Below are 194,877 nucleotides of genomic sequence, written 5' to 3'. Positions count from 1 at the left end.
GCACGCGCAGCCGGCCACGCTGCGCTCCTCGGCGCCCCACAGGCGCACCGCCGCCCACCGGCAGACACCCCGGCTGTGGTGGCGGTGTGGCGGTTTCAGGGCGCGATCAACACCCGAGGACTAAACCGAGGTGACGCCAGGGCGCGAACGCGCACCCGATGGATGAAGGCCGAGGCAGTACGTTTCTCTTCGATCAGACATGACGTCCCGGCGCGGCGTGGCTGGGGGTGTGGGGCGCGGGCGACTTCCGGGGCGGTGAGGAGCGCAGTCTGTGGGCGGGCGCGTGCGAAGACACGCGCTTCGTTGTCTGGCTTGTCGCGGCTGTCCGAGTGGCGTGCACCGAAGGGGCACGCAACGAGTTCCGCGACACCGCCCGCAGGCGAGCACCGCAACGGAGTCGGCGCTACGTGCCGACCGCCACGGCAGGAGCCCGCGACCCACACCCCCAGCCGCGCCGCGCAGCCCACAGCCACAAGCCGCGCCGCGCTACCCGAACGTCAACCACCGGCCGCGCAGCCCCCACAGCCCACCACATACGAAGCCTCTCAACGCTCGCCCGAGGCAGAGGCAGAGGCAGAGGCAGAGGCAGAGGCAGAGGCAGAAGCAGAGGCCCTCACCCGCGCCACGCTCTTCGGCAGATCCGTCCACGCCGCCTCCTGCGGTGCAAAGCGCGCGCGCATATAGCCTGCAAGCTCGGCGATCTGCGCGTCATCGAGCGCGTCGCGGAAGGCGGGCATGAAGCCGATCTCGCGCGCGGCCGGCTCACGCACGCCGTCGAGGATGGTGCGCAGCAGGTTGTCGGGCCGCGCGCTGGTGAGGTTGCTGTTGAGCGCCAGCGGCGTGTTCACGCCGAGCAGCGTCGGGCCATCGCCGTCGTGATGGCAGGCCGCGCAGGCGCTGTCGAACATGCGCTGCGCAGGACCGAGCAGCTGTCCCTGCCCGGCCGCCGCGCTCGCGACCACGCGCTGCGCCTGTCGATTGGCTTCCGCCTCGTCCAGAGCCGGCTGGAAGGAGACGAGGTAGGTCGCCATGGCGCGGATGTCGGCATCGGGCACCGCAGCCAGTTCGCGCACCACCTCGGCCATCGGGCCACCCGCGATGCCGTGCCGGCTGGCATGGCCGGTGCGCAGGTACGCGTAGAGCGCTTCGGCCGTCCAGGGCACGGCGGCGCCCGACAGCGCCGTAAGCGCGGGCGCCTCCCAGCCGTCGATCATCGCGCCGGACAGGTAGGCGCTTCCGCCCTGCTCGGCCCCCAGCGCGTTGCGCGGCGTGTGGCAGGCGCCGCAATGGCCGAGGCCGTTGACCAGGTACGCGCCTCGGTTCCATTCGGCGCTCTGCGCGGCCTCGGGCCGGTACGGCGTCGGATCGTGGAACAGCGCGTTCCAGCCCGCCATCAGCGGGCGCAGCCCGAACGGGAAGGCGAGCTCGGCCGCCGGCGTCTCGGCGCGCACCGGCGGCAGCGACATGAAGTACGCGTACAGCGCCTGCAGATCGTCGTCGCTGGTCTTTGCGAAGGCCGTGTAGGGGAAGGCCGGATAGAGGTGGTGCCCGTCGCGCGAGACACCCTCGCGCATCGCGCGCTGGAACGCGCTGAAAGACCAGCGGCCCAGGCCGGTCTCGGCGTCGGGCGTGAGGTTGGTGCTGAACAGGGTGCCGAAGGGCGTCTCGATGGCCCGGCCGCCCGCGTTCGGCGCGCCGCCGGTGGCCGTGTGGCAGACCGCGCAGTCGCCGAGCGCGGCCAGCGTGCGGCCGCGCTCCACGCTCGCTTCGCTGTAGGCAGGTTCGCTGAAAGACACCGGCGCGATCGCCGAGCGCCAGCCGAACAGTCCCGCAACGACGCCGATGCCGCCCACCAGCAGCGCCGCAGCACCGGCCCAGAGGCCCCGGCGGCGCGGCCAGGGTGCGGCTTGGGGCAGCCCTCCCCGCGCCGATCTGCCTGCATCGCCGTTCGCTCCGCCGTCGCCCTGGCCGCGGGCATCCAGGCCGCCTGCGCCACCCGCAGCCGGCGGCAACGGGTTGAGCGCGGCCCGCACGACTTCCGGCGTGAAGGGCGGCGAGCGGAAGCGCACGCCCGTGGCGTCGAAGATCGCGTTCGCGATCGCGGCGGTACCAGGCACCGAGGACGACTCGCCCGCGCCGAGCGGCAGCTCGCCCGGGCGCTGGATGTGCATCACCTCGATCACCGGCACCTCGCGGAAGCTGAGGATCGGGTAGCTGCCCCACTCGCGGCTCGCCACCACGCCCGAGGCCGGCACGCCGGGCAGCTGCGTTGCGCCGGGCGCGGCCTGCGGCGCGAAGCGCACCTCTTCCCTGAGCGCGCGACTGGTGGTCTGGATCACGTTGCCGTGCACCTGGTGCTCGACGCCGGCGGGGTTGACCATGAGGCCGGCGTCATGGCCGACCACCACGCGCCGCACGTGGACCTCGCCGGTCCGCCGGTTGACCTCGACATCGGCCACCCAGGCCGACCATGCGGCACCGAAGCCCGGCCACTTGCTGTGCACGTAGCGCGCGTAGGCAAAACCCTGGCCGAACAGCACGTCGCCGCCCGGACCCACGCGCGCCTCGGGTCGGCGCGAGGAATGGTCGCCATCGGCATCTTCCTGCGGCCCGGTGCGCATGCGCCAGCCGGCCTTCTGCGCGGTCTCGCGCACCAGCTCGGCCGCGCGCGGATCGTGCAGGAGGCGCAGGCGGAACGCGACCGGATCGACGCCCGCGGCGGTCGCGAGCTCATCCACGTAGGACTCGTGCGCGAACGAGCTCGGCAGCGCCGACACGCCGCGCAGCCACGAGGCGCGCACGATCGGCGCCATGTCGTTGACCTTCACGCGCAGGTTGGGGTACGCATAGGGAGGCCGCGCGGTGCGGTCGCCCATCTCGAAGGCCTGCGCCACGGGCTCGATGGTGCGCGTCAGCAGCAGCGCCAGCGTCGGCGCCCCGTTCGACGGATACGAGGTCTCGAAGTCGTAGGCGGCCACACCGCCCTCCGCATCGAGTCCGCCCTCGATGTGCATGAGCTGCGCGGCGCCCTTGGGCTCCCACAGGTGCTCCTGTTCGCGCGTGAGCTGTACGCGCACCGGTGCGCCGACCGCGCGCGCGAGCAGCGCCGCATCGGCCGCGACGTCGTCGGCGCCGTTGCGGCCATAGCAGCCCGCGGCCTCCATGCGCACCACGTCGATCGCGGGATCGGCCAGCCCCATGAGCTTCGCCAGGTCGGCACGCAGCACGTGCGGGTTCTGCGAACCGGCCCAGACGCGCAGCGTCACGCCCTCGTCGGGCTGCCAGTGGGCCACGGCGCACGAAGGCCCGATCGACGCATGCATCTGGTAGGGCCACAGGTAGGTGCGCGGCATCGGCAGCGCCGCCCCGGCGAGGCCACCCTCGACGTCGCCCTCGTCCACCAGCAGGCGTTGCGTCGCCGGGTTGGCGCGGATCGCAGCTTCGAGGTCGTCGAGCGCCGGCAGCCCCGGCCAGGACTTCCAGCGCACGCGCAGCTCGCGCAGCGCCTGCTCGGCATGCTCCTCGCGCTCGGCCACGATGCCGACGAAGTCGCGGATCACGACCACCGCGCGGATGCCCGGGATGTGGGCGATCGAGGCCTTGTCGACCAACTCGAGCGTGTTGCCGATGAAGTCGCCGTGGTCGGCGCCGGCATACGGCGGCCGCACGACGCGGCCGTGCAGCATGCCGGGCAGGCGCATGTCGTGCACGAAGACCGGCTCGCCCGCGAGCTTGGCCGGGATGTCGACGCGCGGCTGCGGCGTGCCGACGATGCGGTAGTCGCGCGGATCCTTGGGCTGCGCGGCGTGGTCGAGTTCCAGCAGCGCGCGTCCACCCGCGACCAGTTCGCCGATCGCGATGCCGAAGGCCGCATCCTGCGCGGCCACGACGCGGCCATCGCGGATCGACAGCAGCGTGGCCTGCACGCCGAAGCGCTCGGCGGCCCGGTCGATCAGCCAGGCTCGGGCCTGCGCCGCCGCGAAACGCAGCGGCGCGGCATGGATCTGGATCGAGGCGCTTGCAATGGTCGCGCCCTGGTTGGGCGCGCGCGCGGTGTCGCCGAGCACCATGTGCACCTGCGCGAGCGCGACGTCGAGTTCCTCGGCCACGATCTGCGCCAGCGCGGTGCGGATGCCGGTGCCGAGATCGACATGGCCGTTGAGCGCGGTGACGCTGCCGTCGTCCCATACGGCCAGCAGCACCTCGGGGCCTTCGGACGGATCGCCAGCCACCAGAGTCGGCTGGCCCCTGGCCGGCGGTGGCGCGGGCGGCGTCTCGCGCACGACCACGAGCACGCCATCGGCACGGTGGAAGTCGTTGCGCGTGCGGGGCAGTTCGGCGCGCCGCTTCACGACCGCGCGCCCTTCGCGATCAGCACTGCCGCGCGCTGCACGGCGTCCAGGATCTCGACGTGCGTGCCGCAGCGGCACAGGTTGCCCGAGAGCTCGCTGCGGATGCGTGCCTCGCTGGGCTGCGGCTCGCGCGCGAGCAGTGCCGCGGCCTGCATCACCATGCCGTTGAGGCAGTAGCCGCACTGCGCGGCCTGGGCATCCTCGAAGGCCTGCCGCACCGGATGCCAGCAGTCGCGCGTGCCCAGGCCTTCGAGCGTGGTGATCTCGCGGCCCGCGACGCCCGCGGCCGGAATCACGCAGGCCCTCGCCGCCACGCCATCGACCCATACGGTGCAGGCGCCGCACTGGCCGAGCCCGCAGCCGTACTTCGGGCCGTTGAGCCCGAGGTCGTTGCGCAAGACCTGCAGCAGCGAGGCCGCGTGCGATGCCTCGAGTTCGACGCCGCGACCGTTGACCCTCAGTGCGAGCGCGGGCATCTCCAGCGTCGGCCTAGACGATGTCGGTCGACTGGATGCGCTTCACGCCCTTGGCCGCCATCTGCTTCCATGCCGCGGCCAGCGAGCCGTTGAGGTCGATCGCGCGCGTGGCGTCCTCGATCACGTAGACCTCGAAGCCGGCCTTGCGCGCATCCATCGCGGTCCAGGCCACGCAGAAGTCGGTCGCGAGGCCGGTCACGAACACGGTCTTGACGCCGCGCGCCTTCAGGTAGCCGGCCAGTCCGGTGGCCGTCTTGTGGTCGGCTTCCTCGAAGGCCGAATAGCTGTCCATGTCCTTGTGGAAGCCCTTGCGGATGATCAGCTGAGCGGTCGGCAGCTTGAGGTCCTTGTGCAGGCCGGCATCGTCGCTGCCCTGCACGCAGTGGTCGGGCCACAGCACCTGGTCGCCGTACTTCAGTTTGGTGGTCTCGAAGGGCTTCTTGCCGCCGTGCGTGCTTGCGAACGAGGCGTGGCCCGGCGTGTGCCAGTCCTGCGTGACCACGATGTTGTCGAAATGGCTGGCCAGTTGGTTGATCACCGGCACCACCTCCGAGCCGCCTTTCACGGGCAGGGTGCCGCCCTCGACGAAGCAGTTCTGCACGTCGACCACGATCAGCGCCGCGTTGGCGGCCGGCTTGATCTTCGCGGCCGCGAACAGCGGCATCGAGAGGCCGAGGCCGCTGACGAGCCCGAGGGCGGCGGCGGACTTGAGGACGGTTCTGCGTTGCATGGTGTGACTCCTCGTGGATGGTGAACTTCTAGACGCTGAGGTAGGCGCGGCGCACCTCGTCGTTGGCCGCGAGTTCGGCCATCGACGCCTGGTAGCGGATCTGGCCCTTCTCGAGCACGTAGGCGCGGTCCGAGACCAGCTCCGCGAAGTGCATGTTCTGCTCCGAAAGCAGGATGCTCACGCCCTGCGCCTTGAGCTCGAGAATCATGTTGGCCATCTGCTCGACGATCACGGGCGCCACGCCCTCCGAAGGCTCGTCGAGCAGCACCAGGTAGGGGTTGCCCATCAGCGTGCGCGCGACGGTCAGCATCTGCTGCTCGCCGCCGCTCATGCGCCCACCCGGGCGGTTGGGCATCTCGCCGAGGTTCGGAAAGAGCTTGAACAGGCGCTCGGGCGTCCACAGCGGCGCGTCGGTGCCGTCGCTCCAGCGCCGCGCGGGCTGCCTGCCGACCTCGAGGTTCTCCATCACGCTCAGGTCGGTGAAGACGCGCCGGTCCTCGGGCACGAAGCCCAGGCCGAGCCGGGCCGCCAGATGCGGCTCGCTCTTCGAGATGTCGTGGCCCAGGAAGCGCACCGCGCCGCGCCGCTTGGCCAGCATGCCGATCAGCGCCTTGAGCGTGGTCGACTTGCCCGCGCCGTTGCGGCCCATGAGCGCGACCACCTCGCCGCGCCGAACCTCGAGGTCGACGTCGTAGAGGATCTGCGCGGCGCCGTACCAGGCGCACAGGGCCTTGGCTTCGAGCAGGGTTTCGTGTGAACTCATTTCTGCCCCCACTCCCGGCACTTCGTGTCCTCGCTGCCCCCCACGGGGGCGCGAGCTTGCTTGGGGCGGCCCGGCGCTGCGCTCATGCCGCTTCTCCCACCACCGCCGCATTCACGGCCGCCGCCTTCTCGGCGATCTTCTCGAAGGTCTTGCCGCTGCCGAAGTACACCTCCTGGACCTTGGGATGGTCGCGGATCTCCAGCGGCTTGCCCTGCGCGATCAGGCGCCCGCGGGCGAGCACAATCATTCGGTCGGCATAGGCGAAGACCACGTCCATGCTGTGCTCGGTGAAGAGCACGGCCATGCCGCGGTCGATCACCAGCTGCTTGGTCAGCGCCATCAGCGAATTGCGCTCCTTGGGCGCCATGCCCGCGGTGGGTTCGTCCATGAGCAGCAGCTTGGGCGAGTTGGCCATCGCGATCGCGAGCTCGACCCGCTTGACGTCGCCATAGGCCAGCACGCTGCAGGGCCGGTCGGCCTGCGACTTCATGCCGACCTGCTCGAGCAGCGCGAGCGCCTCGTCGCGCTTGTGGTCGGCCGCGCGGCGCCACATCGAGAACAGCTTGTGGTCATGCGAGAGCAGCGCCATCTGCACGTTCTCGGCCACGGTGAGCGAGGCGAAGGTCTCGGCGATCTGGAAGGTGCGGCCCACGCCCAGGCGCCAGATCTCGCGCGGCCGGCGACCGACCAGCTCCTGGCCGTCGAGCAGGATCGAGCCGCGGTCGGCCTTCAGCTGGCCGTTGACCATGTTGAAGGTAGTGGACTTGCCGGCGCCGTTGGGGCCAATCAGCGCCAGCAGTTCGCCGGCCGCAAGCTCGAAGCTGATGCCGTCGACTGCCTTGACGCCGCCGAAGGACTTGCCGAGTTCGTTGACCTTGAGGAGGCTCATGCCTTCACCTCCTTCATTTCCACTGCATCGTCCGCCGGCCGGCGGCGCTCGAACAGCTGCTTCGCGAAGCCCGCGATGCCCTGCGGGAACAGCAGCACCAGCAGCAGGATGATGCCGCCCAGCATCGCGCGCCAGTAGTCGGTGTTGCGCGCCACCGTGTCGTGCAGCCACGTGAAGGTGACGGCGCCCACCACCGGCCCGGCCAGCGTCTGGATGCCGCCCAGCAGCACCATCACGAGGCCGTCGACCGACTTGCCCACGCTCATCGACTCCGGCGAGATGCTGCCCTTCGAGAATGCATAGAGCGCACCGGCGAGGCCGGCCGCGGTGCCTGCGATCACGAAGGCAACCCACTGCATGCGCTTGACGTCGATGCCGATCGCGTCGGCGCGAAGTTGCGAATCGCGGCTCGCGCGCAGCGTGTAGCCGAAGGGCGAGAACAGCACGCGCCGCAGCCCCAGCACGCCGAGCGCCACCAGCGCGAGCGTGACCCAGTAGTAGGCGCGCTTGTCGGCCAGCCAGGCCGAAGGCCAGATGCCCGTGAGCCCGTTGCTGCCGCCCGTGAAGCTGTCCCACTGGTAGGTGATGGCCCAGGTGATCTGGGCGAAGGCCAGCGTCAGCATCGCGAGGTAGACGCCCGACAGCCGCACCGCGAACCAGCCGTAGACCAGTGCACCGGCGGCCGCCACCAGCGGTGCGACGAATAGCGCGAGTTCCATCGGCATGCCGCTCGCGCGCACCAGCAGCGCAGCGCCGTAGGCACCGAGCCCGAAGTAGGCCGCGTGGCCGAAGGAATGCATGCCGGCCGGGCCCATGATGAAGTGCAGGCTGGCCGCGAACAGAGCGGCGATCAGCAGGTCGATCATGAGCACCGTGGTGTAGGGCGAGCCGGCGGTGAGCAGCGGCATCGCGACCAGCACGAGCCCGAACAGCGCGGCGCCGGCGACGTAGGCGCGGCTCGGCCGCCGCAGCGGTTCCTCCTGCATGCCGACGTAGCGGCTCGGCGCCTGCGGCCGGCCGAACAGGCCCCAGGGCCGCCACACCAGCACCACGGCCATGACCAGGAAGTCGACCACCAGCGTGAGCTTGGAGAACGAGACGCTGATGCCGAAGACGTCGACCACGCCAAGCCAGATGCAGATCGCCTTGATCTCGGCGATCAGCAGCGCGGCCGCATAGGCGCCCGGGATCGACCCCATGCCGCCGACCACCACCACCACGAAGGCGGCACCGATGGTGTTGAGATCGAGCTCGAGCGTGGCCGGCTCGCGCGGCAGCTGCAGCGCGCCGCCGAGGCCAGCGAGCAGCGCGCCGAGCGCGAACACCGCGGTGAAGAGCCAGGCCTGGTTGACGCCCAACGCGCTGACCATCTCGCGGTCCTGCGTGGCGGCGCGCACCAGGGTGCCGAAGCGGGTGCGCGTCAGCAGCAGCCAGACCAGGCCGAGCACCACCGGCCCGACCACGATCAGGAACAGGTCGTAGGAAGGAAACTGGCGCCCGAGGATCATGACCGAGCCCGACAGGCCCGGCGCGCGCGGGCCGAGCAGTTCGTCGGGGCCCCAGAGCCAGAGCACTGCGTCCTTGATGATCAGCACGAGCGCGAAGGTCGCGAGCAGCTGGAACAGTTCGGGTGCCTTGTAGATGCGCCGCAGCAGCACCATCTCGATGAGCGCGCCCAGCACGCCGATGGCCAGCGCCGCGAGCAGCAGCGCCGGCCAGAAGCCGAAGCCGGTGCCGAGCTTGGCGACCAGCGTGTAGGCCAGGTAGATGCCCACCATGAAGAACGAGCCATGGGCGAAGTTCACGATGCGCGTGACGCCGAAGATCAGCGACAGCCCCGCCGCCACCAGGAACAGCGAGGACGCGCTCGCCAGCCCGTTCAGGAGCTGGACGATGAAACCGGAAAAGCTCATTCGATTACCTGTCTTCCCCACGCGCCCGGTCACGGGTCGGCATGGCCGATGAAACCGACGCGGCCCGTGCAAGGGATACCGCGGAACCGGCTTTGCCGGGCCGCTGGTATTGCCCCCTGGAGGGGGAGGCGCCGCAGGCGCGTCGGGGGTGCTTCATTCTTCAGTCAGCAGCGCGCGACTTCTTGACCTCGGCGGCCGTCGGCTGGTACTTGGCGTCGGCGCCGTCGAGGTAGACGTAGTCGACCATCACGCCCTTGCCGCCTTCGTTCTTGGTGCGGCCCACGAAGGCGCCCATGGTCGACTGGTTGTCCTCGGCGCGGTAGGTGATCTTGCCGAAGGGCGTGTCGACCGGCAGCCCCTTGAAGGCCGCGACCAGCTTGTCGGTGTCGGTGCTCTTGGCCTTCGCGATGCCGGCCGCGGCCGACTTGATCATGCTGTAGCCGACCACCGAGCCCAGGCGCGGGTAATCCTTGAACTTGGCCTGGTAGGCCTGCTCGAAGGCCTTGTGGGCCGGCGTGGTGATGCCGTACCACGGATAGCCCGTGACGATCCAGCCGTTCGGGGCCTCGTCCTTGAGCGGGTCGAGGTACTCGGGCTCGCCGGTCAGCACGCTGACCACTTCACGGTCCTTGAACAGGCCACGCGTGTTGCCCTCGCGCACGAACTTCGACAGGTCGGCACCGAACAGCACGTTGAAGATCGCGTCGGGCTTGGCATCGGCCAGCGCCTGCACCACGCTGCCGGCATCGACCTTGCCGAGCGGGGTCGCCTGCTCGGCCACGAACTCGACGTCGGGCTGCGCGGCCTTGAGCAGCGTCTTGAACGCCGCCACGGCCGACTGGCCGTACTCGTAGTTGGGATACACGACGGCCCAGCGCTTCTTCTTGAGCTTGGCGGCCTCGGGCACCAGCATCGCGGCCTGCATGTAGGTGCCGGGACGCAGGCGCACCGTGTAGGCGTTGCCGCCCTGCCAGGTGAGCTTGTCGGTCAGCGGCTCGCCGGCCAGGAAGAAGAACTTCTTCTGCTTGGCGAAGTCGGCCACCGCCATGCCGGTATTCGACAGGAAGGTGCCGGCCAGGATGTCGACCTTCTCGCGCGAGATCAGCTCCTCGGCCACGCGCACCGCATCGCCCGGGTTGGCGTTGTCGTCGCGCGTGATCAGCTCGATCTTCCTGCCGTTGACGCCGCCGGCCGCGTTGATCTCGTCGACCGCCAGCTCCATGCCCTTCTTGTAGGGCTCGAGGAAGGCGGGCTGCGCCTTGTAGCTGTTGATCTCGCCGATCTTGATCACGCCCTGCGCGTGCGCCGGTACGAGGACGGAGAAGAGCGAGGCGACGGCGGTCGCGGTGAAGGCCAGGCGCATGGGATTCATCATCGGGAACTCCTTGGAAATCATTGAAAGACAGCGACGAACGACAAGAATAAGGTTCGGCAAGCGAAGCGAGGCCCGTTCGGGAAACACCGCGGAACCGGCTTTGCCGGGCCGCTGGTGTTGCCCCCTGAAAGGGGGGAGGCGGCTACACGAAGTGAGCAAGCGACGGGGGTGGAGCTCATCTCAACCCGTCCTCGCCCTTGATCTCGGCCGCCTGCAGGCCACCGATGCGCGGCAGCGGTCGGCCGCTGTCGGTCACGGCCACCGCGACCACGATCTCGTTGGCGCGCGGCGCGTCGGACACGCGGGCCTCGATGGCGTCGAAGTGGCTGCGCACGAAGGCGGCATCCTTGTGGCCCAGCGGCACGTCGATGGCGGTTCCGAGCGTGCCGCGCTTCTTGCTCGAGGGCACCAGCGCGGCGCCCTTCTCGACCGCCACGCGCAGCGGTGCGCCGAGCTTCGGGTGCAGGATCGCCGCCGCATGCTCGAGCTCGCCGGCCTCGCCGACGATCGCGGCCTTGCCGTAGCTCTCGGCGTCGCCCGGCGCGATGCCGAGCGCGGCCACCGCCTTGGCGCCCAGCAGCCCGCCGAGTTCTTCGCCGATGGCGATCAGCTCGTCGAGCGATTCGCTGTAGCGCCCTGCATAGGGGTTCTCGATCACTGCGATGGCGACCGCGCGGCGGGTCGGCGGCTCGATGGTCTGGCCCATTTCCTTGCGGGTTTCGTCGACCTGGACGACGAGCTTGCGGATGTTGGCGGTCATGAATGTGTTCCTTGTCTCGACGATGCGATCGGGGCTCAGCGCAGGCCGTCCCACTTGGCGATGTTCTCGGCCCGAAGGCCGCCGACGCGATCATGCACGCGGTAGCCCGTGCTCATCGCGAGGATGAAGACGATCTCGTCCGCGGCGGGCGCACCCGGCACGCGCACCTCGATCGCGTCGAACTGGCCACGCACGTAGCTGGCGTTGATGTTGGTGAGCGGCACGTCGAGCGCCGCGCCGGGCGGGCCGACCTTCTTGGTCGAGGGCACGATCGAGAGCGCATTGCCGGGCTGGCCGGTCTTCTTCTCGTCGACCGTGCCGGCGGTGTAGGCCGCGCGGTCGCCCTTCCAGCCGAGCAGCTCGCGCATGGCATAGCCGCCGGGCACGTGCCACAGCGCGCCGTGCTCGAGCTCGCCCGCGGCGCCGACGATCGCGCCCTTGCCGTAGGTCGCGATCTGCTCCACCGAAATATCCATCGCGGCACGCAGCCGATGCGCCATGTCGACGCCGACCGGATCGAGCAGCGCCATCATCGGCAGGATGTCGGGCTCGTAGCGGCCCGCGAAGGGATTCGTCAGCACCGCGCCGATGGCACCACGCACCAGCGGCGTTGCGGCGCGCGGTCCGAACTCGTGGTGGATGTGCTCGACATGGGTGAAGACGCGACGGATATCGATCATGAAAAGGTGTCCTGCTTTTCGTTAAGCAAATACTGAACCAACTGCATGCGAAGCGCTGCCATCGATTCGCCGCTGCGGCGCCTCCGGAGCCCCCGAGCTTAAGCCTTGCGAAAGCGGCTGGACGATGCGCCATTGCCCCTGGCAGACCAGCGCCACCGACCACACGCGACCGTCGCGCTGCAGCGCCTCGGCACGCGCCGCACCTGCATCGAGCGCAGCGCGCACCTTGAGAGGGGCGAGGGTCGGGACGTCGACCGTGACCGGGATGTCGCCGAGATCGCTGTCGTCCTTGCATTCGCTGGCTGGCCGGCGAGCGATGCCGGCATCCTCGACGTCGACCGCATTGGCGATCACGGTCGCGGCCGCGTCCGCCTCGGCCGCGGTGGCTGCCAGCACGGTCACGCTGTCGGCGATGCCCAGCGAGAAGCTGCGGCCGCGCCAGCCGCTCGTGGCCACGCCGCGCACCGGCTGGTCGGCGCGGATCTCGAAGCGGCCGTCGGTCGTGATCGGCCCCGTATCGCGCAGGTCGAAGCGCGCCAGGTCGGCGAAGAGCCCGACCCGCACCGAGCGGCCGTGCGCGAGGTGCAGCGCGATGTCGCCGCCGTTGTTGATCCAGGCGCGCTCGATGCCGGGACGATCGAAGCAGGCGATGAGTTCCTGCGCCACTGCACCGGCCACAGCGGCCATCGGCGTGATGAAGCCGGCACCGAACGGCGCGCAGGCCCGCCACATGCGGCGCGCGACATCGCCTTGCAGCGGGCACTCGGCGCCGACGGGCCGGCGCAGGAGCGGCAGCTCGGCCACGAGCTCCGGCAGCAGGCGGCCGAAACGGCGCCATGCATGCTCGTGCGCCACCGCGACCTCGACCGCATCGCCGTGCGCCTCGGCCACGATGTCGATCGGGCCGTGGTTCAGGTGCCAGCGGCCGCCACCGAGGGCCTTGCGTTGCGCATCCATGGATCAGCCCAGCATCGGCGGCTGGCCCAGCGGCCAGGGGTTGGCCGGGTCCATGCGCAGCCACTGCCGCGCCTGCGGGGCGCCGTCGGCCTGCCAGGCGCCGCGCGCGAGTGCCTGCTCGAGCGGGAACACATGTTCCATGTGGCCGCCGAGCGCTTCGTAGTCGCTGCGCCGCATGCTGAATTCGATCGGCGCCACGATGGCCGGCGTCGGCACCGTGCCGAAGCTCATGTCGGGCATGCGCAGCACGTCGGCCATGACCGTGATGCCACCGCCCGGCCACACGTAGGCCGGTGCGCCGCCACAGGTGACGTTGACCAGCGCGCGCTTGATCGCACGCGTGAGCAGCACCGGGTTCTCGGTGACGCCCGCACGCAGCGAACCGCCGGCGCCGCCGAGAAAGAGCACGGTGCACAGCGAAGGTTCGCAGTTCTCGCCGATGCGCTCGACGATGCGTCGCACCTCGCCCGGCATCGGCTGCTCGACCGGTTGCAGCGCATCGTCGAGCACGTACCACTGGGCATGCTCGCCCGTGGTGGAGGTCATGAGCAGGCGCAGCCCGGGGCGCGCGACGCCCTCCTCCCAGCCTTCGATGATCGACAGCGGATCGTCGATGTCGGTGCCGCCCCAGCCATTGCCCGGATTGGCGACCTGGAAGTAGCGGCCCGGCGTCGACTTGCGGCCGCGCATCTGGATGCCCGATGCCGGCATGTCGAGGCAGCGTCCAGCCTGGTGCTCGGTCAGCACGCCGGTGATGTGGTCGTCGACCACCACCACCTCGTCGGCATGGCCGAACAGCTGGCGCGCGAAGATGCCGACCGCGGCCGAGCCGCAGCCCACGCGCATGCGCTGCTCTTCCACGCCGTTGACGATCGGCGCGCGGCCGGCCTGGATCACCATGCTGGCGCCGCCGTCGATCACGCATTCGACCGCCTTCTTGTTGCCGAGCAGCTGCATCAGCTCGCAGGTCATGCGGCCTTCCTTCTTGCTGCCGCCCGTGAGGTGATGCACGCCGCCGAGCGACAGCATCTGCGAGCCGTACTCTGCGGTGGTGACATGGCCCACGACCTCGCCGCGGTAGCGCACGTTGGCCTGCTCGGCACCCAGGAAGCGATCGGTGTCGATCTTCACCTTGAAGCTGCAGTAGCTGAAGATGCCTTCGGTGACCACGGTGACCATGTCCACGCCTTGGGCCTTCGACGCCACGATGAAGGGCGCGGGCTTGTAGTCGGGGTAGGTGGTGGACGAGCCCACGCCGGTGACGAAGACCTCGTCGGCATGGAGGAGATCGCCGTTCCAGTCGGCTTCGGCGAAGGGGGCCTCCGCGCCTTCCGCCGCATCGCCGCCGCTGCGAGCGAACGGCACCAGCGCCGGCGCTTCGCTCGCGAGTTCGCGCCGCAACAGCACCACCGGATCGACCCGCACCAGCACGCCCTCGCGGTTGGCGTAGCGGTCGCAGGCACCGGTGCGGCCTTCGGAGATCTGGCACAGCACCGGGCAGGCGTTGCACTCGACCTTGGCCACGCTCATGCGCTCGTTGCGCAGCGGCGAGCGGTCGGCAATCTCGGGGAGCACGGGCATGTCCATGCCGGGCAGTCCGTCGGTCTTCGTGTGTTCTGTCATCGCGGGATCTCGTGGCTACTTGGGGCTACAGACCGGGGCCGATTGCAACAACCATGCCGCCGAACCGCTTGCACCTTCGCTTGTGCAAGAACTGTCATTTGTGTAGCATTCCCTACAGTTTCATGTGGTGAACGCTACATTGATCGAAATCAATGTAGCAAACGGGCACGGCGCATGCAATGGTGTTTTCTCGTGCATCGCCGACAATTGGTGCATCCCCGATTCAGTCTCAACTTTTTTCGACCCTTATGAGTGCATTCAGCGAAGAACGCGTCCTGAGCGTCCACCACTGGACCGACCGCCTGTTCACCTTCACCACCACGCGCGACCCGGCCCTTCGGTTCTCGAACGGCCACTTCACGATGATCGGCCTCCGGGTCAACGACAAGCCGCTGCTGCGCGCCTACAGCATCGTGAGCCCGAACTACGAGGAGCACCTCGAGTTCCTGAGCATCAAGGTGGAAGACGGCCCGCTCACCTCGCGGCTGCAGCACATCCAGGTCGGCGACACCATCATCGTGGGCCGCAAGCCCACCGGCACGCTGCTGATCGACTACACGCTGCCGGGCAAGCGCCTGTACCTGTTCGGCACCGGCACGGGCCTCGCGCCCTTCATGAGCGTGATCCGCGACCCCGAGACCTACGAGAAGTTCGAGCAGGTCATCCTGGTGCACGGCGTGCGCCAGATCGACGAGCTGGCCTACCACGACCTGGTGACCGACCACCTGCCCAAGCACGAGATCCTGGGCGAGATGATCGAAAAGCAACTGCTCTACTACCCGACCGTGACGCGCGAGGAATTCCGCAACATGGGCCGCATCACAGAGCTGATCGAGAGCAACAAGCTCACCGACGACCTCGGCCTGCCGCCGCTCAATGCCGCCGAAGACCGCGTGATGCTGTGCGGCAGCCCGGGCCTGCTGGTCGACCTCAAGCACCTGCTCGAGGCGCGCGGCTTCAAGGAAGGCAACACCTCCACGCCCGGCGACTTCGTGGTCGAGCGCGCCTTCGCCGAGAAGTAGCCGCAAGGGCGCAGATGGCCGAGGCCAAGGCAGCCGCCCGCAAGGGCCTCCCCAAGCCCGCGACGCGCCGCACCGGCGTGCGCGAGGCGGCCGCGCAGGCCACGCGCGAGAGCATCCTGCGCGCGGCCACCAAGGTGTTCGCCAAGTACGGCTACGACGGCGGCAGCGTCGAGAAGATCTCGAAGGCCGCGAAGTCGTACGACCGGATGATCTACTACTACTTCGGAAGCAAGGAAGGCCTGTTCATCGCGGTGCTCGAGGGCATCTATCGCCGCATGGACGACGCCGAGGCAGCGCTCGACCTCGACGCCTCGCGGCCGGTGGAATCGCTGGCCGCGGTGATCCGCTTCGTGCTCGGCTACTACCGGCGCAACCCCGAGTTCGTCACGCTGCTCAACACCGAGAACCTGCACAAGGGGCGCCACATCGCGAAGTCGCTGCGGGCGCGCGAATACTCGTCGCGGGCCATCTCGATCATCAGCGAGATCCTCGCGAGCGGCGTCGAACAGGGCCTGTTCCGCGCCGACGTCGCGCCGCGCGACCTGTACCTGCTGATCGCGTCGACCGGCTATTTCTACACCTCGAACCGGCACACGCTGACCGCCTTCCTCGGCGAGCCGCTCGAGACGGCAGAGGCGGTCGCACACTGGGAAGACTTCGTGATCGAGACGGTGCTGCGCACGGTCGATGCGGGGACTTCCGAAGAAGAAGACACAACATCACCACCCCACAAGGTCAACAAATGGCAGAAGTCGCTACCGGTGCCAAATCGGGCAAGGTCGTCATCCGGAACATAGGCCTCCTGCTGTCGGGCGACATCGACCGTCCGATCCTCGATGCCGACACCGTCGTCGTGAACGACGGCCTGATCGTCGCGGTCGGCAAGGAAAAGGACTGCGACCTCGAGGGCGCGAAGACCGTCGTCGACTGCAGGCAGACCTGCGTGGCGCCAGGCCTGATCGACAGCCACGTGCACCCGGTGTTCGGCGACTGGACGCCGCGCCAGGGCCAGATCGGCTGGATCGACTCCACCATGAACGGCGGCGTGACCACCATGATCTCGGCCGGCGAGGTGCATCTGCCCGGCCGGCCCAAGGACATCGTGGGACTGAAGGCGCTGGCAATCACCGCGCAGCGTGCCTTCGACAACTTCCGTCCGGGCGGCGTCAAGGTGCTGGCCGGCGCACCCGTGATCGAGAAGGGCATGGTCGAGAGCGACTTCAAGGAACTGGCAGAGGCCGGCGTGGGCCTGCTCGGCGAGGTCGGCCTGGGCTCGGTCAAGGCCGGCTACGAGGCCAAGGAGATGGTGGCCTGGGCCCGCAAGTACGGCATCCAGAGCACCATCCACACGGGCGGCCCGTCGATCCCGGGCTCGGGCCTGATCGACAAGGACGTGGTGCTCGAGGCCGATGCCGACATCATCGGCCACATCAACGGCGGCCACACCTCGCTGCCCGAGGCGCACGTGTGCGAGCTGTGCGAGAAGTCCTCGCGCGCGATCGAGATCGTGCACAACGGCAACGAGCGCGTCGCCATCGCGGCCGCGCGCGCGGCACTCGATCTCAAGTGCCCGCACCGCGTGATCCTCGGCACCGACGGCCCGGCCGGCTCGGGCGTGCAGCCGCTCGGCATCCTGCGCATGGTGGCGATGCTGTCTTCCATCGCGAACATCCCGGCTGAGCTGGTGTTCTGCTTCGCCACCGGCAACACGGCCCGCATCCGCAAGCTCAACTGCGGCCTGATCGAGGTCGGCCGCGATGCCGACTTCGTCTTCATGGACCGGGCCCAGCATTCGCCCGCTCCCGGCCTGCTCGAAAGCGTGCAGCTCGGCGACATCCCGGGCGTGGGCATGGTGATGATCGACGGCATCGTGCGCTGCGGGCGCAGCCGCAACACGCCGCCAGCCACCGAGATTCCGGTGGTGGTCTCGGGCGGCCACTGAGGCCGCCGCGGCTCAGGGCTTGTCGCCGGGCCTGAACACCAGCTGGCGGGCGCTCAGGAAGTTGACCGCGAGCCCCGCCAGGCTGCCGAGCGCCACGCCCAGGGCCGGCGCCAGCTCGCCGCCGAGCCACTGCAGCGTGAGCACGTAGACCACGTAGTTGACCAGCGCACCGCCGATCATCGTCAGCAGGTAGTGGCCGTACTCGCGCGCCAGCGACTTGTCGGAACGGCGGTGGGCGAAGGTGAAGCGCCGGTTCAGGGCCCAGGTCGCGGTGGCCGCGGCGATGAAGGACACCAGGCGCGCGACATACCAGCCCAGGTACGGTGCGAGCAGGTAGAGCACGGCCAGGTCGACCCCCAGGCCGGCCACGCCGACCACCGCGAAGGAGACGAACTCGCGCCCGATCCTCATGGACGCGGGCCGCGATGCCGCACGCCGGGAATCGCGAGGTAGCACAAGCGCTTGGCCTCCTGGCGGCCGATGGTCACGGTGTGCAGCACCACGCCGCAGACGAAGGAAAGCATCGCGATCAGCATCATGCCGGTGGCCAGCACCGCGGTCGGAAGCCGCGGCACGAGGCCGGTGTCCAGGTAGGTGACGATCAGCGGCTCGGCCAGGATCAGCGACGCCAGCACCAGCAGGCCCGCGAAGCCGCCGAAGAACTGCAGCGGCCGCTCGCTCACGAACAGCTTGCAGATGGTCTTGAGGATGCGCCAGCCGTCGCGGTAGGTCGAGAGCTTGCTCAGCGAGCCCTCGGGCCGCGCGCGATAGGGCACCGGCACCTCGGCAAAGGCCATGCGCAGCTCGAGCGCGTGCACCGTGAGCTCGGTCTCGATCTCGAAGCCCTTCGATACCGCCGGAAAAGACTTGGCGTAGCGCCGCGAAAACACGCGATAGCCCGAGAGCATGTCGGTCAGGCGGCCGCCGAAGAGGTTCGCCACCGCACCGGTCAGCAGCGCGTTGCCGAAGCGATGGCCCGGACGGTAGGTCTGTGCGTCGGCGCCGTCGTCGACGCGCGATCCGACCACCATGTCGAGGTTGCCCTCGACCAGCAGCTCGATCAGGCGCCGCACCTGGCCGAGGTCGTAGGTGGCATCGCCGTCGACCATCACGTAGACGTCGGCCTCGACGTCGGCGAACATGCGCCGCGCCACGTTGCCCTTGCCGCGCAGCGCGACATGCGTCACGTGGGCGCCCGCGGCGCGCGCCACGGCCGCGGTATCGTCGGTCGAGTTGTTGTCGAAGACGTGGATCTCGGCCTCGGGCAGCGCGGCGCGAAACTCATCGATCACCTGCGTGATCGCCAGCGCCTCGTTGAAGCAGGGGATGACGGCGGCGATGCGCAGCGGGCGCACTTCGAGATCAGGGCTTGAGGTCATTCTGGGGCGCAAGGATACGGTAGGCCTTGGCGCCGGCCCTCTCGTACATCAACGCGAAATGGTCGAGGAAGCCGGGCTGCGCCTCGAGCGCGGGCGCTGCACTGGCACCGACTCCGATCGCCTCGAAGCCCAGGCCATGCAGCTTGCGCGCGAACTCGGCCGGCGGCAGCACGATGAAGTCGGTGTAGCGCCAGGGGCCGATCGCATCGCCCCAGACCGGCGACGGCCCGTAGTAGGTCGCCTCGCTGAGGGCGATCTGGTAGACCCGGCCCTTGAGCGCATGCTCGCGCAGGTGGTTCATCACCGCGTAGCCGGGCACGTTCCGGTCGAGGAAGGCGCTGCGCTCGGCCGGCGTGGTGGCGATCGCGGCCACGCTGCGACGCGTCATGTACAGGGAGCCGGCGACACCGACCGCAATCAGCAGCAGCGCCAACCCATGGCCCGCGCGGTCGAGCAGGCCGCGTGCATTCCAGCCCGGCATCCAGCGCCGCAGCTGATCCGCGATGCCACCCAGCAGTGCCTGCCAGCCCACCACCGAGACCAGCGCGATCAGCGGCACCGAGGCCGTGAGATAGCGCGGATAGCGCGAGGTCAGCGCCCAGACAAACAGCGAATAGGCGCTGAAGATGGCCGCCGCCCGCAATGCGGGAGAGCGCTTCCAGAGCCCGGCGAAGGGCACGAACAGCACGCCCCACAGGAAGGCATTGGGCCAGGCCGCATGCGCCCTGACGTCGTCGAACTGGTTCTTGTAGTCGGCCAGGTTCCAGTTCGTGAAGCCGAACACGCGCGCGCCGATCGGGTTGAAGGGATCGCCCGTGAGGACCGCGTTGCGCGCATACCAGTAGATGCAGGGCAGCAGGAAACAGACGGCCGCCACGGCCCAGACGCCGAGCCTGCGTTCGCGCCGCACCACGAACACGGCCACCAGCGGCAGCACGGTCAGCGCCTGGTACTTGGAGCCCGCGGCGACCCCGAGGAAGAAGGCCGCCAGCGCGAGCCAGCACGGCCCCTGCGCGCGATCGGATGTCTCGCGCCACCACCAGAGCACCGTGCAGGCCGCCAGCACGAAGAGACCGACGCCGATGTCGATCAGCGCGCTCTCGTAGTCGCCGATGCCGAGCCAGATCGCGGCCGCGATCGCAGCCGTGATGCGGCCCGCATGCAGCAGGCCGAGCCGGTAGACCATCCACACCGACAGCCAGCCGCCGAGTCCGCTCAGCAGGTGTGGCAGCACGTCATCGCCGACCACCAGCGCGCCCGCATGCAGGAGGTTGTAGTTGTAGGGGAACCAGGGGTAGCGCAGCCACTCGTGGATGCCGAGTCGCCCGGTCTGCGCGAGCTCGCGCGCATAGGGCAGGTGGTACATCAGCTCGTCGAAGGCCGCCGGCGGCGCCAGCGGCTCGACCAGTGCCGGCAGCGCGGTGAGCGCGAGCACGACGAGGGCGAGCTTCTCGACGAAGCTCGCGGGTGCCGGCCGCTCGCGCGCACCGACCTCGCGCCACCAGGCCGGCGCCTGCAGCGCCGCGGCCAGCAGCCCGAGCGCGACCGCGCCGAGCACGCTGGCGCGCCCGAACAGGCCGGCGATCGCGATCGCCTGGAACACGCAGATGAAGAGGGCCAGCCCGGCCGCGCCGGCCAGCGCGGTCTCGAGCCAGACGTCGCGCCGGCCCGGCGGCGCGCCGATGCGCGAAAGCAGCGCGCGGCCGAAGCCCCAGCACGCGAGCGCAAAGACGAAGACGGCCGCATAGTGCGCGGCGCCGAACATCAGCTTCTGGATAGGGCCTCCGCTGCGCCGTACGCGGCGCCGGTTTCGGCCGTCACAGGTTCGGCGCCAGCAGGCGCTCGAGCTCGGCTTCGCTCTGCTGGCGACGCGCGGCCTGGTCCTGCAGCTGGTCGTGGCCGATCTTGCCGACGTTGAAGTACGTGGATTCGGGGTGGCCGAGGTAGAAGCCGCTCACGCTCGCGGCCGGCATCATCGCGAGGCTGTCGGTCAGCGTCATGCCGATGTCGGCGCAGTTCAGCACCTCGAACATCGGGCGCTTGACGCTGTGGTCCGGGCAGGCCGGATAGCCGGGGGCGGGCCGGATGCCACGGTACTTCTCGCCGATCATCTGCTCGTTGCTCAGCGCCTCGTCGGCTGCGTAGCCCCAGAGATCGGTGCGCACGCGATGGTGCAGCGCCTCGGCGAAGGCCTCGGCCAGCCGGTCGGCGAGGGCCTTGAGCATGATGGCGGAATAGTCGTCGAGGTCGTCGATGAAGTACTTCTCCTTCTTCTCGACCCCCAGGCCCGCGGTGACCGCGAACATGCCGACGTAGTCCTTGAGCCCGCTCTCGCGCGGCGCGACGAAGTCGGCGAGGCAGCGGCTCGGCCGCATCACGCCGTCGATCATCTGCTTCTCGGTCTGCTGGCGCATGCCGTACCAGGTCATCGCGACCTCGCTGCGCGACTCGTCCGTGTAGAGCACGATGTCGTCGTCGTTCACGGTATTGGCCGGCCAGAAGCCGAGCACGCCGCTGGCCGACAGCCAGCGCCCCTCGATCAGCCGCTTGAGCATGCGCTGGCCGTCGGCATAGACGCGCACGGCCTCGGTGCCGACGACCTCGTCCTTGAGGATCGCGGGGAAGGGGCCGGCGAGGTCCCAGGTCTGGAAGAACGGTCCCCAGTCGATGTACCTGGCGAGCTCGGTGAGGTCGAAGTTCCGGAACACGCGCCGGCCGATGAACTTGGGCACCGGCGGCTGGTAGGCCGACCAGTCGATCGGGGTCTTGTTGGCGCGGGCCTTGGCCAGCGGCCAGAGAGGCACCTGCTTCTTGTTGGCGTGCTGGTGGCGCACCTTGTCGTAGTCGGCGTTGATCTCGTCGATGTAGCTCTTGGCCTGGTCGGACAGCAGCGACTGCGCCACGCTCACGCTGCGCGAGGCGTCCGGCACGTAGACCACCGGCCCTTCGTAATGCGGCGCGATCTTCACGGCCGTGTGCACGCGGCTCGTGGTGGCGCCGCCGATCAGGAGCGGAATCTTGCGGATGCGGAAGTGATCGTCCTTCTGCATCTCGCCGGCCACGTACTGCATCTCCTCGAGGCTCGGCGTGATCAGTCCCGAGAGGCCGACGATGTCGGCGCCCTCGACCTTGGCCCGCGCGAGGATCTCGTGGCAGGGCACCATCACGCCCATGTTCACGACCTCGAAGTTGTTGCACTGGAGCACGACGGTGACGATGTTCTTGCCGATGTCGTGCACGTCGCCCTTGACGGTGGCGATGATGATCTTGCCCTTGGTGCGCACGTCGCGGCCCGCGGCCTCGTCCTGGCGCTTCTCTTCCTCGATGTAGGGGATGAGGTGGGCCACGGCGGACTTCATCACGCGCGCCGACTTCACCACCTGCGGCAGGAACATCTTGCCCTGGCCGAACAGGTCGCCGACGATGTTCATGCCGTCCATCAGCGGGCCTTCGATCACGTGCAGCGGCCGGCCGCCGCGCGCCAGCACCTGCTGGTAGGCCTCTTCGGTGTCCTCGACGATGAAGTCGGTGATGCCGTGCACCATGGCATGCGCGAGGCGCTGGTTTACGTGCACCGGCTGCCCGGGCGTGCCGCGCCATTCGAGCTTCTTGCTCTCGTCCTTGGCGCCGCTCTTGGCGGTCTCGGCCACCTCCACCAGGCGTTCGCCGGCGTCGGGGCGGCGGTTCAGCACGACGTCTTCCACGCGCTCGCGCAGCTCCGGCTCGAGGTCGTCGTAGACGCCGACCATGCCGGCGTTGACGATGCCCATGTCCATGCCGGCCTGGATCGCGTGATAGAGGAACACGGTGTGGATCGCCTCGCGCACCGGGTCGTTGCCGCGGAAGCTGAAACTCACGTTCGACACGCCGCCCGACACCTTGGCGCCGGGCAGGTTCTGCTTGATCCAGCGCACCGCGTTGATGAAGTCGACCGCGTAGTTGTTGTGCTCCTCGATGCCGGTGGCGATCGCGAAGATGTTGGGGTCGAAGATGATGTCCTCGGCCGGGAAGCCGATCTCGTCGACCAGGATGCGGTAGGCCCGCTCGCAGATCTCGATCTTGCGTTCGTAGGTATCGGCCTGGCCTTTCTCGTCGAAGGCCATCACCACCGCAGCGGCGCCGTAGCGGCGCAGCAGGCGGGCCTGGTGGCGGAACTGGTCCTCGCCCTCCTTCATGCTGATCGAATTGACGATGCCCTTGCCCTGGATGCAGCGCAGGCCGGCCTCGATCACATCCCACTTCGAGCTGTCGACCATGATCGGCACGCGCGCGATGTCGGGCTCGCTGGCGATCAGGTTCAGGAAGCGCACCATCGCGGCCTTGCTGTCGAGCATGGCCTCGTCCATGTTGATGTCGATCACCTGGGCGCCGTTCTCGACCTGCTGGCGCGCCACCGCAAGCGCTTCCTCGAACTGGCCGTTGAGGATCATGCGCGCGAAGGCCTTCGAGCCCGTGACGTTGGTGCGCTCGCCGATGTTGACGAACAGCGCGCCCTCGCCGATCTGCACCGGCTCGAGGCCGGACAGCTTCATCGGGGGCGGGATCTGGGACGCGGAAGAATCGGTTGGCATGGGCTCACCTGCAGGACGAACGGGGTCAGGCGAGCGTCGTTTGCACTCCAGGGGAGCCCCAAGCCTGACGCGGCCGGCCCTTGCGGCCGGTCGGCGCTGCAACGCTCCTTGGGAGCCCGGGATTTTACGCCGGCTGGGCCGCGCCCGCGGCCGAAGCGGGCAGGCCGAACACCGCGTCGAACACCCAGTTGAAGACGAAGGTGTAGACCAGGAAGAAGACCACGAGGCCGAGGTCCATCACCAGCGCTTCCAGAAGGCTGATGTCGAGCCACCAGGCGAAGGCCGGCACCAGGAAGGCGACCAGGCCGCCCTCGAAGCCGATGGCGTGGGCGATGCGGCGGCGCAGGCTGCGCCCGCGCACGGCCTGGCGCGACTCCCAGCGCTCGAACAGGGCGTTGAAGCTGAGGTTCCAGAGCACCGCGATGACAGAGGCCAGGACCGCCAGCACGCCCGTGTGGCCCGCGCCCTGTCCCGACATCAGCGACAGGCCCGCGGTGGCGGCCACGATGGCGATGCCCTCGTAGAGGCTGATGTAGACGACGCGGCGCTTGAGCCCTTGCATGACGATCGATCCTGGTTGTTGAATGATGTATGGGACTTTATGTGTGATTGCTTGATATATAAAGTCATCTTCTTTCAGAAATATTGATAGATCGAGCCATGAGCTTTTCGAGCGACAACGTCGAGGTGTTCCTGGCCGTGATCGACCACGGCTCCTTCTCGGCCGCGGCCCGCGCACTGGGCCGGGTGCCTTCGGCGGTCAGCATGGCGATCGCCAATCTCGAGGCCGAGCTCGACCTGGCCCTGTTCGACCGCAGCGGACGCGAGCCGCAGCCGACCGCGGCGGCGCGCTCGCTCGAGCCGCAGGCCCGCCTGCTGGCCGCACAGCTCAAGCAGCTGCAGGTGCAGGCCCTGGCGCTCACCCAGGGGCTCGAAAACCGGCTCACGCTCGCCATCGCACCCGAGCTGCTCGCCGCGCCCTGGAGCGGGCCGCTCGCGGCCCTGGCGCAGGAATATCCGCTGCTCGAGGTCGAGGTGCTGGCGGCGCCGCAGGCCGACGCGCTCGACCTGCTGCACAGCGGTCGGGCGCAGCTCGCGCTGGTGTTCGAGCGGCCGAGCCTCGATGGCCGCGAGGGCTTCCAGGAAGTCGCGAACGACACCATGGTGGCGGTGATGGCGCCCGACCATCCCGTGCTGTCGGCGGCCGGCGGCCGCCTGCGCGAAGAGCACCTGGCGACCACGCGGCAGATCGTGGTCGCGGGCCGAGACCTCGCGAGCAGCGACCCGCGCTTCGTATTTGCGCGGCATGTCTGGCGCACCGACAACGCGCTCGCGGCGTTGAGCCTGATCACCGCGGGACTGGGCTGGGGCTGGCTGCCGCGCAATTTCGTGCGGCCGCACGTGGCCGCGGGCGCGCTCGTGGAGATTCCGTTCGAGAACCTGTCGAACGGGCTCGACCTGTGGGTCGACGTGGTCTGGTCGCGCGAGCGCCCGCTGGGCCTCGGTGCGCGTCGCTTCGTCGCACTGATCGGGCGCGACAAGGCGCGCGAGGCGCCCGCCGACGCCCCGGGCGCCTGAGGCCCGGCAACCGGCGCCTAGTTGCGGTGGCCGCCTCCGCCGCCGTGACCGCCGCCGCCGCCGCCACCGCCGCCATGGCCGTGACCGCCACCGCCACCGCCACCACCATTGCCGGGTCGGCCGCCGCCCCCATGGCCCCCGCCCCCGGGCGGCCGACCACCCTGGCTCGGCGGCCGCGCACCAGGCTGGGCGCCTGGGTTGTGCCCGGGCGGACGGAAATCAGGCTGCCCGCCGTGGCCCTGCGGCGGCCTGTAGCCCACGTTGGGCGGCGGCCGGTGGCCCGCGTTCGGCGGTGGCCGATAACCGGGGCTCGGCGGTGGACGGTAGCCCGGGCTCGGTGGCGGCCGGTATCCCGGCGGCCGCGGACCGAAGCCCGGCGGATGCGGCTGGTAGCCGGGCCACGGATTCGGACGCCAGCCCGGCACGGGCGGCGGTGGCGGACGCCAGCCGTGCGGCGGTGGCGGTGGCGGACGCCCGCCCCACCAGCGCGGCTGGTTGTACCAGGGCCGGTCGCGGTAGTAGTTGTTCCAGTAGCTGCCGATCGCGAAGGTCACGATCGGCACGCCGATCACGGCGCCGTAGGTCGCAAGCGGAACGCGCTGCTCCTGGTAGCCGTACTCGAGGCTGGCCGCATAGGACCAGCCGCGCAGCCCGTCGGGCAGCACCACGTCGCACCAGCCGTAGCCGTCGGTGCAGCCCATCACCTGCAGCGACTGGCCCGGCCCGAGCGTGGCAACCAGGGGATAGTTGTCGCCGGGACCGGCGCGCAGATTGACCCCGCCGCGCGTGAAGGCCTGCTGGGCCGTGGCGGCTAGCGGCAAGGCCAGTGCGAGGGTGCCGAGGCCGACCCAGCGTCGAATTCGATGGTTCATGTGTTTTTCCTTTGCGGTCCAGGGTAGGTGGCGGCCCGAGGCGATGTCAATCGGCCACCGCCGTCAACTGCACCTCCTACCAACGTTCGGCCAGGCCGTGCGGCGCACGCCGCGAACGTTTGGAGAGCTACTTCATGCCGGCTTCACAATGGCCGGGGGGTCGACCGGCGTCGAAGGCGTTCGATGCCTGTTCAGGCCGCGTCGGCATGGAAGGCCGCGCGATGCAGCCCGCGGCCGGCCAGCGGCGCGACCGCCTGTCCGATGGCCGCGATGTGCTCGGGCGTGGTGCCGCAGCAGCCACCCACGATGTTGACCAGCCCATCGGCCGCGAACTCGTGCAGCAGGCGCGAGGTCACGTCGGGCGTCTCGTCGAAGCCGGTCTCGCTCATCGGGTTGGGCAGGCCCGCGTTGGGGTAGCAGCTGATGAAGGTGTCGTCGGCCACGCGTGCGAGCTCCTGGATGTAGGGCCGCATCAGCGCAGCGCCGAGCGCACAGTTGAGGCCGATCGCGAGCGGCCGCGCATGGCGCACGCTGTGCCAGAACGCGGTCACGGTCTGGCCGCTCAGGATGCGGCCCGAGGCATCGGTCACGGTGCCGCTGATGATCAGCGGCAGCCTCTCGCCGCTGGCCTCGAAGAATTCGTCGATCGCGAACAGCGCGGCCTTGGCGTTGAGCGTGTCGAAGATGGTCTCGACCAGCAGCACGTCGCTGCCGCCCTCGACCAGGGCCTCGACCTGCTCGTAGTAGGAAGCGCGCAGTTCCTCGAAGCTCACGTTGCGCGCGCCGGGATCGTTGACGTCGGGGCTGATGCTCGCGGTCTTGGGCGTCGGGCCGAGGGCGCCCGCGACGAAGCGCGGCTTGTCCGGCGTGCTGAACTTGTCGCAGGCCGCGCGCGCGAGCTTCGCCGACTCGAGGTTCATCTCGCGCGCGAGCTCGGCCATCTTGTAGTCCTCCTGCGCGATGCGTGTCGCGCCGAAGGTGTTGGTCTCCACCAGGTCGGCACCGGCCGCCAGGTAGCCCTCGTGGATGTCACGGATGACGTCGGGCCGGGTCAGCGAGAGCAGCTCGTTGTTGCCCTTCACGTCGCGCGGGAACTCCTTGAAGCGCTCGCCGCGGTACTGCGCCTCGGTGAGCCTGAAGCGCTGGATCATCGTGCCCATCGCACCGTCGAGGATCGCGATGCGTCGCGACAGGATTTCGGGCAGCTGCTGGGCGCGGGTGTAGACGACGGGCTTCATAGGTCGTCGATTGTAGGAAGCGTGGCCTGCCCGCCGCGCCGTCGGGTCTTCAGGCGCCTGTCGACAGGCCCTGTGGCCGTGCGCCGAGGATCTCCCCCAGCGCATGCACGAAGCGCTCGTTGTCGGCCGGCAGTCCGACCGAGACGCGCAGGAAGTGCTCGTAGCCCGCTTCCTTCCAGGGCTTGGCGATGATCCCGCGCGCCAGCAGCGCCTCGTTGACCGGCCCGTTGGGCCGTCCGAGGTCGATGAATAGGAAATTGGCGGCCGACGGCGCGATGCGCAGTCCGGGCAGCGCGAGTGCATTCAGCCCGGCGATCATCGATGCGCGAAGCCGCACCGTCTCGCGCGCACCGTGGTCCATGTGCGCCTCGTCGCCCCAGGCAGCCAGCGCCGCGGTCTGCGCGGCCTGGTTGACGTTGAACGGCGTGCGCACGCGGTCGAGCAGTGCCACCAGCGCCGCGTCGGAAGCGATGCCGTAGCCCACGCGCAGCCCCGCGAGGCCCCAGCCCTTCGAGAAGGTGCGCAGCACGATCCAGGGCCGCTGCCGGTCGCGCAGCGCGGCCAGCGCATCGGGGAAGCCGGGCGCGAGCCGCGCGTATTCGTAATAGGCCTCGTCGATCACCAGCAGCGTGCCGTGCGGCGTCGCCGCGAGCAGGCGCTCGAAGGCGGCGGCATCGAACATGCAGCCTACCGGGTTCGAGGGGTTGGCGATCATTGCGATCTTCGGTCCGCGCGAGAGCGCCTCGCACCAGGCGTCGAGGTCGAACTCCAGCGCCGGCGTGAGCGCCAGCGCCTCGACCTCGGCACCCATCATCTTCGGGAAGATCTCGTGCAGGCCGAAGCCCGGCCGCTGGACCAGCACGCGGTCGCCCGGCGACAGCAAGGCCAGGCACAGCATCTGCAGGATGTCCTCGGAGCCATTGCCGACGACGATGCGACCGGGCTCGGCACCGACACGCGGAGCGATCGCCTGCCGCAGCGCAGTGCAGTTGGCATCGGGATAGGTGCTCAGATGCTCTGCAAGGTCCGCCAGCGCACGTGCCACCGCGGGGCTGGCGCCGAAGGGGTTCTCGTTGCTCGCGAGCCGGGCGATCCGATCGACGCCGTAGCGCGTGCGCACCGCATCGGAAGAAAGTCCGGCGTTGTAGACGGGCAGCGGCGACACCTCGGGGCGAGCCATTTCATGCATGTGGAGAGCTTTCACAGGTCGAATACCTTGCCGGGATTGAGAAGAAGCTGCGGGTCGAGCGCCTGCTTGATGGCGCGCATCGCGGCCAGCTCGGCCGGCGTTCGACTGGCAGAAAGATGGGCTTTCTTGTGCAGGCCGATGCCATGCTCGGCCGAGACGCTGCCGCCATGGGCGGCGACGCGCTCGTACACCAGCCGCTCGATCTGCGCCAACTCGCCGCAGATCGAGCGGCCGTCGGTGGAGATGTGGAGGTTGCTGTCGCCCACATGGCCGAAGAAGAGCGAAAGGTGGCCAGGCCAGCGTGCATCGAACAGGCTGCGGCAGGCCTCGGCGAAGCGGCCGATCTCGGCCATCGGCAGGCTGACGTCGAAGTTGATCGGCGGGTGCATGTGCACCGGCAGTTCGGCCGTGGCTTCACGGATCTTCCAGAACGCCTGCGCCTGCGCCTGCGAATGGGCAACGACCGCATCGCTCGCCTCGCCGTCGTCCAGCGCGTCGGCCAGCGCTTCCTCGAGCGCCGCGGCCAGCGCGGCCTCGTCGTCGCCCACCACCTCGACCAGCGCCGCGAAGGCATGCACCGCCGCGAAGGGCTCGCGCAGCTTCTGCCATTTCAGCGAGGTCTCGACGAAGTCGCGCCACATGAGTTCGAAGGCGGCCACGGCGCGCGGAAAGCGAGCCTGCAGCCGGCCCAGCAACGCGAGCGCGGCGTCGAAGTCGGCCAGCGCGACCAGCGCGGTCGCACGCGCGCGCGGCGCCGGATGGAGGCGCAGCACCGCGCGCGTGATCACGCCCAGCGTGCCCTCGGCGCCGATGAAGAACTGCTTGAGGTCGTAGCCGGTGTTGTTCTTGATCATGGGCCGCAGCATCGGCAGCACGCTGCCGTCGGCCAGCACCACCTCGAGGCCCAGCGTCTGCTCGCGCATCATCCCGAACTGCAGCACGCCGTTGCCGCCGGCGTTGGTCGACAGGTTGCCGCCGATCTGGCAGGAGCCGCGGGCGCCGAGGTCGACGCCGAACTGCAGGCCGTTTGCGGCTGCAGCTTCCTGCACCGCGAGCAAGGTCGCACCGGCCTGCACCGTGATGCTCGAGGCCACCGGGTCGACCGATTCGATCGCGTTCATGCGATCGAGCGACAGCGCGATCGCATCGCGGCTCGGCACGGCGGCGCCCGCGAGTCCCGTCAGGCCGCCCTGCGGCACCACGGGCACGCGGTATTCGCTGCACAGCCGCAGCACGGCAGACACCTCCTGCGTGCTGCGCGGGCGCACCAGCGCCAGCGGCGGCACCGGCTGCGCGCCGCTCCAGTCAGCGTGGTGCCGGGTGGGGACGGCGTCGCCGGTCGACACCCGCTCGGGGCCGATCGCGCCGGCCAGCGCAGCGAGGAAATCCATCCCGCTCAGCCGCGCGGACGGTCGACGAAATCGAGCACCGCCTCCAGCATGCGGCGCAGGTGCGGCTGCACGCGCGCGGCCACCGCCGGCAGGTAGTCGAAGGGCAGCGCTTCCTGCATGTAGCTGCACTGGGTCATCTCGAGCTGCACCGCGTGCACGCCCAGGGCGGGCTGGCCGTGGTGGCGCGTGATGTAGCCGCCGGTGAAGCGGCCGTTGAGCACCGAGCTGAAGCCTTCGGCCTCGCCCGCGATCCGCTTCAACGCCTGCGCCAGTGCCGGGTCGCAGCTCGCGCCCTGCGCGGTGCCTAGGTTCAGGTCGGGCAGCCTGCCTTCGAAGAAGCGCGGCAGCACCGAACGGATCGAATGTGCGTCCCACAGCGCCGCCACGCCGTGCGTGGCCTTGAGGCGCGCGAGCTCGTCCGCGAGCTGGCGGTGGTACGGCTGCCAGATGGCTTCGCGGCGCGCTGCGATCTCGGCTTCGCCGGGCAGGTCGCCGGCCGCATAGAGCGGCGTGTCGTCGAAGCTGTCGACCGGGCACAGGCCGGTCACGCTCTGGCCCGGATAGAGGCTGGCGCCGTCGGGCGGACGGTTGAGGTCGATCACGTAGCGCGAGTGCGTCGCGACCAGCACCGAGGCGCCGAGCTCGTCGGCGAAGTCGTAGAGCTGCTCGAGATGCCAGTCGGTGTCGGGCACATGGCGCGCCTCGTCCGTGAAGCGTGCCGCGAGCTGCGGCGGCACGTGCGTGCCGACATGCGGCATCGAGATCAGCAGCGGCCGCGTGCCGGCGCGGAAACGGAACGCGGGTTCGGTGGTGGTGAAAAGGGCCATGGGTTCAGTCCTGCAGGAGTTGGGAGCGCGCGGCCACGAAGGCCGCAGCGGCATCGGCATGCATGGCGTGGCGGCCGGCGGCGACACGCTGGCGACCGCCGACCCAGACGCCGTCGATGGCCGAGCTGCGGTGGCTCGCGAAGACGTGGGCCGAGAGCATGTCGGCGGCGTCGAGCCCTTGCAGCGCGACATGGGCGGCATCCAGCACCACGAAGTCGGCCTGCTGCCCGGCTTCGAGCCCGCCGACCGCACGGCCGGCCGCCTGCGCCCCACCTTGCACGGCCGCGAGCGTGAGCGCGGTCGCGACCTGGCGGTGAACGTCGTCGGCCCCGACGTTGCGCTGGCGGGTCGCGAGGCGCTGGCCGTATTCGAGCAGCATCAGCTCCTCGGCGGCATTCACGCAGGCGTGGCTGTCCGAGCCCACGCCCCACGCACCGCCATGGCTGCGCCAGGCCGTGAAATCGAAGATGCCGTCGCCGAGGTTGGCCTCGGTGGTGGGGCACAGGCCGGCCACCGCGCCGCTGCGGGCCGCGGCTTGGTATTCGGCCGCATCCATGTGCGTCGCGTGCACCAGGCACCAGCGCGCATCGACCGGCGCGTGGTCGAGCAGCCAGGCCACGGGGCGCTGTCCGCTCCAGGCCAGGCAGTCGTCCACTTCCCGGGTCTGCTCGGCGATGTGGATGTGGATCGGCGCCTTTGCATCGAGGGCCTCGAGGCCCGCGAGCGCGTCGCGCAGCGCATCGGGCGGCACCGCGCGCAGCGAATGCGGCGCGAGGCCGAGCCGCGCGCCCTGCGCGTCGCAGGCGGGCCGCAGCGTCTCGAGCAGGCGCAGCATCGACTCCGTGGAGCGGATGAAGCGCCGTTGTCCCTCGCCGGGCGGCAGGCCGCCGAAGCCGCTGGTCTGGTAGAGCACCGGCAGCAGCGTGAGGCCGATGCCGGTGCGCTGCGCGGCCCGCAGCAGCGCCAGGCTCATGCGCGCGTCATCCGCGTAGGGGCGCCCATCGGCATCGTGGTGCACGTACTGGAACTCGCACACGCTGGTGTAGCCGGCCTCGAGCATCTCGGCATAGAGCCAGGTCGCGATCGCTTCCATGTGCCCGGGCGCGAGCCGCGCGGCGAAGCGGTACATCAGCGTGCGCCAGCTCCAGAAGCTGTCCTGCTGCGCGCCGCGGTGCTCGGTGAGGCCCGCGAAGGCACGCTGGAAGGCATGCGAATGCAGGTTCGGCATGCCGGGGATGACCGGGCCTGCGGCGACTTCGATGCCCGCAGGCCGCGCGACACCGGCCTCGATCTGCGTCAGCGTGCCGGCATCGTCCCAGCCGAGCAGCACGTCGCGCGACCAGCCCTGCGGCAGCAGCGCGTCGGTGGCAAAGAGGCGGCCGCTCATCGCGTCGCTTCCAGCGCGATGCGCCCCTGGCGCACCACGGTGCGGGGCGGCCGCTGGCCGAACCAGTAGGCCAGCTCGGCCGCGTCCTGCAGCTGCCAGAGCACGAAATTGGCGGGCATGCCGGGCCCGATGGCGCCATGCGTGTCCTGCAGACCCAGCGCGCGCGCGGCATGGCGCGTGATGCCGGCCAGCGCCTCGGGCACCGTGAGGCGGAACAGGGTGCAGGCCATGTTGGCCATCAGCAGCAGGCTCAGCGCGGGCGAGGTGCCGGGGTTGTGGTCGGTCGAGACCGCCATCGGCACGCCGGCCTCGCGCAGCGCCGCGATCGGCGGCAGCTGCGTGTCGCGCAGCGTGTAGAAGGCACCGGGCAGCAGCACCGCCACGGTACCGGCCTCGCGCATCGCGGCGATGCCTTCGGCCGACAGGTGCTCGATGTGGTCGCAGGACAGCGCCCCGTAGCGCGCGGCCAGCGCCGCGCCGCCCATGTCCGAGAGCTGTTCGGCATGCAGCTTGACCGGCAGGCCCAGCGCCTGCGCGGCCTGGAACACGCGCTCGGTCTGTGCCAGCGTGAACGCGATGCGCTCGCAGAACACGTCGACCGCATCGACCAGGCCCTCGGCGGCCAGCGCGGGCAGCATTTCGCGGCAGACCCGATCGATGTAGTCGTCGCTGCGGCCCGCGTATTCGGGCGGCAGCGCATGGGCGCCGAGGAAGGTGGTGCGCACGGTCACACCATAGGCCTCGCCGAGCCGGCGCGCGACGCGCAGCTGCTTGCGCTCGTGGGCCAGCGCGAGACCGTAGCCGGACTTGATCTCGATCGCGCAGACGCCGTCGGCCAGCAATTGTTCGAGGCGAGGCGCGGATTGTGCGAACAGCGCGTCCTCGTCGGCCTCGCGCGTGGCGCGCACCGACGAGACGATGCCGCCGCCGGCCTGCGCGATCTCTTCGTAGCTGGCACCGGCCAGCCGCAGCGCGAATTCGTTGGCGCGCTGGCCGCCGTAGACCAGGTGCGTGTGGCAATCGACCAGCCCCGGCGTGACCAGCGCGCCGCCGCCGTCGAAGCGCGGCAGCGCGGCGCAGTCGGCCGGCAGCGCCGTTCGATCGCCGACCCAGCGCACGTGGCCGTCGGCAACGACGATGGCCGCTTCGCCTTCGATCGCACGATCGTCGGCCAGCGCGCCGGGCGCGAGTCGGAGGTGGTCCCAGACGCCGTCGGCGCTGGCAAGGTTGGCAGGCTTCATGGTCATGTCTCGCGAGTCTGGCGTTGTGTCGGATCGAGCCGGGCCACGGCCAGCGCGGCAGTGCCGCGGTCGTCGTCGTCGAGCGGTGTCGCGATCCAGCCGTGCATCGCGTCGTCCCACCAGACACCCTGGCCCGGCGCGCATTCGATGGCGTCGGCGGCAGCCGCATCGTCGCCCGGAAGCTGCAGCGGCTGCAGCCGCCAGCGGCCGCGCAGCGCCATCAGCAGTCCGTGCCGCGCCGGCGTCACCTCTTCGGCCGACCGCGCCACGCGCAAGGCACTCCGCAGGCGTCCGCGCCGCGCCATCAGGTTGAAGTCGATCGAGGTGCCGCCGAGCAGCTCGCAGTCGAGCGGCAGGTCGCCGGAGAACGCGAAGGGCTGGTGCGGCGTATCGAGCCGATGATCGATGCCGGCGTCGGGCGAACGCAGGCGCACGCCCGCGCCCTCGAGCAGCATGATGGTGCGGTCGACGCCCTCGAAGGCCGAGAAGGGCCCGGGCCGGTCGATGGTGGCGACGCTCGCGCGCCAGTCGAAGCTGTCCATGCCGGCGCCGGCCGGCACGCAGGCGATCTCGCGTGTGCTGCCGCCGCCGTTCTTCCATGGCATGGCGGCCAGCGCGCCCAGGTCGAATCGGCGCAGGCTCATCGCCCTACCCGATCATCGGCAGGTTCAGGCCCTGCTTCTTCGCGGTGGCGATCGCGATGTCGTAGCCCGCATCGGCGTGACGCATCACGCCGGTGGCCGGGTCGTTCCACAGCACGCGCGCGATGCGCTTGGCGGCCTCGTCGCTGCCGTCGCAGACGATCACCACGCCCGAGTGCTGCGAGTAGCCCATGCCGACGCCGCCGCCATGGTGCAGGCTGACCCAGGTGGCGCCGCCCGCGGTGTTGAGCAGCGCGTTGAGCAGCGGCCAGTCGGACACGGCATCGCTGCCGTCCTTCATCGATTCGGTCTCGCGGTTCGGGCTCGCGACCGAGCCGGTGTCGAGGTGGTCGCGGCCGATCACGACCGGGCCCTTGAGCTCGCCGTTCTTCACCATCTCGTTGAAGGCCAGCCCCGCCAGGTGGCGCTCGCCGAGGCCGAGCCAGCAGATGCGCGCCGGCAGGCCCTGGAAGGCGATGCGCTCGCGCGCCATGTCGAGCCAGCGGTGCGTATGCTTGTTGTCGGGGAACAGTTCCTTGATCTTGGCGTCGGTCTTGTAGATGTCTTCCGGATCGCCCGAGAGCGCGACCCAGCGGAACGGGCCCTTGCCCTCGCAGAACAGCGGCCGGATGTAGGCCGGCACGAAGCCCGGGAAGTCGAAGGCGTTCTTCACGCCTTCGTCGAATGCGACCTGGCGGATGTTGTTGCCGTAGTCGACCGTGGGAATGCCCATGGCCTGGAAGTCGAGCATGGCCTGCACGTGCACCACGCAGGACTTGGCGGCCGCCTGGCGCAAGGTGGGGTGCTGGGTCGGATCGGCCTTGGCCGCTTCCCATTGCGCGAGCGTCCAGCCGATCGGCAGGTAGCCGCTCGCGAGGTCGTGGGCCGAGGTCTGGTCGGTCACGAGGTCGGGCTTGATGCCGCCCGCGCGCGCGCGCTTCACCAGTTCGGGAAGCACCTCGGCCGCATTGCCCAGCAGGCCGATCGAGACCGCCTCGCCGGCCTCGGTGTGCTGCTTGATCAGCGCGATCGCGTCGTCGATGTCGCGGGCCTGCTTGTCGAGGTAGCGCGTGCGCAGGCGGAAGTCGATCGAGGCCTGCTGGCATTCGATGTTGAGCGACACCGCGCCCGCAAGCGTGGCGGCCAGCGGCTGGGCGCCGCCCATGCCGCCGAGGCCTGCGGTGAGGATCCACTTGCCCGTGAGGTCGTTGCCGTAGTGCTGGCGGCCGGCCTCGACGAAGGTCTCGAAGGTGCCCTGCACGATGCCCTGGCTGCCGATGTAGATCCAGCTGCCCGCGGTCATCTGGCCGTACATCATCAGGCCCTTGCGGTCGAGCTCGCTGAAGTGCTCCCAGGTGGCCCACTTGGGCACCAGGTTCGAATTGGCCAGCAGCACGCGCGGCGCGTTCTCGTGCGTCTTGAACACGCCGACCGGCTTGCCCGACTGGATCAGCAGCGTCTCGTCGTCCTCGAGCACCTTGAGCGTTTCGAGGATCTTGTCGAACGAGGCCCAGTCGCGCGCCGCGCGGCCGATGCCGCCGTACACGACCAGGTCCTGCGGGCGCTCGGCAACCTCGGGATCGAGGTTGTTCTGCAGCATGCGGAAGGCGGCTTCGGTGAGCCAGCTCTTGCAGTTCAGCGTGCTGCCGCGCGGCGCGCGGATCACGCGGCTCGCGTCGTGGCGCGGGTTGGTTGCAGGGGCAGTGGCGGCGAGGAATTTGTCGGGTGCGTTCATGGCAGGGCTCCTTGGAATGAGGTGTGTGGCGAGGATCAGGCGCGGCTCGGCAGGATCGCCTGCACGGCCTCGGGCCAGCGGCCCTGCCGCGCCCACAGGCGCATGGCCTCGATCGAGGGCGCGAGGAAGCGGTCCTGGTCGATGAAGTCGACGCGCTCGCGGATGGCCGCGAACTCGACTTCCAGCAGCGGCGAGCTCTTCGGGCCGCGCTTGAGCTCGATGCCCTGCGCCGCCGCCATCGCCTCGATGCCGACCACGACCGCCGTGTTGTCGACCATCTCGGCCAGGCGCCGTCCGGCGAAGGTGGCCATCGACACGTGGTCTTCCTGGTTGGCCGAGGTCGGCAGGCTGTCGACGCTGGCCGGATGGGCCAGCGACTTGTTCTCCGACGCCAGCGCCGCGGCCGTGACCTGCGCGATCATGAAGCCCGAATTGACGCCGCCGTCGCGCACCAGGAACGGCGGCAGGCCCGACAGTCCGCTGTCCAGCAGCAGCGCCATGCGGCGCTCGGAGATGGCGCCGATCTCGGCCACCGCGAGCGCGATGATGTCGGCCGCGAAGGCCACGGGCTCGGCGTGGAAGTTGCCGCCCGAGATCACGTCGCCGTTGTCGAAGACCAGCGGGTTGTCCGAGGCCGCATTGGCCTCGATGCGCAGCACCCGCGCGGCATGGGCGAGGTTGTCGAGGCAGGCGCCCATCACCTGCGGCACGCAGCGGATCGAATAGGGGTCCTGCACGCGGCCGCAGTCGACATGCGAGTCGACGATGCGGCTGCCGTCGAGCAGCGCACGCACCGCGCCGGCCACCGCGATCTGCCCGGCCTGCCCGCGCGCCGCATGGATGCGCGCGTCGAAAGGCTTGACCGAGCCCTGGATCGCCTCGAGCGACAGGGCACCCGCCACCAGCCCCGCGGCCAGCACGTCCTCGGCGCCGAACAGGCCGGCCAGCGCGAGCGCGGTCGACACCTGCGTGCCGTTGAGCAGTGCCAGGCCCTCCTTCGGCCCGAGCACGAAGGGTGCGAGGCCGATGCGGGCCAGCGCGTCGGTGCCCGTGACGACCTCGCCATCGGGCGTCGTGACCTCGCCCTCGCCGATCAGCACGCAGGCCAGGTGGGCGAGTGGCGCCAGGTCGCCCGAGGCGCCGACCGAGCCCTTGGAAGGAATGCGCGGCAGCAGGCCCGCGTTCGACAGCGCGAGCAGCGCGTCGACCAGTTCGGGCCGCACGCCCGAATGGCCGCGCGCAAGGCTCACGGCCTTGGTCGCGAGCACCAGCCGGACCACGCCGGCCGGCAACGGATCGCCGGTGCCGGCGCTGTGCGAGAGCACCAGGTTGCGCTGCAGCTCGGCCAGCCGCTCCTTGGGAATGATGGTCTGGGCCAGCTTGCCGAAGCCGGTGTTGATGCCGTAGACGACGGCACCGCCTTCGACGATCCGGCGCACCGTCTCCTGGGCCGCGACCAGGCCCGCACGGGCTGCGTCGTCCAGCGCCAGCTGCACGCCGCCCGCATGCACGCGGCGCAGCGCGGCAAGGTCGACGGCGCCGGGCGTGAGCACGAGGCGTTCGGCGGTGGGTTGGGAGGGATGTGTCATGGGAGATCCTGTCTATACAAGTAGTGCCGCGCGAAACCGTGAACCGGGTCTTCTCGCGGCCATCAGCCGAAGGTGGGGTTGCCGTCCGATCGGAACCGGCTGCCCAGCCGGTAGCGCGAGGACGGATGCAGGCAGCGCACCACGGTCACGGGCACGCCGCGGGTCCAGGTGCGGCGGGTGAGCAGCAGGCAGGGTTCGCTCACCGGCATGGCGAGGCGCTCGGCCTGCTCGGCGGTCGGCAGCACCGCGTCGACCACGTGTTCGATCTGGTCGAACGGCACGTTGCGCACCAGGTATTCGCTCGGCGGCAGCCGCGCGAAATCCTGCTCGAGAAAATCGGGCACCACGCGCGGATTGACGTAGCGGTCCTCGAACTGCACGGGCACCTCGTTCTCGAGGTGCAGGCAGACGGCGTGGAACACCGATTCGCCGGGCCGCAGGTCGAGCCAGACCGCGATCTCGGGTGCCGCCGCGACGCGCTCGGCGACCAGGAATTCGCAGCGGTAGTCGTGCCCGCGGGCGCGGATCTCGCTCGCGATGTTGGCGATCTGCAGCAGCGTCGACTGCGGCTTGTCCTCGGCGACGAAGCTGCCGACGCCGGCCATGCGCACGATGCGCCCCTGCTCGACCAGCTCGCGCAGCGCCCGGTTGACGGTCATGCGCGCGATGCCGAACTGCGCCACCAGCTCGCTCTCCGAAGGCAGGCGGTGGCCGGGCGGCCAGGAGCCGTCCTGGATCTTGTGGCTGATGAAGACCTTGACCTGCTCGTAGAGCGCGAGCGCCGGCGCGCCCGCCGCCGCGGCAGCGCTCTTGCTGCTGCTGCGGTGTGCGGCCGGGCGGCCGGGGACACTCTTGCGGGCGGTGGCGGAAGTCATTTGATGAGGGCGGTGGCGTTCAATGCTCGGCCGCGGCCATGGACTCGGCGCGGATCTCTTCGGTGAGGCGTGCCTTGATGTCCATGAATTCGGGCGAGGTCTTGATCGTGTAGTGGCGAGGATGCGGAAAGTCGACCTCGATCTCGGTCTTGATGCGGCCCGGCCGCGCGCTGAAGACCGCCACGCGGTTGGCCATGAAGATGGCCTCGTCGATGTCGTGCGTCACGAACAGCACCGTCTTGCGCGCCGACTCCCAGATGCCGAGCAGCAGCTCCTGCATCAGCACGCGGGTCTGGTTGTCGAGCGCACCGAAGGGCTCGTCGAGCAGCAGCATCTTGGGGTCGTTGGCGAGCGCGCGCGCGATCGCGGTGCGTTGCTGCATGCCGCCCGAGAGCTGCTTGGGGAAATGGTGCTCGAAGCCGCGCAGGCCGACCTTGGCGATGAAGTAGTCGCTGCGTTCCTTCTGGTCGGCTTCGCGCATGCCGCGCTCGCGCAGTCCGAACCGGATGTTCTGCTCGATGGTCAGCCAGGGGAACAGCGTGTAGCTCTGGAACACCACGCCACGGTCGGCGCCCGGGCCTTCGATGGTCTGGCCGTCGAGCAGCACGCGGCCCTCGGTCGGATGATCGAGCCCGGCCACGATGCGCAGCAGGGTCGACTTGCCGCAGCCCGAGGGGCCGAGGATGGTGACGAAGTCGTTTTCCCTGACCTCGAAGTCGATCGGCTGCAACGCCTGGGTCTTCTGGCCGCGCGCGCCCGTGAAGGTGCGCGACACGCCTTGAATCGACAATTGGTTCATCACAGCGTGCTCCATGCGAAGAGGCGGCGGTTCAGGGCCTTGAATGCGAAGTCGGAGATCAGGCCGATCACGCCGATGACGATGATCCCGAAGATGATCTGGCCAGTGTTGAGCAGCGCCTGGCTGTCGGTGATCATGTGGCCGATGCCCGAGGACGAGCCGATCAGCTCGGCGACGATGACGTAGGTCCAGGCCCAGCCGAGCACCAGGCGCAGTGCCTCTGCGATGCCCGGCGCGGCGCCCGGAATCAGCACGCGCGCGATGATGCCGCGGCTGTCGGCACCGAGCGTGTAGGCGGCCTCGACCAGGTCGCGGCGCGCGCTGCCGACGGTGATGGTCACCATCAGCGTGATCTGGAAGACGGCGCCGATGAAGATCACGAGCAGCTTCTGCGCCTCGCCGATGCCGGCCCAGAGGATCAGCAGCGGAATGAAGGCCGAGGCCGGCAGGTAGCGGCAGAACGAGACGAAGGGCTCGAAGAAGGCCTCGACGGCCTTCCAGGTGCCCATCGCGATGCCGAGCGGCACGGCAATGATCGAGGCCAGCGCGAAGCCGCCGAAGACCCGCCACACCGTCATGCCGATGTCGTGGTGGAAGTCGTACTGCGTGAACAGCATGACACCCTCGCGCACCATCGTGGCCGGGCTGGCCAGGAAGGTCGGCGACACGAAGCCGCCCAGCGTGAAAGCGCCCCACACCACCACGAAGAAGACGAAGAAGCCGGCGCCCAGCAGCCAGCGCGCCCGCGGGCTCACCGGCTCGAGCGGCGCCAGCGCCCGGCGCCGGCGGCGGGCCGGAGCGGCCGCCGCGCTGGCGGGGATCATGGGTTCGCGGGAATTCATGATGGGCGTCGCGCTCATGGTCGTGGTCTTCGCTTACTTGACGAAGCTGGTGTCGTACGTGACGGCCAGGTCGTCCGGCGCCTTGCGGATCACGCCCGACTCGAGCAGGATCACCTGCGCATCCTTCATGAAGGGCACGAGTTCGGTGGCGAAGAACTTCTGGTTGGCGGCCTTGTCGGACCAGCGCAGGAAGGCCGACGACTTCGCGAACTGCTCGCCGGTCTGCTTCACGGCCGCACCCATGATCTCGTTGGACTTGGCGGGATCGTTCTTGATCATCTCGACCGCCTCGAAGTACGAATTGGCCAGCGCCTGCGCTGCCTTCGGGTTGGCCTTGAGCCAGGTCGGCGCGCAGCCGACGGTGTCCATCACCATCGGATAGTCGAGCGTGGTCGCGAGGATCTTGCCGGCCGCGGGGTTGTTGCGCACGGTCGAGAGGTAGGGCTCGTAGGTCATCGCCGCATCGTTCTGGCCGGCCACGAAGGCCTGCGCTGCGGGCTGCGGCTCGAGCGAGACCAGCTTGACGTCCTTCATGCTCATGCCGTTCTTGTTGAGCATCCAGGCCAGGCCGAAGTACGGCGCGGTGCCGGGGGCGCTGACGCCGATCGACTTGCCCTTGAGGTCGGCGAAGCCCTTGACGTCGTTGCGCACGGCCAGGCCGTCGGCGCCGTAGGACTTGTCCATCTGGAAGATCTGCACGATCGGCACGCCGTTGGCATTCCAGGCCACGTGGGTCTCGACCGTGGTGGCGGCGCACTGGATCGCTTCCGAGGCCAGGGCCAGGTGGCGGTCCTTCTGCGGAATCATGCGCAGGTCGACCTCGAGCCCGTTCTTCTTGAAGATGCCTGCCTTGTCGGCCAGCGTGAGCGGCGCGAAGCCGGTCCAGCCGGACATGCCGAGCGTGATCTTGGTGTCTTGCGCGTGGGCGCTTGCCGCCATGCCTGCGATACAGGCGCCAGCCGCCAGCAGCGAGGCGATTTTTCCGACCGTGTTGACCATCATGGTTCTCCAGTTGCGTTTCAGTTGTTCGGCTCGCCGGCCCGCGCGAACGAGGCGCCCTTCCAGCTTGCGGCCGAGTTTTGTCCACCGTCATGCACCTGTATATACAGATTAACCCGAAATTCGGGTCAACCGACAGTTGCCCCGCCCCTTGTCAGTGCGAATGCTTGGTGCGATGCACCAATATCTGTCTAGACAGGAGGCTTCGACGGCGAATGGCTTGCTGGATTGCAAGCGGCGTGCCAATTCGGGACCGCGCTCGGACGGACGCGGACGCGGACGCGGACGCGGACGCGGCCGCGTCCGAGACCGAGACCGAGACCGAGACCGAGACCGAGACCGAGACCGAGACCGAGACCGAGACCGAGACCGAGACCGAGTCCGAGACCGAGTCCGAGTGCCCGAAGCCGGCGACGTCGAGGGTCGTCGACCAGCGGGGGTTCTGGGTGAGGCGTTGGAAGGTCGGCGCAGCCGGGGTGTCTGCCGGTGGGGCGGTTTCACGGCGCGACCCACACCCCCAGCTACGCCGAGCAACCGCCCGCCCAACTACCTCGCCACGCCACGCCGCCACGCCGTCACGCCGCAAAACGACAACCGCCAGGCGCGAGCTCTCGCCGACGTTCGAACGCCATCACCCCTCGAGCCGGCCGCTCAGCGCGTCAGCGCGTCCGACTCCTTCGCGAACCCGGCCTGCACCACCGCCGCAAAGGGCTCGGCGAGCGGCGACGCGAAGCCGGGGTCGTTCGGGTAGGCCAGCACCACCGACTGCAACGCCAGTTGCCCGCGCAGACGGCGGCAGGCGATGCGCTTGCCGTCATACGCATGGTCGCGCAGCGGCCGGGTCGTGAGCAGCGAGACGCCGAGGCCGTTGGCAACCAGCGCACGCACCATTTCGAGCGAGGCGGTCTCGTGCGCGATGCGCGGCGTCGCGCCGCAGTCGCGAAACAGCGAAAGGAAGTATTCGCGGCTGTGCGGCAGATTGATCAGCACCAGCGGCTCGCGCGCCAGATCGGCGATGCGCAGGCTGGCGGCCTGCGCCAGCCGGTGGCCCCATGGCAACAGCGCGTAGGGCCGCAGCTGCGCCACCGGCTCGAGTCGCACGCTGCGCGCGAGGCCGACGTCGTAGATCAACGCCACGTCCAGCGCACCGCGCTCGAGCATGCGAGTGAGCGTCTCGATGTCGGCCTCCACCAGCTGCACCTCGATCGCGGGATGCGCCTGGCCCATGCGCGCGAGGATGCCCGGCAGCCAGCGTGGCGCCAGGGTGCTCAGGCAACCCACGCGCAGCAGGCCCGACAGTTCGCCGCTGTGCGGTGCGGCAAGCGTGCGCGCCTGCTCCAGCAGCGCGTGCGCCTCGCGGTGGCGCCGCGCCCCCGCGCCCGTGAGTTCGAGCCCGCGCGCATGCAGCCGCACGAACAGGAGCTCGCCCCACAGCGCTTCCAGGTCGGCGATGGCCTTGGAGATCGAGGGCTGCGAGACGCTGAGCGCTTCGGCCGCACGCGCGGCGCCGCCATGGCGGGCAGCGGCGACGAAATACTCGAGCTGGCGCAGGTTCAGATGAATCATGTTTTTTGATCCAGGGCATCAAGGATGAGTATTTTCAATTGATTCAGCCCTGACCGACCATCGCGGCTTCTCACCAAGGAACCGCCATGACTCCACCCGGCCGCCCGCTCGACGGCATCCGCATCCTCGATTTCACGCGCGTGCTCGCGGGCCCGCTGTCCACTGCGCTGCTGGCCGACCTGGGCGCCGAGGTGATCAAGATCGAGCCGCCGCAGGGTGACGACTACCGCGCCATCGGTCCGATGAAGAACGGCCAGAGCGCGCTCTTCACGGTCATGAACCGCAACAAGAAGAGCCTGGTGCTGGACCTCAAGCAGCCGCAGGCCGTGGCGCTGGTGCGGCAGCTGGCCGAGCGCGCCGACGTGGTGGTCGAGAACTTCCGCCCCGGCGTCGCCGAGCGGCTCGGCATCGGCCCCGAGGCGCTCTCGCGTCTCAACCCCAAGCTGGTCTACGTGAGCGTGTCGGGCTTCGGCCAGACCGGTCCCTATGCCCACCGGCCGGCCTACGACATCATCGTCCAGGCCATGAGCGGCCTCATGGAAGCCACCGGCGAGCCGGACGGCGCACCCACGCTGGTCGGCGAGGCCGTCTCGGACGTGGTGGCCGGCCTGTTCGCCTCCTGGGCCACGCTGGCCGCATTGCTGCAGACCCAGCGCACCGGCGTCGGTCAGCATGTGGACGTGGCGATGTTCGACACCACGCTGAGCTTCCTCGCCACCTCGATGGCGCGCTTCCTGTTCACGGGCAAGCCGGCGCGGCGGGTCGGCAACCGGCATCCGCTGTCGGCGCCCTTCGGCGTCTATCGCGCGGAGGACGGCCACTTCGCGCTCGCCGTGCTCAACAAGAAGCTGTTCGATGCGCTCGCGGCAGCGATGCAGATGCCCGAGCTGGCGCTCGACCCGCGCTTCGCGAGCGACGAGAGCCGGTCGGCCCACGAACCGGCCCTGCGCGCCCTCATCGAAGGCTGGGCCGGCGCGGATCCGGTCGCCGAGGTCGTTGGGCGGCTGGACGCCGCGGGCGTGCCGGCCGCACCGATCTGGAACATCGCGCAGGCACTCGAATCGCCGCAGGCCGAGGCGCGCGAACTGCTGCGAGCGGTCGAGGACGAGCGCCTGCCCGGACTCCGGCTGCCCACACAGCCCGTGCGCTTCGGCGGCGCGGCGTCGAACCGCACCGAACGTGCGCCGGCGCTGGGCGAGCACACGGACGAACTGCTCGCAAGCCTGCTCGGCTGCGGGCTCGACAAGCTGGCCGAACTGCGCGCCGCAGGCGCCTTCGGCGACATCGCTTCCAGCCCCACCCATTCGAAGGAGCAGGCATGACCCCCCGACTCGGCGTCACCCAGGACGACCAGGCACTGGCCGATGCGGTCGCGCGCTATGCGGCCGAGGCCATCGCGCCCGAGGCACGCGCGATCGACGAAGAGGAACGATCCGCCACCTGCCACGTGCCCGGCCTCGCGGCGCTCGGCGTGATGGGCATGAACCTGCCCGAGCGCTGGGGCGGCGCCGGCGTCTCGCCGACCGCGATGCTGCTGTCGCTGGTCGAGATCTCGCGTGCCTGCGCCGCGACGTCCTCGATGATCGGCGCCCACTACCTGGGCACCGACGCCGTGCTGCTCGGTGGCGACGATGCGCAGCGCGCGCACTGGCTGCCGCGCGCTGCGAGCGGCGAGTGGCTGGCCGGCTTCGCGCTGACCGAGCCGCGCGGCGGTTCGCACCCGGCCGACCTGCGCACGCGTGCCGTGCGCGAAGGCAACCACTACGTGATCGACGGCGTGAAGCATTTCATATCGAACGCGGCCGAGGCCAGGTTCCTGGTGGTCTTCGCCAAGACCGATGCCGATGCGGGTGCCCGCGGCGTCAGCGCCTTCGTGGTCGAGCGCGATTCGCCGGGGCTCACGGTGTCCTCGCCCGAGAAGCTCATGGGCATCCGCGGCGGCCATGCCTTCGAGGTCGCCTTCGAATCGGTGCGCGTGCCGGCCGCAAACCGGCTCGGTGCCGAAGGCTCGGGCTTCAGGACCGCGATGAAGGTGCTCGACAACAGCCGCCTCGACGTCGCCGCCACCGCGCTCGGCATCGCCGAGGCGGCGCTCGCGGCCGCGCTGGCCTGGGCCCGGGAGCGCCGCATCGCTGGCGAACCGCTGGCCGAGCGCCAGGGCATCCAGTGGATGCTGGCCGACATGAAGCTGCGGCTCGAGGCCAGCTGGGGGCTCACGATGCAGGCGCTGGCCCTGCGCACGGCCGCCCAGCCCTTCACCCTGCAGTCGGCCATGGCCAAGCTGCATGCCTCCGAGATGGTGGCCTTCGTCGCCGACACCGCGCTTCAGATCCACGGCGGCTACGGCTTCACGCGCGAGATGCCGCTCGAGCGCTACGTGCGTGACGCCCGCATCCTGCGCATCTACGAAGGTTCCTCCGAGATCCAGCGCAACATCATCGCGCGCATCGTGCTGGGCTGAACGCGCGCCAGGGGGCGTTCGGAGACAATGGGCAGCGCGCGCACGGGAGGTGCGCGCGCATTCCCAGCGATTCCGCGCTGCGCTGCCCCGGCACCGGGGCACGCCGCAACCAACCATGGCGTCCCCCTTGTCATCCCAGGCTTCCGAAATCCAGCCGATCGCACCCGAGACGATCCTTCACGAAACCTTCGGCTATCCGCAGTTCCGTGGCCCGCAGCAGGCCATCGTCGAGCATGTCGTGGCCGGCGGCGACGCGCTGGTGCTGATGCCCACCGGCGGCGGCAAGTCGCTGTGCTACCAGATCCCCGCCATCGCACGCCAGCGCGCCGGCCATGGCGTCACGGTGGTGGTGTCGCCGCTGATCGCGCTCATGCACGACCAGGTCGGCGCGCTGCACGAGGCCGGCGTCGACGCCGCCTTCCTCAACTCCACGCTCGACTGGGAGCAGACGCAGGAGGTCGAGCGCCGCATGCTGCGCGGGGAGATCACGCTGCTCTACGCGGCGCCAGAGCGCGTCAACACGCCGCGCTTCCTGTCGCAGCTCGATTCGCTGCGCGAGCGCGGCAAGCTCGCGCTGTTCGCGATCGACGAGGCTCATTGCGTGAGCCAGTGGGGCCACGACTTCCGCCCGGAATACCGCGCGCTCACGGTGCTGCACGAGCGCTATGCGGGCGTGCCGCGCATCGCGCTCACGGCCACTGCCGACGCCCTCACGCGCGCCGACATCGTCGAGCGGCTTCAGCTCGAGGAGGCGCGCCAGTTCGTCTCGAGCTTCGACCGCCCCAACATCCGCTACACCATCGTCGAGAAGAAGGAGGCCACCACCCAGCTGCTGCGCTTCATCGAGCGCGAGCACGAAGGCGATGCGGGCGTGGTCTATTGCCAGTCGAGAAAGCGCGTCGAGGACGTCGCCCGCACACTGGCCGATGCAGGCATCAACGCCCTGCCCTACCACGCGGGCCTCGACGCCGCCGTGCGGCAGAAGCACCAGGACCGCTTCCTGCGCGACGAAGGCATCGTCATGGTCGCGACCATCGCCTTCGGCATGGGCATCGACAAGCCCGACGTGCGCTTCGTCGCCCACCTCGACATGCCCAAGAACATCGAGGGCTACTACCAGGAGACCGGCCGCGCTGGCCGCGACGGCGCGCCTGCCGACGCCTGGATGGCCTACGGCCTGCAGGACGTCGTCAACCAGCGCCGCATGATCGACGAGAGCCCGGCCGGCGAGGAATTCAAGCAGGTCATGCGCGGCAAGCTCGACGCCCTGCTGTCGCTGGCCGAAGCCAGCGATTGCCGGCGGGTGCGGCTGCTGGGCTATTTCGGGGAAACATACGAGCGCCCGGCCGACGCCGGCCCGCCCCAAGACGGCCGCGGCCCCCTCGGGGGGCAGCGAGGACACGACGTGCCGAGCGTGGGGGCCACGTGCGGGAATTGCGACAACTGCATCACGCCGCCGCAGGTCTGGGACGGCACCGACGCCGCGCGCAAGCTGCTGTCGACCATCTACCGCGTGCAGCAGCAGAGCGGCATCAGCTTCGGCGCCGGCCACATCATGGACATCCTGCGCGGCAAGACCACAGAGAAGATCACGCAGTTCGGCCACGCGTCGATCAGCACCTTCGGCATCGGCAGCGAATTCAGCGAGGTGCAGTTGCGGGGCGTGCTGCGCCAGCTGATCGCGATCGGCGCGGTCGCGGTCGATGCCCAGGCCTACAACACGCTGCAGCTCACCGACGGCTCGCGCGCGGTGCTCAAGGGCGAGACCCAGGTGATGCTGCGCGAATCGATCACCTCGCCCGCCGATCGCAAGCCGCGGCGCGAGAAGGCCGCGCGCGGCGCGCCCTCGCCGGCCGCCGCCGCGCTCGACGCCAACGGCCAGGCCCGCTTCGCGGCGCTCAAGGCCTGGCGCGCCGAGGTCGCCAAGGAACACAACCTGCCGGCCTACGTGATCTTCCACGACGCCACGCTGGCCTCGATCGCCGAGCGCGCGCCCGCGACGCTCGAGGACCTGCAAGGCATCAGCGGCATCGGCAGCAAGAAGCTCGAGGCCTACGGCAGCGAGGTGCTGCGCGTTTGCAGCGCTTTCTGAGCCCCGCAGCGCCGCGGTCGACTCAGGGCAGCGCGACGATCCGGTTCTCGCGCAGCGGACTGCGCACCAGATAGGGCACCCCCTCGGCTTCGGCCTTCACCAGCGCAGCCGAAGCCTTCGCGGCCGGCGCCGCGGGGCAGCTGCCGGTGTTGCGATAGGCCAGCGCCGCCGCCAGCCGGGCCTCGGCCGGATCGCCGAGCGCATGGCCGAAGTCGTCGGCCACCGCACAGGTCGGCGCGAAGCCGTCGCCGTAGTCGCCGAAGCCCTGCTGGTTCACGCCCTGGAACTGGATCGCGAAGTAGGTGGTGCCGCAGTTGTCCTGCGGAAAGAAGCCATAGGGCTTGCCGCAGGTGGTGCCGCCCACCAGGTTCACCGCCACGCCGACGCCGCGCAGGCCATTGATCACCGACTCGCTGGCCGAGCAGGTGTCCGGCCCCGCGAGCACCGTCACGCGCGAGAGACCGAGCTGCGGCAGCGGCTGGCCAGCGGGCACCGAGAAGCCGCGCGAGGTCGCGTGGAAGGGCAACGTGGTCTGGGCCGGCGTGAGGCCGAACGGGTTCCTGGCATTGAACTGCAGCCGCTCGAAGGTGGTGCCGCCGGTGGCGGCCGGCGCCGCGACCATGAAGGCTAATTCGCTCGCGATGTCGAGCAGGCCACCGCCGTTGTAGCGCATGTCGATCACCAGATCGACCACCGCGGCCGCCTTGAGCTGCTGGATGGCGGCCACCAGCGGCGCTTCGGCGTTTGCCATGTGGTCGTTGAAGAGCAGGTAGCCGACCGGCCCGCTCGCGCTGGCGATCGTCTTCACGTTCTGCACCGGCTGGCGCGTGATGCGCTGCGATGTCAGCGTCACGCTGCGCAGGCTGCCGTCGGGCGCCTGCAGCCGAAAGCCGTGCGATTCGCCCTCGCGCGCGGGCGCCAGCGCCGCGTTGAGCGCTGCGACGTCGGCACCGTTCGCGACCTCGATGCCGTCGACCTCGACCAGGCGCGTTCCGCGCTCGATGCCCGCCGCGGCCGCGGGCGATCCGGGCTCGGCGAAGGCCACGCGCACGTCACGCGGCGGTGCGGCGCTCAGGAAGGCCAGCTCGAGGCCGTAGCCGACTTCGATCCCGCTCTGCGCCGAGGCCCGGTAGGCGGCCGTGTCCTGCGTGAAATGGAAGCGGTCCCTGGGCCGCCCGGTGGCCGTCGTCGCCGGTGTCTTGAGCACCGCAAAGTAGGCTTGCGGCGTGGCGTAGTCGCGCGCGGCCAGCGTCGTCGGCACCTGGTCGAACCAGAGGTAGGTCTCGTCGACCCAGGCCCGCACCCAGGACTTCTCGGTATCGAGCGAGCCCGCGCGATCGGGGAAGGCGGCGCCGGTGTCGGGGTCGACGCCGAAGCGCGGCGCTGCGCACTGGCCCTGGACGCTCGAGGCAGCGACGATCGGCTCGCTGCTCTCGGCAGGTGGCGCCGGCGCGGCTGCGACGGGCAGCGGCAGCGCGGCGCCACCTCCGCCACCACCTCCGCCACCGCAGGCGGCCAGCAGGCAGGCGCCCGACAGGATCGCCACGCCCACGGCGCGTCGCGCGGCGTCACAGGCACGCGCAGACTTCATGGGACGCACTCCCTCGCGCAGCGATGGCACCGCGCGCCTCTTGTGATCGGCTTTTATTGGACGAATCCCATGCCGCGGGATTCGCGGACTTCGGGCTTGATGCGATGCTCCGCATCAAGCTGGTCGAGAAACTCGTCCTGCGAGAACTCGACCGCGAGGATGTCGGTCTGGCGCTTGACGGCCGCGAAGTCGCCCGGGCACAGCTGCGGCAGCCTGGCCAGGCGCGCCCGCGCCGGCTCGGTGAGCCGCGTGACGTCGCCGCCGAGCGCCTCGGTGACGAACATGCGCTCGCGCTGCTCGCCGGTGAGCGGCATGAACTTGATCTTGAAGGTGAAGCGCCTGAGCGCCGCCTGGTCCAGGCGGTCGAGCAGGTTGGTGGTGCAGACGAAGATGCCGTCGAAGCGCTCCATGCCCTGCAGCATCTCGTTGACCTCGGTGACCTCGTAGGTGCGCTGCGCGCCGCGGCGGTCCTGCAGGAAGCTGTCCGCCTCGTCGAGCAGCAGCACGGCCTTCTCGGCCTCGGCTTCCTTGAACATGGCGGCCATGTTCTGCTCGGTCTCGCCGACGTACTTGCTCATGAGGTCGCTGGCCTGCTTGACGATCAGCGGCCGGCCGATCGACTTCGCGATGTGCTCCGCCAGCGCGGTCTTGCCGGTGCCCGGTGCGCCATAGAAGCACAGCGTGCCGTGGCCGCGCGCCTTCAGCGCCTCGACGATGCGCGGGATTTCGAAGCGCGTCTCGACGTTGAGCATGTCGAGGTCGTAGGTCGTGACGCTGCGGCGTTCGCCGACGCCGTCGAGCGTGCCGAGCGCGAGGTCGGCATTCTTGAGCTGGCGCTCGATCAGGGTCTCCATCGAACTGCCTTCGGCGCTCGCGAGCCCCGCAAAACGCACCGCCGTGCGGATCTGGGCCGGCGTCAGGCCCTTGCGGCCCGCGAGCTTGGCCGTGAAGGCCTCGGTGACGCTGACGCCCTCGAGCGTGCGGCGCACCAGCTGCTCGCGCGCGCCGGGCGGCGGCGACTTCAGCTCGAGGTGGTAGGCGAAACGGCGCCGGAAGGCGGGATCGATCTGCTCGATGCGGTTCGTGACCCACAGCGTGGGCACCGGGTTCGATTCGAGGATCTGGTTGACCCAGGCCTTGCCGCTCACGCTGCCGCTGGTGGGCGAAGGGATCTGCTCGGCGCGCGCCATGAACTGCGCAGCCTCGGTGCTGATCGGCGGGAACACGTCCTCGACCTCGTCGAACAGCAGCGCGGCCTGCTCGCTGCCCTTCAGGAAGACCTGGGCGATCTGCAGCGAGCGATAGCGGTCGCGGCCCGAGAGCGAGTTGCCGTCGCGGTCGGCGTATTCCACCTCGAACAGCTCGAGGCCCGCGGCCTGCGCCACCACTTTCGCGAGCTCGGTCTTGCCGGTGCCCGGCGGGCCGTACAGCAGCACGTTGACGCCGGGCTCCTTGCGCGCCACCGCCGCGCGCAGCAGCGTGACGAGCATCTGGGCATCGTCCTGCACGAAGGAGAAATCCTGCACCGAGAGCGCGCTCTTGGCGGAGGGCCGCGTGAACACCGCCATCAGCTCGTTGCGATCGCGGTATTCGCGCATCAGCACGGGCGGCAGCTTCTCGCTGACCTTCATGAGATCGGCGAGGTCGGTGATGTTGTGCTCGGAGATCAGGTTCTCGACCAGCCCGATGCGCTCGAGCCGCGATCCGGCGCGCAGCGCCTCGCCGACCTCGCCCGCATTGACGCCCGCCACTTCGGCGATCGCCGCATAGGCCTCGGGTGCGTTGTTGACCTTGAACTCGACCAGCAGCGAGCGCAGGTCGCGCTGGTAGCGCGCCAGCGTGCCGTAGAGCAGCAGCGCGCGCTCGGCCTTGTTGAGCTGCAGCAGCCCGGCCAGCGCATCGATGTTCTTCTCGACCAGCGTCGACTGCTTGCGCAGCGCCTGGGTGAGCCAGTCGCGCGTGACGGACAGCACCGAGAGCAGGTCCTTGGGCTGGTCCTTCGCGTATTCGTCGAGGTAGAAGAAGAGCGTGCCCTCTTCGTAAGGGCCGCGCCAGACGCCGTGGCGGTCGAGCAGCGTGCGGCCGTCGAAGGCCTCGACGCCCTTCCAGACCTCGTTCCCTGCACAACGACGGCCCAGGAATTCGCGCAGGCGCTGCAGCACGGGCAGCGGCCACACCAGATGGCGGCCCGTGAGCGACAGCAGCCCATTGAGGTCCCGGCGCACGTTGAAGCGCGGCCCCTGCTTGGCGGCGAGCGTGAGCACGAAGTGCGAACACATGAGTTCGAGCACCGGTGCTTCCTTGAGTCCGGGCGACGGCAATGCGTGGCCGCGCGAGGCGGCAGCCACAACATCGACACCGGAACGCTTGACCATCGGGCGACCTCCAGCTAGGGGCAGGGTGAATCTGGAGCGACCATAACGCAGACTTTTGGCTTCGGGAAGCCTGCCGGCGCGAAATACCCTGATGTCGGGAATCCATCCACAATCGCCTGCATGGTTGGAATCGAAGACATCGAACGCGCCGCGGCCCGGCTCCACGGGCAATTGCTCGACACGCCCTGTGTCGAATCGCGCACGCTTTCCGAGATCGTCGGCGCCCAGGTCTTCCTCAAGTTCGAGAACCTGCAGTTCACTGCATCCTTCAAGGAGCGCGGCGCCTGTAACAAGCTGGTGGACCTGTCGGAGGCCGGCACGCGCGGGGTGATCGCGATGTCGGCCGGCAACCACGCCCAGGGCGTGGCCTACCACGCACAGCGGCTCGGGCTGCGCGCGATGATCGTGATGCCGCGCTTCACGCCGGGGGTGAAGATCGAGCGCACGCGCGGCTTCGGCGCCGAGGTGGTGCTGCATGGCGACAGCCTCGACGCGGCGCGCGCGCACGCGCTGGCGCTGGCCGAACGCGAAGGCCTGGCCTTCGTCCACCCCTACGACGACGAGGCGATCATCGCGGGCCAGGGCACGGTGGCGCTCGAGATGCTCGACGTCGTGCCCGATCTCGACGTGCTGCTTGTATCGGTCGGAGGCGGCGGGCTGATCGCCGGCATGGCGGTGGCCGCGAAGGCCCGCAAGCCGGACATCCGCATCGTCGGCGTGCAGACCTCGCGATTCCCGGCGATGGTGAACGCGGTCCAGGGCACCCAGCATCCGCAGGGCACGAGCACCATCGCCGAAGGCATCGCGGTCGGCACGCCGGGCCTGCTGACGCGCGAGATCATCGCGCGCGAGGTCGACGACCTGCTGCTGGTCGACGAGGGCGACATCGAGCAAGGGGTGCTGATGCTGCTCGAGATCGAGAAGACCCTGGTCGAGGGCGCCGGCGCCGCGGGCCTGGCGGCGCTGATCCGCCATCCCGAGCGCTTTCGCGGCCAGCGCGTGGGCCTGGTCCTCTCGGGCGGCAACATCGACCCGCTGCTGCTCGCCGCGATCATCGAGCGCGGCATGGTGCGCGCCGGCCGGCTCGCTCGCGTGCGGGTGAGCGCGCGCGACGTTCCGGGCTCGCTGGCCCATATCACGGCGACCGTGGCGGAAGCGGGCGCCAACGTCGACGAGGTGCATCACCAGCGCGCGTTCACCATGCTCGCAGCCCAGAACGTCGACGTCGAGCTCGTGCTGCAGACCCGGGGCCGCGACCATCTCGCGAGCGTGCTGGCGGCGCTGCGCGAGGCGGGATTCCAGGCGGTCGAGCAGCGCTGAAACCGCCGGCGGGAAGCCCTGGCAACCCCCTAGACCGCGTCCCGAGGTCCAACCGGTAAAATGCGCCCAGTCTTGCGAACCCAAGGAATCCCGATGTCCAACCCCACCCCCATCGAGCCCGGCCACGCGGCCGCGGTCGAAAAAGACGCCGTCGAGTCGATCGTTCCCCTGATGCCCATCGTGCTGCCGCTGGTTGGCGGCGTGCTGATGCTGTTGCTGGCCTCCATCGCCATCTACGTGGCCTGAACGCGGGTTTCCCGCTGCCGCGGCGCCGCCTTGTCACGCGCGCGACTCGGCAACCCCTGCAGTCCGGCCTGCCCGGACCCGCCGCCGCATCGGCGGTTTCCCCGATTCCATCGGGCTTCCTTCCAGACATCCTTCAAGGCGCCAAGCGTTTTCTCCAACGGATCTCGACAGCCGCGGCGTCGCGTCCCGTTAGAAAAGACGATTTTTGCAACTTAGGAGACTGAAGATGAACGCACCGCTGAAGGGCCTCGCCATGCAGGCGCCGGCCTATGTACGCAACGCGAAACTGATCGCGTGGGTGGCCGAAATGGCCGCCCTGTGCAAGCCCGCGCAGATCCACTGGTGCGACGGCAGCGCCGAGGAATACGACCGGCTCTGCCAGCAGATGGTCGACGCCGGCACCTTCAAGAAGCTCAATCCGGCCAAGCGTCCGAACTCCTTCCTCGCCACCTCCGACCCGAGCGACGTCGCGCGCGTCGAGGACCGCACCTACATCTGCTCCGCCACCAAGGAAGACGCCGGCCCGACCAACAACTGGATGGCGCCGGCCGAGATGCGCGCCACGCTGCAGCCGCTGTTCGACGGCTGCATGCAGGGCCGCACGATGTACGTCGTGCCGTTCAGCATGGGCCCGCTGGGCTCGCCGATCGCGCACATCGGCATCGAACTGTCCGACAGCCCCTACGTGGCGGTCAACATGAAGATCATGACACGCATGGGCCGCGCGGTGTACGACGTGCTCGGCGCCGACGGCGAGTTCGTGCCCTGCGTGCACACGGTGGGTGCACCGCTCGCCGACGGCCAGAAGGACGTCGCCTGGCCCTGCAACAAGACCAAGTACATCGTCCACTACCCCGAGACGCGGGAGATCTGGAGCTACGGCTCGGGCTACGGCGGCAACGCGCTGCTCGGCAAGAAGTGCTTCGCGCTGCGCATCGCCTCGAAGATGGGCCGCGCGGCCTCGGAGGGGCCCTCCGGTAACCCAGGCTGGCTGGCCGAGCACATGCTGATCCTCGGCGTGACCAACCCGACCGGCAAGAAATACCACGTGGCGGCCGCCTTCCCGAGCGCCTGCGGCAAGACCAACTTCGCGATGCTGATTCCGCCGGCCGGCTTCGACGGCTGGAAGGTCACGACCATCGGCGACGACATCGCCTGGATCAAGCCCGGCGCCGACGGCAAGCTGCACGCCATCAACCCCGAGGCCGGCTACTTCGGCGTCGCGCCCGGCACCAACATGCAGACCAATCCGAACTGCATGGCCAGCCTGGACCGCGACGTGATCTTCACCAACGTGGCGCTGACGGACGACGGCGACGTCTGGTGGGAAGGCATGAGCGAAGCCCCTGCCCACGCGATCGACTGGCAGGGCAAGGACTGGACCCCCGCGATCGCCAGGGAAACCGGCGCCAAGGCCGCGCACCCGAACGCCCGCTTCACGGTGGCGGCCACCAACAATCCCGCGCTCGACGAAGCCTGGGACGACCCCAAGGGCGTCGCGATCGACGCCTTCATCTTCGGCGGTCGCCGCTCGACCACCGTGCCGCTCGTGACCGAGGCCCGCAACTGGGTCGAGGGCGTCTACATGGCGGCCACGATGGGCTCCGAGACCACCGCCGCCGCAGCCGGCCAGCAGGGCGTGGTGCGGCGCGATCCGTTCGCGATGCTGCCGTTCATGGGCTACAACATGAGCGACTACTTCCAGCATTGGCTGGACCTCGGCAAGAAGCTCGAGGCCTCGGGCGCCAGGCTGCCGAAGATCTACACCACCAACTGGTTCCGCAAGGGCGAGGACGGCAAGTTCGTCTGGCCCGGCTACGGCGAGAACATGCGCGTGCTCAAGTGGATGATCGACCGCATCGAGCAGAAGGCCGATGGCTCCGAGCACGTGTTCGGCGTCAGCCCGCGCTACGAAGACCTCAACTGGACCGGCCTCGACTTCAGCGCCGAGCAGTTCAGGACCGTGACCAGCATCGACAAGGCTGCCTGGCTGGCGGAACTGAAGCTGCATGCCGAGCTGTTCCAGCAACTCGCGCACCATCTGCCGCAGGAACTGCCGGCCACCAAGGCCGCGATCGAGAAGCGGCTCGCGGCCTGATCGTTCGCGTTCGCCCACGAAAAAGCCGCCCTCGGGCGGCTTTTTCTTGCGCTGGCCGGCTCGGGTTGCCGGCGATTCGACTCAATAGTATTGGCCGAGGTTGACGCGGCGCATCGCTTCGTAGAGCGAAGGGATGCGCACGTTGGCCGAGCGCTCGGCGACGCGGTCCAGCGAACGCGAACGGCCCACCAGCGGTGCCTCGACATCGGCCTGCTGCTGGTGCGTGGCGATGATGTTCAGTTCGCTGAGGATGCGCGGGTCGTGCTGGGCGTAGGCGAGGAACTTCTCGTCGGCGCGGGCGGCTGCGCGGCGGGCGGCGCCGGCGCGGCCCGATGCGATCACGCGCACGGCCAGCGAACGCGCGGTGCCGGCGAACAGGGCCAGGCCGAAGAAGGCCACGCCCCACAGCACCCAGGCCATCAGCAGGCCGCCTTCGTCGGTGGTCGCGACGAGCTTGTCGGCGACGACGAGCATCGACGAGACGATCGCCGCGAGCAGCAGCGCGGACAGGCCGCGGGCCCCGTCGAAGCCCCGGCGTGCAGCGCGGACGCGCTCGACGACGGCCTCGGCGCGCTCGACACCGGGATGGGAGATGGGTTGGTCTACGTGAACGAAGCTGGTCATGATGTACCTCCAGGAGGGACGAATGGCAGGAGCCGATGCAGTGATATTAGGGCTTACCCTAGTGTTTTGCCACTTTATCTTGATGATGTTTATCATTCACGCAGCTTATGGACGTTAACTTTCGCACACTGGATCTGAATCTGCTGCGTGTGTTCGACGAGGTGATGGCGGAGCGCAACCTGACGCGCGCGGCGCGCAACCTCTCGATCACCCAGCCGGCGGTCAGCAACGCGCTGCGGCGACTGCGCGACGTCGTGGGCGACGAACTGGTGCATCGCTCGGGCGCCGGGGTCGAGCCGACGCCACGCGCCCTCGCGCTCTGGCCGACGGTGCGCGACGCGCTGCGGCAGCTGCAGCACACGCTGGCGCCGGGCGAATTCGACGCCGGCATCGCCGACACCACCTTCCTGCTCGCGATGGCCGACGCCACGGCCGCCGAGCTGATGCCGGGCCTGATCGGGATCGTGGAGCGCGAGGCGCGCGCCATCTCCCTGCGCGTGCTGCCGCTGACGACGCGCGATCCGCGGCGGATGCTCGAGCAGGAGGAAGTCGACGTGGCGATCGGCTATTTCCCGGCCGTCATCGCGAGCCTGGCGGCGCGCGGGCAGTCGGGCGTGGGCGTGCCTTTCGAGAGCCAGCGGCTCTACGTGGGCGAATACGTGTGCGTGATGCGCCGTGACCATCCGCTGGCCGGCTCGCCGCTGACGCTCGACGCCTTCTGCGCCGCGCGGCACCTGCTCGTGAGCTTCTCGGGCCGGCCCTACGGCTTCATCGACCAGACGCTGGGCGCCCTGGGGCGCGAGCGGCGCATCGTGGTGACGGTGAACCAGTTCTATACGGCCGGGCGGGTGGTCGCCAATTCGGACCTGCTGGCCGTGATGCCGCGCCACTTCGTGCGCGTGACCGGCATCGACGAGCAGCTCGCGCTGCGCGAGCTGCCGTTTCACCACCCGCTGGTGCACGTGGACGCGCTGTGGCACCGGCGGGCCCAGCATGCGCGCGCCCACGGCTGGCTGCGCGAGGCTCTGCTGCGTGCGGCCGATGCCGCTTTCGCAGGCATGCCGCCCGCAGAGTGGGCGAACTAGCCTTGGTCAGCGAACGACGCTGAGCCAGGCGCTGGCGGCGCTGCGCAGTTCCTGCGCGTGGTGCGCGTCGAGTCCGGCGCGGCTGTCGGCGCTCTCCATCAGATGGGAGGCCAGGCTGCCGGCTTCGGCAGCGCGATCGGACGGACGGAAGAAACCAGCCACGAGGGCGATGAGGTGAAACATGATGGTGCGTGCCCTTTGCTGGCGCGCGTTGTGAGTGACGATGAATGAAGAATAAGGGTTTTCCCCAATCTATCAAGCCCGACGTTATGCGCCAATCACATAACATGATGGCCAGACCGCATTCATGAAGCTTCAACTGCTCTCGGACCTGCACATCGAAGTGCATCCTCACCTTCGCATCCAGCCAGCGCCGGGTGCGGACCTGCTGATCCTCGCAGGGGATATCGGCTCGTACCAGCAAGGCTCCTCGCTGGCGGCGCCCGATTTCGGCCTCGCCCGCTTTTCGCCTCGCCACGGCTGGCCGACGCCCGTGATCTACGTGCCCGGCAACCACGAGTACGACAACGCCGATTTCGACGAGATTCACACCCGCCTGCGCGAGACCTGCGAGGCGCTCGACATCGCCTGGCTCGAGCGCGAGGTGCGCGTGATCGACGGCGTGCGCTTCGTCGGCACCACGCTGTGGGCCGACTTCGACGCCCTGGTCGAACCGGCCGACGGCCTCGCCGATGCGCTCAAGAAGCGCGGCAAGGCGATGCGGGCGGCCAACTTCTACCTCCACAAGGCTGCCACGATGCGCCATGGCGAGCTCTTCCTCGCGGACGCCTTGAGGGAGCACTCGCTCACCTGCCAGGCCTGGTTGCGCGAAGCGCTGGCGCTGCCGTTCGACGGCACGACCGTGGCCATCACGCATTTCGCGCCGAGCCTTGCGAGTGCCGATCCGCGCTACGGCCTGACGCCCGGCACCGCGGGCTTCTGCAATTCGCTCGACGAACTGCTGCCGCAGGCGCAGCTCTGGCTGCACGGCCACCTGCACTGCCACTTCGATTACCTGAAGGACGGCTGCCGGGTGGTCGCCAATCCGCTCGGCTACCTGGGCAAGGGCGAGCAGGACGACTTCGATCCGGCGCTGCTGATCGAGGTGCCGCGGCGTCCGCACTGAAGCCGAGGCGCCACGGCCGGGCCCCTATGATCGGCCGGCATCTCGCAACGAGGAAACCGCGTGCTCAACGGCTTGTGGCTGGGCTTCTTTCTGACCGCGGCACTGGCCGCCCTGGGCCGCTGGCTGATCGGCGGCGACACGGCCGTGTTCGCCGCCATGGTCGAGAGCCTGTTCGCGATGGCCAAGCTGTCGGTCGAGGTGATGGTGCTGCTGTTCGGCACGCTCACGCTGTGGCTGGGCTTCCTGCGCATTGCCGAGGCCGCCGGCATCGTCGACCGGCTCGCGCGCCTGCTGGGCCCGCTGTTCCGCCGCCTGATGCCCGAGGTGCCTGCGGGCCATCCGGCACTCGGCCTGATCACGCTCAACTTCGCGGCCAACGCGCTCGGCCTCGACAACGCGGCGACACCGATCGGGCTCAAGGCGATGCGCGAACTGCAGACGCTGAACCCGAGCAAGGACACGGCGAGCAACGCCCAGATCCTGTTCCTGGTGCTCAACGCTTCCTCGCTGACGCTGCTGCCGGTCACGATCTTCATGTACCGGGCGCAGCAGGGCGCGGCCGATCCGACGCTGGTGTTCCTGCCGATCCTGCTGGCGACCAGCGCCTCGACGCTGGTCGGCCTGCTGTCGGTGGCCTTCATGCAGCGGCTGCGGCTCTGGGACCCGGTGGTGCTGGCCTACCTGCTTCCGGGGGCGCTGCTGCTCGGCGGCTTCATGGCCTTGCTGGCGACACTGTCCGCCGCCGCGCTGGCGGCGTTGTCCTCGCTGCTCGGCAACCTCGTGCTGTTCGGGCTGATCGTCGGCTTCCTGCTGGTCGGCGCGCTGCGGCGCGTCAAGGTCTACGAGAGCTTCATCGAGGGCGCGAAGGAAGGCTTCGACGTGGCGAAGAACCTGCTGCCCTACCTGATCGCGATGCTGTGCGCGATCGGCGTGCTGCGGGCCTCGGGCGCGCTCGACCTGGCGCTCGAGGGCATCCGCTGGCTGGTCGGACTGACCGGCTGGGACACCCGCTTCGTCGATGCGCTGCCGACCGCGCTGGTCAAGCCGTTCTCGGGCAGCGCGGCGCGCGCGATGCTGATCGAGACGATGCAGAGCCAGGGCGTCGACAGCTTCCCGGCGCTGGTCGCGGCGATCATCCAGGGCAGCACCGAGACCACCTTCTATGTGCTCGCCGTGTACTTCGGTGCGGTCGGGCTGCAGCGCGGCCGGCATGCAGTGGGCTGTGCGCTGCTGGCGGAGCTGGCGGGCGTGGTGGCAGCGATCTTCGTCGGCTATTGGTTCTTCGGTTGAGGAAGGCCCCCACGCTCCTGCGCCCCTGCGTGGTCTGCGCAGCTTGCCGGCTTCGGCCAAAATGGGCCTCCACCCGACCCGCTCTCCCGTGACCGCTCCCGCCCAGGCGCAACCGCCTACCTTTTCCCTCGACGAGTTCCGCGCCTCGCTCGGCATGTTCGCCACCGGCGTGACCATCGTCACGGCGCGCGCGGCGGATGGCGCGCTGGTCGGCCTCACGGCCAACTCCTTCAACTCCGTGTCGCTGACGCCGCCGCTGGTGCTCTGGAGCCTGGCGCGCGGCGCGGCATCGATGGCAGCGCTCAGCACGGGATCGCACTACGCGATCAACATCCTGTCGGCGAGCCAGAAGGCGCTGGCCGAGCGCTTCGCGACCAAGGACGTCGACCGCTGGCTCGACGTCGCCTTCACCGAGGGCGTGGGCGGCGCGCCGGTGCTCGTGGGCGCCGCGGCGAGCTTCGAATGCTTCAATCGCAGCCGCTACGACGAGGGCGACCACGTGATCTTCGTCGGCGAGGTCGAACGCTGCAGCCACAGCGCAGGCGCCTCGCCGCTGCTGTTCCACGGCGGGCGCTTCTACACGGAGCATCCGCTTTGAAGGCGGCGCCGGTAGCGGCGCACGCGTCGGTCGCGGGCCCGCTGCCACGGCGCGCAGGCGGCGCACCATCGACAAGAACAACAACCTTCAGAGACAACGACGAATGATCGACCGCAAGGACCACCTCGACTCCCGCGCCACCGGAATCCTGCTCGCCTGCTGCGCCTTCTGGGGCCTGCAGCAGATTCTCATCAAGACCACGGTGACCGAGGTGCCACCGCTGTGGCAGGCATCGATCCGCATGGCGGGCGCGGTCGTGCTGCTGTGGGCCTGGTGCGCGCGGCGCGGCGTGCCGCTGTTCGAGCGCGACGGCACGCTGCCGGGTGGCCTGCTCGCGGGCGCACTTTTTGCGGGCGAGTTCACCTGCATCTACCTCGGACTGCAGCTGACCACCGCATCGCGGCTCACGGTGTTTCTCTACACCTCGCCCTTCGTCGTGGCGCTGCTGCTGCCACGGCTGGTGCCGGCCGAGCGGCTGCGCGGCGTGCAATGGGTGGGGCTGGGGATCGCCTTCGCGGGCGTGGTGCTGGCCTTCAGCGAGAGCTTCGGCCACAGCACCTCGACCCAGCTGCGCGGCGATGCGCTGGCGCTCGCGGCCGGCGTGCTGTGGGGGCTCACGACGCTCACGATCCGCGCGACCCGGCTCGCGACCGCCAGCGCCGAGAAGACGCTCTTCTATCAGATCGCGGTCACGGCCGCGGTGTCGCCGCTGCTGTCGCTGCTGCTCGGCGAGCGATGGAGCCTCGACTACTCGGGCTACGCCTGGTTCTCGATCGGGCTGCAGACCGTGATCGGCGCCTTTGCCAGCTACCTGGCCTGGATGTGGCTGCTGCGTCACTACCCGGCCACGCGCATCTCCTCGTTCACCTTCCTGACGCCGCTGTTCGCGCTGGTGTTCGGCGTCGTGCTGCTGTCGGAGCCGCTGACCCTGCAGCTGGTGCTCGCGCTCTCGGGCGTGGCGCTCGGCATCGTGCTGGTGAACCGCCGCCAGGGGACGGCGGCATGAAGTTCCAGCCGGTGCTCGACGCCATCGATGCCGAGCTGCGACCGCTGCTCGGCGCCGAGGGCCAGGTGGCCAGCTACATCCCGGCGCTGGCACGGGTGCCCTCGCAGCAGTTCGGCATCGCGCTGCGGACCTGCGAAGGAGAGGAGGCCAGCGCCGGCGACGCCGACGCGCCGTTCTCGATCCAGAGCATCTCGAAGATGTTCACGCTGACGCTGGCCATGCGCCGACTCGGCGACGAACTGTGGGAGCGCATCGGCCGCGAACCGTCGGGCAACCCGTTCAACTCGCTGGTGCAGCTCGAGAACGAGTACGGCAAGCCGCGCAATCCGTTCATCAACGCGGGCGCCATCGCGGTGGCCGACCGGCTGGTGAGCCTGGGCCATGCCAAGGCCGACCTGCTGGCGCTGATGTCCAACCTGTGCGGCGAGGCGATCGCCTATGACGAGGAGGTGGCCGCCTCCGAAGCCGTGACCGGCTTCCGGAACATCGCGCTGGCCAACTTCATGAAGAGCTTCGGCAAGATCGACAACGACGTGCGCGAAGTGCTGAGCCTCTATTTCCACCAGTGCGCGATCCGCATGAGCTGCCGGCAGCTGGCACGCGCCTCCGGCTTCCTGTGCCGCGACGGCGCGCACCCGATCGACGGCGAACCCGAGATCACGACCGAGCGCCATGCGCGGCGCATCAACGCGCTGATGCTGACCTGCGGCACCTACGACGCCGCCGGCGACGTCGCCTTCTCGATCGGCCTGCCCTGCAAGAGCGGCGTCGGCGGCGGCATCATCGCGGTCGTGCCCGACCGGCTGACGCTCTGCGTCTGGTCGCCTGCGCTCGACGCCAACGGCAACTCGCTGCTCGGCCTGAAGGCGCTCGAGCTGTTCACGGCCCGCACCGGCCTTTCCATCTTCTGAATCCCGACCATGACAGACACTGCAAGCCCGCTACAGGAACCCACGCTCTGGAGCGACGGCTTCTGGACCGCGCGCGTGATCAAGAACGAAGACGACGACGGCTGGGCCGTCGCGATGACGCGCGCCGGCGATCCGGAGCCCGCCCTGGTCGGCCCGTGGACCATGGGGCGGGACAAGAAGAACCCCAAGCCGCTCGACACCGCGGCCTTCCACACGCTCGTGAAGACCGCCAACGAGGTGTTGCGCCGTCACGAGCAGCAGCTGCAGGCGCAACTCAACAAGCACGTCAGCGTGGGCGCCGGCTCCGAACGCATACGCGTGTCGCTGCAGATCGTGCCCGACGAGGACAACCCGCATGCGATGCTGCGGGCGCACGACGAATCCGGCAGCGAGCTGGCCGAGTTGCGCGTGAAGCCGGACTTCAGGCTCAGCGCCGCGAGCGCCGAAGCCTGGATCGAGGGCGGCTACCAGAAGCCCCGCTGAAACCCCGCCGAGGCCGCGGGGCATCGGCATCATCGTTAGGCTGCGACATGCCCATGCTTCCTTCCCTCCTGCTCCTACTCCACCTGCTTGCTGCCGCCTTCTGGGTCGGCGGCATGGCAACCATGCACTTCGCGGTGCGTCCGGCCGCGGTCGCCAGCCTGGAGCCGCCGCTGCGCCTGCCCTTCATGGCGGCCGCGCTGTCGCGCTTCTTCGTCGGCGTGTCCGTTGCCATCGGCGTACTGCTCGCGAGCGGCCTGCTGCTGGTCTGGATGAGCGGCGGCTTCGCGCGCGTGCACTTGAGCGTGCATGCGATGTTCACGCTCGGGCTGGTGATGATGGCGCTGTTCCTGCACATTCGATTCGCGCCCTATCCGCGGCTGGTGCGCGCCGTGGCCGCGCGCGAATGGCCGGTGGCGGCGACGAACCTGAACACCATCCGCAAGCTGGTGGCAGTCAACCTGGTGCTGGGCGTGCTCGTCTTCGCCGTCGCGACGCTCGGCCGCGTGCTGTAACGGCACGCAGGCTCAGCGCTGGCTGAAGCGCTCGAGGATCTGCAGCACGCTCTCGGTCGCACCGTCGAGCCCGGCGCGCGGCCGGTGCGCGATGCCCAGCCGGCGCACCAGCGGCGGACGCAGCGGCAGCATGCGCATGCGCTCGTCGAGCGGGTTGTCGCTGGCCGGCAGCACGGGCAGCACCGCGGCGCCATAGCCCGCCGCCACCAGGCTGCGCATGGCGGCGTCATAGTTGAGCTCGATGCGGGGCCGCGGCGCCTCGCCCGCTGCGGCGAACCATTCGGTGGTCAGGCGGTACATGTGGGTGCTGCTGTCGTTGGCGATCAGCGGTTGCTGTGCCAGCCACCTGGGCGTCGCGCGCTGCGGCGCCTTCCACTTGCGCGGCACGAAGGCCATCATCGGCTGACTGCGCCAGCGCGTGACCACGAGGTCGCGCAGCGGCGGCTGCGGCATCGCCACCAGCCCGATGTCGATCGTGCCGATCGCAAGCCTTGCCATGGCTTCGTTCGAGCCCAGGATGCTGACCTCGACATCGATGCCCGCATGGCTCTGTTCGAGCGACTCGAGCACCTGCGGCAGCAGGTCGACCACCACGCCGGTGGAGGTGCCGAGGCGCACGCGGCCGCTGCGCCCTTCGGCCTGGCGTCGCACCGCATCGATCGCCTCGTCGGCGTCGCGCAGCAGCTGCCGCGCGCGTTCGACCAGCGCCGCACCCGCTGCGGTCGGCGTGATGCGGCGCCCGCCGCGCACCACCAGTCGGGCACCCAGGCGCGACTCGAGCTCGCTGATGTGCAGGCTGACCGTGGGCTGCGCGAGGTGCAGCGCGCGGGCGGCAGCCGAAAAGCTGCCGAGATCGGCGATGGACACCAGCGTTCGCAATTGATCGAGATTGAGTTGCCGCATCAGGAAAGCTGATCGAAGTTGACAGGATTCTCAACTTCCACAATAGCACGCGCGCTTGCAAGATGGCCTGCCATCAAGGAGCCACGTCATGTCATCGAGGACGCCCACCCCGTTCACCCGCCTGTTCGATCGCCTGTTCGCGCCGCTGCGCGAGGCGCGCCGCCGGCACGGCGACCGGCGCCTGCTGGCGGACATGAGCGAGCGCGAGCTGCGCGACCTCGGTGTCGGACGAAGCCAGATTCCAGGTCTGTTGGGGCCGCGCGCCTGAATCCCTCAGCGATGCTGCGGTGCTGCGGCGTGCGCCACGCAGCCATGGGCCGTGTGCTGCGGATGTTCGGCCAGCAGCGCGGCCGTGACGCCATTGGTCCAGCCGAAGCCGTCCTGCAGCGGATATTCGCCACCGGCGCCGCCGGCCGTGTCCTCGTGCTCGACCCGGCGCAGCGCGTACTTCTCGACCAGCTTGCCCTCGCGTTCGTAGACCGCGGCGACGGTCGCGAGCCAGCGCCGGGCGATGCTGCGCGAGAGCGCCTCGTGGCCGTAATCGGCGAGGCCGCGCACCGCCATCCACTGCAGCGCGGCCCAGCCGTTGGGCTGGTCCCATTGCTGGTCGCTTCCGCATTCGGTGGTCGAGAGACCGCCATGCGCGAGCAGGCGATGCGAGAGCGTTGCGGACAGCGCATGCGCCTGCGCGGGTGATGCAATGCCTGCGAACAGCGGCACCACGCAGGCCGCCGTGAGGCAGTCGCGCATCTCGCCGCGGCGCCAGTCGTGGTCGAAGTAGGCGCCCTGGCCGGCATTCCAGAAGAAGGCGTCGATGGCGGCGCGGCGGGCCTCGGCGCGCGACTCGAACTCGCGCGCCAGGGCAGCCTGGCCGGCGCGCGCGGCCAGCGTCCCGATGCAGCGCTCGAGCCGGTGCAGGAAGGCATTGAGGTCGACCGGCAGGATGTCGGTGGTGCAGATGCTTGCGAGCGAGGCCGCCGTGGCGGCGCGCGCATGCGGGGCGCCACGCACATGGCGTCCGGCGGGTGGATCGCGCAGCCAGCGGGTGCTGAAATCCCAGCCCGATTCGCAGGCAGCGCGGATGTCACGGTAGAGCGACTCGGGAGCGCGGTCGCAGGACGCGGCCGTGGCGACGTCCTCGAGCCAGGACTCCTCGCGCGGCGTGTCGCGCGCATCCCAGTAGCGGTTGAGCAGCGCACCACCCGCGAGCCGCACCACGCGGCGGCAGGCCTGGCCCTCGGCGAGGCCGTCGCTGCCCTGCATCCAGTGCGCGTGCTCCTTCTCCAACTGCGGCAGGAAGTCGAGTGCGTCGATCGCGCCGCGCTGCTCGGCCAGCTCCACCATCAGCGCGAACACCGGCGGCTGCGAACGGCTCAGGTAGTAGCTGCGCGTGCCGTTGGGCACCAGCCCGTAGGTGTCGATCAGGTAGGCGAAGTTCTCGACCATCCCGCGCATCAGCGGCGCGTGCGCAGGGCCCGCGAGGCCGAGCATCGTGAAGTACGAATCCCAGTAGTAGAGCTCGCGAAAGCGCCCTCCGGGCACCACGTAGGCATGCGGCAGCTGCAGCAGCGAGGATTGCGGCGGATGTTCCTGCGGCTGGCGCGTGAGCACCGGCCACAGGTCCTCGATGTGGGCCGCGATCGGCTGGCCCGGCACCGAGACGTAATCGCTGGGCGCGGGCTGCAGCAACTCGAAATTGGCATGCACGAAGGCAGAGAGGTCGAAGCCCGGTTGGCCGCAGGTCGCGCGGTAGGCAGCCAGGATGGCTTCGGGCGCGGCGCGCGGCGCGCAGTCGACGAAGGTCTTGCTGTCGGCGAATACGCGCCGCGACTGCACCTCGACGAAGAGCTCCCGGTAGCGGTCGGCCGGCGTCAGGCGGTCGGGCGCAGGTGCGGTCGCCGCGCGCGTCGAGCGCCTGGCGGCCGGTGCGGCGCCCGGTCCGTTCACACGGCGCCCGCCGCCCGCAGTGCGGCGCGTCCCGCCGCGTCGATGCCGAACTCGGCCAGCACTTCGTCGGTGTGCTGCCCGAGCGCGGGCGGCGCATGGCGCAGCACCGCCGGCGTGTCGGACAGGCGCAGCGGACTCGCCACACCCACGATGCGCTCGATGCCGTCGCCGGCGCTGCGCGGCAGCGTGACCGCCAGGCCGCGCGCCCTGACCTGCTCGTCGTCGAAGGCCTGCGCGATGTCGTTGATCGGGCCGCAGGGCACGGCCTTGTCCTCGAGCAGCGCGATCCATTCGGCCGTGCTGCGCGTGCGCGTGACCGCTTCCATCTGCGGGATCAGCACCTCGCGGTGCCTGACGCGCAGCGTGTTGGTCGCAAAGCGCGGATCGGCGGCCCAGTCGGCATGGCCCGCAGCCTCGCAGAAGCGCGCGAACTGGCCGTTGTTGCCGATCGCGAGCAGCATCGCGCCGTCGGCGGTGCGGAAGTCCTGGTAGGGCGCCAGGCTCGGGTGGCTGTTGCCCTGGCGCTTGGGCGCCACGCCGGTGTTGAGGAAGGCGCTGGCCTGGTTGGCGAGGATCGCCATGCCGACGTCGAGCAGCGCCATGTCGATGTGCTGGCCCTGCCCCGTGCGGTGCCGCACCTCGATCGCCGCCAGGATCGCGGTGCTCGCGTAGACGCCCGTGAACAGGTCGGTCAGCGCGACGCCGACGCGCAGCGGGCCGCCACCGGGCACCTCGTCGGGCCGGCCCGTGATGCTCATCATGCCGCTGGTGGCCTGGATCATGAGGTCGTAGCCGGCGCGGCCGGCGTGCGGGCCGTCGTGGCCGAAGCCGGTGACGCTGCAGTAGATGAGGCGCGGATTGACGGCGCGCAGGCTCTCGTGATCGAGGCCGTACTGCTTCAGGCCGCCGGTCTTGAAGTTCTCGACCAGGATGTCGCTGTCGGCTGCCATGCGCTGCAGCAGCGCCTGGCCCTCGGCCGTCGCCATGTCGATCGTGACCGAGCGCTTGTTGCGGTTGCAGGCCGTGAAGTAGGTGGCCTGGTCGGTGTCGTTGCCGTTGGCGTCCTTGAGGAAGGGGGGCCCCCAGGTGCGGGTGTCGTCGCCGACGCCCGGGCGCTCGATCTTGATCACGTCGGCGCCGAGGTCCGCGAGGATCTGGGTGCACCAGGGCCCCGCGAGCACGCGCGACAGGTCGAGCACCTTGAGGCCCGCGAGGGCGCCTTCCCGGGTCGGCGCCTCCATGTCAGTTCGCGAAGGCCGCGATGCCCGTCTGCGCGCGGCCCAGGATCAGTGCATGGATGTCGTGCGTGCCTTCGTAGGTGTTCACGACCTCGAGGTTGACCAGGTGACGCGCCACGCCGAATTCGTCGCTGATGCCGTTGCCGCCCATCATGTCGCGCGCCAGGCGTGCGATGTCGAGCGCCTTGCCGCAGGAGTTGCGCTTGAGCAGCGAGGTGACCTCGACCGAAGCCGTGCCCTCGTCCTTCATCCGGCCCAGCCGCAGGCAGCCCTGCAGGCCCAGCGTGATCTCGGTCTGCATGTCGGCCAGCTTCTTCTGGATCAGCTGGTTGGCCGCGAGCGGGCGGCCGAACTGCTTGCGGTCGAGCGTGTACTGGCGGGCGCGGTGCCAGCAGTCTTCGGCGGCGCCCAACGCGCCCCACGAGATGCCGTAGCGGGCGCTGTTGAGGCAGGTGAACGGACCCTTCAGGCCCTGCACTTCGGGGAAGGCGTTCTCCTCGGGGCAGAACACGTTGTCCATGACGATCTCGCCGGTGATCGAGGCGCGCAGGCCGACCTTGCCGTGGATCGCCGGGGCGCTCAGGCCCTTCGCGCCCTTCTCGAGCACGAAGCCGCGGATCGGGCCGACCGTGCCGCTTTCGCTGACTTCCTTGGCCCAGACGACGAAGACGTCGGCGATCGGGCTGTTGCTGATCCACATCTTGGCGCCGGTGAGCGCGTAGCCGCCCGGGACCTTCTTGGCGCGCGTGACCATGCTGCCGGGGTCGGAGCCGTGGTCGGGCTCCGTGAGGCCGAAGCAGCCGATCCATTCGCCGGTGGCCAGCTTGGGCAGGTATTTCTGCTTCTGCGCCTCGGTGCCGAATTCGTTGATCGGCACCATCACGAGCGAACTCTGCACGCTGGCCATCGAGCGGTAGCCCGAATCGACGCGCTCGACTTCACGGGCTATCAGGCCATAGCAGACATAGTTGAGGCCGGGGCCGCCGTACTGCTCGGGGATGGTCGGGCCCAGCAGGCCCAGCGCGCCCATCTCGCGGAAGATGGCCGGATCGGTCTCGCCGGTGCGGAAGCCTTCGATGACGCGCGGCGCCAGGCGCTCCTGGCAATAGGCGTTGGCGGCGTCGCGCACCATGCGTTCGTCGTCGGTGAGCATCTGGTCGAGCAACAGGGGGTCGTCCCAGTGGAAGGCAGCGTGGGCCATGTGCGAGTCTCCGGAAATGAAAGGTGGAAGCAGGGGGTTGGCGTGATCCTAAGCGCGCACCGGCAGACGCGCAAACGAGGATTCCACACCCAGATATGCGTAGCACGCACTTCAAAGCACAATGCGACGGCGCCATTCACTTGCATCGAACGCCCGCCAACTATGTAGCCGCCGCATACCATGCGCAGAAAAATCCCTTCCACCCAGTCGCTGGTCTGCTTCGAGGCGGCCGCCCGCCACGAGAGCTACACGCGCGCCGCGCAGGAACTCTCGCTGACGCAGAGCGCGGTCTCGCGCCAGATCACGGCGCTCGAAGGCTTCCTGGGCCTGGCCCTGTTCCGCCGCACCCGCCACGGCGTGGCGCTGACGCCGGCCGGCGCCGACTATGCGCGCCAGATCGCGCGCCAGCTCGACACCATGGAGCGCGACACGCTCGACGCCATGGCGCGGCAGGGCCTGGGCGGATCGCTGCAGCTGGCAGCTGTGCCCACCTTCGCGACCCGCTGGCTGATCCCGCGACTGCCCGGCTTCGCGGCCCTGCATCCGGACATCACGGTGCATATCGAGACCCGGACGCGGCCCTTCCTGTTCAACGAGACGCCGTTCGATGCCGCGCTCTACACCGGCACGCCGGCCCAGACCGTCAACTGGGCCGGCACCCGCGCGACCGCGCTGTTCAGCGAGGACGTGCTGCCGGTGTGCAGCCCGGCCCTGATCGCGCCGCGTCGGCAGCTCTCGCCGGCCGCGGTGGCGCGGCTGCCGCTGCTGCAGCAGAGCACGCGCCCCGACGGCTGGCGCCAATGGTTCGACGCCCAGCGCGTGGAGGCGCCGCAGGCCCACAGCGGCCCGCGCTACGAGCTGTTCTCGATGCTGGCCACGGCCGCCGCGCACGGCCTCGGCGTGGCGCTGATGCCCAAACTTCTGATCGAGGCCGAGCTCGCGAGCGGCGAGCTGGTCGTGGCCTGCGAACGGCCCTTGCGCGGCGAGCGCAGCTACTACCTCGTCACGCCCGCGGCCACGCAGGAGCGCCCGGCGCTCGCGCTGTTCCGCGAATGGCTGCTCGCGCAGGCTGCCGACTCTTCGCCGCAGGATGGTGCGGCATGATGGCCGGCTGACCGCACCTGCTCCACTGCTCCACTGCTCCACCGCGCCCAGCCATGACGCTCGACTACCTGGATTTCGACTACAGCGAAGACACCGAGGGCGTCGGCGTCTTCGATGCGATGGCGAGCACCGGGGCCGCGCAGGCCCCGGCCGTGCAGGCCGAGGTGGTGCAGGTGCTGGCCTGGGCCCACGAGCATTTCGGCGCGCCCGCGGGCCCGGTAGGCGACGGCGGCACGTGGGACTTCGACCTGCAGGGCATGCAGGAAAGCACGCTGCCCCAGGTCTTCGGCTTCGACGCCGAGACGCTGCGCCTGCACGTCGAGCCCGGCGCGCCCGGGGCCGTGCGCCACACGCTGAGCCTGTCGGTCAGCGGAACGCCCGCGTTCTGCGACGCCTTCCGCGAAGCCTTCGAACTCGGCTAATCTGGCGCCATGACCGCCACCCCCACGCGCCCGCCGCTGCCGCCCTTCACACGCGATAGCGCCATCCAGAAAGTCCGCCTGGCCGAGGACGGCTGGAATTCGCGCGACCCGGCCCGCGTCGCGCTGGCCTATACCGAGGACACGCGCTGGCGCAACCGCGCCGAATTCGTGCGGGGCCGCGCCGAGGCCGAGGCCTTCCTTGCGCGCAAGTGGGCGCGCGAACTCGACTACCGGCTGATCAAGGAACTCTGGGCCTTCGAGGGCGCGCGTATCGCCGTGCGCTTTGCCTACGAGTGGCATGACGACTCGGGCCACTGGTTTCGCAGCTACGGCAACGAGAACTGGGAGTTCGGCGCCGACGGCCTCATGCACACCCGCCATGCCAGCATCAACGACCTGCCGATCACCGAGGCCGAGCGCAAGTTCAGCTGGCCGCTCGGGCGCCGGCCCGACGACCATGCGGGCCTGAGCGAACTCGGACTCTGACGCGCCGCAGGCGCCGGCCCGGTCAGCGCGCGCCGCCGGGCCGCACCAGCAGACGGCGGCCCGCGCCCCAGCCGCTCCAGGCCATGCCTGCGGCCAGCACCACCATCAGCCCGGCCGACGCGGCGAAGCCGCCGGTCCAGGCGCGCAGCAGGCCGGCGACCAGCGGACCGGTGGCCGCGAGCACGTAGCCCCAGCCCTGTGCCATGGCCGACAGCTGCGCGGTCACGGTGGCGTCGGGCGAGCGCATCACGATCAGGCTCAGTGCCAGCGCGAACGAGCCGCCCTGGCCGGCGCCGAGCAGCACGGCCCAGAACCAGCGCCCCTCGAGCGGCGCGAACAGGAAGGCGAGCATCGCGATCAGCGTGACCGCCGCGACGCCGACCGCGAGGCCGCGCTGGTCGCGGCAGCGCGCCGCGACCGAAGGCATCACGAGGCAGGTCCCGAGTTGCGTGAGGATCGACAGCGCGAGCACGTAGCCCGCGGTGGCGCTGTCGAGGCCGCGTTCGCGCAGCATCGGCGGCAGCCAGCTCATCACGATGTAGGCGAGCGAGGACTGCAGGCCCATGAAGCAGGTCACCTGCCAGGCCAGGGCGTCGCGCCGCAGGCTGCCCACGTGCAGGCTCGCGATGGCTGCGCGCGGCCGCGCCGCCAGTGCCTGCGGCGCCCACAGGAGCAGCACCACCCCGACCGGCAGCGCCCAGACCGCCAGCGCCGCGGTCCAGGCGCCGCCGAACAGGTGCTGCTCGAGCGGCACCGTGAAGGCGGCCGAACTGGCGGCGCCGGCGCAGATCGCGAGCGTGTAGAGGCCGGTCATCATCGCGGCGCGGCTCGCGAAGTCGCGCTTGACCAGGCCCGGCAGCAGCACGTTGCCGATCGCGATGCCGGCGCCCGCGAGCGCCGAGGCGAAGAACAGCACCGGCAGGCTGCCGCTGCCGCGCAGCAGCGTGCCGACGCAGATCAGCAGCAGCGCGCCGAACAGCGTGCGCTCGGGCCCGAAGCGGCGCGCCAGTGCCGGCGCGGGCGCCGCGAACAGGCCCAGGCACAACAGCGGCAGGGTGGTGAGGACGCTCGCGCCCGAGGCCGAGAGGCCGGTGTCGCGCATCACCTCGGGCAGCAGCACCGAAAGGCTGCCGAACAGCGGCCGCAGGTTGAAGGCGATCAGGATCAGGCTGAGGCCCAGCAGCAGCCGGCGGGATGAGGTGGAGTTGACGGCAGGGGCGCCGGCACCGAGCGGCGCTCCGGGCGCCCGGACGGGAGAAGTCATTGTCTTGTTGTTGTGGATGGCGAAGCCCGGTGACTTTAGCGGGCAACGCAAGACCGCGCCGGCGAGTGAGAAGAAGCCCTGGCGCCGCTGTTCGGGCGCATCCACAATTCGTTCGAGCGCCGGCAACCGGCACTTCACACAGAAGACCGAATGACATCATGACCAAGAACACCTCCGCCCCGCCTTCCCGCCCGCTGGTCCTGCGCCACGCCGACGTGCTGGTCACCATGGACGCCGCGCGGCGCGAGATCCGCGACGGCGCGGTGGTGACCGAGGGCCCCGCGGTGGCCTGGGTCGGGCCGACTGCCGAGCTGCCCGCGATCTACGCCGACGCGCTGGCCCAGGGCCGTGCCGAGGCGATCGACATGCAGGGCCATGTCGTGATGCCCGGCCTGGTCAACACCCACCACCACATGTACCAGAGCCTGACCCGCGCCGTGCCCGAGGCGCAGGATGCCGAGCTCTTCAGTTGGCTCACCAGCCTGTACCTGCTGTGGGCCCGCCTCACGCCCGAGATGATCGGCGTCTCGACCCGGACCGCGATGGCCGAGCTGATGCTCTCGGGCTGCACCACGACCAGCGATCACCTCTACCTGTTCCCCAATGGCGCCCGGCTCGACGATTCGATCGAGGCAGCCGACGCGATGGGCATGCGCTTCCATGCCGCCCGCGGCAGCATGAGCGTGGGCCGGAGCCTCGGCGGCCTGCCGCCCGACGAGGTGGTGGAAACCGAGGCGGCGATTCTGCGCGACAGCGAGCGCCTGATCGATCGCTGGCACGACCCGTCGCGGCATGCGATGCGCCGCATCGTGCTGGCGCCCTGCTCGCCGTTCTCGGTCTCGCGCGACCTGATGCGCCTGTCGGCCGAGCTGGCGCGCGAGCGCGGCGTCTCGCTACACACCCACCTGGCAGAGAACGACAACGACATCGCCTACTCGCGCGAGAAGTTCGGCATGACGCCGGCCGAATACGCGGAGGACCTGGGCTGGGTCGGCCGCGACGTCTGGCATGCCCACTGCGTGAAGCTCGACGAGGCCGGCATCGCGCTGTTCGGCCGCACCGGAACCGGCGTGGCGCACTGCCCCTGCTCGAACATGCGGCTGGCGTCCGGCATCGCGCCGATCGGTGCCATGCGGCGCGCGGGCGTGGCGGTGGGCCTCGGCGTCGATGGCAGCGCCTCCAACGACGGCGCCCACATGCTCGGCGAGGCGCGCCAGGCCATGCTGCTGCAGCGCGTGGGCTTCGGACCGGCCGCGATGACGGCGCGCGAGGCGCTGGAGATTGCCACCCTGGGCGGCGCGCGCGTGCTCGGGCGCGACGACATCGGCGCGCTGGCGCCCGGCATGTCGGCAGACATCGTGGCCTTCGACCTGCGCGGCGTCGGCCATGCGGGCGCCGGCCATGACCCGGTGGCCGCGCTGGTGTTCTGCCAGCCCGGCAATGCCTCGCTGAACCTGATCAACGGCCGCGTGCGCATTCGCGACGGACGCTTCACCGACCTGGAGCTGGCACCGCTGCTGGAGCGCCATCGCGCGCTGGCGCGGTCGCTCTACGACGGGGCACGCCACCCGCACCATCATCCATAGCCGTATCGGGTATTGGTTGCCACGGGCCTTGCTGCGGGTATGCTTTCCAGCCCCCGCATCCGCGGACCCGGAAACAAGATGGACGAACCCGAAGACTGCAGCCTCGAACTCGCGCTGGACCTGCCGGAGGGCTGGAGCTTCAGCCTGACGTTGAAGCGCGGCGAAGACCGCTGCCACGGCGGCGTGGCCGAACTGCACGAGAACGGCACGCTGCGCTGCCGCATGATGCTGTCGAACCTCGACAGCGACCGCCGCGTCGCGCTGGAACGCGTGGCGACGCGGGTGGAGCTGTGGCTGGCCGAATGGCAGTCGCGCAACCACAGCGGCACGACCGGCTTCGCCGATCTGCGGGACGCCTGATCCGCGCTAGTCGATCACGCGCTGCCAGGCAGCGAAGGCGCCCGCCACCAGCGCCACCACGCCCAGCAGCTGGAAGCCGTCGAGCGAAGCCATGAAGGTGGCCTGCTGCTCGAGCACGCGCGCGAGCGATGCCAGCGCCATCGCATGCGCCTCGCCGAACGCATGGCCCGCGCCCTGGAAGCCGCGCGTCAGCATGTCGAGCGACTGCATGAAGGCGGCGTTGCCGGCGCTGGCCGACTCGGCCAGCCGTGTCTCGTGCAGCGCCGTGCGATGCTGCTGCAGCGCGATCGCGCTCGCGGTGGCGAAGGAGATCGCGAGCTGCCGCACCAGGTTCTTGAGCCGGTAGCCGTGGGCGAATTGCTCGGCCTGCAGCGAGCGGAAGGTCAGGTTGGCAACCGGGAGCACCACGAACAGCATCATCACGCCGCGCAGCAGCAGCGGCCCCGCAAGCTGCGCCCGGCCGGCCTGCGGCGTCATGTGGGCGAACCACAAGGCCGCGGCGGCCGCGATGCCGAAGCCCGGGACGATCAGCCATCGCTTGTGCGTCACGCGGCCCGCGTAGCGCAGGTACGCGAACATCAGCAGACCCGAGGCCAGCGAGGCCAGCCCGGTGAAGTAGCCCGTGTCGCCGACCGAGAAACCGAGACCGCCCTCCATCAGGCGGGGCAGCAGGTAGCTGAAGCAGGTCGAGAGGTAGTAGTAGACGACGTACAGGGCCAGGCCGACCTGGAAGGTGGACTGCCGCAGTGCGTCGAGTCGCACCAGCGGCGCCGGATGCCGCGCCTGCTGGATGCCGAACCAGAGCAGCCCCGCGGTGGCGGCGAGCGCCAGCCCGATCAGGGTCGGCGAGCCCGAGAAGAGTTCGAAGTGGGTGCGCGTGAGCACCACCTGCAGCGCCGCCTGCGCCAGCGCGAAGACCATGTAGGCCAGGTAGTGCGGCTCGGTGCGCTCGTGCAGCGCGACGTCGCCGATGTCGGGCACCGTCCGAAGCACTGCCAGGCCGGTCAGCACGGCCACCGGCACGGTGCAGAGAAACAGGGCCCGCCACTCGAAGTGCGTCACGAGGAAGGCGCCGACGATCGGCGCCAGCCCGCCGCCGAAGACGATCATCACCATGAAGGCACGCAGCGCCCGGGGCCGTCGCGCGGCCGGAATGCCGATCTGGATGAGGATCCGGCAGGCGCCGAGCATCGGGCCCACGAAGTAGCCCTGGAAGGCGCGCGCCGCCATCAGTTGCAGCGAATCGCCGGCGAGCGCCGCGCCGACGCCGCCGAGCGCGAAGGCGAACATGCAGATCGCGAGATAGCGCCGATAGCCCAGGCGCTCGACCCACGCATGCTGCTGAAGAATGCCGAGCACGGCGCCAAGGGCGTAGGCACTCGCGGCCCAGACCAGTTCGTCGGCGGAGGCGTTGACGCCGCCCGCGATGTAGCTCGCGAAGAACGCGAAGAGCGCGTTGTCGACATAGTCGATGCAGGTGACGAGCGCGATCACCCAGGGCAGCAGCAGCGCGGCATCGAATCCGCCACGCTCCGCCTGCGGGGCCGCGGCCTGGACGCTGCGTGTCATCTGGCGCCCTTGCGCGCGCGGTCGGCTGCCTGGGCGCGGCGGCGCTCCTCGATCACGGACTCGACCGATTCACCGGCCAGCCGGCGGTCGACGTAGTCGATGTCGCGCCGCAGCTGCGCCTGCAGCGCGGCCGCCTCCTTGAGTTCGCGCCGCACCTGGGCGATGCGCGCGTCGAGCCCGTCGAGCTGGGTGGCGAGATCCCGCCGCAGCACCTTGAGCGAAGCGTCGGACAGCCGTGGCCGGCCGCCGTCTGCGGGGGCCTCGAAGGGCTGCTGCAGCATCGCCGTGATGGCGGTCAGCGAGAAGCCGAGCGAACGCAGGCGCAGCACGCGCTCGAATTTCTCGAGGTCGGAGGCTTCGTAGAGGCGGTAGCGGCTCTGGCTGCGCACGGGCACCACGATGCCGAGCTCCTCGTAGTACTTGAGGGTGCGCGGCGTGACGCCCAGCCGCGCGGCGGCGGCGCGGACGGTGAGGGCTTCAGGGTCGGTGGCCATGAATCGATTGTACTTGAACCTGAACGTTCACGTACATGTTTGCCCGGGCCACCCCGTCCTCCGAGGCAGAAGCGGCAGCGGCTTTCGCGCGCTTATGATCGGCCGCTTCAAGAACGGTCCACCGCCCTCGCCATGAATTCCCTGGTTCCCTTCCTCGTCCAGTGGGCGATCACCGCCCTTTCGCTCTGGGTCGCGAGCTACCTCTTTCGCGGCCTGAAGTTCGAGACCACCGGCGCGCTGGTCGTCTCGGCCCTGCTGCTGGGACTGGCCAATGCGGTGGTGCGGCCGCTTCTGATCCTGCTCACGCTGCCGCTTACCCTGCTGACCTTCGGGCTGTTTCTGCTGGTCATCAATGCGCTGATGATCCTGCTGGTGTCGGCGCTGGTGCGCGGCTTCAAGGTCTCGGGCTTCTGGACCGCACTGTTTGCGAGCATCTTCATCTCGCTGCTGGGCACCTTCATCGGCGCGCTGGTCGACACCGGCGGCGCCGACGTGATCCAGATGCCTGCCACCACCGGCAAGTGGCTCTGAGCGCAGCCGCCTAGCGCGCGACCTTCACGAGCATCAGGCTGGCCGTGTTGCCCTGGCGCATGCTGAGCACCGGGTGCGAGGTGTCGGTGATGAACAGCAGCTGTCCGTCCTGCAGGATGCGCGCCGAGACCGTGTAGCGCATGCGCGGATCGATGCGTGCGGGGTCCACGGCGAGCTCGAAGGTGAACGGCACCTGCCTGCCGCCGGCCTTGAAGCGCTGCTCGGCCAGCACCACCGAAGGCGCATCGGCACGGGAGACGTCGAGCAGCTGCACCACGATCTCGGCCGAGGGGTCGAGCGCCATGCGCTCGCGGTAGGCCACGCTGCCTGTCACGCGCAGCGGCTCGACCGCCGGCGGCGATGCGGGTGCGGTCGCGGCGCAGGCGGCCAGCAGCACGGCGCCGAGGCCGGCGGCAATGCCGATCAGGATGAAGCGCCTGTTCGTCATGAAGCCACCGGATGCGTGCGTGCGTGGCGCTCGGCGAAGGCCACGTACCAGTCGAGGCTGCCCGGGTTGGCCATCGCCTCGCGATTGACCACCTTCTCGATCGGCTGCCCGAGCAGCAGCTTCTTGATCGGCAGTTCCTGCTTCTTGCCCGACAGCGTGCGCGGCACTTCGGCCACCACGAAGATGTCGTCGGGCAGGAAGCGCGGCGACAGCGAGCTGCGGATCGCCTGGTGGATGCGCCCGCGCAGTGCGTCGTCGAGCGGCTGCCCTTCGCGCAGCACCACGAACAGCGGCATGTAGCTGTCGCGGCCCAGGTACTCGAGGTCGACCACCATGGAGTCGAGCACCTCGGGCAATGCCTCGACCGCGTTGTAGATCTCGCTGGTGCCCATGCGCAGGCCCTGGCGGTTGATGGTGGCGTCGCTGCGGCCGTAGATGACGCAGCCGCCGTCGGCGCCGATGCGGATCCAGTCGCCGTGCCGCCAGACGCCAGGGTAGGTGTCGAAGTAGCTCGAGATCAGCCGTGCGTGGCCCGGGTCGTTCCAGAAGTACAGCGGCATCGAGGGAATCGGCCGCGTGCAGACCAGTTCGCCGACCTCGTCGATGACGGGTTGCCCGGCCTCGTTCCAGGCCTCGACCGCGGCACCGAGGTAGCGGCATTGCATCTGGCCCGGCACCTCGGGCAGCTCGCGGTTGCCGCCGACGAAGCCGCCGCAGAAGTCGGTGCCGCCCGAGGTGTTGTACCACCACACCGACGGCACGCCGGCCGCCTGCAGCTGCGCCGAACCCCAGCGCTGGACCTCGGCGGGCAGCGGCGAGCCGGTGCTGCCGAGGATGCGCAGGCGACTCAGGTCGCCGCAGTCGCCGAGCTCGAGGCCGGCCTTCATGCAGTTGACGAAATAGGCCGCGCCGGCGCCGAACACCGTGACCCGCTGGCGGGCGACGAAGCGCCACAGCACGCCCCAGTCGGGCTGCTCGCGGCTGCCGGCCGGATGGCCGTCGTAGAGGCAGATGGTGCAGCCGAAGATCAGCCCCGAGAGCTGCATGTTCCACATCACCCAGCCCGTGGAGCTGTACCAGTGGTAGCGCTCGCCGAAGTTGTTGGCCTCGTAGCTCGGGCCCAGGTCGTGGTGCAGGCCGCCCGCCTGCATGTTGATCAGCACGCCGCCCTGCCCGTGCACGATCGGCTTCGGCAGGCCCGTGGTGCCGCTGGAATAGAGGATCCACATCGGATGGTCGAAGGGCAGCCACTCGGGCTCGAAGGCCGCGACCTCGGCATCGTCGCGCGCGACGGCGTCACGCCATTCGAGATCGGCGTCGAGGCGCCGGGCCGCAAAGGGCGTGGCGATCAGCACCAGCCGCTCGACGCTCGGCAGCGCGTCGCACAGCTCCCGCACGACGGCGCTGCGGTCGAGCGCCTTGCCGCCGTAGTGCACGCCGTCGACCGCGATCAGCAACCGCGGCTCGATCTGGCGGAAACGGTCGACCACCGCGGCCGTGCCCATGTCGGGCGCGCAGACGCTCCAGATCGCACCGACCGCCGAGCAGCCCAGGAAGGCGACGATCGCCTCGGGCAGGTTCGGCAGGTAGGCCGCGACCCGGTCGCCGCGCCCCACGCCGAGTGCGCGCAGGCTCAGCGCGAAGGCATTCACCTGGCGCCGCAGCTCGGGCCAGGACAGCTCGCGCTGCCGGCCGAGTTCGTCGTCGCTCACGATCGCGGGCATGCCGGCGGCCGCCGCGGCATCGACGTGCCTCAGCACCTCGCGCGCGTAGTTGACCCGGGCGCCCGGAAACCAGCGCGTGCCGGGCATGCGCTCGTCCGCCAGCACGGCACTGTGGGGCGTGGGCGACTGGATGCCGGCGTAGTCCCACATGCTCTGCCAGAAGGCCGGCAGGTCGGTGGTCGACCAGCGCCACAGCGCATCGAAGGAATCGAAGGACAGGCCGCGGGTGTCGCGCAGCCAGTCCTGATAGAGGCGGATCCGGGGGGTGAAGGGGGTGGGAGTGTTCGGGGATGTCACCCTCGAAGCCTAAGCGCTGGCCCGGAGCGGCTCAATGCGGGAAAGCACAGGGAGCACGGAGCGCACACAATGGGCCGCTTGCCTCCCCGGCCACGGCATCTTTCAAAGGAGTTGCAATGAAGCTGATGCATACGAAGTTCGCAGGCCTTCGAAAGACGCCGGCCGGCGCGACCGGCGCCCACGCGGCTGGCGTCGCCGCCCTCGGTTCCATCGCGGTGGGGGCCGCCGCCGTCGGTGCCCTGGCCATCGGCGCACTGGCCATCGGCCGCCTCGTGATCGGCCGCGTGCAGGTACGACGGCTGGAGATCGACGAACTGGTGGTGCGCCGGGTTCGCGTGCTCGAGCAGCTCACGACGCCGCCGCAGGCCGACGACCGCATCGGCGAGGAACCGGCACCGGCGGCCGAAGCCGCGCCCATTGCGCAAGCGGTGCCCACCCGCAGCTAGGCGTTCCGGCCGCGCCGCTTTCTTGTCAGGCTTCGGCGATTCGTGGTGTACTTTCCTTTACATATGAATTTGCACCGACGTATTGCGGCAGCTCCGAGCGAAGCGCACGCACCACTTGCCCATGGGGTCGCGCCGTGGCTGGCCGCGCTGCTGCGTCGCGGTGTGCTGTGGGCGGCGCTGATCCTCGTGACGTGGGCCGCGGCGGGCGCAGCGAGCGCGGCCGATGCACCGGCGGCCGCGATCGCGAGCGCGGCGGCTTCTGCCGAGGCAAGCCTGCGGGTCTGGAACCGGCCGGTGTTCGTCTTCCGCACGCCGATGTTCGGGCTCACGCCGCAGCAGCGCGCCACCCGCGCGTCGGAGCGCATCGCCGCTCTCCCGGCGGCCGCGCTGACGACGCCCGTCGAGGCGGCGCCCATCACGCACGACGGCAACCAGGGCTACGCGATCATGATCCGCGGGGAGACGCTGTTCGCGATCTTCGACGACGACCTCGAGCCTGGCGACCCGGGCCTGGGTCAGGTCGCGGCCCAGACCGGCGCCCGGCTGCAGGCGGCGCTGGCGGCGCGTGCCGATCAGGGCGGTGGGCGCCGCCTCGCCGAGGGCTTCGGCTGGGTCGCACTCGCGAGCCTCTTGCTGCTCCTGGTGCTGCTGGCGCTGCAGCGGCTGGCGCTGGTGGTGGAGGCGCGCACGGCGCCGATTCGCGCCCGCGCCTTCCAGCGGCCGCACTTCGATTGGCGCCGCATCGCGGTCTCGCTGCTGGGCATCGCGATCCGCTGGTGCAAGTTCGCGCTGATGGCCTTCGCCTTCTACGTCTGGCTGGCCTATGCACTGACCCGCTTTCCCTACACACAGCCCTGGGGACAGACGCTGGACAGCTCGCTGGTGGCGGTCGCCTCGACGCTGGCGGTCGGTGCCATTCATGCGCTGCCCGACCTCGCGATGGTGGCCGCGATCTTCTTCTTCGCGCATCTCTCGGTGCGCGGGCTGCACGCGATGTTCGACGCCGCCCATGCCAGCGGCGTGAAGCTCGCGGCCCTGCAATCCGACACCATCGGCGCCACGCGCCGGCTCACGATGGTGCTGGTGTGGCTGTTCGCCGCGGTGGTCGCCTACCCCTTCATCCCTGGCTCCGACTCGGACGCCTTCAAGGGCCTCAGCGTGTTCTTCGGCGTGCTCGTGACCCTGGGTTCGTCGGGGCTGGTGTCGCAGATCATGTCGGGCTTCGTGCTGATCTACTCTCGCGCGCTGCGGCCCGGGGACTTCGTGCAGGTCGGCGACGTCGAGGGCTACGTGCTGGAACTCGGCACGCTCTCGATCAAGTTGCGCAATCGGCTCGACCAGGAGGTGACACTGCCGAATTCGCTGGTGATCGCAACCCGCATCCAGAACCACAGCGGCACCACCAAGGCCGCGGGCGGCGGCATCTCGCTGTCGACCTCGATCACGATCGGCTACGACACGCCCTGGCGCCAGGTGCACGCGATGCTCGTGATGGCCGCGCGCCGCACGCCCGATCTGCTGGCCGATCCGCTGCCGACGGTACGCCAGTTGCGGCTGCAGGATTTCTATGTCGAGTACGAGCTCAACGTCTTCATGCGCAGCGGCGCGCCCAAGTTCGATGTGCTGAGCGCGCTGCACGGCCACATCCAGGATGTCTTCAACGAATACGGCGTGCAGATCATGTCGCCGAACTTCGTGCTGCAGCCGGCGACGCCGGTGCTGGTGGCGAAGGAGGATTTCCGGGCTGCGCCTGCCGAGTGAGGCGAGTCACCGGCGCCCCGCGCGATCAGCGCGGTGGCAGCTTGAACATGCTGGTCGCCACCAGCTCGAGCACCGGCAGCCCGCGCTGGTTGAAGAGCTGCCAGCGCCAGGTGAGGATGCCGAGCGTGGGCCGCTGCTCGGAGCGTCGCACCTCCAGCACCTCGGCGCGCAGCCGCAGGCTGTCGCCCGGGCGCACCGGGTTGGGCCACTTGAGGTATTCGAGCCCAGGCGAGGCGAAGGATTCGGACCCCGCGAGCACCTGGTCGACCACCAGCCGCATCGCGATCGCGGCGGTGTGCCAGCCGCTCGCGATCAGGCCTCCGAACGGCCCTTCGGCCGCCGCTTCGGTATCGGTGTGGAACCACTGCGGATCCCACTCGCGCGCGAATGCAAGCACTTGCGCCTCGGTCACGAGCGTCGGGCCGGCCTCGATCACCTGACCGACATGGAATTCGGCGAAGCGCATCAGTAGGTTTCCAGGTGCAGGCGCCCTTCGCGCTTGAGCCCCGCACCCACGGTGTCCCAGTCGAGGCCGGCGTCCGTCGCGACATCGCGCAGCGCCAGCACCACGCCTTCCTCCATGCTCTTCAGGCCGCAGACGTAGAAGTGCGTCTGGCCGTCCTTCAGCAGCTCGGCGAGGTCGGCCGCACGCTCGCGCATCATGTCCTGGACGTAGCGCCTGGGTTGGCCCGTGGTGCGCGAGAAGGCGAAGTTGATGTCGATGAAGTCCTTGGGCAAGGTCTGCAGCGGACCGAAGTAGGGCAGCTCCTGCTGCGTGCGCGCACCGAAGAACAGCATCAGCTTGCCGCCCTCGAACTTGCCGCTCTTGCGCAGCCGGCGGCGCCATTCGGTCATGGCCCGCATCGGTGCGCTGCCGGTGCCGGTGCAGATCATCACGATGTGCGACTTCGGATGGTTGGGCATCAGGAACGAGGCGCCGAAGGGCCCGATCACCTGCACCTTGTCGCCGACCTTGAGGTCGCACACGTAGTTGCTCGCGACGCCGCGCACGGGCTTGCCCTGGTGGTCTTCCAGTACGCGCTTCACGGTCAGCGAGACGTTGTTGTAGCCGGGACGCTCGCCGTTGCGCGGGCTCGCGATCGAGTACTGGCGCGCGAAGTGCGGCTTGCCGCTGGCATCGGTGCCCGGCGGGATGATGCCGATCGACTGGCCCTCGAGCACCGGGAAGGGCATGGTGCCGAAGTCGAGCACGATGTGGTGCGTCTGGTTCTCGTAGCCTGCTTCGGTGCAATTGAAATTGCCGACCACGGTGGCCGTGGTCGGGTTCTTCGGCGGATGCAGGTTGGTGTAGGCGTGCGCCGCCGACCAGGGCGGCGTGGTGGCGCCGTACTGCGCCGAACTGAAGGCGACTTCACCGGGCTCGGCGGCCGGCTGCGGCGGCGCCGCAGGCACCTGCAGCTGCACTTCGCCTGCCGGGCCGGCGCCTTCGGCCTCGAGCTGCTCTTGCGTGAGCTCGGCCGGCAGCTCGTCCCAGGTCAGCTGCTCCTCGATCGAATAGGCGCGCACCACGGGCATGTTGCGCCAGTTGTCGATCGAGCCGGTCGGGCACGGCGAGATGCACGCCATGCAGCCGTTGCAGACATCGGCGCGCACCACGTAGTTGCGGTCGTCGTGCGTGATCGCGCCGACCGGGCAGGTGGCTTCGCAGGTGTTGCAGCGAATGCAGATCTCGGGGTCGATCAGGTGCTGCCGGATCACCGAAACGTCAACGGCCATGTCCATCGTGGGTCTCCTCTATGTCGCCGCGGGCCGGCCCTTGCCGAAGCCGCGGCGCTGTCGACGCTCAGCCGAATCTTACGTACTCGAAATCCACGGGCTGCCGGTTGATGCCCATCACCGGCGGTGCGATCCAGCCTGCGAACTTGCCCGGATCGACCACGCGGCCCATCAACGATGCCACGAAAGCGAAGTCGTCGGGCGTGGGCAGCCATTCGGCCTTCTTCGCGGCCCATTCGGCCTCGTTGACCACGCGGCCGTCGGGCGACATCTTGATGCCTGCGAGCGCGCCGATCTGGCGGTTGAAGGCCTTGTGCGGCACGGTGAGGCGGGTCGGGATGGCGGCCTTCTCGAGCACCTTGTTCCAGCGCTGCACGCCGGCCACCGAGTCCTTGATGAAGTCGTCGCGCAGCACCTCGTTGAGCGCGTTGAGCATCGGCACGTCCTTCTCGACCAGCTGACCGTTGACCACCTCGAGCACCTTGTAGGTCTGGCCCTTGAGCACGTGGTCGTCGGTGCGCTTGCCTTCCTCGTAGCGGCCCTTGAGGCCCGAGCTGTAGAAGATCGCGGCGTTGCTCGACTGGTCGGCACCGAACAGGTCGATGGTCACGCTGTAGTGGAAGTTCAGGTAGCGCTGAATGGTGCCGAGGTCGATCGCGCCGGCCGCGCGCACCTTCTGCGGATCGTCGGTCTTCAGTTCATTCATGACCTGCGCGGTGCGCTGCAGCACGCGCGAGACGCCGCTCTCGCCCACGAACATGTGGTGCGCCTCTTCGGTCAGCATGAACTTGGTGGTGCGCGCCAGCGGATCGAAGGCGCTCTCGGCCAGCGCGGACAGCTGGAACTTGCCGTCGCGGTCGGTGAAGTAGGTGAACATGAAGAAGGCCAGCCAGTCGGGCGTCTTCTCGTTGAAGGCGCCGAGGATGCGCGGGTTGTCCTGGTCGCCCGACTGGCGCTGCAGCAGCGCCTCGGCCTCTTCGCGGCCGTCGCGGCCGAAGTGCTTGTGCAGCAGGTAGACCATGGCCCACAGGTGGCGGCCCTCTTCGACGTTGATCTGGTAGAGGTTGCGCAGGTCGTACATGCTGGGCGCGGTCAGGCCCAGGTGGCGCTGCTGCTCGACCGAGGCCGGCTCGGTGTCGCCCTGCGTGACGATGATGCGGCGCAGGTTGGCGCGGTGCTCGCCCGGAACGTCCTGCCAGGCCTTTTCGCCCTTGTGGTCGCCGAAGTGGATCTCGCGGTTGGCATCGCCCGGATTCAGGAAGATGCCCCAGCGGTAGTCGCGCATCTTCACGTGGCCGAACTGTGCCCAGCCCTGCGGGTCGACGCTCACGGCCGTGCGCAGGTAGACGTCGTACGCGGTCGAACCGTCGGGGCCGACGTCGTCCCACCAGTTGACGAAGTTCGGCTGCCAGCCTTCGAGCGCGCGCTGCAGCGTGCGGTCCTCGCCGAGGTTGACGTTGTTGGGGATCTTCTCGCTGTAGTTGACCGTGCTCATCGTTGTTCCTTGGGTTCGTTGCGGACCGGGCGCTGTATCAGACGCGGTTCATGTCGAAGCCGGCCTTCTCGCCGGTGCCGTAGACCTTCAGGGCACCCTTCGGGCCGACCGCGTTCGGGCGGTTGAAGATCCAGTTCTGCCAGGCCGTGAGGCGGCCGAAGATGCGGGTGTTCATGTTCTCCTTGCTCGCGAAGCGCAGGTTGGCTTCGAGGCCGGTGAGCGCATCGGGCGACATGGCGGCGCGTTCCTCGATCGCCATGCGGATCTCGTCGTCCCAGTCGATGTCGTCGGGCGCGGCCGTGACCAGGCCGAGCTTGAGCGCCTCGTCGGCATCGAGCGCCTGACCGACAGCGCCGCGCGCGGCCTCCATCGGCGCCGTCTCCTCGTAGAAGCGGCGCTGCAGGCGGCTCTGGTCGTTCACCAGCGGGAAGAAGCCGAAGTTGAATTCGTTGAGCGCCAGCTTGGGCGCCTTGTCGACATCGTCGGGCAGCGCCAGCATGTAGGCGCGGTCGGCCGCGAAGGCGATCTCGGCCAGCGTGCCCGCGAAGCACGAACCCGATTCGATCAGCGCGAACAGGCTGCGCGAGGAGACGTCCAGGCGCGCGAGCGTGCGGCGCAGCGCGCCGATGGTTTCGTTGACCAGCCAGTGGTCCTTGTTCGCGAGCATCGTCGCATCGCTGGCCAGCACGGCCTTGGCGTCGCCCTCGGTCTTGAGCAGCCAGGTGCCGATGTCGAGCTCGTTGGTGCGCAGGTTGAGGATCGCGTCGTCGAGCTGGCGCGCCATCGCGAGCGGCCACCAGGCGGCGCCGGCCGCCCCGATGGCGGCGATGTCGGCGGGCTGCGCGCCGGTTGGGGCCTTCACCGTCAGCGTGGCGATGCGGCGGGCGCGGTCGATCTCGACCGTGACGTGCTGGTAGCGCAGGCTGTCGGCGCCGTCCTCGCGTTCGAGGCGGGTCAGGCTCACGCCCTTGGCCGAGGCTGGGCGCTGGCTGCCTTCGCCGAGCCGAGCGGCGCGCTCCTGCACCGCGGCGGCGAACTGGGCCGGCTTGGCGATCGCATCGACCAGGCGCCAGTCGACCGCGCGCTGGCCGCGCACGCCTTCGACGCTGGTGCAGAACATGTCGGCCAGGTCATGGCGCACGTGGCGCTTGTCGGTCACCCGCGTGAGGCCGCCGGTCCCGGGCAGCACGCCGAGCAATGGCACCTCGGGCAGCGAGACGGAGGAGGAGCGGTCGTCGACCAGCACGATCTCGTCGCAGGCCAGGGCCAGCTCGTAGCCGCCGCCCGCACAGGCGCCGTTCACGGCGGCCAGGAACTTGAGGCCCGAGTGCTTCGACGTGTCCTCGATGCCGTTGCGCGTCTCGTTGGTGAACTTGCAGAAGTTGACCTTCCAGGCGTGGCTGGAGACGCCGAGCATGAAGATGTTGGCGCCCGAGCAGAAGATGCGGTCCTTGGCGCTCGTGACGATCACCGACTTGACCTGCGGATGCTCGAAGCGCACGCGGTTGAGCGCGTCGTTGAGCTCGATGTCCACGCCCAGGTCGTAGCTGTTGAGCTTGAGCTTGTAGCCCGGGCGGATGCCGCCGTCCTCGGCGATGTCGAGCGACAGGCGCGCGACCGTGCCCTCGACGCTGAGGCTCCAGTGGCGGTACTGGCCGGGTTCGGTGCGGTAGTCGACGCGCGGGGCGGGGGTGCTGGGGTCGCTCATGAGGTCTCCTTGGGGTGTGGGGCCTGGCAAGGAACAATAATGCATTCGTCGATCGCCAGAACATGCATCATGCTGCATGTTTCGGGGCGAGTCAATACCGGAAGGACTTTTTTACAGCAGGGCTCCGTCCCCGGGCTTCAGTGAACCGCGATCGCCTCGCGCACCGTGTCCCGCAGCAGGTGAAAGCTCTGTTCGAGGCTGCGGCCGGTGGTGTCGACGCTGATGTCCGCCTTGGAATAGAAGGCCGCGCGCCCGCTCAGGATGCGGCGCAGGTCGTCCATCGCCTCCTTGCTGGCGGCCATCGGCCGGGTGTCGCCCTGGGCCCGCACGCGGCCCATGTGCTCCTCGGGCGACGCCTGCAGCCAGACCGTGGTGCAGTGGGCCAGCAGCTGGTTGAAGGTGGCCGGGTCGGAGACGATGCCGCCCGGCGTGGCGATCACCACCTCGCTGTAGATCTGCACGGTTTCCTCGAGCGCGCGGCGCTCGTAGCGGCGGTAGGCATTGGTGCCGTAGAGGTCGTGGATCTCGCGCACGCTGCAGCCCGCGAACTTCTCGATCTCGCGGCTCAGCTCGATGAAGGGCAGCTCGAGATCGTCGGCCAGCATCTGGCCCAGGGTCGACTTGCCGGCCCCACGCAGGCCCACCAGCGCGATGCGCCTTCCGCGCGCCGGGTCGCTGCCCGCCGTGCCGAGCAGTTCGCCGAGCGCGATGCGGGCGCGCCGCAGGTCGGCCTCGTCGCGGCCTTCGAGCAGCTCGCGGATCAGGAGCCATTCGGGGGAGATCGTCGTCACGTCGCCGACTAGTTCGGCCAGCGAGCACTGCAGGGCACCCGCCACCTGCTGCAGGACCAGGATCGAGGCGTTGCCGATGCCGTACTCGAGGTTCGCCAGGTGGCGCTCCGACACCTCGGCCGCTTGCGCCACGGCGCGGCGCGTGAGACCGCGGCGCGCACGCAGGTTGCGCACGCGCTCGCCCAGCGCCACCAGCAGCGGGTTCTTGGCTTCTTCGGCCGCAGCTGCTGGCTCGGGTTCGGGCTGCGCGGTCAGGACCACGTCGTCTGCTCGCTCGTTCATGACTCTTTCTCGGGGTTAACGCGCATACATGCACTATATTGCTTGACACTCATGGGGTCGGTGCTTATCGTTCGCGCACAGGCAAGATACTGCACGCAGGTCATTGCCGCAAGCTGTTCCCCACGCACGAAGAGATCGCCATGTCCAAGCAAGCCTTCCACCAGCATGTTGCCGAGATCGCGGCCCACATCGCCGGCCGCCCGCTCGACGAGGACCTCGACCGCTGGCTCAACACCCACCACGGTGCCGGCAGCCCCACCTTCGCCCGGCTGCGCGAGGACTGCCTCGAAGGTGTCGCAGAAGGCTGGCTCTGCGAGCGCGAGGGTGGCGGCATCCGCTACGGCCGGGTCTTCAAGGCCGAGGATGCGCTGGGCCGCTTCTCGGTCGACGTGGTCGACATGCAGGACATCGCGGGCCCGCACCATACCCATCCGGGCGGGGAGATCGATTTGATCATGCCGCTCGAAGGCGACGCCACCTTCGACGGCCGGCCCGCCGGATGGTGCGTCTATCCGCCCGGCAGCGCCCACCATCCCACTGTCGCCCAGGGCCGCGCCCTGGTGCTCTACCTGCTGCCCGAAGGCCAGATCCGGTTCAGCAAGTAGCAGCGGGCCACCCGCAGCAGCGACGACGACGACCGACCACAGACGGGCCGCAGGGTCCGAGAGGAGACACGATGAGCCTGCCCGACAGCTTCAATTTCGCCGAGCACCTGTTCGCGCTGAACCGCGGCCGCGCCGCCAAGGCCGCCTATGTCGACGACCGCGGTGCGCTCGGCTACGGCGAACTCGAGGACCGCGCGCGGCGGCTGGCGTCCGCCCTGCTCGCCGCGGGTGTCCGGCGCGAAGACCGCGTGCTGCTGCTCATGCTCGACGGCAACGACTGGCCCGTGAGCTTTCTCGGCAGCCTCTATGCCGGCGTGGTGCCGGTGGCCGTGAACACGCTGCTCACGGCAGACGACTATGCCTACATGCTGGGCCACAGCGGGGCGACTGCTGCGCTGGTGTCGGGCGCCCTGCTGCCGATGCTGCAGGAGGCGATGGCCAAGGCGCCCCACCAGGTCCGCACCCTCCTCGTCTCGCACCCTGCGGGCGCGTTGCCGGAGGGCGCGCAGGACCTCGACGACGCGATCGCCGCCCAGGCGCCGCTGGCCGCACCGGCCGCCACCGCGCCGCAGGACCATGCCTTCTGGCTCTATTCGTCGGGATCGACGGGCAAGCCCAAGGGCACGGTCCACAGCCACGCCAATCCGTGGTGGACCGCCGAGCTCTACGGCAAGCCCGTGCTCGGCCTGACCGAGGACGACGTCTGCTTCTCGGCCGCCAAGATGTACTTCGCCTACGGCCTGGGCAATGCGCTGACCTTCCCGCTCTCGGTCGGCGCGACCGTGCTGCTGATGGCCGAACGTCCCACGCCCGACGCCACCTTCAGGCGCTGGACCGGCGCCCACAGGCCGACCGTCTTCTTCGGCGCACCGACCGGCTTCGCGGGCATGCTCGCCTCGCCTGCGCTGCCCGCGCGCGAGGCGGTGGCGCTGCGCATGTGCTCGTCGGCCGGCGAGGCGCTGCCGGGCGAGATCGCGCAGCGCTTCAAGAACCACTTCGGCTGCGAGATCATCGACGGCATCGGCTCCACCGAGATGCTGCACATCTTCATCTCGAACCGGCCCGGCGACATCCGCTACGGCACCACGGGCCGCCCGGTGGACGGCTACGAGATCGAGCTGCGCGGCGAGGACGGCCGCCCGGTTCCGGCCGGCGAGGTCGGCGACCTCTACATCAAGGGACCGAGCGCCGCGCTCATGTACTGGGGCAACCCCGAGAAGAGCGCCGCCACCTTCCGCGACGGCTGGACCCAGAGCGGCGACAAGTACTCGCGCGACGCCGACGGCTACTACACCTACGCCGGCCGCAGCGACGACATGCTCAAGGTCAGCGGCATCTACGTGTCGCCGTTCGAAGTCGAGGCCACGCTGATGCTGCATCCCTCGGTGCTCGAGGCGGCCGTCATCGGCAAGCAGGATGCCGAGGGCCTGACCAAGACCAAGGCCTACGTGGTGCGCAAGGACGGCCGCACGGTGAGCGAGGAAGAGCTCAAGGCCTTCGTGAAGGAGCGCCTCGCGCCCTACAAGTACCCGCGCTTCATCGAGTTCGTCGACGAACTGCCCAAGACCGCGACCGGGAAGATCCAGCGCTTCCGGCTGCGCGAGAAAGAGCAGCAGGCGTGAGCGGCGCGGTCGAGTTCGCCGCGATCGCGTGGCGCGGGCGTGCGCTCCAGATCGAATACCAGCGCATCGCGCCCGAGCGCACCGAAGCGCCGCTCGTGGTCTTTCTCCACGAGGGCCTGGGCTCGGTCGCGATGTGGAAGGACTTCCCCGCGCAGCTGTGCGAAGCCGGCGGCTTCCGCGGCCTGGTGTTCTCGCGCCCCGGCTACGGCCGCTCGACGCCGCGCGACGACGACGAGACCTGGAGCATCGACTTCATGCACCGGCAGGCGCACGAGGTGCTGCCGGCCTTCTTCGGCGCGATCGGCCTGACCGGACGGCCCTGGCTCTTCGGCCACAGCGACGGCGGCTCGATCTCGCTGCTGTATGCGGCCCGCTTCCCGGAGCGCGTGGCCGGCCTGGTCGTACTCGCGCCGCACATCCGGGTCGAGGACGTGACGGTTGCCAACATCGAAGTGGCGCGCCGGGCCTACCTCGAGACCGACCTGCCGCAGCGGCTCGGGCGCTACCACGACGATCCCGATTCGGCCTTCTGGGGCTGGAACCGGATCTGGCTGCACCCGCCCTTCCGGCAATGGAACATCGAGGCCGAGCTGGAACCGATCCGCTGCCCGGTGCTCGCGATGCAGGGCGTCGACGACGAATACGGCACGCTGCAGCAGATCCGCGGCATCGCCGCTCGCGTGCCGCAGACCGAACTGCTCGAGATCCCCGACTGCGGGCATTCCCCGCATCGCGATCAGCCCGAAACCGCGATAGTTGCGACCGTCCGTTTCATCCAGGCGAGATCTTCACCCTGACTCCGAGCGTCACGCGCCGTCGAGCGTGTTGGGGGAAACTCTTACTTGAGTCATGAATAGTTTAGCTGTAAAGTAATTTCAATCAACCGAAGGAGACTCTCCATGCGCCACCGCATCGCTCGCAGCACCCTGACCGCCCTGGCACTCGCGTGCATCGCCACGCTGGGCCACGCCCAGCAGGGCAAGCTGAAGGTGGGCCTGATGCTGCCGTACAGCGGCACCTTCGCGGCGCTCGGCGTCGCGATCGAGAACGGCTTCAAGCTGGCTCTCGAGGAGCAAGGCGGCAAGCTCGGCGGCCGCGAGATCGAGTTCGTCAAGGTCGACGACGAATCGGATCCGGCCAAGGCCACCGACAACGTCAACAAGCTGATCAAGCGCGACAACGTCGACGTCATCATCGGCACCGTGCATTCGGGCGTGGCCATGGCCATGGCCAAGGCGGCGAAGGAAAGCGGCACCGTGCTGATCGTGCCGAACGCGGGCGCCGATGCGGTCACCGGCCCGATGTGCGCACAGAACATCTTCCGCAGCTCGTTCTCGAACTGGCAGCCGGCCTACGCGATGGGCGAGGTGGCCGGCAAGCAGGGCAAGAAGAAGGCCATGACCATCACCTGGAAGTACGCGGCCGGCGACGAGTCGGTGGCCGGCTTCAAGGAAGGCTTCGAGAAGGCCGGCGGCAAGGTCGAGAAGCAGCTCACGCTGCCGTTCCCGAACGTGGAGTTCCAGGCCCTGCTGACCGAGATCGCAGCGGCCAAGCCGGATATCGTGTATTCGTTCTTCGCGGGCGGCGGCGCGGTCAAGTTCGTCAAGGACTACGCGGCGGCCGGCCTCAACAAGACCATTCCGCTGGTCGGCCCGGGCTTCCTGACCGACGGCACGCTGGAGGCCCAGGGCGCAGCGGCGCAGGGCATGCAGACCACGCTGCACTACGCCGACGGCCTCAACACCCCGCGCGACACCGCCTTCCGCACCGCCTACGCCAAGACCTTCAAGCTGCAGCCGGACGTCTACGCGGTGCAGGGCTACGACGCCGCGCAGATGCTCGGCATCGGCCTCAGCGCGGTCAAGGGCGACATCTCGAAGAAGGCCGAGTTCGCAGGCGCGATCGAGAAGGCCAAGATCGACAGCCCGCGCGGCCCGTTCACGATCAGCAAGGCGCACAACCCGGTGCAGGACATCTACCTGCGCAAGGTCGACGGCAACGAGAACAAGGTGGTCGGCGTTGCCGTGAAGGGCCTGGCCGACCCCGCGCGCGGCTGCAAGATGTAGCTTGCCCCCAGGTTGCCCGGCACTTCGTGTCCGGGCGCCCACCCCCTGCCGGGGGCAACACCAGCGGGCTGGCAGCGCCAGTTCCGCGGTGTTTCCCGAACAGGATCCCCGCATCGACGCCCTTACGAAAACAGCCTGTGGACTTCGGTACCTTTCTCGTTCAGTGCCTGAACTCCGTTCAATACGGGCTGCTGCTGTTCCTCGTCGCCTCCGGCCTGACGCTGATCTTCGGCATCATGGGCGTGATCAATCTCGCACACGGCAGCTTCTACATGCTGGGCGCCTACATGGCGTTCTCGCTCTCGCCGCTGTTCGGCGACCACTTCATCGTGATGCTCGCGGCCGGCGTGGTGCTGGCCACGCTGTTCGGCTACCTGCTCGAATGGGCTTTCTTCAGCTATCTCTACCAGCGCGACCACCTTCAGCAGGTGCTGATGACCTACGGGCTGATCCTGGTGTTCGAGGAACTGCGCTCGATCCTCGTGGGCAACGACGTCCACGGCGTCAAGGCACCGCCCTGGCTCGAGGGCAGCTTCGCGCTCGGCGATCTCATGAGCTACCCGTGGTATCGGCTATTCGCATCGGCGGCCTGCATCGTGCTGGCCATCGGCCTGTACTTCGTGGTCAACCGCACGCGCCTGGGCATGATGATCCGCGCCGGCGCCAGCGACCGCGACATGGTGCGCGGCCTCGGCATCGACATCCGGCGCCTCTATCGCATCGTGTTCGCGGCCGGGGTGGCGCTCGCGGCGCTGGCCGGCATGATCGCGGCGCCCATGTCCTCGGTGTATCCGGGCATGGGTTCGAGCGTGCTCATCATCTGCTTCGTGGTGGTGGTGATCGGCGGCATCGGCTCGATCACGGGCGCACTGGTGGCTTCGCTGCTGGTCGGCTTCGTCGACACCTTCGGCAAGGTGTTCTTCGCCGAGCTCAGCGGCATGGGCGTCTACGTGCTGATGGCGGTCATCCTGATCTGGCGTCCCGAAGGCCTGATGGGACGCAAGACATGACACACCCCCGCAGCGCCTGCGGCGCCTCCCCCTCCAGTGGGCGAGCCGGTGGCCCGGCAAAGCCGGTTCCACGGCATCTCCCGAATCGCTGAAGCAATGAGCAAAATCAATCACTGGGCGCCACTGGCCTGCGCGATCGCGCTCGGGGTCTTCGGCCCGCTGCTGAGCCCCTATCTCTCCGACCTGATCGTGAAGGTCATGATCCTCTCGATCTTCGCGCTGAGCCTCGAGCTGCTCGTCGGCATGACCGGTCTCGTGAGCCTGGGCCACGCCGCGTTCTACGGCATCGGCGCCTACGCCACGGTGCTCGCCTCGGGCAAGGAGGGCGGCTCGATCGCGCTGCTGCTGCCGCTGGCCGTCGGTTCCGCCGCGGCCTACGCGCTGGCGGTCGGCGCCCTGAGCCTGCGCACGCGCGGCGTCTACTTCATCATGGTCACGCTGGCCTTCGCGCAGATGGCCTACTTCGTCTTCCACGACACATCGTTCGGCGGCGGCAGCGACGGCATCTACATGTACGTGCGCCCGGCCCTCGGCGCGCTCGACCTCGAGAACCGCTACACCCTGTTCTATTTCGTGCTGGCCGCGCTGGTCCTCACCTACGGCCTGCTCGCGCTGATCCGCCGCTCGCGCTTCGGCGCCGCGCTGGCCGGCATCCGCGTCAACGAGCAGCGCATGCGCGCGGCCGGCTTCGCGGTCTACGGCTACAAGCTCGCGGCCTTCACGATCGCAGGCGGACTGGCGGGCCTTGCAGGCTTCCTCGTGGCCTCGCGCGACGGCGTGGTCAACCCCGAGCTGCTGGCCTGGCACAACTCGGGCGAGGTGCTGCTGATGATCATCCTCGGCGGCCTCGGCCACCTGCGTGGCGCCGTGATCGGCGCGGTCGCCTTCACGCTGCTCAAGGAGCTGCTCTCGACCCATGCGCTGGTGGGCCCGCTGGCCGACCATTGGCAGCTCACGCTGGGGCTTTCGATCATCGCGTTCGTGGCGCTGATGCCCAAGGGCATCGTCGGCATCGCAGCCCAGCTGTCGCCCAAGGGGGGCGCATCATGAGCACATTGCTCGCCGTAGAGACACTCACGCGCCGCTTCGGCGGACTGGTGGCCGTGAATGCGGTCACGCTCGACCTCAGGCTCGGCGAGGTACACGCGGTGATCGGCACCAACGGCGCCGGCAAGTCGACGCTGATCAACATGCTGTCGGGCGAGATCAGCGCCTCGGCAGGCCGCATCTCGCTCGACGGCGAGGACATCACGCAGCGCGCGCAGTTCCGCCGCGCTCTGGCAGGCGTCGGTCGCAGCTACCAGCGCACGACGATCTTTCCGGAGTTCACGGTGCTGGAGAACTGCCGCCTCGCGGCGCAGGCCGCGACGCCACGGCCATGGGCCATCTGGCAGTCGTCGCACGGCTGCACCAGCAGCAACGCGGCGGCGCACGCGGCACTGGCGGCCGCCGGCCTCGATGCGGTGGCCGAGCGCATCGCGGGCACGCTGAGCCACGGCGCCAAGCGCCAGCTCGAAGTGGCGATGTGCCTGGCGACCCGCCCGCGCGTGCTGCTGCTCGACGAGCCGCTGGCCGGCATGGGCGCCGAGGAAACCGAGCGCATGCTGGCACTGCTTTCGAGCCTCAAGTCCTCGCACGCGATCCTTCTCGTGGAGCACGACATGGACGCCGTGTTCCGCATCGCCGACCGCATCACGGTGATGGTCAACGGCACGGTGATCGCCACCGGCGACCCCGCATCGATCCGCATCAACCCCGAAGTGCGCACCGCCTACCTCGGCGAGGACCATTGAAATGACGCCCGACGCTCACCCCTTCGTGCATCTGCTGCCCCCCGGTGGCGCGCAGGCCGCCCCTGGCGTGGCCCGGCGGGAGGCCTGAGATGCTCCAGGTCCACGACCTCAACACCTACTACGGCGACAGCCACATCCTGCGTGGCGTCGACGTCGAGATCCCGGCCGCCACCTCGGTCGGCCTGCTCGGGCGCAACGGCATGGGCAAGACCACGCTGATCCGCTCGCTGATGGGCTACGTGCGGCCGGCCTCTGGCGGAGTCAAGCTCGATGGCCTCGAGGTCACGGGCTGGGCGCCCGAGAAGATGGCGCGGCGCGGGATCGGCTACGTGCCCGAGGGCCGCGGCATCTTCCCCAACCTCTCGGTGCGGGAGAACCTGGTGATGAGTGCGCGCACCGGCAACGACGGCCGTCGCGACTGGACCTTCGACCGCGTGATGGCCACCTTCCCGCGCCTGACCGAGCGGCTCTCGCACGGCGGCCAGCAGCTGTCGGGCGGCGAGCAGCAGATGCTCTCGATCGGCCGGGCGCTGATGACCAACCCGCGCCTGCTGATCCTCGACGAGGCCACCGAAGGCCTGGCGCCGCTCATCGTGGCCGAGATCTGGCGCGTGATCGGTGACATCCGCGCCACCGGGATCGCGACCCTGATCGTGGACCGCGACTGGCGCCGCGTGCTCGGCCACACCGATCGCGCGGTGGTGATGGAGAAGGGCCGCATCGTGCGCCACGGCGCATCGGCTGCGCTGCTCGGCGAGCCGGCCGTGCTCGAGGAATTGCTAGGCGTCTAGATCGCTCGCGTCGTGGCGCTCGGCAAGCTGGGCGTCGGCGTCGCCCCAGACCCGGTTCACGCGCCTGCCGCGCTGCACCGCGGGCCGCTCGGCGATACGGTCGGTCCAGCGCTGGACGTGGGTGTAGCTCTCGACCTGAAGGAACTCTCCGGCGCCATAGACCAGCCCCTTGGCCAGCGCGCCGTACCAGGGCCACACGGCGATGTCGGCGATGGTGTAGTCGTCGCCGGCCAGGTACGGGCTTTGAGCGAGCCGCCGGTCGAGCACGTCGAGCTGGCGCTTGACCTCCATCGCGAAGCGGTCGATCGCGTATTCGATCTTGAACGGCGCATAGGCGTAGAAGTGGCCGAAGCCCCCGCCCAGGTAGGGCGCGCTGCCCATCTGCCAGAACAGCCACGACAGGCATTCGGCCCGCGCGGCCGGTGCGGTCGGCAGCAGTGCGCCGAACTTCTCGGCCAGGTAGATCAGGATCGCGCCCGATTCGAAGACGCGGATCGGCGCCAGGCCGCCGCGGTCCATGAGCGCCGGGATCTTGGAGTTCGGATTGACATCCACGAAGCCGCTTCCGAACTGGTCGCCGTCGTTGATGCGGATCAGCCAGGCGTCGTATTCGGCGCCCTGGTGCCCGAGCGCCAGAAGCTCCTCGAGCATCACCGTGACCTTGACGCCGTTCGGCGTCGCGAGCGAATAGAGCTGCAGCGGGTGGCGACCCACGGGCAGCTCCTTGTCGTGCGTGGGGCCCGCGATCGGCCGGTTGATGTTGGCGAACTGGCCGCCGCTGGCCTTGTTCCAGACCCAGACCTTGGGCGGGATGTAGTCGACTGGATCGTTCATCCGAATCACTCTATGCCATTTCGCCGCGGCCCGTGGCGGCCAGCGGGAATCGGCCCGCGGGTCGCCGATACCCCTCGCTAGAATTGTCGGCTCCCCCTCACCATAGGACGCACGAAAGTGAAGCGCTGCCTCGTCTTGCTCGCAATGTTTGGTTGCCAGGCCTGGGCGCAGTCCGACTGGTTCACGATCACCGGCAACCCGAAGGATCCGAGCGTCGACACGGTCCAGGTCGATCCGGTCGCGCTGCGGGTCGAAGGCCGGCAGAAGACCATGAACGTGCGCGTGAGCCGCGCCACCGAGCGCCGCAACTGGGACCAGCAGCCCTACCGTTCCTACGAGTCGCGCGTGGTCTTCGACTGCCAGGCACGCAAGGCCTCCTATGTGCAGGCGACCTTCTTTCCGGTGCCGCTGTGGCAGGGGCCGCCCAGCGCCGTCAACGACTACAGCGCGCGCCCGCAGCCGATGCTGTTCCGCGACGTCGAGCCGAACCCCACCCAGCGCCTGATCCGGGCCGCCTGCCGCAGCGGCGGCGCCGCCTGAGCACCGCGCCCCGTCCGCCCTCTCAGTAGTTGCTGCGCCGTGGCGCCGTGGTGCCCGGCGGGAAGTCCGCGAACAGGCGGTCGAGCGCGCCGCGCACCGAGGCGTCGATGCGCAAAGGATCGTCGGGGAGCACGCCTTCGGCGCTTCCGCGCCAGATGGCACGCCTGCTCCTGCCGTCGAACATGTCGATCACCAGCGTGCCCTTGCGGTAGGGGTTGGTCGACATCACGACGCGGTCCGGCACCGGACCGAAGCCCAGCCACGTGAGGTCGTGGCCGATGCCGCTGTAGAAGGTGTTGTAGGTCTGGCCGTCGCGCGTGGTCAGGTGGGCCGCCACGTGCACCTCGCCATCGGCGACGCGCTTCCAGCCGCGCGCCTGCAGCCGCGCGTCGATGCCCTGCACCACGCTCTGCGGCATCAGCGAGGACTCGCCCGAGGGGTCCGCGATCCAGCTGTAGCTGCGATAGGCCCCGAAGTCGGCCTTGGCGTCGAAATCGGTCTGGACGGTGACCGGGCTCGCGCAGGCGGCCAGAAGGCTCGCGAGGGCCAGGGCTAGGGTTCGTCGTCCGATCATGTGTACTCCTGTGAGGAAAGCGATCCTAACGTCCTCGAAACGGGCGGCCGCCGACCGTGAAGCGAGCGCGTTTCTGCCAGCCGATTCCGAACTTGATCGAGAAAAAGTGAACGACCGTGCGAAAACACTATCCTAGGGACTCCCTCGTTCTGAAAATCACTACTCTCACATGAAGACAAGACTGATTGCACTGGCGGCGATGGCCGCATTGGGTTCGGGCAGCGCGCTGGCACAGAAGGCCGGCGACTGGCAGGTCGGCGCCGGCTGGCTGCACTTCGCACCGCAGGATTCGAGCAAGCCCCTGACCTTCACGTCGCCGGTCGCGGCGGTCGTGCCCGGTTCGGGTGCCAGCGTCGGCAGCTCCGACACGCTGGGCCTCAACCTGACCTACTTCGTCGACAGCCACTGGGCGGTCGAAGGCGTGCTGGGCGTGCCGCCCAAGTTCAAGCTCCAGGGCGAAGGCACGCTGGCGCCGATCGGCGAACTCGGCAACGCCAGGCAGTGGAGCCCGACGATCCTCGCCAAGTACTACTTCAACGACGGCGATGCCAAGTTCCGGCCCTACGTTGGCCTCGGCGCCACCTACGTCTGGTACAGCGACGTCAATCTCACCCCGGGCCTGCAGGGCGCGCTCGCGAGCCGCATCGGCCTGCCGGCCTCGGCCCTGTCGGCCACGACGGCCAAGCTCGACAGTTCCTTCGCCGCGGTCTTCAACCTCGGCGTGGCCTACCAGTTCGACCCGCACTGGGGCATGGCCTTCTCGGTGTCGTACATCCCGCTGCGCACCACGGCCAAGCTGACCACCACCGCGCGCGGCGTACCGGTCGCCAACAGCGAAGCCAGCCTGAAGCTGAACCCCATCGTTCCGTACCTCGCGGTCACGTACAAGTTCTGACCCGCCAGGGCCTGCCGGCAGGCCCTACACCTCGAAATCCTGATTCGCATCCGGGTGCTCTTCGGCGAAGCGCCGCTCGGCTGCGGTCAGGTGCGTGGTCAGCACGTGCGAGATGACGTTGATGCCCAGGCCCGCGAACAGTGCCGGCACGAGGTAGAGCGCCACCCGCACCTCCGACACGAACACCATGTCGTCGGCCAGCGAAGGCGTGAGCGCCGCATGCGTGGCCAGGCGCTGCAGGAAATAGACGTTCACCGCCGCGATCGCGACCAGCGAGAAACCGAGCGTGAGCACGGTCCAGCGCGAGATGGCGCGCTTGAGGATCATCACGGCGTAGATGCCCACGGGCAGCACGACCGAGAGCAGCACCATGAGCCAGAAGGTCGCTTCCGTGAAGACCGAATCGCCGAAATTCATTGCCTTACTCCCATGCCGAGGCGGGCTGCCGAAGCGCGGTTCGCCGCGCGAGCGCGATTCTCGCGGCGGTTTCTCGAGCCAACCTGACTTCAGCGCGACTTCGGCGCCGCAGGCGCCTTCTTGCCGCCTCGCGCGTCGTCGCCGCCGAACAGCTGCTCGACCTGCTGGCCGATGCGCGCGCCGATGGCGGTGCCGACGCCCGGCAGCACGGCCGAGCCCACGGCGGCACCGGCCAGCGCGCCACCGGTGAGCGACAGCTCGGGCGCATCGAGCGTGCCGCCGAGCTTGAGCGGCACGCCGACCACGCCGTCGACCAGGTCGACCGCAGCCTGGCCGTCGATGCGCCGGTTGCGTACCGTGGCGTTGCCGCTGGCGCTGAGCACGCCGGAACGCGCCTTGAGATCGGTATAGCGCAGCGTGGTGCCGTCTTCGCCGGCCTGGGTGTCGAGCACGCCCGTGAGGCTGTCGAGCGCCGTGGTGCCGCCGCGGCTGATGCCGGCGCTGCTGATGGCACGGCCGAGGTCGAAGCCGGTCAGCGTGGCCGGTGCGATCGAGAAACGCGTGCGGGAATGCAGGCGCCGCAGCAGCTCGGAAGGGTCGGCACCCTCGGCATCGACTTCGGTCTGGCCATTGGCGCGCCCTTCGATCACGGTCCGGCGGCCGAAGCTGCGCACCAGCAGGCCGACGTCCACCTCCTTGGCCGTGAGTTCGGCCTTCACGCGAAGGCGGCCGTCTCCCGGCTCCTCGAGCCGCGTGCTGCCGTTCCATGTGCCGTTCGCGACATCGATCAGCGTGCGCCAGCGGTCCTCCTCGCCCTCGCGTACGAGGCGCAGGCGCGCGGGCGGCTGGACCTCGGTGCGCCAGACCTCGGCCTCGCGCGGACGCCAACGGGCATCGAATCGGATGTCGGCGTCGTAGGCCAGTGCGATGTCGCGGCGGTCGATCCACACCAGCTCGCGCACGCGCAGGCGCTCGAGCGGCACCGGCGCGAGGGTCCAGGCGGCGCCCAGAGCGGCGCTGCCGTCGTCGGGCTGCCAGCGGCCACGGAATTCGCGCACCGACGCGCGCGGCAGCACCGCGCCCTCGATCTCGACCGATTCGATCGCGATGCTGCGCTTCCAGAGCGCCGCCAGTCGCGGCCGCACCACCATGCGGCGCAGCGTGATCGGCACAGCCTGCGCGGTGGCGACATCCTCGAGCACCACCACGGGCGACGGGCGCAGCGCCCAGTGGGCCGAGCCCACGCGCAGCGCGATGCCCGAGGCCTTCTCGAAGCGGGTCGCGACCTCCCCGGCCAACTCGGCATCGCTCGGCAGCCAGGCGCGCACGGCGAGCCCGAGGACGACCAGCAGCAGCACGGCCGCCGCGGCGGCGCGGGCCATCCATCTTGCGTTTCGCGTCATGCCGGGAGCATGCGCCCGGTTCGGGTCGAGGCGCTGTCAGCCGCGAACGCTTTCTGCCCAGCGCACGCCAGTCGCTATAGTTTTGCACCCCTGAACTGGAGACGACGATGCGCATCTGGAAAAAAGAGATCTCGGTCGAGGAACTCAACGACGGCCACGGCGACACCGTGGCCACCGTGCTGGGCCTGGAGTTCCTCGAAGTGGGCGACGACTACATCCGCGCCCGCGTGCCGGTGGACCGGCGCACGCGGCAGCCCTACGGCATCCTGCACGGCGGCGTGTCCGTGGTGCTGGCCGAGACGCTGGGCTCCTGCGGCGCGCACTACTCGGCGCCCGAAGGGCAGCGAGCGGTGGGGTTGGACATCAACGCCAACCACATCCGTGCCACCACCTCGGGCTGGGTGACGGGCACCGCGCGCCCCGTGCACCGCGGCCGCACGACGCAGGTCTGGCAGATCGACATGGTCAATGACGCGGGCGAGCTGACCTGCGTGTCGCGCATCACGATGGCGGTGCTGTCATGAACCGGGGCTACCTGGCCCGCTGGCGCCTGGTCGCCAGCCACGAAGGGGCGGTCGTCGCGCCCGACGAGCGGCTCTCGTGGCCGCAGACCACCGCGATGGGCGTGCAGCACGTGATCGCGATGTTCGGCGCCACCGTTCTGGCGCCGATCCTGATGGGCTTCAATCCCAACATCGCGATCCTGATGAGCGGCATCGGCACGCTGCTGTTCTTCTTCATCACGGGCGGCCGCGTGCCCAGCTACCTGGGTTCGAGCTTCGCCTTCATCGGCGTGGTGATCGCGGCCAGCGGCTATGCGGGCAGCGGGCCCAACGGCAACCTCGGCGTCGCGCTCGGCGGCATCATCGCCTGCGGCGCGGTCTATGCGCTGATCGGCGTGCTGGTGAGCCTCACGAACGAGCGCCACACCAAGGCCGCGCCCGTGAAGGGGCTCGAGGGCCTCGAGGTCGAGGAGGTCGAGCAGGACGTGGCCGTCCACTGGATCGAGCGCCTGATGCCGCCGGTGGTCACCGGTTCGGTGGTGGCGGTGATCGGGCTCAACCTCGCGGGCGTGCCGATCAAGAACATGGCACCGACCAGCTTCGACACCTGGATGCAGCTCGTGACCTTCGTCTGCGTGGGCCTGATCGCGGTCTATGCGCGCGGCATGGTGCAGCGCCTGCTGATCCTCATGGGCCTGATCGCCGCCAGCCTGGTCTATGCGCTGCTGACCAACGGCCTCGGCATGGGCAAGCCGATCGACCTGGCGCCGCTGGCCGCGGCCGCCTGGTTCGGCCTGCCGACCTTCTCGGCGCCGGTGTTCGAGGTCAACGCCATGCTGCTGATCGCGCCCGTGGCCGTGATCCTCGTGGCCGAGAACCTGGGCCACCTCAAGGCCGTCGGCGCGATGACGGGCCGCGACCTCAACCCGTACCTGGGCCGCGCCTTCATCGGCGACGGCGTCGCGACCATGGTCAGCGGCGCGGTCGGCGGCACCGGCGTCACCACCTATGCCGAGAACATCGGCGTCATGGCCGCGACCAAGATCTACTCGACCGCGATGTTCGTCGTGGCCGCCCTGATCGCGATCCTGATGGGCTTCAGCCCCAAGTTCGGCGCGCTGGTGCAGACCATTCCGCTGCCGGTGATGGGCGGCGTGAGCATCGTGGTGTTCGGCCTGATCGCGATCGCGGGCGCCAAGATCTGGGTCGACAACAAGGTCGACTTCTCGCAGAACAGGAACCTGATCGTGGCCGGCATCACGCTGATCCTCGGCACCGGCGACTTCACGCTGCGCTTCGGCCAGTTCGCGCTCGGCGGCATCGGCACCGCGACCTTCGGGGCGGTGCTGCTGTATGCGCTGCTGAACCGCGGGCGACGCTGAGCAGGCTGGCGCACGAACGGAAAAAAGCCCCGCATGCGGGGCTTTTTCATTGGCGCGGCGTCGCGTTACTGAACCGGCATGTAGGTCGCGAAACCCTTGAGGTTGAGCACGCCGAGGGCATCGGTGGCCGACAGCTGGAACAGCGTCAGCGTGGTGCCGGCGTTGAACAGCTCGAAGTCGCCGGGCTTGGTGCAATGGTCGTCGAGATCGCTGGCCGCGGTGCAGTAGACCTTGGCCTTGCGCGCGGAGCCGGCGACGTCGGTGCGGTCCTCGTAGCTGATGCCGTTCGCCGACTTGCCGAAGATCGTGAGTGCAACGGGCGCGGGCGCACCGGCCGGCACGGTCCAGGCGTCGGTGTCGCCGTTGGCGCTGAAGTCGACCACGCTCGGCTCGTTGGGCTGGGGCGCGTCGAAGACCATGCCCTGAGGTCCCGGCACCTCGGCGATCAGCTCGGCACGCATCGCGGGCGTCAGGTCGGCCATCTTGCGCAGGCGCGCCTCGGCGATGGTCGGCACGCGCGTCGTCGTGCGGTGCGTCTGCGTCACGCTGGAGCCGTCCTCGAACTTCAGCTCGACCGTGAACACGCCCTGTTCCGGCAGCTTGCGCAGGTCGTCGTCGCTGAGCTGCGGCAGGAAGAAGGCGTTCGGCTCCGAAGCCGACGGATGGCCCCCGCGCGCCGCATTGCGGTAGCCGGCGGCGATGCGCAGCAGCGAGGTGTTGGCCGAGGTGCCGTTCGGCCGGTCCACCACCAGGTTGGCATTGCCCGAGCCGACCTTGTAGGTGTAGATGGACTTGTCCGGTGCGGTCACGAGCGCCTGGACCAGCGGGCTGGTGCCCTTGAACTGCGCGCTCGGAATGCTCACGTCGTACGAGACGTTGAGGTAGCTCGATGCCGGTGCGTACAGGAAGTCGCGGTCCTGCACGGTCGGCAGCACGCTGACGCTGTAGCTGTAGCCGTTGCCGATCAGCTTGAGCGTGCCATCGACATTGCGCGCAACGATCGACTGGTTCTGCACGCCGCCCGCGGTGTCGACGGTGCGATAGCTCAGCACCAGGTCGCCGTTCGGGCGGAAGTACGAGAGCTGGCCGCGGTCGACCTTGAGGCCGGTGGCGCCGTTGCGGAACATGCCGGCGAAGGCACCCTGGTTGCTGGCATTGCGGCCGACCTTGGCGCCGTTGTTGAGGAAGGTGCCCGGGTTGTCGCCCACGAACAGCGTCCGGCAGGCAGCGGCCAGCACGTCGTCCGCCGTGCCGATCCGCGCATTGGCATTCTTGGGGTCCACAGTGCCGCCCACGCGCTCGTTGAGCGGCAGCGCGAAGCACTGCTCCATGCGCGCGAACAGCGCGGCGATGTTCAGCGATGCGCCGCTGGGGACGAGTTCGGCGGTCGCGACCGCGGGCGGCAGCACCGGCAGCGTGGCGTCGCTGCGGAAGCTGATCGACAGCGGGGCGCCGTCGCTCGCGTCCGGCACGGCCTTGACCGTGATCTCGATGTTCGCCGCGGCGCCGTCCGGGCGCACGCTCACCGCGATCGAATCCAGCAGCCGGTCATGCCCCGAGCCGTCGGCCGAGAACGCACCCGAGATCGGATCGACCGCATCGCCGATCAGGGTCAGCAGCGGCTTCAGCGCGGCGATGAGCTCGGCCACCTGGGCCTTCACGGTGGTCTCGGTCACAGCACCGGGGTTGGTCGCGATGGCGCCCACCAGGCTGGCCGGATCGCCGTCGGGCGACAGGCGCGACACGATGACGGTGGTGAGCGGCGTCACGTTGACGTTGCCGCCGGTGGCGCTCGCGGTGGTGCTGTAGAGGGTCTGGTCGTCGCGCGTGGCGATCACCACCAGCGGGGCCTTGGTAGCGGCCGGCAGGGTGCACGCATAGGCGCCCTTGGCATCGGTCACCGTGTCGCAGACCGTGATGCCGCGCTGGTCGACCACCGTGATCTTGGCGCCCGCGAAGGCCGCGCCGGTGGCGGCGATGCCGCTCAGCGTGGCGCCGGCGGGCGTGCCCGTGTCAGAGCCCGCGCCGGTGTCGCTCGGCGTGTTGGTGGTTCCGGTCGTGCCCGTGGTTCCGGCAGCTGCGCCGGTGCCGCCGGAGGCGACCGGCAGGAAGCCGCCGCCGCTGCTGCCCCCACCGCCGCAGGCGGCAAGGGACAGCAACAGCGCCGTCGAGAGGGCGTATCGGGTGGGAGGGGTGAGGGTGCGCAACGACAAGATCGGACTCCTGGGCAACTGGGATGGAAAAATTCGAAGGCCGATAACGAACTGTTACAGGCTTGCCGAAAGTCTCGATCGCACGGCGAAAGCGGCGAATAGTGCAATTGCACTAAGGCCCGCGAATGGCCCGTCCGAGCGTGAGAGATGTCACGCCCGCCCTGCGGACCCACGCGCCGCCAAGTGCAACCTGGTGCAAGAAATGTTGTGGACGAAGCCTATTGGCGGCCCGTTTCGCGATCGCCGACCCCACTGCCCGTTAGACTTCGAGGCTTTTCGCACCCAGCTTTTTCACTCACCCCATGGCAGATGCATCGGCCGCGCGCACCAAGGCGGTTTTCGAATTCAAGAGCGCGACGCTGCCGCTGATAGCGGTCATCCTCAAGACCTCCGATCTCGAGGTCCTGGCGCAGGCGCTCGACGCCCAACTGGCGGATTCGCCCGACTTCTTCGAGCAGGAGCCGGTGGTGATCGACCTCTCGCAGTTGCCGCCCGATGACGCGGGCGACCCGGATGCCCCGCCGCTCGACTTCCCGGCGCTGCGCGACCTGCTCGCGCGCCACCAGACCCAGCCGGTCGCCGTGCGCGGGGGCAGCGATGCCCAGCACGGCGCTGCACGCGCCGCCGGGCTCTCCATCACCGCGATGCCGGTCGCGCCGGCGCCGCGCACGGCGCCGGCGCCCGCCGCCGAGCCGGAGCCGCCGCAGATCGTGCGCGAAGTGCCGGTGCCGGCCACCGGCACGCTGGTGATCGACAAGCCGCTGCGCTCGGGCCAGCAGGTCTACGCGCGCGGCGGCGACGTCATCGTGACCGCGGTGGTGAGCTTCGGCGCCGAAGTCATCGCCGACGGCAACGTGCACGTCTACGCGCCGCTGCGCGGCAAGGCCATCGCAGGCGCCCGCGGCGACACCACGGCGCGCATCTTCACCACCTGCATGGAAGCGCAGCTGGTGGCGATCGCCGGCATCTATCGCACGGCGGAGGTCGCACTCCCCGGCGACATCGCGGGCAAGGCGGCGCGAATCTCGCTGGACGGCAAGAAGATCGTCATGGAGCCGATCGAGTGAGCCGGCGGCGCACGCGCGCGCCGCGCAGCAACCCAACAACCGAAACGAACGAACGAACGAGAAGGAATGGCATGGCCAAAATTGTGGTGGTGACCTCGGGCAAGGGCGGCGTCGGCAAGACGACCACGAGCGCGAGCTTTGCATCGGGCCTCGCGCTCGCAGGCAAGAAGACGGCCGTGATCGATTTCGACATCGGCCTGCGCAACCTCGACCTGATCATGGGTTGCGAGCGCCGCGTCGTCTACGACCTGGTCAACGTGATCCAGGGCGAGGCCAACCTGCACCAGGCGCTGATCAAGGACAAGCAGTGCGAGAACCTCTTCGTGCTGGCGGCCTCGCAGACGCGCGACAAGGAAGCGCTGACGCAGGACGGCGTCGAGAAGATCCTCAAGGACCTGGCCGAGCAGGGCTTCGACTACATCGTCTGCGATTCGCCGGCCGGCATCGAGACCGGGGCGATGATGGCGATGCATTTCGCCGACGAGGCGCTGATCGTGACCAACCCCGAGGTCTCCTCGGTGCGCGACTCGGACCGCATCCTCGGCATGCTGGGCTCCAAGACCAAGCGCGCCAAGGAAGGCGGCGAGCCGATCAAGGAACACCTGCTGATCACGCGCTACAACCCGAACCGCGTGGCCGGCGGCCAGATGCTCTCGCTCGAGGACATCCAGGACATCCTGCGCATCAAGCTGATCGGCGTGATTCCCGAATCCGAGACCGTGCTGCAGGCCTCCAACCAGGGCGTGCCCGCGATCCACGACACCGACACCGATGTGGCGCAGGCCTACAGCGACGTGGTGGCACGCTTCCTCGGCGAAGACCGCCCGATGCGCTTCACCGATGCCGAGAAGCCCGGCTTCTTCAAACGAATCTTCGGAGGAAGGTAGCCATGTCCCTCTTTTCCTTTCTGCTCGGCGAAAAGAAGAAGACGGCCAGCGTCGCCAAGGAGCGGCTGCAGATCATCCTCGCGCACGAGCGCAGCAGCCTCGGCGCCAAGCGCCCCGACTACCTGCCCGAGCTCCAGCGCGAGCTGATCGCGGTGATCTCGAAGTACGTGTCGATCAAGGCCGAGGACATCAAGGTGCACCTCGAGAAGCAGGACGATCTCGAGGTGCTCGAGGTCAAGATCGAGCTGCCCGACGCGGCGGCGCTCGCGGCGCGCTGAGCGCCTGCTTCCTGCGCCCGGGCCGCACGCCGGCCCGCGGCACGCTTCGTTGTGCCAGGTCGAGGCGCGCGAGGCCCGGATGGCTCGCCTCGGGGTCTTCCGGTCGCGGCCTCGAAGCGCAGTGCCGCGTCATGGGGGTCGCCGGCCGGGCCGGCGCCGGCCCCCAACCCTTCAGGTTCCAGGCACACGCTGCTCCTCCTTCATCGGCATGTTCTCGATGCGCCGGTCGTGCTCGGCCCACTGCGATTCGAGCCCTTGCCCGACACGAGGCACCAGGGCCGAAGGCCGCAAGCCGCCCAGCAGCCACTGCATGAGCTCCTTCACCGTGCGAATCTCGCTGCCGAAGGGCAGCCGCCCGGCGCCGCGGAAGAACAACCCCTGGTCGATGCCGCCCGCCAGTGCATGACCGAGCATCTTGTCGATGCAGAACTTGCCCCAGCCCGGCGTGGCGTCGCGCAGGCCGCAGCGGGCCAGGCAGTCGAAGCGCATGGTGCACGCGGTCTCGTGGTGGGTCTTGGCCTGCAGGCGCGGTTCGAGCCGCAGGTACCTGGCGAGCCAGGGCGTGCGGACCGCGCGCGCCGGCAGCCCCGCGACACTCGTGAACTCGACGATGTCCTCGGGCCGGGCCTCGGCGAGCACCCGCTTGAAGGCCGGGTCGGCATCGCATTCGCGGGTCACGGCGAAGGCGGTGCCGAGCTGCACCGCGCTCGCGCCGAGCGACTGCAGGCGCCGGATGTCCTCGAGGCTGCCGACGCCGCCGGCCGCGATCAGCGGAATGCGGCCCTCGAGCCCCTCGCTGCGAAAGAAGGCCAGGGCCTGCGGCAGCACGACCTCGAAGTCGAAGCGCGGATCGTGCAGGTCGGCCACCCTGGCGGCGCCAAGATGGCCGCCCGCGAGGCGCGGATGCTCGACCACGATGGCATCGGGCAGGCGCCCCTTCTTCTCCCACTTGCGCACGATCAGCTGGATGCCGCGGGCGTCCGAGAGGATCGGGATTAGCGCCACCGACGGATGCTCGCGCGCGAGCTCGGGCAGGTCCAGCGGCAGGCCAGCGCCGACCACCAGGGCGTCGGCGCCGCAGGCCAGGGCGTGGCGCACCTGGGCTTCGTAGGCGCTCAAGGCCTTCATGACATTGACGGCCACGAGGCCTCGCCCGCCCGAGATCTGCTTCGCGCGCGCGATCTCGCGTCCGAGCGCCTCGAGGTTGGCGGCATCGATGCGCGCGCCGGCATCGGGCTCGGCCTCGCGGTGCGAGGTCTGCGCCCAGAGGTCCGGATGCAGGCGCCGCAGGTCGACCGACGACACCGTGCCGACCGCGCCGAGGCCCGCCACCGTGCCGGCCAGGCCGCCGGCCGAGACGCCGACGCCCATGCCCCCCTGCACCACGGGCAGCAGCGTGCGGCCGGCCAGCGTCCAGTCGCGCAGGCCCGAGGCCGCCGCCAGGGCCGCCAGCGGCGCGCCTTCGTCGCCCGCCCTCATGCCCGCGCGGCCATGCGAGGGCGCCGGGCCGCCGCGGGCCCGAGCCCGATCGGCGCCGGCACCGCATTGACGATGCGCGTGAAGAGCGCACGCCACTCGTCGGCGGGTTCATGGCCGGTGAAAGGATCGCGGTGGCGGCGGAAGGCGGTGTCGAGCTCGTCCCAATCGTCGGCCCCGAGGATGCGCTCGGCCAGCGGCAGGATCTCCTTCTCCTCGAGCGCCATGTGGGCCAGGTAGAACTCGGCATAGCGCTCCATCGCAGCTTCAAAGCGCGCGCGATGGGCTTCGCCGAGCATCTCGAACATCAGCAGTGCATGCTCCACCTCGCGGATGTTGCGCTCGCCGCGCGCGTGCTCGTGGTCGAGCCGGTCGAGCAGTTCGCGCGCCAGCGGCACCCGCGCGCGCAGCTTGGGGAACAGCAGCTCGGACTCGTGGCGATGGTGCAGCTGCTCGGGGAACTGGTCGACGTAGAACAGCATCGCGCGCAGCGCCGTGAAGTCGGGCAGGCTCTGCTGGCGCCGATGCTCGGCGAGCAGCATCAGGATCGAGCGCAGCATGGCCGACAGCGCGGCATGTTCGTCCAGGATGATGCGGGTGGTGGCGTGGGTCATGCGAGCTCCGTGTCGGAACCCGTAGCGTTTCACGTCGCGGCTCGGGGCGCCTTGCGGCAGATCAAGGAGTCAGCGGCACCAGATCCCGATCTGCCGCGCCAGGTCCGTCCCGACCGCCTGCAGTGCGACCGCCGCCAGCAGCACACCGGCCAGCCGCGTGCCCCAGGCCTGCGACAACATGCCGCCGCCCGCGCGCAGGCGGTGCCAGAGCCAGGGCGCGAGCAGCAGCGACAGCGCGCTGCCGGCGGCGAACAGCGCCATCACGGCGGCGCCGCCCAGCACGCCGTTGCCAAGCGCCGCGAGCATCAGTGCCGAATACAGAAGGCCGCAGGGCATGCCGACCCACAGCGCGCCGGCCGCCGCCGCACCGAAGGGCAGGCGCGCGACCGGCTGCAGCCGCGCCGTGGCCCAGCGCCCGAGGCGGCCGGCCCACAGCGGCTGTCGGCCGGTGGCGGCCAGCACCAGGCCCCAGGCCAGCACCACCACGTGCAGCAGCAGCCAGAGCGGACGCAAGGCTGCGACCTGTTCGCTCGCGAGCGCCAGCGCCTGCATCGTGGCGGCGGCCACCGCGCCCGCGGCCGCATAGCCGGCGACGCGCCCCGCATGGAACAGCACCTCCGCAGGCAAGGTGCGCGCCGGCAGGGCCAGCGAGGCGACGCCACCGCCGGGTGGTGCGCGCACGACGCGGATCACGCCCGCGCAGGCAGCGCCGCACATGGCGACGCAGTGCGGGCCGCCGGCCAGGCCCATCAGCAGCGCGGTGCCGGCCAGCGCGGTGGAGCTCATGTCACACGATGCGCGAGAAGCGGGTGCGGTTGCGGTCCGCCTGCAGGTAGCGGTCGAAGACCATAGCGATCGCGCGCACGAAGAACCAGCCCATCGGCGTGACCTCGAGGTGGCTGTCGCTCAGCGTCACCAGGCCCTGCGCCGAAAGCGGGGCGAGCGCCGCGAGTTCCGCCGCGAAGTGCTCGCCGAAGTCGATCAGGTGCGCGGTGCCGACGGTCTCGAAGTCGACCCGGCCCTGGCACATGATGGCCATGATGACCGCACGCCGCAGCACGTCGTCGCGCGTGAGCGCGAGCCCGCGCACCACGGGCAGGCGGCCCTGGTCGATCAGGTCGCAGTACTCCTCGAGGGTCTTGGCGTTCTGGCTGTAGGTCGCGCCGACGCGGCCGATCGCCGAGACGCCGAGCGCCACCAGGTCGCAGTCGGGCTGCGTGCTGTAGCCCTGGAAGTTGCGGTGCAGCCGGCCCTGCCGCCGGGCCACGGCGAGCGCGTCGCCGGGCAGCGCGAAGTGGTCCATGCCGATGTAGACGTAGCCCGCGGCCGTCAGCGCCGCGATCGAGCGCGACAGCATCTCGACCTTGGCGGCGGCGTCGGGCAGTGCCTCGGTCGCGATCCGGCGCTGGGCCTTGAAGCGCTCGGGCAGGTGGGCATAGGCATAGAGCGCGATGCGGTCCGGGCGCAGCGCGCAGACCTGCTCGAGCGTGCGGTCGAAGGACGCCGGGCTCTGGCGCGGCAGGCCGTAGATCAGGTCGACGTTGACCGAGTCGAAGCCGAGGCCGCGCGCGGTTGCCATGAGATCGAACACCTGCGCGGCGGGCTGGATGCGGTGCACCGCCTTCTGCACCTCGGGGTCGAAGTCCTGGACGCCGAAGCTCAGCCGGTTGAAGCCCAGCTCGGCCAGGGTCAGCAGGCGCTGGCGATCGACCGTGCGCGGGTCGATCTCGATCGAATGCTCGCCGTCCGGCGACAGGGTGAACGCCGCGCGCAGGATCGCCATCAGCCGACGCAGGCCGGCGTCGTCGAGAAAGGTCGGCGTGCCGCCGCCCAGGTGCAACTGGCGAACCGTGGCGCCACGGCCCAGCGCCGCCACCTGCAGCGCGACCTCTCGCTCGAGGTAGTCGAGGTAGTCGCTGCCCTTGCGCTTGTGGCGCGTGACGATCTTGTTGCAGGCGCAGTAGTAGCAGAGCGACTCGCAGAACGGGATGTGCACGTAGAGCGACAGTGCCCGTGCGCTGGCGCCAGCGCCACTGCGCTGCGACAGGGCCTGGGCATAGTCGTCGGCCGTGAAGGCATCGACGAAGCGGTCGGCGGTCGGGTACGAGGTATAGCGCGGGCCCGCCACATCGAAGCGCCGCAGCACGGCAGGCGATGGCGGCGCGATGGTCGGTGCGAAAACGGGAACGGAGGCAAGGCGCATCGCGGTCGGGGTGCTGGAGGCTTCGATGTGTCACTATGCCGCCGACGCGGCCCGCAAACCTTGACCTGCATCAAGCATCCGCGCTCCTTGACATCGGACAATTTGGACATGACCTCGACCGCATCAATCAAACCCGAAAACATCAAGGTCGCCTGCTCGAACTGCAACCTGCGCGAGCTGTGCATGCCGGTCGGACTGGCGCCGGGCGAGCTGCAGCGCATCGACGACATCGTCGCCACGCGACGCAAGGTGAAGCGGCGCGAGACGCTGTTCCGCAACGGCGAGGCCTTCACCTCGCTCTACGCGATCCGCACCGGCGTGTTCAAGACGCGCGTGGCGAGCGAGGACGGCCGCGACCAGGTTACGGGCTTCCAGATGGCCGGCGAGATCATCGGCCTGGACGGCATCGTCAACGACCAGCACACCTGCGACGCCGTGGCGCTGGAAGATTCCGAGGTCTGCGTGATGCCCTTCGACCGCATCGAGGAGTTGTCGCGCGAGGTGACGGCGCTGCAGCGCCACGTGCACCAGATCATGAGCCGCGAGATCGTGCGCGAGCACGGCGTGATGCTGCTGCTCGGCAGCATGCGCGCGGAGGAGCGGCTGGCCGCCTTCCTGCTGAACCTCGTGCAGCGTCTGCATGCGCGCGGCTTCTCGCGCTCCGAACTGGTGCTGCGCATGACGCGCGAGGAGATCGGCAGCTACCTCGGCCTCAAGCTCGAGACTGTGAGCCGCACGCTGTCGAAGTTCGCGGCCGACGGCATGGTCGAGGTCGAGCAGCGCAACGTGCGCATCGTCGACCCCGACGCACTGCGCCGCATCGTCAACGCCCCGGCCTGTTGACCTCGGCCGCGGGCCGGGTCAGCAGCAGCGTGAGCGCGCCCGATCCCGTGGCCAGCAGCCAGAAGGCGAAGAAGGCCATCGTGTAGACCGCCTGCCGCGAGGCACCCAGCGCCTCGCCGCGCCAGTTCAGGTCGCCCGGATCGACCAGCGCGAACACCAGCATCTCGAGCGCGCAGGCCAGCAGGAAGGCCGGCCACAGGATCCACATCCAGCGCCGCGCGCGCACGGGTGTCCCTCCGCGCGGCCGCGCTTCGGATGTCGCCTTCGGAGCGGTTCGGCGTCTCATGCCGTCAATGCCGCGGCTGTGGCACGTCCGCCTCCGGGGTGGCCGCATGGTTGCGGCCGGCCATGGCGGGGATCAGCTTCTTGTCGACCGGCGGGCGGCTGAGCTCGACGCCCTTTCGGTAGTAGTCCTCCTCCACCACCGGATCGGGTCGCGACAGCGCAAGCCACAGCGTGACGAAGCTCGCGAGCACCACCAGGCCGGGCCCGCCGATCACCATCCAGACGAGCGGGAAGCGCCACCATGGCGCGGCGGCTGGAGGCGGGTTCTGGTCCTTGTTCATGGTCTTCATCCTTCGTGGGTCTTCTTCGTTCAGCGCGGCACCAGGAACACGGCGGGCTCGGCGACCGAGGCCTCGCCGCTCTCGGCGCGAATCTCGAACTGCACCTTGTGCGAGCCCGCCGGCGCGCTGCCATAGGGCAGCTGGAGCCGGACCGCGACCCAGCGCGACTGCGCGGGTGCGACCTCGACGGTGTCCTCCGACGAGACATGCAGGCCGGCGAGCCCGCTGGCCGTGATCCGGTAGCGCTGCGGCGTCTCGGTGGCGTTCATGATCTGCAGCCGGTAGACGTTCTCGAGCTGTCCGCCCTCGGCGATGCGCGCGAGCGAGGCGCGGTCGCGCACCACGTCGACCTTGAGCGGCGTGCGCGCCACCAGGCTCGCGAGCAGGCCGATGCTCAGCGCCGCGAGCACCGCGCCGTAGACCAGCACCCGCGGCCGCAGCACGCGCCGCAGCAGCTGGCGCGGCGTCCAGCGTGCGGCCATGCCGTTCTGGGTCGCATAGCGGATCAGGCCGCGCGGCGTGGCCATCTTGTCCATCACGAGGTTGCAGGCGTCGACGCACAGGCCGCAGCCGATGCACTCGTACTGCAGGCCGTCGCGGATGTCGATGCCGGTCGGGCAGACCTGCACGCACAGCTTGCAGTCGATGCAGTCGCCGCGCGCCGGACTCGACATGGCCGATGCCATCGGCCTGGCCGCCGCACGCGCCTTCGCGCGCACGCCGCGCGGTTCGCCGCGCTGCGGGTCGTAGCTCACGATCAGCGTGTCGCGGTCGAACATCGCGCTCTGGAAGCGGGCGTAGGGGCACATGTACTTGCACACCTGCTCGCGCATGAAGCCCGCGTTGCCGTAGGTGGCGAAGCCGTAGAAGAGCACCCAGAAGATCTCCCACGCGCCCATGCGCGTCTGCAGGAATTCGAGGCCCAGCTCGCGGATCGGCGTGAAGTAGCCGACGAAGCTGAAGCCGGTCCACAGGCCGATCGCGATCCAGACCACGTGCTTGAACCACTTCTTGACCAGCTTCTCGGCCGTGAAGCCGCCGCCGTCGAGCCGGATGCGCGCGTTGCGGCTGCCTTCGATCTTCTCCTCGATCCACATGAACATCTCGGTGTAGACCGTCTGCGGGCAGGCATAGCCGCACCACAGCCGCCCCGCCACCGCGGTGAACAGGAACAGCGACAGCGCCGAGATCACGAGCAGTCCCGTGAGATAGATCAGGTCCTGCGGATACAGCACCAGCCCGAAGATGAAGAAGCGGCGTGCGCCGAGGTCGAACAGCACCGCCTGCCGCTGCCCCCATTCGAGCCAGGGCAGGCCGTAGAACACCAGCTGGGTCGCGAACACCAGCGCCCAGCGCCAGCGCGCGAAGCGGCCGTCCACGCCGCGCGCGTAGATCTTCCTGTGCGCCTCATAGAGGCCGACCTGCTCCTCGCGCGCCTCGGCTGCGGGCGCGATCGGAATCACCTTGCGCGGGGACGCGGGCTTCGGCGCCGGGGCTCGATCAGTCACGGAGGTCGCCAGTTCGCTCATGGCCCGGGGTTCACTGCGCCGCCGCCGGCGTCGCCTTGTTCGAGAGACCCCAGACGTAGGACGTGAGCACGTGGATCTGGGCCTCGGTCAGCCGGCCCTGCTGCGCGGGCATGTGGTTGACCTTCCCCTGGTTGATCATCGCGATGATCGCCTCCTGGCCGAAGCCATGGAGCCAGACCTTGTCGGTGAGGTTCGGCGCACCGAGCGCGGTGTTGCCGACGCCACCGATGCCGTGGCAGGCCGCGCAGGCGGCGAACTTGCTCTTGCCGAGGCCGGCGCGCACCGAGTCGTGCGGGCTGTCCGAGAGGCTCAGGACGTAGTTGGCGAGGTTCTTCACGTCATCGGCCGAACCGACCGCCTCGGCCATCGGCGGCATCACGCCGGTGCGACCGAGCGTGATCGATTCCCGGATCTTCTCGGGCGTGCCGCCGTGCAGCCAGTCGCCATCGGCCAGGTTCGGAAAGCCCTTGCTGCCGCGTGCATCCGAGCCGTGGCACTGGGCGCAGTTGTTGAGGAACAGCCGCTCGCCGACCGCCATCGCGGCCAGGTCGCCAGCCAGCTGCTCGACCGGCTGCGCGCTGAAGCTCGCATAGACCGGCGCCAGCGCCGCATTGGCGCGCTCGACATCCTTCGAATACTCGCCGCCCGCCGACCAGCCGAGCGTGCCGCGGTAGCTGCCCAGGCCTGGGAAGACCAGCAGGTAGCCGACCCCGAACACGATGGTCAGCACGAACAAGCCCATCCACCAGCGCGGCAGCGGATTGTTCATCTCGCGCAGGTCCTCGTCCCAGACATGGCCCGTGGTGTTGTCGCCGGTGGGCGCGCTGCGAAAGCGTGCGGTCCACCACAGCAGCAGTGCGCAGGCCGCGATGCCGCCCAGCGCGATGGCGGTCACGACATGCGACCAGAAATTGCTGGTGAAGTCGCTCATGCCGGATCCTCCTCGAAAGGGAGTCTTGCGGCCTCCTCGAAGGCCTGCTTGTTGCGGCGCGACCAGGCCCAGAGCCAGATGCCGATGAAGATGGCGAACGAGGCCAGCGTGGCGACGATGCGCAGGGTGGTGATGATGTCCATCGCGGTGGTCCTTACTTGAGTGCGAGGCCGAGCGACTGCAGGTAGGCGACCATCGCGTCCATCTCGGTCTTGCCCTTGACTTCGGCTGCCGCACCCGCGATCTGCGCGTCCGTGTAGGGCACGCCGACGGTTCGAAGCGCGGTCATGCGGGGCGCCGACTCCGCGGGGTCGAGCCTGTTCTTCTCGAGCCAGGCGTAGGCCGGCATGTTCGACTCCGGCACCAGGTCGCGCGGGTTGTTCAGGTGGATGCGATGCCACTCGTCGCTGTACTTGCCGCCGACGCGCTGCAGGTCGGGGCCGGTGCGCTTGCTGCCCCACTGGAAGGGATGGTCGTAGACGAATTCGCCGGCCACCGAGTAGTGGCCGTAGCGCAGCGTCTCGGCGCGCAGCGGCCGGATCATCTGCGAGTGGCAGTTGTAGCAGCCCTCGCGCAGATAGATGTCGCGGCCCGCGAGCTGCAGCGGGGACAGCGGCTCGACGCCGGCGATCGCCTGCGTGGTGGAACGCTGGAAGAACAGCGGCACGATCTCGACCAGGCCGCCGATGGCGATGACCAGCAGGATCAGCACGATCATCAGGAAGTTGTTGGTCTCGATCTTCTGGTGCGAGAAGCCCGAAGGGGGTTTGGCGCTCATCGTGTTCTCCTCAGGCGGGGGCCAGCGCGTGCTGCGGAATCGGCGAGGGCTTGCTGAAGCCCGAGATCACCGTCATCCAGACGTTCCAGGCCATGATCAGCATGCCGCCCAGGTACAGCACGCCGCCCAGCAGGCGCACCACGTAGTAGGGATAGGTGGCCTTCACGCTCTCGACGAAGGTGTAGGTCAGCGTGCCGTCGGCATTGAGCGCGCGCCACATCAGGCCCTGCATCACGCCCGCGATCCACATCGCGGCGATGTACAGCACGATGCCCACGGTCGACATCCAGAAGTGCAGCTCGATCGCCTTCACGCTGAACATCTCGGTGCGGCCGTACATGCGCGGAATCAGGTAGTAGAGCGAGCCCATCGAGATCAGGCCGACCCATCCGAGGGCGCCCGCGTGCACGTGTCCGATGGTCCAGTCGGTGTAGTGCGACAGCGCGTTCACCGTCTTGATCGACATCATCGGACCCTCGAAGGTCGCCATGCCGTAGAACGACAGCGAGACGATCAGGAAGCGCAGGATCGGGTCGGTGCGCAGCTTGTGCCAGGCACCCGAGAGCGTCATCACGCCGTTGATCATCCCGCCCCAGCTCGGCGCCAGCAGGATCAGCGAGAACACCATGCCGATCGACTGCGTCCAGTCGGGCAGTGCCGTGTAGTGCAGGTGGTGGGGACCGGCCCACATGTAGACGAAGATCAGCGCCCAGAAGTGGACGATCGACAGCCGGTACGAATACACCGGGCGACCGGCCTGCTTGGGCACGTAGTAGTACATCATCCCGAGGAAGCCGGCGGTCAGGAAGAAGCCGACCGCGTTATGGCCGTACCACCACTGGACCATCGCGTCCTGCACGCCCGCATAGGCCGAGTAGCTCTTCATCCACCCCGCCGGAATCTCGGCGCTGTTGACGACGTGCAGCAGCGCCACCGCGATGATGAAGGCGCCGTAGAACCAGTTGGCGACGTAGATGTGGCGCACCTTTCGGATGCCCACGGTGCCGAAGAACACGATCGCATAGGCCACCCAGACCAGCGTGATCAGGATGTCGATCGGCCATTCGAGTTCGGCGTATTCCTTGCCGGTCGTGTAGCCCAGCGGCAGGCTGACCGCCGCCGCGACGATCACCGCCTGCCAGCCCCAGAACACGAACGAGGCCAGCGCCGGTGCGAAGAGACGGACCTGGCAGGTGCGCTGCACCACGTGGAAACTGGTCGCCATCAGCGCACAGCCGCCGAAGGCGAAGATCACCGCGTTGGTGTGCAGCGGACGCAGGCGCCCGTAGCTGAGCCAGGGGATGCCGAAGTTGAGGTCGGGCCAGGCCAGCTGCGAGGCGATGATCACGCCCACCAGCATCCCGACCACGCCCCAGACCACCGACATGAGAGCGAACTGCCGCACCACCGTGTCGCTGTAGACCGGGGCGGAAGGATTCGGAGCATGCATCGCGGAGCCTCTTGTTTGGAACCGGTTCAGTGTCCGGCTCCCCCCGCGGCACAGCGTTGATGCAGATCAATCGTCGCGCAGAATGCGTTCGCCCTCGCCTTCGATGTCGTCGAATTGCCCACGGTCCACGGCCCACCACAGGCCGCCGAGGATGACCAGCACGAGCACCACCGAGAACGGAACGAGCAGGAACAGGATGTCCATCAGGCAGGCCTCGCGAGACGCGCCGCGTTGAGCACCACCAGCAGCGAGCTCGCGGCCATGCCGAGTCCCGCGAGCCACGGTGGCAGCCAGCCCATGACGGCGAGCGGCACGCAGACCGCGTTGTAGCCCGCGGCCCAGCCCAGGTTCTGGCGCACGATGCGCAGCGTGCGGCGTGCCTGGGCGATGGTGTGCGGCACCACCTCGAGCGCATCGCCCTGCACCACGAAGTCGGCACGCGACTGCGCCAGCGGCACCGCGCGGCCGAAGGCAAAGGAGGCATGGGCCTGCGCCAGCACCGGTCCGTCGTTGAGGCCGTCGCCGACCATCGCGACCACGTGCCCCTCGGCCTGCAGCTGCCGGATGCGCGCGAGCTTGTCTTCGGGCGAGCAATCGCCGCTGGCGTCGGCGATGCCGGCCTGGCGCGCCACCTCGGCCGCCGCGGCGGCGCCGTCGCCCGAGAGCAGCGAGACCTCCACGCCCTGCGCCTGCAGTGCGGCCACGGCCGCGGCCGCATCCTCGCGCAGGTCCTCGGCCAGCACGAAGCTCGCGATCCAGCCCTGCTCGTCCGCCAGGTGCACCTGGGCCGCATCGACTGCGAGTGCGGGCACGCCACAGAACGCGGCCGAGCCCAGACGCACGCGGCGCAGAGGCCCGCCAGCGCTGCGCTGGAGACTTCCCTCGAGGCCCTGCCCCGCCACCTCACCGAGCTGCATCGCGCGCCAGTCGGGTGCGGTGCGATGCTGCGCCTGCCAGGCCGCGACGAGCGCGCGCGAGGCCGGATGCAGCGACTGGGCCGCGAGTGCGGCGGCCAGCGCCACCGCATCGCCGGGCCGCAGGCCCTGGCGGCAGTAGACGCGATCGAGGCGCGGCGTGTCGCGCGTCAGCGTGCCGGTCTTGTCGAACACCACGCGATCGACCGTCGCCAGTGCCTCGAGCGCCTGCAGGTTGCGCACCAGCAGGCCGCCGCGCGCCAGCCGGCCCGCGCTCGCGAGCATCGCCGCCGGTGTGGCGAGCGACAAGGCGCAGGGACAGGTGACGATCAGCACCGCCACGGCCACCATCAGCGCCTGCCCCGAATCCGCATGCCAGCCATGCAGGGCGGCAGCGGCAGCGGCCAGCAGCACCGCGATCAGGAACGGCCGCGCCGCGCGGTCGGCGAGCCGGGCCAGGCGCGGCTTCTGCAGCGAGGCACCCTCCATCAGCGACACGATCTCGGCGTAGCGCGTGGACTTGCCGAGCGCCTCGACGCGCATCTCCACCACCGCGCCCACGTTGTGGCTGCCGGCCAGCACGCGCGATCCGCACGGGCGCGGCACCGGCCGCGACTCGCCCGTGATGAGCGCCTCGTCGGCCGCGGTATCGCCCGCAACGAGCACGCCGTCGGCGAGGAAGGCCTCGCCGGGCAGCACGCGCAACAGGTCGCCGAGCGCCACGCGGCGCAGCGCGACCCGTTCGAATCCGCCGTCGGCACGCCGGCGCAGCACGCTGTCGGGCAACCGGTTCATGAGCGCATCGAGAGCGCCTGCCGTGCGATCGCGCAGCCGCGCCTCGAGCCAGCGGCCGGTCAGCAGGAAGAACACGAACATCGTGAGCGAATCGAAGTACACCTCGTTGCCCAGCGGCCCCTGCGGATCGAAGGTGGCGGCGCTGCTGACCACGAAGGTGATCGCGATGCCGAGCGCCACCGGAAGGTCCATGCCGATGCGGCGCTGTCGCAGGTCGCGCAGAGCACTGCCGAAGAAGGGGCCGGACGAGAACAGCAGCACCGGCACCGAAAGCATCCACGAGGCCCAGCGCATCAGCTGCACGGCATCGGCCGACATCTCGCCGGGGTGCGCGATGTAGGCCGGGTAGGCATACATCATCACCTGCATCATGCAGAAGCCCGCCACCAGCCAGCGCCACAGCGCGCGACGCGCCTCGCGCTGGCGCCGCGCGCCTGCGAGCGTGTCGCCGGCAGGCACCAGCCGGTAGCCCGCGGCCTCCGAGGCCGCGAACCAGCGCGAAGGCCGTACCGCCGCCGACGACCAGACGACGCGGGCACGCCGGCTCGCGGCATTGACCTGGGCCGAGATCACGCCGGGAACCTGCATCAGCGCAGCCTCGACCGTGAAGGCGCAGGCCGCGCAATGCATGCCCTCGACCACCACCTGCGATTCCCAGCGCCCCTTGGCCGCGTCCTCGCCTTCGAGCGCATGGCCGAAGGCCGGCCACTCGGCCGGATCGTCGAGCACCGGGCCGGCGGCCACGGCATCGCCCTCGGCACGTGGCAACGGCGAAGCGAGGGAGAGCGCGACTTCCATGCGGCAAGGCTAGCCGCGGGCGGGCCGCACCGGCTTGACCCAGGTCAAGGCTGCGCCATTGGCCTAGAAGCGATAGCCCACGCCGGCGCCGAACAGCCACGGATCGACCTTGACGGTCGACAGCGTCTGGCCCAGGCGCGTGACGTCGGTGCGCATCTGCACCTTCTTGACGTCGAAGTTGAGGAACACGTTCTTCGCGATCGCGATGTCGATGCCGGCACCGAGCGCCAGGCCGTAGCTGTTCTGCTTGAGGTCGAGCGCGCCCACGGTCGGCACGAACAGGTTCACTCCGCTGATGCGCGTGTAGTTGAGGCCGGCGCCCACGTAGGGCCGGATGGTGGCCTCGGGCATGAAGTGGTACTGCAGCATCAGCGTCGGCGGCAGCTGCTTGAAGGTGCCGATGTCGACCGGCCCGCCGAGCGCGCTCTGCTCGACCGTCACGGTGTGCTTCTGGGGCACGGTCAGCACCAGTTCGGCCGCGATGTTCGGCGTGAAGAAATAGCTGATGTCGATCTCGGGGATGGTCTTGTTGCTGACCGTGATGGCATCGGCCGGCACCGCCAGCGAGGGAATCGGATCGGACTTGTTCGCGGTGTCGATGCGCACCGCGCGTGCACGCACCAGCCAGTTGCCCTGCGCCTCCTGCGCCGCCGCCGGCAACGCGCACAGGCCGCCGAGGACGGCCGTTGCAATCAGTGCGCGCTTGAAGGAATCTCGAATCATTTGCTTTCCTGCTTCTCTGGTAATTGGCCGACGCGGGATGTCGGCAACTGCAGGCAGTTTGGTGAGGCGGGAGGCGCGCGTCCTTGACGCAGGGCAAGCAAAGCGGCGCACCGTGCCCGCACCGCAACACCGCATCTGCGCATCGGGGACGACCTTGACCCAGGTCATGAGGCAGCCGTCGGCGTTGTCGACAATGAACCCAGGGCCGCGCGAGGTGCACGGCCTCTTTTCATCGAGGTCCTGTTCCATGCTGCTCCGCCGCCTTGCCGCCATCGCCACCACCGCCGTCCTCGGCATCGCCTGCGCGCCCGCATTCGCCGCCGACTGCGCCGTCGAGATCGACGGCAACGACGCCATGCAGTTCAACAGGAAGGAGATCGAAGTCAGCAGCGCCTGCAAGAGCTTCACCGTCACGCTGCGCCACAGCGGCAAGCTGCCCAAGCAGGCCATGGGCCACAACTGGGTGCTCGCCAAGACGGCCGAGGTGCCGATGGTGGCCAGCGACGGCATCGCTGCGGGCCTGGCCAACAACTATGTGAAGGCCGGCGACGCGCGCGTGGTGGCCCACACCAGGATCCTGGGCGGCGGCGAGAGCGACAGCGTGAGCTTCTCGCCCGCCAAGCTCGCGGCCGACGGCAGCTACACCTTCTTCTGCTCGTTCCCGGGGCACTCGACCTTGATGAAGGGCACGCTCAAGCTGGTCAAGTGAAGGCCGGGCTTCCATGAAACGCCCCACTGGGCGTATCGTCGCGACTCCAACCTCAACCCCGGAGATCACGCACATGGCCACCAGCAAGACGAGCACCACTGCCGCGAAGAAGCCGAGCACGCGCGGAATTCCCACGCCGGCGGACGTCCAGGAAGCCTTCGTCAAGCCGCTCAAGGGCATGGCGGAGCGGCTGCAGAACCTGCCGCTGGCCGGCGCCGCGGGCGCCATCGTCGAGAACGGGCGCAAGGACCTGCAGGCGCTCATGAAGGTCAACGAGAAGTCCTACCAGGGCCTGCAGAGCGTCGTGCAGCGCCAGACCGAGATGCTCAAGTCCTCGATCGAGGAATGGCAGGGCACGATGAAGTCGCTGCCGGGCACCGATCCGCGCGAGGGCTTCGCCAAGCTCGACGCCATGGGCAAGGCCGCCTTCAAGCAGGCGCTCGACGACATCCGTGAACTGTCGGAAGTGGCGGCGAAGTCGCAGGCCGACGCTTTCGACGTGGTGCGTCAGCGCATTCGCGAGAACGTGGACGAGGTCAGCAAGCTGCTGCAGCCACGCAAGTAAGCAAAAAGGACGTCCCCACGGCGACATGCGTGTTTGCCCTGCGCGAAAACGAGAAAAAGGTCCTAGTCCGTATCGTTAGGAAGCGTACATTGGTGCGAATCCCTCAGCGATTGGATCGAAACAGCCATGGCATCGAATTCTCAGACGCGCATTGCAGCGACGAAGGCAGCCAGCGAAGCCGCCGCCCGCGAACGTTTGCGGCAGGCCCTGCCTGCCACCGTGGATCACCTGCTGCAGCACCAGGCCGGCCGCATCGACGAGAACGACGTCGATGCCTACGTCCGTCTCAACTGGCTCGAATGGCACGGCGGCGGGCTGCGGCTCACCATCACCGGGCGCAACGTCTGTGCCCAGATGGCGCCTGCGCCGGTTTGATGTAGCCCCCCGCTCCCCACTTTGTGTGGGTCGCTGCCCCCCCGGGGGGCCGCAGGCCGCCTTGGGGCGGCCCGGCGACGGCCTGATATAGCCCCACGTTTCCCTATTTCGCGTGGGTTGCTGCCCTACTGTCCGACGATGATCTGCGCGACCAGGCCGGTGGCGACGGCGGCCAGGACGAAATCGCCACCGACTCCGACCCACTGATAGCCGCGCTGCGGCTGCTGCAGACGGTGGCCGCGCCAGTCGTCCACCACGTAGGCGCGACCGCGGTATTCGTTCGGCAACCGGCCACCGCGGCGCCATTCGGCGTGCGGGCTGGGGCCACGATAGGCGTCGGGACGGCTGTAGTCGCGGTGGTACGTCTGGCCGCGCGCAGGGCCCTGACGGTAGTCGGGCTGGCCCCGATGGTCGTAGGCCGGGCCGGCATGGCGCTGCTGCATCTGTTGCGGCACATGGCGATCCTGGCGGCCATCCCAGCGAGGATCCTGCGCGAAGGCGCTGCCCGCCATGCCCATCGCGAGCGCTGCGGCGCCAAGGGCCATGCACTTTGACTTGATCATTTCGGAACTCCTTCTGCGTTGATGAGGAGTCCAGTGTGGAAGCCGGGTGTGTCGCGCTTGCCGCCTGCATGTACGCGGCGCGTGAAGCAAGGTAAAGCCGCCCTGCGGCCGGCGCTTCAGTCCGCGCCGGCGTCCGCTGCCGCGGCGCGCGCCATGCGCTCGCTCTTCCAGTAGACGTCGTCGCCGCCGTCGACCCGGTTCAGCACGCGCGCGAGCACGAACAGCAGGTCGCTCAGGCGGTTCAGGTAGTGGCGCAGCGCGGCGTTGAGCTTGGCCTCGGCGCCCAGCGCCACCACGGCGCGTTCGGCGCGGCGCGCGATGGTGCGGCAGACATGGGCCTGCGACGCGGCACGCGTGCCCGCGGGCAGGATGAACTCGGCCAGCCGCGGCAGGGCCGCGTTGTGCTCGGCCAGTGCGTTGTCGAGCTGCAGCAGCGCGTCGGCCTTCAGCAGCGTGTAGCCCGGCATCGAGAGCTCGCCGCCGAGGTTGAAGAGCTGGTGCTGCACGTCGACCAGCAGTTCGCGCACCGGCGCGGGCATCGGTTCGCACAGCAGCAGGCCGATGTTCGAGTTGAGCTCGTCGACGTCGCCCATCGCGTGCACGCGCAGGTGATCCTTGGGCACGCGCGTGTTGTCGCCGAGTCCGGTGCTGCCGTCGTCGCCGGTGCGGGTTGCGATCTGCGTCAGGCGATTGCCCATGGTTGTCCTTCTCGTGCGGTTTGCGGGGGTGCTCCGTAGAATGTTAGACCCTCCAGGAGACCGCGCCCCATGAATGCTCCCACCTCCCCCGCCCACCTCACGCCCGAGATCGCGTTGCGCGCGGTGCCCGAGGCGCTGATCGCCGCCCTCAAGGCCCGCTTTGGCGAGCGCTGCTCGACCGCGATGGCGGTGCGCACGCAGCATGGCCGCGACGAATCCTCCTTCGATGCCCCGCCGCCTTCCGCGGTGGTCTTCGCCGAGAGCACGCAGGACGTGGCCGATGCGGTGCGGCTCGCCAGCGAGCACAGCGTGCCGGTCATTCCCTTCGGCGTCGGCTCCTCGCTCGAGGGCCACCTGCTCGCGGTCCAGGGCGGCATCAGCATCGACGTGGCACGCATGAACCGCGTGCTGTCGATCAACGCCGACGATCTCACGGTCACGGTGCAGCCCGGCGTCACGCGCAAGCAGCTCAACGAGGAGATCAAGAGCACGGGCCTGTTCTTCCCGATCGATCCGGGCGCCGACGCCTCCATCGGCGGCATGGCGGCCACGCGCGCGAGCGGCACCAACGCCGTGCGCTACGGCACGATGCGCGAGAACGTGCTCGCGCTCGAGGTCGTGACCGCGAGCGGCGAGGTCATCCGCACCGGCACGCGGGCCAAGAAGTCATCGGCCGGCTACGACCTCACGCGCCTGATCGTCGGCAGCGAAGGCACGCTGGGCGTCATCACCGAGGTCACGCTGCGCATCTATCCGCTGCCCGAAGCGGTGTCGGCCGCGATCTGCTCGTTCCCGAGCATCGAGGCCGCGGTGCGCACCACCATCGAGACCATCCAGCTCGGCGTGCCGATCGCGCGAGTCGAGCTGATCGACGTCAACACGGTCCGCATGGTCAACGCCTACGCCAAGCTCGGCCTGCGCGAGGAACCGATGCTGCTGATGGAGTTCCACGGCTCGCCCGCGGGCGTCAAGGAGCAGGCCGAGACGGTGCAGGAACTGGCCAGCGGCCACGGCGGCAAGGCCTTCGAATGGGCCAGCACGCCCGAGGAGCGCACCCGGCTCTGGACCGCACGCCACAACAGCTATTTCGCGGCCGTGCAGTCGCGTCCCGGCTGCCGCGTGATCTCGACCGACACCTGCGTGCCGATCTCGCGGCTGGCCGACTGCCTGCTCGAATCGGTGGCCGAGGCCGATGCCAGCGGCATCCCCTACTTCCTTGTCGGCCACGTGGGCGACGGCAACTTCCATTTCGGCTACCTGCTCGACCCCAACGTCCCTGAAGAGCGCGTGACCGCCGAGAAGCTCAACCACGCGCTGGTCAGCCGGGCGCTGGCACTCGAAGGCACCTGCACCGGCGAGCATGGCGTCGGCCTGCACAAGATGGACTTCCTCGTGACCGAGGCCGGTGCCGGCGCGATCGACATGATGCGCACGATCAAGCGCGCGCTCGATCCGAAGAACATCATGAACCCGGGAAAGATCTTCAGCCTGTAGCCCGCCAGCCGCGCTCGCGGCCGCAGAAGCTGCGCGGCCATGACCGACGCGGCCATCCATCGGCGCCGGCCGCGACGATCACATCTTGCGCAAGCGGTCGATCAGGCCGTTGAGCGCATCGAGCGAGCCGAAGTGGATCGCGAGCTCGCCGCTTTCCTCGAGCTTGCCGCTGCGCTTGCTGCGCTTCTTGATGCGGACCTCGACCTCGGCCGCGAGCAGGTCGGCCAGTTCTTCCTCGACGCGCAGCAGGTCGCGCGACTTCTCGGCCGCGCCCCCGCGGCGCGACGAGGGCGTGAGGCTGAACTCGGCCGCCAGCTTCTTCACCAGCGCCTCGGCCTCGCGCACCGACATCTTGCGCGCCGCGATCTGGTTGGCTGCCGTAATTTGCGTGCCCTTGTCGAGCGACAGCAAGGCGCGCGCATGGCCCATGTCGATGTCGCCGGCCATCAGCATGGCCTGGGCGGGCTCGGCCAGGTTGAGCAGGCGCAGCAGATTGCTGGCCGCACTGCGCGACCGCCCGACGGCTTGGGCGGCGGTCTCGTGAGTAAGCCCAAACTCTTGCACCAGTCGTTGCAAACCCTGAGCTTCTTCAAGCGGGTTGAGGTCTTCGCGCTGGATGTTCTCGATCAGCGACATGGCGGCCGCGGCCTCGTTCGGCACGTCGCGCACCAGCACCGGGACGGTCTCCAGACCTGCAAGGCCTGCCGCGCGAAAGCGCCGCTCGCCGGCGATGATCTCGAACTCGGCCTTCTTGTCGAGCGCCGAATCCGCATCGAGCCGGCGGACCAGGATCGGCTGCATGATGCCCTGCGCCTTGATGCTCTCGGCCAGTTCGTAGAGCGCCCCTTCGTCCATGCGCGTGCGCGGCTGGTAGACGCCGGGCACCATCTGGTCGAGCCGCAGGATCGTCGGGTTGGCGCGCGCGGTGTCGTCGGAAGCCGTGCTGTCGATGCCGTTGAAGGTCGGGCCCAGCAGGGCCTCGAGTCCGCGGCCGAGGCCCTTGGGTTTCTTGGTGGCCATGGAAGTCATTTTTGTTGAAGGAGTTCGTTCAGCAGGGCGCGGCCCTCGGGCCAGTCGCCCAGGCCGGATTCGCCGTTGAGATGACCGCGCGCGCCGCCATCGACGAAGCGCGCGCCCCAGTCGTCAGCCATCGCGCGTGAGCGCTCGGCATCGCAGTACGGATCGTTGCTGCCAGCGATCATCAGCGCGGGGAACGGCAGCTTTCGGCGCACGATGGGCGCCCAGCCGGGAATCATCTGGCGCAGGTCGTCGCGCTCGAGGTCGCCCGGCGCCACCAGCAACGCGGCACGCACCTTGGCGGTGTTGACGGAATGAGCAGCCCAGGCCGCGACCAGAATGCAGCCCAGGCTGTGGGCGACCAGCACCACGGGGCCGCGCGCCGCCAGGACTTCCTCCTCGAGGCGGGCCGACCAGTCGCCACGCAAGGGGCGCATCCAGTCGTGCTGCTCGACGCGGTGGTCGCCATGGACGGCCTCCCATCGGCTCTGCCAGTGCGCAGCGTCGCTGTTCTGCCATCCGGGCAGCAGCAGGATCTCAGGCCCGCTCACGGGGCCACCTGCTGGGGTCGCACGCCGGTATTCGCCATCGCAGCCGCCGTCTGGCTCATGGGCCGTCCGGCAGGTGCACGGCGACCGGCGGTGCGTCGATCGGGGCCGGCACCGGCGGCGCCGACGCATCGGATGCCATGGCGCTGGCCGGAGGCATCTTCTCGACCAGCTCCTGCGCGAAGGCGACGAAAGCCTGGCTGCCCTTGGCCTGCGGATCGAAGATCACACCGGGCAGGCCGTAGCTCGGCGCCTCGGCCAGTCGCACATTGCGCGGGATCACGGTGTCGAACACCTTGTCCCCGAAATGCGCCTTGAGCTGCTCGCTGACCTGCTGCTGCAGCGTGATGCGCGGATCGAACATCACGCGCAGCAGGCCGATGATCTGCAGGTTCTTGTTGAGGTTGGCGTGCACCTGCTTGATGGTGTTGACCAGGTCCGTGAGGCCTTCGAGCGCGAAGTACTCGCATTGCATCGGCACAATCACGCCATGTGCGGCGCAAAGGCCGTTGAGCGTCAGCATGCTGAGGCTGGGCGGGCAATCGATCAGGATGAAGTCGTACTCGGCACCGACCGCGGCCAGCGCGGTGCGCAGGCGCTTCTCGCGGCGATCGAGCGCAACCATCTCCACCTCGGCGCCGGCCAGTTCGCGGTTGGCGCCCAGCACGTCGTAGCCGCAGGTTTCGGATCGCACGCGGGCCTCGGCCACGGAGGCCGATTCGAGCAGCACGTCGTAGACCGTGGTCTCGAGCTGTCGCTTGTCGACGCCCGAACCCATCGTCGCATTGCCCTGCGGGTCGAGGTCGATCATGAGGACCCGCTGGCCCACCTTGGCCAGGCCGGCCGCCAGATTGACTGCCGTGGTCGTCTTGCCGACGCCGCCTTTCTGGTTCGCGATGCAGAAGATCTTGGCCATTTCAGCGCGAGATGGCGAGCTTGAAACCGAAAGCGATCAGGAACACGCCCGCGAGCTTGCCGAGCATGCCCGAGATGCGCGGATTGGCGCGCAGGCGCTCGGCCAGGAAGTAGGTCAGGAAGGTCACGATCAGGCCGTAGAGAAAGGTCAGGAATGCGATCGTGGCTGCCATCGCGGCAAAAGTCGGGAAGCCCAGGTGCCGTGTGGGATCGATGAACAGCGGAAAGAAGGCCATGTAGAAGACGATTGCCTTCGGATTAAGCAAGGTGATGGCGAAGGCCTGCTGCAGGTACTGGCGCGGGCGGATGTTCAGGATGGGCGCAGCGCCGGGCTTGGCACGGATCATCCGATAGCCGAGCCACGCCAGATAGGCCGCACCCAGCCACTGCACTGCGCTGAAGGCGGCTGGATAGGCAGCCAGCAGGGCCGCCACACCCGCCACGGCGGCCCACATGAGCACCTGGTCGCCGAGGATCAAGCCCAGGGTGGCCGCCAGCCCGCCACGCACGCCACCCTTGCCGGTCGAGGTGATCAGCGCGAGGTTGCCAGGCCCGGGAATCGCGAGAAACAGGACGATGGCCGCGACGAACGCGCCGTAATCAGCGATGCCGAACATGGAATTTGCCTTGAATGGGAGTGCGTCGAGTCTAAGCGAGGTCGACGCGAGGGACGCCGCTCACGCGGCAGGTTTTCGCATCCAGACGATGCAGCGCTCGGCGTCGAGACCCGGAACGGACAGTTGTTCCACGTGGAACACCTCAGCCTGTCGCGGCAATTGGGCGATTTCGTCATCCGGCGCCCTGCCCTTCATCGCCATCCAGACGCCGCCCGGTGCGAGCAGCTGGTGCGAGCCTGTCACGAAGTCGGCCAGCGAAGCAAAGGCGCGCGAGCTGATCAGTTCGTAGCTGCCCGAGAGCTGCTCGACCCTCGCATGCAGGCCGCGCAGGTTCTTGAGGCCCAGTTCGGAAGCCACCTGTTGCACGAAGGCCGCCTTCTTCGCCACCGCATCGAGACAGGTCACTGAGATGTCCTCGCGGAGGATCGCAATCACGACACCCGGCAGACCGGCACCGGCACCCACATCGAGCAGATTCCCTGCGCCAGGATGCTGCCGCCGAAGCGGCTCGATGACCGCGAGCGAATCGAGCAGGTGGTGCGTCATCACGCTCGCAGGGTCCCGCAGCGCCGTGAGGTTGTAGACCCTGTTCCATTTGAGAATGAGCGCGCCATAGGCCAGCAATTGCTCGCACTGTGGGCCGCTCAACTTCAGGCCCAGACGGGCAGCGCCTTCGCGCAACTGCACGGCCTCGCTCATTCGACGACAGGGACTTCGGCGACGGCAGCTTGCGCACCCGAGAAGGCCTGGTGCCCACCCTTGCGCAGATGGATCATCAGCAGGGAAATCGCCGCCGGCGTCACACCCGAGATCCGTGAAGCCATCCCGAGCGTCTCGGGCCGATGCTTCGCCAGCTTTTGCCTCACCTCGAAGCTCAGTGCCTTGACCTGGCCATAGTCGAAGCTCTCGGGCAGCCGAAGATTCTCGAAATGAGCCGCGCGCTGCACCTCGTCGTGCTGGCGATCGATGTAGCCCGAATACTTGGCCGCAATCTCGATCTGCTCGACTTCGGTCGGGCCCAGCGCTTCGGCGGCGGCGTACTTGCCGCCGTCCAGCGACATCAGCGATTCGTAATTGACGTTGGGGCGGCGCAGCAGGTCGCCGAGGTTGTATTCATGCTCGATCGCCTTGCCGAGAACACGCTCGGACTCAGCTGCGGGCAGATTCCGCGGATTCACCCAGATCGACCGCAGGCGCTCTGTTTCACGTGAAACAGCGTCGCGCTTGCGAGAGAACGCATCCCAGCGTGCATCGTCGACCAGGCCCAGCTTGCGCCCGGCTTCGGTCAGGCGCATGTCGGCATTGTCTTCACGCAGTTGCAACCGGAATTCGGCCCGGCTCGTGAACATGCGGTAGGGCTCGGTGACGCCCTTGGTGATCAGGTCGTCGACGAGCACGCCCAGATAGGCCTCGTCGCGGCGCGGCAGCCAGGCCTCTTCGCCACGGCACTGGAGCGCCGCGTTGATGCCCGCGAACAGGCCCTGGGCGGCCGCCTCTTCGTAACCCGTGGTGCCGTTGATCTGCCCGGCAAAGAACAGACCCTTGATGGCGCGCGTCTCGAAACTGCTGCGCAGCTCGCGCGGGTCGAAGTAGTCGTATTCGATCGCGTAGCCGGGCCGCAGGATGTGGGCGTTCTCGAGGCCGGCCATCGAGCGGACGAGCTGGTACTGGATGTCGAACGGCAGGCTGGTCGAAATGCCGTTGGGATAGAACTCGTTGGTGGTCAGGCCTTCGGGCTCCAGGAAGATCTGGTGACTTTCCTTGTCGGCAAAGCGGTTGATCTTGTCTTCCACGCTCGGGCAGTAGCGCGGCCCGATGCCGTCGATCTTGCCCATGAACATCGGGCTGCGGTCGAAGCCCGAGCGGATGATGTCGTGGGTGCGGGCATTGGTGTTCGTGATCCAGCACGGCACCTGCTGCGGATGCATTTCCTTGCTGCCCATGAAGCTGAACACGGTCATCGGCCCTGCCCCGCCCGGCATGCCGTCGCCCGGCTGCTCGACGCACTTCGTGAAGTCGATGCTGCGCCCGTCCAGGCGCGGCGGCGTGCCAGTCTTCAGCCGGCCCTGAGGCAACTTGAGCTCCTTCAGGCGCGCGGAAAGGCTCACCGCGGGCGGATCGCCTGCGCGACCCGCCTGGTAGTTGTCGAGCCCGACATGAATGCGGCCGTCGAGAAAGGTGCCCGCGGTGAGCACCACTGTGCGCGCCCGAAAGGAAATGCCCACCTGCGTGATCGCACCCACGACGCGATCGCCTTCGATCATCAGATCGTCGACCGCCTGCTGAAACAGCGACAGGTTGGGCTGGTTCTCGAGCCGGCGCCGGATCGCCGCCTTGTAGAGCACGCGGTCGGCCTGCGCCCGGGTGGCGCGCACCGCCGGCCCCTTGCTGGAGTTCAACACGCGAAACTGGATGCCGCCCTCATCGGTGGCGATCGCCATGGCGCCGCCCAGCGCATCGACTTCCTTCACCAGATGGCCCTTGCCGATGCCACCAATCGAGGGGTTGCAGCTCATCTGGCCCAGGGTCTCGATGTTGTGCGTCAGCAGCAGCGTGCGCGCTCCCATGCGCGCGGAGGCCAGCGCGGCTTCGGTGCCGGCATGGCCGCCGCCGACGACGATCACATCGAATTCTTCGGGGTACAGCATGGAATGGGGCGCACCACGCGTGCGCTCTCGGAAGGGGGGCAACAATTTTAATCGGGGACGGCCCATCGTACTGCCCGAGGGGCAAGCAGCCCGCTTCGATCGATTCTTCCCGGCCCCATCCCCCGTTGAATCCGATGCTATCTTTTCGATAGCATCGATCAGGGTTGCAAGGCCTCAGTCCGTGACCACGACCTCGTGCGCCGAATCCTGTCGCGAATCGCCCGGATCGTTCGTCACGGGCACGGGCTTCTCGATGCCCACGATCTGCCCGGTGGCCTTTGGCGGATCTGCCGGCTTCACGCCGCGTTCGTCTTGCATCTCGCGCACTTCGATCGTCTTCCCCGTCATACGCACCGGGCCGAAGATGGTACAGAAGGCCACGTCCTTGGCATCGCGACCGGTACCGACCCGCACCAGACGGTCCACCGGGGCCATGCGCGTCGGGTCGAACAGCACCCATTGGCCACCGATCCAGGCCTCGAAGACCGCATGGAAATCCTGAGGTGGCTCGTCGAACCACACATAGCCGACGACCAGGCGCGCCGGTATGTTCAGCGCCCGGCAGAAGGTGATTCCCAGGTGTGCGAAGTCGCGGCAGACCCCGGCCCGCTCGACGAACACTTCGCTCGCGGTGGTGGTCGAATCGCTGCTGCCGGGCTCGTAGGTGATGCTTTCGTGAATCCAGTCGACGATCGCCTGCACCCGGCCGATGCCCGGCGGCAGATCGCCGAAGAGCTGCACCGCGCAACGCGCCATCAGGTCGGATTCGCAGTAGCGGCTCGGCATCAGGTAGTGCAGGACCTCGTGCGGCACCTCGTTGACCGGCACCTCCGCCAGGTCATTCGGAGTCTCTACATGAGAGCGCTGCACGTGCGCCCGGTAGCGAATGCGCAGCGGCCCCGGCTTGGCATCGAAGCGCACGAAGCGGTTGCCACTGCTCTCGTCGCAGAAGGCCTGCATCTCCACCGGCGGCTCGATCACCAGGTCCTCGCTCACCAGCGCCTGGGCGCCGCTGCGCGCGGCCTCGATGTTGAGCAGCAGGTGCGAGGGCGCGGACACCTCGTATTCGAGGACCGCGTCCACGTGGGAAAAATGCATGGCGCTCAGTCCAGTGCTTTCTTGACGGCGCCCACGCCCAGTGCTGCCAGCACGAGGAAGATCACCGCGAGGATCAGGAACAGGCCGAACAGCACCTTGGCAATGCCGGCCGCCCCGGCCGCCACACCGCCGAAGCCCAGGGCACCGGCAATCAGCGAGACGACCGCGAACACGATGGCGTACTTCAACATGAGTGAACTCCTTGTGAGGAAGGGGCGAACGCCCCGGTTGTGGAAGTCTAAAAAGTACGCCGGCGATGCCGCATAGTCGCCTCGCGCAAGCCGCCGTAGGACAACCGCCTCGCCGCGAAACGGCTAGCATCCATGGCCGCACGCCGCGAGGCGCGCCTCGCATCCGATACAACCACTGGAGATCCTAAGAATGAAGCTCTACTACTCGCCCGGCGCCTGTTCGCTGTCGCCCCATATCGCGCTGCGCGAAGCCGGCCTGGCCTTCGAGCCCGTGCTCGCGAGCACCAAGAGCCACAAGCTGCAGGACGGCACCGACTACTACGGCATCAACCCGCTCGGCTATGTGCCGATGCTCGAGCTCGACGACGGCACCCGCCTGCGCGAAGGCCCCGCGATCGTGCAGTACATCGCCGACCTCGCCCCGACCAAGAACCTCGCACCGGCCAACGGCACGATGCAGCGCTACCGCCTGCAGGAATGGCTGACCTTCATCGGCACCGAGATCCACAAGGGCTTCTCGCCGCTGTTCAACCCGGCCATGCCCGAGGAAGCCAAGGAGATTTCCAAGGCCAAGCTCAAGTCGCGTTTCGAGTGGCTCGACGGCCAGCTGGCCGACAAGGAGTACCTGATGGGCGAGCACTTCAGCGTCGCCGACGGCTACCTCTTCACGGTCACCAACTGGGCCAAGCCCACGGGCGTCGACCTGTCGGGCTTCGCGAACGTCAATGCCTGGCATGCACGCGTCGGCGCGCGTCCCGGCGTGCAGGAAGCGCTCAAGGCCGAAGGCCTGGTGAAGTGAAGTAGGCCCCGGCCGGCGCGAAGTTGCGGGGAGCCGGGTGGCTACGCGCCGCGCTGGCGCCACGCCAGCAGCGCCCCCGCCCACAGCGTGAGGGCCGAGGCCACGAGGCCGCCGGCCAGCCCGCCCGGGCCATCGGAGATCCAGCCCGTGACCGTGGGCCCCACGATCTGGCCCAGCGCGAACACGATCGTGAAGGCGCTGATGCCGGTCGCCCACTGCGCCGCCGGCAGGTTGTGCCGCACCAGGGCCGTGGTCGACGCCACCACCGACAGGAACACCCCTCCGAACATCAGGCCCGAGACCAGCGTCACGGGCCAGGCCGGGCTCAGCACGGCCAGCAGCGTCGCCGCGCCCAGCAGCGTGTTGAGCAGCGCCTGCGGGCCGCCCCCGCGGTAGCGGTCCAGCAGGCCGGCCCAGAGCCGCGACGAAGCCACGCAGGCGACGCCGAGCAGCGCATAGAAGAGCGTGATGTCGCCGGGCTGCGCACCCTGCTCGCGCAGCAGCGCGATCACGAAGGTCATGTAGCCGATGTAGCCGGCACCAAAGAGCCCATAGCCGCCGAGCGCCCATGCGAAGCGCCGCAGCACCGACCCCGCACCGCCCGCACCATCGCCACCCGCCCGCGAATCCGGCGATGCCGCCGGGGCCGCCGGCTGGCCGCCGTCGCGTGGCATCGCCCGCACCGCGAAGGCCAGCACCGCGGTCGCCGCGAAGCTCGCCAGCGCAAGCGCCCACCAGGCCCAGGCCCAGCCGTGCGCACTGGCCGCCGCCTGCTGCAGCACGAAGGGCACCAGCAGCGCCGACAGCGTGATGCCGAAGCCGGTGCCGCCATAGTAGATGCCGAGGAGGAAGCCGGCCTGCCCCGGCTGCAGGGTGCCAAGCCGTGCCGCCAGCAGGCCGCCGGCGACGAACACCCAGGCGCTCGCGAGGCCCGCCAGCAGTCGCTGCAGCAGCAGCGCGGGCGCCGAGGTGAAGAAGCCGCTCGCCGCCATGAAGAGGCTGGCCGCCACCGCGCCGCCCACCAGCAGCCGCACGGCGCCGAGGCGCCGCATCAGCGCCGGCGTCACCAGGGCGCCGAGCAGGTAGCCCGCGGCATTGGCGGTGTTCATGCCACCGGCCAGCGCGTAGCTCCAGCCCAGGTCGGCGCGCATCGGCGGCAGCAGCAGGCCATAGGAAAAGCGCGTGATGCCGAGCGACACGGCGGCCCCGAGCGACAGCGCCAGCGCCAGCCGGAGGGCCTGGGGCGTGGTGAGCGTGACGGGGGTCGCTGGCATGGGGCCCGTGCATTCTGCTGCAATGCCTAGCAGCAACACGACAACCCCGCGACAGCAGGGTTGCAGCACGCCGATTAGGCTTGCGCGTTCTCTCCACTCCACCAGCCCGCAAGGCAGACCCCATTCATGAGCTCCCTCTTCGATCCCGTCCAGGCCGGCGACCTCGCACTCGGCAACCGCATCGTGATGGCGCCGCTCACGCGCAATCGCTCGCCCAACGCGATCCCGCGCGACATCACGGCCACCTACTACGCCCAGCGCGCGTCGGCCGGCCTGCTGATCACCGAGGCGACCGCGATCAGCCATCAGGGCCAGGGCTATGCGGACGTGCCCGGCCTCTACGGCACCGAGCAGCTCGATGCCTGGAAGCAGGTGACCGACGCGGTGCACAAGGAAGGCGGCAAGATCGTGGTCCAGCTCTGGCACGTGGGCCGCGTCTCGCACACCGAGCTGCAGCCCGACAACGGCAAGCCGGTGGCGCCCTCGGCGATCACGGCCAAGACCAAGACCGTGCTGATCAAGGACGGCGTGCCGACCTTCGTCGCCACCTCGGAGCCGCGCGCGCTCGACGCCGCCGAGATTCCCGGCATCGTCCACGCCTTCGCGGTGGCGGCCCGCAACGCGGTGGAAACCGCGGGCTTCGACGGCGTCGAGCTGCACGGTGCCAACGGCTACCTGCTCGATCAGTTCCTCAAGACCGGCAGCAACAAGCGCACCGACGACTACGGCGGCAGCATCGAGAACCGCGCCCGCCTGCTGCTCGAGGCCACGCGCGCGGTGGTCGACGCGGTCGGCGGCGGCCGCACCGGCATCCGGTTGTCGCCGGTCACGCCGGCCAACGACGCCCACGATGCCGATCCGCAGCCGCTGTTCGACTACGTGGTGCGCCAGCTGGCACCGCTGGGCCTGGCCTACATCCACGTGATCGAGGGCGCCACCGGCGGCCCGCGCGAGATCGACGACCGCCCCTTCGACTACGAGGCACTCAAGGCCGCGTATCGCGAAGCCGGCGGCAAGGGTGCCTGGATGGTCAACAACGGCTACGACAAGCCGCTGGCCGAAGAGGCGCTCAAGGAAGGCGACGACCTGATCGCATTCGGCAAGCCCTTCATCTCGAACCCGGACCTGGTGCGGCGCCTGCGCGAAGGCGCCCCGCTGAACGCCTGGGACAAGAACACCTTCTACGGCGGCGGCGCCGAGGGCTACATCGACTATCCGGCGCTGGCCTGAAACTGCAGGCTTACGCGCAGGCCGCCTGACTCCGACGCCTGGCTGAATTCCAGCCGGGCATCGAGCAGCCTGGCGTAGCGGGCCACGATCGCGAGCCCGAGGCCCGCGCCCTGCCCCAGCTTCTGGCCCGCGGGCCCCTGGGCCCAGCGCTGCAGCAGGTCGGCGCGCGCCTCGGGCGCGATGCCCGGGCCGTCGTCGGCCACGCTCAGCGTGCGGCCCGAGATCTCCACCGTGATCGTGCGCCCGCCGTAGCGCAGGGCGTTGTCGATCAGGTTGTCGAGGATGCCCTCGACCAGCGCCGCATCGGCCTGCACGGTCAGGCGTTCCTCGAGCCCCTGGGCGCCGAGGTCCACGCCCTGGGCATCGGCACGCGCCAGATGCCGCAGCACCGCCTCCTGCGCCAGCCGGTCGAGCCGCAGCGGCTGCCGCCGCAGCGCGGTCCGGCCTTCGTCCGCCAGCGCCAGCGCCAGCAGCTGGTCGACCAGGTGGCTCGCGCGTGCCTGGCTCAGCGCGATCTGCTGCAGCTGTTCGCGCCAGACCGCGGGGTTCTGCTGCGCGAGGCCGTAGTCGGCCAGCGCGCGGATGCCGGCCAGCGGCGTGCGCAGTTCGTGCGCGACGTTGCCCGCGAATTCGCGCTGCGCCGCGGCGCTCTGCGCCAGCCGATCGAACAGCGCGTTGAGCGTGTCGCCGAGCTGTTCCAGTTCGCGCGAACTGCGTGCGACCGGCACCGCCGCGAGGTCGCTGGCGGCACGCTGCTCCAGCGTCCGGCGCAGCTCGCCGAGCGGGTGCAGTTCGCGCTCGATGCCACGCCAGAGCCAGGCCGCGAGCAAGGCCAGCAGCACCAGTTGCGGCGCCAGCGAATAGATCAGCAGCTGCTCGACCAGCAGCGCGCGGGCACGCGTGGACTGCGCGATCACGATGCGGTAGTCGGTGGCCGCCTCGGGCTTGAGCACCACGGCGCGCAACGGCTGCCCGCGGTACTCGATGCGCGAGAAGCGATGCCGTGCACCGTCCACCGGCGCCGGCGCATCGAGGCCGGCATCGCCCGCGAGCAGCGAGCCGTCGGGCCGCAGCACTGCGAAGAAGACCGTCTCCGACTGGTCGAACAGCACGTTCGAGAGGTCGCGCGGCGTCAGCAGCAGCTCGATGCCGCGCTCGCCCGCACGCACGTTGGCCGAGACGAGGTAGGCATCGTCCAGCATCGCGCGATCGAAGGCCTGCTCGGTGAAGTAGCTCGCCACCACCAGCGCCAGCGCCGTGCCCACGAGCCAGGTCAGGCCCAGCGGCAGCAGCACGCGGCGCGCAACCCGCGCGGTCAGCGAGGGCGCCGCTGGCTGCGCCGGCGCCGACGACGCGGGCAGGCTCACGCCTCGGCTTCCAGCAGGTAGCCGATGCCCCGCAGCGTCCGGATCACGGCGCCGCTGCCCAGCAACTTCTTGCGCAGCCTCGATATGAAGGCCTCCAGAGCGTTGTCGCCGAGCGATTCGTCGAAGGTCGAGAGCTTGTCGGACAGCTCCCGCTTGCTGATCGTGCGGCCCGGCGGGCTCATGAGCTCCCACAGCACCTCGAACTCGCGCGCGGGCAGGTCCAGGTGCACGCCTCCGATCGCGAAGCGCCGCGCGCGCCGATCGAGCTTGAGCTGGCCCAGCAGAGAGATGTCGTCGGTGCCCTGGGCGCGGCGCACCAGCGCACGCAGCCGGGCCTCGACCTCGGCCAGGTCGAAGGGCTTGCCGAGGTAGTCGTCGGCGCCGGCATCGAGGCCCGCGATGCGCTCGTCAGTGCGGTCGCGCGCCGTCAGCACCAGCACCGGCGTGCGGTCGTTGCGCGCCCGCGCATGGCGCAGCGCCGTGAGACCGCTCGCCAGGCCGCTGGTCGCGCTCGCGCTGGCCGGAAGGTTGAGGTCGAGCAGCACGGCATCGAAGGGCTGGACGCGCCAGAGATGGTCCGCGTCCTCGACATTGGCGGCCACGTCGACGCGGTGCCCGGCATCGGCGAGGCTGCGCAGCATCACGTCGCGCAGGACGGCATCGTCTTCGACGAGGAGAATTCGCATGGCGGCAGGGAGTGGGAAAAAACCCGTCGGTTTTACCTCAGGCAGCGCCCCCACGCTGGACATTGACATGGGGGGAAGGATCAAACTGCGGATTCACTCACCCGAAGGAGCTTTCACGATGAGCCAGAAAATCCAGGTCACCGGCATGAGCTGCAACCATTGCGTCGGCGTGGTCGAGAAGGCCCTCAAGACCGTCGATCCCGGCGCGCAGGTCACGATCGATCTCGAGACCGGCCATGTCGACGTCATCAGCCAGCACCCGCGGCACGACCTCCTGGTCGCGATCGAGAACGCGGGCTACCGGGCCCAGTAGGGCGGCGGCCGCCCGGCTACCATCCGGGCCATGTCCACCCAGCCCCGGATCCTGATCGCCGAAGACGAATCCGGCATCGCCGACACCCTGCAGTACGTGCTGCGCACCGACGGCTTCGTTCCGGTGTGGTGCGCGACGGCCGAACAGGCGATCGCGCAGTTCGCGGCCGAGCCGCCCGCGCTCGCGATCCTCGACGTCGGCCTGCCCGACATGAACGGCTTCGAGCTCTTCAAGCGGCTGCAGGCGCTGCCCGGCGGCGCCCTGGTGCCGATGATCTTCCTGACCGCGCGCAGCGACGAGATCGACCGCGTGGTCGGCCTCGAGCTCGGCGCCGACGACTACATCGCCAAGCCCTTCTCGCCGCGTGAACTGGTGGCGCGCGTGCGCACCATCCTGCGCCGCAGCGCGCGCGGAGGCCATCCGGCGGGCGCAGCGGGCCCGGCAGGCGCTGCAGCCACAGCCGCACCGGCGCTGCCCGCGGCAGCACCGGCCGCCGCGCCGGCCGGTCCCTTCGCACTGGACAGCGAGCGCATGCAGATCCGCTACTACGGCCGGCTGCTCGAGCTTTCGCGCTACGAATACGGCCTGCTGCGCCTGCTGGTGCAGCGCCCCGGCCGCGTCTACACGCGCGACGACCTGCTGCGCCTGGTGTGGGACGAGGCCAGCGACAGCTTCGACCGCACCGTCGACGCGCACGTCAAGACGCTGCGCGCCAAGCTCAAGGCGATCGCGCCCGAGGTCGACGCGATCCGCACGCTGCGCGGCACCGGCTATGCGCTGAACGAGGACCTGCCGCTGGACGGCGCCTGATTTGACGAGCAGAACCCGCATCTTCATCGGCATCCTGCTGATCTACACGGCGGGCATTGCCTTCCTGCTCTACCGCGTGGTGGTCGACATCGACCCACGCTACCGCGAGTCGGCCGAGGAATCGCTGGTCGAGATGTCGCAGCTGATGGCCAGCCTGGTCGAGCAGGACGTGATCGCGGGCGCCATCAACACCGCTCGGCTGGAGCCGCTGTTCCGCTCGGTCTATGCGCGCCAGTTCTCGGCCCAGATCTACAACCTGCACAAGCGCCACGTCGAGCTGCGCATGATCGTCACCGACCGCAGCGGCCGCGTGCTGTTCGATTCGCTGGGCCGCCACCAGGGGGCCGACTTCTCGCAGTGGAGCGACATCAGCCGCTCGCTGGCCGGCACCTACGGTGCGCGCACCACGCGCGACATCGCGGGCGATCCGCTGAGTTCCGTGATGTACGTGGGCGCGCCGGTGCGCTGGGGCAACGAGATCGTCGGCGCGGTCAGCGTCGGCAAGCCGGTGCAGAGCTTCGGCCAGTTCGTCGAGGACGCGCGGGCGCGCACGCTGGCGGTCGGCATCGGCGCGGCGCTCGCACTGCTGGTCGGGGCGATCATCGTCTCGGTCTGGCTGGTGCGCCCCTTCGGCCTGATCTCCGATTACCTGGGCTGGCTGCGCGCGCAGCGCAGCCTGAGCCTCGGCCGCATGCTGCGGCGCGCGGTCGACACGCTGCGCAGCGGCCTCGGCGAGATGCGCGACGCCTTCACGGGCCGCAACTACGTGGCCGACTACGTGCAGACCTTCACGCACGAGATCAAGAGCCCGCTGTCGGCGATTCGCGGCGCGGCCGAACTGATCCAGGAACCCTCGATGCCGCAGGCCGAGCGCGAGCGCTTCCTGGCCAACATCGCGCACGAGACGCAGCGCATCCAGGAGATCGTCGACCGCATGATGGAACTCACGGCGCTCGAGACCCGGCGCGCGCTCGACCGCAGCGAGCCGGTGGCGCTGGCGCCGCTGCTGCGCGAGGTGGCGGCGGGCGCGCAGGCGGCGGCGACGCGGCGCGCGGTGCACGTGCAGGTCGCGATCCATGCCGAGGCCCGCGTCGAGGGCGACCCCTTCCTGCTGCGCCGCGCGATCAGCAACCTGCTCGACAACGCGATCGACTTCTCGCCCGACGGCGCAGAGGTGCTGCTGGCGCTCGAGGCCGGGGCGCGACGGGCGATCGTGAGCGTGCGCGACCGCGGCCCGGGGATTCCGGACTACGCCAAGGACAAGGTCTTCGAGAAGTTCTATTCGCTTGCGCGGCCGCACAACCGCAAGAAGAGCACCGGCCTGGGCCTGGCCTTCGTGAAGGAGATCGCGGCGCTGCACCGCGGCCGGGTCGAGCTGGCCAACGCGCCGCGCGGAGGCGCGCTGGCGACGCTCACGCTGCCGCTGCTCTCGCAGCGCTGAGGCCGCCGCAGCGCGCCGGCGGGGCGGCGCTCAGACGCCGGTCAACGCCCGATAGGCCTCGCGCGTCTCGGGGCTCACGGCATCGAGCACCTGGGCATGGCTGGTCTGGTGGCGCGCGAGCAGCCGGGCCGAGGCCACAGACCTCGACTTGCAATACCAGTGGCAGCTGTGCTGCATGAGGAACAGCTCGGCCGACATCATGAAGGCCTTGGCCTTCGGCGCGCGGCCGCGCTCGTTGCGCGCCACTGCCGCGATGCCGCGCGCATGGATCGCGAACAGCGCGCGCAGATCGAAGGTGGTGGCCGGCAGCAGCGTCTGCAGGTAGGGGATCGCCACCGGAAGCCGGCTCACGCGGGTTTCCTGTTCGGGCAGGCGCGCGAACTCGGTCGCGAAGTTCTGGAACTGGTCGGCGAGCTTCTGCTCGGTGGTGTCGAGCAGGCGCCAGACCTGCTCGCGGCGCTCGGCGGCGTCCTCGCCGAGGCAGCGCAGATAGCCGTCGGTGAGGTTCTCCATGAGCTTCTCGATCTGGTAGTTGCCGAGCTGGCCGCCCAGCAGTGCGATGCGGCGGCGCTGCTCGCTCGACTTGACGAGCCAGGCGCCGATCAGGATCAGCGTCAGCAGGGTGAGAGTTTCCATGGGGTGCGGCGGGGCGGGAGGCGTTGTGTCGGCCGCCAAGTGTAGAAGCCGCGCCGCCCGGCGCCGCTAGCGGAAGAAGTCGAGTATCCGGCTGCGCTCCTCCGGCGCCGCAGGCGGGCTGACCTGCGCCCCCGCCAGGTCCTCCACCGACAGCGGCGCGAGCGTCGCATCCAGCCCCAGGCTGGCGACGCCATGGCCCGGTGCGTAGTCGTCGAAGTACCACTCGCCGTCGACCTGCAGCACGCCGTCGGGCGCCTTCAGCGCGGCCACCGGCACGCCCTTGAGCGCCGACTGCATGTAGCCGGTCCAGATCGGCAGGCTCAGGCTGCCGCCGGTCTCGCCGCGCACGCCGAGCTGGCGCGGCGTGTCGTAGCCGACCCACGCGATGCCGACCCGGCTCGGCTGGAAGCCCGCGAACCAGGTGTCGAACGAATCGTTGGTGGTGCCGGTCTTGCCGTACAGGTCGTCGCGGCGCAGCGCGGTCCAGGCCCTCGAGGCCGTGCCGCCCTTGACCACGCTCTGCAGCAGCGAGTTCATCACGAAGGCATTGCGCTCGGGGATCGCGCGGCGCGATTCGTCGAGCAGCGGCGGCTCGGTCTCGAGCAGCACCTTGTCGCGTGCATCGGTGACGCGCGTGACGAGATAGGGATTGATGCGATAGCCGCCGTTGGCGAACACCGCATACGCAGTGGCCATCTGCATCGGCGTCACCGATCCCGCGCCGAGCGCCATCGGCAGGTTCGCCGGCTGCTTGTCGCGATCGAAGCCGAAGCGCGTGACCCAGTCCTGCGCATAGTCGGCGCCGATCGACTGCATCACGCGCAGCGTGACCAGGTTCTTCGACTGCTGCAGCGCGCGCCGCAGGCTCATCGGACCGTCGTGGCCGCCGTCGTAGTTTTTGGGCTCCCACAGGCTGCCGCCGGGGCCCGACGCGAAACTCATCGGTGCATCGTTGACCACGGTGGCCGGCGTGATGCCCTTCTCGAGCGCCGCCGAATAGATGAAGGGCTTGAAGCTCGAGCCGGGCTGGCGCCAGGCCTGGCTCACGTGGTTGAACTTGTTCTTGTCGAAGTCGAAGCCACCGACCAGCGACTTGATCGCGCCGCTCTTTGGGTCGAGCGAGACGAAGGCACCCTCGACCTCGGGCAGCTGCGTGATCTCCCAGCCGCCCTTGGCGGTGCGTGCCACGCGAATGACCGCGCCGCGGCCGATGCGGATCGCGCGCGGCGCCTTCTCCGCCAGCCCCGACTGCGCGGGCCGGAGTCCCTCGCCGTCGATCTGCAGCGTCTCGCCATTGGCGCGCACCGCGCGCACGGACTTGCTGCCGGCCTGCAGCACCACGACGGCCAGCAGGTCGCCGTTGTCGGGGTGGCCGGCCAGCGCGTCATCGACCGCATCGTCGAGCGCCGCGGCATCGGTGTCGTCGGCCGGCAGCTCGGCGAAAGCCTCGGGGCCGCGATACGGCTGGCGCCGCTCGTAGTCCATGATGCCGCGGCGCAACGAGCGGTAGGCCGCCTGCTGCTCCGCCGCCACCAGCGAGGTCGTGACCTTGAGGCCGCTGGTGTAGATGCTGTCGCCGTACTGCGCATGCATCATCTGGCGCACGGTCTCGGCCACGTATTCGGCATGCAGGCGCGATGGGTCGGCGGCGTCGCGCAGATGCAGTTCTTCCTTGCGCGCGGATTCGGCCTGTGCCGCGGTGATGAAGCCGGTCTCCTGCATGCGGTCGATCACGTACAGCTGGCGCGCGCGGGCACGGCGCGGATTGGCCACCGGGTTGTTGGTGCCGGGCGCCTTCGGCAGGCCGGCCAGCATCGCGGCTTCGGCCACGGTGAGGCTCTGCAGCGGCTTGCCGAAGTAGGTGTCGGCCGCGGCCGCGAAGCCGTAGGCGCGGTTGCCGAGGTAGATCTGGTTCAGGTAGATCTCGAGGATCTGGTCCTTGCTGAGCTCGCGCTCCATCTGCAGCGCGAGCAGGATCTCCCAGGCCTTGCGGCGCACCGTGCGTTCGGAGCTCAGGTAGACGTTGCGCGCCACCTGCATCGTGATGGTCGAGGCGCCCTGCTTGCGGCCGCCCTGCAGGCTGGCCACCGCGGCACGCGCGAAGCCCTTGTAGTCGAGGCCGCCATGCTCGTAGAAGCGCGCGTCCTCGACCGCCAGCACCGCGTCCTTCATGACCTGCGGGATCTGCGCGAAGGGCGTCAGCGTGCGGCGCTCCTCGCCGAATTCGCCGATCAGCGTGCCCTCGGCCGAGAAGATGCGCAGCGGCTGCTTGGGCTGGTAGTCGGACAGGGCCGAGACGTCGGGCAGCCGCGCCGAGATGGTCGCCACCGCGATCGCGCCGCCAGCCAGCACCACCACCAGTGCACCGCCCGTGAGCGCCGCGCCCCACAGCGCGAAGCGCCGCCAGGCCGGTGCCGGCGCACCGCGCGGCGCAGCCGGGCGCCGTGGCGGGCGATCGGAAGAATGGCCCGAGGGGCGGTCGTCGAAGGAATCGGTCATGGCAGGGAGGGAGCACGTGGGAGCCCCCATGGTTCCCCACGGAGCCGAAAACCGTGTGAAGTGCCGCGGCCCGGGACTTCACACGGACTTCACACAAGGCTGCATCCGCGGCGCCGGACTTCAAGCAGCCTTCCCATTGCCTTCTCGATCGCTGCCGACAGTGGGGCCCGTGCAAGTTCGCACGACAAGAGGAGAAGGACCCGCACCATGGACGCCCCCGCCACATCGCAAACCGACCGCCGCTCCGGCCGCTGGCTCTGGCTCGCCACGCTGGCGATTGCCGGCGCCAGCTTCGTCGCGCTGAGCCTGCAGCCGCTGCACGCCCAGGAAGCGCCGGCTCCGCGCAGCCGCACCGAGAGCCCGTACTTCTTCGTCAAGAGCGACGACCCCACGCTGGACCGCCTGCCGCTCAAGGGCACCGAGGTCGACGTGCGCGTCTCCGGCGTGATCGCGGACGTCACGGTGACGCAGACCTACCGCAACGAAGGCCAGCGCGCGATCGAGGCCCGCTACGTGTTCCCCGGCTCGACGCGGGCCGCGGTCGGCGCGCTCGACGTGCGGCTCGGCGATCGACTGATCACGGCACAGATTCGCGAGAAGGCGCAGGCGCGCATCGACTACGACGCCGCGAGGAAGGAAGGCCGCACCGCCGCGCTGCTCGAGCAGCATCTGTCCAACGTGTTCCAGATGAATGTCGCCAACATCCTGCCGGGCGACGAGGTCAAGGTACGGTTGCGCTACACCGAACTGCTGGTGCCGCAGGGCGGCAACTACCAGTTCGTGTTCCCGACCGTGGTCGGCCCGCGCTACAACAGCCCGCAGTCGGAGAACGCGCGGGCGCGCTGGGTGGCGCAACCCACGCTGCGCGCGGGCGTGGAGGCCGGCACCGCGTTCAGGCTCAAGGTGGCGCTCGACACGCCGATGGCGCTGCATGAAGTGCGCTCTGCGACGCATGCGATCGAGGTCTCGCGACGTGAAGCGGCCGGCGGCGATGGCGCCAACCATGCCGATGTCTCGCTCGCGCGCAGCGCCGCGCCGGCCGACAACCGCGACTTCGTGCTCGACTGGCGGCTCGCGGGCGAGCGCATCCAGTCCGGCCTGATGCTCTACCAGGGCCAGGGCAACGATGCCGAGAATTTCTTCCTCGCGATGGTCGAGCCCCCCAAGGCGGTGGCCGCGAATGCGATCGCGCCGCGCGACTACATCTTCGTGGTCGACATCTCGGGTTCGATGCACGGTTTTCCGCTCGACACGGCCAAGGCCATGCTGGAGCGGCTGATCGGCGGCCTGCGGCCCAGCGACACCTTCAACGTGCTGCTGTTCTCGGGCAGCAACCGCATGCTGTCTCCGCACTCGGTTCCCGCCACGCGCGCCAACATCACGCAGGCGCTGGCAACCATCCAGAACTACGGCGGCGGCGGCAGCACCGAGCTGATCCCGGCGCTGAAGCGCGCCTATGCCGAGCCCAAGGCCGAAGGCGTGTCGCGCACGCTGGTGGTGGTGACCGACGGCTACGTGACCGTGGAGCGCGAGGCCTTCGAACTGGTGCGCAGGAACCTCGACCGCGCCAATCTCTTCGCCTTCGGCATCGGCTCCTCGGTCAATCGCCATCTGATGGAAGGACTGGCGCGTGCGGGCATGGGCGAGCCCTTCGTCATCACCGATCCGATCCAGGCACCCGAGCAGGCGGCGCGCTTCAAACGCATGGTCGAGTCGCCGGTGCTCACGCAGGTCAAGGCGCGCTTCGAGGGCCTGGACGTCTACGACGTCGAACCGCAGGCGCTGCCCGACCTGCTCGGCGAGCGGCCCCTGATCCTGTTCGGCAAGTGGCGCGGCGAGGCCCGCGGCCGGCTCGTGATCGAAGGCCGCTCGGCCGAGGGGCCGTATCGCCAGGAACTGAGGATCGATCCGGCCGCACGCCGCGATGCCGCCGCGCTGCGCAGCCTCTGGGCACGGCACCGCATCGCGAGCCTGTCGGACCAGGAATCGCTCGAAGGCGGCGACGCGCTGCGCCAGCGCATCACGGACCTCGGCCTGCGCCATGGCCTGCTCACGCAGTACACGAGCTTCATCGCGGTCGACCAGGTGGTGCGCAACACGGCGCCGCAGAACGCCACCGGCGTCGACCAGCCGCTGCCGTTGCCGCAGGGCGTGGGCGAGAGCGCGCTGGGCCAGAGCCTCGGCGCCGAGGTGCCGAGCACGCCCGAGCCCGAGCTGATGGGCGCGGTCGCGGTGGTGCTCGGCATGCTCGCGATGCTGCGGCGCCGCGCACGCCGCCGCGACGCCCGCCGCCTGACTTCCTGAAGGGCGCATGACCATGACACTCGCGACACTCGCCCGCTCCCATCCGCGCCTCCTGGACGCCGGCATCCGGCTCGATCGCGCGCCCGCGCTCGCATGGCTGGGCCTGCAGGCCGCGGCACTGGCGCCGACCTGGACCTGGATGGCCCGGCGCATGCTGGACCGCTCGGACGATCCGCTCGGCCTTCTGGCACTGGCCGCGCTGGCCACGCTGGTGGTCCTTCGCCGGCACGACCTGCGTGCAGCGCCCCGCCTGGGCTGGCTCGCGCTGGCCGCCGCGACGACGGTGGCCGCCACGCTGCTGCGAACCGGCCTCGGCGGGCTGCCTGCGCTGCCGCCGCTGGCCGCGGGCCTGCTCGCGATGGCCGCGCTGGCCTGCGGCCTGCTCGCCTTCCTGCCGCGCGGCGTCGCCGCGACGCCGGTGGCCGGGCTCGCGGTGCTTGCACTGCCGCTGCTGTCGTCGCTGCAGTTCTATGCCGGCTATCCGCTGCGCCTGGTGACGGCCGAGGCCAGCCGCTGGCTGCTGGCGCCCGCCTTCGAAGTGACACGGGAAGGCAGCAGCCTGTGGATCGACGGCCGGCTCGTGATCGTCGATGCGCCCTGCTCCGGCGTGCAGATGGTGTGGCTCGGCTACTTCACGGCCTGCGCGGTGGCCCTCTGGTGCGGCCGCGGCGACCGTGCCTTCCTCGCGCGGGTGCCCTTCGTCGGCCTGCTCGTGATGGCCGGCAACATCGTGCGCAACAGCGTTCTGGTGGCGCTCGAGGGCGCCGGCCACGCGCCCGCCGCCTGGCTGCACGACGCCTTCGGACTCGCCCTGCTGGCCCTGGTCTGCGGCGCCATCGCCGGCGTGATGGGCAGGGGATCCTTTTCTTCAGGAGGCCGCGATGCTCACGACGCAGCTTGAACACTGCTTTGCCAACCGCTTCGTGCAGCGGATGGTGCACAAGGGCCTGTTCGCGCTCGCGATGCTGCTGTGCCTGGCCTGGTCGACCTCGGTGGCGTTGCAGCAACCGGCGGCGCCGCAGGCGGCTGCGGCCGAAGACCCCGAATGGCCCGCCACCTGGGACGGCGCCCCGCTGCGGCCGCTGGCCCTGAGCGAGGTCGAGCGCCGCTTCGCCGACCGGTTTCCGGGGGCGATCGGGCGCTTCACCGATGGCCGCCAGGTGCTCGTGCTGCGCGAGGTGCAGACCGCCACCCGCATGCTGCATCCGGCTGCCGACTGCTTCCGCGCACTGGGCTATGGCATCGCCCAGGCCCGCCTCGAGCGCGACCTGCACGAGCGACTGTGGCGCTGTTTCGTCGCCGAGCGTGCCGGCCGGCAGAAAATCCAGGTCTGCGAGCGGATCGTGGATGCCGGCGGCGACGCTTTCACCGACACTTCAGCCTGGTACTGGGCTGCGGCGAGCGGACGTTCGACCGGCCCCTGGCAGGCCGTGATGCTGGCACGGCCCATCGAATGAAGCGACGCACGCAGACACCGAGACAGGGAAGAGAGTTTTGCTGAAGAAAGCGCTGATATACCTATTGCTCGCGACCTTGGCCCTGGTCGTGACCGCGGCGGTGGCCGTGTTCCTGATCCTCAAGCTGGCGCTGGCGCCGGGCCGCGACGAATGGCCCGCCCGCATCCAGGCCGGCCCGGTGTCGCTCGAGGTCGGCGTGCCGACCGCCATCCGGCTCGCCACTTCCTCGTGGTTCGCGCCCTGGCTGGCCGGACGGACGCTGGCGACCGACCACGGACCAGTCCGGATCGACTGGAAGGCCGACAGCGAGACGCTCGCGCTGGACTGCGCGCCCTGCAGCGTCGCGGTGCCCGCCCTGGGCCGCGAGCCGATCCGGGTCGACAGCCTGCGTGCCACCGCACGGCGCGATGGCGGCTCGCTCAGCGGCACCCTCGAGGCCTCGCCGCCGGCCCAGCTCATGCCGGCCTCCACGGCCGCCGCAACGGCCGGCGACGGCATCCTGCGCGCGCGCTGGACCGGCCGGCTGTCGCAGAGCGACCTGCGGCTCGACATCCAGGTGCCCGACACGCCGATCACCCGCTGGTACGCCGTGCTGGCGCCCGGACTTCCGGAAATGCAGCGCGCGCGCATCGGCGGCACCCTGGCCGTGAACGCGCAGCTCGCACTTCCGGCCGGCAGCTTCGCGCTGCAACCGCGCATCAGTGACTTCACGGTCGAGGGGCTGGGCACCGAAGCGATGGCCAATGCCCGCACCAGCTGCGGCGCGCCGAGCCGGCTCGGCAACGACAGCTGGCTGGCGCGCGCCGTGATCGCCGCCGAGGACCAGCGCTTCTTCACCCACCCGGGCTACGACATGGTCGAGCTCGCCGCTGCGCTCGAGGTCAACCAGAAGGCCGCCAAGACCGAACGCGGCGGCAGCACGCTGACCCAGCAACTGGCCAAGATGCTGGTCACCGGCGCCGAGCAGAACACCGACCGCAAGCTGCGCGAACTGCTCTACGCCGTCGAGATGGAGCAGACGCTCGGCAAGGCGCGCATCCTGCAGCTCTACCTCGACAACGCGCCGTGGGGCGCACAGATCTGCGGCGCCGAGGCGGCCGCGCGCACCTATTTCAAGCGCGCCGCACGCAACCTCGAGCCGGCGCAGGCGGTCTGGCTCGCGGCCATGCTCAACAACCCCGCCCTTGCGGTTCGCAAGTGGCAGCAGGACGGCAACATCAACGTCGATCGCGCGAAATGGGTGGCTGAAGGCGTGCGCGGCATCACCAAGGCCCAGCGCGACACCCTGCTGCGCAACGTCGCCGCCGCCCATTTCGCACCACCTTGACGCGGCTCGCGGGGCGCACCGCTTCGGTGCAAACCCGCCCGGCCCAACAGGAGGCTCGCTGGCACATGTCTTGCGATGGCCTCCCCAATGGATGCCGTCACCACCCCGCCGCCCGCCGCTGTTGAAATCGTCGCGCTGAGCAAGCGCTACGCTGCCGGCACGCCGCCAGCGGTCGACCAGATCGACCTGCGCATCGCCAGCGGCAGCTACTGCTGCCTGCTAGGGCCCTCGGGCTGCGGCAAGAGCACCACGCTGCGCATGGTGGCGGGCCACGAATCGGCCTCGGGCGGCGACATCCTGCTCGACAACCGCAACATCACGAACCTGCCGGCGGCGGCGCGCGGCACCGCGATGATGTTCCAGAGCTTCGCGCTGTTCCCGCACCTGTCGGCGCTCGACAACGTCGGCTTCAGCCTCAAGATGAAGGGCGTCTCGAAGAGCGAGCGCCACAAGCGCGCCGGCAACCTGCTCGAGCGCGTGGCCATGGGCCACCTGGCGGAGCGCAAGCCCGGCGAGCTGTCGGGCGGGCAGCAGCAGCGCGTGGCACTGGCCCGCGCACTGATCACCGAGCCGCGCGTGCTGCTGCTCGACGAGCCGCTGTCCGCGCTCGACCCCTTCCTGCGCATCCAGATGCGCGCCGAGCTGCGCCGCTGGCAGAAGGAACTCGGCCTGACCTTCATCCACGTCACGCACTCGCAGGAGGAGGCGATGGCGCTGGCCGACACGATGGTGGTCATGAACAACGGCCTGATCGAGCAGGTCGGCTCGCCGCACGAGGTCTACAACCATCCCTCGAGCGAATTCGTCGCGCGCTTCATGGGCGGCCACAACGTCTTCGAGCTGGCCGGCGGCAAGATCGCGGTGCGCAACGACCACACGCGGATCGCGCCCGCCAGCACCGAGGGCGGCGACAGCGGCCTGCCGGCGCACGTAACCGACGTCGAATACCAGGGCACCTACGTGCTGCTCGGCCTGCGCCTGACCGGCGTGCGACCCGAGTTCAGCGGCATCTCGGTGCTGCTGTCGGAAAAGGAATTCGCCAACCGCAACTACGCGGTCGGCGAGAGCGTGCGCGTCTCGTGGGCCGAGGCCGACGTGCGCAAGCTCGGCCCGGGTGCCGTGCGCCCTGCGGCCGGCAGCAGCGGCGGCACGCCCGCGCACCGGCACGAGCCGATGGCGGCGCTGGCCGTGATGGCGGCTTGAACCGCCGCCGAGGCACGCAGGCCCGCTTCTCCTCCTCTTCCCCCTTCAACCACCACCACCACCTGCCTCCCAGGAGACCACCCATGTCCAAAAAAACCGAAACCCCATCGACCGGCGTGCAGCGCCGCGCGCTGCTGCAAGGCACCGCGGGCATCCTCGCGACCGGCATGTTCCCGGCCATCCACGCGCAGGAGAAGATCGTGCTGCGCTACCTGGGCACGGCGGTCAACCAGGACAAGGCGATCGCCGAGAAGTTCAAGGCCGACACCGGCATCGAGATCCAGTACGTGGCGGTGACCACCGACGACGTCACCAAGCGCGCCGTGACCGCGCCGAACAGCTTCGACCTGATCGACACCGAGTACTTCTCGCTCAAGAAGATCGTGCCCACGGGCAACCTGAAGGGCATCGACACCAAGCGCGTGAAGAACGCCGACAAGATCACGAGCGTCTTCACCAAGGGCGAAGTGGCGGGCAAGAAGATCGGCGACCAGGGCACGGCGCCGATCAAGGTGATCTTCCTCGAAGGCGAGAAGAGCAAGGTGTTCTCGAAGACGCCGACGCAGTTCATGTCGCTGATCCCGACCACCTACAACGCCGACACCCTGGGCATCCGCCCCGACCTCATCAAGCGGCCGATCGGCTCCTGGGCCGAGCTGCTGAACCCCGAGTTCAAGGGCAAGGCCGCGATCCTCAACATCCCCTCGATCGGCATCATGGACGCGGCGATGGTGGTGGAGGCCAAGGGCATCCACAAGTACGCCGACAAGGGCAACATGACCAAGGCCGAGATCGACCTGACGATCAAGACCCTGATCGAAGCCAAGAAGGCCGGCCAGTTCCGCGCGCTGTGGAAGGACTTCAACGAATCGGTCAACCTGATGTCCTCGGGCGAGGTCGTGATCCAGTCGATGTGGTCGCCGGCCGTGACCGCGGTGCGCAGCAAGGGCATCGCCTGCACCTTCCAGCCGCTCAAGGAAGGCTATCGCGCCTGGGCGTCGGGCTTCGGCCTGCCGGCCACGCTGTCGGGCAAGAAGCTCGACGGCGCCTACGAGTTCATCAACTGGTTCCTCGACGGCTGGGCCGGCGCCTACCTGAACCGCCAGGGCTACTACAGCGCCGTGCTGGAGACCGCCAAGGCCAAGATGGAACCCTACGAGTGGGCCTACTGGATGGAAGGCAAGCCCGCCACGCAGGACATCAAGAGCCCGCAGGGCGACGTCATCGCCAAGGCCGGTGCGGTGCGCGACGGCGGCAGCTACGAGGAACGCATGGGCGGCATCGCCTGCTGGAACGCGGTGATGGACGAGAACGAGTACATGGTGAGGAAGTGGAACGAGTTCGTCGCGGCCTGACATCGGGATGAGCGCGCCGACGACCACCAGCCACGCCAGCAGCACGCCGGTCCACGCCGTCAAGGCGTGGTGGCAGGCCGCGCCCTTCGGGCTGGTGTTCCTGCTCTTCTTCCTGATCCCGCTGGCGCTGATCGCGATGGTCAGCCTGTGGAACTTCAACGAATACGAGCTGATCCCCGCGATCTCGGCGCGCAACTACCTCAGCATCTTCGAAGGCTGCTCGCATCTCACGGACAACGGCGACTTCTGCGTCACCTTGTCGACCTACATCAGCACGCTCAAGTTTTGCCTGCTGGTGTGGGGCATCACGCTGCTGCTCGGCTTCTCGGTGGCCTATTTCCTGGCCTTCCACGTGCGTTCGCCGGGCATGCAGACATTGCTCTTCGTGCTGTGCACGGTGCCGTTCTGGACCTCCAACGTGATCCGCATGATCTCGTGGGTGCCGCTCCTGGGCCGCAACGGGCTGGTGAACCAGGGGCTGATGGGCGTCGGCCTGATCGACTCTCCGGTCGAATGGCTGCTGTTCTCGGACTTCTCGGTGGTGCTGGCCTTCGTGCACCTGTACACGATGTTCATGATCGTGCCGATCTTCAACTCGATGATGCGCATCGACCGCTCGCTGCTCGAGGCCGCCAACGATTCCGGCGCCACCGGTTGGCAGACGCTGTGGAACGTGATCGTGCCGCTGTCGCGCACCGGCATCCTGATCGGGTCGATCTTCGTCATCACGATCGTGATGGGCGACTTCGTCACCATCGGCGTGATGGGCGGCCAGCAGATCGCCTCGATCGGCAAGATCATCCAGGTCCAGACCTCGTACCTGCAGTTCCCGCTCGCGGCGGCCAACGCGATGATCCTGCTGGCCGTGGTGCTGATGATCATCTGGGGTCTCACGCGGCTGGTCGACATCCGCAAGGAGCTCTAGGGTGAGCCAAAGAATCGGTGAACAGCGCAGCGCGGGCTTCTGGCCACTGGCACTGGTCTTCGCGCTGTTCGTGGTCTTCCTCTACGGCCCGATGGTGACGATCTTCGTGCTGAGCTTCCAGGGCCCCGAAGGCGGCCTGACCTTCCCGCTGCGCGGCGTCTCGCTGCACTGGTTCCGCAAGCTCGCCGAAGGCCTGGGCACGGTCGACATCGGCGCCGCGTTCATGCGCTCTCTGATGCTGGGGGCGGTGGTGATGATCTTCACGGTGGTGCTGTCGGTGCTCGCGGGCCTGGCGTTCCGCAAGCGCCTGAAGGGCGGCGACGCGCTGTTCTTCGTCACGGTGGCCAGCCTGATCATGCCGTCGATCATCATCTCGCTGGGCATCGGGCTGCAGTTCCGCCTGCTCGACAGCGGCATCAAGGGCGCGCTGGGTGCCATCGGCGCCGATGGCACGCTCGAGAGCTACGGCACGGCGCTGGGCCTGCTGACCTCGGCGCTCGGCGCCCACCTGACATGGACGCTGCCCTTCGGGCTCCTGATCATGTTCGCGGTCTTCAACCGCTTCAACCCGGCCTACGAGGAAGCGGCGCGCGACCTCGGGGCGACGCCATGGCAGAGCTTCGTGCACGTGGTGCTGCCGCTGATCGGACCCTCGGTGGTGGGGATCGGCATGTTCGGCTTCACGCTGAGCTGGGACGAGATCGCGCGCACCTCGCAGGCCATCGGCGATGTCAACACGCTGCCGCTCGAACTCCAGGCCCTGACCTCGACCGTGACCACGCCGTCGATCTACGCGCTCGGCACGGTGACCACCGTCGTGTCGTTCGCGGTGATGGCGCTTGCGCTCGGTTCGGCCGCCCTGCTGCGCCGGCGCTCGACGCGCCGAAAGGCGTGACGAGGCGTCTCGATGACTCGGCTCCTGGTCGTCAACCCGAACACATCGGCCTCGGTCAGCGCCCTGCTGCAGCAGCACCTGCAGGCGCAGCTCGGCGGCGCGATGACGGTGCACACGGTGACGGCGCGCTTCGGCGCTCCCTACATCTCGAGTGAAGCCACCTACGCCGTGGCGCAGCATGCCGTGCTCGATGCGTGGGCCGCGGCCCACGCGCACGGCGAGCGTCCCGACGCGGTGCTGATCGGCTGCTTCGGCGACCCGGGCCTGTTCGCCCTGCGCGATGGTGCCGGCGTGCCGGTCGGCGGGCTGGCAGAAGCCGCCTTCATCGCCGCCGCGCGGCACGGCCGCTTCGCGATCGTGACCGGCGGCGAGCGCTGGCGGCCCATGCTGGAGCGGCTCGCGGTCTCGCTGGGCTACGGCGAATCGCTGGCGGGCGCGCACACGGTCGCGCCCACGGGTGCCCAGCTCGCGCAGGACCCGGCCGGCGCCCGGCTGCTGCTGGCCGAGGCCTGCCGCGAAGCCGCGCTTCGCTTCGGCGCCGATGCCGTGATCCTCGGCGGCGCCGGCCTCGCGGGCATGGCGGCCGACATCGCGCCCTCGGTGCCGGTGCCACTCGTCGACAGCGTGAGCGCGGGTGGCGAATGGGCACTGGGCTGCGCCGCGCAGGGCGCGGCCGCGCCGTCCGTCGGCTTCGGCGTGGCCTGGCAGAGCGTCTCCTGGGAGCTCGAGGCACTGGGCTGAGCACGCAAGCCCCAACCGTGCCAACATGGCCGACCGCAGCCCCCACGCAAAGGTCCAGGCCATGAACACTCCCCATGCCCATCCCAGCCACGCGGTGACGCCGGCCGCCATCGCGCAGCCGCGCGGCATCGAGCAGATCGTCGCCGGCGTCTCGACCAGCGACGGCGACGGCGTACGGCTCACGCGCGTGCTGCACCAACCACTGCAGCAGCGGCTCGATCCCTACCTCATGCTCGACGCCTTCGGCAGCGACAACCCGGGCGACTACATCGGCGGCTTTCCCAGCCATCCGCACCGCGGCTTCGAGACCGTCACCTACATGATCTCCGGGCGCATGCGGCACCGCGACAGCGCCGGCCACGAAGGGCTGCTGTCGAACGGCGGCGTGCAATGGATGACCGCAGGCCGAGGCCTGGTGCACAGCGAGCTGCCCGAACAGGAGGAAGGCCTCATGGAGGGCTTCCAGCTCTGGCTCAACCTGCCGGCCAGCGACAAGATGCGCGAGCCCTGGTACCGCGACATCCAGAGCGCGGAGATCCCCGAGTTCGTGACACCGGCCGGCGTGCAGGTGCGCGTCATCGCGGGCGCCAGCCACGGGGTCGAGGGCGCGGTGCAGCGCGCGCACACCGAGCCGCTCTACCTCGACCTCACGCTGCCGCCCGGTGCCGAGTTCGCGCAGCCGCTGGCCGACGACCGCAATGCGCTGGTCTACGTGTTCCGCGAGTCGCTCTACATCGGCAGCGCCGAGATCCCCACCAAGCGCATGGCGATCCTCGCCAACGAGCCCGGTAGCGACGGCGTGCTGCTGCGCGCGCCGGCCTCCAACCACAGCCCGGCGCGCGCGCTGCTGATCGCGGGCAAGCCGCTGCGCGAACCGATCGCGCAGTACGGACCCTTTGTCATGAACACGCGCGAGCAGGTCACGCAGGCGGTGCACGACTTCCAGAACGGCAAGCTGGGCTGAGCGCCGCCGTTCACCGTTCTTTACCGAAGCTCATCCGCGGCTCACGCCCGCGTTACATGGCGCGCCCACACTTCCCTTCACCTGCTGCCCATCGGCGGCAGGCTTCTTCGAAAGGAAGCACTGTCATGAAATCGTCCCGCAAAAGCCTTCTCTGGGCCGGTCTGCTGGCCTCGGCCACCTTCGCCTGCTCCGGCGCCTTCGCGCAGGCGCCGCTGACCGCACCGACGACGGCCCCGGCCGCCGACGCCAGGCCCGCAACACCCGCTGCAGCGGCGCCGGGCGCCGAACGCCGCCATGCCGAGCGCAAGCATGTCGATCCCGCCCAGCGCATGGAACGCATGCAGCAACGCCGCGCCCAGCACCTGGCCCAGCTCAAGGACAAGCTCAAGCTGGCACCGGCGCAGGAAAGCGCATGGAACAGCTTCACGGCCGCGCTGCAGCCGCCGCCGCGTCCTGCGGCGGGCCAGCCAAGCGTTGACCGCGCCGAGTTCGCGAAGCTCACCACGCCGCAGCGCCTGGACCGCATGCAGGCCCGCCAGGCCGAGCGCAATGCCGCGATGAACAAGCGCGCCGACGCGACGCGCAGCCTTTATGCGGCGCTGTCGCCCGAGCAGCAGAAGACCTTCGATGCCGAGGCCATGCCGCGCTTCGGCCCGGGCGGCCACGGCGGTCCCGGCCATCGCGGGGGCCCGGGCGGGCATCACCACCCGCGGCCGCCCGCTGCCAAGAGCTGACAAGCCCGAGGCCCATGCGCAAAAGCCCCCGATGCATCAGGCACCGGGGGCTTTCTTGCTTGCCGCCTACCGCCTTGCAGCGGCGGCACCATCCACAACTACTGCGGCGTGCCGGTCTTGTCGGTCGGGTTGGTTGGTACTTCAGGGCGCTCGCCCTTGTTGCCGAATTGCGGCTTGACCTTGCGTCCGGTCTGGCTCACCTCGGTCCGCGTCCTCTCGCCCATAGGCGCCGGGATCGCATTGGGCTGGTGATTCACGGTCGTGGTCGCCTCGCCCTTGGGCACGTTGTTGGTCGCGTTGCTGCGGTTGTGGATGCGCGCCTCCGACTTCACGGCATCGCGCGAGGCCGGCATGCTGCCGTCCGGCCGCTGCGTCGGATTGGCCACGCCCGCAGGCGTCTTGGTGCTGGCCTGGCCGGCGACCGCTGGGTCCGGCTGTGCCGGCACCACGGGCGCCGTCTGCGCCACGGCGATACCGCCGACACCCATCAGGCCGGCGAGGATCGCGGCGGTGGCGAATCGATGTTGTGCTTGCTTCATGCTTGGCTCCTGTCTCGTTGGAAAGTTTGAAAAGAAAGGTGGGCCCTGCGTCGAGCCCTGAATGCACCGTAGGAGCGCATCGAAGCCGCATCTGTGGGGGTCAGGCCGCCTTGCCTGTAGGAGCCGGCCCCCGTCACGCATAGTCCACGGCAGGAGGTGGCGCGTTCCTACAGCGCCGCATCGGCACGCGCCTTACAACAGCGATGTGAAGCCCGAAAACCACGCGGCAGCCGCCGCTGCCACCGCGCCGACCTCGCTCAAGGTCATGACCGTGAACACCCACAAGGGCTTCACGGCGCTCAACCGCAAGTTCATCCTGCCCGAGCTCCGCGACGCGGTTCGTACCGTGGGCGCCGACGTGGTCTTTCTGCAGGAGGTGCTCGGCACGCATTCGCGGCATTCCCGCCGGGTCGACAACTGGCCCGAGGCACCGCACTACGAATTCCTGGCCGACACCATGTGGCCGCAGTTCGCCTACGGACGCAACGCCGTGTATCCCAAGGGTCACCATGGCAATGCGGTGCTGTCCAAGTTTCCGATCGTGCACTACCGCAACCACGACATCTCGATCGTCGGACCCGAGAAGCGCGGCCTGCTGCATTGCGTTCTGCGGCTGCCCGCGCGGCCGGTGGACGTGCACGTGATCTGCGCCCATCTCGGCCTGGCCGAGGGACACCGGCTGCAGCAGCTCGAGCTGCTCTGCCACATCGTGCGCGACGAGGTGCCTGCCGATGCGGCGCTGATCGTGGCCGGCGATTTCAACGACTGGCGCGGCCGGGCGCACGACATCCTGGCCCAGGGTGCAGCCCTGCGCGAAGTCTTCGTGCAGGCCACCGGCAGCGCGGCGCGCACCTTCCCGTCGCGCTTCCCGCTGCTGCCGCTGGACCGCATCTACGTGCGCAATGCGGGTGTCCATTCGCCGGTGGTGCTGCCGCGCAAGCCCTGGTCCCACCTGTCGGACCATGCCCCGCTGGTGGCGGAGATCGCGCTGTGAGCGACGCCACCGGCAACGACGTCTCGCGCATCGGCCGGCGCTGGACCGAAGGCAACCGGGTCGAGTTGCTCGAGAACGGCGAGGAGTTCTTCCCGCGCGTGTTCGAGGCCATCGGCGAGGCGCGGCGCGAGGTGGTGGTCGAGACCTTCATCCTGTTCGAGGACAAGGTCGGCCAAGGCCTGCATGCGGCGCTCTGCGCAGCGGCCGGACGGGGCGTCAAGGTCGACCTCATGATCGACGGCTTCGGCTCGCCTGCGCTGTCGCCCGAGTTCGTGGCCGGGCTCACCAGGGCCGGCGTCAAGGTGCGCGTGTTCGATCCGGGCAAGCGCTTCTTCGGCCAGCGAATGAACGTGTTCCGTCGCATGCACCGCAAGATCGTGGTGGTCGACGGCACGCTGGCCTTCGTCGGCGGCATCAACTATTCGGCCGATCACCTGGCCGATTTCGGTCCCAAGGCCAAGCAGGACTATGCGGTCGAGCTGGCGGGACCAATCGTGTCGGAAATCCACCGCTTCGTGCTGCACGCGATCGCGGTCGGCGGCAAGGGGCCGAGCTGGTTCCGGCGCCGCCTGAAGGCCAGGGCCGAGGATGCCAACGCGCCGGCCGGCGAAGCCGCCGCGCAGTTCATCACGCGCGACAACCGCCGCCACACCAACGACATCGAGCGCCACTACCTGGCGGCGATTCGCAGCGCGCGCCAGCGCATCGTGATCGCGAACGCCTATTTCTTTCCCGGCTACCGCCTCATCAAGGAGATGCGGCGCGCCGCGCGCCGCGGCGTCGACGTGCGCCTGATCCTGCAGGGCGAGCCCGACATGCCGATCGTCAAGGTGGCGGCCAGCATGCTCTACCACCACCTGCTGCATGCGGGTGTGCGCATCTACGAATACTGCGAGCGACCGCTGCACGGCAAGGTCGCGCTCGCGGACGACCAGTGGAGCACCGTTGGTTCGAGCAACCTCGACCCGCTGAGCCTGTCGCTGAACCTCGAGGCCAACGTGATCGTGCGCGACAAGGCCTTCAACGCGCTCTTGTCGGAACGCCTCGACCACCTCATGCAGCACAGCTGCAAGCGGATCGAGGCCGAGGATCTCGCCGAATGGAGCAGCTGGCGCCTGGTGCGCAGCTTCTTCATCTTCCACATCCTGCGCTGGTATCCGTCCTGGGTCGGCTGGCTGCCGCGCCATGCGCCCAAGCTCAAGCCGCTCGAGGCGCCGCGAACGCAGGGCGGCGGCGCCACGCAAACGGACGCCGCATGATGGCCAGCCCGCCGGCGCCGGGCCAGGCGGCTGCAGCGCTGCGGCCGCCACGCTCGAACGGCGGCTGGGTCCTCGCGCGGCGCATCGGTGCCGGGCTGTTCTTCGCGCTCGTGCTGGTGCTGATCGTGCGGCAGGCGCGCAACATCGACTGGCACGAGGTGCTGGCCTCGCTGCAGGAGATTCCCCGCACGGCACTGCTGGCAGCCGCCGCGCTCGCAGCCGGCAGCCAGCTGCTCTACAGCACCTTCGACCTGCTCGGCCGCCACATGACAGGCCATCGGCTCGGCACGCGCGTGGTCATGCGCGTGACCTTCATCAGCTACGCCTTCAACCTCAACCTCGGCTCGCTGGTGGGCGGCGTGGCCTTCCGCTATCGGCTGTATTCGAAGCTCGGCCTCGACAACGTGACCATCACGCGCGTGCTGGGCTTCAGCATGCTGACCAACTGGCTCGGCTATCTGTGGCTCGCCGGTGCGCTGTTCTGCTTCTGGCCGATGGCGCTGCCGCCCGACTGGCGCATCGACAGCGGCGGCCTGCGCATCCTGGGCGCCGCGCTGCTGGCCGCGGGCATCGCCTACCTGGTGCTGTGCACGCTGGCGCGCGGGCGCACCTGGCAGTTGCGCGGCCAGGCGCTCGAGACGCCCTCGCTGCGCATGGCGCTGCTGCAGCTCGCGATGTCGGCCACCAACTGGGCCGTGATCGGTGGCGTGATCTGGTGCCTGCTGCAGCAGCAGCTGCCCTACACCGAAGTGCTCGCGGTCTTGCTGGTCGCGGCCGTGGCCGGCGTCATCACGCATGTGCCGGGCGGGCTCGGCGTGCTCGAGGCCGTCTTCCTGGCCCTGCTCGGCCATCGCCTGCCGGAGAGCACGCTGCTGGGCGCGCTGCTCGCGTACCGGGCGCTCTACTACCTGCTGCCGCTCGCCATCGCCGCCATCGCCTACGTCGCGACCGAGCTGCGCAGCCGGCAGCGCTGAGTCGGGCGCGCCAGCGCAGGCCTCTGCGTTTTGCGCCTGAGCGCCTACAGCCTGCCCCGATCGCGCCGCCTAAGTTGGCTGCATGTCGCAGCACATCGTCACCCTCGATGGAGAGACCGATTCGATCGGGTTTCGGCGCGAGGCGCGCGCGCTGCTCGCAGCGCTGGTGGCACCGGACGAAGTTTCATGGCTTGCGGACGCCCGGCACGCGAGGCAGCGCTTCTCGCGCGACCCCGCGAGTCCGGCGGGCGGACAGCGCGCGGGCACGCCGCACCCCTTGCTGCCGCGATCCTTCATGACGCTGTGCGAGACGGTGCTGCTGCACAGCGCGCCGCAACGCTTCGCCTTGCTCTATCGGCTGCTGTGGCGGCTGGTGCACGAGCCAGGCCTGCAGCGCAATCCGCTCGACGCCGACCGGCTGCAGGCCTTGCACCTGGCGCAGGCCGTGCGTCGCGACATGCAGAAGATGAAGAACCTCGCGCAATTCGACACGGTCGACGGCAGCGCTGCCGACGAGGACGCATTTCAGCTCGCATGGTTCGACCCCGAGCACCACATCGTCGAGGCCATGGCGCCCTTCTTCCTGCGCCGGCTGTCGCCGATGCACTGGGCGCTGCTCACGCCCGAACGCAGCGTGCGGTGGGATGGGCAGCTGCTCGAATTCGGCCCCGGCGTGCCCGACGGCGACGGCCTCGTGGGCTACCGCGCCGCTTTCGGTGTGGCCCTCAGAACCGATAGAGGTAGCGCACCCGAACGAAGTTCTCTCCCGGGTTCGGCTTCTTGATGCCGGCATTCGAGAAGTGCTGAAGGCGCAGCGACAGCTCGTGCTCGCCCTGGCTGCCGAAGTTGCGACCGAAGCCCAGCACCTCGGTGAACTGGAAGGTGGTGCTGAAGTCCCTGTCGGGCGTGTGATAGAGGCTGTCCATCACCGTCGCGCCGACGCCGGCCTCGGCGAACCACGGCGAATCGCCCTGGTTGAAGCGATAGCGCCAGTTGGCGATGGCGCCGATCTGCGTGTAGCTGCGCTTGTCCATGTTGTCGGGCCGCGGCGCGCGCCACTGGCTGATGAAGAAATCCCAGTAGAACGACAGCGCGCCGCCCTGGACCGACTGCCTCCGGGTCCAGGGAACCACCACGCCGAGCGTCAGCGAATCGGTGTCCGCGTTGCTGTGGGGTGCCTGTCCGAGGTCGATGTAGACGCCGGGCTCGCGGTCTTCGGGCGCGGCGGATACCACCAGTGGGAGCGTCAGACAGCCGACGCACAGCAGCGACCGGACGCATGAAAACGGCATTGACATTGTTGGTTTTGCCCGTGTTGAAAAGAGATGCAAGAAGCATCGCAAATTCCGACACCGGACCAAGTTGGCAGTTCGTCGTACCGAAAGGTAGGACGGCGCCACATTGGTATGCTGCACTGCAACAAAAAGCGCTGCGCAGGTCTATAGTGTGAGCATCGCCACATCCGTCAGCCAAAGGCTTCCTTCCCATGCCCAGCTTCTCGTCGCCGCGCTTCTTCAACCCGCTCATGCTGTGGGTCGACGTGGCCCTGACCACCAACGAGATGCTCCTGTCGGCGGGCTCCGTGATCCAGATGCGAACCGAACGCATGGCCAAGGCAGGGCTCGCGCCCAACGAGGCCGACATGGCGGAATTCCAGCTCATGAGCCACGAGAAGCTCACCGCCGTCGGCGAATCCGGCGCCGCGATGGCCAACCAGATCCACACCACCCAGTTCGCGCTCGTGAACCGCGCCGTCAAGCACTGGCTCGGCAGCGGCGTGGCGCTGTTCTCGATGGCGACCAGCGCCACGCCCGCGCAGGCCGTGAGCCATGCCGAGGCCTTCGGCAGCGCGGCCACGCGGTCAGCCGCAGCCGTGAGCCAGCTCTCGAGCGCGAGCGCACGCATCATGCAGCGCGGCCTCAAGCCGATCCACGCCAAGACCACCTCGAACGCGCGCCGCCTCTCGCTGCCCCAGGCCTGAGGGCGGCTGCGCCGGGCCCGACCGGCCTTAGTCGGCCTGCACGAGGCGCAGCAGCGTGATCTCGGACGGCGCCCCGAAGCGCTTGGGCGGCCCCCAGTAACCGGTGCCCCGGCTGGTATAGACCCACATCTCCTGCAGCTTGTGCAGCCCCGCGGTGAAGGGCTGCTGGAGCGGCACGAACAGGTTCCACGGAAAGAACTGGCCGCCGTGCGTGTGGCCCGACAGCTGCAGGTGGTAGCCGGCCTCGGCCGCCGCCGGCGCACTGCGCGGCTGGTGCGCGAGCAGCACGCGCGTGTGCACCAGCGGCGGTGCATCGGCCAGCGCGCCCTGCGGATCGCTCGCATGCGAGGCGTCGAAATGGCCGGCCGTGTAGTCGGTCACACCGGCGACCAGCAGCGCGCTGCCGTGCACCTCCTCGTCGGTTTGCGCACCTTTCACGTTGCGGGTCTGCAGGATCACGTGCTCGTTGAGCAGCACGCGCAGGCCGAGCCGGCGCAGCTCGTGGATCCAGGCATGCGCACCCGCGTAGTACTCGTGGTTGCCGGTGACCACGAAGGTGCCGTGCCGGGCCTTGAGCTGCCGCAGCGGCGCGATGTGCTCTCGCAGCTCCGGCACCGTGCCGTCGACCAGGTCGCCGGTGATCGCGACCATGTCCGCGCCGAGCGCATTGACTGCATCGACGATGCGCTGGATGTAGCCGCGCTTGATGGTCGGTCCGACATGGATGTCGCTGAGCTGCGCGATGGTGAAGCCCTCGAGCGCCGATGGCAGATCGCGGATCGGGACGTCGACGCGCACCACGCTGGCGGTGCGCCGCGCATTGAAGAGCCCCACCAGCGACGTGGTGCAGGCTGCCAGCGGCACCGCGGCGGCGGTCCAGAAGCGCCAGCGTTCGCCGTCCAGTGCAAGGCCGGTGGCCAGCTCGACAAGCCAGCCCAGCAGCAGCCCGGCATCGCGCACCAGCGTGAGCACCGCCATCGACGAGAACCAGCCCATGCTGATCAGGCCGATCCATTTCCATCCGTCTGCCAGCTGCCGTTCGCGACCCGAGCGCATGCCGACGAAGGGCAACGGCATGGTCGCGGCCGAGACCACCAGCGCCGCCAGCAGCAACGGCCAGGCCCAGGCGACGCCTGCGAGCGCAGGCAGCAGCCGCAGGCCGATGTAGACATGCAGCAGCGTGGTGAAGACGATCAGGGAGCGAAGCGGCATCGGGGCCTAGGAAGTCGGGCGGTGCCCGGACACACCATGTGCGAATGACGCCACCTGTATTCAAGGTGCGTGCCATGCGAGGGCAGCACTGAATTTTCACACGCGGGCGGCGCGGCCGCCGCGCGACTGCGACCCCGAACCGAGTAACAGTCCTCGGAACCGGCGACGGATCAGTCGCGCGTGCGCGCGACGGCCTGCTGCTCGGCGCGCGGCAGGCCGAGCGCGGCCGCAAAGTCGATGTTCGAAGGCCAGACGAAGGAAGCCTTCGACGACAGGCCGTTGAATACGGTCAGCGACTGCTCGATCGTGATCCCCGCCAGCGTGGCCTCGACCTCGTAGGCGCCCGGATCGAGCCGCGCGAGCATCACGGGCGCTGCCGTGGCGGCCTCCATCACGGTGCGGCCGGTGTAGCGCTCGCGCACCACCACCTTCACGTCGGCGGGAAACTGGCCCGGCTTGCCGCGGCTGACCGCGAATTCGAGGCTGGCGGCCCAGCGCGGGGCCACGGTCTGCATGAACGCCGCCTCGGCGCGCGTCTGCCCGCCGCACATGTATTCGATGCCCTGGGCAACGCGGATCGGGGGATTGGTCGCCGCCTGAGCCGCGCCGAGGATGCCTGTGATGAGCGCCGCGGCCGCCAGGGGCCGCCAGAACCGGAACGTCGTGGTCATTTGATGTGCTGTCCTTGCCTGCTGGGATGGCGCCTTTTCTCTGGCGCCGATTTTCCTTAGCAAGACCCGGGCTAGGCATAGCGTTTACGCGCATCGATATGCGCCGAGCATTGTTGGCATTCCGGAAATAGAGAGGTGCCGATGCACGCGTTCGCGGTCCCGCCGGCGCCGGCAGACTCGAGCGTCCTTCAAACGCCCGCCGGCCACCGTCCGGCCGACTTCAGGATTCCCCGCCGATGAATGCTCCCTGCTCCTCCTGCGCCGACGATGTCGCGGCCCTCTCGGCCATCGCCGCGACCGCGTCCGCGCCCGCGCCCGCACCTGCCATCCGCCCCGTGTCCGCCGACGTCAGCCGCTCGGCCTGGCTCGCGGTCGGCTCGATCGCCGTCGGCACCTTCGCGATGGTGACGACCGAGTTCCTGCCGATCGGCCTCCTGACCGACATCGGCGCCGGATTGCAGGTCAGCGACGGCACCGCGGGCCTGATGGTCACGATGCCGGGCGTGCTGGCGGCGCTCGCGGGCCCGGCGCTGATCGTCGCCTCGGGCCGGCTCGACCGGCGCACCGTGATGGTGACGCTGACCGCCCTGCTCGTGGTCTCGAACCTGCTGGCCGCCTTCGCGCCGAACTTCGCAACCATGCTGGCCGCGCGGCTGCTGCTGGGCCTCTGCGTGGGCGGCTTCTGGACCTTCGCGCCGAGCGCCGCCACGCAGCTCGTCGCCGACGCCTCCAAGGCGCGCGCGATGTCGATGGTGCTGGCCGGTGTCTCGGTTGCCACGGTGCTCGGCGTACCAGCCGGTGCGCTGGTGGGCACGCTGGTCGGCTGGCGCGCCGCCTTTGGCGTGACGGGCCTGCTGGCTGCGGCGGTGCTCGCGGTACAGGTCTGGCTGCTGCCGGCCATGCCGCCGGCCCGCGCGATCGTCGCGCGCGACCTGCTCAAGCCGCTGACCCGTCCCATGGCCCGCGTCGGCCTGCTCGCCGTGCTGTTCCTGGTCGCCGGCCACTTCGCCGCCTACACCTACCTGAAGCCCCTGCTGCAGCAGGTCTACGGTTTGGGCCCGGGCGCGGTCACGGCACTGCTGCTGGCCTACGGCGCGGTCGGCTTCGTCGGCACCTTCGTCGGCGGCAGCCTGCTGGCGCGCAGCGTGCGCAGCGCCGCGCTGGCGGCGGCCCTGCTGCTGGCGACCGCGCTGCTGCTGTCCACACTGGTCGGTGGCGGCTTCGTCGCCGCGACGCTCGTCATCCTGACCTGGGGCGCGGCCTTCGGCATGATCCCGGTCGCCATGACCGGCTGGATGATGGAAGCCATGCCCGATGCGCCCGAAGCCGGCCAGGCGCTGCTCGTGAGCGGCTTCCAGGTGGCGATCGCGACGGGCGCGCTGCTCGGCGGCCTGGTGGTCGACGGCTGGGGCATCTCGGCCACGATGCTGACGAGCGGCGCGCTGGTGCTCGTGGCCGCGGCGATCGTGGGCGGACTGGGGCGCGGCGCCGGCCGGAGCGCCCTGGCGCCGGCGCCGGCCGAGCGGGGCTGAAAGGCTCCGCTGCCCGCCGCCTGCCCGCTCGCTCAGACGTCGATGTTCGCCGCCCTGAGCGCGTTCTGCTCGATGAACTCGCGCCGCGGCTCGACCTCGTCGCCCATCAGCATCGTGAACACGCGGTCGGCCTCGATCGCGTCGTCGATCTGCACGCGCAGCAGGCGCCGCACGTTCGGGTCCATCGTGGTTTCCCAGAGCTGCTCGGGATTCATCTCGCCCAGGCCCTTGTAGCGCTGTCGCGAGGTGACGCGCTCGGCCTCGCCGATCAGCCACTTCATCGCGATGCGGAAGTCGGCAACCTTCTCTTCCTTGGCGCGCTCGCCTTCGCCGCGCTTGACCACGGCGCCTTCGCCCAGCAGGTCGCGGAAGGTGTTGGCCGCGGTCGCCAGGGCCGCGTAGTCGGCGCCGTGCACGAAGTCCTGCGTCAGCACGCTGCTCTTGATGTTGCCGTGGTGGCGGCGGCTGATGCGCAGCAGCGGCTTGTCGGTGCGGGCGTCGAACTCGCTCGCCACCTCGGCCGGTTCGCCGTTGTCGCCGAGCTCGCGCAGCTTGGCCTGCAGCGCGACCGCCGAGGCCTCGGCCGCCGCCGTGGTGTCGAGGTCGAGCGACACGCCGTCGGCGATCGCGCGCAGCGCGGCGGCATCCATGAAGGCGCCGAGGCGCGCGATCACGGCCTGCGCCAGCTGGTGCTTGCGCGCCAGCTCGGCCAGCGTGTCCCCGGTCAGCGTGACGGGGTTCGGGCCGCCGGTCTCGATGCTGGCTTCCTTGAGCGCCACCTTGAGCAGGAAGGCGTCGAGCGCCGGGCCGTCCTTGAGGTATTGCTCTTCCTTGCCGACCTTGACCTTGTAGAGCGGGGGCTGCGCGATGTAGATGTGGCCGCGCTCGACCAGCTCGGGCATCTGGCGGTAGAAGAAGGTCAACAGCAGCGTGCGGATGTGGGCGCCGTCGACGTCGGCGTCGGTCATGATGATGATGCGGTGGTAGCGCAGCTTGGCGACGTTGAAGTCGTCCGCGCCGCCGCCCGCGCTGGTGGCGCCGGCCCGGCCGATGCCGGTGCCCAGGGCCGTGATCATCACGAGGATCTCGTTGCTGGTCAGCAGCTTCTCGTAGCGCGCCTTCTCGACGTTGAGGATCTTGCCGCGCAGCGGCAGGATGGCCTGGAACTTCCGGTCGCGGCCCTGCTTGGCGGACCCGCCGGCGGAGTCGCCCTCGACCAGGTAGACCTCGCACAGCGCCGGGTCCTTTTCCTGGCAGTCGGCCAGCTTGCCCGGCAGGCCCATGCCGTCGAGCACGCCCTTGCGGCGCGTCATCTCGCGCGCCTTGCGTGCGGCCTCGCGCGCACGGGCCGCCTCGACGATCTTGCCGCAGATGATCTTGGCGTCGTTCGGACGCTCCTGCAGGTATTCGGTGAGCAGGCGGCCGACGATGTCTTCCACCGGTGCGCGCACCTCGCTCGACACCAGCTTGTCCTTGGTCTGGCTCGAGAACTTGGGCTCGGGCACCTTCACGCTCAGCACGCAGCACAGGCCTTCGCGCATGTCGTCGCCCGTGACCTCGACCTTGGCCTTCTTGGCGAACTCGTTCTCTTCGATGTACTTGTTGATGACCCGCGTCATCGCGGCGCGCAGGCCCGTGAGGTGGGTGCCGCCGTCACGCTGCGGGATGTTGTTCGTGAAGCACAGCACCTGCTCGTTGTAGCCGCTGTTCCACTGCATCGCCACCTCGATGCCGATGTGGGTGCCGGGAATGCCGCCGTAGGTATCGGCCGGCTTTTCGCCCGCCGCGTAGAACGAGTTCGGATGCAGGACCGTCTTGCCCTTGTTGATGAACTCCACGAAGCCGCGCACGCCGCCGGCGCCCGAGAAGTCGTCTTCCTTGCCGGTGCGCTCGTCGAGCAGGCGGATGCGCACGCCGTTGTTGAGGAAGCTCAGCTCGCGCAGGCGCTTGCTGAGGATCTCGTAGTGGAAGTCCGAGTTCTCCTTGAAGATCTCGGTGTCGGGCAGGAAGTGCACCTCGGTGCCGCGCTTGTCGGTGTCGCCGACGATCTTCATCGGCGAGACCTCGACGCCGTTGACCTGCTCCAGCAGGCGGTTCTGCACGAAGCCGCGGCTGAACTCGAGCTCGTGGATCTTGCCTTCGCGGCGCACGACCAGGCGCAGCTTGATGCTCAGCGCGTTCACGCAGCTCACGCCGACGCCATGCAGGCCGCCCGAGACCTTGTAGCTGTTCTGGTTGAACTTGCCGCCCGCGTGCAGCTCGGTCAACGCGATCTCGGCTGCCGAGCGCTTGGGCTCGTGCTTGTCGTCCATCTTGACGCCGGTCGGGATGCCGCGGCCGTTGTCGGTGACGGAGATCGAGTTGTCGCTGTGGATGGTCACGACGATGTCGTCGCAATGGCCTGCCAGGGCCTCGTCGATCGAGTTGTCGACCACCTCGAACACCAGGTGATGCAGGCCGGTGCCGTCGGAGGTGTCGCCGATGTACATGCCCGGGCGCTTGCGCACCGCCTCCAGCCCCTCGAGGATCGTGATGGAGCCTTCGCCGTACGAGGTGTCACCGGCCGCAGGCAGCTCGATCGGAATCGCGCTTTCGATCTCGGGGATGTAGACCGGTTCGGTGTGCGGCACTTCCGGCTTGTTTTCTTCGCTCATCAGACTCTTTCTCTCTGGCACCAGGACTGCGGCGCCTTCTGTTCGGGAGATACCGCGGAACCGGCTCTGCCGGGCCGCTGGTATCGCCCCCTGCAAGGGGGTGGGCGGCTACACGCAGTGAGCCAACCTGGGGGTGTGCTAAATGCGCATCGGCATCACGACGTACTTGAACGAGGCGTTCTCGGGAATCGTGATCAGCACCGAGCTGTTGGAGTCGGCCAGGTCGAGCTTGACCATGTCCTGCCCCATGTTGGAGAGCGCATCGATCAGGTAGGTGACGTTGAAGCCGATCTCGATCGCGTCGCCGCCGTAGTCGATGTCGAGCTCGTCCTGCGCCTCTTCCTGCTCGGCATTGCTCGAGGCGATGCGCAGGGTGCCGGGCTCGATGTTGAGCCGCACGCCCTTGAACTTCTCGGAAGTCAGGATCGCGGTGCGCTGCAGGCTGGCCAGGAGCGGCGCGCGGCCCAGCGTGACCGTGTTCTTGTGGGTCTTGGGGATCACGCGGTTGTAGTCGGGGAACTTGCCCTCGACCAGCTTGGTGACGAACTCCATGCCGCCGAAGCTGAACTTGGCCTGGTTGTTCGCGAACTGCATCTCGATCGCGCCCTCGGCGTCGGACAGCAGGCGCTGCATCTCGAGGACGGTCTTGCGCGGCAGGATCACTTCCTGGCGCGGCACCTCGACATCGAGCGTGGCCGAGGCGAAGGCCAGGCGATGGCCGTCGGTGGCGACCAGGCTCAGCTGCTTGCCTTCGGCGACGAACAGGATGCCGTTGAGGTAGTAGCGGATGTCGTGTACCGCCATCGCGAACGAGACCTGGCTCAGCAGGTCCTTGAGCGTCTTCTGCGGCACGCTGAACACCGGCCCGAAGTTGGCCGATTCCTGCACCAGCGGAAAGTCCTCGGCCGGCAGCGACTGCAGCGTGAAGCGGCTCTTGCCGCCCTTGAGCACCAGCTTGCTCGCGCTCGACTCGAGGCTCACGGTCTGGTCGGCCGGCATGGTGCGCAGGATGTCGATCAGCTTGCGGGCACCGATGGTGGTGGTGAAGTTGCCGTCGTCCCCGCCAAGCTCGGCATGGGTGCGGATCTGGATCTCGAGGTCGCTGGTGGTGAGCTGCAGCTGGCCGCCGGTCTTGCGGATCAGGACGTTGGCCAGGATCGGCAGGGTGTGGCGCCGCTCCACGATGCCCGCCACCGACTGCAGCGCGGCCAAAACCTTGTCCTGGGTAGCCTTCAAAACGATCATGTCTTACCTCTTCCTCGTTTCTTTAGTTCAATTCGGTCGTCGTCGATAAGGGGCCGCCCTGCACAGGGCGCCGGCCATTTTCGGTGATCGTCAGCCCTTGAGCGTCTGCTCCAGCACATGCAGCTGCTGATTCAGCTCGGTGAGCTGCTGGCGCTCGCCGGAGATCTTGCGCACCGCATGCAGCACGGTCGTGTGGTCGCGGCCGCCGAACAGCTCGCCGATCTCGGGCAGGCTCTTCTGCGTCAGCTCCTTGGCCAGGTACATCGCGATCTGGCGCGGCCGCGCGATCGAGGCCGGCCGCTTCTTCGAATACATGTCGGCGACCTTGATCTTGTAGTAGTCGGCCACCGTCTTCTGGATGTTCTCGACCGAGATCTGCCGGTTCTGGATCGACAGCAGGTCGCGCAGCGCCTCGCGCGCCAGGGCGATGGAGATCTCCTTCTGGTTGAAGCGCGAATAGGCGAGGATCTTGCGCAGCGCGCCTTCGAGCTCGCGCACGTTGGAGCGCACGTTCTTGGCAACGAAGAAGGCGACTTCCTCGGGCATCTCGGCGCTCTCGGCGCGCGCCTTGTTGATCAGGATCGCCACGCGCATCTCGAGTTCGGGCGGCTCGATCGCCACCGTGAGACCCGAATCGAAGCGCGAGACCAGCCGTTCGTGGATGTCCGCGAGGCCCTTGGGGTAGGTATCGCTGGTCATCACGATGTGCGACTTCTTGGCCAGCAGGGCCTCGAAGGCGTTGAAGAATTCTTCCTGCGTGCGGTCCTTGTTGGCGAAGAACTGGACGTCGTCGATCAGCAGCAGGTCGAGCGAGTGATAGCGCTCCTTGAACTCGTCGAAGGTCTTGCGCTGATAGGCCTTGACCACATCCGAAACGAATTGCTCGGCATGGATGTAGAGAACTTTGGAATCCGGACGGTCCGCAAGCAAGCGGTTACCCACAGCGTGCATCAGGTGGGTCTTGCCGAGGCCGACGCCGCCGTAGATGAAAAGCGGGTTGTAAAGGTGCCCCGGCATGCCGGCCACGTGCATCGCCGCGGCGCGCGCCATGCGGTTGGCCGTGCCTTCCACCAGCGTGTCGAAGGTGAGGCCCGAATTGAGCCGGTTCTTGAACGCGGCGGCCGCCAGATCCTCGCCCGGTGCGGCGATGTCGCGCGGCACGTCGGTGTCGGCCACAATGGCAATCGATGCAGGCCGTGCAACGATTTCCCGAGGAGCAAGCGCTAACTCGATAGTCACTGGCTGGCCATAGAGCTTCTCCGCCATGGAGGCGATCTTGCCGGCGTACTGGGCCCGGATCCAGTCGAGCTTGAAGCGGTTGGCCACGAAGACCGTGACCCGCGAAAGATCATCCGCGACCTGTGCGGTCAGGGGCTTGATCCAGGTGTTGAACTGCTGTTCGGACAGCTCCTGTGCGAGCTGGTCGACACAGGCCTGCCAAAGGCTGTCGCCTATGCCTTCACTCGGCATGGGTGCTCTGAAAAGTGGTTTGTCCCTCGGCCATCTTCCGTCTTGGTGTTGTGGATAGTCGCACCCGCGATGCGCCGCCGATTCTAACTTGTCAAAACCTTATCCACACCGTCGCGAGGCCAGGGAAAGCACGCGGCAGACGCGCCCCGGATTGTGCAGGCCTTGAAACTTTGCGATAATCGCGGGTTTCCCTGAAAACCTCTTTCTTGTGTTTCGGGGTATCGACAGATCCGGGCCTCAATCTGGACATCATCCGGAGGGCTTCCCGCCTTCCTGCCGGTCACCCGGTGAATCAGGAAATTAATCATGAAACGCACTTACCAAGCTTCCAAAGTCCGCCGCGCCCGTACCCACGGCTTCCTGGTCCGCATGAAGACCCGTGGCGGCCGCGCCGTGATCAACGCTCGCCGCGCCAAGGGCCGCAAGCGCCTGGCCGTCTAAGGCTCGTCGGCGCCGTTGCCAGTCGACCCGTCGCCGCCTTCAGCGTCTGACGGCGTTTCGCGGTCGGCCTCCATGCAGCGGCTCAAGACGCGCGCGCAATTCCAGGCCGTCCTCGCCGGTGCCACCGTGGCGCGCACAGCCCACTTCGCACTGCACCGCTGCGCGCTCGCCGCGCCGGGCGGGACCGAATCGCTGTTCTCCGCCGATGACGTGTGGCTGGGCGCGATGGTTCCCAAGCGCTGGGCCCGCCGTGCGGTCACCCGCAACGCGATCAAACGCCAGATCTACACCGTGAGTGCTGCCGTCGTCGAATCGCTGCCGCGCGCGGCGCACGTGGTGCGCCTGCGGGCGGCCTTCGATCGCCAGAAATTCGTCAGCGCGAGTTCCGACGCGCTGAAGGCCGCCGTGCGCGCCGAACTCCAGCAACTGCTGGAACGGGCCGCAACGGCGCGCGCATGATGAAGCGGTTGCTGATCGGCCTCGTCAAGGGCTACCGCCTGCTGCTGAGCCCCTGGCTCGGCCAGTCCTGCCGCTTCGAGCCGACCTGCTCGGTCTACGCCATCGGCGCACTCGAGCAGCACGGCGCCGCCAAGGGCAGCTATCTCACCCTGCACCGCATCGCACGCTGCCAGCCCTGGTGCGAGGGCGGCCACGATCCGGTGCCTCCCCCGAAGGCGCGGCAGTCGGCAAAGCAGCCGGCATCGCTGTTCTCCTTTCTCTCTTCCGACGACAAGAAGTCATCTTCATGAACGATATCCGCCGCACCATCCTGTGGGTGATTTTTGGTTTCTCGCTGGTGATGCTGTGGGACCAATGGCAGGTCTTCAACGGCCACAAGCCGACCTTCCTGCCTTCCGCCCACACGGCCGCTCCGGCCGAGACGCCGGGCACGCCCGCGGCCAGCAACGGCGTGCCTGCCGCGGCGGGCGCGACCGGAACCGCGGGCGCCGTGCCGGTCCAGGGCGCAGCGCCCGCCATCGGCGAGAAGGTCACTATCTCGACCGACCTCTTCAAGGCGACCATCGACGGTGAGGGCGGCACGCTGTCCGAACTGCAGCTGCTCAAGTTCCTGGACCAGACCAACAACGGCGGCCTGATCGAATGGGTGCGCCATCTGTTCGGCATGCCGGTGCCCAAGAACGAAGTGCGGCCCGTGATGCTGATGGAGAACGGTTCGCCCGCCACGCGCTACGTGGCCCAGACCGGCCTGCTCAACACGGTGGAGACCGGCGAGCGCTTCCCGAACCACCTGAGCCTGATGACCGCGCGTCCCGGCCCGCGTGAACTGGCGGAAGGCCAGGACAAGCTCGACGTCGTCTTCGAATCGCAGCCCGTCGGCGGCCTGAAGTACGTCAAGACCTACAGCTTCCAGCGCGGCGACTACTCGATCCGGGTCAACCACCAGGTCGTGAACGTCAGCGACAAGCCGCTCGACCCGCAGCTCTACCTGCAGTTCACGCGCCACGGCACGGTCGCCGCAGGCACCATGTTCGGCACCAACACCTTCACCGGCCCGGCCATCTACACCGAGCAGAAGAAGTTCCAGAAGATCGACTTCAGCGCCATCGCCAAGGGCAAGGTCGAGCTTCCCGCGCCCACCGACAACGGCTGGGTGGCAATGGTGCAGCACTACTTCGTCGCGGCCTGGCTGCTCAACGTGCCCGGCAGCGAAAAAGCAATCCAGCGCGAGTTCCGCGTCGCCGACCTCGGCAACAACCTGTTCTCGATCGCCATGGTGCTCAAGCTGCCGCAGCTCGCGCCGGGCGCCGCGCAGACGGTCGCCAGCAACCTGTTCGCCGGCCCCGAAGAAGAGAAGATGCTCGAGTCGCTCGCGCCGGGCCTCGACCTGGTGAAGGACTACGGCATCTTCGCGATCATCTCGAAGCCGCTCTACTGGCTGCTGCACAAGCTGCACGGCATCCTCGGCAACTGGGGCTGGGCGATCGTGGCGCTGGTGGTGCTGCTCAAGGCCGCCTTCTACTGGCTCAATGCCAAGGCCTACGCCAGCATGGCCAAGATGAAGGCCATCAATCCGAAGATCATGGAGATGCGCGAGCGGCTCAAGGACAAGCCGCAGGAGATGCAGCAGGAGATGATGCGCATCTACCGCGAGGAAAAGGTCAACCCGATGGGCGGCTGCTTCCCGATCCTGATCCAGATCCCGGTCTTCATCGCGCTCTACTGGGTGTTGCTGTCGTCGGTCGAGATGCGCCACGCGCCCTGGATTTTGTGGATCCATGACCTGTCGGCACCCGATCCGTGGTTCATCCTGCCGGTGGTGATGACCGCCACCTCGCTCTTCCAGACCTGGCTGAACCCGACGCCGCCGGACCCGATGCAGGCCAAGCTGATGTGGATCATGCCGCTGGCCTTCAGCGTGATGTTCATCTTCTTCCCGGCCGGCCTGGTGCTCTACTGGATCACCAACAACGTGCTGTCGATCGCGCAGCAGTGGTTCATCAACAAGCGCCTCGGCGTGCTGGGCAATCCGCCCAAGCTGCAGAAGCTGGCCAAGCCTGCGAAGTAGGTCCGCCAACCATCCCGACCCAGGGCCGCGAAAGCGGCCCTTTTTGCTGGAAGAATCCCGATCCATGCTCGCACGCACCGCAGACCCGATCGTCGCCATCGCCACCGCCTCCGGCCGGGCCTCGGTCGGCATCGTGCGGGTGTCCGGCCGCGATCTCCTCCCGCTGGTGGTCGCGCTGTGCGGCCGCCCGCTGCGCCCGCGCGAAGCCAGCTACCTGCCTTTTCGCGATGCCGACGGGTCGGCCATCGACCGCGGCCTGGCGCTGCACTTCCCGGCCCCGCATTCGTTCACGGGCGAGGACGTCTTCGAGCTGCAGGCCCATGGCGGCACCGTGGTGCTCCAGCTGCTGCTGGCGCGCCTGCTGGCGGCCGCAGCCGAGATCGACCCCGCCACGGGCAAGCCACGCCTCGCCGGCCTGCGCGTGGCCGAGCCCGGCGAGTTCAGCCAGCGCGCCTTCCTCAACGGCAAGATCGACCTGGCCCAGGCCGAGGCCATCGCCGACCTGATCGACGCCAGCACCGAGGCCGCGGCGCGCAGCGCCAGCCGCTCGCTGTCGGGCGCGTTCTCGGCCGAGATCCAGACCCTGCTCGAGGCGCTGGTGCGCCTGCGCATGCTGGTCGAGGCGACGCTGGACTTTCCCGACGAGGAGATCGACTTCCTGCAGGAAGCCGACGCCGCGGGCCAGCTGCTCGCGCTCCAGGTGCAGCTGGCCGAGGTGCAGGAGCGGGCGCGCCAGGGTGCACTGCTGCGCGAAGGCATCAAGGTCGTGATCGCCGGGCAGCCCAACGCGGGCAAGAGCTCGCTGCTCAACGCGCTCGCGGGCGCCGAGCTCGCAATCGTCAGCGCCGTGGCCGGCACCACGCGCGACGTGGTCTCGCAGACCATCCAGATCCAGGGCGTGCCGCTGCACGTGGTCGATACCGCCGGCCTGCGCGAGAGCAGCGACGAGGTCGAGCAGATCGGCATCGCGCGCGCCTGGGGCCAGATCGAGGACGCCGACGCGCTGCTCTTCCTCCACGACCTCACGCGCAGCGCCACGCCGGCCTATGCCGAGGCCGATGCGCAGATCGCCGCGCTGCTGGCGCGCCGGTTGCCGCGTTCGGTCCCGGTGATCGACGTCTGGAGCAAGCTGGACGCCGCCACCGGCGAGGCGCCGGGCCAGGGCGTGGCGCTGTCGGCCCGCACCGGCGAAGGCATCGAGCGCCTGCGCCAGCGGTTGCTCGAGGCGGCGGGCTGGCACGCGGTGCCCGAAGGCGTCTACCTGGCGCGTGCCCGCCACGTGCAGGCGCTCGCGCGGGTCGAGGACCACATCGCACAGGCCTCCGGCCACCTCGCGGCCCAGGCACGACTGCTCGACCTGCTGGCCGAGGAGTTGCGGCTGGCCCAGAACGCACTGAACGAAATCACCGGCGAATTCGGCGCCGACGACTTGCTCGGCGTGATCTTTTCCCGCTTTTGCATCGGCAAGTGATCAACAAATGTCTCATTCTGTGACATCTGTCACCGCACATTTGACGTTTCGCGGATACTTCTGACGCACAGCAGGGGCTATATCGATGTCATCCAGCATTCAGGATCTTTGCCGCGCCATCGCGCAGAACACCAGCTACGACGCCTTTGCGCCAGCGCTCACGGCGCAGCAATGGGAAACCGTGGCCGGTTATCTGCAGCCCTTCGATCTTGCCGCCGGCCAGGTCCTGATCGACCAGGGTGCCCAGGACCGCACGGTGTTCTTCATCGAGAGCGGTGCCCTCAGCGTCCACCTGATCGGCGACAAGGGGCAGATGCAGCTTGCGATCCTGAACCCGGGCTCGGTGGTCGGCGAAGGCTCCTTCTTCTCGCGCGCGCCGCGCTCCGCCAACGTGGTCGCCACCGGCGCCGCGCGCGTCTGGCGCATGACCGCCATCCGCTTTGCCGAGCTGTCGAACCGGCAGCCCACGCTCGCGCTGGAGCTCACAATGGGTCTGGGCGCCGTGATCGCCAAGCGCATGGTGAACAAGCCCAAGCGCGTCGCGGTCACCTGAAGCACTGCGATGACGCAGGCATGTGCGGACTGCCGCACGGAAAACCGCGATGGCGCCAAGTTCTGCAAAGGCTGCGGCCGTCGCCTGCAGGCGCTGCGGCCGACGCCGCCCGGCCCCCCCGCGGGCGAAGAGGAGGAATGGCCAGCGACCCAGCAGATGAGCCGGGCCGCCGAGTTGCCGGCTCCGCCTTCGATCCCGAAGCCCAAGGCGCCCTCGCAGGCCGAACGGCAGGCTGAAGAAGAAGCCCTGGCCGCTGTGCCGGCATTTCGCAGCGAGCGCGAATTCACCCGGCCGATCCAGCGTCACCAGCCCCAGCGCGCGCCGCGCAGGCGGCACGCTGACCGGCATCCGCTGCGCCGTGCGGTCGTCGGACTGCTGGCGGTCGCGGCGCTGGCGAGCGCAGCCTTCTGGTATTTCTCGGGACCGGCGCCTTCACCCGCTCCCGTGCTGGCATCCGTGAGCCCCCCGCCGCCGACGCCGCCTGCGGCATCGGCGCCCGAATCCGCAGCCGCGGTCGTTGCGACATTGCCACCATCGAGCGGAACTGCCGGCACGGCCGCCATGCTGGACCCGACCCCCTCGCCGGCTGTCGTCGAACCACCCGCCGAAGTGCTCAAGGCCGAGGCCGCACCGACGCCGCCCGCCAAGCCCAGCCCCGCACGAACCCGCAAGCCGGCGCCGCCGCCGCCACCCGCGCCGGTCGTGGTTCCGCCGCCTCCTGCTCCCGAGCCGCCTGCGCCCGCCCCTGCGCCGCCGCCGCCGCCGACGCCGCAGGCCCAATGCGCCGGCATGAACTTCATCGCCCGTGCCCAATGCATGGCAACGCAGTGCGCAAGGCCCGAGATGCGCGCCCATGCCCAGTGCGAGGCCGTGCGCCGGCAGCAGCAGATCGAAGAGGAAAAGCGCAATCCCACGCTGCTGAACTGAGCCGCGACGGGCGCGGCCCGGCACTCACGACCGCGAGTGCCGCGGGGCGCCGATCCCCGTGCAGCGGGCGGTCGCGAGGGGCCCTGTCTTCAACCCTTCTGCAGCTTGTCGACCGCCATCGCGAGCGCGGCGGGCCGGCCCGACAGCACCAGCGTGTCGCCGTCGGCCAGCAGCATGTCGTCGCCGACCGCCGAAGCCATGCCGTCGCGCCGCCGCAGGCTGACGACGCGCACGCCCAGGCCGCCCAGCGCCAGCGCGGCCAGCGGCTGGCCGATGGTGCGCGCGCCGGTCGACAGCGTGAAGCTGTTGAGCCGCTCGTTCTCGATCTCGTCGGCGTTGTCGTCGTCGGCGCCGTGGAAGTAGCCGCGCAGCAGGTTGTAGCGCTCGTCGCGCTGGTCCTGCACCACGCGGATCACGCGCCGCATCGGCACACCGACCAGCGCCAGCGCATGGCTGGCGAGCATCAGCGAGCCTTCGATGGCCTCGGGCACCACCTCGGTCGCGCCCGCGGCCTGCAGCTTCTCGAGATCGCGGTCGTCGCGCGTGCGCACGATCACCGGCACCTGCGGCGCATGGGCGCGCGCATTGGCCAGCACCTTGAGCGCGCCGCCCACGTCCTGGTAGGTCACGACCAGCGCGCTGGCCCGCGCGAGGCCCGCGGCCATCAGCGCCTGCAAGCGCGAGGCATCGCCGAACACCACCGAATCGCCGGCGGCCGCCGCCTGTCGCACACGATCGGGATCGAGGTCCAGCGCCAGGTAGGCAATGCCCTCGCGCTCCAGCATGCGCGCCAGGTTCTGGCCGCAGCGCCCGTAGCCGCAGATGATCACGTGCTGCGCCGTGTTGATGGTCTTGCGCGCGATGCTGGTCATCTGCAGCGACTGCTGCAGCCAGTCGCTCGCGACCAGCTTCCGGACGATGCGGTTGCTATACATGATGATGAAGGGCGTCGCCAGCATCGACAGCACCATCGAGGCCAGCACCGGATTGGCAAGCCAGGGCGGCAGCAGGTTCTTGTCCTGCGCCAGCGCCAGCAGCACGAAGCCGAATTCGCCGGCCTGGGCGAGGTAGAGGCCCGTGCGCAGCGAGACCCCCGCCGTGGCGCCGAGCCCGCGCGCCAGGGCTGTGACCAGCACCAGCTTGAAGGCCAGCGGCAGCAGCAGCAGCGCCGCCACCAGCGCCCATCGCTCGACCACCACGTGCCAGTCGAGCGACATGCCGATGGTGATGAAGAACAGCCCCAGCAGCACGTCGTGGAAGGGCCGGATGTCGGTCTCCACCTGGTGCTTGAACTCGGTCTCCGACACCAGCATGCCGGCCACGAAGGCGCCCAGCGCCAGGCTCAGGCCGGCCAGCTCGGTCAGCCAGGCCAGGCCCAGCGTGATGAGCAGCAGGTTCAGCATGAACAGCTCGTCGCTGCGGCGCCGCGCCACCAGCGTGAGCCACCAGCGCATCACGCGCGGGCCGCCGTAGAGGAGCACCGCGATCAGGAAGCCGGCCTTCAGCAGCGCGATGCCGAGTGCCTTGAACAGCGTCTCGGGCGGCGCGCCGAGCGCCGGGATCAGCACCAGCAGCGGCACCACGGCCAGATCCTGGAACAGCAGCACGCCCATCACGCGCTTGCCGTGCTCGCTGTCGAGCTCGAGCCGCTCGGCCATCAGCTTGACCACGATCGCCGTGCTGCTCATCGTGAGCGCCCCGGCGAACACCAGCGCGGTCTGCCAGTTGAGCTTCCAGGCCGCCGGCAGCCAGGTCGAGATCAGCAGCGCACCCGCGGTGGCGATCGAGATCGTCAGCAGCACCTGCGCCATGCCGAGACCGAAGACGTGCCGTCGCATGGCGCGCAGCTTGGGCAGGCTGAACTCGAGGCCGATCACGAACATCAGGAACACCACGCCGAACTCGCCCAGGTGGCGGATGCCTTCGGAGTTCTGCGCCAGCGCCAGCGCGTGGGGACCGATCAGCACGCCGGCCGACAGGTAGCCCAGCATCGGCGGCAGCCGCAGCGACCGGCAGATCACCACGCCGATCACCGCAGCGAGCAGATACATCAACGTGAGATCGAGCGAGGACATGCCCGATGCTAGCAACAGCCTTGCCCGCCTCGCGCGCCAATTCGAGGCGATGGCCGCCCGGGCCATGGGCGGCCGATAAAATCCCGCAATGAGCTCCCGCCCCCCCGCGACCCCTGCGACCAATCCCGACGCGCTGCTGGCACGCGCCCGCACGACCTTCGACATCGAGGCGGCAGCGGTACTGGGCCTCAAGGCGCGGCTGGGGCCCAGCTTCCCCGAGGCGGTTCACAAGATCCTCGAGGTGCGCGGCCGCGTGGTCGTGATGGGCATGGGCAAGAGCGGCCACGTGGGCCGCAAGATCGCCGCCACGCTGGCCTCCACGGGCACGCCCGCGATGTTCGTGCATCCGGCGGAGGCCAGCCACGGCGACCTCGGCATGATCAAGGCGGTCGACCTGGTGCTCGCGATCTCCAACAGCGGCGAGGTCGAGGAACTCACCACCATCCTGCCCGTGGTCAAGCGCCAGGGCGTGCCGCTGATCGCGATCACCGGCCGCCAGGATTCCACGCTGGCCCGCCATGCGGACATCGTGCTCGACAGCGGCGTCGAGAAGGAAGCCTGTCCGCTGAACCTCGCGCCGACCGCCAGCACCACGGCGCAGATGGCACTCGGTGACGCGCTCGCGGTGGCGCTGCTCGATGCGCGCGGCTTCGGCACCGAGGACTTCGCACGCTCGCATCCGGGCGGCGCGCTGGGCCGCAAGCTGCTGACCCACGTCGGCGACGTCATGCGCTCGGGTGACGAGGTCCCGCGGGTCGGTCCCGACGCCGGCCTCAGCGAGATCATGCGCGAGATGAGCGCCAAGGGCCTGGGCGCCACCGCGGTGGTCGGTGCCGACGGCCGCGCCATCGGCATCTTCACCGACGGCGACCTGCGCCGACAGGTCGAGACCGGCGCCGACCTGCGCGCCCTGACCGCGCTCGACGTGATGCACGCCAATCCGCGCACCCTGCGCGCCGAGGCCCTGGCCGCCGAAGCGGCCGACCTGATGGAGCAGCACCGCATCACGAACGTGCTGGTGGTCGATGCCGGGGGCCTGCTGGTCGGTGCGCTCAGCATCAACGACCTGATGCGCGCGAAGGTCATCTGATGGCCGCCCTCAAATTCAGGCCCGAGACCCTGCTCGCGGCCCAGGACATCCGGGTCGCCTTCTTCGACATCGACGGCGTGCTGACCGATGGCGGCATCTACTTCACCGAGCACGGCGAAACCCTCAAGCGCTTCAGCATCCTCGACGGGCTGGGCCTCAAGCTGCTCCGCAGCGCCGGCATCACGCCGGCCGTGATCACCGGCCGCGATTCCAAGCCCCTGCGCGCCCGCCTCGAGGCGCTGGGCATCGACCAGGTGCGCTACGGCACCGAAGACAAGCTGCCGGCCGCCGAAGCCATGCTGGCCGCGCTCGGCTTCGACTGGTCGCAGGCCGCGGCCATCGGCGACGACTGGCCCGACCTGCCGGTGCTCGGGCGCGTGGCCTTCGCGGCGGCGCCGGCCAACGCCCACGCCGAGGTGCGTGCCATCGCGCGCCACGTCACCACGGCGCGCGGCGGCGAGGGCGCGGCGCGCGAGTTCTGCGACCTGCTGCTGCTGGCCGGCGGCCACTACGGCCGGCTGCTCGAGCAGGCGCGGGGCGCGCGCGCATGAAGGCGGCCTGGCGCCTGCTGCGCGACGCCTTCGATCGCCTGACGATCTACCTGCCGATCATCCTGACCGCGGTGCTCGCGCTCGGCACCTACTGGCTGGTGCGCAACGCGCCCGAGATGCTCGTGCCGCAGGCCAAGGAAGAGCCGACGCACGATCCCGACTACTTCATGCGCGGCTTCTCGGTGAAGAACTTCCTGCCCAACGGCGACCTGCGCAGCGAACTGTTCGGCAAGGAAGGCCGCCACTACCCCGACACCGACACGCTCGAGGTCGACGACGTGCGCTGGCGCTCCATCTCCGACGAGGGCCTGGTCACCCACGGCTCGGCCAAGCGCGGGCTTTCCAACGGCGACGGCACCGAGATCCAGCTGTTCGGCGATGCCGTGATCGTGCGCGATGCCGCCAAGGCGCCCAACGGCACGCTGCTGCCGCGGCTCGAATTCCGCGGCGAGTTCCTGCATGCCTTCCTCGACACCGAGCGGGTCAAGTCGAACAAGCCGGTCACGCTGACGCGCGGCAGCGACACCTTCACGTCCGACTCGATGGACTATGACAGCCTGAGCGGCGTCGCCAACCTGCAGGGACGCGTGCGCGGCGTGCTGACGCCGTCGCCGCCCAAGCCACCGGCCGCCGCCAAGCCCGCGCCGGCGCCCGCCAGGCCGGCTGCCGCAGCACCCCGGCCGGCCGCGACGCCCAAGCCCTGAAACATGGCCGACGCGCAAGCCCGCCCCCTGGCCTTCATCACAGGTGCCTCGAGCGGCATCGGCCAGGCCCTGGCCGCGCGCTTCCACGCCGCCGGCTACGACCTGGCGCTGGTCGCGCGCCGGACGGCCGAGGTCGAGGCCTGGGCCACGGCGCAGGCACTGGATGCCAATCGCTGGCGGGTCTACGGTGCCGACGTGGCCGTCACCGACAGCATCGTGGCCGCCGGCGCTGCCTGCATCGCGCAGCAGGGAGTGCCCGACGTGGTGATCGCCAACGCCGGCATCAGCATCGGCATCGACACCGCGCAGCGCACCGATCTCGACGTGATGGCGCGGCTGCTGGCCGTCAACAACGTCGGCCTGGCTGCCACCTTCCATCCGTTCGTCGCCGCGATGGCGGCGCGCGGCAGCGGGCGCCTGGTCGGCATCGCGAGCGTCTCGGCGATCCGCGGGCTGCCAGGTCACGGCGCCTATTGCGCCAGCAAGGCGGGCGTCGTCGCCTATTGCGAGAGCCTGCGCGGCGAGTTGCGCGCCAGCGGCGTGAAGGTGGTGACGCTGCTGCCGGGCTACGTCGACACGCCGCTCACGCGCGGCAACCGCTACCCGATGCCCTTCCTGCTGGCACCCGAGGCGTTCGCCGAGCGTGCCTTCCGCAGCATCGAGGCGGGCAGCAGCTACCGCGTGATCCCGTGGCAGATGGGCCTGGTCGCCAAGCTGCTGCGGCTGCTGCCGAACCCGCTGTTCGACCGCCTGTTCCAGGGCCGAGGCCGCAAGCGCCGCGAAGGCGAGCAATGAAAAAAGGCTCCCGTCGGGAGCCTTTTTTTTGATGCAGAGCGCAGCGGATCAGTAGCCGCTGTTGCCGCCATTGCCACCGCCGCCGTAGCCACCGCGGCCACCGCCGCCGCCACGCGGGCCGGCACCGTAGGGGCTGCGGAAACCGCCATCGCCACCGCCGCCGCCGCTGCGACCACCGCCACCGCCGTAACCGCCGCCGCCGCCGCTGCGACCACCACCGCCGCCGCCATAGCCGCCGCCGCCACCACCGCCGTAGCCGCCACCACCACCGCCGCCGTAGCCGCCACCGCCACCACCGTAGCCACCGCTACGGGGGGGACGCGCCTCCATGGGACGCGCTTCATTGACGACGACGCTGCGGCCGCCGAGCGGCTGGCCGTTCATGCCGTTGATCGCGGCCTGGGCTTCCGCATCGCTGCCCATTTCGACGAAGCCGAAGCCCTTGGAACGGCCGGTGTCGCGCTCCATCATGACCTTTGCGCTCGTCACTGCACCGAATTGGCCGAAGGCCTGCTCGAGATCACCGTCGCGCACCGAGTAGGGCAGATTGCCGACGTACAGTTTGTTGCCCATCAAGGGACTCCTATAAACACATCAATAAAAGCGATGGAGTCCCGAGAGCAGCAACACGACGAGAATCCGCCGGGTTGCGCGAAACTGACCGATCACCGATTCGCCCGCCCCGCTGAAATTTGGAGGAAGGCTCGCGCATTATGAGTGAAATGCAAGTCTTGCAAGTAGGAATTTGCACTGAATGCGGCCGCCCCATTTCACCAAAAGTCAGCGCTCGCTTACATCCGTAGGTTGCTGGCCGGGTCGCGTTGATCGACCGCTGCCGTGCCGCATATACTTCCCGCCAGGCGCCGATTTGCTCAGCTTGCGGGCGCTTTACAAATGCAGCTAAAGACGGATGCCCGACCCGGCTCGTTTTTGGCGAGGCCGGGTTTTTTCATTCATGTCATTCGTCGTCACTTCCCAATCGATGCAGTTCGCCGGGCCATTGGCCCTGCGCAGCGGCGCATCGATCAACCACTACACGCTCGCCTACGAAACCTACGGCGAGCTCAACGCCGAGCGCAGCAATGCGGTGCTGGTCTGCCACGCCCTCAATGCATCGCACCACGTGGCCGGCGTCTACGCCGACCAGCCGAAGTCGGAAGGCTGGTGGGACAACATGATCGGTCCCGGCAAGCCCGTGGACACCGACCGCTTCTTCGTCATCGGCGTCAACAACCTCGGCTCCTGCTTCGGCTCCACCGGACCGATGCACGACAACCCTGCGACCGGGCGCGCCTACGGCGCCGATTTCCCTGTTGTGACGGTCGAGGACTGGGTCACGGCGCAGGCGGTGCTGCTCGATGCGCTGGGCATCAAGACGCTCGCGGCCGTGATGGGCGGCAGCCTGGGCGGCATGCAGGCGTTGTCGTGGACGCTGCAGTATCCCGACCGCGTGCGCCATGCCGTCGTGATCGCGAGCGCGCCGAGCCTCACGGCGCAGAACATCGCCTTCAACGAAGTGGCGCGGCGCGCGATCGTCACCGACCCCGACTTCAACGGCGGCCACTTCTACGAGCACGGCGTGATCCCGCGGCGCGGCCTGCGCATCGCGCGCATGATCGGCCACATCACGTACCAGAGCGACGACGTGATGAACGAGAAGTTCGGCCGCGCCCTGCGCAGCGCGGTCGAGGGCAGCGCCGCGAACACCGAGTTCCTCTATTCCACGCAGGAAGTCGAGTTCCAGATCGAGAGCTACCTGCGCTACAACGGCGACAAGTTCAGCGAGTACTTCGACGCCAACACCTACCTGCTGATCACGCGCGCGCTCGACTACTTCGATCCGGCGCGCGCGCACGGGGGCGACCTGCGCGCAGCCCTGGCCCAGGCCAGCGCCAAGTTCCTGCTCGTGAGCTTCAGCACCGACTGGCGCTTCTCGCCGGCGCGCAGCCGCGAGATCGTGAAGGCGCTGCTCGACAACCGCCGCAACGTGAGCTATGCCGAGATCGACGCCCCGCACGGCCACGATGCCTTCCTGCTCGACGACGTGCGCTACATGAGCGTGGTGCGCTCCTACTTCGAGCGCATCGGCATGTCGCTGGCGCAAGGCGCGCTGCAGGGAGCCGCCGCATGAGCGACATCTCGACCCAGCAGCTGATCGCCCGCCTGGTGCCCGAAGGCGCGCGCGTGCTCGACCTCGGCTGCGGCGACGGTTCGCTGCTCGACCTTCTGCAGCGCGAGCGCGGCTGCAGCGGCTACGGCGTGGAGATCGCCGACGGCAACGTGCTGCAGTGCGTGCGCCGCGGCGTCGACGTGATCCAGCTCAACCTCGACGAAGGCCTGGCGCTGTTCGACGATGCCTCGTTCGACGTCGTGCTCCAGATCGACACCCTGCAGCATTTGCGCAATGCCGAGGTGATGCTGCGCGAGACCGCGCGCGTGGGCCGCATCGGCATCGTCGCCTTCCCGAACTTCGCGCACTGGCCCAACCGCATCAGCATCGCGCGCGGCCGCATGCCCGTGACGCGCCGCCTGCCCTACCAGTGGTACGACACGCCCAACATCCGCGTCGGCACCTTCAAGGACTTCGAGGTGCTCGCGCACAAGAACCGGCTGCGCGTGCTCGACGCCTTCGGCCTGCAGGACGGCCGCGAGGTGCGCTGGCTGCCGAACGCGCGCGCGAGCACCGCCGTGTTCAAGTTCGAACGCGGCTGAACCGCCGCGCGGACGATGCCGTTCACGCTCTCGGCGCCGCGCCACAGCGAGCTGGTCATCAGGAAGAGCCGCTTCATCGGCTGCGTGCGGGCGGTCGAGGACCGCGCCGCGGCCCAGGCCGAGGTCGACGCACTGCGGCGCGCCCATCCGGGCGCCGCGCACGTGTGCTGGGCCCTGATGGCCGGGGGCCAGTCGGCCGCCAACGACGACGGCGAGCCCGGCGGCACGGCCGGCCGGCCGATGCTCGAGGTGCTGCGGCATCACGAGCTCGAAGGTGTTCTGGCCACCGTGGTGCGCTACTTCGGCGGCGTCAAGCTCGGCGCCGGCGGCCTGGCGCGCGCCTACACCGACAGCATCGCGAGCGCGCTGGCCGATGCCGAGCGCGTACCGTTGCTGCGCCAGCGCCGGCTGCACGCCGCCGTGCCCTATGCGCTTGAGGGCCTGCTGCGGCGCGAACTCGCGGCAGCCGGCGCGACGATCGCGCAGGTGCGCCACGACAGCCTCGTGCATTTCGAGTTCAGCCTGCCCGAGCCGGCCGCCGCGGCCTTCATCGCCGCACTCGACGATGCTGCGCAAGGGCGCGTCGCCTGGCTGCCGGCGTGAGCCGGCGCGGCGGCGGCGCTGCGGCCGGCGCGATGCCGATCGACAGCAGGCCGCGCGCGGCACCGGTCGGATACACCGCCCCATCTTCATCGCGCGGTCGACGCGCCATCTCCGCCGTGACGATGCCGGTCGGCACCGCGAGCACGCCCCAGCCCAGCAGCATCATCACCGAGGCGATGGCGCGGCCGATGTCGGTCTTGGGCACCAGGTCGCCGAAGCCCACCGTGGCCATCGTCGAGATCGCCCAGTAGACCGCGACCGGAATGCTCGTGAAGCCGTGCACCGGCCCTTCGACCACGTACATCAGCGTGCCCATCACCAGCACCACCAGCATCACGAAACCGACGAAGACCGTGATCTTGCGGCGGCTGGCCGCCACCGCGCTCACCAGCACGCGGTATTCGGCCGAATAGCGCGACAGCTTGAAGATGCGGAACACGCGCAAGAGCCGCAGCACGCGCACGTCGATCAGGTAGGCCAGCTCGGGCGTGAAGGTGGCGAGGAAGGTCGGCAGCACCGCCAGCAGATCGATCACGCCGTAGAAGCTCGTCGCGTAGCGCCAGGGATGGCGCACGCAGGCCAGCCGGCCCAGGTACTCGAGCGCGAACAGCACCGTGAAGACCCATTCGAGCACGCCGAAGACCGGCCCCGCACGCTGCCGGATCGGCTGCACGCTGTCGAGGATCACGACCGTGACGCTGGCCACGATGACGGCGATCAGGACCAGGTCGAACAGGCGTCCGGCGCGCGAGCCCGATTCGAAGATCACCGAGAACAGCGTGCGCCGCCAGCCGCGGTCGGGCTTGCCGAGCTGCGCATCCGAATCGTCGAGCGTCTCGTCGATCGGGCCGTGGGAAGACTGCGTCATCGAACCTGCCATGGAAAAACCTCTATGACGAATTGGAAAGTTCTCATAAACCCTTGCTTCGCGTCTTATTCAGTTACGCCTCTTGCGCAATGAAGTGCCGTGGTGCGAAATGTCGTTCTTACGATAGACCTTTTGAGGAGCTACCCATTGGCCACACAGTCCCCCTTCTTCGGCAAGCGTGATCGCGAAGCCGAAAATCTCACCTCCCGTCCCGCGCCGCTGATGGGTTCGAGCACCAATCTCTCTGGCACGCCGGTCAGCCCGTCGACCCTCACCACCCAGGCCGCCAACGCGGTCGCCAGCAGTGCACTGCCCAAGGAAGGCGGCAGCAAGCTCACCGTCGGCCCGAACATCAAGCTCAAGGGCGTCGAGATCACCGATTGCGACACGCTGGTGGTCGAAGGCCTGGTCGAGGCGACGATGGATTCGCGCGTCATGCAGATTGCCGAGCAGGGCGCCTTCAAGGGTTCGGCCGAGATCGACATCGCCGAGATCCGCGGCCTGTTCGACGGCAACCTGACCGTGCGCGAAAAGCTGGTGATCCATTCCACCGGCAAGGTCACGGGCAAGATCCGCTACGGCAAGATCGTCGTCGAGGAAGGCGGCCAGCTGTCGGGCGAGATCAGCTTCGGCACCTCGCCGTCGAGCGCGGCCAAGCCCGCGCTGCAGGCCGCCGCGGCCTGAGCCACACCCCGCGTCAGGCGCCGGCCGCTCAGGCCAGCCGCTCGATCAAGGCACCCGCAGCCGCCGGTGCCTTTTCTTTTGCGCCGTTGATGAAGAAGATGAAGACGTCGAGCGACTTGACGGCCTTGGGCGCCGGAGCGCCCTCGATACGGGGCAGCGCGGCCGGCGTCTTGCCCGCAGCCCATTCGCGCGCCTGCGCGGCCCAGGTGTCGAGCGCCTTCGGTGCGTAGCCGCTCTTGAGATTGGCGTCGCTCATCATCAGGCGTGCATAGACGAAGTCGGTGCTCGGGTCGGCGAAGGACGGAAACTTGTCGGAGTCGGTGAACACCGAAGCCACCTGGTGGTGGCGCGCGAGCGCGAGGTACTCCGGCGTCTTGAAGCTCTCGTGGCGCACGTCCATCACATGGCGCAGCGCGCGGCTGCCGACCTTCTTCGGCAGCAACTCGAGGAAGGCCGCGAAATCGTCGGGCTCGAAAGCCTTGGTCGGCATGAACTGCCAGACGATCGGCCCGAGCTTGTCGCCGAGCTCGGCGATGCCGCTGTCGACGAAACGTGCGATCGAGTCGCCCGCGCTGGCGAGCAGCTTGCGATTGGTGGCGTAGCGCGAGGCCTTGAGCGAGAACATGAAGTCCTCGGGCGTCTCGTCGTGCCACTTTCGGAAGCTGGCCGGCTTCATGGTGCTGTAGTAGGTGCCGTTGACCTCGATCGCCGTGAGCTGCCGGCTCGCATAGGCGAGCTCCTTCGCATGCGGCAGCCCGGCCGGGAAGAAGTTGTCGCGCCAGGGCTCGTAGGTCCAGCCGCCGACGCCCACGCGGATGCGATCGATGCGGCGAGCCGGGGCTGCCGTGGAAGCATCGGCCGCAGCGGCGGATGGCTTGGCTTTGCGCGTGGTCATGGCGTCCTCCGAGTCATGTGGCGGGGCCCGCCTTTTTATCCCAAGACGCACTAACATGGTCGGTCCACCCCGCGGAGATTCCCACAATGAATGCCCCCCTCCACCGCGAAATGCCCGCCGGCCTGCTCGACGCCGGCCGCGCGCTGTCCGACGTGTCCGAACGATGGGACCGCGACATCGTCGGGCAGCTCACCGACTACATCGCGATTCCCGCCAAGTCGCCAGGCTTCGACCAGCAGTGGTCGCAGAACGGCTATCTGGAGACCGTGCTGCGCAATGCCGCCGCCTGGGTCGAGGCCCAGAAGGTCGAAGGCCTGAAGCTCGAGATCGTGCGCCTCGAAGGCCGCACACCGGTGCTGTTCTTCGAGATCGCCGGCACCGGCACCGACATGCGCGAGACCGTGCTGATGTACGGCCACCTCGACAAGCAACCCGAGTTCACCGGCTGGCGCAACGACCTCGGCCCCTGGACGCCCAAGTACGAGGACGGCCTGCTCTACGGCCGCGGCGGCGCCGACGACGGCTATGCGGTCTACGCCAGCATTGCGGCCGTGCAGGCGCTCAAGGCCCAGGGCGCGGCCCATCCGCGCATCGTCGGCCTGATCGAGACCTGCGAGGAATCGGGCTCCTACGACCTGCTGCCCTACGTCGACGCGCTGCGGCCGCGCCTGGGCGAGGTCTCGCTCGTGATCTGTCTCGATTCGGGCGCCGGCAACTACGACCAGCTGTGGCTCACGACCTCGCTGCGCGGCATGGCCAACGGCACGCTGAAGGTCGAGATCCTCACCGAGGGCGTGCACTCGGGCGACGCCTCTGGCCTCGTGCCCTCCAGCTTTCGCATCATGCGGCAGGTGCTCGACCGCCTCGAGGACAGCAAGAGCGGACGCCTGCTGCCCGAAAGCTTCCATTGCGAAGTGCCGGCCGAACGGCTCGCCCAGGCGCGCGCCACCGCCGCGATCCTCGGCGACGAGGTCTACAAGCGCTTCCCGTGGGCCCACTACGACTGCGGCGGTGCCAGCACCTTCGCGCTGCCGACCACCACCGACCCGGTCGAGGCGCTGCTCAACCGGACCTGGAAGCCGACGCTGTCGGTCACCGGCGCCGAGGGCTTCCCGGCATTGAAGGACGCCGGCAACGTGCTGCGGCCCTACACCGCCTTCAAGCTCTCGCTGCGGTTGCCGCCGCTGGTGGATGCCGCCGAGGCCGTGCAGAAGCTCAAGCACCTGCTCGAGGACAACGCGCCCTACCAGGCCAAGGTGACCTTCGACAACGCCGGCGGCGCCACGGGCTGGAACGCGCCCGACACCGCACCCTGGTTCGAAAGTGCCCTGCACGCGGCATCGCGCGCCCACTTCGGCGCCGACTGCGGCTACATCGGCCAGGGCGGCACGATCCCGCTCATGAACATGCTGAGCCAGGGCTTCCCGAAGGCGCAGATGATGGTCTGCGGCGTCCTCGGCCCGAAAAGCAATGCGCACGGTCCGAACGAATTCCTGCACGTGCCCTACGCCAAGAAGCTCACGGCGGCCGTGGCCGAGGTGATCGCCGCGCTGCCGGCCGCGCGGGCCGCCGCCGCTTGAAGACGCTGCGCACGCCCGACGGCGAGGCGCTGGCTCTTCGCGAGTGGCCGCTGGCAGGCGCGACGAAGCCGCGCGCCGTCGTCGTGCTGGTGCACGGCCTCGGCGAGCATTCGGGTCGCTACCGCGAGGTGGCGGCCTGGCTCAACCGGCGGGGCTTCACGGTGCGCGGCGCCGACCATCACGGCCACGGAACCTCGAGCGGCGCGCGCGGCGGTCTGCCGCATTCGCAGCGCCTGCTCGACGACCTCGCGCTGGTCATCGACGACACGCGCCGTGCCTTCCCCGAGATCCCGCTGATCCTGCTCGGCCACAGCCTCGGCGGCCTGGTGGCGGCGAGCGCGGTGGCGCGGGGACTTCGGCCGGTGGATGCCCTGGTGCTGTCGTCGCCGGCACTCGATGCCGGGCTCAGCGGCTTCCAGAAGCTGCTGGTCGCCACCCTGTCGCGGCTGGCACCTGGCCTGCGCGTGGGCAACGGGCTCGATGCCGATTTCCTCTCGCACGACCCGGCGATTGCCAAGGCCTACCGCGCCGATCCGCTGTGCCACGACCGCATCGGCGCCCGGCTGGCGCGCTTCCTGGCCGACGAGGGCGCGCGCGTGCAGGCCACCGCACCCGGCTGGCAGGTGCCCACCCTGCTGATCTTCGCGGGCGACGACCGGCTCGTGAATCCCGCCGGCAGCCGTGCCTTCGCGGCCGCGGCGCCGGCCTCGTTGGTGCGCAGCGTGGAGTTTCCTTCGCTCTATCACGAGATCTTCAACGAGCGCGAGGCCGAGCCCGTGTTCGATGCGCTCGGGGCCTGGCTCGACGCGCGGTTTCCGCCGGCCTAGCGTTCGTCGTGCCTACCGCACGGCTTCTGAACTCCGGCGCCGGCGCCGGAGCAGCCACAACAGGGCCGCCGCGGTCAGTGCCACCGGCACCAGCGAGCCGAGGTTCAGCAGTTGCCAGCCCTGTGTCGTGACCAGCACGCCCGATGCCAGCGAGGTCACGGCGAGCGTGGCGAAGACACAGAAGTTCAGCGCCCCCTGGGCACGGTCCTTCTCCTCGGGCGCGTAGGCCTGGAGCGACAGCGTGGTGCTGCCCGTGAAAAGGAAGTTCCAGCCCACGCCGAGCAGGAACAGCGCGACCAGGAACCGGTGCAGATCGACGCCCGACAGCGCCACCGCGATGCAGCCGGCGTTGAGTGCGAGCCCGACGCCCATCACGGGCAGCGCACCGAAGCGGCGGATCAGGTGACCCGTGAAGAAGCCTGGCGCGAACATGCCGATCACGTGCCACTCGAGCACGAAGGCGATGTCCTCGAACGGCAGGCTGCAGATCTGCATCGCGATCGGCGTCGCCGCCATCAGCAGATTCATGACGCCGAAGCCCAGGGCGCCCGCGACGGCCGCCACGATGAACACCGGCTGGCGCACGATCTCGGCCAGCGGCCGGCCGCCCTGGGCTTCGCTGCGCACGGGCGGCGGCGGGAAATCGATGAAGCGCATCATCGCCATCGCCACCAGCGCGACCGCCGCCAGCGCCAGGTAGGCGCCAGCGAACGGCACGGCAAACCAGTTGCGCGTGAGCGATGCCAGGTTCGGCCCGGCCACGGCGCCGATCAGGCCGCCCGCCATCACGAGCGAGACCGCCTTCTCGCGCCAGTCGGGTGCCGCCAGCTCGGCGGCCGCGAAGCGATAGAGGCTGGCGTTGGCGTTGTAGTAGCCGGCGACCACGGTGGCCAGGCACAGCAGCCAGAAGTTCTGCCACAGCGCCGCCTGCGCGCACAGCAGTGCCGAGCCCAGCGCCACTGCCAGGCCGATCTGGAACGAGCGCCGGCGACCGAAGCGCCTTTGCGTGCGCGCGACCAGCGGGGTGGCGAGCGCGCCGCCCACCACGTAGCCCATCACGGGCAGCGTGGCCATCCAGCCATGCGGTGCCAGCGCCAGCCCCACCAGCCCGTTGATCGCGATGAAGGCAACGTTGTTGGTGAGGAACAGGCCTTGGCAGGCCGTCAGCAGCCAGAGATTTCGGTTCATGGACCCAGCGCAAAGTGGAGGCTGGTTCTAACACGGCGCCGGGCGTGAAAAAGGCGCCTCGCGGGCGCCTTTGCTTCCGGTATCGGGCGGCAGCGAGCCGCGGCGCTCAGCCCTTCTGCAGCAGCCCGCTCAGCGAGGACAGCAGGTCGTCGTTGGTGCCTGCGCCCTCGGCCGGAACCTGGCCCTTGGGGGTCAGGTGGTCGATCAGGGTCGGCAGCAGGGTCGCCAGCATCGGCAGCAGCGTGGCGCTGTTCATGCCGAGCTTCTGCGCGATGCTCGAGATCGTGTCGCTGCCCAGCACCTGGTCGAGCTGCCCGGCCGAGATCGGCGCGTTCTCGCCCTTGCCGACCCACGACTGCACCACGTCGCCCATGCCTGCCTGCTGGAATTTCGAGACTAGGCCGCCGAGCCCGCCCAGTTCGCCGTTGTTGGCGAGCAGGCCGCCGAGCGCACCGGCCAGGCCACCCAGGTCGGGAGAAGCGCCGCCCCCGGCACCGCCCAGCAGTGCGCCCAGATCACCGAGGCCGCCACCGCCTGCCTGCGGCTGCTGTTGACCACCGCCGAGCACCTGACCGAGAACCGAATCGAGCAATCCCATGTGAACCTCCTGAAGTTGTGTGGACGTGACCTGGCTCGCCCTCAACGGGTGGCCCGCGGTGCCCGCCTGGGCAGCAGGGGCTCGCTCACGCCCTGCACGCCGACCAGCCCGAGCACGGTCACGAGGGCATTCTGCGCGCCGTGCCAGGCGTCTGTCACGTCGATCCATTCGGTCAACGCGTGAAAGCCGCCGGTCTGGCCTCCGCTGCCGATCACGATCGCCGGGATGCCGAGCGACATCGGCACGTTCGCATCGGTGCTGGCGCCCGTGAGCAGCGTGTGATGGCCGAAGGCGGCGTTGGAGCGCACCGCGGCCTCGACGATCACCGAATCGGCCGGCGTGCGGCCACCGGGCCGGTCGCCGATGAGCCGGCTCGAGACGCTCAGCGTGTTCACGTTCCAGCGCCGGTTCTCGGCCGCCACCGCCTCCTCGATCGCGGCCAGCACCTTCTTCTCGGTCTCCAGCAGCGGGCCCATCTCGTCCGAGCGGATGTCGACCGCCATGCGGGCCTCGGCCGCGATGGTGTTGACCGAGGTGCCGCCGCTGGCCAGGCCGACCGTGAAGGTGGTGCGCGGCGATGCCGGTGTCTCGATGTCGGCGATGCGCGCGATGGCGCGCCCCATGCCGTGGATCGCGCTCGGCACGCGGCCGAAGGCGCCGTAGCTGTGGCCGCCCGGGCCCTTGAACGTGACCTCGTGGCGATGGCTCGCGGTGCCGAGCACGATCACGGTGCCGTCGCCGGCCGGCTCCAGCCCGACCATGCCGTCGATGTCCGGGTTCTCGCGGAAGATGGCCTTCATGCCGCGCAGGTTGCCGAGCTCTTCCTCGCCGACGCTGGCGACGAACAGCAGGTCGCCCACGGTGCGTACCTGCTGCTCGTTGAGCACCTTGAGCCAGGACAGCATCACCGACAGCGCCCGCGTGTCGTCCGAGATGCCGGGCGCATGGAGCTTGCCGTCGCGCTCCTTCACGCGCACGTCGGTGCCGGCCGGGAAGACCGTGTCGAGGTGCGCCGACACCAGCAGCCGCGGTCCGTTGCCGGTGCCGCGCCGCAGGCCGATCACGTTGCCCTCGGCGTCGATGCGGGCGTCGGGCAGGCCGAGCGCCTTCAGCCGCGCCAGGAAGGCCTCCGCGCGCTTCTGTTCCTTGAAGGGCGGCGCCTCGATCTCGGTCAGCAGCCGCAGATCCTGCACCGAGCGCTCGTGGTCGGCCTTCACCGCATCGAGCAGCTTGCGCACCGAGGGCGCGGCCATGAGCTGCGTGAAGGCCTGATCGACCGCGGGTCGCACCTGCGTCGGTGTGGAGGCCACGGCAGCGTTCTGCGCCTGGGCCGCCGCGCTGCCGGCCGCAACCGCGAGCGCGACGATCGCATGGGCCAGCGCGCGACGCCCGATGTGCCCGCGGACGCTGCGGCGCAGCCGGGCCATGGCTCAGCCGCCCGCCAGACCGACGAGGGCTGCCAGCGCCGCCGTCTCGGCGCGCAGCACGCGCGAGCCCAGTGTCAGCGGCACGAAGCCCTGCGCCATCGCGGCCTGTTCCTCGGCCGTGCCGAGTCCGCCCTCGGGGCCGCTGAGCACCCAGGCAGGGCCTGCGCCGGGTTCCGCAGCAGCCTCGGCGATGCGGCGCGTGCCGTCGGCGAGACTCAGCACGAAGCGCCGGCCATCGGTGGCCGGCCCGACCTGCCGCAGCCAGGCTTCGAGCGTCAGCACCGGATGAATCAGCGGCACCCGGTTGCGCCCGCATTGCTCGCAGGCGGCGATCGCGATCGCTTCCCAGTGCGCCCGCTTCTTCTCGGCGCGCTCGGCGTTGAGCCGCAGCACGCCGTGCGCGGTCATGAGCGGCTGGATCTCGGCCACGCCGAGCTCGGTGGCCTTCTCGACCAGCCAGTCCATGCGTTCGTTGGCCGGCATGCCAACCGCGAGCCGCACTGCGCGCGGCGCCTCGCGTTCGACCGCCGCGTGGGCGCCGACCTGCACCGCGACCTCGCTGCGGCCCATGCGCTCGACGGTCGCGGCGTATTCACCGCCCTGGCCATCGAACAGCGTGATCGCGTCGCCGGGCTGCAGGCGCAGCACCTGCACGTGGCGCGCGGCCCCCGGCGGCAGCAGCAGCGCGCTGTCGGCGGCGAGCGCTTGCGCGCAATGGAAGCGCGCCGTCACACCCGTCCGTAGGCGAAGCCCGAGAGGGCCTGCGTGCCTTCGACCTGGTCGATCACGCGCACCAGCGGCGTGAGCTCGGCGTAGCGGCCCGCGGTGGCGCGGATGTAGGCGATGAAGCGCGGCGTGTCGGCGAGGTACCTGGGCTTGCCATCGCGCAGCGTGAGCCGCGCGAAGATCCCGGCCACCTTGAGGTGCCGCTGCAGCCCCATCCACTCGACCGCGCGGTAGAAGGCGCCGAAGTCCTCGTCGACCGGCAGGCCGGCCTTGCGCGCGCGCTGCCAGTAGCGCACCGTGACGTCGAGCACGAACTCCTCGTCCCAGCTCAGGAAGGCGTCGCGCATGAGGCTCGCGATGTCGTAGGTGATGGGGCCGTGGACCGCGTCCTGGAAGTCGAGCACGCCGAGCGCCGTGCCGGCGTCGACCATGAGGTTGCGCGGCATGAAGTCGCGGTGCACGAAGACCTGCGGCGCGGCGAGGTTGCTGGCGACGATGAGGGCGAAGCTCCGATCGAGCCGCTCCTTCAGCTGGCCCTCGACCGCGATGCCGCGGTAGCGGCCGATGTACCACTCGGGAAACAGCGCCAGCTCGCGCTCCAGCAGCGCCCGGTCGTAGGGCGGGAGCACGCCGGGCCTGGAGGCCAGCTGCCAGCGGATCAGCGCGTCGATGGCTTCGTCGTAGAGCGGCCGCGCGGCCTGCGCATCGGCCGGGTCGATCACGTCGAGCATGGTCTGGCGGCCCAGGTCGTCGAGCAGCAGGAAGCCTTCGGCCTCGTCCCACTCGAGCACCTGCGGCGCGCGCACGCCGGCCTCGGCCATGAGTCGCGCCACGCGAACGAAGGGCGCGCTGTCTTCCTTGGCCGGCGGGGCATCCATCACGATGCGGGTCGCCGGGCCCTGGCTGGCGTCGACCCTGAAATAGCGCCGGAAGCTGGCGTCGGCCGAGGCCAGCCGGACGCTGTCGGGCAGCAGGTGATGCGGGCCGGAAACGCGTGCGATCCATTGCCGGAAAGCCAGCCCGCGGGCGGGGTCGCTCCAGGCCGGTGCTTCGAAAGAGGGCGCGGCGGCGGCGGTCGGGGGCGAAGAGGCTGTCATGGATAATCGATTCTACAAATCCGCCCGGTGCGGACGCTCCCGTCCGACGGCCCGAAGCGTCGTCCCTCCCCCAGCAGCCGAAATTTGCCCCGTACCGATGCCTGACCTGAACCGAGCCGCCTGGCGCCGGTGCCGCCCGCCCCTACCCCTGGCGCTGCTGTCGCTCGCGCTGCTGCATGCGCAGGGTGCGGGTGCGCAGGAGGCGGACTTCGAGACGCCCATGGTGCTCAGGCGCTCGCCGCAGCTCGCCGAGACCATTCCGGCCCCGCTGCGCGGCCAGCTGCCGAGCTTCGTCGAAGGCGACAGGATGTCCGGCCGGCCCGACCTCGAGACCGTGGTCGAAGGCAATGCCACGCTGCGCCGCGGCGACATGTCGCTGCGCGCCGACCGGCTCGAGTACTACCAGCCCGAGGATCGCGCCCGCGCCACCGGCAACGTCCGCATCAACCAGGCCGGCAACGTCTACGAGGGGCCCGAGCTCGAGCTCAAGCTCGAGACCTTCGAGGGCTTCTTCAACAAGGTGAACTACCGCTTTCTCGCCTCCGGCGGCGGCGGCAACGCCGAGCGCATCGACTTCGTCGACAGCAACGTGTCGGTGGCGCGCGTGGCGACCTACACCACCTGCCGGCCCGGGGACTATCCGGGCTGGATGCCGGCCTGGCTGCTGAGCGCCGCCACGCTGACCACCGACACCGAGGACAACGTCGGCGTCGCCACCGATGCCCGCCTGACCTTCATGGGCGTGAGCACGCCGCCCTTCCCGTCGCTGAGCTTCCCGCTCAGCAACGACCGCAAGACCGGCATGCTGCCGCCGACCATCGGCCTGGACAACGTCAACGGCCTGGACATCACGACGCCCTACTACTGGAACATCGCGCCGAACCGCGATGCGACGCTGTACCCGACGCTGATGAGCAAGCGCGGCGTCAACCTCGGCACCGAATTCCGCTACCTCGAGGAGAAGTACAGCGGCGAGATCCGGGCCGACTACATGCCGGACGACCGGCTGCGCGACCGCGACCGCTGGGGCATCTGGACCCACCACCAGCAACAGTTCGATGCGCGCTACTTCGGCCTCGATTCGCTGGTCGGCACGCTCAATATCAACCGGGTGAGCGACAACGACTACTGGCGCGACTTCACCCGCACCCCTTCGCTGACGCAGCGGCTCCTGGCCAACGACGGCTCGCTCAACTGGGCCAAGGGCGACTGGAGCGGCGTCGCTCGCGCGCTGAGCTACCAGACGCTGCAATACGCGCCGGCGCCGATCATTCCGCCCTACGACCGCATGCCGCAGATCACGGCGAACTACAACCGGTACGACTGGAACGGCTTCGACTTCTCGCTGAACAACGACTACACGCGCTTCGAGGCCAAGAACCCCTATCTGCAGGGCCAGCCCAATGGAGAACGCGTGTTCTCGCTGGCCTCGCTGAGCCGGCCGTTCCTGACACCCGGCACCTTCGTGGTCCCGAAGATCATGCTGAACGCGACCGGCTACCAGTTCGACGCGCCACTGCTGACCAACGGCGCCACCTCGGCCACGCGCACGGTCCCGACCTTCAGCCTCGACAGCGGCCTGATCTTCGAGCGCGACGCCAGCTACTTCGGCCGCGCGTTCCGGCAGACGCTCGAGCCCCGGGCCTTCTATGTCTACACGCCGTATCGCAACCAGAACTACCTGCCGGTCTACGACACGGCGCAGAACGACTTCAATTTCGCCACGGTCTACACCGAGAACGCCTTTTCGGGCAACGACCGCATCTCCGACAGCAACCTGCTGACGCTCGGCGTCACGACCCGGCTGATCGACCCGGACACCGGCGCCGAGGCGGCCCGTTTCGGCGTCGCCCAGCGGCTGCGCTTCTCCGACCAGCTGGTCACGATGCCGGGCGGCGTGCCGGTCACCGATCGGCTGAGCGACCTGCTGATGGGCGCCCAGATCAACTGGACGCCCAAGTGGAGCGTCGAGGGCACGGTCCAGTACAACCCCGACACCCAGACCTCGGCGCGCACCGCGGTCAGCGCCCGCTACAACCCGGAGCCCTACCGCACGGTGAGCGCGGCCTACCGCTACAGCGCCGACGACAACACGACGGCCGCCGACGACGGCAACCGCTCGATCGACCTCAGCTGGCAATGGCCCCTGAACGACCTCTGGGGCGACAAGGGCCAGGACCTGGGCCCCGGAAGGGGTCAAGGCGGCGGACGCTGGTACGCAGTGGGTCGTTTGAACTACAGTCTCGAATCCAGCAAGCTGACGGATGGCGTGATCGGCCTTGAATACGATGGCTGCTGCTGGATCGGGCGCGTGGTGCTGGAACGCGTCACCACCGGTCAGGTCACGGCTAATACGCGCATCATGTTCCAGCTCGAGCTGGTCGGCTTCGCCGCCATCGGTTCGAGCCCGAAGCGCACCCTGACGCAGAACATCCAGCGCTATACGCCGCTGCGGCAGCCGAGCATCGGCCCGAGCCGCTTCACCAATTACGACTGAGACCTCGTTTCGCCATGAATCACATCCGATCCCTACTCACCCTGGCCTGCCTGGCGGCCCTCGCCACGGCTTCCGGCGCGCAGGGCATCACCGACATCATGCGTGCCGGTCCGCGCATCTCGGCACCCGCCGCGGAACCGCGCGCGCCTTCCTCCAGCGCGCCGGCACCGCGCCGCTCGGCCGAATACATCGTCGCGCTGGTCAACTCCGACCCGGTCACCAACAACGAGGTGCAGGCCCGGGTGCTGCGCGTACTGCGCGAGAACCCGGACACGGAGCGCATGCCGCGCGCCGATCTCACGCGGCTGGTGCTCGAACGCGTCATCAACGAACGTGCGCAGTTGCAGGCTGCCAAGGAACTGGGCATCAAGGTCGACGATCTCGCCGTCGACCAGGCCGAGCAGACCGTCGCCCGCCAGAACCAGATCAGCCTGGTCGAACTGCGCCGCCGCGTGGCCGCGGAAGGCCTCTCGCTGGAGCAGTTCAGGCGCGACCTGCGCGATCAGCTGATCCTGACGCGCGTGCGCGATCGCGAGATCGAGGCCAAGGTCAAGATCAGCGACACCGAGGTCGACCAGTTCATCAGGGAGCAGCGCGCCGGCGCCAACGCCGCCTTCGCGCCCAACATCAACATCGCCCAGCTCGCCGTGCTGGTGCCCGAGGGCGCCAGCGACGCCGACATCGCCAAGCTCGCGCAGCGGGCGCAAGCCCTGGCGCAGCGGGCCCGCGCGGGCGAGGACTTCGCCAAGCTGGTGCGCGAGAACTCGGACTACCCGGACCGCGGCGCGGGCGGGGCCAT

At 69.3% G+C, this 194,877-nt stretch carries 187 protein-coding genes and 1 riboswitch (1 of these 188 only partly in view); of the genes, 88 read left to right on the top strand and 99 right to left on the bottom strand.

Annotation, left to right across the window (positions count from 1 at the left end):
- Positions 1-545 precede the first annotated feature (545 nt).
- The 11 genes from QTH87_RS18245 to QTH87_RS18195 all read right to left on the bottom strand — a co-directional run bounded on the left by QTH87_RS18245 (position 546) and on the right by QTH87_RS18195 (position 14,518).
- The gene (locus QTH87_RS18245; protein WP_286611186.1) at positions 546-4,352 is read right to left on the bottom strand and encodes a molybdopterin cofactor-binding domain-containing protein; all 3,807 of its coding nucleotides are present in this window, start codon (positions 4,350-4,352) and stop codon (positions 546-548) included.
- Positions 4,349-4,828, bottom strand: coding sequence for a (2Fe-2S)-binding protein (locus QTH87_RS18240; RefSeq protein ID WP_286611184.1), 480 nt, complete (start codon positions 4,826-4,828; stop codon positions 4,349-4,351). Before QTH87_RS18240 ends, QTH87_RS18245 begins: the two co-directional genes overlap by 4 nt.
- A gap of 13 nt (positions 4,829-4,841) precedes the next feature.
- On the bottom strand, positions 4,842-5,558 hold the full coding sequence (gene pncA / locus QTH87_RS18235; protein ID WP_286611183.1) for a bifunctional nicotinamidase/pyrazinamidase: 717 nt from the start codon (positions 5,556-5,558) through the stop codon (positions 4,842-4,844).
- Positions 5,559-5,586: 28 nt separating this feature from the next.
- A complete protein-coding gene (locus tag QTH87_RS18230; protein ID WP_286521712.1) occupies positions 5,587-6,321 on the bottom strand; it encodes an ABC transporter ATP-binding protein in 735 nt (244 codons plus the stop codon).
- 82 nt (positions 6,322-6,403) lie between these two features.
- Entirely contained in the window at positions 6,404-7,210 is an 807-nt protein-coding gene (locus QTH87_RS18225; protein ID WP_286611182.1) for an ABC transporter ATP-binding protein, read from the bottom strand.
- Positions 7,207-9,123 carry an ABC transporter permease gene (locus QTH87_RS18220; protein WP_286611181.1) on the bottom strand — a complete coding sequence of 639 codons (1,917 nt, stop codon included), beginning with the start codon at positions 9,121-9,123 and terminating at the stop codon, positions 7,207-7,209. The genes QTH87_RS18225 and QTH87_RS18220 overlap by 4 nt, the downstream gene beginning before the upstream one ends.
- 160 nt (positions 9,124-9,283) lie before the next feature.
- Positions 9,284-10,495, bottom strand: a complete 1,212-nt coding sequence (locus QTH87_RS18215; RefSeq protein WP_286611222.1) for an ABC transporter substrate-binding protein — start codon at positions 10,493-10,495, stop codon at positions 9,284-9,286.
- Between the two features lie 178 nt (positions 10,496-10,673).
- A complete protein-coding gene (locus QTH87_RS18210; RefSeq protein ID WP_286611178.1) occupies positions 10,674-11,258 on the bottom strand; it encodes an amino acid synthesis family protein in 585 nt (194 codons plus the stop codon).
- A gap of 35 nt (positions 11,259-11,293) precedes the next feature.
- Positions 11,294-11,938: an amino acid synthesis family protein gene (locus tag QTH87_RS18205; RefSeq protein WP_286611177.1), complete on the bottom strand. Its 645-nt coding sequence runs from the start codon at positions 11,936-11,938 to the stop codon at positions 11,294-11,296.
- Positions 11,939-11,959: 21 nt separating this feature from the next.
- Positions 11,960-12,895 (bottom strand): UPF0280 family protein, encoded by a 936-nt coding sequence (locus QTH87_RS18200; protein WP_286611176.1) that lies wholly within the window; start codon positions 12,893-12,895, stop codon positions 11,960-11,962.
- A gap of 3 nt (positions 12,896-12,898) precedes the next feature.
- Positions 12,899-14,518 (bottom strand): 6-hydroxynicotinate reductase, encoded by a 1,620-nt coding sequence (locus QTH87_RS18195; RefSeq protein ID WP_286611174.1) that lies wholly within the window; start codon positions 14,516-14,518, stop codon positions 12,899-12,901.
- A gap of 248 nt (positions 14,519-14,766) precedes the next feature.
- On the opposite strand from QTH87_RS18195, the gene QTH87_RS18190 reads away from it, so the two are divergent.
- From QTH87_RS18190 to QTH87_RS18180, 3 genes are read left to right on the top strand one after another with little or no spacing between them, the layout of a single operon-like run.
- On the top strand, positions 14,767-15,540 hold the full coding sequence (locus QTH87_RS18190; protein WP_286611172.1) for a ferredoxin--NADP reductase: 774 nt from the start codon (positions 14,767-14,769) through the stop codon (positions 15,538-15,540).
- A 14-nt stretch (positions 15,541-15,554) separates the two neighbouring features.
- Entirely contained in the window at positions 15,555-16,337 is a 783-nt protein-coding gene (locus QTH87_RS18185; protein WP_286611170.1) for a TetR/AcrR family transcriptional regulator, read from the top strand.
- Positions 16,283-17,482, top strand: coding sequence for an amidohydrolase family protein (locus tag QTH87_RS18180; protein WP_286611168.1), 1,200 nt, complete (start codon positions 16,283-16,285; stop codon positions 17,480-17,482). Before QTH87_RS18185 ends, QTH87_RS18180 begins: the two co-directional genes overlap by 55 nt.
- Before the next feature lie 12 nt (positions 17,483-17,494).
- On the opposite strand, the gene QTH87_RS18175 is transcribed toward QTH87_RS18180, so the two are convergent.
- The 5 genes from QTH87_RS18175 to QTH87_RS18155 all read right to left on the bottom strand — a co-directional run bounded on the left by QTH87_RS18175 (position 17,495) and on the right by QTH87_RS18155 (position 23,994).
- Positions 17,495-17,893 (bottom strand): GtrA family protein, encoded by a 399-nt coding sequence (locus QTH87_RS18175; RefSeq protein WP_286611166.1) that lies wholly within the window; start codon positions 17,891-17,893, stop codon positions 17,495-17,497.
- Positions 17,890-18,861, bottom strand: coding sequence for a glycosyltransferase family 2 protein (locus QTH87_RS18170; RefSeq protein WP_286611164.1), 972 nt, complete (start codon positions 18,859-18,861; stop codon positions 17,890-17,892). The genes QTH87_RS18175 and QTH87_RS18170 overlap by 4 nt, the downstream gene beginning before the upstream one ends.
- Complete coding sequence (locus QTH87_RS18165) at positions 18,845-20,626, bottom strand: glycosyltransferase family protein (RefSeq protein WP_286611162.1); 1,782 nt, start codon at positions 20,624-20,626, stop codon at positions 18,845-18,847. The genes QTH87_RS18170 and QTH87_RS18165 overlap by 17 nt, the downstream gene beginning before the upstream one ends.
- A gap of 52 nt (positions 20,627-20,678) precedes the next feature.
- Entirely contained in the window at positions 20,679-23,432 is a 2,754-nt protein-coding gene (metH, locus tag QTH87_RS18160; RefSeq protein ID WP_286611160.1) for a methionine synthase, read from the bottom strand.
- A gap of 24 nt (positions 23,433-23,456) precedes the next feature.
- A riboswitch (S-adenosyl-L-homocysteine riboswitch) is annotated at positions 23,457-23,548 on the bottom strand.
- A gap of 8 nt (positions 23,549-23,556) precedes the next feature.
- Positions 23,557-23,994, bottom strand: a complete 438-nt coding sequence (locus QTH87_RS18155) for a PACE efflux transporter (protein ID WP_286611158.1) — start codon at positions 23,992-23,994, stop codon at positions 23,557-23,559.
- A gap of 98 nt (positions 23,995-24,092) precedes the next feature.
- Between QTH87_RS18155 and QTH87_RS18150 the strand changes: the two genes are divergently transcribed.
- Positions 24,093-25,010 (top strand): LysR family transcriptional regulator, encoded by a 918-nt coding sequence (locus QTH87_RS18150; protein ID WP_286611157.1) that lies wholly within the window; start codon positions 24,093-24,095, stop codon positions 25,008-25,010.
- A 17-nt stretch (positions 25,011-25,027) separates the two neighbouring features.
- Here QTH87_RS18150 and QTH87_RS18145 read toward each other — a convergent pair whose 3' ends face one another.
- From QTH87_RS18145 to QTH87_RS18075, 15 genes are all read right to left on the bottom strand, one after another.
- Positions 25,028-25,882, bottom strand: a complete 855-nt coding sequence (locus QTH87_RS18145) for an SH3 domain-containing protein (RefSeq protein ID WP_286611155.1) — start codon at positions 25,880-25,882, stop codon at positions 25,028-25,030.
- Positions 25,883-26,073: 191 nt separating this feature from the next.
- Positions 26,074-27,120 (bottom strand): homocysteine S-methyltransferase family protein, encoded by a 1,047-nt coding sequence (locus tag QTH87_RS18140; protein WP_286611154.1) that lies wholly within the window; start codon positions 27,118-27,120, stop codon positions 26,074-26,076.
- A 49-nt stretch (positions 27,121-27,169) separates the two neighbouring features.
- Positions 27,170-28,309: a histidinol-phosphate transaminase gene (locus QTH87_RS18135; protein ID WP_286611152.1), complete on the bottom strand. Its 1,140-nt coding sequence runs from the start codon at positions 28,307-28,309 to the stop codon at positions 27,170-27,172.
- Between the two features lie 11 nt (positions 28,310-28,320).
- A complete protein-coding gene (locus QTH87_RS18130) occupies positions 28,321-29,700 on the bottom strand; it encodes an FAD-binding oxidoreductase (RefSeq protein WP_286611151.1) in 1,380 nt (459 codons plus the stop codon).
- Between the two features lie 5 nt (positions 29,701-29,705).
- Positions 29,706-30,527, bottom strand: a complete 822-nt coding sequence (gene hutG / locus QTH87_RS18125; protein ID WP_286611150.1) for an N-formylglutamate deformylase — start codon at positions 30,525-30,527, stop codon at positions 29,706-29,708.
- A 4-nt stretch (positions 30,528-30,531) separates the two neighbouring features.
- Positions 30,532-31,914, bottom strand: a complete 1,383-nt coding sequence (locus QTH87_RS18120) for a formimidoylglutamate deiminase (protein ID WP_286611149.1) — start codon at positions 31,912-31,914, stop codon at positions 30,532-30,534.
- A complete protein-coding gene (hutI, locus tag QTH87_RS18115) occupies positions 31,911-33,161 on the bottom strand; it encodes an imidazolonepropionase (RefSeq protein WP_444812807.1) in 1,251 nt (416 codons plus the stop codon). The genes QTH87_RS18120 and hutI overlap by 4 nt, the downstream gene beginning before the upstream one ends.
- Positions 33,158-33,799, bottom strand: coding sequence for a HutD/Ves family protein (locus tag QTH87_RS18110; protein WP_286611148.1), 642 nt, complete (start codon positions 33,797-33,799; stop codon positions 33,158-33,160). Before QTH87_RS18110 ends, hutI begins: the two co-directional genes overlap by 4 nt.
- 4 nt (positions 33,800-33,803) lie before the next feature.
- The gene (hutU, locus tag QTH87_RS18105) at positions 33,804-35,531 is read right to left on the bottom strand and encodes a urocanate hydratase (RefSeq protein ID WP_286611147.1); all 1,728 of its coding nucleotides are present in this window, start codon (positions 35,529-35,531) and stop codon (positions 33,804-33,806) included.
- Positions 35,532-35,566: 35 nt separating this feature from the next.
- On the bottom strand, positions 35,567-37,120 hold the full coding sequence (hutH, locus tag QTH87_RS18100; protein WP_286611145.1) for a histidine ammonia-lyase: 1,554 nt from the start codon (positions 37,118-37,120) through the stop codon (positions 35,567-35,569).
- A 62-nt stretch (positions 37,121-37,182) separates the two neighbouring features.
- Positions 37,183-37,995 (bottom strand): histidine utilization transcriptional repressor HutC, encoded by an 813-nt coding sequence (gene hutC, locus QTH87_RS18095; protein WP_286611143.1) that lies wholly within the window; start codon positions 37,993-37,995, stop codon positions 37,183-37,185.
- Between the two features lie 19 nt (positions 37,996-38,014).
- Positions 38,015-38,794 (bottom strand): ABC transporter ATP-binding protein, encoded by a 780-nt coding sequence (locus QTH87_RS18090; RefSeq protein WP_286611140.1) that lies wholly within the window; start codon positions 38,792-38,794, stop codon positions 38,015-38,017.
- Positions 38,794-39,654 (bottom strand): ABC transporter permease, encoded by an 861-nt coding sequence (locus QTH87_RS18085; protein ID WP_444812806.1) that lies wholly within the window; start codon positions 39,652-39,654, stop codon positions 38,794-38,796. The genes QTH87_RS18090 and QTH87_RS18085 overlap by 1 nt, the downstream gene beginning before the upstream one ends.
- Positions 39,655-39,669: 15 nt before the next feature.
- On the bottom strand, positions 39,670-40,635 hold the full coding sequence (locus QTH87_RS18080; protein WP_286611219.1) for an ABC transporter substrate-binding protein: 966 nt from the start codon (positions 40,633-40,635) through the stop codon (positions 39,670-39,672).
- Between the two features lie 651 nt (positions 40,636-41,286).
- Complete coding sequence (locus QTH87_RS18075) at positions 41,287-42,201, bottom strand: LysR family transcriptional regulator (protein WP_286611138.1); 915 nt, start codon at positions 42,199-42,201, stop codon at positions 41,287-41,289.
- Between the two features lie 86 nt (positions 42,202-42,287).
- Here QTH87_RS18075 and QTH87_RS18070 point away from each other — a divergent pair, with 86 nt between their 5' ends.
- The 3 genes from QTH87_RS18070 to QTH87_RS18060 all read left to right on the top strand — a co-directional run bounded on the left by QTH87_RS18070 (position 42,288) and on the right by QTH87_RS18060 (position 46,754).
- Positions 42,288-43,523, top strand: a complete 1,236-nt coding sequence (locus tag QTH87_RS18070) for a CaiB/BaiF CoA transferase family protein (RefSeq protein WP_286611137.1) — start codon at positions 42,288-42,290, stop codon at positions 43,521-43,523.
- Positions 43,520-44,662 (top strand): acyl-CoA dehydrogenase family protein, encoded by a 1,143-nt coding sequence (locus QTH87_RS18065; protein WP_286611136.1) that lies wholly within the window; start codon positions 43,520-43,522, stop codon positions 44,660-44,662. Before QTH87_RS18070 ends, QTH87_RS18065 begins: the two co-directional genes overlap by 4 nt.
- A 115-nt stretch (positions 44,663-44,777) precedes the next feature.
- Positions 44,778-46,754 carry a RecQ family ATP-dependent DNA helicase gene (locus QTH87_RS18060; protein WP_286611134.1) on the top strand — a complete coding sequence of 659 codons (1,977 nt, stop codon included), beginning with the start codon at positions 44,778-44,780 and terminating at the stop codon, positions 46,752-46,754.
- 22 nt (positions 46,755-46,776) lie between these two features.
- On the opposite strand, the gene QTH87_RS18055 is transcribed toward QTH87_RS18060, so the two are convergent.
- Both QTH87_RS18055 and QTH87_RS18050 read right to left on the bottom strand, forming a co-directional pair.
- Positions 46,777-48,345, bottom strand: coding sequence for a S41 family peptidase (locus QTH87_RS18055; RefSeq protein WP_286611133.1), 1,569 nt, complete (start codon positions 48,343-48,345; stop codon positions 46,777-46,779).
- Positions 48,346-48,398: 53 nt separating this feature from the next.
- Positions 48,399-50,720, bottom strand: a complete 2,322-nt coding sequence (locus QTH87_RS18050; RefSeq protein WP_286611132.1) for an ATP-binding protein — start codon at positions 50,718-50,720, stop codon at positions 48,399-48,401.
- Positions 50,721-50,840: 120 nt separating this feature from the next.
- Here QTH87_RS18050 and QTH87_RS18045 point away from each other — a divergent pair, with 120 nt between their 5' ends.
- From QTH87_RS18045 to QTH87_RS18035, 3 genes are all read left to right on the top strand, one after another.
- Positions 50,841-52,040 (top strand): threonine ammonia-lyase, encoded by a 1,200-nt coding sequence (locus QTH87_RS18045; RefSeq protein ID WP_286611130.1) that lies wholly within the window; start codon positions 50,841-50,843, stop codon positions 52,038-52,040.
- Positions 52,041-52,133: 93 nt separating this feature from the next.
- Positions 52,134-52,286, top strand: a complete 153-nt coding sequence (locus QTH87_RS18040) for a hypothetical protein (RefSeq protein WP_286611129.1) — start codon at positions 52,134-52,136, stop codon at positions 52,284-52,286.
- 226 nt (positions 52,287-52,512) lie between these two features.
- Positions 52,513-54,384 carry a phosphoenolpyruvate carboxykinase (GTP) gene (locus tag QTH87_RS18035; RefSeq protein WP_286611128.1) on the top strand — a complete coding sequence of 624 codons (1,872 nt, stop codon included), beginning with the start codon at positions 52,513-52,515 and terminating at the stop codon, positions 54,382-54,384.
- An 81-nt stretch (positions 54,385-54,465) separates the two neighbouring features.
- On the opposite strand, the gene QTH87_RS18030 is transcribed toward QTH87_RS18035, so the two are convergent.
- Positions 54,466-55,008 (bottom strand): hypothetical protein, encoded by a 543-nt coding sequence (locus tag QTH87_RS18030; RefSeq protein ID WP_286611126.1) that lies wholly within the window; start codon positions 55,006-55,008, stop codon positions 54,466-54,468.
- Between the two features lie 107 nt (positions 55,009-55,115).
- On the opposite strand from QTH87_RS18030, the gene QTH87_RS18025 reads away from it, so the two are divergent.
- Complete coding sequence (locus QTH87_RS18025) at positions 55,116-56,093, top strand: LysR family transcriptional regulator (protein ID WP_286611124.1); 978 nt, start codon at positions 55,116-55,118, stop codon at positions 56,091-56,093.
- 6 nt (positions 56,094-56,099) lie between these two features.
- On the opposite strand, the gene QTH87_RS18020 is transcribed toward QTH87_RS18025, so the two are convergent.
- Positions 56,100-56,276, bottom strand: coding sequence for a hypothetical protein (locus tag QTH87_RS18020; protein WP_286611122.1), 177 nt, complete (start codon positions 56,274-56,276; stop codon positions 56,100-56,102).
- Positions 56,277-56,400: 124 nt separating this feature from the next.
- Between QTH87_RS18020 and QTH87_RS18015 the strand changes: the two genes are divergently transcribed.
- From QTH87_RS18015 to QTH87_RS17985, 7 genes are all read left to right on the top strand, one after another.
- Entirely contained in the window at positions 56,401-57,219 is an 819-nt protein-coding gene (locus tag QTH87_RS18015; protein WP_286611121.1) for a metallophosphoesterase, read from the top strand.
- A gap of 60 nt (positions 57,220-57,279) precedes the next feature.
- Entirely contained in the window at positions 57,280-58,509 is a 1,230-nt protein-coding gene (locus QTH87_RS18010; RefSeq protein ID WP_286611119.1) for a spore maturation protein, read from the top strand.
- A gap of 61 nt (positions 58,510-58,570) precedes the next feature.
- On the top strand, positions 58,571-59,107 hold the full coding sequence (locus QTH87_RS18005; RefSeq protein WP_286611118.1) for a flavin reductase family protein: 537 nt from the start codon (positions 58,571-58,573) through the stop codon (positions 59,105-59,107).
- 103 nt (positions 59,108-59,210) lie between these two features.
- Complete coding sequence (locus tag QTH87_RS18000; protein WP_286611117.1) at positions 59,211-60,113, top strand: DMT family transporter; 903 nt, start codon at positions 59,211-59,213, stop codon at positions 60,111-60,113.
- Positions 60,110-61,024: a glutaminase gene (locus tag QTH87_RS17995; RefSeq protein WP_286611115.1), complete on the top strand. Its 915-nt coding sequence runs from the start codon at positions 60,110-60,112 to the stop codon at positions 61,022-61,024. Before QTH87_RS18000 ends, QTH87_RS17995 begins: the two co-directional genes overlap by 4 nt.
- Positions 61,025-61,033: 9 nt before the next feature.
- Positions 61,034-61,507 (top strand): hypothetical protein, encoded by a 474-nt coding sequence (locus QTH87_RS17990; protein WP_286611114.1) that lies wholly within the window; start codon positions 61,034-61,036, stop codon positions 61,505-61,507.
- A 53-nt stretch (positions 61,508-61,560) separates the two neighbouring features.
- On the top strand, positions 61,561-62,019 hold the full coding sequence (locus tag QTH87_RS17985) for a CopD family protein (RefSeq protein WP_286611112.1): 459 nt from the start codon (positions 61,561-61,563) through the stop codon (positions 62,017-62,019).
- Positions 62,020-62,031: 12 nt separating this feature from the next.
- Here the strand turns inward: QTH87_RS17985 and QTH87_RS17980 are convergent, their stop codons facing one another.
- Positions 62,032-62,922 (bottom strand): LysR family transcriptional regulator, encoded by an 891-nt coding sequence (locus QTH87_RS17980; protein WP_286611109.1) that lies wholly within the window; start codon positions 62,920-62,922, stop codon positions 62,032-62,034.
- A gap of 88 nt (positions 62,923-63,010) precedes the next feature.
- On the opposite strand from QTH87_RS17980, the gene QTH87_RS17975 reads away from it, so the two are divergent.
- Complete coding sequence (locus QTH87_RS17975; protein ID WP_286611108.1) at positions 63,011-63,190, top strand: YjiS-like domain-containing protein; 180 nt, start codon at positions 63,011-63,013, stop codon at positions 63,188-63,190.
- A 5-nt stretch (positions 63,191-63,195) separates the two neighbouring features.
- Here the strand turns inward: QTH87_RS17975 and treF are convergent, their stop codons facing one another.
- From treF to QTH87_RS17960, 3 genes are read right to left on the bottom strand one after another with little or no spacing between them, the layout of a single operon-like run.
- The gene (gene treF / locus QTH87_RS17970; protein WP_286611106.1) at positions 63,196-64,869 is read right to left on the bottom strand and encodes an alpha,alpha-trehalase TreF; all 1,674 of its coding nucleotides are present in this window, start codon (positions 64,867-64,869) and stop codon (positions 63,196-63,198) included.
- On the bottom strand, positions 64,866-66,110 hold the full coding sequence (locus QTH87_RS17965) for a CaiB/BaiF CoA transferase family protein (protein ID WP_286611105.1): 1,245 nt from the start codon (positions 66,108-66,110) through the stop codon (positions 64,866-64,868). The genes treF and QTH87_RS17965 overlap by 4 nt, the downstream gene beginning before the upstream one ends.
- 1 nt (position 66,111) lies before the next feature.
- Positions 66,112-67,308 carry an acyl-CoA dehydrogenase gene (locus QTH87_RS17960; protein WP_286611104.1) on the bottom strand — a complete coding sequence of 399 codons (1,197 nt, stop codon included), beginning with the start codon at positions 67,306-67,308 and terminating at the stop codon, positions 66,112-66,114.
- Positions 67,309-67,488: 180 nt separating this feature from the next.
- Here QTH87_RS17960 and QTH87_RS17955 point away from each other — a divergent pair, with 180 nt between their 5' ends.
- Genes QTH87_RS17955 through QTH87_RS17945 form a run of 3 tightly spaced genes read left to right on the top strand, consistent with a single transcriptional unit; the run spans position 67,489 to position 69,320 of the window.
- Positions 67,489-68,412: a LysR substrate-binding domain-containing protein gene (locus QTH87_RS17955; protein ID WP_286611103.1), complete on the top strand. Its 924-nt coding sequence runs from the start codon at positions 67,489-67,491 to the stop codon at positions 68,410-68,412.
- 53 nt (positions 68,413-68,465) lie between these two features.
- On the top strand, positions 68,466-68,834 hold the full coding sequence (locus QTH87_RS17950) for a hypothetical protein (RefSeq protein WP_286611102.1): 369 nt from the start codon (positions 68,466-68,468) through the stop codon (positions 68,832-68,834).
- 9 nt (positions 68,835-68,843) lie between these two features.
- Positions 68,844-69,320, top strand: a complete 477-nt coding sequence (locus QTH87_RS17945; RefSeq protein WP_286611101.1) for a nuclear transport factor 2 family protein — start codon at positions 68,844-68,846, stop codon at positions 69,318-69,320.
- Positions 69,321-69,342: 22 nt separating this feature from the next.
- Here the strand turns inward: QTH87_RS17945 and QTH87_RS17940 are convergent, their stop codons facing one another.
- A complete protein-coding gene (locus QTH87_RS17940) occupies positions 69,343-70,584 on the bottom strand; it encodes a CynX/NimT family MFS transporter (RefSeq protein ID WP_286611100.1) in 1,242 nt (413 codons plus the stop codon).
- A 158-nt stretch (positions 70,585-70,742) separates the two neighbouring features.
- Here QTH87_RS17940 and QTH87_RS17935 point away from each other — a divergent pair, with 158 nt between their 5' ends.
- A complete protein-coding gene (locus QTH87_RS17935; protein WP_286611099.1) occupies positions 70,743-72,170 on the top strand; it encodes an 8-oxoguanine deaminase in 1,428 nt (475 codons plus the stop codon).
- A 78-nt stretch (positions 72,171-72,248) separates the two neighbouring features.
- Positions 72,249-72,530, top strand: coding sequence for a hypothetical protein (locus QTH87_RS17930; protein WP_286611097.1), 282 nt, complete (start codon positions 72,249-72,251; stop codon positions 72,528-72,530).
- 6 nt (positions 72,531-72,536) lie between these two features.
- Here QTH87_RS17930 and QTH87_RS17925 read toward each other — a convergent pair whose 3' ends face one another.
- Positions 72,537-74,099 carry an MFS transporter gene (locus tag QTH87_RS17925; RefSeq protein ID WP_286611095.1) on the bottom strand — a complete coding sequence of 521 codons (1,563 nt, stop codon included), beginning with the start codon at positions 74,097-74,099 and terminating at the stop codon, positions 72,537-72,539.
- Positions 74,096-74,593, bottom strand: a complete 498-nt coding sequence (locus QTH87_RS17920) for a MerR family transcriptional regulator (protein WP_286611093.1) — start codon at positions 74,591-74,593, stop codon at positions 74,096-74,098. The genes QTH87_RS17925 and QTH87_RS17920 overlap by 4 nt, the downstream gene beginning before the upstream one ends.
- 132 nt (positions 74,594-74,725) lie before the next feature.
- Here QTH87_RS17920 and QTH87_RS17915 point away from each other — a divergent pair, with 132 nt between their 5' ends.
- The gene (locus tag QTH87_RS17915) at positions 74,726-75,124 is read left to right on the top strand and encodes a phage holin family protein (RefSeq protein WP_286611091.1); all 399 of its coding nucleotides are present in this window, start codon (positions 74,726-74,728) and stop codon (positions 75,122-75,124) included.
- A gap of 10 nt (positions 75,125-75,134) precedes the next feature.
- On the opposite strand, the gene QTH87_RS17910 is transcribed toward QTH87_RS17915, so the two are convergent.
- Both QTH87_RS17910 and QTH87_RS17905 read right to left on the bottom strand, forming a co-directional pair.
- On the bottom strand, positions 75,135-75,572 hold the full coding sequence (locus tag QTH87_RS17910) for a YbaY family lipoprotein (protein WP_286611090.1): 438 nt from the start codon (positions 75,570-75,572) through the stop codon (positions 75,135-75,137).
- A complete protein-coding gene (locus QTH87_RS17905; protein ID WP_286611088.1) occupies positions 75,569-77,593 on the bottom strand; it encodes an acetoacetate--CoA ligase in 2,025 nt (674 codons plus the stop codon). The genes QTH87_RS17910 and QTH87_RS17905 overlap by 4 nt, the downstream gene beginning before the upstream one ends.
- Positions 77,594-77,709: 116 nt before the next feature.
- On the opposite strand from QTH87_RS17905, the gene QTH87_RS17900 reads away from it, so the two are divergent.
- Together QTH87_RS17900 and QTH87_RS17895 are read left to right on the top strand one after the other, a co-directional pair.
- Entirely contained in the window at positions 77,710-78,039 is a 330-nt protein-coding gene (locus QTH87_RS17900) for a hypothetical protein (protein WP_286611086.1), read from the top strand.
- A gap of 63 nt (positions 78,040-78,102) precedes the next feature.
- Entirely contained in the window at positions 78,103-79,800 is a 1,698-nt protein-coding gene (locus QTH87_RS17895; RefSeq protein WP_286611085.1) for a mechanosensitive ion channel family protein, read from the top strand.
- Between the two features lie 25 nt (positions 79,801-79,825).
- Here QTH87_RS17895 and QTH87_RS17890 read toward each other — a convergent pair whose 3' ends face one another.
- The 5 genes from QTH87_RS17890 to QTH87_RS17870 form a co-directional block, all read right to left on the bottom strand.
- Complete coding sequence (locus QTH87_RS17890; protein ID WP_286611083.1) at positions 79,826-80,266, bottom strand: MaoC family dehydratase; 441 nt, start codon at positions 80,264-80,266, stop codon at positions 79,826-79,828.
- Complete coding sequence (boxA, locus tag QTH87_RS17885; protein WP_286611081.1) at positions 80,266-81,543, bottom strand: benzoyl-CoA 2,3-epoxidase subunit BoxA; 1,278 nt, start codon at positions 81,541-81,543, stop codon at positions 80,266-80,268. Before boxA ends, QTH87_RS17890 begins: the two co-directional genes overlap by 1 nt.
- Positions 81,544-81,604: 61 nt before the next feature.
- On the bottom strand, positions 81,605-83,032 hold the full coding sequence (boxB, locus tag QTH87_RS17880) for a benzoyl-CoA 2,3-epoxidase subunit BoxB (RefSeq protein WP_286611079.1): 1,428 nt from the start codon (positions 83,030-83,032) through the stop codon (positions 81,605-81,607).
- A 37-nt stretch (positions 83,033-83,069) separates the two neighbouring features.
- Positions 83,070-84,740: a 2,3-epoxybenzoyl-CoA dihydrolase gene (gene boxC / locus QTH87_RS17875; protein ID WP_286611078.1), complete on the bottom strand. Its 1,671-nt coding sequence runs from the start codon at positions 84,738-84,740 to the stop codon at positions 83,070-83,072.
- Between the two features lie 137 nt (positions 84,741-84,877).
- Complete coding sequence (locus QTH87_RS17870; protein WP_286611076.1) at positions 84,878-85,813, bottom strand: helix-turn-helix transcriptional regulator; 936 nt, start codon at positions 85,811-85,813, stop codon at positions 84,878-84,880.
- Between the two features lie 140 nt (positions 85,814-85,953).
- On the opposite strand from QTH87_RS17870, the gene QTH87_RS17865 reads away from it, so the two are divergent.
- The 8 genes from QTH87_RS17865 to QTH87_RS17830 all read left to right on the top strand — a co-directional run bounded on the left by QTH87_RS17865 (position 85,954) and on the right by QTH87_RS17830 (position 93,700).
- Entirely contained in the window at positions 85,954-86,418 is a 465-nt protein-coding gene (locus QTH87_RS17865) for a 4-hydroxylaminobenzoate lyase (RefSeq protein ID WP_286611073.1), read from the top strand.
- Positions 86,419-86,489: 71 nt separating this feature from the next.
- A complete protein-coding gene (locus tag QTH87_RS17860) occupies positions 86,490-88,040 on the top strand; it encodes a benzoate-CoA ligase family protein (protein WP_286611071.1) in 1,551 nt (516 codons plus the stop codon).
- Positions 88,037-88,837, top strand: a complete 801-nt coding sequence (locus QTH87_RS17855; RefSeq protein ID WP_286611070.1) for an alpha/beta fold hydrolase — start codon at positions 88,037-88,039, stop codon at positions 88,835-88,837. The genes QTH87_RS17860 and QTH87_RS17855 overlap by 4 nt, the downstream gene beginning before the upstream one ends.
- 102 nt (positions 88,838-88,939) lie before the next feature.
- Positions 88,940-90,106, top strand: coding sequence for an ABC transporter substrate-binding protein (locus QTH87_RS17850; RefSeq protein WP_286611068.1), 1,167 nt, complete (start codon positions 88,940-88,942; stop codon positions 90,104-90,106).
- A gap of 137 nt (positions 90,107-90,243) precedes the next feature.
- The gene (locus tag QTH87_RS17845) at positions 90,244-91,116 is read left to right on the top strand and encodes a branched-chain amino acid ABC transporter permease (RefSeq protein ID WP_286611066.1); all 873 of its coding nucleotides are present in this window, start codon (positions 90,244-90,246) and stop codon (positions 91,114-91,116) included.
- Between the two features lie 96 nt (positions 91,117-91,212).
- Complete coding sequence (locus QTH87_RS17840) at positions 91,213-92,166, top strand: branched-chain amino acid ABC transporter permease (RefSeq protein WP_286611064.1); 954 nt, start codon at positions 91,213-91,215, stop codon at positions 92,164-92,166.
- Positions 92,163-92,909, top strand: a complete 747-nt coding sequence (locus QTH87_RS17835) for an ABC transporter ATP-binding protein (RefSeq protein WP_286611062.1) — start codon at positions 92,163-92,165, stop codon at positions 92,907-92,909. Before QTH87_RS17840 ends, QTH87_RS17835 begins: the two co-directional genes overlap by 4 nt.
- Positions 92,910-92,998: 89 nt before the next feature.
- On the top strand, positions 92,999-93,700 hold the full coding sequence (locus QTH87_RS17830) for an ABC transporter ATP-binding protein (RefSeq protein ID WP_286611060.1): 702 nt from the start codon (positions 92,999-93,001) through the stop codon (positions 93,698-93,700).
- On the opposite strand, the gene yghU is transcribed toward QTH87_RS17830, so the two are convergent.
- Positions 93,689-94,534: a glutathione-dependent disulfide-bond oxidoreductase gene (gene yghU / locus QTH87_RS17825; RefSeq protein ID WP_286611059.1), complete on the bottom strand. Its 846-nt coding sequence runs from the start codon at positions 94,532-94,534 to the stop codon at positions 93,689-93,691. The two genes, QTH87_RS17830 and yghU, sit on opposite strands and share 12 nt — an antisense overlap.
- 144 nt (positions 94,535-94,678) lie before the next feature.
- On the opposite strand from yghU, the gene QTH87_RS17820 reads away from it, so the two are divergent.
- Positions 94,679-95,074: a surface-adhesin E family protein gene (locus QTH87_RS17820; RefSeq protein ID WP_286611217.1), complete on the top strand. Its 396-nt coding sequence runs from the start codon at positions 94,679-94,681 to the stop codon at positions 95,072-95,074.
- A 22-nt stretch (positions 95,075-95,096) separates the two neighbouring features.
- Here the strand turns inward: QTH87_RS17820 and QTH87_RS17815 are convergent, their stop codons facing one another.
- A complete protein-coding gene (locus tag QTH87_RS17815; RefSeq protein ID WP_286611058.1) occupies positions 95,097-95,648 on the bottom strand; it encodes a DUF4136 domain-containing protein in 552 nt (183 codons plus the stop codon).
- Positions 95,649-95,817: 169 nt separating this feature from the next.
- On the opposite strand from QTH87_RS17815, the gene QTH87_RS17810 reads away from it, so the two are divergent.
- Positions 95,818-96,543: an OmpW/AlkL family protein gene (locus QTH87_RS17810; RefSeq protein ID WP_286611056.1), complete on the top strand. Its 726-nt coding sequence runs from the start codon at positions 95,818-95,820 to the stop codon at positions 96,541-96,543.
- Between the two features lie 24 nt (positions 96,544-96,567).
- Here the strand turns inward: QTH87_RS17810 and QTH87_RS17805 are convergent, their stop codons facing one another.
- Positions 96,568-96,960, bottom strand: a complete 393-nt coding sequence (locus QTH87_RS17805; RefSeq protein ID WP_286611055.1) for a hypothetical protein — start codon at positions 96,958-96,960, stop codon at positions 96,568-96,570.
- A gap of 89 nt (positions 96,961-97,049) precedes the next feature.
- The gene (locus QTH87_RS17800) at positions 97,050-98,342 is read right to left on the bottom strand and encodes an AsmA family protein (RefSeq protein WP_286611053.1); all 1,293 of its coding nucleotides are present in this window, start codon (positions 98,340-98,342) and stop codon (positions 97,050-97,052) included.
- Between the two features lie 128 nt (positions 98,343-98,470).
- Here QTH87_RS17800 and QTH87_RS17795 point away from each other — a divergent pair, with 128 nt between their 5' ends.
- Complete coding sequence (locus QTH87_RS17795) at positions 98,471-98,887, top strand: hotdog fold thioesterase (RefSeq protein ID WP_286611051.1); 417 nt, start codon at positions 98,471-98,473, stop codon at positions 98,885-98,887.
- The gene (locus QTH87_RS17790; protein ID WP_286611049.1) at positions 98,884-100,248 is read left to right on the top strand and encodes a solute carrier family 23 protein; all 1,365 of its coding nucleotides are present in this window, start codon (positions 98,884-98,886) and stop codon (positions 100,246-100,248) included. Before QTH87_RS17795 ends, QTH87_RS17790 begins: the two co-directional genes overlap by 4 nt.
- 65 nt (positions 100,249-100,313) lie before the next feature.
- Here QTH87_RS17790 and QTH87_RS17785 read toward each other — a convergent pair whose 3' ends face one another.
- Complete coding sequence (locus tag QTH87_RS17785; RefSeq protein ID WP_286611047.1) at positions 100,314-102,461, bottom strand: carboxypeptidase regulatory-like domain-containing protein; 2,148 nt, start codon at positions 102,459-102,461, stop codon at positions 100,314-100,316.
- A 302-nt stretch (positions 102,462-102,763) separates the two neighbouring features.
- Between QTH87_RS17785 and minC the strand changes: the two genes are divergently transcribed.
- The 3 genes from minC (at position 102,764) to minE (ending at position 104,693) form a co-directional block, all read left to right on the top strand.
- Positions 102,764-103,528 carry a septum site-determining protein MinC gene (gene minC / locus QTH87_RS17780; protein WP_286611044.1) on the top strand — a complete coding sequence of 255 codons (765 nt, stop codon included), beginning with the start codon at positions 102,764-102,766 and terminating at the stop codon, positions 103,526-103,528.
- 71 nt (positions 103,529-103,599) lie between these two features.
- On the top strand, positions 103,600-104,415 hold the full coding sequence (minD, locus tag QTH87_RS17775; protein ID WP_286611042.1) for a septum site-determining protein MinD: 816 nt from the start codon (positions 103,600-103,602) through the stop codon (positions 104,413-104,415).
- Between the two features lie 2 nt (positions 104,416-104,417).
- A complete protein-coding gene (gene minE / locus QTH87_RS17770; RefSeq protein ID WP_286611041.1) occupies positions 104,418-104,693 on the top strand; it encodes a cell division topological specificity factor MinE in 276 nt (91 codons plus the stop codon).
- 171 nt (positions 104,694-104,864) lie between these two features.
- Here minE and QTH87_RS17765 read toward each other — a convergent pair whose 3' ends face one another.
- The 4 genes from QTH87_RS17765 to hemN form a co-directional block, all read right to left on the bottom strand.
- A complete protein-coding gene (locus QTH87_RS17765) occupies positions 104,865-106,172 on the bottom strand; it encodes an NAD(P)H-dependent flavin oxidoreductase (RefSeq protein ID WP_286611039.1) in 1,308 nt (435 codons plus the stop codon).
- The gene (locus tag QTH87_RS17760; RefSeq protein WP_286611037.1) at positions 106,169-106,783 is read right to left on the bottom strand and encodes a hemerythrin domain-containing protein; all 615 of its coding nucleotides are present in this window, start codon (positions 106,781-106,783) and stop codon (positions 106,169-106,171) included. The genes QTH87_RS17765 and QTH87_RS17760 overlap by 4 nt, the downstream gene beginning before the upstream one ends.
- 69 nt (positions 106,784-106,852) lie before the next feature.
- The gene (locus QTH87_RS17755) at positions 106,853-107,569 is read right to left on the bottom strand and encodes a sulfite exporter TauE/SafE family protein (protein ID WP_286611036.1); all 717 of its coding nucleotides are present in this window, start codon (positions 107,567-107,569) and stop codon (positions 106,853-106,855) included.
- A gap of 1 nt (position 107,570) precedes the next feature.
- Entirely contained in the window at positions 107,571-108,986 is a 1,416-nt protein-coding gene (hemN, locus tag QTH87_RS17750) for an oxygen-independent coproporphyrinogen III oxidase (RefSeq protein WP_444812805.1), read from the bottom strand.
- A 126-nt stretch (positions 108,987-109,112) separates the two neighbouring features.
- On the opposite strand from hemN, the gene fnr reads away from it, so the two are divergent.
- Positions 109,113-109,829 (top strand): fumarate/nitrate reduction transcriptional regulator Fnr, encoded by a 717-nt coding sequence (gene fnr / locus QTH87_RS17745; protein WP_286611215.1) that lies wholly within the window; start codon positions 109,113-109,115, stop codon positions 109,827-109,829.
- On the opposite strand, the gene QTH87_RS17740 is transcribed toward fnr, so the two are convergent.
- The 10 genes from QTH87_RS17740 to QTH87_RS17695 all read right to left on the bottom strand — a co-directional run bounded on the left by QTH87_RS17740 (position 109,810) and on the right by QTH87_RS17695 (position 118,313).
- The gene (locus tag QTH87_RS17740) at positions 109,810-110,115 is read right to left on the bottom strand and encodes a hypothetical protein (RefSeq protein WP_353506153.1); all 306 of its coding nucleotides are present in this window, start codon (positions 110,113-110,115) and stop codon (positions 109,810-109,812) included. The genes fnr and QTH87_RS17740 overlap by 20 nt on opposite strands.
- 4 nt (positions 110,116-110,119) lie before the next feature.
- Entirely contained in the window at positions 110,120-110,395 is a 276-nt protein-coding gene (locus QTH87_RS17735) for a FixH family protein (RefSeq protein WP_286611035.1), read from the bottom strand.
- 29 nt (positions 110,396-110,424) lie between these two features.
- Positions 110,425-111,924: a cytochrome c oxidase accessory protein CcoG gene (gene ccoG / locus QTH87_RS17730; protein ID WP_444812804.1), complete on the bottom strand. Its 1,500-nt coding sequence runs from the start codon at positions 111,922-111,924 to the stop codon at positions 110,425-110,427.
- Between the two features lie 10 nt (positions 111,925-111,934).
- Positions 111,935-112,855 (bottom strand): cytochrome-c oxidase, cbb3-type subunit III, encoded by a 921-nt coding sequence (ccoP, locus tag QTH87_RS17725; RefSeq protein ID WP_286611033.1) that lies wholly within the window; start codon positions 112,853-112,855, stop codon positions 111,935-111,937.
- On the bottom strand, positions 112,852-112,998 hold the full coding sequence (locus QTH87_RS17720; protein WP_286611031.1) for a cbb3-type cytochrome oxidase subunit 3: 147 nt from the start codon (positions 112,996-112,998) through the stop codon (positions 112,852-112,854). Before QTH87_RS17720 ends, ccoP begins: the two co-directional genes overlap by 4 nt.
- A gap of 11 nt (positions 112,999-113,009) precedes the next feature.
- Positions 113,010-113,633, bottom strand: a complete 624-nt coding sequence (gene ccoO, locus QTH87_RS17715; RefSeq protein ID WP_286611030.1) for a cytochrome-c oxidase, cbb3-type subunit II — start codon at positions 113,631-113,633, stop codon at positions 113,010-113,012.
- 10 nt (positions 113,634-113,643) lie between these two features.
- Positions 113,644-115,083 carry a cytochrome-c oxidase, cbb3-type subunit I gene (gene ccoN / locus QTH87_RS17710; RefSeq protein WP_286611028.1) on the bottom strand — a complete coding sequence of 480 codons (1,440 nt, stop codon included), beginning with the start codon at positions 115,081-115,083 and terminating at the stop codon, positions 113,644-113,646.
- Positions 115,084-115,149: 66 nt separating this feature from the next.
- Entirely contained in the window at positions 115,150-115,287 is a 138-nt protein-coding gene (gene ccoS, locus QTH87_RS17705; RefSeq protein ID WP_286611027.1) for a cbb3-type cytochrome oxidase assembly protein CcoS, read from the bottom strand.
- The gene (locus QTH87_RS17700) at positions 115,287-117,590 is read right to left on the bottom strand and encodes a heavy metal translocating P-type ATPase (RefSeq protein WP_286611025.1); all 2,304 of its coding nucleotides are present in this window, start codon (positions 117,588-117,590) and stop codon (positions 115,287-115,289) included. Before QTH87_RS17700 ends, ccoS begins: the two co-directional genes overlap by 1 nt.
- 63 nt (positions 117,591-117,653) lie before the next feature.
- Positions 117,654-118,313, bottom strand: coding sequence for an OmpW/AlkL family protein (locus tag QTH87_RS17695; RefSeq protein ID WP_286611023.1), 660 nt, complete (start codon positions 118,311-118,313; stop codon positions 117,654-117,656).
- Positions 118,314-118,560: 247 nt separating this feature from the next.
- Between QTH87_RS17695 and azu the strand changes: the two genes are divergently transcribed.
- From azu to QTH87_RS17680, 3 genes are all read left to right on the top strand, one after another.
- A complete protein-coding gene (gene azu / locus QTH87_RS17690) occupies positions 118,561-119,022 on the top strand; it encodes an azurin (protein WP_286611021.1) in 462 nt (153 codons plus the stop codon).
- A gap of 73 nt (positions 119,023-119,095) precedes the next feature.
- Positions 119,096-119,587 (top strand): TIGR01841 family phasin, encoded by a 492-nt coding sequence (gene phaP / locus QTH87_RS17685; protein ID WP_286611019.1) that lies wholly within the window; start codon positions 119,096-119,098, stop codon positions 119,585-119,587.
- Between the two features lie 126 nt (positions 119,588-119,713).
- Positions 119,714-119,962: a hypothetical protein gene (locus tag QTH87_RS17680; RefSeq protein WP_286611017.1), complete on the top strand. Its 249-nt coding sequence runs from the start codon at positions 119,714-119,716 to the stop codon at positions 119,960-119,962.
- 125 nt (positions 119,963-120,087) lie between these two features.
- On the opposite strand, the gene QTH87_RS17675 is transcribed toward QTH87_RS17680, so the two are convergent.
- Entirely contained in the window at positions 120,088-120,525 is a 438-nt protein-coding gene (locus QTH87_RS17675) for an RcnB family protein (RefSeq protein ID WP_286611015.1), read from the bottom strand.
- A 116-nt stretch (positions 120,526-120,641) separates the two neighbouring features.
- Positions 120,642-121,223, bottom strand: coding sequence for a cob(I)yrinic acid a,c-diamide adenosyltransferase (locus QTH87_RS17670; protein WP_286611013.1), 582 nt, complete (start codon positions 121,221-121,223; stop codon positions 120,642-120,644).
- A 69-nt stretch (positions 121,224-121,292) separates the two neighbouring features.
- Here QTH87_RS17670 and QTH87_RS17665 point away from each other — a divergent pair, with 69 nt between their 5' ends.
- Positions 121,293-122,717: an FAD-binding oxidoreductase gene (locus tag QTH87_RS17665; RefSeq protein WP_286611012.1), complete on the top strand. Its 1,425-nt coding sequence runs from the start codon at positions 121,293-121,295 to the stop codon at positions 122,715-122,717.
- Positions 122,718-122,795: 78 nt separating this feature from the next.
- On the opposite strand, the gene QTH87_RS17660 is transcribed toward QTH87_RS17665, so the two are convergent.
- The 8 genes from QTH87_RS17660 to QTH87_RS17625 form a co-directional block, all read right to left on the bottom strand.
- Entirely contained in the window at positions 122,796-123,737 is a 942-nt protein-coding gene (locus QTH87_RS17660; RefSeq protein ID WP_286611010.1) for a ParB/RepB/Spo0J family partition protein, read from the bottom strand.
- A 5-nt stretch (positions 123,738-123,742) separates the two neighbouring features.
- A complete protein-coding gene (locus QTH87_RS17655; protein WP_286611008.1) occupies positions 123,743-124,285 on the bottom strand; it encodes an RBBP9/YdeN family alpha/beta hydrolase in 543 nt (180 codons plus the stop codon).
- A gap of 55 nt (positions 124,286-124,340) precedes the next feature.
- Positions 124,341-125,198 (bottom strand): ParA family protein, encoded by an 858-nt coding sequence (locus QTH87_RS17650; RefSeq protein WP_286611006.1) that lies wholly within the window; start codon positions 125,196-125,198, stop codon positions 124,341-124,343.
- 1 nt (position 125,199) lies between these two features.
- On the bottom strand, positions 125,200-125,814 hold the full coding sequence (locus QTH87_RS17645) for a LysE family translocator (RefSeq protein WP_286611004.1): 615 nt from the start codon (positions 125,812-125,814) through the stop codon (positions 125,200-125,202).
- A gap of 60 nt (positions 125,815-125,874) precedes the next feature.
- Positions 125,875-126,513, bottom strand: coding sequence for a 16S rRNA (guanine(527)-N(7))-methyltransferase RsmG (rsmG, locus tag QTH87_RS17640; protein ID WP_286611002.1), 639 nt, complete (start codon positions 126,511-126,513; stop codon positions 125,875-125,877).
- Complete coding sequence (gene mnmG, locus QTH87_RS17635; RefSeq protein ID WP_286611001.1) at positions 126,510-128,462, bottom strand: tRNA uridine-5-carboxymethylaminomethyl(34) synthesis enzyme MnmG; 1,953 nt, start codon at positions 128,460-128,462, stop codon at positions 126,510-126,512. The genes rsmG and mnmG overlap by 4 nt, the downstream gene beginning before the upstream one ends.
- A gap of 174 nt (positions 128,463-128,636) precedes the next feature.
- Positions 128,637-129,560 carry a transglutaminase-like domain-containing protein gene (locus QTH87_RS17630; protein WP_286611000.1) on the bottom strand — a complete coding sequence of 308 codons (924 nt, stop codon included), beginning with the start codon at positions 129,558-129,560 and terminating at the stop codon, positions 128,637-128,639.
- Between the two features lie 5 nt (positions 129,561-129,565).
- Complete coding sequence (locus QTH87_RS17625; protein ID WP_286610999.1) at positions 129,566-129,751, bottom strand: DUF1328 family protein; 186 nt, start codon at positions 129,749-129,751, stop codon at positions 129,566-129,568.
- Positions 129,752-129,941: 190 nt separating this feature from the next.
- Between QTH87_RS17625 and gstA the strand changes: the two genes are divergently transcribed.
- Positions 129,942-130,550 carry a glutathione transferase GstA gene (gstA, locus tag QTH87_RS17620; protein ID WP_286610998.1) on the top strand — a complete coding sequence of 203 codons (609 nt, stop codon included), beginning with the start codon at positions 129,942-129,944 and terminating at the stop codon, positions 130,548-130,550.
- Between the two features lie 41 nt (positions 130,551-130,591).
- Here gstA and QTH87_RS17615 read toward each other — a convergent pair whose 3' ends face one another.
- Entirely contained in the window at positions 130,592-131,824 is a 1,233-nt protein-coding gene (locus tag QTH87_RS17615) for a YbfB/YjiJ family MFS transporter (protein ID WP_286610997.1), read from the bottom strand.
- Positions 131,825-131,950: 126 nt separating this feature from the next.
- Here QTH87_RS17615 and QTH87_RS17610 point away from each other — a divergent pair, with 126 nt between their 5' ends.
- Positions 131,951-133,054 carry an alkene reductase gene (locus QTH87_RS17610; RefSeq protein WP_286610996.1) on the top strand — a complete coding sequence of 368 codons (1,104 nt, stop codon included), beginning with the start codon at positions 131,951-131,953 and terminating at the stop codon, positions 133,052-133,054.
- Here the strand turns inward: QTH87_RS17610 and QTH87_RS17605 are convergent.
- Both QTH87_RS17605 and QTH87_RS17600 read right to left on the bottom strand, forming a co-directional pair.
- Positions 133,036-134,421 carry a sensor histidine kinase gene (locus QTH87_RS17605; RefSeq protein WP_286610995.1) on the bottom strand — a complete coding sequence of 462 codons (1,386 nt, stop codon included), beginning with the start codon at positions 134,419-134,421 and terminating at the stop codon, positions 133,036-133,038. The genes QTH87_RS17610 and QTH87_RS17605 overlap by 19 nt on opposite strands.
- A complete protein-coding gene (locus QTH87_RS17600) occupies positions 134,418-135,107 on the bottom strand; it encodes a response regulator transcription factor (RefSeq protein WP_286610994.1) in 690 nt (229 codons plus the stop codon). The genes QTH87_RS17605 and QTH87_RS17600 overlap by 4 nt, the downstream gene beginning before the upstream one ends.
- A gap of 118 nt (positions 135,108-135,225) precedes the next feature.
- Here QTH87_RS17600 and QTH87_RS17595 point away from each other — a divergent pair, with 118 nt between their 5' ends.
- Genes QTH87_RS17595 through creC form a run of 3 tightly spaced genes read left to right on the top strand, consistent with a single transcriptional unit; the run spans position 135,226 to position 137,671 of the window.
- A complete protein-coding gene (locus tag QTH87_RS17595; protein ID WP_286610993.1) occupies positions 135,226-135,420 on the top strand; it encodes a heavy-metal-associated domain-containing protein in 195 nt (64 codons plus the stop codon).
- Between the two features lie 30 nt (positions 135,421-135,450).
- Positions 135,451-136,230, top strand: a complete 780-nt coding sequence (gene creB / locus QTH87_RS17590; RefSeq protein ID WP_286610992.1) for a two-component system response regulator CreB — start codon at positions 135,451-135,453, stop codon at positions 136,228-136,230.
- 1 nt (position 136,231) lies between these two features.
- Positions 136,232-137,671 carry a two-component system sensor histidine kinase CreC gene (gene creC / locus QTH87_RS17585; protein ID WP_286610991.1) on the top strand — a complete coding sequence of 480 codons (1,440 nt, stop codon included), beginning with the start codon at positions 136,232-136,234 and terminating at the stop codon, positions 137,669-137,671.
- Positions 137,672-137,701: 30 nt separating this feature from the next.
- Here creC and QTH87_RS17580 read toward each other — a convergent pair whose 3' ends face one another.
- Positions 137,702-138,307 carry a hypothetical protein gene (locus tag QTH87_RS17580; protein WP_286610990.1) on the bottom strand — a complete coding sequence of 202 codons (606 nt, stop codon included), beginning with the start codon at positions 138,305-138,307 and terminating at the stop codon, positions 137,702-137,704.
- A 66-nt stretch (positions 138,308-138,373) separates the two neighbouring features.
- Positions 138,374-140,806 (bottom strand): penicillin-binding protein 1A, encoded by a 2,433-nt coding sequence (locus QTH87_RS17575; protein ID WP_286610989.1) that lies wholly within the window; start codon positions 140,804-140,806, stop codon positions 138,374-138,376.
- A 207-nt stretch (positions 140,807-141,013) separates the two neighbouring features.
- Here QTH87_RS17575 and QTH87_RS17570 point away from each other — a divergent pair, with 207 nt between their 5' ends.
- The 11 genes from QTH87_RS17570 (at position 141,014) to QTH87_RS17520 (ending at position 152,711) form a co-directional block, all read left to right on the top strand.
- Complete coding sequence (locus tag QTH87_RS17570; RefSeq protein WP_286610988.1) at positions 141,014-143,110, top strand: VIT and vWA domain-containing protein; 2,097 nt, start codon at positions 141,014-141,016, stop codon at positions 143,108-143,110.
- A gap of 13 nt (positions 143,111-143,123) precedes the next feature.
- Positions 143,124-144,011 carry an exosortase Q gene (gene xrtQa, locus QTH87_RS17565; RefSeq protein WP_353506154.1) on the top strand — a complete coding sequence of 296 codons (888 nt, stop codon included), beginning with the start codon at positions 143,124-143,126 and terminating at the stop codon, positions 144,009-144,011.
- Positions 143,992-144,567, top strand: a complete 576-nt coding sequence (xrtQb, locus tag QTH87_RS17560; protein WP_286610984.1) for an exosortase Q subunit 2 — start codon at positions 143,992-143,994, stop codon at positions 144,565-144,567. The genes xrtQa and xrtQb overlap by 20 nt, the downstream gene beginning before the upstream one ends.
- Before the next feature lie 64 nt (positions 144,568-144,631).
- A complete protein-coding gene (locus tag QTH87_RS17555; protein WP_286610982.1) occupies positions 144,632-145,894 on the top strand; it encodes a biosynthetic peptidoglycan transglycosylase in 1,263 nt (420 codons plus the stop codon).
- An 87-nt stretch (positions 145,895-145,981) separates the two neighbouring features.
- Positions 145,982-147,097: an ABC transporter ATP-binding protein gene (locus QTH87_RS17550; RefSeq protein ID WP_286610980.1), complete on the top strand. Its 1,116-nt coding sequence runs from the start codon at positions 145,982-145,984 to the stop codon at positions 147,095-147,097.
- Positions 147,098-147,180: 83 nt separating this feature from the next.
- The gene (locus QTH87_RS17545; RefSeq protein WP_286610978.1) at positions 147,181-148,452 is read left to right on the top strand and encodes an ABC transporter substrate-binding protein; all 1,272 of its coding nucleotides are present in this window, start codon (positions 147,181-147,183) and stop codon (positions 148,450-148,452) included.
- A 7-nt stretch (positions 148,453-148,459) separates the two neighbouring features.
- The gene (locus QTH87_RS17540; RefSeq protein WP_286610976.1) at positions 148,460-149,377 is read left to right on the top strand and encodes an ABC transporter permease; all 918 of its coding nucleotides are present in this window, start codon (positions 148,460-148,462) and stop codon (positions 149,375-149,377) included.
- Position 149,378: 1 nt separating this feature from the next.
- Positions 149,379-150,272 carry an ABC transporter permease gene (locus QTH87_RS17535; protein WP_286610974.1) on the top strand — a complete coding sequence of 298 codons (894 nt, stop codon included), beginning with the start codon at positions 149,379-149,381 and terminating at the stop codon, positions 150,270-150,272.
- A gap of 12 nt (positions 150,273-150,284) precedes the next feature.
- On the top strand, positions 150,285-151,013 hold the full coding sequence (locus QTH87_RS17530; protein WP_286610972.1) for an aspartate/glutamate racemase family protein: 729 nt from the start codon (positions 150,285-150,287) through the stop codon (positions 151,011-151,013).
- A 61-nt stretch (positions 151,014-151,074) separates the two neighbouring features.
- Entirely contained in the window at positions 151,075-151,977 is a 903-nt protein-coding gene (locus QTH87_RS17525) for a pirin family protein (protein WP_286610970.1), read from the top strand.
- Positions 151,978-152,102: 125 nt separating this feature from the next.
- A complete protein-coding gene (locus QTH87_RS17520) occupies positions 152,103-152,711 on the top strand; it encodes a Spy/CpxP family protein refolding chaperone (protein ID WP_286610968.1) in 609 nt (202 codons plus the stop codon).
- A 98-nt stretch (positions 152,712-152,809) separates the two neighbouring features.
- Here the strand turns inward: QTH87_RS17520 and QTH87_RS17515 are convergent, their stop codons facing one another.
- Positions 152,810-153,250 carry a serine/threonine protein kinase gene (locus QTH87_RS17515; protein WP_286610966.1) on the bottom strand — a complete coding sequence of 147 codons (441 nt, stop codon included), beginning with the start codon at positions 153,248-153,250 and terminating at the stop codon, positions 152,810-152,812.
- A gap of 265 nt (positions 153,251-153,515) precedes the next feature.
- Here QTH87_RS17515 and QTH87_RS17510 point away from each other — a divergent pair, with 265 nt between their 5' ends.
- The 4 genes from QTH87_RS17510 (at position 153,516) to QTH87_RS17495 (ending at position 157,261) form a co-directional block, all read left to right on the top strand.
- Complete coding sequence (locus QTH87_RS17510; RefSeq protein ID WP_286611210.1) at positions 153,516-154,244, top strand: endonuclease/exonuclease/phosphatase family protein; 729 nt, start codon at positions 153,516-153,518, stop codon at positions 154,242-154,244.
- Positions 154,241-155,503, top strand: a complete 1,263-nt coding sequence (gene clsB / locus QTH87_RS17505) for a cardiolipin synthase ClsB (protein ID WP_286610964.1) — start codon at positions 154,241-154,243, stop codon at positions 155,501-155,503. The genes QTH87_RS17510 and clsB overlap by 4 nt, the downstream gene beginning before the upstream one ends.
- Positions 155,503-156,477: a lysylphosphatidylglycerol synthase domain-containing protein gene (locus tag QTH87_RS17500; protein WP_444812810.1), complete on the top strand. Its 975-nt coding sequence runs from the start codon at positions 155,503-155,505 to the stop codon at positions 156,475-156,477. The genes clsB and QTH87_RS17500 overlap by 1 nt, the downstream gene beginning before the upstream one ends.
- A gap of 82 nt (positions 156,478-156,559) precedes the next feature.
- Positions 156,560-157,261: a DUF4130 domain-containing protein gene (locus QTH87_RS17495; RefSeq protein ID WP_286610960.1), complete on the top strand. Its 702-nt coding sequence runs from the start codon at positions 156,560-156,562 to the stop codon at positions 157,259-157,261.
- On the opposite strand, the gene QTH87_RS17490 is transcribed toward QTH87_RS17495, so the two are convergent.
- A complete protein-coding gene (locus QTH87_RS17490; protein WP_286610959.1) occupies positions 157,203-157,712 on the bottom strand; it encodes an acyloxyacyl hydrolase in 510 nt (169 codons plus the stop codon). The genes QTH87_RS17495 and QTH87_RS17490 overlap by 59 nt on opposite strands.
- Before the next feature lie 251 nt (positions 157,713-157,963).
- Here QTH87_RS17490 and QTH87_RS17485 point away from each other — a divergent pair, with 251 nt between their 5' ends.
- Positions 157,964-158,458, top strand: a complete 495-nt coding sequence (locus QTH87_RS17485; protein ID WP_286610957.1) for a polyhydroxyalkanoate granule-associated phasin — start codon at positions 157,964-157,966, stop codon at positions 158,456-158,458.
- A 27-nt stretch (positions 158,459-158,485) separates the two neighbouring features.
- On the opposite strand, the gene QTH87_RS17480 is transcribed toward QTH87_RS17485, so the two are convergent.
- Entirely contained in the window at positions 158,486-159,670 is a 1,185-nt protein-coding gene (locus tag QTH87_RS17480) for a metallophosphoesterase (RefSeq protein WP_286610955.1), read from the bottom strand.
- 170 nt (positions 159,671-159,840) lie between these two features.
- Positions 159,841-160,341 carry a hypothetical protein gene (locus QTH87_RS17475; RefSeq protein ID WP_286610953.1) on the bottom strand — a complete coding sequence of 167 codons (501 nt, stop codon included), beginning with the start codon at positions 160,339-160,341 and terminating at the stop codon, positions 159,841-159,843.
- 236 nt (positions 160,342-160,577) lie between these two features.
- On the opposite strand from QTH87_RS17475, the gene QTH87_RS17470 reads away from it, so the two are divergent.
- Positions 160,578-161,873 (top strand): MFS transporter, encoded by a 1,296-nt coding sequence (locus QTH87_RS17470; RefSeq protein ID WP_286610952.1) that lies wholly within the window; start codon positions 160,578-160,580, stop codon positions 161,871-161,873.
- A 32-nt stretch (positions 161,874-161,905) separates the two neighbouring features.
- Here the strand turns inward: QTH87_RS17470 and gyrB are convergent, their stop codons facing one another.
- The 3 genes from gyrB to dnaA all read right to left on the bottom strand — a co-directional run bounded on the left by gyrB (position 161,906) and on the right by dnaA (position 167,242).
- On the bottom strand, positions 161,906-164,527 hold the full coding sequence (gene gyrB, locus QTH87_RS17465) for a DNA topoisomerase (ATP-hydrolyzing) subunit B (RefSeq protein WP_444812803.1): 2,622 nt from the start codon (positions 164,525-164,527) through the stop codon (positions 161,906-161,908).
- Positions 164,528-164,665: 138 nt separating this feature from the next.
- On the bottom strand, positions 164,666-165,772 hold the full coding sequence (gene dnaN, locus QTH87_RS17460; protein ID WP_286610950.1) for a DNA polymerase III subunit beta: 1,107 nt from the start codon (positions 165,770-165,772) through the stop codon (positions 164,666-164,668).
- 90 nt (positions 165,773-165,862) lie between these two features.
- On the bottom strand, positions 165,863-167,242 hold the full coding sequence (dnaA, locus tag QTH87_RS17455) for a chromosomal replication initiator protein DnaA (RefSeq protein WP_286610948.1): 1,380 nt from the start codon (positions 167,240-167,242) through the stop codon (positions 165,863-165,865).
- Between the two features lie 306 nt (positions 167,243-167,548).
- Between dnaA and rpmH the strand changes: the two genes are divergently transcribed.
- The 7 genes from rpmH (at position 167,549) to QTH87_RS17420 (ending at position 173,161) form a co-directional block, all read left to right on the top strand.
- Positions 167,549-167,683: a 50S ribosomal protein L34 gene (gene rpmH / locus QTH87_RS17450; RefSeq protein ID WP_007834827.1), complete on the top strand. Its 135-nt coding sequence runs from the start codon at positions 167,549-167,551 to the stop codon at positions 167,681-167,683.
- 72 nt (positions 167,684-167,755) lie between these two features.
- Positions 167,756-168,142 carry a ribonuclease P protein component gene (locus tag QTH87_RS17445; RefSeq protein WP_286610946.1) on the top strand — a complete coding sequence of 129 codons (387 nt, stop codon included), beginning with the start codon at positions 167,756-167,758 and terminating at the stop codon, positions 168,140-168,142.
- Entirely contained in the window at positions 168,139-168,432 is a 294-nt protein-coding gene (gene yidD, locus QTH87_RS17440; RefSeq protein ID WP_286610943.1) for a membrane protein insertion efficiency factor YidD, read from the top strand. The genes QTH87_RS17445 and yidD overlap by 4 nt, the downstream gene beginning before the upstream one ends.
- Entirely contained in the window at positions 168,429-170,210 is a 1,782-nt protein-coding gene (gene yidC / locus QTH87_RS17435; protein ID WP_286610942.1) for a membrane protein insertase YidC, read from the top strand. Before yidD ends, yidC begins: the two co-directional genes overlap by 4 nt.
- A 64-nt stretch (positions 170,211-170,274) precedes the next feature.
- Positions 170,275-171,681: a tRNA uridine-5-carboxymethylaminomethyl(34) synthesis GTPase MnmE gene (gene mnmE, locus QTH87_RS17430; protein WP_286610940.1), complete on the top strand. Its 1,407-nt coding sequence runs from the start codon at positions 170,275-170,277 to the stop codon at positions 171,679-171,681.
- A gap of 85 nt (positions 171,682-171,766) precedes the next feature.
- Positions 171,767-172,234: a Crp/Fnr family transcriptional regulator gene (locus QTH87_RS17425; RefSeq protein WP_286610939.1), complete on the top strand. Its 468-nt coding sequence runs from the start codon at positions 171,767-171,769 to the stop codon at positions 172,232-172,234.
- A gap of 9 nt (positions 172,235-172,243) precedes the next feature.
- The gene (locus QTH87_RS17420; protein ID WP_286610937.1) at positions 172,244-173,161 is read left to right on the top strand and encodes a zinc ribbon domain-containing protein; all 918 of its coding nucleotides are present in this window, start codon (positions 172,244-172,246) and stop codon (positions 173,159-173,161) included.
- Positions 173,162-173,250: 89 nt separating this feature from the next.
- Here QTH87_RS17420 and QTH87_RS17415 read toward each other — a convergent pair whose 3' ends face one another.
- Complete coding sequence (locus QTH87_RS17415) at positions 173,251-175,236, bottom strand: cation:proton antiporter (RefSeq protein ID WP_286610935.1); 1,986 nt, start codon at positions 175,234-175,236, stop codon at positions 173,251-173,253.
- Between the two features lie 88 nt (positions 175,237-175,324).
- Between QTH87_RS17415 and QTH87_RS17410 the strand changes: the two genes are divergently transcribed.
- The 4 genes from QTH87_RS17410 to QTH87_RS17395 are packed head-to-tail and all read left to right on the top strand — an operon-like array spanning position 175,325 to position 178,376.
- Positions 175,325-176,326, top strand: a complete 1,002-nt coding sequence (locus tag QTH87_RS17410; RefSeq protein ID WP_286610933.1) for a KpsF/GutQ family sugar-phosphate isomerase — start codon at positions 175,325-175,327, stop codon at positions 176,324-176,326.
- Positions 176,326-176,877, top strand: a complete 552-nt coding sequence (locus QTH87_RS17405) for a KdsC family phosphatase (protein ID WP_286610932.1) — start codon at positions 176,326-176,328, stop codon at positions 176,875-176,877. The genes QTH87_RS17410 and QTH87_RS17405 overlap by 1 nt, the downstream gene beginning before the upstream one ends.
- A complete protein-coding gene (gene lptC, locus QTH87_RS17400) occupies positions 176,874-177,581 on the top strand; it encodes an LPS export ABC transporter periplasmic protein LptC (RefSeq protein ID WP_286610931.1) in 708 nt (235 codons plus the stop codon). The genes QTH87_RS17405 and lptC overlap by 4 nt, the downstream gene beginning before the upstream one ends.
- A 3-nt stretch (positions 177,582-177,584) precedes the next feature.
- Positions 177,585-178,376, top strand: a complete 792-nt coding sequence (locus QTH87_RS17395; RefSeq protein ID WP_286610929.1) for an SDR family oxidoreductase — start codon at positions 177,585-177,587, stop codon at positions 178,374-178,376.
- A 48-nt stretch (positions 178,377-178,424) separates the two neighbouring features.
- Here the strand turns inward: QTH87_RS17395 and rbp are convergent, their stop codons facing one another.
- The gene (rbp, locus tag QTH87_RS17390) at positions 178,425-178,949 is read right to left on the bottom strand and encodes an RNA-binding regulator (protein ID WP_286610928.1); all 525 of its coding nucleotides are present in this window, start codon (positions 178,947-178,949) and stop codon (positions 178,425-178,427) included.
- Between the two features lie 382 nt (positions 178,950-179,331).
- Here rbp and metX point away from each other — a divergent pair, with 382 nt between their 5' ends.
- From metX to QTH87_RS17375, 3 genes are read left to right on the top strand one after another with little or no spacing between them, the layout of a single operon-like run.
- The gene (gene metX, locus QTH87_RS17385) at positions 179,332-180,507 is read left to right on the top strand and encodes a homoserine O-succinyltransferase MetX (protein WP_286610927.1); all 1,176 of its coding nucleotides are present in this window, start codon (positions 179,332-179,334) and stop codon (positions 180,505-180,507) included.
- A complete protein-coding gene (gene metW / locus QTH87_RS17380) occupies positions 180,504-181,088 on the top strand; it encodes a methionine biosynthesis protein MetW (protein ID WP_286610926.1) in 585 nt (194 codons plus the stop codon). Before metX ends, metW begins: the two co-directional genes overlap by 4 nt.
- A gap of 15 nt (positions 181,089-181,103) precedes the next feature.
- Positions 181,104-181,691 carry an IMPACT family protein gene (locus QTH87_RS17375; protein WP_286610924.1) on the top strand — a complete coding sequence of 196 codons (588 nt, stop codon included), beginning with the start codon at positions 181,104-181,106 and terminating at the stop codon, positions 181,689-181,691.
- On the opposite strand, the gene QTH87_RS17370 is transcribed toward QTH87_RS17375, so the two are convergent.
- The gene (locus QTH87_RS17370) at positions 181,636-182,559 is read right to left on the bottom strand and encodes an ion transporter (protein WP_286610923.1); all 924 of its coding nucleotides are present in this window, start codon (positions 182,557-182,559) and stop codon (positions 181,636-181,638) included. The two genes, QTH87_RS17375 and QTH87_RS17370, sit on opposite strands and share 56 nt — an antisense overlap.
- A 147-nt stretch (positions 182,560-182,706) precedes the next feature.
- On the opposite strand from QTH87_RS17370, the gene QTH87_RS17365 reads away from it, so the two are divergent.
- Positions 182,707-183,243 (top strand): bactofilin family protein, encoded by a 537-nt coding sequence (locus QTH87_RS17365; RefSeq protein WP_286610921.1) that lies wholly within the window; start codon positions 182,707-182,709, stop codon positions 183,241-183,243.
- Positions 183,244-183,271: 28 nt separating this feature from the next.
- Here the strand turns inward: QTH87_RS17365 and QTH87_RS17360 are convergent, their stop codons facing one another.
- On the bottom strand, positions 183,272-184,138 hold the full coding sequence (locus QTH87_RS17360; RefSeq protein WP_286610918.1) for a DUF72 domain-containing protein: 867 nt from the start codon (positions 184,136-184,138) through the stop codon (positions 183,272-183,274).
- 86 nt (positions 184,139-184,224) lie between these two features.
- Between QTH87_RS17360 and QTH87_RS17355 the strand changes: the two genes are divergently transcribed.
- Positions 184,225-185,718 (top strand): M20 family metallopeptidase, encoded by a 1,494-nt coding sequence (locus QTH87_RS17355; protein WP_286610916.1) that lies wholly within the window; start codon positions 184,225-184,227, stop codon positions 185,716-185,718.
- A complete protein-coding gene (locus QTH87_RS17350) occupies positions 185,715-186,545 on the top strand; it encodes an alpha/beta hydrolase (protein WP_286610915.1) in 831 nt (276 codons plus the stop codon). Before QTH87_RS17355 ends, QTH87_RS17350 begins: the two co-directional genes overlap by 4 nt.
- A 12-nt stretch (positions 186,546-186,557) precedes the next feature.
- Here the strand turns inward: QTH87_RS17350 and QTH87_RS17345 are convergent, their stop codons facing one another.
- The 5 genes from QTH87_RS17345 to QTH87_RS17325 form a co-directional block, all read right to left on the bottom strand.
- On the bottom strand, positions 186,558-187,733 hold the full coding sequence (locus QTH87_RS17345) for an MFS transporter (protein WP_286610913.1): 1,176 nt from the start codon (positions 187,731-187,733) through the stop codon (positions 186,558-186,560).
- Positions 187,734-187,839: 106 nt separating this feature from the next.
- The gene (locus QTH87_RS17340) at positions 187,840-188,331 is read right to left on the bottom strand and encodes a YidB family protein (protein ID WP_286610912.1); all 492 of its coding nucleotides are present in this window, start codon (positions 188,329-188,331) and stop codon (positions 187,840-187,842) included.
- Between the two features lie 41 nt (positions 188,332-188,372).
- Entirely contained in the window at positions 188,373-189,758 is a 1,386-nt protein-coding gene (locus QTH87_RS17335; RefSeq protein WP_286610911.1) for a M20/M25/M40 family metallo-hydrolase, read from the bottom strand.
- 3 nt (positions 189,759-189,761) lie between these two features.
- Positions 189,762-190,490 carry a 16S rRNA (uracil(1498)-N(3))-methyltransferase gene (locus tag QTH87_RS17330; RefSeq protein ID WP_286610909.1) on the bottom strand — a complete coding sequence of 243 codons (729 nt, stop codon included), beginning with the start codon at positions 190,488-190,490 and terminating at the stop codon, positions 189,762-189,764.
- On the bottom strand, positions 190,487-191,581 hold the full coding sequence (locus QTH87_RS17325; RefSeq protein ID WP_286610908.1) for an aminoglycoside phosphotransferase family protein: 1,095 nt from the start codon (positions 191,579-191,581) through the stop codon (positions 190,487-190,489). Before QTH87_RS17325 ends, QTH87_RS17330 begins: the two co-directional genes overlap by 4 nt.
- Positions 191,582-191,678: 97 nt before the next feature.
- Between QTH87_RS17325 and QTH87_RS17320 the strand changes: the two genes are divergently transcribed.
- Positions 191,679-194,078, top strand: coding sequence for an LPS-assembly protein LptD (locus QTH87_RS17320; protein ID WP_286610907.1), 2,400 nt, complete (start codon positions 191,679-191,681; stop codon positions 194,076-194,078).
- Positions 194,079-194,092: 14 nt separating this feature from the next.
- Positions 194,093-194,877: the 5' portion of a peptidylprolyl isomerase gene (locus QTH87_RS17315; RefSeq protein ID WP_286610905.1), read on the top strand. Its footprint extends 604 nt past the window's final position; the window shows 785 of its 1,389 coding nt (coding positions 1-785); its start codon is at positions 194,093-194,095; its stop codon lies off the right edge, out of view.

This window comes from Variovorax jilinensis (assembly GCF_030316885.1).
Lineage (GTDB): Bacteria > Pseudomonadota > Gammaproteobacteria > Burkholderiales > Burkholderiaceae_C > Variovorax > Variovorax jilinensis.
The sequence above is the reverse complement of the archived record's forward strand: the minus strand, read 5'-3'. Positions and strand labels throughout refer to the sequence as shown.

Excerpts from the sequence above, each read along its gene's own strand:
- QTH87_RS18240 (WP_286611184.1), bottom strand. The coding sequence starts at position 4,828 with ATGCCCGCGCTCGCACTGAGGGTCAACGGTCGCGGCGTCGAACTCGAG.
- pncA (WP_286611183.1), bottom strand. The coding sequence starts at position 5,558 with ATGCAACGCAGAACCGTCCTCAAGTCCGCCGCCGCCCTCGGGCTCGTC.
- QTH87_RS18230 (WP_286521712.1), bottom strand. The coding sequence starts at position 6,321 with ATGAGTTCACACGAAACCCTGCTCGAAGCCAAGGCCCTGTGCGCCTGG.
- QTH87_RS18225 (WP_286611182.1), bottom strand. The coding sequence starts at position 7,210 with ATGAGCCTCCTCAAGGTCAACGAACTCGGCAAGTCCTTCGGCGGCGTC.
- QTH87_RS18220 (WP_286611181.1), bottom strand. The coding sequence starts at position 9,123 with ATGAGCTTTTCCGGTTTCATCGTCCAGCTCCTGAACGGGCTGGCGAGC.
- QTH87_RS18215 (WP_286611222.1), bottom strand. The coding sequence starts at position 10,495 with ATGAATCCCATGCGCCTGGCCTTCACCGCGACCGCCGTCGCCTCGCTC.
- QTH87_RS18210 (WP_286611178.1), bottom strand. The coding sequence starts at position 11,258 with ATGACCGCCAACATCCGCAAGCTCGTCGTCCAGGTCGACGAAACCCGC.
- QTH87_RS18205 (WP_286611177.1), bottom strand. The coding sequence starts at position 11,938 with ATGATCGATATCCGTCGCGTCTTCACCCATGTCGAGCACATCCACCAC.
- QTH87_RS18200 (WP_286611176.1), bottom strand. The coding sequence starts at position 12,895 with ATGGATGCGCAACGCAAGGCCCTCGGTGGCGGCCGCTGGCACCTGAAC.
- QTH87_RS18195 (WP_286611174.1), bottom strand. The coding sequence starts at position 14,518 with ATGACAGAACACACGAAGACCGACGGACTGCCCGGCATGGACATGCCC.
- QTH87_RS18190 (WP_286611172.1), top strand. The coding sequence starts at position 14,767 with ATGAGTGCATTCAGCGAAGAACGCGTCCTGAGCGTCCACCACTGGACC.
- QTH87_RS18185 (WP_286611170.1), top strand. The coding sequence starts at position 15,555 with ATGGCCGAGGCCAAGGCAGCCGCCCGCAAGGGCCTCCCCAAGCCCGCG.
- QTH87_RS18180 (WP_286611168.1), top strand. The coding sequence starts at position 16,283 with ATGGCAGAAGTCGCTACCGGTGCCAAATCGGGCAAGGTCGTCATCCGG.
- QTH87_RS18175 (WP_286611166.1), bottom strand. The coding sequence starts at position 17,893 with ATGAGGATCGGGCGCGAGTTCGTCTCCTTCGCGGTGGTCGGCGTGGCC.
- QTH87_RS18170 (WP_286611164.1), bottom strand. The coding sequence starts at position 18,861 with ATGACCTCAAGCCCTGATCTCGAAGTGCGCCCGCTGCGCATCGCCGCC.
- QTH87_RS18165 (WP_286611162.1), bottom strand. The coding sequence starts at position 20,626 with ATGTTCGGCGCCGCGCACTATGCGGCCGTCTTCGTCTTTGCGCTCGCG.
- metH (WP_286611160.1), bottom strand. The coding sequence starts at position 23,432 with ATGCCAACCGATTCTTCCGCGTCCCAGATCCCGCCCCCGATGAAGCTG.
- QTH87_RS18155 (WP_286611158.1), bottom strand. The coding sequence starts at position 23,994 with ATGCAAGGGCTCAAGCGCCGCGTCGTCTACATCAGCCTCTACGAGGGC.
- QTH87_RS18150 (WP_286611157.1), top strand. The coding sequence starts at position 24,093 with ATGAGCTTTTCGAGCGACAACGTCGAGGTGTTCCTGGCCGTGATCGAC.
- QTH87_RS18145 (WP_286611155.1), bottom strand. The coding sequence starts at position 25,882 with ATGAACCATCGAATTCGACGCTGGGTCGGCCTCGGCACCCTCGCACTG.
- QTH87_RS18140 (WP_286611154.1), bottom strand. The coding sequence starts at position 27,120 with ATGAAGCCCGTCGTCTACACCCGCGCCCAGCAGCTGCCCGAAATCCTG.
- QTH87_RS18135 (WP_286611152.1), bottom strand. The coding sequence starts at position 28,309 with ATGCATGAAATGGCTCGCCCCGAGGTGTCGCCGCTGCCCGTCTACAAC.
- QTH87_RS18130 (WP_286611151.1), bottom strand. The coding sequence starts at position 29,700 with ATGGATTTCCTCGCTGCGCTGGCCGGCGCGATCGGCCCCGAGCGGGTG.
- hutG (WP_286611150.1), bottom strand. The coding sequence starts at position 30,527 with ATGGCCCTTTTCACCACCACCGAACCCGCGTTCCGTTTCCGCGCCGGC.
- QTH87_RS18120 (WP_286611149.1), bottom strand. The coding sequence starts at position 31,914 with ATGAGCGGCCGCCTCTTTGCCACCGACGCGCTGCTGCCGCAGGGCTGG.
- hutI (WP_444812807.1), bottom strand. The coding sequence starts at position 33,161 with ATGACCATGAAGCCTGCCAACCTTGCCAGCGCCGACGGCGTCTGGGAC.
- QTH87_RS18110 (WP_286611148.1), bottom strand. The coding sequence starts at position 33,799 with ATGAGCCTGCGCCGATTCGACCTGGGCGCGCTGGCCGCCATGCCATGG.
- hutU (WP_286611147.1), bottom strand. The coding sequence starts at position 35,531 with ATGAACGCACCCGACAAATTCCTCGCCGCCACTGCCCCTGCAACCAAC.
- hutH (WP_286611145.1), bottom strand. The coding sequence starts at position 37,120 with ATGACACATCCCTCCCAACCCACCGCCGAACGCCTCGTGCTCACGCCC.
- hutC (WP_286611143.1), bottom strand. The coding sequence starts at position 37,995 with ATGACTTCCGCCACCGCCCGCAAGAGTGTCCCCGGCCGCCCGGCCGCA.
- QTH87_RS18090 (WP_286611140.1), bottom strand. The coding sequence starts at position 38,794 with ATGAACCAATTGTCGATTCAAGGCGTGTCGCGCACCTTCACGGGCGCG.
- QTH87_RS18085 (WP_444812806.1), bottom strand. The coding sequence starts at position 39,654 with ATGAGCGCGACGCCCATCATGAATTCCCGCGAACCCATGATCCCCGCC.
- QTH87_RS18080 (WP_286611219.1), bottom strand. The coding sequence starts at position 40,635 with ATGGTCAACACGGTCGGAAAAATCGCCTCGCTGCTGGCGGCTGGCGCC.
- QTH87_RS18075 (WP_286611138.1), bottom strand. The coding sequence starts at position 42,201 with ATGATTCATCTGAACCTGCGCCAGCTCGAGTATTTCGTCGCCGCTGCC.
- QTH87_RS18070 (WP_286611137.1), top strand. The coding sequence starts at position 42,288 with ATGACTCCACCCGGCCGCCCGCTCGACGGCATCCGCATCCTCGATTTC.
- QTH87_RS18065 (WP_286611136.1), top strand. The coding sequence starts at position 43,520 with ATGACCCCCCGACTCGGCGTCACCCAGGACGACCAGGCACTGGCCGAT.
- QTH87_RS18060 (WP_286611134.1), top strand. The coding sequence starts at position 44,778 with ATGGCGTCCCCCTTGTCATCCCAGGCTTCCGAAATCCAGCCGATCGCA.
- QTH87_RS18055 (WP_286611133.1), bottom strand. The coding sequence starts at position 48,345 with ATGAAGTCTGCGCGTGCCTGTGACGCCGCGCGACGCGCCGTGGGCGTG.
- QTH87_RS18050 (WP_286611132.1), bottom strand. The coding sequence starts at position 50,720 with ATGGTCAAGCGTTCCGGTGTCGATGTTGTGGCTGCCGCCTCGCGCGGC.
- QTH87_RS18045 (WP_286611130.1), top strand. The coding sequence starts at position 50,841 with ATGGTTGGAATCGAAGACATCGAACGCGCCGCGGCCCGGCTCCACGGG.
- QTH87_RS18040 (WP_286611129.1), top strand. The coding sequence starts at position 52,134 with ATGTCCAACCCCACCCCCATCGAGCCCGGCCACGCGGCCGCGGTCGAA.
- QTH87_RS18035 (WP_286611128.1), top strand. The coding sequence starts at position 52,513 with ATGAACGCACCGCTGAAGGGCCTCGCCATGCAGGCGCCGGCCTATGTA.
- QTH87_RS18030 (WP_286611126.1), bottom strand. The coding sequence starts at position 55,008 with ATGACCAGCTTCGTTCACGTAGACCAACCCATCTCCCATCCCGGTGTC.
- QTH87_RS18025 (WP_286611124.1), top strand. The coding sequence starts at position 55,116 with ATGGACGTTAACTTTCGCACACTGGATCTGAATCTGCTGCGTGTGTTC.
- QTH87_RS18020 (WP_286611122.1), bottom strand. The coding sequence starts at position 56,276 with ATGTTTCACCTCATCGCCCTCGTGGCTGGTTTCTTCCGTCCGTCCGAT.
- QTH87_RS18015 (WP_286611121.1), top strand. The coding sequence starts at position 56,401 with ATGAAGCTTCAACTGCTCTCGGACCTGCACATCGAAGTGCATCCTCAC.
- QTH87_RS18005 (WP_286611118.1), top strand. The coding sequence starts at position 58,571 with ATGGGCCTCCACCCGACCCGCTCTCCCGTGACCGCTCCCGCCCAGGCG.
- QTH87_RS18000 (WP_286611117.1), top strand. The coding sequence starts at position 59,211 with ATGATCGACCGCAAGGACCACCTCGACTCCCGCGCCACCGGAATCCTG.
- QTH87_RS17995 (WP_286611115.1), top strand. The coding sequence starts at position 60,110 with ATGAAGTTCCAGCCGGTGCTCGACGCCATCGATGCCGAGCTGCGACCG.
- QTH87_RS17990 (WP_286611114.1), top strand. The coding sequence starts at position 61,034 with ATGACAGACACTGCAAGCCCGCTACAGGAACCCACGCTCTGGAGCGAC.
- QTH87_RS17985 (WP_286611112.1), top strand. The coding sequence starts at position 61,561 with ATGCTTCCTTCCCTCCTGCTCCTACTCCACCTGCTTGCTGCCGCCTTC.
- QTH87_RS17980 (WP_286611109.1), bottom strand. The coding sequence starts at position 62,922 with ATGCGGCAACTCAATCTCGATCAATTGCGAACGCTGGTGTCCATCGCC.
- QTH87_RS17975 (WP_286611108.1), top strand. The coding sequence starts at position 63,011 with ATGTCATCGAGGACGCCCACCCCGTTCACCCGCCTGTTCGATCGCCTG.
- QTH87_RS17965 (WP_286611105.1), bottom strand. The coding sequence starts at position 66,110 with ATGGAGGCGCCGACCCGGGAAGGCGCCCTCGCGGGCCTCAAGGTGCTC.
- QTH87_RS17960 (WP_286611104.1), bottom strand. The coding sequence starts at position 67,308 with ATGGCCCACGCTGCCTTCCACTGGGACGACCCCCTGTTGCTCGACCAG.
- QTH87_RS17955 (WP_286611103.1), top strand. The coding sequence starts at position 67,489 with ATGCGCAGAAAAATCCCTTCCACCCAGTCGCTGGTCTGCTTCGAGGCG.
- QTH87_RS17950 (WP_286611102.1), top strand. The coding sequence starts at position 68,466 with ATGACGCTCGACTACCTGGATTTCGACTACAGCGAAGACACCGAGGGC.
- QTH87_RS17945 (WP_286611101.1), top strand. The coding sequence starts at position 68,844 with ATGACCGCCACCCCCACGCGCCCGCCGCTGCCGCCCTTCACACGCGAT.
- QTH87_RS17940 (WP_286611100.1), bottom strand. The coding sequence starts at position 70,584 with ATGACTTCTCCCGTCCGGGCGCCCGGAGCGCCGCTCGGTGCCGGCGCC.
- QTH87_RS17935 (WP_286611099.1), top strand. The coding sequence starts at position 70,743 with ATGACCAAGAACACCTCCGCCCCGCCTTCCCGCCCGCTGGTCCTGCGC.
- QTH87_RS17930 (WP_286611097.1), top strand. The coding sequence starts at position 72,249 with ATGGACGAACCCGAAGACTGCAGCCTCGAACTCGCGCTGGACCTGCCG.
- QTH87_RS17925 (WP_286611095.1), bottom strand. The coding sequence starts at position 74,099 with ATGACACGCAGCGTCCAGGCCGCGGCCCCGCAGGCGGAGCGTGGCGGA.
- QTH87_RS17920 (WP_286611093.1), bottom strand. The coding sequence starts at position 74,593 with ATGGCCACCGACCCTGAAGCCCTCACCGTCCGCGCCGCCGCCGCGCGG.
- QTH87_RS17915 (WP_286611091.1), top strand. The coding sequence starts at position 74,726 with ATGAATTCCCTGGTTCCCTTCCTCGTCCAGTGGGCGATCACCGCCCTT.
- QTH87_RS17910 (WP_286611090.1), bottom strand. The coding sequence starts at position 75,572 with ATGACGAACAGGCGCTTCATCCTGATCGGCATTGCCGCCGGCCTCGGC.
- QTH87_RS17900 (WP_286611086.1), top strand. The coding sequence starts at position 77,710 with ATGAAGCTGATGCATACGAAGTTCGCAGGCCTTCGAAAGACGCCGGCC.
- QTH87_RS17895 (WP_286611085.1), top strand. The coding sequence starts at position 78,103 with ATGAATTTGCACCGACGTATTGCGGCAGCTCCGAGCGAAGCGCACGCA.
- QTH87_RS17890 (WP_286611083.1), bottom strand. The coding sequence starts at position 80,266 with ATGCGCTTCGCCGAATTCCATGTCGGTCAGGTGATCGAGGCCGGCCCG.
- boxA (WP_286611081.1), bottom strand. The coding sequence starts at position 81,543 with ATGGACATGGCCGTTGACGTTTCGGTGATCCGGCAGCACCTGATCGAC.
- boxB (WP_286611079.1), bottom strand. The coding sequence starts at position 83,032 with ATGAGCACGGTCAACTACAGCGAGAAGATCCCCAACAACGTCAACCTC.
- boxC (WP_286611078.1), bottom strand. The coding sequence starts at position 84,740 with ATGAGCGACCCCAGCACCCCCGCCCCGCGCGTCGACTACCGCACCGAA.
- QTH87_RS17870 (WP_286611076.1), bottom strand. The coding sequence starts at position 85,813 with ATGAACGAGCGAGCAGACGACGTGGTCCTGACCGCGCAGCCCGAACCC.
- QTH87_RS17865 (WP_286611073.1), top strand. The coding sequence starts at position 85,954 with ATGTCCAAGCAAGCCTTCCACCAGCATGTTGCCGAGATCGCGGCCCAC.
- QTH87_RS17860 (WP_286611071.1), top strand. The coding sequence starts at position 86,490 with ATGAGCCTGCCCGACAGCTTCAATTTCGCCGAGCACCTGTTCGCGCTG.
- QTH87_RS17850 (WP_286611068.1), top strand. The coding sequence starts at position 88,940 with ATGCGCCACCGCATCGCTCGCAGCACCCTGACCGCCCTGGCACTCGCG.
- QTH87_RS17840 (WP_286611064.1), top strand. The coding sequence starts at position 91,213 with ATGAGCAAAATCAATCACTGGGCGCCACTGGCCTGCGCGATCGCGCTC.
- QTH87_RS17835 (WP_286611062.1), top strand. The coding sequence starts at position 92,163 with ATGAGCACATTGCTCGCCGTAGAGACACTCACGCGCCGCTTCGGCGGA.
- QTH87_RS17830 (WP_286611060.1), top strand. The coding sequence starts at position 92,999 with ATGCTCCAGGTCCACGACCTCAACACCTACTACGGCGACAGCCACATC.
- yghU (WP_286611059.1), bottom strand. The coding sequence starts at position 94,534 with ATGAACGATCCAGTCGACTACATCCCGCCCAAGGTCTGGGTCTGGAAC.
- QTH87_RS17820 (WP_286611217.1), top strand. The coding sequence starts at position 94,679 with ATGTTTGGTTGCCAGGCCTGGGCGCAGTCCGACTGGTTCACGATCACC.
- QTH87_RS17815 (WP_286611058.1), bottom strand. The coding sequence starts at position 95,648 with ATGATCGGACGACGAACCCTAGCCCTGGCCCTCGCGAGCCTTCTGGCC.
- QTH87_RS17810 (WP_286611056.1), top strand. The coding sequence starts at position 95,818 with ATGAAGACAAGACTGATTGCACTGGCGGCGATGGCCGCATTGGGTTCG.
- QTH87_RS17805 (WP_286611055.1), bottom strand. The coding sequence starts at position 96,960 with ATGAATTTCGGCGATTCGGTCTTCACGGAAGCGACCTTCTGGCTCATG.
- QTH87_RS17800 (WP_286611053.1), bottom strand. The coding sequence starts at position 98,342 with ATGGCCCGCGCCGCCGCGGCGGCCGTGCTGCTGCTGGTCGTCCTCGGG.
- QTH87_RS17795 (WP_286611051.1), top strand. The coding sequence starts at position 98,471 with ATGCGCATCTGGAAAAAAGAGATCTCGGTCGAGGAACTCAACGACGGC.
- QTH87_RS17790 (WP_286611049.1), top strand. The coding sequence starts at position 98,884 with ATGAACCGGGGCTACCTGGCCCGCTGGCGCCTGGTCGCCAGCCACGAA.
- minC (WP_286611044.1), top strand. The coding sequence starts at position 102,764 with ATGGCAGATGCATCGGCCGCGCGCACCAAGGCGGTTTTCGAATTCAAG.
- minD (WP_286611042.1), top strand. The coding sequence starts at position 103,600 with ATGGCCAAAATTGTGGTGGTGACCTCGGGCAAGGGCGGCGTCGGCAAG.
- minE (WP_286611041.1), top strand. The coding sequence starts at position 104,418 with ATGTCCCTCTTTTCCTTTCTGCTCGGCGAAAAGAAGAAGACGGCCAGC.
- QTH87_RS17765 (WP_286611039.1), bottom strand. The coding sequence starts at position 106,172 with ATGAGGGCGGGCGACGAAGGCGCGCCGCTGGCGGCCCTGGCGGCGGCC.
- QTH87_RS17760 (WP_286611037.1), bottom strand. The coding sequence starts at position 106,783 with ATGACCCACGCCACCACCCGCATCATCCTGGACGAACATGCCGCGCTG.
- QTH87_RS17755 (WP_286611036.1), bottom strand. The coding sequence starts at position 107,569 with ATGAGCTCCACCGCGCTGGCCGGCACCGCGCTGCTGATGGGCCTGGCC.
- hemN (WP_444812805.1), bottom strand. The coding sequence starts at position 108,986 with ATGCGCCTTGCCTCCGTTCCCGTTTTCGCACCGACCATCGCGCCGCCA.
- QTH87_RS17740 (WP_353506153.1), bottom strand. The coding sequence starts at position 110,115 with ATGAGACGCCGAACCGCTCCGAAGGCGACATCCGAAGCGCGGCCGCGC.
- QTH87_RS17735 (WP_286611035.1), bottom strand. The coding sequence starts at position 110,395 with ATGAACAAGGACCAGAACCCGCCTCCAGCCGCCGCGCCATGGTGGCGC.
- ccoG (WP_444812804.1), bottom strand. The coding sequence starts at position 111,924 with ATGAGCGAACTGGCGACCTCCGTGACTGATCGAGCCCCGGCGCCGAAG.
- ccoP (WP_286611033.1), bottom strand. The coding sequence starts at position 112,855 with ATGAGCGACTTCACCAGCAATTTCTGGTCGCATGTCGTGACCGCCATC.
- QTH87_RS17720 (WP_286611031.1), bottom strand. The coding sequence starts at position 112,998 with ATGGACATCATCACCACCCTGCGCATCGTCGCCACGCTGGCCTCGTTC.
- ccoO (WP_286611030.1), bottom strand. The coding sequence starts at position 113,633 with ATGAGCGCCAAACCCCCTTCGGGCTTCTCGCACCAGAAGATCGAGACC.
- ccoN (WP_286611028.1), bottom strand. The coding sequence starts at position 115,083 with ATGCATGCTCCGAATCCTTCCGCCCCGGTCTACAGCGACACGGTGGTG.
- ccoS (WP_286611027.1), bottom strand. The coding sequence starts at position 115,287 with ATGGACATCCTGTTCCTGCTCGTTCCGTTCTCGGTGGTGCTCGTGCTG.
- QTH87_RS17700 (WP_286611025.1), bottom strand. The coding sequence starts at position 117,590 with ATGGAAGTCGCGCTCTCCCTCGCTTCGCCGTTGCCACGTGCCGAGGGC.
- QTH87_RS17695 (WP_286611023.1), bottom strand. The coding sequence starts at position 118,313 with ATGATTCGAGATTCCTTCAAGCGCGCACTGATTGCAACGGCCGTCCTC.
- azu (WP_286611021.1), top strand. The coding sequence starts at position 118,561 with ATGCTGCTCCGCCGCCTTGCCGCCATCGCCACCACCGCCGTCCTCGGC.
- phaP (WP_286611019.1), top strand. The coding sequence starts at position 119,096 with ATGGCCACCAGCAAGACGAGCACCACTGCCGCGAAGAAGCCGAGCACG.
- QTH87_RS17680 (WP_286611017.1), top strand. The coding sequence starts at position 119,714 with ATGGCATCGAATTCTCAGACGCGCATTGCAGCGACGAAGGCAGCCAGC.
- QTH87_RS17675 (WP_286611015.1), bottom strand. The coding sequence starts at position 120,525 with ATGATCAAGTCAAAGTGCATGGCCCTTGGCGCCGCAGCGCTCGCGATG.
- QTH87_RS17670 (WP_286611013.1), bottom strand. The coding sequence starts at position 121,223 with ATGGGCAATCGCCTGACGCAGATCGCAACCCGCACCGGCGACGACGGC.
- QTH87_RS17665 (WP_286611012.1), top strand. The coding sequence starts at position 121,293 with ATGAATGCTCCCACCTCCCCCGCCCACCTCACGCCCGAGATCGCGTTG.
- QTH87_RS17660 (WP_286611010.1), bottom strand. The coding sequence starts at position 123,737 with ATGGCCACCAAGAAACCCAAGGGCCTCGGCCGCGGACTCGAGGCCCTG.
- QTH87_RS17650 (WP_286611006.1), bottom strand. The coding sequence starts at position 125,198 with ATGGCCAAGATCTTCTGCATCGCGAACCAGAAAGGCGGCGTCGGCAAG.
- QTH87_RS17645 (WP_286611004.1), bottom strand. The coding sequence starts at position 125,814 with ATGTTCGGCATCGCTGATTACGGCGCGTTCGTCGCGGCCATCGTCCTG.
- rsmG (WP_286611002.1), bottom strand. The coding sequence starts at position 126,513 with ATGAGCGAGGCCGTGCAGTTGCGCGAAGGCGCTGCCCGTCTGGGCCTG.
- mnmG (WP_286611001.1), bottom strand. The coding sequence starts at position 128,462 with ATGCTGTACCCCGAAGAATTCGATGTGATCGTCGTCGGCGGCGGCCAT.
- QTH87_RS17630 (WP_286611000.1), bottom strand. The coding sequence starts at position 129,560 with ATGCATTTTTCCCACGTGGACGCGGTCCTCGAATACGAGGTGTCCGCG.
- QTH87_RS17625 (WP_286610999.1), bottom strand. The coding sequence starts at position 129,751 with ATGTTGAAGTACGCCATCGTGTTCGCGGTCGTCTCGCTGATTGCCGGT.
- gstA (WP_286610998.1), top strand. The coding sequence starts at position 129,942 with ATGAAGCTCTACTACTCGCCCGGCGCCTGTTCGCTGTCGCCCCATATC.
- QTH87_RS17615 (WP_286610997.1), bottom strand. The coding sequence starts at position 131,824 with ATGCCAGCGACCCCCGTCACGCTCACCACGCCCCAGGCCCTCCGGCTG.
- QTH87_RS17610 (WP_286610996.1), top strand. The coding sequence starts at position 131,951 with ATGAGCTCCCTCTTCGATCCCGTCCAGGCCGGCGACCTCGCACTCGGC.
- QTH87_RS17600 (WP_286610994.1), bottom strand. The coding sequence starts at position 135,107 with ATGCGAATTCTCCTCGTCGAAGACGATGCCGTCCTGCGCGACGTGATG.
- QTH87_RS17595 (WP_286610993.1), top strand. The coding sequence starts at position 135,226 with ATGAGCCAGAAAATCCAGGTCACCGGCATGAGCTGCAACCATTGCGTC.
- creB (WP_286610992.1), top strand. The coding sequence starts at position 135,451 with ATGTCCACCCAGCCCCGGATCCTGATCGCCGAAGACGAATCCGGCATC.
- QTH87_RS17580 (WP_286610990.1), bottom strand. The coding sequence starts at position 138,307 with ATGGAAACTCTCACCCTGCTGACGCTGATCCTGATCGGCGCCTGGCTC.
- QTH87_RS17575 (WP_286610989.1), bottom strand. The coding sequence starts at position 140,806 with ATGACCGATTCCTTCGACGACCGCCCCTCGGGCCATTCTTCCGATCGC.
- QTH87_RS17570 (WP_286610988.1), top strand. The coding sequence starts at position 141,014 with ATGGACGCCCCCGCCACATCGCAAACCGACCGCCGCTCCGGCCGCTGG.
- xrtQa (WP_353506154.1), top strand. The coding sequence starts at position 143,124 with ATGACACTCGCGACACTCGCCCGCTCCCATCCGCGCCTCCTGGACGCC.
- xrtQb (WP_286610984.1), top strand. The coding sequence starts at position 143,992 with ATGCTCACGACGCAGCTTGAACACTGCTTTGCCAACCGCTTCGTGCAG.
- QTH87_RS17550 (WP_286610980.1), top strand. The coding sequence starts at position 145,982 with ATGGATGCCGTCACCACCCCGCCGCCCGCCGCTGTTGAAATCGTCGCG.
- QTH87_RS17545 (WP_286610978.1), top strand. The coding sequence starts at position 147,181 with ATGTCCAAAAAAACCGAAACCCCATCGACCGGCGTGCAGCGCCGCGCG.
- QTH87_RS17540 (WP_286610976.1), top strand. The coding sequence starts at position 148,460 with ATGAGCGCGCCGACGACCACCAGCCACGCCAGCAGCACGCCGGTCCAC.
- QTH87_RS17530 (WP_286610972.1), top strand. The coding sequence starts at position 150,285 with ATGACTCGGCTCCTGGTCGTCAACCCGAACACATCGGCCTCGGTCAGC.
- QTH87_RS17525 (WP_286610970.1), top strand. The coding sequence starts at position 151,075 with ATGAACACTCCCCATGCCCATCCCAGCCACGCGGTGACGCCGGCCGCC.
- QTH87_RS17520 (WP_286610968.1), top strand. The coding sequence starts at position 152,103 with ATGAAATCGTCCCGCAAAAGCCTTCTCTGGGCCGGTCTGCTGGCCTCG.
- QTH87_RS17515 (WP_286610966.1), bottom strand. The coding sequence starts at position 153,250 with ATGAAGCAAGCACAACATCGATTCGCCACCGCCGCGATCCTCGCCGGC.
- QTH87_RS17510 (WP_286611210.1), top strand. The coding sequence starts at position 153,516 with ATGACCGTGAACACCCACAAGGGCTTCACGGCGCTCAACCGCAAGTTC.
- QTH87_RS17500 (WP_444812810.1), top strand. The coding sequence starts at position 155,503 with ATGGCCAGCCCGCCGGCGCCGGGCCAGGCGGCTGCAGCGCTGCGGCCG.
- QTH87_RS17495 (WP_286610960.1), top strand. The coding sequence starts at position 156,560 with ATGTCGCAGCACATCGTCACCCTCGATGGAGAGACCGATTCGATCGGG.
- QTH87_RS17485 (WP_286610957.1), top strand. The coding sequence starts at position 157,964 with ATGCCCAGCTTCTCGTCGCCGCGCTTCTTCAACCCGCTCATGCTGTGG.
- QTH87_RS17480 (WP_286610955.1), bottom strand. The coding sequence starts at position 159,670 with ATGCCGCTTCGCTCCCTGATCGTCTTCACCACGCTGCTGCATGTCTAC.
- QTH87_RS17475 (WP_286610953.1), bottom strand. The coding sequence starts at position 160,341 with ATGACCACGACGTTCCGGTTCTGGCGGCCCCTGGCGGCCGCGGCGCTC.
- QTH87_RS17470 (WP_286610952.1), top strand. The coding sequence starts at position 160,578 with ATGAATGCTCCCTGCTCCTCCTGCGCCGACGATGTCGCGGCCCTCTCG.
- gyrB (WP_444812803.1), bottom strand. The coding sequence starts at position 164,527 with ATGAGCGAAGAAAACAAGCCGGAAGTGCCGCACACCGAACCGGTCTAC.
- dnaN (WP_286610950.1), bottom strand. The coding sequence starts at position 165,772 with ATGATCGTTTTGAAGGCTACCCAGGACAAGGTTTTGGCCGCGCTGCAG.
- dnaA (WP_286610948.1), bottom strand. The coding sequence starts at position 167,242 with ATGCCGAGTGAAGGCATAGGCGACAGCCTTTGGCAGGCCTGTGTCGAC.
- rpmH (WP_007834827.1), top strand. The coding sequence starts at position 167,549 with ATGAAACGCACTTACCAAGCTTCCAAAGTCCGCCGCGCCCGTACCCAC.
- QTH87_RS17445 (WP_286610946.1), top strand. The coding sequence starts at position 167,756 with ATGCAGCGGCTCAAGACGCGCGCGCAATTCCAGGCCGTCCTCGCCGGT.
- yidD (WP_286610943.1), top strand. The coding sequence starts at position 168,139 with ATGATGAAGCGGTTGCTGATCGGCCTCGTCAAGGGCTACCGCCTGCTG.
- yidC (WP_286610942.1), top strand. The coding sequence starts at position 168,429 with ATGAACGATATCCGCCGCACCATCCTGTGGGTGATTTTTGGTTTCTCG.
- mnmE (WP_286610940.1), top strand. The coding sequence starts at position 170,275 with ATGCTCGCACGCACCGCAGACCCGATCGTCGCCATCGCCACCGCCTCC.
- QTH87_RS17425 (WP_286610939.1), top strand. The coding sequence starts at position 171,767 with ATGTCATCCAGCATTCAGGATCTTTGCCGCGCCATCGCGCAGAACACC.
- QTH87_RS17420 (WP_286610937.1), top strand. The coding sequence starts at position 172,244 with ATGACGCAGGCATGTGCGGACTGCCGCACGGAAAACCGCGATGGCGCC.
- QTH87_RS17415 (WP_286610935.1), bottom strand. The coding sequence starts at position 175,236 with ATGTCCTCGCTCGATCTCACGTTGATGTATCTGCTCGCTGCGGTGATC.
- QTH87_RS17410 (WP_286610933.1), top strand. The coding sequence starts at position 175,325 with ATGAGCTCCCGCCCCCCCGCGACCCCTGCGACCAATCCCGACGCGCTG.
- QTH87_RS17405 (WP_286610932.1), top strand. The coding sequence starts at position 176,326 with ATGGCCGCCCTCAAATTCAGGCCCGAGACCCTGCTCGCGGCCCAGGAC.
- lptC (WP_286610931.1), top strand. The coding sequence starts at position 176,874 with ATGAAGGCGGCCTGGCGCCTGCTGCGCGACGCCTTCGATCGCCTGACG.
- QTH87_RS17395 (WP_286610929.1), top strand. The coding sequence starts at position 177,585 with ATGGCCGACGCGCAAGCCCGCCCCCTGGCCTTCATCACAGGTGCCTCG.
- rbp (WP_286610928.1), bottom strand. The coding sequence starts at position 178,949 with ATGGGCAACAAACTGTACGTCGGCAATCTGCCCTACTCGGTGCGCGAC.
- metX (WP_286610927.1), top strand. The coding sequence starts at position 179,332 with ATGTCATTCGTCGTCACTTCCCAATCGATGCAGTTCGCCGGGCCATTG.
- metW (WP_286610926.1), top strand. The coding sequence starts at position 180,504 with ATGAGCGACATCTCGACCCAGCAGCTGATCGCCCGCCTGGTGCCCGAA.
- QTH87_RS17375 (WP_286610924.1), top strand. The coding sequence starts at position 181,104 with ATGCCGTTCACGCTCTCGGCGCCGCGCCACAGCGAGCTGGTCATCAGG.
- QTH87_RS17370 (WP_286610923.1), bottom strand. The coding sequence starts at position 182,559 with ATGACGCAGTCTTCCCACGGCCCGATCGACGAGACGCTCGACGATTCG.
- QTH87_RS17360 (WP_286610918.1), bottom strand. The coding sequence starts at position 184,138 with ATGACCACGCGCAAAGCCAAGCCATCCGCCGCTGCGGCCGATGCTTCC.
- QTH87_RS17355 (WP_286610916.1), top strand. The coding sequence starts at position 184,225 with ATGAATGCCCCCCTCCACCGCGAAATGCCCGCCGGCCTGCTCGACGCC.
- QTH87_RS17345 (WP_286610913.1), bottom strand. The coding sequence starts at position 187,733 with ATGAACCGAAATCTCTGGCTGCTGACGGCCTGCCAAGGCCTGTTCCTC.
- QTH87_RS17340 (WP_286610912.1), bottom strand. The coding sequence starts at position 188,331 with ATGGGATTGCTCGATTCGGTTCTCGGTCAGGTGCTCGGCGGTGGTCAA.
- QTH87_RS17335 (WP_286610911.1), bottom strand. The coding sequence starts at position 189,758 with ATGGCCCGGCTGCGCCGCAGCGTCCGCGGGCACATCGGGCGTCGCGCG.
- QTH87_RS17325 (WP_286610908.1), bottom strand. The coding sequence starts at position 191,581 with ATGACAGCCTCTTCGCCCCCGACCGCCGCCGCCGCGCCCTCTTTCGAA.
- QTH87_RS17320 (WP_286610907.1), top strand. The coding sequence starts at position 191,679 with ATGCCTGACCTGAACCGAGCCGCCTGGCGCCGGTGCCGCCCGCCCCTA.